Origin of the sequence: Thalassospira sp. CH_XMU1420-2 (assembly GCF_037029325.1) — a bacterium.
GTDB classification, from domain to species: domain Bacteria; phylum Pseudomonadota; class Alphaproteobacteria; order Rhodospirillales; family Thalassospiraceae; genus Thalassospira; species Thalassospira povalilytica.
Map to the genome: position 1 here is coordinate 1 of NZ_JAYMEG010000006.1, position 230,686 is coordinate 230,686.

205 protein-coding genes, 5 tRNA genes, 1 other RNA gene and 1 pseudogene (1 of these 212 cut by a window edge) are annotated in these 230,686 nt (G+C 54.7%); 94 read left to right on the forward strand and 118 right to left on the reverse strand.

From position 1 onward, the window contains the following. Positions 1-77: 77 nt before the first annotated feature. Positions 78-962: pseudogene (locus tag WA429_RS16940) on the reverse strand (AMP-binding protein); the annotation flags it as partial. 395 nt (positions 963-1,357) lie between these two features. Next, positions 1,358-1,546 (reverse strand): YdcH family protein, encoded by a 189-nt coding sequence (locus WA429_RS16945; protein WP_336107718.1) that lies wholly within the window; start codon positions 1,544-1,546, stop codon positions 1,358-1,360. A 91-nt stretch (positions 1,547-1,637) separates the two neighbouring features. Here WA429_RS16945 and WA429_RS16950 point away from each other — a divergent pair, with 91 nt between their 5' ends. Then, positions 1,638-2,255: a UbiX family flavin prenyltransferase gene (locus tag WA429_RS16950; protein WP_068519694.1), complete on the forward strand. Its 618-nt coding sequence runs from the start codon at positions 1,638-1,640 to the stop codon at positions 2,253-2,255. Between the two features lie 15 nt (positions 2,256-2,270). Here WA429_RS16950 and WA429_RS16955 read toward each other — a convergent pair whose 3' ends face one another. Together WA429_RS16955 and WA429_RS16960 are read right to left on the reverse strand one after the other, a co-directional pair. Then, the gene (locus WA429_RS16955; protein ID WP_287466309.1) at positions 2,271-2,741 is read right to left on the reverse strand and encodes a TIGR02444 family protein; all 471 of its coding nucleotides are present in this window, start codon (positions 2,739-2,741) and stop codon (positions 2,271-2,273) included. A gap of 39 nt (positions 2,742-2,780) precedes the next feature. Next, on the reverse strand, positions 2,781-3,887 hold the full coding sequence (locus WA429_RS16960) for an ATP-dependent 6-phosphofructokinase (RefSeq protein WP_068519693.1): 1,107 nt from the start codon (positions 3,885-3,887) through the stop codon (positions 2,781-2,783). Between the two features lie 154 nt (positions 3,888-4,041). On the opposite strand from WA429_RS16960, the gene WA429_RS16965 reads away from it, so the two are divergent. Then, a complete protein-coding gene (locus WA429_RS16965; RefSeq protein WP_068519692.1) occupies positions 4,042-4,248 on the forward strand; it encodes a YdcH family protein in 207 nt (68 codons plus the stop codon). A 195-nt stretch (positions 4,249-4,443) separates the two neighbouring features. Here the strand turns inward: WA429_RS16965 and WA429_RS16970 are convergent, their stop codons facing one another. After that, a complete protein-coding gene (locus tag WA429_RS16970) occupies positions 4,444-5,280 on the reverse strand; it encodes a GGDEF domain-containing protein (protein ID WP_258548249.1) in 837 nt (278 codons plus the stop codon). Positions 5,281-5,542: 262 nt separating this feature from the next. Here WA429_RS16970 and purE point away from each other — a divergent pair, with 262 nt between their 5' ends. From purE to WA429_RS16985, 3 genes are all read left to right on the forward strand, one after another. Beyond that, entirely contained in the window at positions 5,543-6,043 is a 501-nt protein-coding gene (purE, locus tag WA429_RS16975) for a 5-(carboxyamino)imidazole ribonucleotide mutase (RefSeq protein WP_287466308.1), read from the forward strand. A 114-nt stretch (positions 6,044-6,157) separates the two neighbouring features. After that, complete coding sequence (locus WA429_RS16980) at positions 6,158-7,246, forward strand: 5-(carboxyamino)imidazole ribonucleotide synthase (RefSeq protein ID WP_287466307.1); 1,089 nt, start codon at positions 6,158-6,160, stop codon at positions 7,244-7,246. Between the two features lie 69 nt (positions 7,247-7,315). Continuing rightward, positions 7,316-8,101 carry a thermonuclease family protein gene (locus tag WA429_RS16985; protein ID WP_287466306.1) on the forward strand — a complete coding sequence of 262 codons (786 nt, stop codon included), beginning with the start codon at positions 7,316-7,318 and terminating at the stop codon, positions 8,099-8,101. 112 nt (positions 8,102-8,213) lie between these two features. On the opposite strand, the gene WA429_RS16990 is transcribed toward WA429_RS16985, so the two are convergent. The 4 genes from WA429_RS16990 to WA429_RS17005 form a co-directional block, all read right to left on the reverse strand. Beyond that, positions 8,214-8,909, reverse strand: coding sequence for a COQ9 family protein (locus WA429_RS16990; RefSeq protein WP_068519687.1), 696 nt, complete (start codon positions 8,907-8,909; stop codon positions 8,214-8,216). Next, positions 8,910-9,515, reverse strand: coding sequence for a peptide deformylase (gene def, locus WA429_RS16995; RefSeq protein WP_068519686.1), 606 nt, complete (start codon positions 9,513-9,515; stop codon positions 8,910-8,912). 145 nt (positions 9,516-9,660) lie between these two features. After that, complete coding sequence (locus tag WA429_RS17000; protein ID WP_068519685.1) at positions 9,661-10,893, reverse strand: HlyD family secretion protein; 1,233 nt, start codon at positions 10,891-10,893, stop codon at positions 9,661-9,663. Next, the gene (locus WA429_RS17005; RefSeq protein WP_287466305.1) at positions 10,886-11,413 is read right to left on the reverse strand and encodes a hypothetical protein; all 528 of its coding nucleotides are present in this window, start codon (positions 11,411-11,413) and stop codon (positions 10,886-10,888) included. Before WA429_RS17005 ends, WA429_RS17000 begins: the two co-directional genes overlap by 8 nt. Positions 11,414-11,779: 366 nt before the next feature. Between WA429_RS17005 and rpsU the strand changes: the two genes are divergently transcribed. Continuing rightward, positions 11,780-11,983, forward strand: a complete 204-nt coding sequence (rpsU, locus tag WA429_RS17010) for a 30S ribosomal protein S21 (RefSeq protein ID WP_008891676.1) — start codon at positions 11,780-11,782, stop codon at positions 11,981-11,983. 143 nt (positions 11,984-12,126) lie between these two features. Here rpsU and WA429_RS17015 read toward each other — a convergent pair whose 3' ends face one another. The 7 genes from WA429_RS17015 to WA429_RS17045 form a co-directional block, all read right to left on the reverse strand. Beyond that, entirely contained in the window at positions 12,127-12,678 is a 552-nt protein-coding gene (locus WA429_RS17015; RefSeq protein ID WP_287466304.1) for a hypothetical protein, read from the reverse strand. A gap of 98 nt (positions 12,679-12,776) precedes the next feature. After that, positions 12,777-13,877: a hypothetical protein gene (locus WA429_RS17020; RefSeq protein ID WP_287466303.1), complete on the reverse strand. Its 1,101-nt coding sequence runs from the start codon at positions 13,875-13,877 to the stop codon at positions 12,777-12,779. Between the two features lie 106 nt (positions 13,878-13,983). Further along, positions 13,984-15,381 carry an NAD(P)(+) transhydrogenase (Re/Si-specific) subunit beta gene (locus WA429_RS17025; RefSeq protein WP_068519681.1) on the reverse strand — a complete coding sequence of 466 codons (1,398 nt, stop codon included), beginning with the start codon at positions 15,379-15,381 and terminating at the stop codon, positions 13,984-13,986. A 12-nt stretch (positions 15,382-15,393) separates the two neighbouring features. Further along, on the reverse strand, positions 15,394-15,825 hold the full coding sequence (locus WA429_RS17030; RefSeq protein WP_068519680.1) for an NAD(P) transhydrogenase subunit alpha: 432 nt from the start codon (positions 15,823-15,825) through the stop codon (positions 15,394-15,396). After that, positions 15,818-16,981, reverse strand: a complete 1,164-nt coding sequence (locus WA429_RS17035) for a Re/Si-specific NAD(P)(+) transhydrogenase subunit alpha (RefSeq protein WP_287466302.1) — start codon at positions 16,979-16,981, stop codon at positions 15,818-15,820. Before WA429_RS17035 ends, WA429_RS17030 begins: the two co-directional genes overlap by 8 nt. A 716-nt stretch (positions 16,982-17,697) precedes the next feature. Next, a complete protein-coding gene (locus tag WA429_RS17040) occupies positions 17,698-19,077 on the reverse strand; it encodes an ABC1 kinase family protein (RefSeq protein WP_250282596.1) in 1,380 nt (459 codons plus the stop codon). 1 nt (position 19,078) lies between these two features. After that, complete coding sequence (locus WA429_RS17045) at positions 19,079-20,854, reverse strand: M3 family oligoendopeptidase (protein ID WP_287466301.1); 1,776 nt, start codon at positions 20,852-20,854, stop codon at positions 19,079-19,081. 478 nt (positions 20,855-21,332) lie between these two features. Here WA429_RS17045 and WA429_RS17050 point away from each other — a divergent pair, with 478 nt between their 5' ends. Together WA429_RS17050 and WA429_RS17055 are read left to right on the forward strand one after the other, a co-directional pair. Next, positions 21,333-23,153 (forward strand): AMP-dependent synthetase/ligase, encoded by a 1,821-nt coding sequence (locus tag WA429_RS17050; protein ID WP_250282594.1) that lies wholly within the window; start codon positions 21,333-21,335, stop codon positions 23,151-23,153. A gap of 8 nt (positions 23,154-23,161) precedes the next feature. Next, positions 23,162-23,587, forward strand: coding sequence for an ATP-binding protein (locus WA429_RS17055; protein ID WP_287466300.1), 426 nt, complete (start codon positions 23,162-23,164; stop codon positions 23,585-23,587). A gap of 44 nt (positions 23,588-23,631) precedes the next feature. Here WA429_RS17055 and WA429_RS17060 read toward each other — a convergent pair whose 3' ends face one another. Both WA429_RS17060 and clpB read right to left on the reverse strand, forming a co-directional pair. Further along, positions 23,632-24,435: a DUF4197 domain-containing protein gene (locus WA429_RS17060; protein ID WP_287466299.1), complete on the reverse strand. Its 804-nt coding sequence runs from the start codon at positions 24,433-24,435 to the stop codon at positions 23,632-23,634. A 143-nt stretch (positions 24,436-24,578) separates the two neighbouring features. Further along, a complete protein-coding gene (gene clpB, locus WA429_RS17065) occupies positions 24,579-27,170 on the reverse strand; it encodes an ATP-dependent chaperone ClpB (RefSeq protein ID WP_287466298.1) in 2,592 nt (863 codons plus the stop codon). Positions 27,171-27,522: 352 nt separating this feature from the next. On the opposite strand from clpB, the gene WA429_RS17070 reads away from it, so the two are divergent. Beyond that, complete coding sequence (locus WA429_RS17070; protein ID WP_287466297.1) at positions 27,523-28,287, forward strand: MOSC domain-containing protein; 765 nt, start codon at positions 27,523-27,525, stop codon at positions 28,285-28,287. A gap of 94 nt (positions 28,288-28,381) precedes the next feature. Here WA429_RS17070 and WA429_RS17075 read toward each other — a convergent pair whose 3' ends face one another. The 11 genes from WA429_RS17075 to WA429_RS17125 all read right to left on the reverse strand — a co-directional run bounded on the left by WA429_RS17075 (position 28,382) and on the right by WA429_RS17125 (position 43,355). Further along, complete coding sequence (locus tag WA429_RS17075) at positions 28,382-29,971, reverse strand: type IV secretory system conjugative DNA transfer family protein (protein WP_287466296.1); 1,590 nt, start codon at positions 29,969-29,971, stop codon at positions 28,382-28,384. A 265-nt stretch (positions 29,972-30,236) separates the two neighbouring features. Next, positions 30,237-31,016, reverse strand: coding sequence for a DUF4167 domain-containing protein (locus tag WA429_RS17080; RefSeq protein WP_068519670.1), 780 nt, complete (start codon positions 31,014-31,016; stop codon positions 30,237-30,239). Positions 31,017-31,308: 292 nt separating this feature from the next. Next, positions 31,309-32,199: a peptide chain release factor N(5)-glutamine methyltransferase gene (gene prmC / locus WA429_RS17085; RefSeq protein WP_068519669.1), complete on the reverse strand. Its 891-nt coding sequence runs from the start codon at positions 32,197-32,199 to the stop codon at positions 31,309-31,311. 2 nt (positions 32,200-32,201) lie between these two features. Then, positions 32,202-33,284: a peptide chain release factor 1 gene (prfA, locus tag WA429_RS17090; protein ID WP_068519668.1), complete on the reverse strand. Its 1,083-nt coding sequence runs from the start codon at positions 33,282-33,284 to the stop codon at positions 32,202-32,204. Continuing rightward, on the reverse strand, positions 33,281-34,627 hold the full coding sequence (gene hemA, locus WA429_RS17095; RefSeq protein ID WP_068519667.1) for a glutamyl-tRNA reductase: 1,347 nt from the start codon (positions 34,625-34,627) through the stop codon (positions 33,281-33,283). The genes prfA and hemA overlap by 4 nt, the downstream gene beginning before the upstream one ends. Positions 34,628-34,634: 7 nt before the next feature. Continuing rightward, positions 34,635-35,876 (reverse strand): histidine--tRNA ligase, encoded by a 1,242-nt coding sequence (gene hisS / locus WA429_RS17100; protein WP_068519666.1) that lies wholly within the window; start codon positions 35,874-35,876, stop codon positions 34,635-34,637. 128 nt (positions 35,877-36,004) lie between these two features. Further along, positions 36,005-37,129 carry a flavodoxin-dependent (E)-4-hydroxy-3-methylbut-2-enyl-diphosphate synthase gene (gene ispG, locus WA429_RS17105; RefSeq protein WP_068519665.1) on the reverse strand — a complete coding sequence of 375 codons (1,125 nt, stop codon included), beginning with the start codon at positions 37,127-37,129 and terminating at the stop codon, positions 36,005-36,007. Between the two features lie 179 nt (positions 37,130-37,308). Next, positions 37,309-38,496, reverse strand: coding sequence for a helix-turn-helix domain-containing protein (locus WA429_RS17110; protein ID WP_287466295.1), 1,188 nt, complete (start codon positions 38,494-38,496; stop codon positions 37,309-37,311). A 169-nt stretch (positions 38,497-38,665) separates the two neighbouring features. Next, complete coding sequence (gene ptsP / locus WA429_RS17115; protein ID WP_068519663.1) at positions 38,666-40,948, reverse strand: phosphoenolpyruvate--protein phosphotransferase; 2,283 nt, start codon at positions 40,946-40,948, stop codon at positions 38,666-38,668. Positions 40,949-40,953: 5 nt separating this feature from the next. Beyond that, positions 40,954-41,982 (reverse strand): NAD(P)H-dependent flavin oxidoreductase, encoded by a 1,029-nt coding sequence (locus tag WA429_RS17120; protein ID WP_068519739.1) that lies wholly within the window; start codon positions 41,980-41,982, stop codon positions 40,954-40,956. 152 nt (positions 41,983-42,134) lie between these two features. Beyond that, positions 42,135-43,355 (reverse strand): aspartate kinase, encoded by a 1,221-nt coding sequence (locus WA429_RS17125; RefSeq protein ID WP_068519662.1) that lies wholly within the window; start codon positions 43,353-43,355, stop codon positions 42,135-42,137. Between the two features lie 428 nt (positions 43,356-43,783). On the opposite strand from WA429_RS17125, the gene ubiG reads away from it, so the two are divergent. Next, positions 43,784-44,548, forward strand: a complete 765-nt coding sequence (gene ubiG, locus WA429_RS17130; RefSeq protein ID WP_068519661.1) for a bifunctional 2-polyprenyl-6-hydroxyphenol methylase/3-demethylubiquinol 3-O-methyltransferase UbiG — start codon at positions 43,784-43,786, stop codon at positions 44,546-44,548. A gap of 38 nt (positions 44,549-44,586) precedes the next feature. Here ubiG and WA429_RS17135 read toward each other — a convergent pair whose 3' ends face one another. After that, positions 44,587-45,984, reverse strand: a complete 1,398-nt coding sequence (locus WA429_RS17135) for a sensor domain-containing diguanylate cyclase (RefSeq protein ID WP_287466294.1) — start codon at positions 45,982-45,984, stop codon at positions 44,587-44,589. Between the two features lie 286 nt (positions 45,985-46,270). Next, entirely contained in the window at positions 46,271-46,708 is a 438-nt protein-coding gene (locus WA429_RS17140; RefSeq protein ID WP_101245820.1) for a DUF1178 family protein, read from the reverse strand. Between the two features lie 113 nt (positions 46,709-46,821). Between WA429_RS17140 and WA429_RS17145 the strand changes: the two genes are divergently transcribed. The 5 genes from WA429_RS17145 (at position 46,822) to WA429_RS17165 (ending at position 51,823) form a co-directional block, all read left to right on the forward strand. Next, positions 46,822-47,361, forward strand: a complete 540-nt coding sequence (locus tag WA429_RS17145; protein WP_101245819.1) for a class I SAM-dependent methyltransferase — start codon at positions 46,822-46,824, stop codon at positions 47,359-47,361. Positions 47,362-47,736: 375 nt separating this feature from the next. After that, positions 47,737-49,230: an alkaline phosphatase gene (locus WA429_RS17150; RefSeq protein ID WP_068519657.1), complete on the forward strand. Its 1,494-nt coding sequence runs from the start codon at positions 47,737-47,739 to the stop codon at positions 49,228-49,230. Between the two features lie 73 nt (positions 49,231-49,303). Then, complete coding sequence (locus WA429_RS17155) at positions 49,304-49,744, forward strand: hypothetical protein (RefSeq protein WP_287466293.1); 441 nt, start codon at positions 49,304-49,306, stop codon at positions 49,742-49,744. Next, positions 49,698-50,453, forward strand: coding sequence for an ABC transporter ATP-binding protein (locus tag WA429_RS17160; protein WP_287466292.1), 756 nt, complete (start codon positions 49,698-49,700; stop codon positions 50,451-50,453). Before WA429_RS17155 ends, WA429_RS17160 begins: the two co-directional genes overlap by 47 nt. Next, positions 50,450-51,823: an FtsX-like permease family protein gene (locus WA429_RS17165; protein ID WP_287466291.1), complete on the forward strand. Its 1,374-nt coding sequence runs from the start codon at positions 50,450-50,452 to the stop codon at positions 51,821-51,823. The genes WA429_RS17160 and WA429_RS17165 overlap by 4 nt, the downstream gene beginning before the upstream one ends. A gap of 128 nt (positions 51,824-51,951) precedes the next feature. Here WA429_RS17165 and WA429_RS17170 read toward each other — a convergent pair whose 3' ends face one another. After that, positions 51,952-52,491, reverse strand: coding sequence for a YHS domain-containing (seleno)protein (locus WA429_RS17170; RefSeq protein WP_101245814.1), 540 nt, complete (start codon positions 52,489-52,491; stop codon positions 51,952-51,954). 230 nt (positions 52,492-52,721) lie between these two features. On the opposite strand from WA429_RS17170, the gene WA429_RS17175 reads away from it, so the two are divergent. Next, positions 52,722-53,123: a VOC family protein gene (locus WA429_RS17175; RefSeq protein WP_287466290.1), complete on the forward strand. Its 402-nt coding sequence runs from the start codon at positions 52,722-52,724 to the stop codon at positions 53,121-53,123. 60 nt (positions 53,124-53,183) lie between these two features. Here the strand turns inward: WA429_RS17175 and WA429_RS17180 are convergent, their stop codons facing one another. Beyond that, positions 53,184-54,008: a carbon-nitrogen hydrolase family protein gene (locus WA429_RS17180; protein WP_287466289.1), complete on the reverse strand. Its 825-nt coding sequence runs from the start codon at positions 54,006-54,008 to the stop codon at positions 53,184-53,186. 275 nt (positions 54,009-54,283) lie between these two features. Here WA429_RS17180 and WA429_RS17185 point away from each other — a divergent pair, with 275 nt between their 5' ends. From WA429_RS17185 to WA429_RS17195, 3 genes are all read left to right on the forward strand, one after another. Then, the gene (locus tag WA429_RS17185; RefSeq protein WP_068519651.1) at positions 54,284-54,955 is read left to right on the forward strand and encodes a GntR family transcriptional regulator; all 672 of its coding nucleotides are present in this window, start codon (positions 54,284-54,286) and stop codon (positions 54,953-54,955) included. 63 nt (positions 54,956-55,018) lie between these two features. After that, complete coding sequence (locus WA429_RS17190; protein ID WP_287466288.1) at positions 55,019-55,813, forward strand: phytanoyl-CoA dioxygenase family protein; 795 nt, start codon at positions 55,019-55,021, stop codon at positions 55,811-55,813. A gap of 24 nt (positions 55,814-55,837) precedes the next feature. Then, the gene (locus WA429_RS17195; RefSeq protein ID WP_287466287.1) at positions 55,838-57,175 is read left to right on the forward strand and encodes an NAD(P)H-dependent oxidoreductase; all 1,338 of its coding nucleotides are present in this window, start codon (positions 55,838-55,840) and stop codon (positions 57,173-57,175) included. A 102-nt stretch (positions 57,176-57,277) separates the two neighbouring features. Here the strand turns inward: WA429_RS17195 and grxC are convergent, their stop codons facing one another. The 3 genes from grxC to WA429_RS17210 form a co-directional block, all read right to left on the reverse strand. Then, positions 57,278-57,535 carry a glutaredoxin 3 gene (gene grxC, locus WA429_RS17200; protein ID WP_101245924.1) on the reverse strand — a complete coding sequence of 86 codons (258 nt, stop codon included), beginning with the start codon at positions 57,533-57,535 and terminating at the stop codon, positions 57,278-57,280. 124 nt (positions 57,536-57,659) lie between these two features. Then, positions 57,660-58,424, reverse strand: a complete 765-nt coding sequence (locus WA429_RS17205; protein WP_287466286.1) for a ComF family protein — start codon at positions 58,422-58,424, stop codon at positions 57,660-57,662. Positions 58,425-58,487: 63 nt separating this feature from the next. Continuing rightward, entirely contained in the window at positions 58,488-59,402 is a 915-nt protein-coding gene (locus WA429_RS17210) for a LysR family transcriptional regulator (protein ID WP_287466285.1), read from the reverse strand. 132 nt (positions 59,403-59,534) lie between these two features. On the opposite strand from WA429_RS17210, the gene WA429_RS17215 reads away from it, so the two are divergent. From WA429_RS17215 to WA429_RS17225, 3 genes are all read left to right on the forward strand, one after another. After that, positions 59,535-60,152, forward strand: coding sequence for a glutathione S-transferase family protein (locus tag WA429_RS17215; RefSeq protein ID WP_287466284.1), 618 nt, complete (start codon positions 59,535-59,537; stop codon positions 60,150-60,152). An 80-nt stretch (positions 60,153-60,232) separates the two neighbouring features. Further along, a complete protein-coding gene (locus tag WA429_RS17220; RefSeq protein WP_287466283.1) occupies positions 60,233-61,198 on the forward strand; it encodes a pyridoxamine 5'-phosphate oxidase family protein in 966 nt (321 codons plus the stop codon). A gap of 88 nt (positions 61,199-61,286) precedes the next feature. Continuing rightward, a complete protein-coding gene (locus WA429_RS17225) occupies positions 61,287-62,186 on the forward strand; it encodes a methyltransferase domain-containing protein (protein ID WP_287466282.1) in 900 nt (299 codons plus the stop codon). 15 nt (positions 62,187-62,201) lie between these two features. Here WA429_RS17225 and WA429_RS17230 read toward each other — a convergent pair whose 3' ends face one another. Continuing rightward, on the reverse strand, positions 62,202-62,420 hold the full coding sequence (locus WA429_RS17230) for a DUF6500 family protein (protein ID WP_287466281.1): 219 nt from the start codon (positions 62,418-62,420) through the stop codon (positions 62,202-62,204). 127 nt (positions 62,421-62,547) lie between these two features. Here WA429_RS17230 and sfsA point away from each other — a divergent pair, with 127 nt between their 5' ends. From sfsA to WA429_RS17250, 4 genes are all read left to right on the forward strand, one after another. Then, positions 62,548-63,261, forward strand: a complete 714-nt coding sequence (gene sfsA, locus WA429_RS17235; protein WP_287466280.1) for a DNA/RNA nuclease SfsA — start codon at positions 62,548-62,550, stop codon at positions 63,259-63,261. Between the two features lie 114 nt (positions 63,262-63,375). Then, positions 63,376-64,182, forward strand: a complete 807-nt coding sequence (gene map, locus WA429_RS17240; RefSeq protein ID WP_101245800.1) for a type I methionyl aminopeptidase — start codon at positions 63,376-63,378, stop codon at positions 64,180-64,182. A 27-nt stretch (positions 64,183-64,209) separates the two neighbouring features. Continuing rightward, complete coding sequence (gene radC, locus WA429_RS17245) at positions 64,210-65,070, forward strand: RadC family protein (protein WP_114113872.1); 861 nt, start codon at positions 64,210-64,212, stop codon at positions 65,068-65,070. A gap of 38 nt (positions 65,071-65,108) precedes the next feature. Further along, positions 65,109-65,501: a VOC family protein gene (locus tag WA429_RS17250; protein WP_287466279.1), complete on the forward strand. Its 393-nt coding sequence runs from the start codon at positions 65,109-65,111 to the stop codon at positions 65,499-65,501. 117 nt (positions 65,502-65,618) lie between these two features. On the opposite strand, the gene WA429_RS17255 is transcribed toward WA429_RS17250, so the two are convergent. Together WA429_RS17255 and WA429_RS17260 are read right to left on the reverse strand one after the other, a co-directional pair. Next, the gene (locus WA429_RS17255; protein ID WP_287466278.1) at positions 65,619-66,482 is read right to left on the reverse strand and encodes a MipA/OmpV family protein; all 864 of its coding nucleotides are present in this window, start codon (positions 66,480-66,482) and stop codon (positions 65,619-65,621) included. A gap of 127 nt (positions 66,483-66,609) precedes the next feature. Continuing rightward, a complete protein-coding gene (locus tag WA429_RS17260; RefSeq protein WP_287466277.1) occupies positions 66,610-67,743 on the reverse strand; it encodes an AraC family transcriptional regulator in 1,134 nt (377 codons plus the stop codon). Positions 67,744-68,444: 701 nt separating this feature from the next. Between WA429_RS17260 and WA429_RS17265 the strand changes: the two genes are divergently transcribed. The 5 genes from WA429_RS17265 to WA429_RS17285 all read left to right on the forward strand — a co-directional run bounded on the left by WA429_RS17265 (position 68,445) and on the right by WA429_RS17285 (position 74,004). Beyond that, positions 68,445-70,079, forward strand: a complete 1,635-nt coding sequence (locus WA429_RS17265) for a peptide ABC transporter substrate-binding protein (protein WP_250282529.1) — start codon at positions 68,445-68,447, stop codon at positions 70,077-70,079. A gap of 81 nt (positions 70,080-70,160) precedes the next feature. Then, entirely contained in the window at positions 70,161-71,084 is a 924-nt protein-coding gene (gene oppB, locus WA429_RS17270) for an oligopeptide ABC transporter permease OppB (protein ID WP_287466276.1), read from the forward strand. After that, complete coding sequence (locus tag WA429_RS17275; protein ID WP_287466275.1) at positions 71,084-71,992, forward strand: ABC transporter permease subunit; 909 nt, start codon at positions 71,084-71,086, stop codon at positions 71,990-71,992. Before oppB ends, WA429_RS17275 begins: the two co-directional genes overlap by 1 nt. A gap of 21 nt (positions 71,993-72,013) precedes the next feature. Continuing rightward, positions 72,014-72,988, forward strand: a complete 975-nt coding sequence (locus tag WA429_RS17280; RefSeq protein WP_287466274.1) for an ABC transporter ATP-binding protein — start codon at positions 72,014-72,016, stop codon at positions 72,986-72,988. Next, the gene (locus tag WA429_RS17285) at positions 72,985-74,004 is read left to right on the forward strand and encodes an ABC transporter ATP-binding protein (protein ID WP_287466273.1); all 1,020 of its coding nucleotides are present in this window, start codon (positions 72,985-72,987) and stop codon (positions 74,002-74,004) included. Before WA429_RS17280 ends, WA429_RS17285 begins: the two co-directional genes overlap by 4 nt. A gap of 79 nt (positions 74,005-74,083) precedes the next feature. Here WA429_RS17285 and WA429_RS17290 read toward each other — a convergent pair whose 3' ends face one another. Beyond that, positions 74,084-75,838 (reverse strand): GAF and HD-GYP domain-containing protein, encoded by a 1,755-nt coding sequence (locus tag WA429_RS17290; RefSeq protein ID WP_287466272.1) that lies wholly within the window; start codon positions 75,836-75,838, stop codon positions 74,084-74,086. 291 nt (positions 75,839-76,129) lie between these two features. Between WA429_RS17290 and purB the strand changes: the two genes are divergently transcribed. Then, positions 76,130-77,440 (forward strand): adenylosuccinate lyase, encoded by a 1,311-nt coding sequence (purB, locus tag WA429_RS17295; protein ID WP_068519628.1) that lies wholly within the window; start codon positions 76,130-76,132, stop codon positions 77,438-77,440. A gap of 61 nt (positions 77,441-77,501) precedes the next feature. Here purB and WA429_RS17300 read toward each other — a convergent pair whose 3' ends face one another. Continuing rightward, complete coding sequence (locus WA429_RS17300; RefSeq protein WP_287466271.1) at positions 77,502-78,149, reverse strand: GntR family transcriptional regulator; 648 nt, start codon at positions 78,147-78,149, stop codon at positions 77,502-77,504. 418 nt (positions 78,150-78,567) lie between these two features. On the opposite strand from WA429_RS17300, the gene WA429_RS17305 reads away from it, so the two are divergent. After that, positions 78,568-79,353, forward strand: coding sequence for a maleate cis-trans isomerase family protein (locus tag WA429_RS17305; RefSeq protein WP_278006877.1), 786 nt, complete (start codon positions 78,568-78,570; stop codon positions 79,351-79,353). A gap of 150 nt (positions 79,354-79,503) precedes the next feature. Continuing rightward, positions 79,504-80,124, forward strand: coding sequence for a YbhB/YbcL family Raf kinase inhibitor-like protein (locus tag WA429_RS17310; protein WP_114101471.1), 621 nt, complete (start codon positions 79,504-79,506; stop codon positions 80,122-80,124). Here the strand turns inward: WA429_RS17310 and WA429_RS17315 are convergent, their stop codons facing one another. Further along, positions 80,125-81,057, reverse strand: a complete 933-nt coding sequence (locus WA429_RS17315) for a LysR substrate-binding domain-containing protein (protein WP_250282518.1) — start codon at positions 81,055-81,057, stop codon at positions 80,125-80,127. A 69-nt stretch (positions 81,058-81,126) separates the two neighbouring features. Here WA429_RS17315 and WA429_RS17320 point away from each other — a divergent pair, with 69 nt between their 5' ends. Continuing rightward, positions 81,127-82,113: a DMT family transporter gene (locus WA429_RS17320; RefSeq protein WP_287466270.1), complete on the forward strand. Its 987-nt coding sequence runs from the start codon at positions 81,127-81,129 to the stop codon at positions 82,111-82,113. A gap of 98 nt (positions 82,114-82,211) precedes the next feature. Here WA429_RS17320 and WA429_RS17325 read toward each other — a convergent pair whose 3' ends face one another. The 3 genes from WA429_RS17325 to WA429_RS17335 form a co-directional block, all read right to left on the reverse strand. Next, complete coding sequence (locus WA429_RS17325; protein WP_336107685.1) at positions 82,212-82,919, reverse strand: CTP synthase C-terminal region-related (seleno)protein; 708 nt, start codon at positions 82,917-82,919, stop codon at positions 82,212-82,214. Positions 82,920-83,042: 123 nt separating this feature from the next. Further along, positions 83,043-83,720, reverse strand: a complete 678-nt coding sequence (locus WA429_RS17330) for a response regulator (protein WP_068519624.1) — start codon at positions 83,718-83,720, stop codon at positions 83,043-83,045. Between the two features lie 163 nt (positions 83,721-83,883). After that, positions 83,884-84,201: a DUF1476 domain-containing protein gene (locus WA429_RS17335; protein ID WP_068519623.1), complete on the reverse strand. Its 318-nt coding sequence runs from the start codon at positions 84,199-84,201 to the stop codon at positions 83,884-83,886. A 156-nt stretch (positions 84,202-84,357) separates the two neighbouring features. Here WA429_RS17335 and WA429_RS17340 point away from each other — a divergent pair, with 156 nt between their 5' ends. The 5 genes from WA429_RS17340 (at position 84,358) to purL (ending at position 89,464) form a co-directional block, all read left to right on the forward strand. Further along, positions 84,358-85,137 (forward strand): NRDE family protein, encoded by a 780-nt coding sequence (locus WA429_RS17340; RefSeq protein WP_068519622.1) that lies wholly within the window; start codon positions 84,358-84,360, stop codon positions 85,135-85,137. Between the two features lie 222 nt (positions 85,138-85,359). Next, positions 85,360-86,124: a phosphoribosylaminoimidazolesuccinocarboxamide synthase gene (purC, locus tag WA429_RS17345; protein WP_068519621.1), complete on the forward strand. Its 765-nt coding sequence runs from the start codon at positions 85,360-85,362 to the stop codon at positions 86,122-86,124. 122 nt (positions 86,125-86,246) lie between these two features. Then, entirely contained in the window at positions 86,247-86,486 is a 240-nt protein-coding gene (gene purS / locus WA429_RS17350) for a phosphoribosylformylglycinamidine synthase subunit PurS (RefSeq protein ID WP_008891731.1), read from the forward strand. 81 nt (positions 86,487-86,567) lie between these two features. Further along, positions 86,568-87,257, forward strand: a complete 690-nt coding sequence (purQ, locus tag WA429_RS17355; RefSeq protein WP_287466268.1) for a phosphoribosylformylglycinamidine synthase subunit PurQ — start codon at positions 86,568-86,570, stop codon at positions 87,255-87,257. After that, a complete protein-coding gene (purL, locus tag WA429_RS17360; RefSeq protein ID WP_417826754.1) occupies positions 87,251-89,464 on the forward strand; it encodes a phosphoribosylformylglycinamidine synthase subunit PurL in 2,214 nt (737 codons plus the stop codon). Before purQ ends, purL begins: the two co-directional genes overlap by 7 nt. A gap of 77 nt (positions 89,465-89,541) precedes the next feature. On the opposite strand, the gene WA429_RS17365 is transcribed toward purL, so the two are convergent. After that, the gene (locus WA429_RS17365; RefSeq protein WP_287466266.1) at positions 89,542-90,717 is read right to left on the reverse strand and encodes an Mrp/NBP35 family ATP-binding protein; all 1,176 of its coding nucleotides are present in this window, start codon (positions 90,715-90,717) and stop codon (positions 89,542-89,544) included. 402 nt (positions 90,718-91,119) lie between these two features. Between WA429_RS17365 and hflK the strand changes: the two genes are divergently transcribed. From hflK to WA429_RS17385, 4 genes are all read left to right on the forward strand, one after another. Next, complete coding sequence (gene hflK / locus WA429_RS17370; protein ID WP_068519617.1) at positions 91,120-92,247, forward strand: FtsH protease activity modulator HflK; 1,128 nt, start codon at positions 91,120-91,122, stop codon at positions 92,245-92,247. After that, positions 92,247-93,119: a protease modulator HflC gene (hflC, locus tag WA429_RS17375; RefSeq protein WP_068519616.1), complete on the forward strand. Its 873-nt coding sequence runs from the start codon at positions 92,247-92,249 to the stop codon at positions 93,117-93,119. The genes hflK and hflC overlap by 1 nt, the downstream gene beginning before the upstream one ends. A gap of 117 nt (positions 93,120-93,236) precedes the next feature. Further along, positions 93,237-93,428: a DUF2065 domain-containing protein gene (locus tag WA429_RS17380; protein WP_068519615.1), complete on the forward strand. Its 192-nt coding sequence runs from the start codon at positions 93,237-93,239 to the stop codon at positions 93,426-93,428. A gap of 199 nt (positions 93,429-93,627) precedes the next feature. After that, positions 93,628-95,121 carry a DegQ family serine endoprotease gene (locus tag WA429_RS17385; protein WP_068519614.1) on the forward strand — a complete coding sequence of 498 codons (1,494 nt, stop codon included), beginning with the start codon at positions 93,628-93,630 and terminating at the stop codon, positions 95,119-95,121. 77 nt (positions 95,122-95,198) lie between these two features. On the opposite strand, the gene serB is transcribed toward WA429_RS17385, so the two are convergent. Next, the gene (gene serB, locus WA429_RS17390) at positions 95,199-96,089 is read right to left on the reverse strand and encodes a phosphoserine phosphatase SerB (protein ID WP_287466265.1); all 891 of its coding nucleotides are present in this window, start codon (positions 96,087-96,089) and stop codon (positions 95,199-95,201) included. 210 nt (positions 96,090-96,299) lie between these two features. Between serB and miaA the strand changes: the two genes are divergently transcribed. The 4 genes from miaA (at position 96,300) to ilvC (ending at position 100,945) form a co-directional block, all read left to right on the forward strand. After that, positions 96,300-97,268 (forward strand): tRNA (adenosine(37)-N6)-dimethylallyltransferase MiaA, encoded by a 969-nt coding sequence (gene miaA, locus WA429_RS17395; RefSeq protein ID WP_287466264.1) that lies wholly within the window; start codon positions 96,300-96,302, stop codon positions 97,266-97,268. Between the two features lie 152 nt (positions 97,269-97,420). Beyond that, entirely contained in the window at positions 97,421-99,184 is a 1,764-nt protein-coding gene (locus tag WA429_RS17400; protein WP_068519611.1) for an acetolactate synthase 3 large subunit, read from the forward strand. 78 nt (positions 99,185-99,262) lie between these two features. Further along, complete coding sequence (ilvN, locus tag WA429_RS17405; RefSeq protein WP_068519610.1) at positions 99,263-99,808, forward strand: acetolactate synthase small subunit; 546 nt, start codon at positions 99,263-99,265, stop codon at positions 99,806-99,808. A 117-nt stretch (positions 99,809-99,925) separates the two neighbouring features. Then, positions 99,926-100,945: a ketol-acid reductoisomerase gene (gene ilvC / locus WA429_RS17410; RefSeq protein ID WP_068519609.1), complete on the forward strand. Its 1,020-nt coding sequence runs from the start codon at positions 99,926-99,928 to the stop codon at positions 100,943-100,945. A 97-nt stretch (positions 100,946-101,042) separates the two neighbouring features. Here ilvC and WA429_RS17415 read toward each other — a convergent pair whose 3' ends face one another. After that, positions 101,043-102,236 carry an MFS transporter gene (locus WA429_RS17415; protein WP_287466263.1) on the reverse strand — a complete coding sequence of 398 codons (1,194 nt, stop codon included), beginning with the start codon at positions 102,234-102,236 and terminating at the stop codon, positions 101,043-101,045. A gap of 228 nt (positions 102,237-102,464) precedes the next feature. On the opposite strand from WA429_RS17415, the gene WA429_RS17420 reads away from it, so the two are divergent. Continuing rightward, positions 102,465-103,373: a pseudouridine-5'-phosphate glycosidase gene (locus tag WA429_RS17420; protein ID WP_287466262.1), complete on the forward strand. Its 909-nt coding sequence runs from the start codon at positions 102,465-102,467 to the stop codon at positions 103,371-103,373. A 65-nt stretch (positions 103,374-103,438) separates the two neighbouring features. Here the strand turns inward: WA429_RS17420 and WA429_RS17425 are convergent, their stop codons facing one another. After that, positions 103,439-104,104, reverse strand: a complete 666-nt coding sequence (locus WA429_RS17425; RefSeq protein WP_287466261.1) for a pyridoxamine 5'-phosphate oxidase family protein — start codon at positions 104,102-104,104, stop codon at positions 103,439-103,441. Between the two features lie 119 nt (positions 104,105-104,223). On the opposite strand from WA429_RS17425, the gene pdxR reads away from it, so the two are divergent. Beyond that, positions 104,224-105,744 (forward strand): MocR-like pyridoxine biosynthesis transcription factor PdxR, encoded by a 1,521-nt coding sequence (gene pdxR / locus WA429_RS17430; RefSeq protein ID WP_287466260.1) that lies wholly within the window; start codon positions 104,224-104,226, stop codon positions 105,742-105,744. Between the two features lie 116 nt (positions 105,745-105,860). Then, positions 105,861-107,345, forward strand: a complete 1,485-nt coding sequence (locus WA429_RS17435; protein ID WP_287466259.1) for a cryptochrome/photolyase family protein — start codon at positions 105,861-105,863, stop codon at positions 107,343-107,345. 37 nt (positions 107,346-107,382) lie between these two features. On the opposite strand, the gene WA429_RS17440 is transcribed toward WA429_RS17435, so the two are convergent. Then, positions 107,383-108,930, reverse strand: coding sequence for a CYTH and CHAD domain-containing protein (locus WA429_RS17440; RefSeq protein ID WP_287466258.1), 1,548 nt, complete (start codon positions 108,928-108,930; stop codon positions 107,383-107,385). A 467-nt stretch (positions 108,931-109,397) separates the two neighbouring features. Between WA429_RS17440 and WA429_RS17445 the strand changes: the two genes are divergently transcribed. Further along, positions 109,398-110,414 (forward strand): hypothetical protein, encoded by a 1,017-nt coding sequence (locus tag WA429_RS17445; protein ID WP_228196423.1) that lies wholly within the window; start codon positions 109,398-109,400, stop codon positions 110,412-110,414. 57 nt (positions 110,415-110,471) lie between these two features. On the opposite strand, the gene WA429_RS17450 is transcribed toward WA429_RS17445, so the two are convergent. From WA429_RS17450 to infA, 5 genes are all read right to left on the reverse strand, one after another. Next, positions 110,472-110,547: transfer RNA gene (locus WA429_RS17450), tRNA-Phe, on the reverse strand. Between the two features lie 105 nt (positions 110,548-110,652). Further along, positions 110,653-110,853, reverse strand: a complete 201-nt coding sequence (locus tag WA429_RS17455; RefSeq protein WP_101245772.1) for a DNA gyrase inhibitor YacG — start codon at positions 110,851-110,853, stop codon at positions 110,653-110,655. A 1-nt stretch (position 110,854) separates the two neighbouring features. Then, the gene (locus WA429_RS17460) at positions 110,855-112,255 is read right to left on the reverse strand and encodes a ribonuclease E/G (RefSeq protein WP_287466257.1); all 1,401 of its coding nucleotides are present in this window, start codon (positions 112,253-112,255) and stop codon (positions 110,855-110,857) included. A 2-nt stretch (positions 112,256-112,257) separates the two neighbouring features. Next, positions 112,258-112,839, reverse strand: coding sequence for a Maf family protein (locus tag WA429_RS17465; RefSeq protein ID WP_250282486.1), 582 nt, complete (start codon positions 112,837-112,839; stop codon positions 112,258-112,260). Between the two features lie 146 nt (positions 112,840-112,985). Further along, positions 112,986-113,204, reverse strand: coding sequence for a translation initiation factor IF-1 (infA, locus tag WA429_RS17470; protein WP_007092059.1), 219 nt, complete (start codon positions 113,202-113,204; stop codon positions 112,986-112,988). Between the two features lie 274 nt (positions 113,205-113,478). On the opposite strand from infA, the gene WA429_RS17475 reads away from it, so the two are divergent. Next, complete coding sequence (locus WA429_RS17475; RefSeq protein WP_287466256.1) at positions 113,479-113,970, forward strand: GNAT family N-acetyltransferase; 492 nt, start codon at positions 113,479-113,481, stop codon at positions 113,968-113,970. Between the two features lie 5 nt (positions 113,971-113,975). Here WA429_RS17475 and WA429_RS17480 read toward each other — a convergent pair whose 3' ends face one another. From WA429_RS17480 to WA429_RS17510, 7 genes are all read right to left on the reverse strand, one after another. After that, positions 113,976-114,422: an arsenate reductase ArsC gene (locus WA429_RS17480; protein ID WP_068519598.1), complete on the reverse strand. Its 447-nt coding sequence runs from the start codon at positions 114,420-114,422 to the stop codon at positions 113,976-113,978. Between the two features lie 6 nt (positions 114,423-114,428). Further along, positions 114,429-114,905 carry a UPF0262 family protein gene (locus WA429_RS17485; protein WP_068519597.1) on the reverse strand — a complete coding sequence of 159 codons (477 nt, stop codon included), beginning with the start codon at positions 114,903-114,905 and terminating at the stop codon, positions 114,429-114,431. Positions 114,906-114,948: 43 nt separating this feature from the next. Next, complete coding sequence (gene hisD, locus WA429_RS17490; RefSeq protein WP_287466255.1) at positions 114,949-116,244, reverse strand: histidinol dehydrogenase; 1,296 nt, start codon at positions 116,242-116,244, stop codon at positions 114,949-114,951. Further along, positions 116,234-116,893 carry an ATP phosphoribosyltransferase gene (gene hisG / locus WA429_RS17495; RefSeq protein WP_068519595.1) on the reverse strand — a complete coding sequence of 220 codons (660 nt, stop codon included), beginning with the start codon at positions 116,891-116,893 and terminating at the stop codon, positions 116,234-116,236. The genes hisD and hisG overlap by 11 nt, the downstream gene beginning before the upstream one ends. 61 nt (positions 116,894-116,954) lie before the next feature. Continuing rightward, the gene (gene murA, locus WA429_RS17500; RefSeq protein WP_287466254.1) at positions 116,955-118,247 is read right to left on the reverse strand and encodes a UDP-N-acetylglucosamine 1-carboxyvinyltransferase; all 1,293 of its coding nucleotides are present in this window, start codon (positions 118,245-118,247) and stop codon (positions 116,955-116,957) included. Between the two features lie 82 nt (positions 118,248-118,329). After that, positions 118,330-118,884 (reverse strand): dCTP deaminase, encoded by a 555-nt coding sequence (gene dcd / locus WA429_RS17505; protein WP_062956196.1) that lies wholly within the window; start codon positions 118,882-118,884, stop codon positions 118,330-118,332. Between the two features lie 179 nt (positions 118,885-119,063). Further along, entirely contained in the window at positions 119,064-119,225 is a 162-nt protein-coding gene (locus WA429_RS17510) for a hypothetical protein (protein WP_287466253.1), read from the reverse strand. A gap of 200 nt (positions 119,226-119,425) precedes the next feature. On the opposite strand from WA429_RS17510, the gene WA429_RS17515 reads away from it, so the two are divergent. Continuing rightward, positions 119,426-119,500 (forward strand) — tRNA-Thr (locus tag WA429_RS17515). A gap of 29 nt (positions 119,501-119,529) precedes the next feature. Further along, positions 119,530-119,604 (forward strand) — tRNA-Thr (locus WA429_RS17520). Positions 119,605-119,734: 130 nt separating this feature from the next. Here WA429_RS17520 and WA429_RS17525 read toward each other — a convergent pair. Continuing rightward, the gene (locus WA429_RS17525; RefSeq protein ID WP_287466252.1) at positions 119,735-121,018 is read right to left on the reverse strand and encodes an oligosaccharide flippase family protein; all 1,284 of its coding nucleotides are present in this window, start codon (positions 121,016-121,018) and stop codon (positions 119,735-119,737) included. Positions 121,019-121,024: 6 nt separating this feature from the next. After that, positions 121,025-122,056 carry an NAD-dependent epimerase gene (locus WA429_RS17530; RefSeq protein ID WP_287466251.1) on the reverse strand — a complete coding sequence of 344 codons (1,032 nt, stop codon included), beginning with the start codon at positions 122,054-122,056 and terminating at the stop codon, positions 121,025-121,027. A 255-nt stretch (positions 122,057-122,311) separates the two neighbouring features. Between WA429_RS17530 and WA429_RS17535 the strand changes: the two genes are divergently transcribed. Further along, positions 122,312-123,010, forward strand: coding sequence for a putative metalloprotease CJM1_0395 family protein (locus WA429_RS17535; RefSeq protein ID WP_287466314.1), 699 nt, complete (start codon positions 122,312-122,314; stop codon positions 123,008-123,010). Positions 123,011-123,297: 287 nt separating this feature from the next. Continuing rightward, positions 123,298-123,951 (forward strand): response regulator transcription factor, encoded by a 654-nt coding sequence (locus tag WA429_RS17540; protein WP_287466250.1) that lies wholly within the window; start codon positions 123,298-123,300, stop codon positions 123,949-123,951. A 102-nt stretch (positions 123,952-124,053) separates the two neighbouring features. On the opposite strand, the gene WA429_RS17545 is transcribed toward WA429_RS17540, so the two are convergent. From WA429_RS17545 to WA429_RS17580, 8 genes are all read right to left on the reverse strand, one after another. Beyond that, positions 124,054-126,009 (reverse strand): response regulator, encoded by a 1,956-nt coding sequence (locus tag WA429_RS17545; RefSeq protein ID WP_287466249.1) that lies wholly within the window; start codon positions 126,007-126,009, stop codon positions 124,054-124,056. Between the two features lie 89 nt (positions 126,010-126,098). Beyond that, positions 126,099-127,097: an acrylyl-CoA reductase (NADPH) gene (gene acuI, locus WA429_RS17550; RefSeq protein ID WP_287466248.1), complete on the reverse strand. Its 999-nt coding sequence runs from the start codon at positions 127,095-127,097 to the stop codon at positions 126,099-126,101. Between the two features lie 105 nt (positions 127,098-127,202). Further along, positions 127,203-127,589, reverse strand: coding sequence for a YkvA family protein (locus WA429_RS17555; protein WP_287466247.1), 387 nt, complete (start codon positions 127,587-127,589; stop codon positions 127,203-127,205). Positions 127,590-127,627: 38 nt separating this feature from the next. Beyond that, positions 127,628-129,388, reverse strand: coding sequence for an asparagine synthase (glutamine-hydrolyzing) (gene asnB / locus WA429_RS17560; protein ID WP_287466246.1), 1,761 nt, complete (start codon positions 129,386-129,388; stop codon positions 127,628-127,630). Continuing rightward, positions 129,388-130,413: a glycosyltransferase gene (locus WA429_RS17565; protein ID WP_287466245.1), complete on the reverse strand. Its 1,026-nt coding sequence runs from the start codon at positions 130,411-130,413 to the stop codon at positions 129,388-129,390. Before WA429_RS17565 ends, asnB begins: the two co-directional genes overlap by 1 nt. A 24-nt stretch (positions 130,414-130,437) precedes the next feature. Continuing rightward, positions 130,438-131,202 (reverse strand): glycosyltransferase family 2 protein, encoded by a 765-nt coding sequence (locus tag WA429_RS17570; RefSeq protein WP_287466244.1) that lies wholly within the window; start codon positions 131,200-131,202, stop codon positions 130,438-130,440. Continuing rightward, a complete protein-coding gene (locus tag WA429_RS17575) occupies positions 131,195-132,166 on the reverse strand; it encodes a glycosyltransferase family 9 protein (protein ID WP_287466243.1) in 972 nt (323 codons plus the stop codon). The genes WA429_RS17570 and WA429_RS17575 overlap by 8 nt, the downstream gene beginning before the upstream one ends. Before the next feature lie 3 nt (positions 132,167-132,169). After that, positions 132,170-133,198: a glycosyltransferase gene (locus WA429_RS17580; protein ID WP_287466242.1), complete on the reverse strand. Its 1,029-nt coding sequence runs from the start codon at positions 133,196-133,198 to the stop codon at positions 132,170-132,172. A gap of 161 nt (positions 133,199-133,359) precedes the next feature. Between WA429_RS17580 and ygfZ the strand changes: the two genes are divergently transcribed. Further along, on the forward strand, positions 133,360-134,274 hold the full coding sequence (ygfZ, locus tag WA429_RS17585) for a CAF17-like 4Fe-4S cluster assembly/insertion protein YgfZ (RefSeq protein ID WP_287466241.1): 915 nt from the start codon (positions 133,360-133,362) through the stop codon (positions 134,272-134,274). A 126-nt stretch (positions 134,275-134,400) separates the two neighbouring features. Further along, complete coding sequence (locus WA429_RS17590) at positions 134,401-135,078, forward strand: hypothetical protein (protein ID WP_287466240.1); 678 nt, start codon at positions 134,401-134,403, stop codon at positions 135,076-135,078. A 47-nt stretch (positions 135,079-135,125) separates the two neighbouring features. On the opposite strand, the gene ppdK is transcribed toward WA429_RS17590, so the two are convergent. The 6 genes from ppdK to WA429_RS17620 form a co-directional block, all read right to left on the reverse strand. Beyond that, positions 135,126-137,792 (reverse strand): pyruvate, phosphate dikinase, encoded by a 2,667-nt coding sequence (gene ppdK / locus WA429_RS17595; protein WP_286885227.1) that lies wholly within the window; start codon positions 137,790-137,792, stop codon positions 135,126-135,128. Between the two features lie 75 nt (positions 137,793-137,867). Beyond that, positions 137,868-139,931: a glycine--tRNA ligase subunit beta gene (glyS, locus tag WA429_RS17600; protein ID WP_287466239.1), complete on the reverse strand. Its 2,064-nt coding sequence runs from the start codon at positions 139,929-139,931 to the stop codon at positions 137,868-137,870. 3 nt (positions 139,932-139,934) lie between these two features. Continuing rightward, positions 139,935-140,825 (reverse strand): glycine--tRNA ligase subunit alpha, encoded by an 891-nt coding sequence (locus tag WA429_RS17605; RefSeq protein WP_287466238.1) that lies wholly within the window; start codon positions 140,823-140,825, stop codon positions 139,935-139,937. 249 nt (positions 140,826-141,074) lie between these two features. Further along, the gene (locus WA429_RS17610; RefSeq protein ID WP_101245752.1) at positions 141,075-141,299 is read right to left on the reverse strand and encodes a hypothetical protein; all 225 of its coding nucleotides are present in this window, start codon (positions 141,297-141,299) and stop codon (positions 141,075-141,077) included. A 75-nt stretch (positions 141,300-141,374) separates the two neighbouring features. Further along, on the reverse strand, positions 141,375-142,160 hold the full coding sequence (locus tag WA429_RS17615; protein WP_068519576.1) for a tRNA1(Val) (adenine(37)-N6)-methyltransferase: 786 nt from the start codon (positions 142,158-142,160) through the stop codon (positions 141,375-141,377). Positions 142,161-142,184: 24 nt separating this feature from the next. Beyond that, a complete protein-coding gene (locus tag WA429_RS17620; RefSeq protein ID WP_068519575.1) occupies positions 142,185-142,445 on the reverse strand; it encodes a putative signal transducing protein in 261 nt (86 codons plus the stop codon). Positions 142,446-142,727: 282 nt separating this feature from the next. Here WA429_RS17620 and WA429_RS17625 point away from each other — a divergent pair, with 282 nt between their 5' ends. From WA429_RS17625 to WA429_RS17650, 6 genes are all read left to right on the forward strand, one after another. Then, complete coding sequence (locus WA429_RS17625) at positions 142,728-143,738, forward strand: polyprenyl synthetase family protein (RefSeq protein WP_114113829.1); 1,011 nt, start codon at positions 142,728-142,730, stop codon at positions 143,736-143,738. A 99-nt stretch (positions 143,739-143,837) separates the two neighbouring features. Next, positions 143,838-143,914: transfer RNA gene (locus WA429_RS17630), tRNA-Pro, on the forward strand. A gap of 222 nt (positions 143,915-144,136) precedes the next feature. Beyond that, a tRNA-Pro gene (locus tag WA429_RS17635) sits at positions 144,137-144,213 on the forward strand. A 598-nt stretch (positions 144,214-144,811) separates the two neighbouring features. Then, a complete protein-coding gene (locus WA429_RS17640; RefSeq protein ID WP_068519573.1) occupies positions 144,812-145,873 on the forward strand; it encodes a TRAP transporter substrate-binding protein in 1,062 nt (353 codons plus the stop codon). 112 nt (positions 145,874-145,985) lie between these two features. Then, positions 145,986-146,570, forward strand: coding sequence for a TRAP transporter small permease subunit (locus WA429_RS17645; RefSeq protein ID WP_068519572.1), 585 nt, complete (start codon positions 145,986-145,988; stop codon positions 146,568-146,570). Between the two features lie 22 nt (positions 146,571-146,592). Beyond that, entirely contained in the window at positions 146,593-147,984 is a 1,392-nt protein-coding gene (locus WA429_RS17650; RefSeq protein WP_068519571.1) for a TRAP transporter large permease, read from the forward strand. A gap of 151 nt (positions 147,985-148,135) precedes the next feature. On the opposite strand, the gene WA429_RS17655 is transcribed toward WA429_RS17650, so the two are convergent. After that, complete coding sequence (locus WA429_RS17655; protein WP_068519570.1) at positions 148,136-149,272, reverse strand: DUF2336 domain-containing protein; 1,137 nt, start codon at positions 149,270-149,272, stop codon at positions 148,136-148,138. A 433-nt stretch (positions 149,273-149,705) separates the two neighbouring features. Here WA429_RS17655 and WA429_RS17660 point away from each other — a divergent pair, with 433 nt between their 5' ends. Continuing rightward, a complete protein-coding gene (locus tag WA429_RS17660; protein WP_082817864.1) occupies positions 149,706-150,104 on the forward strand; it encodes a c-type cytochrome in 399 nt (132 codons plus the stop codon). Positions 150,105-150,205: 101 nt separating this feature from the next. Here the strand turns inward: WA429_RS17660 and WA429_RS17665 are convergent, their stop codons facing one another. The 9 genes from WA429_RS17665 to WA429_RS17705 all read right to left on the reverse strand — a co-directional run bounded on the left by WA429_RS17665 (position 150,206) and on the right by WA429_RS17705 (position 160,292). Further along, positions 150,206-150,946 carry a DUF6969 family protein gene (locus WA429_RS17665; protein WP_206927011.1) on the reverse strand — a complete coding sequence of 247 codons (741 nt, stop codon included), beginning with the start codon at positions 150,944-150,946 and terminating at the stop codon, positions 150,206-150,208. A 189-nt stretch (positions 150,947-151,135) separates the two neighbouring features. Continuing rightward, positions 151,136-152,008, reverse strand: coding sequence for a formylglycine-generating enzyme family protein (locus WA429_RS17670; protein ID WP_287466237.1), 873 nt, complete (start codon positions 152,006-152,008; stop codon positions 151,136-151,138). A gap of 139 nt (positions 152,009-152,147) precedes the next feature. After that, on the reverse strand, positions 152,148-152,705 hold the full coding sequence (locus tag WA429_RS17675; RefSeq protein ID WP_287466236.1) for a hypothetical protein: 558 nt from the start codon (positions 152,703-152,705) through the stop codon (positions 152,148-152,150). Positions 152,706-152,751: 46 nt separating this feature from the next. Next, entirely contained in the window at positions 152,752-153,180 is a 429-nt protein-coding gene (locus WA429_RS17680; RefSeq protein WP_068519566.1) for a universal stress protein, read from the reverse strand. A gap of 14 nt (positions 153,181-153,194) precedes the next feature. Continuing rightward, a complete protein-coding gene (locus WA429_RS17685) occupies positions 153,195-155,798 on the reverse strand; it encodes a TRAP transporter permease (RefSeq protein ID WP_287466235.1) in 2,604 nt (867 codons plus the stop codon). A gap of 196 nt (positions 155,799-155,994) precedes the next feature. After that, on the reverse strand, positions 155,995-156,972 hold the full coding sequence (locus tag WA429_RS17690) for a TAXI family TRAP transporter solute-binding subunit (protein ID WP_068519564.1): 978 nt from the start codon (positions 156,970-156,972) through the stop codon (positions 155,995-155,997). A 204-nt stretch (positions 156,973-157,176) separates the two neighbouring features. Further along, on the reverse strand, positions 157,177-158,007 hold the full coding sequence (locus tag WA429_RS17695) for a 3-keto-5-aminohexanoate cleavage protein (protein WP_287466234.1): 831 nt from the start codon (positions 158,005-158,007) through the stop codon (positions 157,177-157,179). Continuing rightward, positions 158,007-159,383 carry an aspartate aminotransferase family protein gene (locus tag WA429_RS17700; protein WP_287466233.1) on the reverse strand — a complete coding sequence of 459 codons (1,377 nt, stop codon included), beginning with the start codon at positions 159,381-159,383 and terminating at the stop codon, positions 158,007-158,009. Before WA429_RS17700 ends, WA429_RS17695 begins: the two co-directional genes overlap by 1 nt. Before the next feature lie 33 nt (positions 159,384-159,416). Further along, positions 159,417-160,292 carry a MurR/RpiR family transcriptional regulator gene (locus WA429_RS17705; protein ID WP_287466232.1) on the reverse strand — a complete coding sequence of 292 codons (876 nt, stop codon included), beginning with the start codon at positions 160,290-160,292 and terminating at the stop codon, positions 159,417-159,419. Between the two features lie 278 nt (positions 160,293-160,570). Here WA429_RS17705 and WA429_RS17710 point away from each other — a divergent pair, with 278 nt between their 5' ends. Continuing rightward, positions 160,571-161,665: a response regulator gene (locus WA429_RS17710; protein WP_287466231.1), complete on the forward strand. Its 1,095-nt coding sequence runs from the start codon at positions 160,571-160,573 to the stop codon at positions 161,663-161,665. Between the two features lie 28 nt (positions 161,666-161,693). Here the strand turns inward: WA429_RS17710 and WA429_RS17715 are convergent, their stop codons facing one another. Beyond that, positions 161,694-163,553: an asparagine synthetase B family protein gene (locus tag WA429_RS17715; protein WP_336107699.1), complete on the reverse strand. Its 1,860-nt coding sequence runs from the start codon at positions 163,551-163,553 to the stop codon at positions 161,694-161,696. Between the two features lie 5 nt (positions 163,554-163,558). Further along, the gene (locus WA429_RS17720) at positions 163,559-163,870 is read right to left on the reverse strand and encodes a ribbon-helix-helix domain-containing protein (protein ID WP_287466230.1); all 312 of its coding nucleotides are present in this window, start codon (positions 163,868-163,870) and stop codon (positions 163,559-163,561) included. Between the two features lie 75 nt (positions 163,871-163,945). On the opposite strand from WA429_RS17720, the gene WA429_RS17725 reads away from it, so the two are divergent. After that, positions 163,946-164,731: a phosphodiesterase gene (locus WA429_RS17725; protein WP_287466229.1), complete on the forward strand. Its 786-nt coding sequence runs from the start codon at positions 163,946-163,948 to the stop codon at positions 164,729-164,731. Here WA429_RS17725 and queG read toward each other — a convergent pair whose 3' ends face one another. From queG to WA429_RS17775, 10 genes are all read right to left on the reverse strand, one after another. Then, entirely contained in the window at positions 164,732-165,886 is a 1,155-nt protein-coding gene (gene queG / locus WA429_RS17730) for a tRNA epoxyqueuosine(34) reductase QueG (protein ID WP_287466228.1), read from the reverse strand. A 117-nt stretch (positions 165,887-166,003) separates the two neighbouring features. Then, complete coding sequence (locus tag WA429_RS17735; protein ID WP_287466227.1) at positions 166,004-168,436, reverse strand: TonB-dependent siderophore receptor; 2,433 nt, start codon at positions 168,434-168,436, stop codon at positions 166,004-166,006. Positions 168,437-168,681: 245 nt separating this feature from the next. Continuing rightward, positions 168,682-169,740 (reverse strand): FecR family protein, encoded by a 1,059-nt coding sequence (locus tag WA429_RS17740; RefSeq protein WP_287466226.1) that lies wholly within the window; start codon positions 169,738-169,740, stop codon positions 168,682-168,684. 94 nt (positions 169,741-169,834) lie between these two features. After that, positions 169,835-170,359, reverse strand: coding sequence for an RNA polymerase sigma factor (locus WA429_RS17745; RefSeq protein WP_068519556.1), 525 nt, complete (start codon positions 170,357-170,359; stop codon positions 169,835-169,837). A gap of 210 nt (positions 170,360-170,569) precedes the next feature. Further along, positions 170,570-171,037, reverse strand: a complete 468-nt coding sequence (queF, locus tag WA429_RS17750; RefSeq protein ID WP_068519555.1) for a preQ(1) synthase — start codon at positions 171,035-171,037, stop codon at positions 170,570-170,572. 10 nt (positions 171,038-171,047) lie between these two features. Next, on the reverse strand, positions 171,048-172,190 hold the full coding sequence (tgt, locus tag WA429_RS17755; RefSeq protein ID WP_287466225.1) for a tRNA guanosine(34) transglycosylase Tgt: 1,143 nt from the start codon (positions 172,188-172,190) through the stop codon (positions 171,048-171,050). A 6-nt stretch (positions 172,191-172,196) separates the two neighbouring features. Next, positions 172,197-173,249 (reverse strand): tRNA preQ1(34) S-adenosylmethionine ribosyltransferase-isomerase QueA, encoded by a 1,053-nt coding sequence (queA, locus tag WA429_RS17760; protein ID WP_287466224.1) that lies wholly within the window; start codon positions 173,247-173,249, stop codon positions 172,197-172,199. Between the two features lie 91 nt (positions 173,250-173,340). Then, complete coding sequence (locus WA429_RS17765) at positions 173,341-173,886, reverse strand: VUT family protein (protein WP_068519726.1); 546 nt, start codon at positions 173,884-173,886, stop codon at positions 173,341-173,343. Positions 173,887-174,119: 233 nt separating this feature from the next. Further along, a complete protein-coding gene (locus WA429_RS17770) occupies positions 174,120-175,646 on the reverse strand; it encodes an inorganic phosphate transporter (RefSeq protein WP_068519552.1) in 1,527 nt (508 codons plus the stop codon). A gap of 171 nt (positions 175,647-175,817) precedes the next feature. Then, a complete protein-coding gene (locus WA429_RS17775) occupies positions 175,818-179,420 on the reverse strand; it encodes an AsmA family protein (RefSeq protein WP_287466223.1) in 3,603 nt (1,200 codons plus the stop codon). A gap of 463 nt (positions 179,421-179,883) precedes the next feature. Between WA429_RS17775 and WA429_RS17780 the strand changes: the two genes are divergently transcribed. Together WA429_RS17780 and WA429_RS17785 are read left to right on the forward strand one after the other, a co-directional pair. Then, positions 179,884-180,720: a DUF2189 domain-containing protein gene (locus tag WA429_RS17780; RefSeq protein ID WP_068519550.1), complete on the forward strand. Its 837-nt coding sequence runs from the start codon at positions 179,884-179,886 to the stop codon at positions 180,718-180,720. 294 nt (positions 180,721-181,014) lie between these two features. Continuing rightward, positions 181,015-182,103: a lipid A deacylase LpxR family protein gene (locus WA429_RS17785; protein ID WP_068519549.1), complete on the forward strand. Its 1,089-nt coding sequence runs from the start codon at positions 181,015-181,017 to the stop codon at positions 182,101-182,103. A 58-nt stretch (positions 182,104-182,161) separates the two neighbouring features. Here the strand turns inward: WA429_RS17785 and WA429_RS17790 are convergent, their stop codons facing one another. Then, positions 182,162-183,565: an FAD-linked oxidase C-terminal domain-containing protein gene (locus tag WA429_RS17790; protein ID WP_068519548.1), complete on the reverse strand. Its 1,404-nt coding sequence runs from the start codon at positions 183,563-183,565 to the stop codon at positions 182,162-182,164. A 226-nt stretch (positions 183,566-183,791) separates the two neighbouring features. Continuing rightward, on the reverse strand, positions 183,792-184,499 hold the full coding sequence (locus WA429_RS17795; RefSeq protein WP_101245915.1) for a TIGR00266 family protein: 708 nt from the start codon (positions 184,497-184,499) through the stop codon (positions 183,792-183,794). A 170-nt stretch (positions 184,500-184,669) separates the two neighbouring features. Between WA429_RS17795 and WA429_RS17800 the strand changes: the two genes are divergently transcribed. The 4 genes from WA429_RS17800 to WA429_RS17815 all read left to right on the forward strand — a co-directional run bounded on the left by WA429_RS17800 (position 184,670) and on the right by WA429_RS17815 (position 188,298). After that, entirely contained in the window at positions 184,670-186,121 is a 1,452-nt protein-coding gene (locus WA429_RS17800) for a branched-chain amino acid ABC transporter permease (protein WP_287466222.1), read from the forward strand. A 71-nt stretch (positions 186,122-186,192) separates the two neighbouring features. Continuing rightward, a complete protein-coding gene (locus tag WA429_RS17805; protein ID WP_287466221.1) occupies positions 186,193-187,194 on the forward strand; it encodes a sensor domain-containing diguanylate cyclase in 1,002 nt (333 codons plus the stop codon). Between the two features lie 146 nt (positions 187,195-187,340). After that, on the forward strand, positions 187,341-187,817 hold the full coding sequence (locus WA429_RS17810) for a GNAT family N-acetyltransferase (protein WP_068519546.1): 477 nt from the start codon (positions 187,341-187,343) through the stop codon (positions 187,815-187,817). Between the two features lie 223 nt (positions 187,818-188,040). Next, positions 188,041-188,298 carry a YjhX family toxin gene (locus tag WA429_RS17815; protein WP_250282401.1) on the forward strand — a complete coding sequence of 86 codons (258 nt, stop codon included), beginning with the start codon at positions 188,041-188,043 and terminating at the stop codon, positions 188,296-188,298. Between the two features lie 33 nt (positions 188,299-188,331). Here the strand turns inward: WA429_RS17815 and WA429_RS17820 are convergent, their stop codons facing one another. The 9 genes from WA429_RS17820 to WA429_RS17860 all read right to left on the reverse strand — a co-directional run bounded on the left by WA429_RS17820 (position 188,332) and on the right by WA429_RS17860 (position 202,738). Continuing rightward, positions 188,332-188,685, reverse strand: coding sequence for a VOC family protein (locus tag WA429_RS17820; protein ID WP_287466220.1), 354 nt, complete (start codon positions 188,683-188,685; stop codon positions 188,332-188,334). A gap of 24 nt (positions 188,686-188,709) precedes the next feature. After that, positions 188,710-190,386 (reverse strand): FMN-binding glutamate synthase family protein, encoded by a 1,677-nt coding sequence (locus tag WA429_RS17825; protein ID WP_287466219.1) that lies wholly within the window; start codon positions 190,384-190,386, stop codon positions 188,710-188,712. A 306-nt stretch (positions 190,387-190,692) separates the two neighbouring features. Further along, positions 190,693-194,334, reverse strand: coding sequence for a hydantoinase B/oxoprolinase family protein (locus WA429_RS17830; RefSeq protein WP_114113721.1), 3,642 nt, complete (start codon positions 194,332-194,334; stop codon positions 190,693-190,695). Positions 194,335-194,402: 68 nt separating this feature from the next. Next, positions 194,403-195,704, reverse strand: a complete 1,302-nt coding sequence (locus WA429_RS17835; protein ID WP_287466218.1) for a TRAP transporter large permease — start codon at positions 195,702-195,704, stop codon at positions 194,403-194,405. A 9-nt stretch (positions 195,705-195,713) separates the two neighbouring features. Further along, a complete protein-coding gene (locus tag WA429_RS17840; protein WP_068519540.1) occupies positions 195,714-196,226 on the reverse strand; it encodes a TRAP transporter small permease in 513 nt (170 codons plus the stop codon). A 133-nt stretch (positions 196,227-196,359) separates the two neighbouring features. Next, on the reverse strand, positions 196,360-197,334 hold the full coding sequence (locus WA429_RS17845; RefSeq protein WP_068519539.1) for a TRAP transporter substrate-binding protein: 975 nt from the start codon (positions 197,332-197,334) through the stop codon (positions 196,360-196,362). Positions 197,335-197,793: 459 nt separating this feature from the next. Further along, positions 197,794-198,303 (reverse strand): winged helix DNA-binding protein, encoded by a 510-nt coding sequence (locus tag WA429_RS17850; RefSeq protein WP_068519538.1) that lies wholly within the window; start codon positions 198,301-198,303, stop codon positions 197,794-197,796. Positions 198,304-198,439: 136 nt separating this feature from the next. Further along, entirely contained in the window at positions 198,440-200,401 is a 1,962-nt protein-coding gene (locus tag WA429_RS17855) for a methyl-accepting chemotaxis protein (RefSeq protein WP_114113719.1), read from the reverse strand. A 339-nt stretch (positions 200,402-200,740) separates the two neighbouring features. Continuing rightward, positions 200,741-202,738, reverse strand: coding sequence for a methyl-accepting chemotaxis protein (locus tag WA429_RS17860; protein ID WP_287466217.1), 1,998 nt, complete (start codon positions 202,736-202,738; stop codon positions 200,741-200,743). Positions 202,739-203,024: 286 nt separating this feature from the next. Here WA429_RS17860 and WA429_RS17865 point away from each other — a divergent pair, with 286 nt between their 5' ends. The 5 genes from WA429_RS17865 to rnpB all read left to right on the forward strand — a co-directional run bounded on the left by WA429_RS17865 (position 203,025) and on the right by rnpB (position 208,039). Beyond that, positions 203,025-203,765, forward strand: a complete 741-nt coding sequence (locus tag WA429_RS17865) for a TerB family tellurite resistance protein (RefSeq protein ID WP_068519535.1) — start codon at positions 203,025-203,027, stop codon at positions 203,763-203,765. A 122-nt stretch (positions 203,766-203,887) separates the two neighbouring features. Then, a complete protein-coding gene (locus WA429_RS17870) occupies positions 203,888-205,720 on the forward strand; it encodes an ATP-binding cassette domain-containing protein (protein WP_287466216.1) in 1,833 nt (610 codons plus the stop codon). A gap of 220 nt (positions 205,721-205,940) precedes the next feature. Further along, complete coding sequence (locus tag WA429_RS17875) at positions 205,941-206,813, forward strand: DMT family transporter (RefSeq protein WP_068519534.1); 873 nt, start codon at positions 205,941-205,943, stop codon at positions 206,811-206,813. 5 nt (positions 206,814-206,818) lie between these two features. Next, complete coding sequence (locus WA429_RS17880; protein WP_287466215.1) at positions 206,819-207,571, forward strand: N-acetylmuramoyl-L-alanine amidase; 753 nt, start codon at positions 206,819-206,821, stop codon at positions 207,569-207,571. Between the two features lie 71 nt (positions 207,572-207,642). Then, positions 207,643-208,039, forward strand: an RNA gene (rnpB, locus tag WA429_RS17885) — RNase P RNA component class A. 78 nt (positions 208,040-208,117) lie between these two features. Here the strand turns inward: rnpB and WA429_RS17890 are convergent. The 4 genes from WA429_RS17890 to WA429_RS17905 all read right to left on the reverse strand — a co-directional run bounded on the left by WA429_RS17890 (position 208,118) and on the right by WA429_RS17905 (position 211,268). Beyond that, positions 208,118-208,750, reverse strand: a complete 633-nt coding sequence (locus WA429_RS17890; RefSeq protein ID WP_114113716.1) for a pyridoxamine 5'-phosphate oxidase family protein — start codon at positions 208,748-208,750, stop codon at positions 208,118-208,120. Between the two features lie 80 nt (positions 208,751-208,830). Next, complete coding sequence (locus WA429_RS17895) at positions 208,831-209,379, reverse strand: cysteine hydrolase family protein (protein WP_287466214.1); 549 nt, start codon at positions 209,377-209,379, stop codon at positions 208,831-208,833. A 100-nt stretch (positions 209,380-209,479) separates the two neighbouring features. Next, complete coding sequence (corA, locus tag WA429_RS17900; protein WP_287466213.1) at positions 209,480-210,574, reverse strand: magnesium/cobalt transporter CorA; 1,095 nt, start codon at positions 210,572-210,574, stop codon at positions 209,480-209,482. 94 nt (positions 210,575-210,668) lie between these two features. After that, the gene (locus tag WA429_RS17905) at positions 210,669-211,268 is read right to left on the reverse strand and encodes a hypothetical protein (RefSeq protein ID WP_242512716.1); all 600 of its coding nucleotides are present in this window, start codon (positions 211,266-211,268) and stop codon (positions 210,669-210,671) included. On the opposite strand from WA429_RS17905, the gene WA429_RS17910 reads away from it, so the two are divergent. The 15 genes from WA429_RS17910 (at position 211,243) to WA429_RS17980 (ending at position 227,760) form a co-directional block, all read left to right on the forward strand. After that, a complete protein-coding gene (locus WA429_RS17910) occupies positions 211,243-211,848 on the forward strand; it encodes a hypothetical protein (protein WP_258548233.1) in 606 nt (201 codons plus the stop codon). The two genes, WA429_RS17905 and WA429_RS17910, sit on opposite strands and share 26 nt — an antisense overlap. A gap of 165 nt (positions 211,849-212,013) precedes the next feature. Then, on the forward strand, positions 212,014-212,517 hold the full coding sequence (locus WA429_RS17915; RefSeq protein WP_287466212.1) for a division/cell wall cluster transcriptional repressor MraZ: 504 nt from the start codon (positions 212,014-212,016) through the stop codon (positions 212,515-212,517). Next, complete coding sequence (gene rsmH, locus WA429_RS17920; RefSeq protein ID WP_068519527.1) at positions 212,514-213,500, forward strand: 16S rRNA (cytosine(1402)-N(4))-methyltransferase RsmH; 987 nt, start codon at positions 212,514-212,516, stop codon at positions 213,498-213,500. Before WA429_RS17915 ends, rsmH begins: the two co-directional genes overlap by 4 nt. Continuing rightward, positions 213,497-213,925 (forward strand): cell division protein FtsL, encoded by a 429-nt coding sequence (gene ftsL, locus WA429_RS17925; RefSeq protein WP_101245720.1) that lies wholly within the window; start codon positions 213,497-213,499, stop codon positions 213,923-213,925. Before rsmH ends, ftsL begins: the two co-directional genes overlap by 4 nt. Beyond that, complete coding sequence (locus WA429_RS17930; protein WP_068519525.1) at positions 213,922-215,640, forward strand: peptidoglycan D,D-transpeptidase FtsI family protein; 1,719 nt, start codon at positions 213,922-213,924, stop codon at positions 215,638-215,640. Before ftsL ends, WA429_RS17930 begins: the two co-directional genes overlap by 4 nt. Then, positions 215,627-217,087, forward strand: a complete 1,461-nt coding sequence (locus WA429_RS17935) for a UDP-N-acetylmuramoyl-L-alanyl-D-glutamate--2,6-diaminopimelate ligase (protein WP_114113711.1) — start codon at positions 215,627-215,629, stop codon at positions 217,085-217,087. Before WA429_RS17930 ends, WA429_RS17935 begins: the two co-directional genes overlap by 14 nt. A 59-nt stretch (positions 217,088-217,146) precedes the next feature. Further along, positions 217,147-218,577, forward strand: coding sequence for a UDP-N-acetylmuramoyl-tripeptide--D-alanyl-D-alanine ligase (locus WA429_RS17940; RefSeq protein WP_287466211.1), 1,431 nt, complete (start codon positions 217,147-217,149; stop codon positions 218,575-218,577). Positions 218,578-218,601: 24 nt separating this feature from the next. Further along, positions 218,602-219,690 (forward strand): phospho-N-acetylmuramoyl-pentapeptide-transferase, encoded by a 1,089-nt coding sequence (gene mraY / locus WA429_RS17945; RefSeq protein ID WP_068519522.1) that lies wholly within the window; start codon positions 218,602-218,604, stop codon positions 219,688-219,690. A 12-nt stretch (positions 219,691-219,702) separates the two neighbouring features. After that, positions 219,703-221,109, forward strand: a complete 1,407-nt coding sequence (gene murD, locus WA429_RS17950; protein WP_287466210.1) for a UDP-N-acetylmuramoyl-L-alanine--D-glutamate ligase — start codon at positions 219,703-219,705, stop codon at positions 221,107-221,109. Beyond that, a complete protein-coding gene (gene ftsW, locus WA429_RS17955; protein WP_068519520.1) occupies positions 221,106-222,245 on the forward strand; it encodes a putative lipid II flippase FtsW in 1,140 nt (379 codons plus the stop codon). The genes murD and ftsW overlap by 4 nt, the downstream gene beginning before the upstream one ends. Positions 222,246-222,410: 165 nt before the next feature. Further along, positions 222,411-223,607 carry an undecaprenyldiphospho-muramoylpentapeptide beta-N-acetylglucosaminyltransferase gene (gene murG, locus WA429_RS17960; RefSeq protein WP_287466209.1) on the forward strand — a complete coding sequence of 399 codons (1,197 nt, stop codon included), beginning with the start codon at positions 222,411-222,413 and terminating at the stop codon, positions 223,605-223,607. Positions 223,608-223,618: 11 nt separating this feature from the next. Then, the gene (murC, locus tag WA429_RS17965; protein ID WP_068519518.1) at positions 223,619-225,028 is read left to right on the forward strand and encodes a UDP-N-acetylmuramate--L-alanine ligase; all 1,410 of its coding nucleotides are present in this window, start codon (positions 223,619-223,621) and stop codon (positions 225,026-225,028) included. A 7-nt stretch (positions 225,029-225,035) separates the two neighbouring features. Beyond that, positions 225,036-225,980 (forward strand): UDP-N-acetylmuramate dehydrogenase, encoded by a 945-nt coding sequence (gene murB / locus WA429_RS17970; protein ID WP_287466208.1) that lies wholly within the window; start codon positions 225,036-225,038, stop codon positions 225,978-225,980. Beyond that, positions 225,977-226,891: a D-alanine--D-alanine ligase gene (locus tag WA429_RS17975; RefSeq protein ID WP_068519516.1), complete on the forward strand. Its 915-nt coding sequence runs from the start codon at positions 225,977-225,979 to the stop codon at positions 226,889-226,891. Before murB ends, WA429_RS17975 begins: the two co-directional genes overlap by 4 nt. Next, the gene (locus tag WA429_RS17980; RefSeq protein WP_287466207.1) at positions 226,879-227,760 is read left to right on the forward strand and encodes a cell division protein FtsQ/DivIB; all 882 of its coding nucleotides are present in this window, start codon (positions 226,879-226,881) and stop codon (positions 227,758-227,760) included. Before WA429_RS17975 ends, WA429_RS17980 begins: the two co-directional genes overlap by 13 nt. Positions 227,761-227,782: 22 nt before the next feature. On the opposite strand, the gene WA429_RS17985 is transcribed toward WA429_RS17980, so the two are convergent. The 3 genes in view from WA429_RS17985 to WA429_RS17995 are tightly spaced (at most 30 nt apart) and all read right to left on the reverse strand, a layout consistent with a single transcriptional unit that may run on beyond the window. Continuing rightward, positions 227,783-228,838, reverse strand: coding sequence for a LacI family transcriptional regulator (locus WA429_RS17985; RefSeq protein ID WP_287466206.1), 1,056 nt, complete (start codon positions 228,836-228,838; stop codon positions 227,783-227,785). Between the two features lie 20 nt (positions 228,839-228,858). Next, positions 228,859-229,956, reverse strand: a complete 1,098-nt coding sequence (locus tag WA429_RS17990) for an ABC transporter ATP-binding protein (RefSeq protein ID WP_114113704.1) — start codon at positions 229,954-229,956, stop codon at positions 228,859-228,861. Between the two features lie 30 nt (positions 229,957-229,986). After that, positions 229,987-230,686: the 3' portion of a carbohydrate ABC transporter permease gene (locus WA429_RS17995; RefSeq protein ID WP_287466205.1), read on the reverse strand. It continues 179 nt past the right edge of the window; only the last 700 of its 879 coding nucleotides appear in the window; the start codon falls outside the window, past its right edge; its stop codon occupies positions 229,987-229,989.

Here is a 230,686-nt window from a genome sequence, read left to right on the forward strand (position 1 = left end):
CGATAAAATCACTTAATCTGAGCCGGAAAAGCGCGATAAGTGCAAGTTTGACGGATTATAAGTGCAATCCTCTATACATAGACAATATAGGAATGCCCGACCACCCAGCCGACATCGGACGCCGCCCAGTAAACATCACCGGCTTCGACGTCATAGATGTTTTTCATCGACCAGTGCAGGGCAACCATATGGCCACCATTGTCGCGGACAACGCCCTTGGGCTGACCGGTTGTTCCGGACGTATAAAGAATATAAAGCGGATCGGTCGCCGCCACCGGCACACAATCCGATGGCGCGGCCTTGGCACATTCCACGGTCCAGTCAAAATCCCGCCCGGGGATCAGCAAGGCGTCACATTGCGGGCGCTGATACAGAATGACCGATGACGGTTTATGGTCGGCAAGTTCGATCGCACGATCAAGAAGCGGTTTGTATTCAATGATGCGCGATCCTTCGACGCCGCAACTGGCCGTCAGGATCAGTTTCGGCTTGGCATCATTGATGCGCGTGGCAAGTTCGTTTGATGCAAACCCGCCAAACACCACCGAATGCACAGCCCCGATGCGCGCGCACGCCAACATTGCCATCGCGGCCTGCGGGATCATCGGCATGTAGATAATTACCCGGTCGCCCTTGGTCACACCGCGTGCATGCAGGGCCCCGGCAAGGCGGGCCACATCATCACGCAAATGGCGATAGGTGATTTTTTCGACCGTGTTGGTGACCGGGCTGTCATAGATCAGGGCCGCTTGGTCCCCGCGCCCGTTTTCGATATGCCGGTCAAGCGCGTTATAGCAGGTATTGACCTCGCCGCCGGTGAACCATCGGTAAAACGGCACATTGCTGTCATCAAGAACGCGGTCCCATTTGCGGTACCATGTGATGTTTTCGGCAGCTTCTGCCCAGAAACCTTCCTTGTCAGCAAGGGAGCGATCATAGGTTTCCTGATAACGACCAGTCATTGGCGAAAATTCCTCCCGCGATGATGGATCTTGTGCCCATACGGACCGCGTTTTTGTGGCGAGCGATTAAATCGGCATCATAATACCTATTTAATGCGCACTTACCCCTTAGACATTGGTAGAGCGTCGGTATTCCGCCATTTTCTGCGGATTAAAATCACTAAAATCCATTGCGCCGTGATCGGCTTGGGCCGCACGCGCGTATCGGTTCAGGTGTCATCAGTGATGCGGGAATGTCGCCAGGCGCCTTAAAGCGCAGACATAAAGTTGCCGCCTCACGCGTGGGCGACAATCGGAGGCGGCAAAAGCAAGAGTTAGGAAATCTGTGAGGTCGTCAAACCGTCTGCATGGTTGGTCGCATGTTTTTCATCACGCGTTTGGCCATGCTCAAACGGCTAATGGTTTATTCGGTTTATCTCGTCCTTGATTTCAAGCTTGCGACGTTTAATGTCTGCGACAAGGGAATCATCGGGCGCCGGTCGGCGCGTCTCGAGGTGGAGTTCCTGCTCAAGTGCAGCATGTTTGGCAGTAAGAGCTTCGATATGGCTTTGAACGCTCATTCGCCTACTCCTTATATCTGACATTGCCCACAAGAAGATGGTATTAATTTCGTAACATGATTTCCAGTGTTTCAATCACAATCGTGAACCAGAACACAGTCCAGCAAGGATCGGCATGACGCAAAAAGATCGACTTATCATCGGCATAACCGGCGCATCGGGTGTGATTTACGGCATACGTTTTTTAGAATTGCTCAAAAACACACCAATCGAGACTCATCTGGTTCTTTCGAAGGCAGCCGAACGCACCATCGCCTATGAGACCGATTTTAAAATCCGCGATATCAAGGAGATGGCAAACGTCATCCATGACAATGCCGACATTGGTGCATCCATTGCGTCGGGATCGTTCCGGGCACGCGGGATGGTGGTTGCCCCCTGCTCGATGAAGTCCCTAGCCGAGGTCGCAAGCGGAGTCGCCGACAATCTGATCGCGCGTGCAGCTGACGTGATGCTCAAGGAACGCCGCCGTCTTGTGCTGATGGTGCGCGAAACCCCGCTGCATGCCGGGCACATCCGCAACATGGCGCAGGCTACCGAAAACGGTGCGATCATTGCCCCGCCGGTTCCGGCCTTTTATGCCCGGCCGCAATCGCTTGATGAAATGGTCACGCAAAGTTGCGGGCGGGTACTTGATCTGTTTGATATCGATTTGCCCGACACCGCACGCTGGGGCGATGAGGATGCCGCCAATCACATCCCGGTCACCGGCAAGCCGAAAAACCGGGCCTGAACGTTCATCGCGGCCTCAGGCCGCGACCAACCCCATCAGCGAGATCAGGCGATTTAGCGCCTGATCACATTCGCCCTGTTCCAGATCGAACCGGGTGGGCGACAGATATGCCCGTGCCCCGGCAAACGGGTCATCCGACGGGATCGGCGTTACCGCGTCACACAGGATATGCTGTTCAATCCGTTCTGCCTGCAATTCGTCTGATTTGACCTTTTGGCGCAATTCCTGGGCAGTTGCGCGCGGGTCATCGCGCAAAAAGCGTCTGGTTTGGCGCAACGGAACGATCACGTTGTCGCGCCAGTCCCGCACGACTTCTTCCAGTGCGCTGACGCTGTGCGGTGCCAATCCTTTCTGACCAAGAAAGAACATGAACAGCAGCATGTTCACATCCAGACCACAGCGTTCCTGCAATTCCAGACACAGCTTTGCCACACCGTCGCGACCATACATCCCGACCGTAAAGGTCCAGACTTCATCCTGATCCATTGTTACCTGCTCGTATCGTTTTTTTGTTTTGTCTGATCGTCACACGGTTTTTGCCGTGCGCGCGACCTTTGGCGGATGCCCGAGATAAGCACCAAGCCCCTTTGCCGTCGAGACCATCGTGCCCGCCGTATCAACCAGACGTGGACCGACAATAACATCGGCCATCGCCACATCGACAACCTTGCGCTTTGACCAGGCGACAACCCGGTCAAACTTCTGGTCGGCAATCAGATCGACCGCATGAACCCCAAAGGCCGATGCAATCACCCGGTCACGCGGCGATGGTGTTCCACCGCGCTGAACATGCCCCAGAACAGTAACCCGCGTGTCCCAGCCCGTACGCGCACCAAGTTCATCGGCCAGCCAGTGCCCGATCCCGCCATAGCGGACCTTTTGGCCGTCATCACCCTGGGTCACGGCCGCCCCGTCATCGCGTTTGACCGCCTCGGCGACAATCACCAGCGCATGGTTGCGCCCGCGTTTGCGGATATTGAGACAATGTTCGGTCAACGCATCAAGATCGTAATCCATTTCCGGGATCAGAATGGCATCCGCCCCACCCGCAACCCCGGCAAACAACGCAATATGCCCGGCATCGCGCCCCATGACCTCAAGGATCATGATGCGATCGTGGGATGCGGCGGTCGGTTGCAGGCGGTCCAGTGCCTCGACCGCGACATTGACCGCGGTGGTAAAGCCGACCGAATATTCGGTCTGGGCCAGATCGTTATCGATGGTTTTGGGAATACCGACCAGATTGATGCCCCCCATCTGGGCCAGCCGATGCAGGATCGCCATGCTGCCATCCCCGCCAACCCCGATCAGCGCATCCAGTCCAAGCTTGTGATAGCCATCAATCACTTCCTGCGAGCGGTCGGCAAAACTGCCATCGGGCATCGGATAATGAAACGGATCACCTTTGTTGATCGTGCCAAGAATGGTCCCGCCAAGACGCAACATGCCGTCATTATTGACCTGATCATTAAGATCAATCGCCTGGGGCGGGTCCTGCATCAGGCCGTGTGTGCCCTGACGGATACCGACAACATCCCAGCCATAGCCAAGAACCGCGCGGCGCACGACCGCCAGAATAACAGCATTCAGTCCGGCACAATCGCCACCACTGGTCAAAATCCCGATCCGCATGTGTTTCCTTCCCAAGGTCGCCATAATTATTTTAAAGTCCGGATCCTGATTTCAGGGTCCCGCCCGCAAAGGGTGATACAAATCATATGGGTTGCCCACCTCAATTCTGGTATTATCAGAATCCCTTCGCGTTGATTATTAAGCTGGATCAAAAATGGACGAAATCAATCAGATCGAGATTGAAAAGAAACTTCTTTCATTGCGCGAGGAACACCGCGATCTTGATATCGCCATCGAACAGATGGTTCAGGCCCCGCACCATGACCAATTGCGTCTGGGCCGCATGAAAAAGCGCAAACTCGCGTTAAAAGATGAAATTCGCTATGTCGAGTCGCAACTCGTGCCCGATATTATTGCCTGACCGGGCCGGCAATTGCGCCCGCGTGGGGCGCCGATTTTGCCCATACGCGAAAGCGCCCCGACACCCTTTAAAAATTTGATCCGAACCGCACCCCGACCGTCAATTGACGATGCGGGGTTTGTGTTTTTGAAGATCACACAAAAAAACATGCAAGGCCAAGCCTTGCATCGGGCATTCAATGCATATGCGAAGCAATCAGATGCCGTAAGGGATACGGTCAAGCTGGGCAAGGCGCATTTCCTTTTGCGCGCGCAAGGCGGCATCCGCAGAATTCAGAACCGACTGGGCTGTATCGCCATTGGTCGCCTGATACAGGCCAAAGACCGGCACGACATAGATGAATTTGTCATTATGCGAATAGGGGTTCTGTTCAAGCCAGCGCGTTATCGCATCGGCACGCTGCAACACATCGTCACGATCGACATTATACATCAAGGCGACAAAGTCATTACATCCCAGATAGCCCAGATGATGCGGTGCCATCACGAAATCGGCCATGATTCTGCGGACATAGTTGAACAGGCCGTGTTTGCAGCCCTGTCCATAACGCTGAAGAATATCGTCAATGTTAAACAGCTCGCAGATCAGAACCGTCCTGTTGGTGCGGTCCGTTCCGATCAGGGAAACTTCGTTTTCAAGGATCTGCATAAAGGTCGGATAGCTGAGCGCCCCGGTAAACGGATCGCGGCCTTCGGTGCGGGCCAGACGTGCCTGCCGCTTTTTCAGTTCATTGACATTTTCCGTCAGACTGTTGATGCGCACCATCAACCGGCCGATGGCCTGTTCAACGGCCGGGGTTACCTGACTGTCGGGAATGCCAAGGACATTGGCCATATCAGGCGTGTGAAAGGGAACGTCATCCGCCGTGTCGGGATGCGTTTCCGTATCGATATCAACCTGATGTTCGCGGCTGGGCGCGCGTCGACTTCCGGCATCCCTGCCATAGGCAAGTACACCATACGGATTGGATGGGTATCTGCCATCCCCGCCCCCCATGGAGGGTGTCAACGAACCGGGCCTTGTGACTTTCATGTCTGACCTTCCCGTGCTACCTGCACAGTTATATGAGTGATTGGTAAATAATAAATCAAAAGTACAATCATTTCACATTAATTTTCAATCGACAGTAAGAATAGTATCGCTACCCTTCCGGGTAGCGCGGAATAATTGAAGATCGGACAGGAAAATATAAAGGATTCTGCGGGTCTGGCATGTTGCAAGCAGGCTTGCATGATGGCCCGTGCTGCATATAATGCGGCCCTTCACGAAACCGCCCGAATACGGAGCCGCCAACATGAGCGATCAAACACCGGTCATCGGCATTATCATGGGAAGCCAGTCCGACTGGGAAACCATGAAAAACGCAGCAGATGTCCTCGATGCGCTGAACGTCCCTTACGAAAAGAAAATCGTTTCAGCCCATCGCACCCCTGATCGCCTGTATGACTATGCCAAAACGGCAAAGTCACGCGGCCTTAAGATCATTATCGCCGGTGCTGGCGGGGCGGCCCATCTTCCGGGCATGGCAGCGGCCATGACGCCGCTTCCGGTGCTGGGTGTGCCGGTTCAAAGCCGCACCCTTAAGGGGCTTGATAGCCTGCTTTCCATCGTGCAGATGCCGGGCGGCGTTCCGGTTGGTACCCTTGCCATCGGATCGGCCGGTGCAAAGAATGCCGGTCTGATGGCCGCCGAAATCATGGCGCTGATGGATGACGGACTTGCCGCACGCCTTGATGACTGGCGCGCAGCCCAGACCGCATCGGTCGCCGACGAACCGGTTGATCCGGCACCATGACCCAAGACAGGCGCGCCCAAACGGGCGCGTTTTTGTTTTGCCCGTCACAGATTTGAAATTGGCCTGACGACAGGCAATGTTTTCCCACCGGGAAGATTTTTGATCGAGGATTAAATGACGCAGGATTTCGACACGCGCATCATCGTACCGGGAAGCACGATTGGCATCATGGGCAACGGCCAGCTTGGCCGTATGGCCGCCTTCTGCGCGGCTGAACTGGGCTATAAGGTCCATGTGTTTGGCCCGGGGGCCGACAGCCCGACCGAACAGGTTTGCGCCAAGGCAACCGTTGCCGATTACACCGATCTGGATGCGCTGCGTGCCTTTGCCGAGGATGTTGATGTCGTCACGTTTGAATTTGAAAACGTCCCGCATGACAGCGTAAAGCTGCTTGCTGACCTGGTGCCGGTACGCCCGGGCTGGAAATGCCTGCATATTTCGCAAAACCGCCTGCGTGAAAAGACCTTCTGCAACGAACATGGCATCGGCACCGCCCCGTTCGAAGCCGTCCGTTCGCTTGCCGATCTTGAAGCCGCGGTTGCCAAACTTGGCCGCCCGTCGGTTCTCAAGACCACCGAACTTGGCTATGACGGCAAGGGACAGGTGAAAATCAACGCAGATACCGATCTGGCCGAAGCCTGGGACGAGATGAAGGGGGCCGATGCCATCCTTGAAGGTTTCATTTCCTTTGAACGCGAAATCTCGGTTATTGTCGCACGCGGCGTTCAGGGTGATACCGCCTGCTTCTGCCCGGTCGAAAACGTGCATACCAACCACATTCTTGATGTGACCGTTGCCCCGGCTGAAATTGCCGACAGCCTGTCAAAAAAGGCCGAAGACATCGCAATCAAGCTGGTCAGTGCGATGGAGTTCGTCGGCCTTCTGGCGGTTGAAATGTTTGTCACCACCGATGGTGACATTCTGGTCAATGAAGTGGCCCCGCGCCCGCACAATTCCGGTCACTGGACCATTGATGCCTGCATCACCAGCCAGTTCGAACAGTTCATCCGCGCTGTTTGTGGCCTGCCGCTGGGCGATCCGGCCCACCATTCCAAGGCCCGCATGAAGAACCTTCTTGGCGATGACATCAATGACTGGCAGGCAATTTTGACCGAGCCGAATGCAAAACTGCATCTCTATGGCAAGGCCGAAGCAAAGCCGGGCCGCAAAATGGGTCACGTGACCTGGGTTCTTCCCAAATAAAGTGCCCCGACCGTAAGGTCACACAATATTCATAGCCCCGGACAGCGCATGCGTCCGGGGATTTTTGCTATGCATTTCATTACGTTACGCATCAATATCACCGGCTGGCATTTTATGCCCAGCAGATTGGCATCGGGTTTGCTGTTGATCAGGCAGGAAACTCTTTACGGACTGAACGTGATGAAGAAACTTCTGATCATTGTTGCAATGCTTGCCGGGCTTGGCGCCATCGAAACCCGCCTGAATGGCGCATATGCCGCACCGGGTGCTGCCGGATTTCCCGAAGTTGTCGAAGGCGACAAGCTTCGTTTTGGCAATCTGATTGTTGAACTGTTTGGCATTCGCGCCCCGAAACCGGGCATGATTTGCCGTGCGGGATCGGTTGAATTCCAGTGCGGTGCCGCCGCATCCCAGGCACTTGACCGCATCATCAACAACTATGCCATCAAATGTCAGCAGGTCTCGGATGTGCAGCTGTTCCCGATGCTGACCGAATGCACCATCGGGCGAAATGACCTTAACCGGTTGATCCTGCGTGCCGGGTGGGCGATGGTCGATATGGTCAGCTGCGACAGCCATCCGAGCTGTGCGACCTATTTGCGCGATCAGGAATTTGCCAAGGAAAACCGCAAGGGCATCTGGATGGGAACGCCGCCGTCCGAACTGGTTGCGCTGGCAGCCAAACCGACCCTAGAAGAAATCCAGTCCGCCGATGACAAGGCAAAGCGCAAAGCCAATGGCGACAGCCCGCGCCATCTTTTCGGATCAGCCTTCACCGTCGATCTGGCCGAGGACATGAAACGCGCAAACGCCCCGGACAGAACGCTTCTGAGTTTTCTTGAAAACACCTTTTAGGTCCGCCTTCCGGACCATCGCCCCCAAAGAGTTCCCGATCCAAAACAAAACGCCACCGCATTGCTGCCGGTGGCGTTTCTGATTTTGTCTTTATGCTTGGCAGTCGGTCGGCTCAGCCCCCGAACTGACGGCGCAGCCGCCCCGGGGTCGGCATGCAATTGGCGACCTTTGCACCAAGCTTGAACGGGGCTGTGGCAAATTTGCCGACCTTGCCCAGCTTGGCGGTGATTTTCGGGATTTGCAGAACATTGCCGATCCGGCGATCAAGGAACGCCCAGCTATCGGCATGGTCATCGGATGTATCATCCAGCCAGTAAGCCAGCGTCGATCCATACACCCCGGCCAGCAGCATGCGCTTGGTGTACCAGTTATGATCGGTCGATGTATCACCGGCGGCAACCCACATGGCATCAACCGTGCCATGGGTCAGTTTAAGCCCAAGGGCGGCATTTTGCGGAAGGGTCATGAAGGCCAGCGCACCGCGCACGGCGTCTTTCTGATTTTCCACCAGATCAAGCCGGGTTTTGACCGCCGTGGCAATCCGGTCGCGGATTTTCATGTTTTCCAGCCCCTTCTCATCAAGGGCGGCGATCATTTTGCGATCGGTCATTTCGACATAGGTCACAATGGCTTGACGGATACCATTGGGCAGCAACCGGTCCACTTCACCCGGCGCAAGATCAAGATCCTCTGCCCCGGCCAGCAGCGCCTGTCTGGTCCAGCCGTCAAAGGGGATATGTTCAAGGGCGGCCTCGACCAGTGCTTCGCGCTGGGCTTGCAGGCGGCTCATGCTTTCGGACACGGTCATTTATGCCTCCTCGTCAGGTGATCCGGCGTCTTGCGCATCGTCATCACTTCGCGATGCACAAGCCTGCCTGAATGTAGTCTCGGGCGGGTATTCGCGCAATTCTTCGTTAAACCCAAGAAGCGTCATGTCTTCCATACGTTCGGGATACATGACTCCGATCAAATGATCATATTCATGCTGAACGACCCGGGCATGGAACCCACCGGCAATGCGTTCGATTTCTTCGCCCTGTTCATTTAACCCGCGATAGCGGATTTTGTTCCAGCGCGGTACCACCCCCTGAAGCCCCGGGATCGACAGGCACCCTTCCCAGCCATCAACGATTTCATCGCCAACCGGTTCGATTTCCGGGTTGATCAGAACCGAAAGCGGAATGGCCGCATCGTCAGGATCGTCGCTTTGGCGCATCGCGGGCACGTAATAGACCATGATCGCCTTTGACTGAAACACCTGTGGTGCCGCAAGGCCAACGCCACCGGCATCCTTCATGGTGTCCTTCATATCAGCAATCAGGCGCTGAATTTCGGGATCAAGCGGGTCTTCGACCCGGTCGGCGACCTTGCGCAGAACCGGGTGGCCCATCCGGGCAATTTTCAGGATCGACATAGCACTATATCCATCCAAAACCGCCCGGCTGTAAAGCCCCGGCGTGCAAAACATCCCGACGATACCGGCCCTTGCAAGCAACACCTGCGATGCCAGCGGTACTCATCCTTGCAATCCTCCGGCGCATCCCGGGGATGCCCCATTCCTAGTGCCCGGTCAGAACCAGCGTCTGGATCGGCAATAGCAGGGCCTGAACCCGCAGGAGCAGCGCATGAACCACACCGACGGTCTGTACCATATGCAGGAACAGCCATTCTCCGGTTCCGATATCGGGATTTTCAAGCTGGTCATGGGTGTTGGTATAGGCATTGCCGGCACATTTGCTGCCAAGCGGCACATCGGCAATCGATTCCGGATAAAGCGGCACCATCTTGACCAGGAACGTACCGGGCTTGGCCCGTTCGGTGATATCAAGCAACTGGTCGCTTGGCCGGAACTGACCGGCGGCGATCACCGGCTGCACATCAATCACCACCATCGGAATGATTTCAAATGGCAGGGACGCACAGGTGACTTCGGTAATCACACCGGTTTTGACCACTTGTGTCGATATCTGGTTAAAGCCGGCAAGGAATATGGTTTCCCCGTCCCGTTCCGGGATCAGGATACCGGCCGGACGCAAGATCGGACTGACAAAATCCCCGACCTGAAGGGCGAATTGCTGGATATTGCCCTTTACCCCGGCGCGGACCACGGTTTTGGACAGATCAGCCTCGGCCGATCGCAAGGCTGCCTGCGCATTGGCAAGCTGGGCGGGCAGAAGACTGTCAAGCTTGGTCTTGATGACATTCAGGCTGGCCTCGGCGGCATTAAGGCCGCCCTGGCGTGTGGTCAGTGATACTTCCAGCCGTTCGACTTCGCGCCTTGAAACCGCATTGGTGCCGCGCGACAGCAGGTCCGATTTGACCTTCAATTCGTCGCGCACCTGATTATAGGCCCCGCGCGCCTGTTCGACATTGCCCTCGGCCACGGCAATATCGGCACGCGCCACATCCATCTGGGCACGGATTTCGGCAATACGCTGTTCGGCCATGGCAACGGCTTCGCGTTCAACCCGGTTATCAAGGCGGAATAACGGGTCCCCGGCATCCACATCGTCATCATTATCGACATAAACCTCGACCACGCGCCCGCCCTTTTCCGGCAGAATGGTGATGGTCCGGAAAAAGGACGACACATTGGTTGTCGACGGATGGAAATAGAAAATCAACGTCACCAGACTAAGCGTCAGGATCGCACAGGCCGTAATGCCATAGCGAAGCTCATACCAGACGGAAAACAGGGTTAATTCCTTGCCGATCCGTTTGCCCTGGACATACCGGCGCACCAGAAAATCGGGCAGGATGGTGAACATAGAACACAGAAGAAGCTCAAACATCTTTCGGATTCTCCTGACGCGCGCCCCCGGATGACGGATCAGGGCTGCCTGCCCCGTCCGCCGGTTTCACATCGGTTGTCCCATGTGCCGTTGCTGGTGACGGGTTTGGCGCCGGGGTTCCCGACGGGCTTGACGACGGGTTTTGGGTCGCACCACCGGGGCTTATGGTCGCCCCCTTGGCCTGCGCCATCGCCATAAGCGCATTGGCGATCACCTGAATCGGGGAAATGAAATCGGGGAACCTAATCACCGCCAGAACCAGTGCTGCCACCCAGAACACGTTGTTATGGGTAAATAACGCCAAAAGCGTCAAAACACCGATCAGCTGAATTTGGGTGTGATTGGCATGATGGGCCAACCGTTCGGGCAAGGCATGGATATTCAGATAAAACGCCCCGATCAAAAACACCGCCAGAATCACAAACCACACAACACCGACAAACAGGGCATCGGTATCGCCCGGCGCTGTAACAAAGAACGGCGCATGGGCAATTGCCGCTTCGCGCAGACTGTTTTCCATCTGTGGACCCTACCCGTTTTTGAACCAACCTTGTCTTGTGCGTTTTCATATCCGGGGCTGATCACCCTTGGTGGCCCGCGATATATTGAATTTTGTCAACGCATTATAGCAACTTTTGATTTTATTTTTACTATATAATTCACCCAAAGCATCCTATCACAAAACCGACATCGGAAATTCACCTCCCATGCCTTGGCGTTTTGCGGTGCAGGCATGTATAAACGTCAAAGGCGAACATCCCCTTCCCTCTTTTCTTTTTGGCCGGTTTGCACTATATACAGGCCACGGTCAGCTTGACCGTAAATCCAACCGGGGAGCATTCCGCACTCCGGGTGTTTTTGTTTTTTTGAAAGGAGCGTGGTTTCCGTGCAGGTAATCGTTCGCGACAACAATGTCGATCAGGCTCTGAAAGCGCTTAAGAAAAAGATGCAGCGCGAGGGCATTTTCCGTGAGATGAAACTCCGTCGCCACTTTGAAAAGCCGTCGGAGAAGAAAGCTCGCGAAGGGGCGGAAGCAATCCGTCGTGCCCGCAAGCTGGAGCGTAAGCGCATCGAGCGCGAAGGCTTCTAGTCTTTTTCACTTTCGGGGTATCTCGAACGTGACTGTACGATCGAATTTGGCTTGCCAAGTTCGGACCCGTGCGCCAAGCCCGCCTCGGAGCAATCCGGGCGGGTTTGGTTTTTCTGGACTATTGAAACGCGACTGATTTCACATCAGTTTCCCGACACCCAGGCCCGGATATCATCAAGCATCGTTGGCTCATAGCCAATCGGATCGGGCATCGGTTCGGACCGGATGATAATCCCCGACTGGGTGCGATAAACCCGATACACCGTATCTTCCTTGATATCGGTGTAGGTCGAACTGCCATATTCGGCATCGACCAGAAAATTCCATTCCGCCAGATAATTGATCAGATCAAGCGCATCACCCGTTCCAAGCTCATAGGCCCGAAACGGTGCGGTATTTTGCCGCACCACATCGCGATAGCGGCCCTCGAACCGCACAAGCTGATAACGCGCATCCATGCCAATGATATTGGCCCATGGCTTCAGCTTGATGAATTCCGCATCAATCCGCCACTGATCACCAAGGATTTCATAAGTCCCGCTGACACCGGGATCATCGGACACCAGATGCGCGGTAAACACATCCTCGGAAACCGGTTCGAAATAAAGGGCCGCAATCGGGTCTTCATCGGTCAGACGCACATAGGTCAGAATATTCAACCCCATCGACGCGACCAGCGCAATTGACAACGCCATGGTCAAATACAGTAAGTATCTTGCAGTTTTTAACATTCAACCTACTTGATATCTAAATTTTATATTTCAGATCGAATAAAGAAATAAAAAATCAAAAATCACAAAACTTTCACACCAACGATCTTGAGTTTCTTCCTGAGATCATTCATCACCAGTCCATTAATTTTCTTCGAATACTTAATTTGACTTTCTACATATTCCCTATTTTCGTCTGAGAAGTGATCATATCTTGGCGACATAGCAATTAGTTTTAGTTGAAGCTTTAGCACATTGTAACCAAGCCAAGCGCTCACAGTTTCCCGATCATATGGAGCTAGCAAACTTGTCCCAAGTTTTTTGGGATGCCCGCGAACATCCTCAAAGCAATTACCACTCCGGAGATATATGCGCCCTCTTCGCCCACAAGAAAGAATATTTTTCTCCAAAAAACCTGTCTGAAATAGGTTCAAATATTTTGGTTCATTTGCCAATTCAGACGAAATGACAGGCTGAAATAACGACAGGCAATCAAGTCCTATTAAGGGAGGCATAATTGGCAATGATACTTTTGATCTCGCTCTAGAAAAATCTCCTCCAACCAGCCCAGTAAACTCCTTTAGATATCGGTTTTTGAATATTGGAAATTGCAAGTTGTGAGAAAAAAGATTCTGCGATGAAATATTTATAAAACTCAAACTGTTAATGGATAGCGCAAAACAAGATGGGCTTAAGTGGAATGCAAGAGTAGATACTCCAGTATAACCCAATCCCTCTGAACCATCTCCACACCTTAATATGTGGATTGCCCTATCTCCCTGCCCTACTCGGTCGGATATATAAAAATTTGGATCTACGGAGTTCTGCTTACTGTTTCTGACAATATCAGCCAACCATAGCCCAACACGTACTTTATCCATCCAGTCCAGAAATAATGATATTTCTTCTTCTGTAACCGGCTCATCTTGAAAAAATTTTAGCAGAATCCTTTTTGCTTCATTTTCTAGAAATGAAAAATCGGAGTTGCAGCCTTCACATGCAGGAAAAGTGAACGCACTGAACGAATGCTGGATTGGAGAAAAGTCATTTTTGTCAATTAGGACTGTTGTATTTCGGTTCTTATCCCCCGTGAGCTCAATCAGCCATTTTGGGAGAATGTGTTCTTTATTCTTACTGACCGGGTTTTTCCCACAAAAAACACAGAATTTTCGCAGACTCACCATGCAAATCACCGACTCTTACGACCCACATAAGACACCTTGGCTACTAGCAAAGCTACAAAGGGCGACCAAACGGTCGCCCTTTGAGCATCAGTATGCTGGACCTCGATCAGTTATCAAGATGCATGACGATTTCTTCACACATCTTTTTGGCGTCACCAAACAGCATCATGGTGTTGTCCTTGAAGAACAGTTCGTTCTGGATGCCAGCGTAACCGGCTGACATGCCGCGTTTGACGAACAGGACCGTTTTGGCCTTTTCGACTTCAAGGATCGGCATGCCAAAGATCGGGCTGGCCGGATCGGTTTTGGCGGCCGGGTTGGTGATGTCGTTGGCCCCGATGACAAAGGCAACGTCGGCGGAACCGAAATCACGGTTGATTTCTTCCATTTCCAGAACGTCGTCATAGGGAACGCTGGCCTCGGCCAGAAGCACGTTCATGTGACCGGGCATACGTCCTGCGACCGGATGGATGGCGTAGCGGACATTGACACCCTCGGCCTTGAGGATATCGGCCATTTCACGCAATGCGTGCTGTGCCTGTGCCACGGCCATGCCATAGCCCGGAACGATGATCACGTTTGATGCATTCTTCATGATGAAGGCCGCATCATCGGCCGATCCGGATTTGACCGCACGATCGCCATCACCGCCACCAGCAGCGGCAGCTTCACCTTCGGCACCAAAGCCGCCAAAGATGACGTTGAAGATCGAACGGTTCATGCCCTTGCACATGATGTAGGACAGGATCGCCCCCGACGCACCGACCAGCGCACCGGTAATGATCAGCGCGTTGTTTTGCAGGGTAAAGCCGATGCCACATGCTGCCCAGCCGGAATAGGAGTTCAGCATGGAAACAACGACCGGCATGTCCGCCCCGCCAATCGGAATGATCAGCGTGATCCCCAGAACAAGCGCCAGCGCAACCAGGATCCAGAAGGCCGTATGGCTTTCGGTTGCAACAAGGATGATGGCAAAGACAACAATGCCGATCCCGATGCACAGGTTCAGCATATGCTGCCCCGGGAAGCGCACCGGCGTCCCCGAAACAATGCCCTGCAACTTGCCAAAGGCGACAAGCGATCCGGTAAAGGTAATCGCACCGATGGCAACGCCAAGCCCCATTTCAATCAGGCTGGCCGCACCGATATTGCCCGCCGTTCCGATACCATAGGCACCGGGCGAATACAGGGCCGCACCGGCAACAAACACCGCTGCCAGACCGACAAGCGAATGGAAGGCCGCGACAAGCTGTGGCAAGGCGGTCATCTGGATTTTAAGGGCGATCACCGTACCGATCGCACCGCCAATCAGGATGCCGACAATGATGGTGGTATAAGACAGCACCGCCGGGGAGGCCAGCGTGGTAAAGATGGCAATTGCCATACCCACCATGCCAAGGATGTTCCCGGTCCGGGCCGATTCAGGTGACGAAAGTCCGCGCAACGACAGGATGAAGCAGACCGAGGCCACCAGATACAGGAAAGCCGAAAGGTTTTCCGACATTGTGTGTTCCCCCTACTTCTTTTTCTTGAACATATGCAGCATGCGCTGGGCGACGATAAAGCCGCCAAAGATGTTGACCGATGCCAACACCACCGCGATGAAGCCCATCATCTTGGAGAAGTTCATCTCCACCGGGCCTGCTGCAAGAAGTGCACCGACAATAATCACCGACGAAATGGCGTTGGTAACCGCCATCAGGGGTGAATGAAGGGCCGGGGTGACTTTCCACACCACGTAATAGCCGACAAAACAGGCCAGTACGAACACGGTCAGACCAAGAACCGTCGGGCTGACGCCCGTTCCCTGGACTGCGACCGTGGCGGTGTTTGCTGCGTCGGTTGCGCCACTTGCCAGACTGTCGGCAAGCTTCGCGGCCTTTTCTGCCAGACCAAGGGCGGCATCACGCAGTTCATTTGCATTCTGGGCTACGGATTGATCAGCCATTTGCGACCTCCTCCCCGCCGAATTTCGGATGGACGACCTTTCCGTCGTGGGTGAGCCTGGTTTCGGAGATAATCTGGTCTTCGCCGTCAAACACCAGTGCGCCCTTGTCCTTGTCAACAGAAAGGGTAATGAAGTTCAAAAGGTTCTTGGCATACATCGCGGTTGCATCGGTCGCGACCGAGCTTGTGATATTTGCCGGACCGATCAGCTTGACGCCATTTTCGGTCAGAACCGTTTCGCCAAGCTTCACACCGGCAACGTTGCCACCGCGTTCCGCGGCCAGATCAATGATCACCGAACCCGGTTTCATGCCGGCAACCATGTCGGCTGTGACAATTTCCGGGGCCGGACGGCCGGGAATAAGCGCGGTCGTAATGACGATGTCGGTCTTGGCCAGAACTTCCTTGAGCTTCTCGGCCTGCTTTTTCTTGTAGTCGTCCGACATTTCCTTGGCATAGCCGCCAGAGGTTTCTGCATCCGATGCGTTGTCGTCTTCGACTTCGATAAAGGTACCGCCAAGCGACTGGACCTGTTCCTTGACCGCCGGGCGCACGTCAAATGCCGACACAACGGCACCAAGGCGCTTGGCCGTTGCAATGGCCTGAAGGCCGGCAACACCGGCCCCGACCACGACAACACGGGCGGGCGGCAAGGTGCCGGCAGCCGTCATCATCATCGGATAGATCCGGCCAAACTCATGGGCGGCATCAAGAACCGCGCGATATCCGGCAAGGTTGGATTGCGACGACAGAACGTCCATCGACTGGGCACGCGAAATACGCGGCATCAGTTCCATGGAATAGCCATCAACCCCGGCCTTGGCCATCGCATCGATCAGGTCTTTGCGGTCATAGGGCTCAAGCAGGGCAACAACAGCAGCCCCCTTTTTATAAGCCGTCAATTCGTTGGTTTTGCCATCAATGACAGGTGGGCGAACCTTGAAGATGACATCGGCATCCTTCACGGTCGTTTTCATTGTCTTGGCAATGGTTGCACCGGCATCGACAAAGCGATCATCCGGTATGGCGGCGTCAATTCCGGCACCAGCCTCAATTGCGACGTCGAACCCCAGAGCCTTCAGCTTCTTGACGGTCTCTGGTGTGACGGCAACGCGCTTCTCTCCGGGCCATATTTCCTTTGGAACGGCCAGTTTCATCGCGTTAGACCTCCTTCCCTAATGTAATGGTAAGCACGGTAATTCTTGTTGTTATTGCGAAGTAACCGGTTTCAGAATGTCATCACGCATTCTGTTTTGATCCGGCTACCGGCACCCTTGCCCGGAAAGAAAAAAGGCGGTTCTTCCAGCTAACGCAGAAGAAACCGCCCACTTTCCCACCACGCATTCCGAGGCATAAAGCCTTGGTGACATGTCAGGTCCCACCCGCCATTGGTGCTCAGGACAAACAATCAATGACGCCCCGCCATGTCTGCGTTGAAAGCAAGATGCGATTTCCCACCAACAACCACAATATCAAAAACCTATAAAAAATCAGTTTAACTGAATTTCGATTAACAACGATGAAATTCCATTGTGTGCGGATTTTCGCACATTTTATTTCCGTAACGGAACAGGTCTTGATCCGCACCATCACACAATAGACCGTTGATTTACAGCAGTTTCCCCTATTTTCACCCCACGCAGAAAGTGAACATTATCTTACAAACAAACGCGCAAGTCTGCATCAAATGCCTGACTGGCATTGATCTGGAAACGCTTGAATTATGAAAAAGTTCGTAAAAAAACTTATCGTTCGCGTGAGAAACGGCAGTGTTTTTTGTCTCGAATGCGATCAAACATCGATCTGTTTGGCGAAAATCAGCCCCGATTCCGCGACCTCGAACCACGAATCGTTATGACTTATAAGCCACTTATCAATCTTCCGGGCGTTCCAGCCCGATCAGATCAAGGGCCTTTTTCTGACGGGATTCGAGTTCAGAGACATCAAAATCGCCCACCAGATCATGGAACAGACGATACCAGTTCACATGCGCATCAAGGCGCAGGAACACAGCCCCCAGCCCGACAGCGGCACGATCGACCAGCACGAATTCACGTGGCGGCTTGACCCCGCCGACGCGGCGCAATTCCTGATGGACCTTGGCGGCGACTTCGGCGCCATAGGCAACCGAATTGGTTTCGCCCATTTTGCGTTCGCGGTCATCAAGGATCGGGCCATAAACAAAGCTGGCCCAGATGTTAAGCACATCAATCAGTTCGCGTGACGGCGCCTCAAAGCCCCAGCTTTCATAGGCGGAAACGGCCTTTTCCTCGTCCTCGTCACGAAGGGCTTCATAAAGCGTGATCACCGCCTTGACGAAATCGGGTTTGAAGATACGGATGCAGCCAAAATCCAGAAGATTGACCGACAGGTCATCACGCAATGTGTAATTGCCCAAATGCGGGTCACCATGAATGACGCCATAACGGTAAAATGGCACATACCAGGCCCGAAACATGTTAAGCGCCACCTGATTGCGCGCATCCTGGTCGGGATTGCTATCAAGGAACTTCTGGAACTTCTGCCCGTTTTGCCAGGTCATGGTCAAAAGCCGCCCGGTGGTCAGCCCGTCCACCGGTTCGGGAACATGCACGGTATTTTCACCGGCCAACATGTGACCATAAAGGCGCATATGTTTGGCTTCGCGGGCGTAATCAAGCTCTTCGCGCAGGCGTGCCGTCAGTTCGTTCTGGATATTTTCGGCATCGATCGCACTGTCATAGCGCTTATAGATCGCAAAGGCGGCGCGAAGCTGCTTAAGATCGGCCTCAACCGTTGCCGACATGTCGGGATATTGCAGCTTGCAGGCCACTTCGCGCCCGTCGGGCAGGGTTGCCTTATGCACTTGTCCAAGCGATGCTGCGGCCACCGCATCGTGGCTGAATTCAGTGAAATTTGATTGCCATCCCGCCCCCAATTCACTGCGCATCCGGCGTTTGACAAACAGCCAGCCCATGCTGGGCGCATCGGCCTGAAGCTGTGCCAGGGCCTGGGTATATTCCTTGGGCAGGGCATCGGGGATGGTTGAAAGGATCTGGGCCACTTTCATAAGCGGGCCTTTCAACCCGCCCAAGGCCGAGGTCAGTTCGGCAGCATATTTGGCATGATCAATTTCACCACCGAACACCTTTCCGGTGGCAAGGCGTGCGGCCAGTTTCCCGGCCGACGCCCCCACCCTTGCATAACGACGAACCCGCCCGCCAAACCTGTTTTCTTCGGAAGGTGGGGTAAAATCATCGTCGTCTGCATTCATGTCAGGAAAGCTCCTCCAGCTCGTCGATCATGCGTTTGATCATGTTCAGACCCCGTTGCCAGAAGGCCGGGTCGGATGCATCAAGACCGAACGGTGCCAGAAGTTCCTTGTGATGTTTGGTGCCACCGGCTTTCAGCATATCAAGATATTTCTGCTGGAAGCCGTCTTCGGCGTGTTCGTAAACATCATAAAGCGAGTTCACAAGGCAATCGCCAAAGGCATAGGCATACACATAGAACGGCGAATGGATGAAGTGCGGAATATAGGACCAGTAATATTTGTACTCGTCCTCATACCGGATGGCATCGCCCAGACTTTCGTGTTGTACGGCAAGCCAGATCTCGCAGATCTCATCAACGGTCAATTCACCTTCGCGGCGCTTGTCATGGACGCGTTTTTCGAACTCGAAGAACGCGATCTGACGCACGACGGTGTTGAGCATATCCTCAACCTTGCCGGCCAGCATGATGCGTTTCATCTTCGGATCGGTTTCCGAGCGCAGCATCGACTGGAAAGTCAGCATTTCGCCAAATACCGATGCTGTTTCCGCAAGGGTCAGCGGCGTATCAGACAGGAAATAGCCATGTTCACCGGCCAGAACCTGATGCACACCATGGCCCAGTTCATGGGCAAGGGTCATCACATCACGCGTTTTGCCGTGATAGTTCAGCAGCAAATAGGGATGGGCTGACGGTACGGTCGGATGGGCAAAGGCACCCGATGATTTACCGGCACGCGGCGGCACATCGATCCATGGATTATCAAAGAATTTCTGCCCAACCGCGGCCAGTTCCGGTGAAAATTCACCATAAGCCTTAAGCACGGTCGACCGTGCGGTTTCCCAATCGATCTGACGGTCATCGTCATCAGGAAGCGGCGCGTTACGGTCCCAGTAATCAAGCTGATCGACACCGAACCATTTTGCCTTCAGGCGATAATAACGGTGCGACAGATCGGCATGGCTGTTTTTAACGGCGGTATTAAGCGCATCAACCACTTCGTCTTCGACCTGGTTGGACAGGTTGCGCGATGATACCGGGGTGGCAAATTTGCGCAGGCGATCATCAATCTCCTTGTCCTTGGCAAGGGTGTTGGTGATATGCGCCAGAAGCTTGATATTCTTGCCCAGAACATCGCCAATTGCCTTGGCAGCCTTTTTGCGATCTTCCACCTTGGTCGAGGACAGCATGTTTGATGCGTCCGACATGGTCAGCTCATTGCCATCAATCGGGAAGCGCAGATCAGCCATGGTCTGATCAAACAGGCGCACCCAGGCGCTTGATCCGGCGACACGGCGTTCATGAAGAACCTGTTCGACTTCGTCAGACAGTTGGTGCGGGCGGAAGGCCCGGTTTTCATTCAGCCACGGGCGATACCGGCGCAGATCGGCACTTTCGGCATATTTCGCTTCAAGCGCATCATCTTCGATCCGGTTCAGCTCAAGCCCGAAGAACAGCGACAGGCTTGAAATCGCCGTCATTTCTTCCTGAACGGACTGATAGAACTGACCAATTGCGGGATCGGCACTGTCACCGGCATAAAGCAGCTGTGCAAAGGAGCCGATTTTACCGCAAATCTCGCTGATGGCTTCATATTCGGCAATCGCACCTGCCAGTTCGTCGCCCGACAGATCGTTCAATTTGCCCTGATAGCTTTTTTGGAACGCCTGACTGCGATTTTTTGCATCATCAAGATCGCGCCGGATAGCGGGGTCTTTTGGATCGTTATAGAGATCCGTCAGATCCCAGGTCGGCAAATTCTTGTTGATCGCGTTCATTTGTCCTCCAGACTAATCTCTTGCTTTCGCCCCGTTCTGCGCCGTCATGATCCGCATGCCGCGCAGTCACATCCCGATACCGATATATAGCTGCTTGATGCCATATCACCAGCCCTGAATGCGGATCGATTTCCGGGCGATCCAACCGATCATATCGTTACCGTCGATCCGAACAACAGCAAACCGTCATAAAGATGGCCCGACAATGTGTTCAGATCACGTCATCGTCGGCACGATTGCGTGAAAAATTTCCCGAAAATTCAATGTTCTTTGTGAAAAGCATTCCGGCAGACGCAAATTTCGTCATTTTCAGGCTGCCAAACGATGCAATCCCTGATAACAAAATTGTCTTGGAACGTTCATTTAAATTGGTCCAGCTTGCATCTTGCGCGATCTGAACGATTTGAAGAGAACAACCAGTTCAGGGCAACCCGAAGATTGCCGACCACGGGAAAAGATAACAAGGCAAGGAAATGTCATGACGAGCTTGCAGGATTATGCCGACTGGCAAAACTTGCCCTCGATGTTTTTCGCACAGGCCAAGAAATATGGTGACGCACCGTTTCTTTGGACCAAAAACAGCGAAACCAATGAATTTGTCCCCACCACCTGGCTTGAGGCGGCCGATCAGGTCCGCGCCCTTGCCCGTGCGCTTTATGATATCGGTGTGCGTCCGGGGGACCGGGTTTTGCTGGTGTCGGAAAACCGCACGGAATGGGGGATTGCCGATCTTGCCATCATGTGCGTGGGCGCAATGACTGTCCCGGCCTATACCACCAATACCGAACGCGATCATTTGCACGCGATCGAAGACAGTGGTGCGGCCGTTGCCATCATATCGACCAAGAAACTCGCCCAGCCCTTCCTGCATGCCGCCCTTGATAGCGGGCGCTGCCGTCATGCCATCATGATGGAAGAATGGGGACAGAGCTTTGTTGGCGATATCACCATTTCACGGTGGGATGACCTGATTGCCAAGGGCCGCGGTCTTGCGCATGATATCGACAGCTGGGTCAACGGGATCAAGCGCGATGATCTGGCCTGCCTGATCTATACGTCAGGGACCGGCGGTTCGCCCAAGGGTGTGATGCTTGCCCACGGGGCAATCCTGTCGAACTGCATGGGGGCGTTCGACATCATTGATACCCTTGGCATCGAAGATGAAATCTTCCTGTCATTCCTGCCGCTGTCGCATTCCTACGAACATACAGCCGGGCTTTATTTCCCGATGAGTATCGGCGCGCAGATCTATTACGCCGAAAGCCTTGATAAGCTTGCGGCCAATCTTGCCGAAGTCCGCCCGACCATCATGACCGCGGTGCCGCGTCTTTATGAGATGCTTTATCAGCGCATGAGCCGCATGGTCGAAAAAGAAGGCGGCATCAAACAGAAGCTGTTTGAACTGACACTCCGCCTTGGGCGCAAGAATTACGAAAAGCAGCGCCTGACATTTGTGGAAAAGCTTCAGAACCTTGCATGTGAATTGCTGTTGCGGCGCAAGTTGCGCCAACGTTTCGGTGGCCGCATCAAGGCCATGGTATCGGGCGGCGGGCCGCTGAACTATGAACTGGGTGTTCTGTTTGTATCGTGCGGTATCCGCATTTTGCAGGGATATGGCCAGACCGAATTCGCCCCGGTTGTTTCGTGTAACCGTGCCGAAAACAACAAACTGCGCACCGTTGGTCCGCCCATGGTCGGCGCAGAGGTACAGATTGCCCCGGATGGCGAAATCCTTCTGCGCGGCGAAAGCATGATGAAAGGCTACTGGAACCTGCCCGATGTGACGGCAGCAACCATTGTTGATGGCTGGCTTCATACCGGCGATATCGGCATGTTTGACGAAGAAGGCAGCCTGATCATCACCGATCGCAAAAAGGACATCATCGTCAATTCCGGCGGGGACAATATTTCACCCCAGCGGATCGAAGGTCTGATGACGCTTGAAACCGAAATCTCGCAGGCCATGGTATATGGCGATGCCTTGCCCTATCTGGTGGCGGTTGTCTGGCCGGAAGAAGACTTCATGCGCGAATTCGCCCGCGACAATTCGATTGAAAACAATATCGATGTGCTGGCGAAAAACGAAGATTTCCGCAAAGCCATCCGTGACGCCATTGATCGCGTCAACAAACGCCTGTCGACGATTGAAAAGGTCCGCAGCTTCATGTTTGCCGAAGCTCCGTTCAGCATCGATAACGAAATGCTGACGCCGTCGATGAAAATCCGTCGCCATAAAATCCGCGAGGCTTATGGCAAACAGCTTGATGGCCTTTATCAGCGCAAGCGCAAAGGCCAGTAACTGTCAAAATGCCTGGCGTCAAAGACGGAAAGCTTCAAACACTAACCCTGATCCGGGGTCTTCCCGGATCAGGGAAATCAACATTGGCCGTGCATCTGGCATCGGCAACCGGCGCGCTACATCTGGAAGCCGACATGTTCATGGTCGACCGTCAGGGCTTCTATGAATTTGACATCCGCCGGCTTCGTCACACCCACGCCAAATGCGAAGCCAAATGTCGCGAGGCCCTGACAGATGGCAGGAATGTCATCGTCTCCAACACCTTTACCCGGTTCTGGGAAATGAAGGCCTATATCGACATGGCCGAACAGCTTGATATCAAACTTCTGATCGTCGAATGCCACGGCAAATTCGGCAGCATCCATCAGGTTCCCGACGAAACCCTTGCCGACATGCGTGACCGCTGGGAAGACCTTCCCGAACAATACCGCTGATCAAAGCCGGTCGTTTCGCATCCACGGCCCCGGCTCCAAGGCCCCTATTGCGCGGCCGAGAAAACCTTTTTGAGGATATCTGTCGTCCAGCGGGTCGGATCGGAACGAATGTCTGCTTCCTGAAGCGCGATGTAATGGAACAGACCGTCCATTGCCTTTTCCGTCGCATGATCGGTCAGTGACGCCTTGAGATCGGGGACGAACGGCAATGTGTCATATTGCCCGACCATCTGATCATAAAGCGACAGGGCACCGGTATCTGCCAGCGCATCGGTAATAACCGGGCGCAAGCGCCCTTCGATGTCGGATCCGGCAACACGACGCAGATAACTGGTTGCAGCGTCATCCGGCCCTTCAAGGATGCCCTTGGCATCGGCAACCGTCATCTGTTTGACCGCATTGACCAGGATATCACCCGCATCGCTCATGGTTTGTTCGGCCGCCCGGTTCATGCGCAGCTCGATCTCGTCGGCATAGCTGCCAAGCCCGGCGGCACTCAAAAGTTTCTGGGCCGATTTGACACTTTCAGGAAGCGGGATATGGGCCACCGGGTCGGCATTGAAGCCATCGGTCGCGCCAAGCTGACTGGTAACAAGATCAACCCCCATATCAAGCGCCTGTTTAAGGCCCTGCTCCACCGTATCCGACGACAGGGCCGAAACCGCCGCACTCGTGGCATCTGACGAACTGCCTGATCCCGATGAATTCAACGCATCGCCAAGCGTTTGCTTTGCCTTGTCAAAAAAGGATTGCGCCACAGATGGCTGGGACATCCCGGTTGAAAGAACAAGCGCACCAAGTGCGATCGCGCCAAGGCGCTGCATGGATGAAGACGGTTTTGACTGCATGTGATGTCCCGGTCATTTACGTGGTTGTGTGTTGTCTGATCTGTCTATCTTATCGCAAACCGATAGTGCCGGGTAATCATGACCCGAAAAAGACAAAACCCCGGACATATGCCGGGGTTTTGCATTTGTAATGTCAGGCGGGGTTATTCAACCACCTCGACCTTTTTGCCATTCAGCAAAAGATCGCTTCCTTCGGTCGAGACCGGCACGGTATCGCCATCCTTGATCGCGCCTTCAAGGATCTGCATCGCCAGCGGGTTTTGCAGATAACGCTGAATGACGCGTTTAAGCGGGCGCGCACCGTAAATCGGGTCATACCCTTTTTCTGCCAGCCAATCCTTGGCAGCATCATCAAGCTTGAGATCGATCTTGCGATCAAACAGCAGCTTCTCAAGACGGCCAAGCTGGATTTCAACGATCTTGCCCATCTGTTCGCGGGCCAGACGATGGAACAGGATGGTTTCATCCAGACGGTTGAGGAATTCCGGACGGAACGATGCCCGGACAATTTCCATGACCTGATTGCGGACTTCGCCGCTGTCATGACCCGGTTGCTGGTTGGCAAGAATTTCACCGCCCAGGTTCGAGGTCAGAATGATCAGCGTATTGCGGAAATCGACAACCCGGCCCTGCCCGTCGGTCAGACGACCTTCGTCAAGAACCTGAAGCAGGACGTTGAACACATCGGGATGTGCCTTTTCGACTTCGTCAAACAGCACCACCTGATACGGACGCCGCCGTACCGCTTCGGTCAGGGAACCGCCTTCTTCGTAACCGACATAGCCCGGGGGCGCACCGATCAGACGCGCGACGGCATGTTTTTCCATGAATTCGGACATATCAATCCGCACCATGGCCTGTTCATCATCAAACAGAAACTGTGCCAGCGCCTTGGTCAGTTCGGTTTTACCAACCCCGGTGGGGCCAAGGAACAGGAACGAACCAATCGGTCGGTTTGGATCCTGAAGCCCGGCACGGGCACGGCGCACCGCGTTCGATATCGACCGCACGGCGTCATCCTGACCAACAACCCGCTTGCGCAACGTGTCTTCCATTTCCAGAAGTTTTTCACGTTCACCTTCAAGCATCTTGTCCACCGGAATACCGGTCCAGCGCGATACCACCGATGCGATATGCTTTTCGGTTACCGCTTCTTCCTTGATGCCGCGCGACGGGTCGTTTTCGGCTTTTTCAAGCAATGCCATCAGGGCCGGGATTTCTTCGTATTGAAGCTGTCCGGCACGGTCGAGTTTGCCATCACGCATTGCACGTTCAAGTTCACCGCGCGCCTGGTCAAGCTGTTCCTTGATATGGGTTGATGCCGCCAGTTCTTTTTTCTGGGCTTCCCATTTCGCGGTCAGTTCGGCCGACTTGCCTTCCAGTTCGGCCAGTTCCTTTTCCAGACGGCCAAGACGATCCTGTGACGCGCTGTCCTGTTCTTTTTTCAGGGCCTCGCGTTCGATCTTGAGCTGAATGATACGGCGATCAAGCTCGTCGATTTCCTCGGGCTTGGAATCAAGTTCCATCCGAAGACGTGATGATGCCTCATCCATCAGATCGATCGCCTTGTCGGGCAGGAAACGATCCGTGATATAGCGGTTCGAAAGCGTTGCGGCGGCCACCAGTGCGGTATCGGCAATCCGGACCCCGTGATGGAGTTCGTATTTGTCCTTGATGCCGCGCAGGATCGATACCGTGTCGGCAACCGATGGTTCGGATACAAAGACCGGCTGGAAACGCCGGGCCAGTGCAGCATCCTTTTCGATATGCTGACGATATTCGTCCAACGTGGTCGCACCAACGCAGTGCAGCTCACCGCGCGCCAGTGCCGGCTTCAGAAGGTTGGATGCATCCATCGAACCTTCTGCCTTGCCCGCCCCGACAAGGGTGTGCAGCTCGTCAATGAACAGAATGATCTGACCGGCTTCTGATTCAATTTCGCTCAAGACCGCTTTGAGGCGTTCCTCGAACTCGCCGCGGAACTTGGCACCGGCAATCAATGCCCCAAGATCAAGCGACAGAAGTTTCTTGTCCTTGAGCGTTTCGGGCACGTCACCCTTGACGATGCGCAATGCCAGACCTTCGGCAATCGCGGTTTTACCGACACCGGGTTCACCGATCATTACCGGGTTGTTTTTGGTCCGGCGCGACAGGACTTGAACGGCACGACGGATTTCCTCGTCACGGCCAATGACCGGATCAAGTTTGCCTTCGCGCGCCGCCTCGGTCAGGTCACGGGCATATTTCTTAAGGGCATCATACTGATTTTCCGCGCCCGCACTGTCTGCCGTGCGGCCCTTGCGGATGTCATTGATCGCCCCGTTAAGGCCCTGTGCGGTTACACCGGCATCCGCCAGAACCTTGCCCGCGGTCGATTTCGGATCAAGTGCGATGGTCAGCAACAGCCGTTCAGCCGTGACATAGCTGTCACCAGCCTTTTTGGCGACTTCCTGTGCCTGATCAATCAGACGGGCAAATTCCGACGAAAGGTAAATCTGACCATTGCCGCCGGAAACCTTTGGCAATTTTGCCAGTTCCTGCGCACAGCGTTCCTGGGCAAGTTTCGGCTTGCCGCCTGCTGCCTTGATCAGATTGGCTGCCAGACCTTCTTCGTCATCCAGCAGCACTTTCAGAAGATGGATCGGTACAAATTGCTGGTGGTTTTCACGCAGCGCAAGCGATTGCGCAGACTGCAGAAATCCTTTGGACCGGTCCGTAAACTTTTCGAATTCCATTCCTGCCACTCCTTGAGTCAACAGTATCCATACGATGTGGACCTTCTTTGAAGCATCCACGGCCTTGGCGTCATTGCCGAATTCTAAAATTATAGATTATTTCAACAGCGACAACATTGATATGTCTCAGTCTAGCCTGTTTGCAACCATATACCCCTACAAAAGTTGCAAGAATTATTTGTGCGCCGCAACACGGAATTCTGTCATTATTCCAGAGACGCCCGGACTGCCCTGAAACATGTATGAATGTTGGGGTTGCTCTTGGCAAAACAACGAATTAACGTCACCGTTTACGGCATGTATTCCGCCCCGAACCGATACCATGCCAAAGCGCCATACAGGAAGACACACCATGACGGTCGAGCTCAAAGCCATCAAACGATACCCGGTCAAGGGAATGCGCGGCATCGATATGCCAGACGCCAAAATCACGGCGCATAAAATGCTTGCCGATGATCGCCGGTTTGTCGTCGCCACCCAGTCATCGCTGGGACAAGACGGTGTGCGGGAGTGGGCGCGCAAAAGCAACTTCCTGCAACTGGTCAACACCCCCAAGCTGGCCGAACTTGGCACCGAATATGATCAGGACACCGCGACATTGACGGTTTTGCGAAATGGCCGGGCAATCTGCAAGGGCAAGCTTGACGATGCCATGGGCCGCACCGTGATTGAGGATTTTCTCAAGGCGTTTCTGAAAAACGATGTCGCTGGCACGCCGAAAATCTATTCCGCACCTGAAACCCAATTTGGCGATATGCGCGAACCCTATATTTCGGTTCTCAATCTGGCATCCATCCGCGATTTCGCCACCCGTATCGTCCAGGGCGAAGTCGATCCGATGCGGTTCCGTGGCAATTTGCTGATTGACGGACTTGATCCGTGGAAAGAACTGGAATGGGAAGAAGGCCAGATCATCAAGATCAATGGTGGATCATTCCGGGTCATTCACCCGATCACCCGGTGCAAGGCAACAAGTGTCAATCCAGACACCGCCGTTTCCGACATCAATGTGCCCCTGATGCTGCGCAAGGGTGTGAACCATCTTTATATGGGTGTCTATGTTGAGGCCCTTGACGATGTGACCATCACCCCGGGTGATGCGATCACGATCAACTGATCAAAACATTCCCGAAATTTCGATCCTGCCGGTGGTTCACCCAAAACCGGCAGGATGTCGTTCATAGATGATCGCCGCCCCCCGAATAGCGTTTCTAGCTTTCCGGATTGAATGTCGGGGCGTGAACAGCCATGCCGGCAAACATTTCATCATGATGCCAGTCAAGTCGCCAGGCCCGGATCGGTGGGCATCCCTTGCGAAACAGGATTTGTTCTTCCTTCGGGAACCGTGCGACTTCGGCTGATCTGAGGATCGGCTGGTTGTCTTGCGGGCGCAAATGCACCGGGCGTGTGGTATCGGCCCCGCCACCGGTATCGTCAAAGCGTGACATCGCCGTCAGCCCCGACACCCAGTCAAGGTTGAACGCCCCTTCCTGGCTAAGCACCGAAATGGCATCAACCCGCCCGACAACGTTTTCCCAGTTCAGGCACACATCCATCAGGCCGCTGACACCGCTAAATCCGGGCCAGACCACCATGCCATCACCATATCCGCCGCCAAGAAGCCGTTCAAACAACGGCATGCGCCCGACCCGTTCCACCCCGTCCAGCAGAATCAGGAATTCTGGGTCCCCCGACTTCCAGCCGCGCTGATTGATCAGGTTCATTATCCCGGCCAGCATCACACGGCTGAAGGAAGGCTGAACATCCGGGGTTTCCCCGGCCAGTTGCCCGATGACAAAAATCGAAACGCCGCCCGATACGATATCATCGATGGTGAAGCTGCTGCTGCTGACCAGGCGCGAGATTTGCGGATGATCGAATTCCGCCGTCGCATTGCGGCAGGCCTCGATGATCTTCATGCGCTGATCTTCGGTCATATCCAGGATATTCAGGGCGACTTCGGAAATCCGCCCATCGGCGGATTCAATTCCCATCAATTCTTCAAGGATCTTGTAGAACCGGTGAGAAGGCATGATCAGGTTGCGGCGGACTTCGCCCAAATTCCTGTTTTCCTTAAGACTTTTCTGAATGGTATGAACGATGAATCCCTGCAACAGTGTGCGCGCAGTTCGCACTTCCTGTTCGTCAAGTTCCTGGACAAACATCGGCGCCAACAGGGTATCGGCGATCAGCCCGGTATCGGTAATCAACCCTTCGCCCTGCTGACGGATAAAATCAAACGGATTGAATTGATGGGTTTCAGCCCCGCTTTGTCCGTGCGGATCCAGCACGATCAGCTTCTGGCCCATTTTTGCACGGCGATCATGAACCGCCCGATAGATGCTGCCGACCCGTTCATAGACAAACAGATTGCCGGTATGAAGCAACGCATTGGGTTCGGCTGAGGACCGGTAATATTCGTCAGGTGACGTGGCAAAGGTGATGACACGTTTCAAACCCGACGCCCCGACCAGGCGTTTTTCATCCCCCCAGCGCCCCAGAACAAGTGGCGGATTGTTTTCAAGAAGCTTGCGGGCCGTCAGGTCTTCGCGCTTGGCCCATTGTCCTTCGGCCTTGATTTTGGCCTGCTGGGCCGGTGACAGGGTTTTCTTGGACTTCGAAGAAGCCGGTCGCGACCGGTTGATGGCAATCACAATCAGCGGCAGGAACATCGGGATGATAAAACATACCCCGCCAAGCAGGGCCAGTTCATAGTCACCATTAAACAAACCAAGGGCGATGACCATCCCGCCAAGTGCCCATAACAGCACCATGATGACCCGAAACAGACCTGTTCCCATCAACCACTCCCCGACTATGCGCGCCTTTCGGTGGTCACCACCTGTGTTCTTTGACCGGCAGTAACCTTACGGAATTATTTGTGATTTTTATAAATTGATACCAATAATAATCTCAGGTTGCACGATATATTCCGATATATTGTTTTACAGTTACACCGCGTTAAACAGCCACCCGGGACCGGAAATTCCATCGGAAACGACAACACCCCTGCAAGTCATTGACTTACAGGGGTGTTTGTCATGTTGAGATGATGTGACCGTCAGATCAGGCCGAAACCGGTTCCGTACCTTCGTCGGAAGAAACGGCTTCTTCGTCATCACGGCCTGCCGCACGGCTGCGCCCGCGACGTGCTGTCGGATGGCGGCCACGGGTGCGGGCGGTGCCGCTTGCGGCACGGCGCGGTTTCTTTTCGGTTTCGTCACCCTGCTCTGCCGTTTCGGCATCAGCCGGGGTGTCGTCCCCAGCGGCATCTGCTGCTGCGGGCTTGTCGGACGCATCGGCATCGTCGGTTTTGCGCGGGCGACCGCGACCGGTTGCACGACCATCGGTCCGACGGGTGCGGGTTGCGCGTTTCGGCTTGTCGTCACCATCGTCGCTTGCGGCAGTTTCGGTGTTTTCACCAGCCGAACCGTCTGCATCCGCCGGGGTTGCAACACTGTCGTTGGACGCGTTTTCCGCGTTTTCGGTGTTGTCGCCCTGCTGGTCGTCGCCCTGGTTTGACTGGGCGTCGTTGCGGTCGTCACGGTTGCCACGGTTGTTGCGCTGACGATTGTTTTCGCCACGTTCTTCGCGACGCTGGTTTTCCCACTCCTGTGCCGCCTGAAGAATGCGGTGGTAGTGTTCAGCGTGCTGATAGAAGTTTTCCGCAAGAACCGGATCGTCAGTGCAATCCTTGGCAAGCGAAACGTATTTTTCGTAGACCTGCTGGGCGTTGCCGCGAACACGGCCGTCCGGCCCATTGCTGTCAAAATTCTGGAATTTTGGATTTACTGGACGTTTGTTAGACTGTTGCCGTCCGCGCGGACGTTTATTGTTATTTCTCATATCAACATGACTTTGGTGTTGAAGAACAATCCGGTGGCATCAAAGGCCCCGGAACCACTCCGTCTGAAAAACATATTTCCCGCTAAACAGCACCGGTCAAAACGGCACCTACACAAACCTGCCGGGATCCATCAATGGAACGGAGATTGTTAACTGTTTACTGGGGAACACGGCGCTCTCATAAGCGCGTCGGGCACCCGGCCCGTTAAAACCAACCTATATGGCTTGATCTGTTATTCCAACTGTTTTTTTCACTGCCAATCGCTTTTTTTACATCACAGGGACGCAAAACTCAGATTACGCAACGACCAACAGAACAGCGCGTTTTCTTTGCCGCGACACAGCGCACAATACCGCCAAGGTCTTCGCGATATTCCACCCCGACAAAACCGGCTTCGACCAGCAACTGGCCAACGTCTTTTTCCTGACCGCGGCCGATCTCGAAAATCACGAAGCCACCCGGCTTTGCCAGATCAAAGGCAACCTGCGACAGCACCCGATAGGCCGCCAGCCCGTCCCCTTCATCGGTCAGGGCAATGCGCGGATCAAATTTCTGAACTTCCGGTGACAGTGTTTCCATCTCGTCCCGGGTGATATAGGGCGGGTTGGACATCACAAGATCAAACCCGTCCGCACGTTCGCGATCATCAAGGGCACTATCCCAATCCGAGACCCGGAATTCCACCTGCCCGTCCAGATCAAGGGCGCGGGCATTTTCCCGTGCACAGGCAACCGCACCTTCGCTGATATCAAGACCGATACCGCTTGATCCGGGCAGATCACCAATGGTCGAAAGCAACAAACACCCGGTGCCGGTACCAAAATCGACAATGCGCGGCGCATCATTGTCTTCAAGGAAATCAATCGCCCATTCAACAAGGGTTTCGCTATCGGGGCGCGGTTCAAGCGTTTCGGGGGCCAGCTTGAAAGTATGACGCCAGAAATCGCGTTCACCCAAAATCCGCCCGACCGGTTCATGGCCGCTGCGCCGCGCAATCATGTCACGAAACAGTGCTTCCTTGTCAGCCGCGACTTCGTCTTCGGGCCATGCCGAAATCCGCCCTCCATCAACACCGGCCGCACGTGCAAGCAAGATGCGCACATCCATCCGGGCATTTTCAATGCCCGCCTCATTCAGGGCGGCGACCCCTTCTGCCATCAATGTGCCGAGTGTTGCGGACATGCTTACCCTTCGATCTCGGCCAGTTTCTGTGCCTGTTCTTCGGCAATCAGGGCATCGATCATTTCATCGACGGCCGGGCCACCGGCAATGAAATCATCCAGACGATACAGGGTCAGGTTGATGCGGTGATCCGATACACGCCCCTGCGGGAAGTTATAGGTGCGGATACGCTCGGAACGATCGCCTGAACCGACCTGCGATTTACGGTCAGCTGCACGCGCGCTGTCCTTGCTTTCACGTTCCTGATCATACAGGCGCGAAAGCAGCATCTTCATCGCCTTTTCCTTGTTCTTGTGCTGGGACTTTGCTTCCTGGCTGGCGGCGACAACACCGGTCGGGATATGGGTGATGCGCACCGCACTATCGGTTGTGTTGACGTGCTGACCACCGGCCCCTTGCGAACGGTATGTATCAATACGCAGATCCTTGGGATCAATGCGGATATCGACTTCTTCGGCCTCGGGCAGCACCGCAACGGTTGCCGCAGACGTATGAATGCGGCCGCCGCCTTCTGTCACCGGGACACGCTGCACACGGTGCACGCCACTTTCAAATTTCAGACGCGCAAACACGTCCGTGCCCGACACGTTGACGATGACTTCCTTGTAACCGCCAAGGTCGTTTTCGCTGGCATCCATCTGTTCGAACTTCCAGCCGCGGCCTTCGGCGTAACGCTGATACATGCGATACAGATCGGCGGCAAACAGGGCGGCTTCCTCGCCGCCGGTGCCGGCACGAATTTCAAGAATGGCGTTTTTGGTATCTGCGCTGTCCTTGGGGATCAGCATCAGCTTCATCTGGCGTTCGGCTTCGGGCAGTTTTTCAAGAATTTCGTATTTCTCGGTTTCTGCCATTTCACGCATGTCGCGATCGCCGGACGGGTCAGCCAGGATTTCTTCGGCTTCTTCAAGGTCGCTCAATAGGCGTTTATAGGCCTCGATCGCCTCGACCACCGGGGCCAGTTCGGCATGTTCGCGCGACATTTTGGCAAAGCCTTCGCCATCAAGCTCGCCGCTTGAAAGAAGCGCGTTGAGTTCGTCAAACCGGCGCACAACACCATCAAGTTTACCAAGGTCGAGACTCACTCTTCATTCTCCTGCTTCGGATCGGTCGGGCTTTTTGCCGTGTCGACCGGTTTGTCTTCAAGTTCAAACAGGCGCGCCAACAATTTCTGGGCCTTGACCCATTCCACGGTGCCAACACCGTCTGTTGTCGTCGCCAAATCTTTCAGGGCCTGGGTCGGTGCATGCAAAAGACGATTGACCAGAAGTCTGGTTGCCTTTTCCGCATCCCCGTGGCTTTCACGCAGTGCATCTTCGCGGACGGCCTCGAACCGTTTGCGCAAATCGGCAATGGCCGGAACAGCCGCCCGTTGCGCACGATCCCGGACGAAACCGTCAAGCTCGGTTTCAATCAGCGCCCAGGCTTCGTCTGCCTTTTCCTCGCGCCCGCCGCGTCCTTCGGCAGCGATCTTTTCCAGATCCTCGATCCGGTAAAAGAACACTTCGTCAATTTCATCGACCTGCGGATCGATATCGCCCGGAACGGCGGTATCAATCATCAGAACCGGTCGGAACCGGCGGCGTTTGACCGCGGCAAGCGCGCGGTCCTTGTCAATCATGTATCGCCGTGACCCACCGGCGGTCAGAACCAGATCCGCCTCGGCCAGAAGCCGGTCCAGATCGTCCATTTCCGACCAATGGCAATCAAGCCGCCTGGCCACCAGCCGCGCCCGGGCCGTCAGGCGATCGGTCACCAGAATGCGTCCGATGCCCCGTTCGGCAAGCGATGCGGCAATCAGTTCGCCCATATCCCCGGCCCCGGCAACAAGCAAGGTACAATCCTTAAGATCACCATGCAGGTCACGGGCAACCGACTGGGCCGCTGCGGCAATCGAAACCGCGCCCTGTCCGATACCGGTCTGGCTTCGGACCTTTTTGGCGATCGCATAGGCGGTCTGATAAACCTGTTCCAGTTCGCGCCCGACCAGATCATGCTTGCGCGCGATGCGATGCGCATCCTTGACCTGACCAAAGACTTCGGGTTCGCCAATCACCAGACTGTCAAGCGATGCAGCGACCGCAAACATGTGGCGAAGCGCATCCCGGCCTGCGCGGATATAAAGTTCGGTTGCCAGCTGATCACGATCAATATCAGCCCAAAGCGACATCAGATCGATCAGACGTTCGCGACCGCGCTCGGCCTCAGACGCCAGCAAATGGATTTCGGTGCGGTTACAGGTCGAAACCACCACGGCCTGCCCCAGACGGGCCTGCTCGATCGCGGCCAGAAACTGTGGCAGGCGGGCTTCTTCGATGAACAGACGGTCGCGGGTATCCTCGCTTGAGCGCCGATGATTGGTGCCGATCACCATCAGGCGATCAAGCGGCCAGTCTCCGGCATCCTCATGCGTTGGTCCGTCTGTCACGCTGTTCTCACTTTTTGCCGATCACATCAGCAAGCTGATCAAGTGCGACTTCCTGTTGCTCGCCACTGTCAAGATCGCGCAACTGGGCGACACCTTTGGCCAGTTCGTCATCACCAAGGATCACGGCCCGGCTGGCATTTGCCTTGTCCGCGCGCTTAAGACGCTTTTTCATATTGCCTGAATAGCCAAGCTCGACAGCTACACCGGCTTCGCGCAAAGTCTGGGCCAGACTTCTGCATTTGGCTTCGGCCGCATCCCCCATCGGGATCAGGGCCACCGGTCGCGCACCGGCCGGGGCTTCGCCCACCATAAGGGCAAGACGTTCCACACCAGCCGCCCAGCCAACACCGGCGGTCTGCGGACCACCCATCGTTGAAATCAGGCCGTCATAACGGCCACCGGCCATCACGGTGCCCTGTGCGCCAAGGGTGTTGGTGGTGAACTCGAAACAGGTATGGCAATAGTAATCCAGACCACGCACCAGACGCGGGTTCAGCTGATAGCTGATGCCGATATCCCCCAGACCTTCGGTCAGGCCCTTGAAGAATTCCTTGCTGTGATCATTCAGATATTCCGAAAACAGCGGCGCATTGGCCACCAGTTCGCGGTCGCCTTCATCCTTGGAGTCAAGAATACGCAGCGGGTTCTTTTCCAGACGCGCGCGGCTGTCTTCTGACAGCTTGTCAAAATGGCCCTTGAAGTAATCGACCAGCACATCGCGATAAGCCGCACGGCTTTCCGGATCGCCAAGGGTATTGAGTTCAAGCGTGATGTCATCCCAAAGGCCAAGGCGTTTAAGGATATGTGCGCCATACCCGATCATTTCGATGTCGCCTGCGACCTGTTCAACGCCAAGAAGTTCAGCACCGATCTGGTGGAACTGGCGCTGGCGGCCTTTTTGCGGACGTTCATACCGGAACATCGGGCCATAATAGCTGACCTTGACCGGGGACATCTGCTGCATGCCATTGGAAATATAGGCACGCGCAATACCCGCGGTTCCTTCGGGGCGCAGCGTGATCTGTTCGCCGCCGCGATCTTCGAACGTATACATTTCCTTGGTCACGACATCGGATGTATCGCCAAGGGTTCTGGCAAAGACTTCGGTAAATTCGAAGATCGGCGTGGTCATCCGGTGGTAGCCATACAACTCGCCGATTTCGCGTGCAGTATTCGCGATATAATCCTGCAGACGGTTCTGTTCCGGCAGAAGGTCGTGCGTGCCACGGACGGGTTGAAGCGATGCCACTTTGGGTCTCCGATCTAACTTGAATTCCAGATATTTGCGCGAAAATCCGAGCTGCACAAATTCATGTGAACATGAAAATAGCTTTCCGCCGGTGCGGCGGAAAGCCAAAATTGATCAATACAGCGTTGCTATTCCGCTGCGGTTTGTTTTGCTGCTTCTTCGGCTTCGATCTTGGCAGCCCGTTCTTCGACCAGTTCGACGATATGGTCGACCATCTTTTCGGTGCTGATATTGTGATCGGGACGGCCGGAAATATACATCTTGTGATTTCCGCCACCACCCCCGGTCAGACCGATATCGGTTTCGCGGGCTTCGCCCGGGCCATTGACGATACAGCCGATAATCGACAGGGAAATCGGGGTCGAGATATGGGCAAGACGCTTTTCAAGTTCTGCCACGGTTTCAACCACGTTAAAGCCCTGACGCGCACAGGACGGACAGGAAATGATCTGAACACCGCGGGTCCGAAGGCCAAGCGATTTCAGAATATCAAACCCGACATGGATTTCCTCGACCGGGTCAGCCGACAGCGACACACGAAGCGTATCACCAATGCCAGCCCACAGAAGGTTGCCCATACCGATCGACGATTTTACCGTGCCCCCGCGCAGACCACCGGCCTCGGTAATGCCAAGATGCAGCGGATAATCGCATGCTTCGGCCAAACCGTAATAGGCGGCAACCGCAAGGAACACGTCCGATGCCTTTACCGAAATCTTGAATTCGCGGAAATCCTGATCTTCAAGGATCTTGGCATGGTTAAGCGCACTTTCGACCATCGCCTCCGGGCAAGGTTCGCCGTACCGTTCCAGAAGCTCCTTTTCGAGCGACCCGGCATTTACGCCGATGCGCATCGAACAGCCATGATCCTTGGCCGCCTTGACGACTTCGCGTACGCGGTCGGTTGATCCGATATTGCCCGGATTGATGCGCAGACATGCAGCACCGGCTTCGGCGGCCTCGATCGCGCGTTTGTAATGGAAATGAATGTCGGCAACGATCGGGACATGCACCTGTTTGATGATGTCTTTCAGGGCTGCGGTTGATTCCTGATCGGGGCAGGAAACACGCACAATATCCGCACCCGCTTCTTCCAGACGATGGATCTGCGCAACTGTCGCGTTCACATCGGTGGTCAGGGTATTGGTCATCGACTGCACCGAGATCGGCGCGTCTCCACCAACTTCCACATTACCAACACGGATTTTGCGGCTTTGGCGGCGTTCAATATCGCGATATGGGCGGACGCTCATTTCGTGTTCCAGAATGTTCAAGATGTCTTGGGGGTGTATATAGCTTATCAGGCACAGATTAGAAACCGTTGCCTGACAGATTTTCAGCCAGATTTTGCATATCTGACACGAAAAAGGCGACCCGTCGGGTCGCCTTCGTCATCAGATCACAGTTCCGTGCCAGTTCGATGGCAGAAAAGTTACTGTGCAGTCGGCTGATCGGCCTGTGTCAGATCATCGACATCAAGCGAAAAGTCCGAAATCACCGCACCGTAATCGCCGACCGGCTTGGCGTCCGCACCGTCGATGCTATAGGTCAGCGCACCGGCATTGCCGACTTCAAGTTTAAGGCCATCACGATTCGGCACCTTATAGGTATCGCCTGCCGTCAGCATACGGGTCAGAAGCACATTGCCATCTGACTCGCGGATGCGGACCCAGCTGGTCTCAACCGCCGAAATCGTGACACGGCTGTCAACATTGACCGCCCCGAACACACGGGCACCGCCCGCTTCTTCGACTTCCGGTGCCGCAGGAACCGACGCAACTTCCGCTGCGGGTGCCGCCGGTGCCGATGTCGATGCCGAAGCAGAAGGTTGCTGTTCAGCCGGCGCAGGCGTCGCCGCAGGCGCCGTTTCAGGCGTGGCTGCGGCTTCTTCGGTCACAACCGGTGCCGGCGCATCAGATGCGCCGGTTGCCTCGGTTGCTTCTGCAACTTCGGCGGCCGGTGCCGATTGCGGTTCCGCGACCGGTTCTTCTGTCGCGGTTGCAGTTTCCTGTGACGGCACGACCGGGGTGACTGGCGCATCAGATGCGTCATTCGCCGCCGTTTCCGGGGTTACCGGTGCTGTTGCAGGAACATCGGCCTCGGCGGCTTGTGCCTCGGCTGCGTTTTCAAGATTACGCGGTTCAGCCGGCTCAACCGGCTTTGCCGAATAGCTTGCCAGGCGTTCGGGCAACGGATCAACCAGATCAGCAATGGTTTTGCCCTGGCTCGACAGATAGTACCATCCGCCATAAGCACCAAGACCCAGCATCACGGCAATCAGCAGCACCGCCCCACCGGGCACACGGCTTTCCTGAACCGGTTTCGGGAATGACAATTCGCTGCGAACCGCAGGCGCATTGCTTTCCTCGCGGAAACGACGGGTCATTTCTGCCCCGTCCAATCCAAGATGTTCGGCATATGCCTTTACAAAGCCAAGACCATAGGGACCATTCGGCAAGATCGAATAGTCGCTGTTTTCAATGGCTTCGATATAGATTTTGCGAATACGGAGCATACGGCAAACGTCTTCGACTGATTGCCCCAATCCGGTACGGGTCGCCTTAAGCAGGCTTCCGACATCGGCACTTCCACCGCCGAACTGATTATTCTCTGCGTCCATCACAACATCATTCGATGGCTGGTCCCCGGATAAAGGCCTGAAACGCAGGCGTTCACGGGACTCATCACCCAAATGATCTTCCTTTCGCTTTTTGATCGCCAACTCCGCACCCCCACGTTACGATCTAGCAATAAAAAATAGCAGATACCCCCACCAAAAGCGATGTTTTTTAAAGTTTTACACCATGATCTATTGCGAAAGCCTTAAGACGCGAACGCAGAGATCTGGTGGAACTGTCCATTATCGTCAGGACATATCTTTCAACTTCAGCCTTGCACATGCTTCTGACCATTTCCTTCACAGGACCGACAGATGCAGGCGCCATTGACAATCGTTTGATTCCCAAACCGATGAGAGCCATCGCTTCGAGCGGCCGCCCCGCCATTTCACCACAAATGGTCAGGCGGACATTCCGCTGGTCACACAATGTCACCAATTGCCGCATAAATGCAAATACACTCGGTGACAGGGTATCATACCGTCCTTCGATCCGCGGGTTACCGCGATCGGCAGCAAACATGAACTGCAAAAGATCGTTGGTCCCAACCGACAGGAAATCCACCCGGTCAAGCAATGTCGGGGCCTGCCAGATCAGGGCGGGCACTTCGAGCATTGCGCCAACTTCGACCTTGCGCGGCACAAATCCGCGTTCGGCTTCACGTTTAAGCTGCTGATCCAGAAGCTGCTTGGCCTGATCAAACTCGGCCACTTCTGCGATCATCGGGAACATGACATACAGATCCCGGTCATGACCGGCCCGGATCAGGGCGCGCAACTGATGCACAAGCACTGCTGGGCGATCCAGGGTGATGCGGATCGACCGCCACCCCATTGCCGGGTTTTCTTCTGTCATGTCCTCCCAATAGGGTAACAACTTGTCACCCCCGACATCAAGGGTCCGAAACACAACAGGACGCCCGTCCGCCTGTTCGAAAATCCGGTCGTAAAGACGCGTCTGGTCGGTGATATCGGGCATGGCCGATCGCACCATGAACGGAATTTCCGTCCGGTACAGGCCAATACCATCCGCACCGCTTTCCACCACATGGGGGACATCGATCAAAAGACCGGCATTCACATTAAGCGAAATATCCGCACCATCGGTGGTGCGTGCCGGCATGTCGCGCATCTGGGCATAAAGCGCCTTGCGTTCCGCCCGGGCCTTAAGGGCGCCGTCAATTACGGCGCGCACATCTTCGGTCGGGCGGACAAACAGCTGGGTATTGTCAGCATCAACAATCAGCGGATCACCGGCCTCGACCTTGTCGAGAACCCCTTTGACCCCGCCCAGAACCGGAATATCAAGCGCACGGGCAACGATCGCCACGTGCGAGGTATGCGACCCTTCCTCAAGCGCCAGACCGCGCAACCGGGTATGATCATAATCAAGTAGTTCGGCCGGACCGATATTGCGCGCAACCAGAATAATATCATCAGGCAGATCGCCAAATGCCGGGGACTGATATTGCCCGGAAAGATGCTGCAACAACCGGTTGGCCAGATCTTCGAGATCATGAAGGCGTTCGCGCAAATACGGGTCGGAGACCTGCGCCATGCGCGCACGCGTATCGTCATGGACCTTTTGCACCGCGGCTTCTGCGGTAAGGCCGGTATGGACCGCCTCGGTGATGCGGTTAAGCCATCCGGTATCCTGGGCAATCATCCGATAGGCTTCAAGAATATCGCCCGGATCGTCGGCCTCGTTCAGGCCATCAATACCCGATACTGCTTCGAGCATCTTGTCGAGATGGTTCTGAAGCCCGTGCATCGCTTCGCGCAGACGCGTCAATTCTTCTTCCGGGTCTTCGGACACCATGCGATCAATGACGATGCGCGGTTCATGAAGAACGGCAAGCCCCTTGCCGATCCCGGGTGCCAGACGCGCCCCGCCCAGACGCAGCGGCAATAATGCAATCCCATCAGCCGGAAGCAGTTCTTCACGGCTGACCAGTTCGCCACCGGCGACCATTTCGGCCAGCACCATGGCTACGTTTTCAAGTGCTTCCTGTTCGTCTTCGGAATAAAGGCGTTCGGTACGGTTCTGGACGGCCAGAACCCCGATGATGCGGCCACCGCGCAAAATCGGCACACCGATCATGGAATGATAGATTTCCTCGCCGGTTTCCGGGCGATAGGCAAAGTTCGGGTGCTTTTGCGCATCCTTGAGATTAAGCGGACGGGCATGGGCGGCAACAAAACCGACAATGCCCTCGCCAACGCGCAGGCGGGTCATGTGGACCGCCTCTTTGGACAGACCACATGTCGCGAACAGTTCAAGCACTTCGCCCGCGCGCATGACATATACCGAGCACACCTCTGCCACCATATCAGCAGCAATGATGGTTACGATCTGTCCCAGACGCTCTTCCGCAGTCCCCGGCCCAGCCATAACGTCACGGACGCGCTTTAAAAGGCGTCGCGGACCAGAGACTGCGGCGGAGGGAATGCTCATTTGGCTTAGTCGTCTCTCTTAATCAGGGAATGAACGGCCTGTTCGACCAACTCTTGCAGAATTTCGGTAACCGGTTGTTCTTTCTTTACCATACCAACCGACTGCCCTGCCATAACCGATCCACTTTCGACGTCACCATCGATCACGGCGCGGCGCAATGCCCCGGCCCAGAAATGTTCGATTTCAAGCTGGGCGGCACCCTGATCGAGTTCGCCTGAACGGAATTTCTCAATGACCTTGCGCTGGGTTTCGCGGAATTCCTCGGTTCCCTTGTTGGCAAGGGCACGGACCGGAATAACCGGGAAACGGTCATCAAGCTGCACGGTGGTGACAGCATCACGCGCGCTTGCGCGAATGAAGGCCTTCTTGAAATCGGGATGGGCAATGCATTCTTCGGCACACACCAGACGAGTCCCGATTTGCACACCCGCCGCCCCCTGTTCAAGCAGACCGGTAATTGCTTCGCCACGTCCAATACCACCGGCACAGAAAACCGGAATGTCGGAAATGTTTGGCAGAATTTCCTGAACCAGAACGGTCAGCGACACCGGGCCGATATGGCCACCGGCCTCACTGCCTTCGATCACCAGCGCATCGGCACCCGAACGGATCAGCTTCTTGGCCAGAACCAGCGCCGGGGCAAAACAGACAACCTTGGCGAATTCCTTGGCCTGCTTGATCGAGTTTGACGACGGCAACCCACCAGCCAGAACCACATGACCGACATTATGTTCACGGCAAACTTCGATCAGATCATCAAGCTGCGGATGCATGGTGATCAGATTGACGCCGAACGGCTTTTTGGTCATTTCCTTGGTCGCGGCAATTTCGGCCGACAGCAAATCCGGGGTCATGGAGCCACAGGCAATTACACCAAAACCGCCCGCATTTGAGACCGCCGAAACCAGATGACGTTCAGACACCCACGACATTGCGCCAGCCATGATGGCATAATCGGTTCCAAGGAATTCCTTGCCCGCTGCCCACAGTTTTTCAAGGCGCGCGTGTGCTGCGTCGAATTTCGGATCACTCATATTTTCTGTACCCCAAAGCAGAAATGCAGGAGACCGATTGATCCCCTGCCATTTCATCACAAATGGCCGAAACACATCGTTGCGACCAGTATGTAGTATTACACGTAATTTAACAGTGGCTTAATCGCGCAAAAGCGATCGGACTGTCGAAATTATTCGTCATCAAGACCATAAGCAGTGTGCAGGGCACGAACTGCAAGTTCGGTATATTCCTCGGCGATCAGAACGCTGACCTTGATTTCCGAGGTGGAGATGACCTGAATGTTGATGCCCTTTTCAGCAAGGGTTTCAAACATTTTGCGCGCGACACCGACATGCGAGCGCATGCCGACACCAATGATCGATACCTTGGTAACATCCGAAGTGCTCAGAAGTTCCTGATAGGCGATCTTGTCCTTGTTTTTTTCGATGACCTGAAGCGCACGCTGGAATTCACCCCGCGGAACGGTAAAGGTCATGTCCGTGCTTTTGCCGTCTTCAGAGACGTTCTGCACGATCATATCGACATTGATATTCGCATCAGCCAGCGGGCTGAAAATAGAAGCGGCAATACCCGGCTTATCAGCGACTTTAACCAAGGTGATCTTGGCTTCGTCACGACTATAGGCAATTCCGCTGACGACTTCCTGTTCCACGATTTCGTCCTCGTCTACAACAAGTGTTCCTTCTGCTTCGCTAAAGGTCGAGCGGACCTGTACCCGGACGCGATGGTTCATGGCCATCTCGACAGAACGGGTTTGCAGGACCTTCGCACCCAGCGAAGCCAGTTCCAGCATTTCTTCGTAGGTAATCTTTTCGATCTTCTTGGCCTTGGGCACGATGCGCGGATCGGTGGTGTAAACCCCTTCAACATCGGTATAGATGTCGCAACGATCCGCATTCAGTGCCGCCGCAAGCGCCACAGCAGACGTATCCGACCCGCCACGCCCGAGCGTGGTGATCCGGTTGTCCGGTGCGATCCCCTGGAACCCGGCCACACAAACGACTTCGCCGCCATTCATGCGCTTGTCGAGTTCGGTGGTGTCGATTTCCTTGATACGGGCCTTGGCATGTGCGCCGTCGGTCTTGATCGGAATCTGCCATCCAAGCCAGGAACGCGCAGGCACATCCATGCTTTGCAGCGCCATGGCCAGAAGCCCGACGGTAACCTGCTCACCCGACGATACGATGACATCATATTCGCGTGCATCATACATCGGCGAGACTTCCTGCGCCCAACCGACCAGTTCATTGGTCTTGCCAGACATGGCAGAGACGACCACAGCAACCTGATTGCCAGCGTCCACCTCGGCCTTGACCCGACGTGCTACGTTTTTGATTTTATCAACATCAGCGACCGAAGTGCCGCCAAATTTCATGACAATACGGGCCATGAAGTATCCCCGCTATGCTCTCCGTCCATCGGCGATCCGAACGAGACGGTATGTGATCCGGTTCCCTGGCAGGGATGCAATGCCATCGTATCGGCGCGTCCCCTGTTTCGGGCGGCGTTATCAATACTTCCATAATCATCGCGAAACAAGCATCAACGCAGCCGATAAATTGCGTCGGAGCAATTTTTATAAGCCAAATATGTCCCGAATGGCTCCGCGCATGCAAATTCAGTGAAATATCGTGCGAAATTTACCCAAAAACCCTGACGATCCATACCGGCAATGCAGATCACCTCAGACATGGTTTTGATGCCCGATCGGCGACGATGGCCGCGCGCATTTGTCAGCTGAGTATTGCCTTGCCGATCAGGCCCGCGTAAACAGGGCACAGAACACATATACTGATGTCACGCCTTTGGAGCCACGCCATGTCGGACGCATCCGCCAAAACCAGCCGCACCGCCAATGCCGAGGAAATCGCGCGTTTTTCCGCGATGGCAGAAAAATGGTGGGATCCGAATGGCGTGATGAAACCGCTGCACCGCTTCAACCCGGTGCGCTTGCAGCTTTTGCGGGACAATATCTGTGCCCATGTCGGACGTGACCCCGCACAGATCGAACCTCTTAAAGATATCGAAATCATCGATATCGGCTGTGGTGCGGGCCTGTTGTCAGAGCCGCTGGCACGGATGGGGGCCAAAATGACCTCGATCGATGCTGCGGAAAACAACATCGAAGTCGCCAAGGTTCATGCAGCACAGTCCGGTCTTGAAATCGACTATCGTTGCTGCACGCCGGAAATGCTGGCCGATGAAGGCAAACAGTTTGATATCGTGCTCAATATGGAAGTCATCGAACATGTCGATGATCCGCAATTCTTCATGCAGGCCTGTGCATCGGTTCTCAAACCGGGCGGACTGATGTTTGTTGCGACCCTTAACCGCACCATCAAGTCACTGGCACTGGCCAAGATCGGCGCTGAATATGTTCTGCGCTGGCTGCCGGCTGGCACTCATGACTGGCGCAAATTCGTCAAACCGTCGGAAATGTCGGGCTACCTGCGTGGTGCCGGCCTGGAACTGACCGATATCACCGGTGTTGCCTATAACCCGATCAAGGATACCTGGTATCCCGCCCCGCGCGATCTTGACGTCAATTACATGGTCATCGCCCGCAAGCCCGAGGCGGCCTGAACCCGGGGTCGCCTGAACCCGGGGCCGCGAAACGGCCCCTAACATTGCGAAATCACAAACCGGTTCTTGCCCGACCTTTTGGCTTCGTACAGATCCCGGTCGGCGACCTGCATGACCTTGTCCGTATCGATGCCGTTGCTCGGAACCACGAAACATGCGCCAAGACTGATAGTGATCGACACATGCTGACCGTCGGCAAGTTCAACCTGACATGACCGTGCATTTGACAGCACCCTGGCACACAGGATGTCCGCTGCTTTGCGCTCTTTGACGATTGAGGCAAAGGCAAATTCTTCGCCGCCGATCCTGCCAAACACATCTTCGATGCGGAACTGATCGTCAACCGCACGCGCCAATTGCACCAGCACCTCGTCCCCTACGCCGTGACCGTGCGTATCGTTGACATATTTGAAGTCATCAATATCAAAAATGCCGACCAGCAACGGGTAACTGTTGCGCACACAAAACCCGAACATCTTTTGCAACTGGTCGGTGAAGCTGCGCCTGTTGGGAACGCCGGTCAACGCATCATAATAGGCAAGCTGTTCAAGCTTGATATTGGCTTCGCGAAGCTGACGGGTCTTTTCCTGAACAAGCTTGTTAAGCGAGTCCTTGATTTGCCTGAGCTCCGCATTTCGCCGTTCAAGCTGCTGCGCGTTGAACACTGATTCCGTCACATCATGTTCAATCGCCGCAAAATGGGTAACCTGACCATTTCGCCCAAAAAGCGGCATGATGCTCATATCAAGCCAATATGGCTTTCCGGTTTTGGAATAGTTCAGCAATGTCTCGCGGATATTGGTTTTTTCGTGCAGGGCCCTGGAAATGCGTCGACAGGCTTCGATATCGGTCAGTTGGCCTTGCAATATGCGCGGTGTTTCACCGATGACTTCGTCGCGCGAATATCCTGTCAGCTTTTCGAACGCCTTGTTCACATAGACGATTTTCGGGCCAAACGGTGCCTCTATCGGATCGGCTTCGGTAACGATGACCACATCCCCGGCATGTTCCAGAATATGTTCATAGGAAAACAGGTTCTGCCGGTCGGTAATGTCATTGAAGGAAACAACAATGAAGCCTTTGCCATCGGGCAGATTGGGTTGGCGTTCGACATAGGCATTTACCAGAAACCACCTGACGTCACCGGTTTGCTCATTCACCTTGCCAAAGACTTCGTTGACCATCGTGGTGTTGGTTTTACGCACCCTGTTGACCGGGTATTCGTAAACCATCAACCGCCTGTGCTGTTCGTCAACAAAGTGCCATTGCGGATCGTATGATGTTTTTCCGATCAGATGATCGTAGCTCATTTCCAGCAAATCCATCGCCCGCGGGTTCGCATAGACGATCGATGTATCCCAGTCATGGATCACCACGCCGACGATGGAATTATCAAGAAGGGTCTTCAGATTCAGTTCGTTAAAATCAATCTTCATCTCCCCACACTCTTCTTCAGTCGGTTGAACCGGACACGGTTTATGGTCCGCGCGTGGGAGAGCCGTCTGATCAGATAACGATTTCTGTGATGGCCTTCAGGCCATTCTGGTTTTCAAGCCAATGCCGGGAATACCGAAATTGCGGTGCTTTCGCTTCCCCGAACCTCTCCCTCCGAATAGCTCCAGCCATTCAAATGGGGAGGAACAGAAATCTTTCAATGCAATTGCAGGCAACTTTCGATGATTGCAACTTGCATATCAAGACACCCGTCGGCCTGATGTGCTGTCAGTTCTTTTTCTTGGTGTCATCGCCCCAGGGCAAGGCGTGGACGTCGATGCCTTCTTCGACGAGTTCGACCGTTTCCTTCAGCGATGCCTCACCATAGATGCCGCGTTTTTCAGCTTCGCCGTAATGGATCTTGCGGGCTTCCTCGGCAAATTTGTCACCGACATGCTCGCAATTGGTTTCGACCTGTTTGCGGATTTCGGCAATCGCGGCCTTGGTTGCTTCGGCCACGGCTTTTTGCTGCTGTTTTTCCGCTGCCAGTTCCTTTTGCCGCGATGTGCGCAATCGCGGCGTCATCAGGGCCTTGCCCACATTGGACGTGCCACAGACCGGACAGGACAAATCGCCGCTTGCGGCCTGCATGTCATAGGTCGCGCCGTCCTTGAACCAGCCTTCAAATTCGTGATCATGTTCGCATTTAAGCTGAAAAAGAATCATGATGGTACTTGTGGAAACCGATATGTCGCAGAATTAAGGTATCTGTAATATGGCCTGACCGGGCGCATTCCGCCAGTCACATGCGAAACCTTCAATAAACAAGATTTACAAAAATGTCATCCCAATTGCCATCGGACTGGATCACACAGCATTGCCCTGTGGCAACGCCGGGACATAACCGCGCACTCGACCTTGCCTGCGGCGCCGGACGGCACAGTTTCTGGCTGGCCAAACGGGGATGGGACGTTACGGCAATTGATCGCGATCTTTCGCGTATTGAACAGTCAGGCAACCGGGTGATCAACTGGATCGAGGCTGATCTTGAAACCGGGAACTGGCCCCTTGAAAACCGTCAGTTTGATCTGATTGTCGTCGTCAATTACCTGCATCGTCCGCTGCTTGATCATCTGCGGGCCGCAACAAGCCCGGGCGGCACCCTGATCTATGAGACCTTCATGGTCGGCAATGAACGTTTTGGCCGGCCACGGTCACCGGAATTTCTGCTGCGCCCGGATGAATTGAACAAAACCTTTGCCGACTGGAATATCATCACCACCCAGCAAGGCCCCGTCCGCGACAGCGATACCGGATTACCGGTTTCTGTCAAACAGGCGATCGTTGCGCAAAAGCCGGCTAAGCCTGAAAACGAATGATCGGGCCCGAAGGATCGATCACGGTCGCAAGGTTCGGTCTGGTAAAATCGACATTCAAATGAACAATCGGCTCTTTCGAAACATCATACCAACAAGTCACACATTTGTGGATTTGCCCAAACTGCTGCTTTGTCAATATTATCGTTCAATAACAGCACCTTATGATGTCGACCACACGACCGCACCACACCGGTGAAAACATATCGTCAGACTTTTGAAATCGCGGGAATTGGCGAATTCCGGTTCATCCGAACATTGTAACAGATCAATCATATTTGCTTCACGAAAGCGCCTTTCACAGACACTAGACTCCCGCCGCATTCGCTGTTGGGCAGATAGCAGCGAGCATATTATTCGATAAGGGAGACTATCGAAATGAAACGCCTTCTTGTGGCTTCCGCGCTGGCTGGTGCCATGTGCGCAAACGTTGCCTATGCGGCTGATCAGCTTCCGCAGGCAAACGATTCCTATTTCCTTGCTGCACAGCAGACCCTTCAGCAGAAGCTGATGGAACAGGACAACACCAACCGTGCCAAAAACATCATCCTGTTCGTCGGGGATGGCATGAGCATTCCGACCGTTACCGCGGCCCGTATCTTTGAAGGCCAGAAGCGCGGCGTTGACGGCGAAAGCAACAGCCTGATTTTCGGTCAGTTCCCGAACGTGGCACTGTCGAAAACCTATACCCATGACGCCCAGATCGCTGACTCGGCACCGACCGCATCGGCAATGGTTACCGGTGTTAAGCTCAATAACGGCACCATCGGCGTTTCCAAGGAAGTCGCCCGTCGTGATTGCGAAGCACAGAAAGAACATCCGCTGACCAGCATCGCGGCACAGGCCGAAGAAAAAGGCATGTCGACCGGCTGGATTTCCACCGCCCGCCTGACCCACGCGACCCCGGCTGCGAACTATGTTCATACCGCTGACCGTAACTGGGAAAGCGACAGCGACCTGACCGAAGAAGCAAAGGCAGGCGGCTGCAAGGACATTGCCCTTCAGATGATCGAATGGAAAGAAGGCGGTGACGGGTTTGAAGTTGCCATGGGCGGCGGTCGTCGCATGTTCATGGACAAAACCATGGAAGACCCGGAAGATGCCGGCAAAATGGGCCAGCGTTCCGATGGTCGCGATCTTCCGAAAGAATGGGTAGAAGCCAACGGTGCCGGTGCGCAATACATCTGGAACCAGGAACAATTCAACAAACTTGACCCGGCCAAAACCAAAAAGGTCCTGGGCCTGTTTGACCGTTCGCACATGGAATATGAAGCCGACCGTGCAAAAGATGCGGCTGGCGAACCGTCGCTTGCTGAAATGACCGGCAAGGCGATTGATATTCTCGCGAAAAATGACAAGGGCTTCTTCCTGATGGTCGAAGCAGGTCGTATTGACCACGCCCACCATGCCGGCAATGCCGCACGCGCCCTTGAAGACACCGTCGCGCTGAACGATGCCGTCAAGGAAGCCATGGGCAAGGTCAACCTGAATGACACCCTGATCATTGTCACCGCCGACCACGCGCACACCATGACCATTTCCGGTTATGCAAGCCGCGGCAACCCGATCCTCGGCCTGTCCGAAGAAAAAGGCGATGATGGCAAGCCTTACACCACCCTTGGCTACATGAACGGCCCGGGTGCTCTGAAAGACAACCTTCGTGCCGATCTGACCAATGTTGACACCACCGACATTGACTACCTTCAGCAGGCACTGGTCCCGATGAGCAGCGAAACCCACGCGGGCGACGATGTTGCAATCTTTGCAGCCGGTCCGTGGTCGCACCTGTTCAAGGGTGTGGTTGAACAGAACTTCATCTACCACGTCATGGCGCATGCCTCGAAAATCCAGGAAAGCATGGCTTCGAAATAAGCCATCCGCTGACCACCATCTTTGCCGGTCGCAGTTCGCTGCGACCGGTGCTTCTGTTTGACGGAGACTTCCCATGCCCATCGGACGCCGCACATTCATTACCGGTGCCTCTGCCTCAATCGGTCTTGCCCTGACCCGTCCGGCATTCGCGCAAAGCCGCATCAAAATTCGCGACCTTTACAAAACACAGGCCGAATTTTCCGCCGAGGCAAAAGCCTTTGCCGCATCGCGCGAAATCATCACGGTCCCGGGTTTCATGGCCCCGCCGCTTAAGGCAGATGCATCCTTTTTTGTCCTGACCCAGCGCCCGATGGCGGTCTGCCCGTTCTGTGAAACATCGGCAGACTGGCCAAGTGACATCGTTTTTGTCCGTACCCGCGATACGGTTGATGCGGTGGCATTCAATCGCCCGATCATTACCACCGGTATTCTTGAACTCGGTGAAGCCAAAGATGAGGAAACCGGTTTTGTCAGCCTTGTCCGACTTGTCGATGCCCAGTTCGAACTTATCTGAGCCCGTCTTTGACGTGCTTTTGCGCATCGAAGAACTCAGTCTGCATTACGGGAAAAACCAGCCCCCTGTGTTGCAAATCGGAAATCTTGCGATTGATCGCGGGCAAACCGTCGGCATTTCCGGCCCGTCCGGATCAGGTAAATCAAGCCTGCTGTATCTGATCAGCGGCCTTTTGAAGCCAAGCCACGGCAAGATCATCTGGAACGGCACGGATATCACCACCCTGGGCGAAGGTGAAGCAGATCGCTGGCGGCGCAAATCCATCGGTTTCGTGTTTCAGGATTTCCACCTGATTGATGAAGTCAGCCCGCTTGACAACGTTCTGATCCCGGCAAGTTTTATCGGCTTTCGCATTGATGACGCCACCCGTAAACGCGCCCACGAACTTCTTGATCAGGTGGGCGTACCGCTGGCGCGCAAAAGCACATCTGATTTGTCACGCGGTGAACAGCAACGTGTCGCCATTGCCCGTGCCCTGCTGTTTGATCCGCCCGTCATTCTGGCCGATGAACCAACGGCAAGCCTTGATGACGCCGCATCAAAAACCGCAACCGACATCCTGTTTTCGCTGGCCGGGTCGAACCGCACCATCATCACCGTCAGTCATGATCAGGATGTGATTGATCGCTGCGGCCGTGTTCTGCGTTTTGACAAGGGCGCCCTGATTGATGATAGCGCTAACATCAAGGAAAAGGCTGAGCTTGCATGAACCCGTTTCCCATCGTGATGGCCAGTCTGAAACGGCACTGGATCATGAACATTCTGTTTGTTCTTCTGATCGCGGTTGCGGTTGCCATCGGTGTTGGCCTGACGGCACAGGAACGTGCGCTCCGTCAGGGCAGTGCACAGGCGGCCGACAAGTTTGATATCCTGATCGCAGCACCGGGAAGCCAGACCGAAATCGTCATGAATTCGATCTTCCTGCAACATAGCGCCATCAATCTTCTTGATGGTCCTTATTGGGGCAAGCTGTTTGACGATCCGCGTGTTGAAATTGCCGCCCCGCTTGCCTTTGGCGACAGCTGGAAGGGGCATTCGATTGTCGGATCAACGCCGCAATTCGTGACCTATCTGTCTGGCGGGCTTGCCAGCGGGCATGTGTTTGAAACCATCGAACAGGCCGTGGTCGGTGCTGCCGTGCCGCTTGCCATTGGCGATGAATTTGAACCCAGTCATGGCCATGGCCCCGAAGAAGTCCTTGATCATCATCACGGCGCGGAACTTCATGTGGTCGGCAAAATGCAGCCGACCGGCACGCCATGGGACAGCGCCATCATTGTTGCCGTCGAACAGGTCTGGGATCTTCATGCCCTACCGACCGGGCATCATGAACCTGCCGGTGATGAACATGATCATGACGGCAGCGAAGCGCATGAAGATCACGAAGATCATGAACACAATGAAGCCAATGCCCATCATGAGGGTGATCACGATCATGACCATGCAGCAGATCACGACGAAGACGCCCATGATCACGCACACGAACATGATGACCATCATCACGTAACCCGCATCGGCCCGCCCTTTGATCTTGATGAATTGCCCGGTGTCCCTGCCATTGTCGTCAGACCCAAAAGCGTTGCCGCGGCCTATACCATCCGGTCCGATTATCGCACCGACCATTCCACCGCCTTTTTCCCGGCCGAAGTCCTGGTCGAGATGTATCGTCTGCTTGGCAATGCCGGATCGGTGATGCGGGCCATGGCGCTGGGGTCACAAGCGCTTGTAGTTGCGGCAATTCTGGCTGCGATCCTTGCGCTGATGCAGCTTTATCGCAAACAGTTTGCCGTTCTGCGGGCCCTTGGTGCGCCGCGCAGTTATGTCTTTTCCGCGATCTGGAGTTACGTCTCCCTGCTGGTGGTTACCGGCGCGATTTGCGGTCTTGGGCTTGGCTGGATGGTGGCGCAATCGGTATCGCGGATCTTTACCGCCGAAACCGGCATGGCCATGCAGGCATCGCTCGGATCATCGGAACTGATGCTGGCGGGGGGCTTTGTCATTATTGGATTGATCCTGGCAACCCTGCCCGCCTTTTTGCTGTATCGCCGCCCGGTGGTCAGCGCATTGCGCGGTTCCTGAGCTAACCTGATCTGATCCGTCACCGATCAAAAAACACCCCGGCAGACCGTTCTGGCCGGGGTGTTTTGTTATGGGTGGAAATATAGCAGGGCAGTATGGGGCGCTATGGGCTGTTTGGGGCTTAACGCTTATTTGATCGGTGCTGCCATGTCATAGGTGCCGTCATTGTCGCTCATCTCCATCCAGCTGTCATCAGACGCCGATTTCGGTTCAAGATCGGACCATTCATCATTAGCATCCATGATGTAATCGGCGATATCGCTGTTCCAGGTTTCGGCGACTTCCGGGGTGATGTTAAGATACAAGCTGCCATCAACAATCCGCCACAGGTTCGGGTTGGCAGGCACCTTCGCCCCCTTGGCAACACCATATGCACAATGCCCGTCATATTTCGGGGCATATTTTGCCGGATCGGCCAGGAACATGTCGCGGTTTTCTGCCGTCGCAAAGGCCCAGGTCGCCCCGTTATAATCAGCGGTAATGTCCGCGCGGCCCGGCACGGCATGGGGCTGCATCATCCCATCGTCTTTTTGCGCCAGATTGAAATAGGCCACCGCGTCATAACCGCTGATCGCAAAGCCGGTTTCGTCAACATATTGCTCACCCGCCAGGGCCGCGCCCGACATGGCAAAAAGGACAATCGCCCCAGTCAGTGTTTTCTTCAACATTGGTGCTGTCTCTCCGCTTGGGTTTCCGTGATGACCAAGAGTGCCCTGCACAGCCTGAAAATCGAAATGACGTTGCGACACTGTTTCGTGAGGCCCTGTGAGCAATCTGTCATCCCGATCAGATAAAATTGCAAATTCAATGCAATTTGGCCCTTGACCTAAACCTTACTTCAGGAATTACCACCAAGGAACAAACCCACCCTTCTCCTTTACATTGAAAGGGAAACGCCATGAGTGAAGCATTTCTGGAACACGTTAATTTTACCGTTTCCGACCCCGCCCGAACGGCAAGTCTTCTGCATGACTGGTTCGGATGGAACGTCCGCTGGAAAGGCCCGTCGATCCATGACGGTGAGACCTATCATGTCGGCAACAGTTCAAGTTACGTCGCACTTTATGCACCCGGCAAAGCCGACAGTTCAAACGGCGCCCGTGATGCACGCGACAATACCTATCAGACGCGCGGTGGCCTGAACCATATTGCCGTGGTGGTCGATGACCTTGATGCGACCGAAGAAAAGATCAAGGCATCGGGTTTCACAACCCACAATCACGCCGATTACGAACCGGGACGGCGGTTCTATTTCCGCGATGCCGACAATATCGAGTTCGAAGTGGTCAGTTATTCCTGACCACTTCGACATCAGATCCTAGACCGCGAACCTCGAACCTCAAGCCTTACCGGCACATGGTCAGCACGGCTTATAGGTCTGACCATTTTGCAGGGACGGCACCATGCGCCGGATTTCATCAACGCGCGACAGATCGATCTCGGCTGTGACAAAGCCGGGATCGGTCCCGCCATCGGCCAGAACTTCGCCCCACGGATCAATGATCAGGGAATGACCGAATGTCTGGCGCCCGCCCGGATGATCACCACATTGGGCCGCGGCGATGACAAAGCAGCCATTTTCAATCGCCCGCGCCTTCAAAAGTGTATGCCAATGTGCCTGTCCGGTGGTTCGGGTAAAGGCCGCCGGGATGCTCAGGATCTTGGCACCGGCCTTGGCGTAATCGCGAAACAGATGCGGGAACCGCACGTCATAGCAAACCGACACACCGATCTTGCCAAACTCGGTCTCCGCAAGTTTGGCGGTGTCGCCGGGACGGAATGTTTTGCTTTCGCGGTAACTTTCCCCATTGGCAAGATCGACATCAAACATATGGATCTTGTCATAGGACGTGATGACATTGCCATCGGGTCCAATCACAAAGCAGCGGTTTGCCACCCGGTCTTCACCCGCGACCTTTACATGCAGCGATCCGACAATCAGGGTTGATTGAAGTTCCCGGGCCAGATCGGCAAAGAAGCCAAGACCGGGATGTTCTTCCTGGGGAAAGGCTGCGGCGCGGACATTTTCCCCGCCAAAGGACATCATGGATACGTTTTCAGGAAATGCGATCAACCGGGCCCCTGCCGCATGGGCATCGCGCGCATAGGTCGCCGCACGCACAAGGTTGTCGGACATGACGTCACGGGAATTGACCTGGACACAGGCAGCAATGAAACGGGTCATGATGCATTCTCCTTTTTATCATTATCCCTGCCATGATGACCCTGTCGGTCACGCGCGACAATACGCAATTCGATCAGTACGAACTTCGCACCTTATCACCATCGCACCGCCTTTCGGTCGTGATGCCCAGCCCCCCGTACGCAATGACAAAACGTCACGTCCGCGCGGGCACGTGATCAACCGCATGCCCCCAAAAGAGTCCTGATTGCAACTTACACCTTTCCTTGGTCGAAATTACTGTATACAGTATTCCGTACACCTAAGAAGGATCGAAGATGGAACCTCTTTCCGGTCGAAAAAGTCTGACTGACGAAGTGCATGACCGCCTGGTTGATGCCTTGTGTTCCGGTGCTCTCCCTCCCGGGACACCTTTGCGTCAGGAAGCGCTGGCTGAGGAACTCAATGTCTCGCGGCAACCCGTGTTGCAAGCTCTGGGGCTGCTGCGTCGTGACGGACTGGTCGAACCGATGGGGCGGCGCGGCTATCGCGTGGCACCTGTTGATGCCGATCTGGTCCGTCACGTTTATGACCTGCGAGAAGCGTTTGACGGGCTCGCCGCCCGTCTTGCCGCCCAATCCAACGCCCCGGACCGGGAATCGGCTTTGCGGGCTGCCATCACACAGGGAAACCACGCCCTGGGCAGCGGCGACACCGCAGAACTTGTTGCAGCCGACGTCGCATTTCATCAAACGATCTATCGTCTGTCGGGCAACCCCCTTTTGCCCGAAGCATCAGCGGCCGTCTGGTTGCAAATTCGGCGTGTGATGCATGCAGACCTGCAGACCGGATCGTCCCGCGATCCGATCTGGACGGAACATGAAGCCATCGCCGACGCGATCTGTGCCGGCGATGGCGACCGTGCCCAAATGCTGGCCATTGAACATACCCACAATGCCAAGCATCGCCTGATCTCGAATATGAAGGATACCGATCACCACACCAATTAACCGCCCGAAGCGGGCATCAGCCGCAACACAATAAACAAGAATGTGCGGCGCGGAGGAAACGTCATGAAACTCAGTGAGACCGAACTCGCGAAATTTCGCGAAGATGGCTTTGTTTTTTTGCCTGAACTTTTTTCACGCGAAGAAGCTGCCCTGCTGTTATCCGAAGCCAAACAGATTTACGCATCCGACCGCGAAGAGGTCTGGCGCGAGAAATCCGGCGTCGCCCGAACCGCCTTTGCCGCACATACCTATAACGAAGCCCACCGCCGTCTTGGCGCCCATCCTCGCCTGATCGAACCGGTTGTTCAGTATCTTGAAGAACAGGTCTACATGCATCAGTACAAGATCAACGCCAAGGCCGCCTTTGATGGCGCTGTCTGGCAGTGGCATCAGGATTACGGCACATGGCAACGCGATGATGAAATGCCCGAACCGCGCGCGTTCAACATTGCCCTGTTCCTCGAAGACGTGACCCCGGCCAACGGCCCGCTTCTTTTCATTCCCAAAAGCCACAAGGCAGGCGTGCTTCAGGCCGGTCACGATCTTGAAACCACGTCTTACCCGCTTTGGACGCTTGATCGTGAAACCGTGACCAAACTTGCCAATGATGGCGGCTGCGAAGCCCCGATTGGTCCGGCCGGATCGGTTGTGATGTTCCACGGCAATCTGGTCCATGCCAGCCCGCCCAATATCAGCCCGTTTGACCGCACGATTGTGTATCTCAGCCTGTGTGCGGTTTCGAACCATATTCGGGCATTCAATCGCAAACCGTGGATTGCGCACCGCGATTTCACGCCGATCGAACCGCTTGCGGATAACTGCCTTGAAGAACTGGTCGCCAAGCGCACCGCTGCATAACACCTGCCGGAGAAGTGAAGATAAATGAATCTCGATGCAAAACTGCGCAAGCGTGCCGATGAAGGCAATCCGGTCCGGGTTGGCATTATCGGTGCCGGTAAATTCGGATCGATGTTTTTAAGTCAGGCCGGACATCATCCGGGCTACCATGTGCTGGGCATCGCAGATCTTGGCATCGACCGGGCCAAGGCGGCATTGCGCCGCGTTGGCTGGTCCGATGACCGGTTTTCGGCAACCGACCCGGCAAGTGCGTATAAAAACGGAACGACCTGGATCACCGATGATGCCGACACCCTGATCGCCGCTGACGGGCTTGAAGTCATCATTGATGCAACCGGAAGCCCGTCAGCCGGTATTCGCTTTGCGCTAAAGGCCATCGAATATGGTCGCCATATCGTCATGGTAAATGTCGAGGCCGATGTGCTTGCAGGCCCCCTTCTTGCCAAGCGGGCCGAGGCCGCCGGTCTTGTCTATTCCATGGCCTATGGCGATCAGCCGGCTCTGATTTCGGAAATGGTTGATTGGGCACGCGCAATTGGCCTGCCGGTAACCTGCGCGGGCAAGGGCACCAAATATCTTCCGATCTATCACCATGTAACCCCTGATGATGTCTGGCATCACTATGGCCTGACGCCCGAACAGGCACAGGCGGGCGGCATGAACCCGCAAATTTTCAACAGCTTCCTTGATGGCACCAAATCCGCCATTGAAATGGCCGCTGTTTCCAATGCCTGTGATCTGGTGCCCCAGGATTGCGGATTGCAATTCCCGGCCTGCGGGGTTGATGACCTTCCCCGATTGCTGTGCCCGCGTGAAAGCGGCGGCATCCTTGATCGCAAAGGCACGGTCGAAGTTGTTTCAAGTCTTGAACGTGACACCCGCCCGGTCTTTCGCGATCTGCGCTGGGGCGTTTATGTGACATTTGAAGCCCCCAGTGACTATGTCGTCAGATGCTTTAACGAATATGGCCTTCTGACCGATCCAAGCGGGCAATATTCCACCATGTATAAACCCTATCACCTGATCGGGCTGGAACTGGGCATTTCGGTGGCATCGGCGGCCCTGCGCGGTGAGGCAACCGGCACATCACGCGCCTGGTCGGGCGATGCGGTCGCCACCGCCAAACGCGATCTTAAACCCGGTGAAATGCTGGATGGTGAAGGGGGCTATACGGTGTATGGCAAACTCTCCCCGGCCAGCACATCGCGTGCACGCAATGCGCTGCCGATCGGCCTTGCCCACCATCTTAAAATCAAACGCCCGGTCGGGATGGACCAAACCCTGACCTGGGATGATGTCGAATTTGACGCCAAAGACCCGGCAATCGCATTCCGCAAGGAAATGGAAAGGGTCTTTTCCTGATTTTCGCAAATCAGTCTCGCCCCGTCCCCCGTGCCACCAACAAAAAACCCCGGCCACAAAAAGGCCGGGGTTTTTAACATGTGCGGGTCAGGATGACCTGATTTATGCCGACAGTTTTGCGTCAAGCTTGTCAGCAGCTTCAAGCGCCATCAGTTCGTCGCAGCCGCCGATATGTTCGTCATTGATGAAGATCTGCGGCACGGTATGACGGCCATTGGCACGGTCCATCATTTCCTTTTTGCGCTTCGGCTCCATCATCACGTCGATCAGCTGATATTTCGCGCCTTTTTCTTCAAGAAGCTTACGGGCACGTTTGCAATAGGGGCACCATTCGGTGGCATACACTTCAACTTTTGCCATTGGGCATTCATCCTTTTTCAAGCAGCCGATCATGCCAAAAGCCCCGTAAACCGGGCTTTGAACATTTGATACGGCGCGGAAAACTGTTCTGATGACGGCTGTATAACAGATTTTTTGCAACGCGTCATCGTACGACGCGTGCAACCGTGATCACAGATACGTGCATGACGCCCGACTGCTTCAACGCCCGGGCACAGGCATTGGCGGTTGCCCCGGTTGTCAGCACATCATCAATCAAAACAACCCGCCCGCCATCAAGCCCGCAAAGCTGCGCCCGTTTGTCATCAATGGCAAAAGCACCGCCGACTTCACGTTTGCGCGATGACGGACCAAGCCCGCCAAGACTGCGCGTGTTTCGCTTGCGCCCCAGCACCAATCCATCCCAGGGAATACCGGTCATTTTTGATAATCTGGCGGCCAGCAATCCCGACTGGTTATAGCGACGATGCAATAACCGCCGCCGATGCAGCGGAACCGGCACAATCAAATCCGCCTGATCCCATATCCCCTTGCCACACTGATAAAGCCAGCGTGCCAGAAGCGGGGTCAGATCGGTACGATCGGCATGTTTGAACCGAAGCAGATAATCGCGGCTGTGATCATCATAAACAAGTGCAGCCCGCGCCAGATCAAAAGCCGGTTTCTTTTGCAGACAGTTTCCACACAGCACCTGCCCGTCAGGCTGTTCATTTCCGGTGGTGTTAGCGCTATCATCAAGTTCAAACGGATAGCCGCAACAGGCACATTGCGGGGCCGATATGAACCGCAATCCCGCCCAGCAATCGGCACAGACCGCATGAGTGGTTTCGGTAATCGCGCCACACCCGCCACAGCGCGGCGGCAGGATGGCATCAATCCCGATCCGGCCAACCGTGCGCAACAACGCCATTACCATTCCCGTGATCCCCGATTTCCCCGCAATCACCGGATCATATCACACGCACAGGTCGAATTAATCGGAATTCAAAACCGGGTTTGATCGCAGGGTTTCGACCGCAAGATCGATAAAACTTCGGACCTTTGCCGGGGCGTGGCGGCCTTCGGGATGGACCAGATGAACCGGCACCGGGTCGGGGGCATGATCATCAAGCACGGTTTGCAGACTGCCGTCGGAAATGAAGGGTGCGGCCTGATAGGACAACATGCGCATGATCCCCCACCCGTCAATTACGGCTTTTCGCGCCGCTTCGATCGAATTGGTCTGCCATCTGGCATCCGGGGATACCTGTATTTTACGCCCGGCCCCCGACAATGTGTTGAATTGCCAATCAAGCCTTGCCGATGAACCGGTGGTGGCAATGATCCGGTGCCCGGCCAGATCCGCGGGGATTTCAGGCACCCCGACACGGTCAAAATAGGCCGGCGCGCCACAAACCACCTGGCGCACCTGCCCGATGCGGATGGCTGAAAGCGATGAATCGGCAAGATGACCGATCCGCACCGCAAGGTCGATGCCTTCTTCGACGATATTGACGATGCGGTCAAACAGCATCAGGCGTGCACGCATGTCAGGATATTGATCAAGATAGCGCCCGACAATCGGGGCAACATGCATCTGTCCGAACTGCACAGGTGCGGTAATCGACAACATCCCGCTTGGGCGGGCATATGCCCCGCCAGCCGCGGCTTCGACTTCGTGCAAATCCGCCAGCAACCGTTTGCAATCAGCCAGATACCGTGTCCCGGCCTCGGTCATTGTGACTGTGCGTGTCGTGCGGATCAGAAGCCGCGCGCCGATGATATCTTCAAGCTGGGCAATGGTCCGGGTGACGGCGGCCGGGCTCATATTCAGGGCGCGGGCCGCAGCGGCAAAGCCTTGTTCCTCGGCCACACGCACATAGACCTTCATGGCGTTAAAGCGATCCAAGCACAGCCTCCTTCGCAACGACGATTATTTCATTTATCGGAATAATAAATTGCAGATGATATGAATTCCATAAATTTTCCGAAACAGACATCATGGCACGACATTTACAGCGCAATCACAGGGAAACCTGCCATGAAACTCTATTACCATCCGATTTCCGGGCATGCCCATCGTGCGGTCTTGATGCTTGGCCTTTTGGGGCTTGATCATGAATTGATCGAAGTCGATCTTGCCAGCGGCGCGCACAAGAAGCCCGACTTTCTCGCCCTTAATCCATTTGGGCAGGTTCCGGTCCTGCAGGATGGCGAGACGGTGATTTCCGATTCAAATGCCATTCTGGTCTATCTTGCCAAGAAGCAGCGGGCGACCAACTGGCTGCCCGAAGACCCAAAAGGTGCTGCCAGCATACAGCGATGGCTGTCGGTTGCGGCAGGTCAGATCGCCTTTGGCCCCTGTGCCGCCCGTCTTGTCACCCTGTTTGGCGCACCTTTTAACCCCGATGAAGTGATTGCGCGCGCCCATGCCATCCTTGGTTTAATGGAAGCCCATCTGAACACCCAGAACTGGCTGGCAGCCGATCATCCGACCATCGCCGATGTCGCGCTATACAGCTATGTCGCCCGCGCGCCCGAAGGCAATGTTGATCTTGCCGGCTATGGCAAGGTGCGCGACTGGCTGTCGCGGATCGAAGAATTGCCGGGTTTTGTGCCCTTCATGCATGCCCCGGCCGAAATGCTGGCGTCTTCCTGAACGCCCGGTCCTGACCCCATGCCTGCTACCACCTGCCTGTTGCCAGTTGCCTGCTGCCCCCTTGTTTGAAGGACGCACACATGTCTGATCGCATCGACACCCAAAACCCGCACTTCCCCCGACCGCCTGTGTCGGATAGTGCCCCCACCCCCTGGCATGCTGGAGAAATCCGTCTTCAGCAAATTCTGGGTGTCGATGCGCGTATGGAGGAAGTCGGGCGCAAGGTGCTGCGTGATCATTTGATCGAACAGCACCGCCTGTTTTACCCGCAACTGCCATTCGTCGTATTGGGCAGTGTCGATCCCGATGACAGACCGTGGGCCACCCTTCGCGCCAACAAGCCGGGCTTTTTGTTTGCGACCGATATCTATCATCTTGCCGTAACGCTGCCGCGCGACGGGAATGACCCGGCTGATGCCGGGATGGAAGACGGCGATGCCATCGGATTACTGGGGATCGAGCTTCATACCCGTCGACGCAATCGTCTGAATGGGACAATCAGTCGCACAAATGAGACATCGTTTGACATCACGGTCGGGCACAGTTTTGGCAATTGCCCGAAATATATCACCCCGCGCGATCTCGACATTGCCCGTCATTCTGCCCCCGCAGGCGCCTCAATCACCCGTGGCGAGCATGACCTTTCAAACGATGCCCGTGCATTGATTGCGCGCAGTGACACATTTTTCATCGCGTCCTATATCGATCATGATGATCAAAGGCGGGATGTCGATGTATCGCATCGCGGCGGCAATCCGGGCTTTGTCCATATCGAGGATGACGGAACCCTGATCATTCCCGATTATGCCGGAAACCGGTTCTTTAACACGCTGGGCAACCTTTTGATCAATCCGCGGGCCGGGCTGGTATTTGTGGATTTTACCAGTGGCGACATGTTGCAGATTACCGGCAATGCCGAAATCATCATGGGCGGTGCCATGCTGGCAAATTATGAGGGCGCGGAACGCCTAGTCGCATTTCGACCAAGCCAATGGATCCATCGTCCCGGCGCATTTCCGTTGCGCATGAACGGTGCGAATGGCTGAATGGTTTGATGGTTGATTGCGCGGTGGACCAAGACGCTCTATCTAGGTCGTAACATTTTTAACGACTTTTGCCGGAGCATCCCGCCTCATGGCCGATCCGATCACTGTCTTTGATCGAGACATATTAAAGCTGCGCCGCGACCGTGCGGCAACCAGGGCACAGGATTACAATTTCCTGTTTGCCGAAACCGCCGAACGGCTTGCCGACCGGCTCGACGATACCACACGCACATTCCCCTTGGCGGTTGATCTTGGCTGCCACAGTGGCGAATTGGGCCAGATCATTGGCACGCGCGGCGGTATTGACACACTGTATCAATCCGATATTTCAACCGGCTATGCCCGCAATGCGCAGGCCAACAATGGCAAACCGACCCTTGTCGCGGACGAAGAATTTCTGCCCTTTGCCGAAGGATCGCTTGACCTGATCCTGTCCAACCTGTCGCTGCACTGGGTCAATGACCTTCCGGGCATGTTGCTGCAGGCACGCCGGGCGCTGAAACCCGACGGGTTGCTTTTGGCCTGTATGCTGGGCGGCGATACATTGCGTGATTTGCGCGAAGCCCTGATGGCTGCCGAGGCCGAGGAAGAAGGCGGCGTATCCCCGCGTGTATCACCGTTCGTCGATGTGAAGGATGCCGGTGCGTTGCTTCAGCGCAGCGGCTTTGCCCTGCCGGTTGTTGATGCCGATGACATCACCATTGATTATCCCGATGCGCTTAAACTGATGCGTGATCTTTCGGGCATGGGTGAAAGCAACCTGATCGCCAAACGGTCAAAGAAATTCACCAAACGCAGCACCCTTGCCCGTGCGGCCGCGATCTATCACGAACGCCATGCCCGCGAAGATGGCCGCATTCATGCGAAGTTTCAGGTGATCTATCTGACCGCCTGGGCACCTGATGAAAGCCAGCCCAAGCCGCTGCGCCGTGGATCGGGTCAGGTCAGCCTGGTTGATTTCCTTGGCGATGATGCCAAGAAACAATAATCCCTGTTTGGCGGGCTATTTGCCCGCCAGCACCATCTCGCGGATTTTGGTGGCCTTTTCGAAATGATCAAGCTGGTGGGTTTTAATCCACCAGGTTGCGGCCTCCATCAAAAGAGCCGGATCATCATTGCGGTTGGCAAAGAACGCATAAAATGACAGGCCGACATTGGGTCCCTTTTGCGCGATTTTGCGATCGCATACGGCAATGATTTTGGCGCGCTGGCTTTGACGCATGATGGTTCCGATACGGGCTGGTATGTGCAAGGGGTTGATGTATGACCGATTTGCCGCAAAATTGGCATCCTGATCGCGGCCCCAAACTGACAGTTTCTGTCAGGACAGATTTCCCGAAAGGTTTTTCATGCAGCTTCCCCAGCCCCCGATCCATGGCAAACTGATCAAGCGATACAAACGTTTCCTTGCCGATATCGAACTGGATAATGGCGAGATGATTACGGCCCATTGCGCCAATCCGGGCGGGATGATCGGGCTTACGGAGCCGGGCATTGATGTCTGGTTGTCAAAATCGGACAATCCGAAACGCAAACTGAAATACAGCTGGGAACTTTGCCAGATCGGTGATGCCTGGATCGGGATCAATACCGCCCATCCCAATGCCATCGTCGAAGAAGCGATCCTGTCGGGCAAGGTCCCGGAACTGGCGGGCTATGAAACCCTGAAACGCGAAGTCAAATACGGCAAAAACTCGCGGATTGATATTCTGCTGTCGGACCCGGATCGCGGGCTTTGCTATGTCGAAGTCAAGAATGTGCATCTGAAACGCGATGAAGATGTGCCCGGTCTTGCCGAATTCCCCGATGCCGTCACCGCACGCGGGGCCAAGCATCTTGATGAAATGGCCGATATGGTGGCCGAAGGCCACCGGGCGGTGATGTTTTACCTGATCCAGCGTACCGATTGTGATCGCTTTACCCTGTCGACCGATATTGATCCCCATTACGGCGAACGGTTCAAGGCCGCGCGCAGCAACGGGGTCGAGGCGATTGCCTATGACTGTTCGATAGATACAGATGCCGTGACCGTGCGGTCGGCGTTACCGATTGTCGGCCTGTAAGCACCGATCCCAAATCCCTGCATATCAGCCAATCCTTGCCAATTTCGGCGTCTGGCTTTATGTCATTGGACTATAAAACACAGATATACTTAGCCGAACGTAAGGAGATTTCGGGTGGCGAACGGAACAGTCAAACTTCACGGACCCGAAGCATTTGAAGGCATGCGCGCCGCAGGTAAGCTGGCAGCGGAAGTGCTTGATATGATTACCCCGCATGTTGTGCCCGGTGTAACCACCGGTGAACTTGACCGCCTGTGCGACGAATATATCCGCGACCATAATGCGATTTCGGCCTGCCTTGGCTATCGCGGTTTTCCGAAATCGATCTGCACATCGATCAACCATGTTGTCTGTCACGGTATTCCCGGTGACAAGAAACTGGCCAATGGCGACATCATGAATATCGATGTCACGGTTATCCTTGATGGCTGGTACGGCGATACATCACGCATGTATATCGCAGGCACGCCCAAAGTCATGGCGCAGCGTCTTGTTGATGTGACCTATGAAGCGCTTTGGCGTGGCATCAATGCGGTAAAACCGGGCGCGACCCTTGGCGATATTGGTCATGCGATCCAGTCCTATGCCGAAAGCGAACGTTTTTCGGTCGTGCGTGATTTCTGTGGGCATGGCCTTGGCCAGGTATTCCATGATGCGCCCAATGTCCTGCATTACGGCAAGCCGGGCGAAGGTCTGGTTCTTGAACCGGGCATGATCTTTACGATTGAGCCGATGATCAACCAGGGAACCTATGCGTGCAAAATTTTGCCAGATGGCTGGACAGCCGTAACGCGAGACCGCAAACTGTCGGCACAGTTTGAACATTCGCTCGGCGTGACGGATGACGGGTTTGAAATCTTTACCCGATCCCCGGCCGGTCTGGACAAGCCGCCCTATGACCTGCCCGCTGCGGCAGAATAAACAAGGGCCAATACGGGGGAAGCAGAATTGAGCGAAACCGAAGATCGCAAACCTGCTTCTGCCCCGAATATCCCCACCCCATCTGAAATTGATGACGGCACGCGGGTCTTTTTTGATCAGGCCCGCGATCATCTGGCATCGGGTAACGCCACCCCGGTTGATGCAGACATCGCATCCAAAGCAGATGACAAAGCATCAAAATCGGCCAAGCCTGCAAAGCCCCATTATCACGGACACCGCCAGCGCCTGCGTGAACGTTTTATCAAGGGGGGTGCCGATGCATTGGCCGATTACGAGCTTCTGGAATTGATGCTGTGCATGGCGATGCCCCGCGGGGACGTCAAACCATTGGCCAAGGCACTGATTGCGCAATTCGGAAGCTTTGCCAATGTCCTTGCCGCCCGCCCCGAAGATTTGCAAACCGCCAAGGGACTGGGCGATGCCGGGATCGCGGCCATCAAAATTGCCGAAGCCGGGGCACGGCATCTTTCGCGTGAACGTGCCATGGAATTGCCGGTGATTGCGAGTTGGGAACAGCTGATCGAATATTGCCGGGTCCGGATCGGGCATCTCAAGACCGAGGAACTGCATTTGCTGTTTCTTGATCGCAAGAACCGCCTGATTGCCGATGAATGTCATCAGCGCGGCACGGTCGATCACACCCCGGTCTATCCGCGCGAGGTGATAAAACGCGCACTTGAACTGCATGCATCGGCGATCATTCTGGTCCATAACCACCCAAGCGGCGATGCCACCCCGTCAAAGGGGGATATCGACATGACCCGCAAGATCATCGATGCCGCCAAGGCGATGGAAATCATCGTGCATGACCATATCATCATCAGTCATGCCGGATATAATTCCTTCAAGACGCTTGGCCTGATATAGACCGCATCTGGTCACCCATCGCATAACGAGAATTCATCATGCCCCATATCGGTTTGTGCGCGCTTATTGTGCGCGACTATGACGACGCCATTGCCTTTTATACCGACAAGGTCGGGTTTGATCTGATTGAAGATACGGATATGGGGGACGGGAAACGCTGGGTCATCGTTGCCCCGACGGGTGCCACGGAAACCCGCATATTGCTGGCCCGGGCATCCGGCGCGGATCAGGAAAATACGATTGGCAACCAGACAGGTGGCCGGGTGGGCTTTTTCCTCAATACCGATGATTTTGCGCGCGACCACGCACGCATGACAAAGGCCGGTGTGCGGTTTCTTGAAGCCCCGCGACACGAGCCATATGGCACAGTCGCGGTGTTTGAAGATCTGTATGGCAACAAATGGGATTTGCTTGAACTGGCTTTGCAATAGTGCAAAAAATTGTGGGCCGGTCAAAAACAGCGGGGAAACCGGCCCACCCCGATCACCATCACTGGCACCGGAAAGTTTTGGGGTAAAGATGGATCAGATCATTTCGAATTGCCGACCCTAGAAGGTATAAACCAGCACCAGTCCGGCACTGATGACATAGTCATCTTCGATGATTGAGCTGTCGGTATATTCATCGGGCAGGAAGCGCACATCACTTGTCCCGATCACGGCAAAGCTTTCGGTCACCGGATAGATCACGCTGAAATCAAGATGGGGGACAAAGGCCGCATCCGGCGCATAGAAGCCCCGGTCACTGCGCGCTTCACTGCGTTTTACGCCAACATTATAATCAACCAGTTCTTCGCTTTGCCAGGTGACACCACCGCCGATATTGAAATTGAACTTGTCCCAATTGGTCGGGATGTAATAGCCGACATCAACTTCATGTCCGCCATAAGCATCATTCACATCGGTCAGGTAGCTTGCCTTCACTTCCCCCCGCCACAGACGCAATGATCCGCCAAGTCCGGCTTCGAATGCCATGTCACGGTCTTCAAGCCCCTTGAGATACGGGGAATCATCTGGATCGAACGGCTCCATCCGCAGATTGCCGAGCAAAGACACGCTGCCAAATTTGTTTTCCCAGACCTTTGCATTGATTCCATCAATGCCGACATGCAGGCGTTCGGCATCATAGGCCAGCATAGGCAATCCGGTCAGATCCGTGTTGTCTGCACCGCGATAGGGATTGGAACTTACCCGCCCAAGCACGCCGATCTGCCAGTCGCCGCCCAGCCATGGTTTCAGAGCATCTTCGGTCTGGGGATTTACCTGTTCGCGGATAATTTCCTTTTGCCCCGGCGTTGCCGATTGGGCGTAGGCATCGCTGCTCAGGGCCATGATGATTGCGGTTGTGGAGATCGCAAGACCGCCCAGCACCATCATGCATCCCAATCGCCGCGTCCAAAAATACGAGACCATATGTCTAAACATCCCCTTGTGTGGTTGATGTCGCGACTTTGCCCGAATGTGAAAAGCACGGCGTCCGGTTTTATAGCCTTGTACGTACAAACCATCCATCAGAGGTACGAATGCGCATTCATACGCCTTATGCTTTTGATTTCACGTCATTATTGCTGCGATAGACACTTGGTGTCTGACCGGTGATTTTCTTGAAAGCCTGATTGAAAGTCGATTTGGAATTGAAGCCAACCTCGGTCGCAATATCGAGGATCGTGCGGTCTGGTTCGTCGATCAGGAGGCGAGAAGCCGTGTTAATCCGGACCTCATTGACAAAATCGAAGAAGCTTTTGCCCAGATGCTGGTTCAGGACGAAGGAGAGCTGATTGGGAGTTGCCCCGACAGCTGCAGCCAGTTTGGGCATGGTGAGCAGTGGATCAAGCATAATATCAGAGTCAGAGACGATCCCTGTAAGGCGGGTATGAATGCGGGCGATACCTGAATCATCAACAATTGCACGCGATATCTGGGCCTGTCGGGCATTTCCTCCCTGGTCGCCTTCCTGGCGCGCAGACAGATTGTCGGAAATGCCGTCTTCGGTTTCCGCCTGCACAAAGATCGCCGGGTTATGCGCAATAACCTGACACATGCGGAAGAACACAAGCACAAACCCGACCTTCACGCCAAGAGACAACCATTCCGCTTGAAATACAAACAGATCCAATAGATTGGTCAATGTGAAGACGGAAAACAACACCGTCATCCCGACAAGAAGTTCGATAATCCAGCGGCGCATTCGTTCACTGTCAGCCTGGAGTTGCCAATCGGCTTGTCGCAGATAACGCCGCGCGCGCCGCCATATCCCGGCCATGTAAGCGATAAACGACACGCAAAACAGAACTACAATCGCCAGGAGAACAAGATTGGCGAGCCCTTGCGATGAAAACGCAAGATGTAACCCGATATCACGCACATGATCCTGATTGGCGACGATACGCGTACTTTTTAGGTAAACCATAAGTCCGATCGCCGCAGTTACCGGAATCAATACCAAATAATGCCGGTGTGGCTGAGAAACCGGGTTTCCGGAAACTTCCCGAAAATACAAATATATCGACGGGATAAAGGCAAAAAAGAATGGTGCAAAAACCGGTACAAGATACAGGTTAACAATCGGACTGATGAAGGGGTCGAACGTATCGTCGATAAAACTCATACCGACCGAAAACCCGAACACCATCAGCCAACGATTGGCGCGAAAAGAACGCTTTCCTTCGTCCATCAACAAGACAATCAGGAAAATCGCCTGCGATACGCCAAGAACCGAAACGATCAGAAAAAGAATGTCGAATGTTTCAATCATTCCCGCGCCTTCAGTGGCGGTTTCTATAGTGGGATATGCCTAGCCAAGCAGAACGCAGGGCCCATAATAAACGAACTCTACGGAAATACGCGACTATCAGCCAAGCTGCAACCGGGAATGGTGCGACCGGATGTTCTGTCAGCAGCATTGATGCCCGTCACCCCAGCTTCATTTGCGAAATCAAAGAAGCATTTTCGCAGACAGCATGAAAACAATGCCTTTCCGATCCCGAATTGATCGTCACTCGATTCATCCAGCGCACAAATTCACTCCCTCCGGCGATTCGACCATCCCCGATCATGCCCAAGCCCTTGAATGTGATGTATTTCACACCGCAATCCACAACCCTGGGCACAAAAACCGACCGGAAACACACCAATAAACAGGTTTCCGGCCGACCGAACCAATCTGGAAATTGGACCGCACAAAATTGGGCATAATTTGCTCATCACGCAAAAAATCACCTGCATTTTTGTAAAAATGCGCAAATTTCGACCAATTGCGTCAATAAAGTGAAATCTGACTTGCAGTTGACGCATGGCAGCCTCAGTATTTTTGCGTACGTACTTTCAGGGAGTACCGTACGCAACAAATCATAATTGTTGAGGGAGACATCACACATGTCAGAAAACACGAAGACTGCAAAAGGTCTCGTGAACGGATTGCTGAAATCCTCACGTGCCTTTGTCCTTGGGACAGCCTTGATTGCGGGCTCCATGACCATGCTGTCGAGTACCCATGCCCAGGCTGAAAAAATCCTGCGCATCGGCAATGACGGCGAGCCCCAGTCGATGGATCCGCATTTTATCTCCACCATTCAGACCAGCCGTATCTCCGATGATATGTCGCTTGGCCTTCTGACCTATGGCCCGGATGGACAGCCGGTCGCCGGTGCAGCAGAAAGCTGGACGGTTTCAGAAGACGGCATGACCTATACGTTCAAAATCCGCGACCATAACTGGTCGGATGGAACACCGGTCACCGCACAGGATTTCATTGCCGGCTGGGAACGCCTTCTTGATCCGGAACTGGGTGCGGAATATGCATCCCTTCTTTACATCATCGAAGGTGCCGAGGCGGTCAATACCGGCAAAGAGGGTGCCAAACTTGGCGTAAAGGCGATTGACGATCACACCCTTGAAGTCAAACTGACGGCACCAGCACCCTATTTCCTGGCACAGCTTACCCACCAGACCGCATTTGCCATCCCCCGTCATGTCGTTGAAAAATACGGCAAAGACTGGGTGAAGCCCGAACATATCGTGGTCAATGGCCCGTATAAACTGGTCGAGTGGCTTCCGAACGTTCACACCAAACTGGTCAAGAACGAAGAATTCTATGATGCCGCCAATGTTCCGATCGACGAGGTGATCTATTACACCTATGAAGATCGCACCGCGATGCAGAACCGTTTCCGCGCCGATGAACTTGACGTTGCGCGCGACATCGCATCCGAACAGATTTCGTGGCTGCGTGACAATCTGGCAGACAGCCTGCGCATCGCGCCTTATGCCGGTATCTATTATTATGCGATCCGCACCGATAAGGACAAATTCAAGGATGTCCGCGTGCGCAAGGCGCTTTCACTGGCGATCAACCGCGAAGCCATTACCGATGCGGTCCTGAAGACCGGTGAATTGCCGGCCTATTCCTTTGTTCCGCCGGGAACCGGCAACTACACGGAACCGGCCTATGTTTCGTGGAAAGACCTGCCCTATGCCGAAAAACTTGCCGAAGCCAAAAAGCTGATGGCAGAGGCCGGTTACGGTCCGGACAACCCGCTTAAATTCACCCTGCGTTACAACACATCGGAAAACCACAAGCGCATCGCGATTGCCGCACAGAACATGTGGAAACAGATCGGTGTCGAAGCCGAACTGTTCAATTCCGAAGGCAAAATCCATTATGCCGATTTGAAAGTTGGTGACTTTGAAGTCGCCCGCGCTGGCTGGATTGCCGATTACAACGATGCACAGAACTTCCTGTTCCTGGCAGAAGAACGCACCGGGCCGCTGAACTATTCCGCATTCGACAACCCGCGTTACAACGAATTGATGCTGGCGGCCGAAAAGGAAGGCGACCTTAAAAAGCGTTCGGACCTGATGCATCAGGCCGAAGCCATCATGATGGAAGCACAGCCTTACATCCCCATTTACTACTATGTCTCGAAACAGCTTGTCTCGCCAAAGATCAAGGGCTGGATCGATAACGCCCCGGATCGCCACCTGACCCGCTGGCTCGACATTGCCGAGTAAATCCTGACTTCGTGTCGCAGGCTGCGTGGTGTTCCTCCCGCCCGCAGCCTGTGACCACCCCGACGGGGATGAGAGAGAATTATGTTATCTTACGCCATTCGGCGCCTGTTGATCGCGATCCCGACATTGTTCATCGTGATCACGGTGGCCTTTTTCATGATGCGTATTGCACCGGGCGGCCCGTTCGATCAGGAACGCGCATTGCCACCCGAAATCGAAAAGAACATCAAGGCGGCCTATGATCTTGATAAGCCGCTGATCGAACAATACGCGATCTATATCGGAAAACTGTTTCAGGGCGACTTTGGCCCATCGATCAAAATCCGCGACTTCAGCGTTGCCGAACTGATCATGGCCGGTGCACCGGCATCCATGCAGCTTGGACTGAGTGCAATTGCCATCGCCCTTGTTTTCGGGGTCGGTTTTGGCACCTATGCCGCCCTTCGGCAAAACAGTGCGGTTGATTTTGCGGTGATGGGCGTTGCCATGATCGGCATTGCCATTCCGAACTTTGTGATGGCACCGCTTTTGTCACTGGTGTTCGGGCTGTATCTTTCGATCCTGCCGACGGCGGGATGGGGAGATGGTGAAATCCAGTACAAGATTTTGCCGATCATTGCCCTTGCCCTGCCCCAGATTGCCTATATCGCGCGTCTGACCCGCGGCTCCATGGTCGAGGTTCTGCATTCCAACTATATCCGCACCGCGCGCGCCAAGGGATTGCATGAAACCCTTGTCGTCAATCGTCATGCGATCAAAGGCGCACTTTTGCCGGTTGTGTCCTATCTGGGGCCGGCAACCGCGGCCGTGATGACCGGATCGGTGGTGATCGAGAGCATCTTTGGCGTGCCCGGTATCGGCACCTATTTCATCAAGGCGGCACTTAACCGTGACTACCCGCTCGTGATGGGTGTGGTCATTGTCTATGCGGTGATGATCATCATGCTGAATTTCCTGGTCGACATGGTTTACGGCCTTCTTGATCCAAAATTGAAGTCACGCTGATGATGAATAAATCTGAAAAGACAGCAATTCTTGAAGCAGCAGGCGCGCCAGCGGAAATCGAAGGCCGCAGCCTGTGGCGGGATGCGCGTATCCGCCTGTTTCGCAACAAGGCGGCTGTGGGGTCGATGATCATTCTGGGGATCATTACCCTGTTGGCGATTTTTGCCCCGCTTCTTAGTCCCTATGCCTATGACCAGATCGACTGGGGCTATATCCAGGAAGGCCCGAACTGGGAAAACGGCCATATCTTTGGCACCGACGGCAACGGGCGCGATCTGTTTATCCGTATTCTGTATGGTGCGCGGGTTTCACTGGCGGTCGGCCTGCTTGCGACATCGGTGTCGCTGGCGATCGGGGTGACATATGGCGCGGTTGCCGGGTATTTCGGCGGCAAGGTCGACAACATCATGATGCGCTTTGTCGATGTGCTTTATTCCCTGCCCTTCATGTTCTTTGTCATCATGTTGATGGTGGTGTTTGGCCGAAACATTTTCCTGATCTTTGTTGCCCTTGGTGCGGTTGAATGGCTGACCATGGCGCGTATTGTCCGCGGTCAGACCTTATCCCTGCGCCGTCGCGAATTTATCGAGGCTGCCCACGCCACGGGTGTTTCGAACTTCAAGATCATTTTCCGGCACATCATCCCCAACGTTCTGGGGCCGGTCATTGTCTATATGACCCTGACCATCCCGCAGGTCATCCTGACCGAAAGCTTCCTGTCCTTCCTTGGACTGGGCGTGCAGGAACCGCTGACCAGCTGGGGAGTTCTGATTTCCGAAGGGGCCAAAGTGATTGAAGCATCGACCTGGATGCTGATCTATCCGGCCCTGTTCCTGGCACTCACCCTTTTCTGTTTCAACTTCATCGGTGACGGTCTGCGCGATGCGCTTGATCCGAAAGACAGATAAGGGACGGCAAGGACACATATCATGACAACAAATCATATTCTGACAGTCGAAAACCTGACCGCCCGTTTCCAGACCCCGGACGGGGAAGTCGCAGCCGTCAATAACGTCAACTTCCATCTTGATCCGGGCGAAACACTTGGCGTGGTGGGGGAATCCGGGTCGGGAAAGACCCAGATTTTCATGTCGATCATGGGGCTTCTGGCCAAGAATGGCGCATCGAGCGGGTCGGTTCGCTATAAGGACAGTGAAATCCTGAACCTGCCTGCACGCGAACTTAACAAGATCCGCGGTGTTTCGATGTCGATGATCTTTCAGGATCCGATGACGTCACTGAACCCGTATCTGAAAATCTCCAAACAGATGACCGAAGTGCTGGTCGAACATCGCGGCATGTCCGAGGCCGAGGCCCTTAAACGTGCAATCGCGATGCTTGATCGTGTTGGCATCCCGGGTGCGGCCCAGCGTGTTCATATGTATCCGCATGAATTTTCCGGCGGCATGCGACAGCGCGTGATGATTGCCATGGCGCTTTTGTGCGATCCGGAAGTTCTGATTGCCGATGAACCGACCACCGCCCTTGATGTGACGGTACAGGCACAGATTCTGGATCTGTTGCGCGACCTGCAAAAGGACTTCAACACCGCCACGGTCATGATCACCCATGATCTTGGCGTGGTGGCCGGGCTGTGTGACCGGGTGATGGTGATGTATGGCGGGCGCGTGGTCGAAACCGGATCTGTCCGCGACATTTATTACGACAGTCATCATCCCTATACCGAAGGGCTTCTGAAATCGATGCCGCGCATCGATCACGCCAATGAGGAAAGTCTGTTTGCCATTCCGGGCCAGCCGCCCAACCTGCAAAACCTGCCGACAGGGTGCGCCTATCAGGAACGCTGTGGCTATGTCATGGATCGGTGCTGTGCCGAACGCCCGGTTCTTAAGGTGTTTGATCAGGGCCGTGCCAGCGCCTGCTTCCGGGAGGATGGACAATGACCGCAATCACCGCGCACAAACCCAAAAAAGCAACGAGTCCGATCCTGTCCGTTCGCGATCTCAAGGTGCATTTTTCCGTACCGGGCAAGGGACTTTTTGCCCCTGACCGCAAGCTTCGCGCAGTGGACGGGGTGAATTTCGACCTTTATCCCGGCGAGACACTTGGCGTTGTCGGAGAGTCCGGCTGTGGCAAATCGACCCTTGGCCGGGCGATCCTGCAACTGATTCCGCCATCAAGCGGACAGGTCGCCTGGCTTGGCAAAGATATTGTCGGCGCCCCGCACCGTGAAATGCAGCCGCTGCGCCGTGATCTTCAGATCATTTTCCAAGATCCGCTGGCCAGCCTTAATCCCCGCATGACGATTGGCGAAATCATTGCCGAGCCGCTGGTGACCCACAAACCCGAACTGGGCAAAGATGAAATCAAGGCCCGGGTCAAACGCATGATGGCGCGTGTGGGATTGCTCCCGCAGATGATCAACCGTTATCCGCATGAATTTTCGGGTGGTCAGTGCCAGCGTATCGGGATTGCGCGTGCGATGATCCTTGAACCGAAACTGATTGTCTGTGACGAACCGGTTTCGGCACTGGATGTGTCCATTCAGGCCCAGATCGTCAATCTGTTGCAGGAATTGCAGCGTGAGTTTGACCTGTCGCTGATTTTCATCAGCCATGACCTGTCGATCGTGCGCCATATCTGCCACCGCATGATGGTGCTGTATCTGGGCAATGTCATGGAACTGGCAGATCGTGACAGCATCTATGCGGCACCAAGACATCCCTATACCAAGGCGCTGATTTCAGCCGTGCCGATCCCCGATCCCGAGATCGAACGCAACAAGGAACGCATCGTTCTGACCGGTGATCTGCCAAGTCCGCTGTCACCACCATCGGGCTGTGTTTTCAGAACCCGGTGTCCGTTTGCACAGGACAAATGCGCAACCGCATCACCAACACTTGACCGGGTTTCCGAAACCCAGGAAGTCGCCTGTCATTTCCATGACAGCATCTCATAAGAAGCCCCCAATAATTGCACCCTGAACTTGCCGGACCGTCCCTGTGGCGGTCCGTTTTTTTCGGTGCAAGAACGGGCTGCTATTTGGAAAGGATGAATTGTTCGATATCGACTTCGTCGCACTGCTCGGACCGTAGATATTTACGGCCGTAATCCAGATATGTCCCGCTGACCAGAAACAGTTCAAACAGGTCATTGTCGATCTGACCCTTGTCACGCATGTCGGCAAGGATCGCGATACATTCAGACAGAAGTTTGGGCCGTTTATAGGGACGGTCGACCGCGGTCAGTGCCTCGAAGATATCGGCGATCACCATCACTTTTTCGAGTATCCCCATATCATCACCGGTAAGGCCGCGCGGGTATCCCGAACCGTCCATTTTTTCGTGATGGTTGCCCGCAATCGCCGGAATGCGTTGCAATTCGCGCGGATAGGGCAACTGGGCAAGCATATCCTGCGTGATCACCACATGATCATTGATCACCTGGCGTTCTTCGGATGTCAGCGTCCCGTGCGGGACCGAAAGATTGTAAAGTTCCCCGCGGTTGAAGCCCTGATAGATGTGATCTTCGCGATCCATCAAAAGATTTTCCGGGCCCGGTTCGCGCAAGGTTGCAAGTTCGGTATCACTTAGCCGTTCATTTTCCGCCCATGACAGACCCAATGTCCGGTCGAAATGGCGGGTCCATTTTTGTTCCGCGATGTCATGCAAGGCATAGATGGCATCGGTATCGATTTCCGCATCACCGATATTGGCATCGGCCACCAGCGCAAACTGTGCTTCCAGTTCGCCGACGCGCGCTTTGAAATCGGCCTCGCATACACCGGCATCCTCACCGGCAAGCTGGCGTTTGAGCATGTCGATTTCCGCATCACGTCTAAGGACTTCGAACCGGGTACGGATTTCATGAATGCGGTTATGGATGGTTTCAAGCTTGGTGGCCTTTTCAATCACGTGATCAGGCGTAACGATCTTGCCGCAATCATGAAGCCAGGCGGCAAGATCAAGCTCATACCATTCCATATCGGTCAGATAGAAATTGGAAAACGGCCCACGTTTGTCATCAACAGCGGCCTGTGCCAGCATGCGTGCAATCACCGGCACGCGCGAACAATGATCGGCCGTATGTGGCGATTTGGCATCGATCGCATGGCCCAGCACATGGACAAAGCTTTCCATCAGGTCACGCTGGGCAACCAGAAGACGGCTGTTTTCAATGGCGACTGCCGCCTGACTGGCAAGAGCATTGATGATCGGTTCGATCGCCGGATCAAAGGCAATGACATTGCCCTTGCCATCGCGCGCATTGATCAGCTGCAAAACGCCAATGACCGTGCCACGGGTGTTTTTCAACGGCACCGTCAGGAAGGATTTTGACCGATAACCGGTTTTGGCATCAAAGGCACGCGTTCCCGAAAAATCGAAACCCTTGGCGCAATAGGCATCTTCGATATTGATCGCCTTGCCGCTTAGCGCGACATAGGTTGCGATATTGCGGTAATTCGGGCGGCCTTCGTCATCATAAAGCGGCAATGGCGGAAACGGCTTTTCAGCCTCGCGGCCGCTCACGAAAAAGGTATCGAGCGTGTCATTGACCAGAATGCGGAAATGCAGTTCGCTTTCTTCGCGGTTTACAAGATACAGCGACCCGCCATCGGCATTGGTAAATTCGCGCGCCGCCATCAGGATTTTCTGATTGAGCTCTTCGCGCCCCTGTTCGGCGGAAAGTGCGATCCCCAGATCCACGAGCCTGGCAAGATGGTTCTCGTCGGTCATCTGGCTGCCGGTCGGTTCTTTCTGGTGACTCTTGGCCCCGTCGGCTTCACGCGCCATTAATTTCCCGCCTACTCAACAATCGGATTGTCAGGCTGAATGCACTGACAGCGTTTCGATCAACACTGCATATATTATCTAAGTTGCTATATTTCTAACAGAAGACAAGTTTTTGGGCGGTAAAAATGCGTTCACATCCCTGCCATACCGTCTGCAGGGTTGCCAATTGCCCCGGAATGGACTATCCGACCCGGTGAAAGCGTGCCGGCCTTATGATCGTGCAACTGATCACGCATTCCGATCATTCACATCATGCCCCGGCGCCCAACCATTATGCCCGGAGGCGACCGCATGATCCCCCGTTATTCCCGTCCGCAGATGACAGCCATCTGGGAACCGGCGAACAAATTCCGTATCTGGTTCGAAATCGAAGCTCACGCTGCTGACAAACTGGCTGAACTGGGTGTTATCCCGGCTGAATCCGCCAAGCTTGTCTGGGAAAAAGGCGACAAGCCCTATACCCAGGACCGCATTGATCGCATCGACACCGTCGAAGCAGAAGTCAAACATGACGTGATCGCGTTCCTGACCGAACTGGCCGAACAGGTCGGTGAAGAAGCCCGTTTTGTCCATCAGGGCATGACCAGCTCGGACGTTCTGGATACCTGCTTTAACGTGCAGCTTGCCCAGGCAACCGACATTCTTCTTGAAGATATGGACAAGCTTCTGGCCGCCCTTAAAAAGCGCGCCTATGAAACCAAAGATGTTCCCTGCATGGGCCGTTCGCACGGCATCCACGCAGAGCCGGTGACCTTTGGCCTTAAGCTTGCGACTTTCTATGCGGAATTCAAACGTAACCGTGATCGTCTGGTCGCGGCACGTGACGAAATTGCCACCTGTGCAATTTCCGGTGCGGTCGGCACATTTGCCAATATCGATCCGAGCGTCGAAGAACATGTCGCAGCCAAGCTTGGCCTGAAACCGGAACCGGTTTCGACCCAGGTGATCCCGCGTGACCGTCATGCCGCCTATTTCGCTGCCCTTGGTGTCATCGCATCCTCGATCGAGCATCTGGCAACCGAAATTCGCCACCTGCAGCGTACCGAAGTGCGCGAAGCCGAAGAATTCTTCTCCAAGGGGCAGAAAGGCTCCTCGGCGATGCCGCACAAGCGTAACCCGGTTCTGACCGAAAACCTGACCGGTCTTGCCCGTCTGGTCCGTTCGATGGCAATCCCGGCGATGGAAAACGTTGCCCTGTGGCACGAGCGCGACATTTCGCACAGCTCGGTCGAACGTAACATCGGCCCGGATGCGACCGTAACGCTTGATTTCGCACTGATGCGTTTGACCAACGTTGTTGAAAATCTGGTGATCTATCCGGAACGCATGGACGAGATCCTGAACCAGATGGGTGGTCTGGTCTTCTCGCAGCGCGTGCTGCTGACCCTGACCCAGCATGGTGTTTCGCGCGAAGATTCTTACCGCATTGTTCAGCGCAACGCGATGAAGGTCTGGAACCGCGAAGGCGATCTTCTGTCGCTTCTGAAAACCGACGAAGACGTCACCGCACGTATTCCGATGGACAAACTCGAAGCGCTGTTTGACCTTGGTTACCACACCAAGCATGTCGACACGATCTTTGCCCGCGTGTTTGCCGACTAACGGCAACCCGGATCAAAAATCAAAGCCCCGGTCATTGGCCGGGGCTTTTTTTGTTCCAGATTTATTCGTGTCCGTACGCCCTGAGCAGCAATGGCAAGCGCTGCCCCTGCAGCATCATATGATCACGCATAAGAAAATCGGCTTCTGCACCATTACCCGCCAACACCGCATCTTTAATGTTCACATGCTCCTCAAATGACTGCTCAAGCCGACCTCGAATTCCATAAGGCATCGATCTGTAAGGATTGATCGTCCTGGACAAGTCAGCAAGTTGATCAATTAACCGATCATTCTCTGACGCTTTATGTATAGCAGTATGGAATTGAAGGTTTGCAGCGGCATAAGCCTCTGTATCTTCCTTCTCAACAGCCTGATTGCAGGCCTCCAGACCTTCTAAAAGATTCTTCAGATGAGCATCTGTCAAACGTTCTGACGCCAGCCGACACGCCATTCCTTCAAGCTCGGCACATACTTCAAACAGATCAATCAATTCCTTTATCGACAAAACTCTGACGAAGGCCCCTTTGCGCGACCGCGTTTCCAAGAGCCCACTTTCAACAAGTGATCTCACCGCTTCGCGTACCGGTGTTCGTGAAACCCCGAATCTTTCGGCAAGCGCTGCCTCTTCGAGCTGGTCCCCGGGGCTAAGTACACCTGATTGAATTTCGTTTTTAAGTTCTTCGATAAGTTGGTCGGCTACACGCGCCATTTACAATCCCCTGTTTCTGCGAGGATTTTATCCAGAACAAGGCCATAAGTCGACACGCAATAGTTTTTTATTGCATTCTTATAAATTTTATATGTATACATATAAAACTCAAATGAACACACAAAGAGACATTCAGTGATCAAAACCATCCTATCGCCCACACCTACAGGTAGCACTTTTATTCCTAACCGAACCCAAGCAGAGAACTCAATCTACCGCACCAGTGGTCCACAAACGATCTCCGGCATCACGTCGCGCAGATGCTTCTTGATCAAAACAAACCTTCTTGGCTCTCAGTCGCCTGCATGCTTGTTACCATTCTGCTTCCGTGCATCTTCCCTAAGATTGCGACGTAGCGCCCGGACGCAACCATGGATTCTTCCTTGTAATTTTCACGAGAAATGAAACGGAGACCAATATGCCATTTTCGGAAAGAACCAGACGGATCGGAATGATAGTACCGAGTTCCAATGTCACTATGGAAACCGAGATTCCTGCACTTCTTAAAGCACGTGAACATATCCTGCCAGATCGCTTCACCTTTCACTCGTCACGCATGCGCATGAAAAGCGTGATCAAGGAAGAGCTGGAGGCAATGGATGCCGATAGTAAACGTTGCGCTCAAGAACTGTCTGACGCCGCAGTAGAAGTCCAAGCATATGCCTGCCTTGTTGCAATCATGTCGATGGGGCTGGGTTACCACAGAACATCATCAGAAACTCTATACCAAGCAACCGTGGATAACGGTTGTCCTACACCTATTCTCAATTCAGCAGGAGCACTGGTCGACGGCATTCAGGAACTTGGCGCGAAGAAAGTTGCTATAATTTGCCCATACATGCGTCCACTCACTGAAATGGTAGTCAATTACATTGAGAATGAAGGGATTGAAGTTCACGACTTTCTGGCACTGGAAATTCCTGACAATTTGGCGGTCGCAGCTCAGGATCCGTGCGCGCCTGCTGAACTGTGGCGTAAACTCGACCTTACAGGTGTTGATGCAATCGTTGCATCTGCTTGTGTGCAGATGCCCTCTTTGCCATCAATTGAAATGATTGAACGCGCATCTGGTCTTCCGACCTTGTCTGCGGCAGTGGCCACGACCCGGAAAATTTTGCAGATGCTTAATCTTTCCGAAATTGCACCTGGAGGAGGAGCCTTACTTTCCGGAGGTTTACCATCCAAACGCATTCAAGCCACCTGAACTCACGATCTGAATGCAACCAGCCCAATCCAGTTTCCGAGGCCAGTAATAACAATATTGCCCCGGAACAACTTGCCAGCCTCTTTGGGCAGCCCTCCGCGCTTATAACTACCACCGAGTTGACATACACACGGAAAAGGAAACCTAATAATGAAGCTTCATATTCAAGGATGGAACGAAGGCGCGCCAATACCCAATAAATTTGCCTTTGGTAAAATCCCCACTGAAGGACGGTTTGAATTGGCAGAGAACATCAATCCGGCCATTTTCTGGACAGACATCCCCAAAGGCACCAAATCGTTCGCTCTAATTTGCCATGATTCGGATGTTCCATCTTCTGGTGAGAACGTCAATATTGAGGGCAAAACAATATCCCCAGACTTACCAAGGGTCGACTTTTACCACTGGGTCGTTGCAAATATACCGCCGTCAACAACCAAAATTGACGAGGGTCAGGCTTCAAATAGGGTGACACCAACGGGAAAGAAGCCTGGAGCTCGCCCATATGGCGAAGCAGGGTTGAACAACTACACCAATTGGTTTGCTGACCATCCCACTATGGGTGGAAACTATGCAGATTATGACGGCCCATGCCCTCCCTGGAATGATGCACTTATTCATCGCTATCATTTTACCATTTATGCACTCGACGTTAATGAAGTTCCTCTGCCACAGCCCTTCGGTGGCCCTGAACTGTTAACCGCGATTGATGGTCATGTTTTGGCAAAGGCCTGCTATACGGGCACATATTCAATGAACCGCGACCTTTAATCACTTCCCCGATCGGCTCACACCGATTGGGGAGTAAACTTGTGTAAGTTCGCTTGCTTCATCAAGCAACCAGTCACGAAACAGCCGGACCTGCCTGCGCAATTCGCGCTTTTCCGGATGGACCAGATAATAGCCAAGGGGCACCGTTAGGACATGTTGCGGGAAAAGATGAACGAGCTTGCCTTCACTTACATCTTCCTCGGTCAGAAGCGGGTTGGCAATCACCACGCCCTGATTGTGAATGGCGGCCTCGATTACCATGGCGGTCTGATCAATATCGATATGCTTTAGTGCCCGGGTCTGATCGGGATCAATTCCGGCAAAGGTCGCAAGCCAGTCTGCCCACCAGTGATGTTTGGTATCATTGATCAGGGTCGCTCGCACAAGATCCCCCGGTGTTTCAAGGCCCAGTTCATCACGATATGACGGCGCGCAATAAACAGCAGCCTGCCCGCGATACAGCAACACTGCCTCAAGACTGTCGTCATTGCCATCAAAGTAGCGAACCGCAATATCAAGGCCATCCTGATCGAAGTTCGGCTTTTCTTCGGTCGATCCGACATGAAGGGCCGTGGTCGGATGCATGATCAGAAACCGGGCCATTCGCGATGAAAACCACTTGGCGGCAAAGCTTGGCGGCATGGCGAAATGAACGGAATGATCCTGCCGTCGGCGCAATTGCGCACTGGCATCGGAAATCTGCTGCAAGGCCGGACCGATACGGGCGGCATAGGCCAGCCCGTCTGCGGTCGGGTAGACCTGTCGCACCGAGCGGGTGAACAGTTCAACGCCAAGCCATTCTTCGAGTTTGCGGATCTGCTGTCCGACTGCACCCGGCGTGACATTAAGTTCATCCGCAGCCAGCGAAAAGCTTTGCAGACGTAATGCAGCCTCGAAAGCCGGAAGCGTCTTCAGGGGCGGATATGGTGACATAATGCAGTTTTTCTATATTATGATCCAGATAGCATGATTTGTAAGATACACGGTAAATAAGTAAATGTCGTGGAAACTTCGCAATTCGAGTTTTCCGACATGAAGAAGAATGCCTATATCGTTTTCGGATTTCTCGCCCTTGTCTGGGGGCTGACCTATCTGTTTAACAAAACCGCCAGCCACTATGTCAGCCCGATGCATATTGTGATGGTTCGGGTCACCATGGGCTTTGTGCCGTTATTTCTGATTGCGTTGTTGCGCCGAAAACTCGCATGGCGGCACCTGCGACATACCCATCATTTCGTTGTGATGTCGCTTCTGGCAGCGTCGGTTTATTATTACGCCTTTGCCAAGGGCATCGCGATCCTGCCATCAAGCATCGCCGGGATCCTGGCAGGAGCCATTCCGTTCTTCACCTTTATCGCCGCCCTGCTGTTCCTGAAGGGAGAGCCGATCAATCTGCGTTCTGTCGGGGGATTGGTGCTTGGCTTTGCAGGGATTGCCGCCATTGCCCGCCCGTGGGAAGGCAGTGCCGGGGCAATTGATCCGGCCGGGGTCGGCTATATCGCATTCGGGTCTGCCTGTGTCGGGCTGTCCTTTGTTTATGCGCGCAAATTCATAAGCCCGCTTGGCATTTCCCCGATTGCGCTTTGCACCTATCAGCTTGGCCTGTCGTCGGCCACCTTGCTTGTGGTGGGTGATCTTGACGGGATTGATGCGATCTTTGTCAGTCCGCTGGCAACGGCCGGGCTGTTTATCGGGCTTGGCCTGTTTGGCACCGGCATTGCCTATATGTGCTATTACTATGTTGTCGAAAAACTCGGCGTGATCAAAGCAGCCAGCTCGACCTATATCCCGCCTGTCATCGGTCTTGCGACCGGGACCCTGATCCTTGGTGAAACGGTTACCGCGACCGATCTGGTTGCCACTTCGGTAATTCTGGTCGGGGTCATCATCATGCAATCGGGCAGAACGCCCGCCCCCATCGCGTCCACCACCCCTGCGATATCCCCATCACCAGATGTCCGGGCCCACAACCGGCCCGAACCAGCCTGAGAGCTCCCTGTTCTCAGAAACTGCGCCCCCGTGTCCCCGGGGGCGCTTTTTTTTTTGCAACCATGTGATGGCTGCCCATGAAACTGGGCAGAAAACAGCTATGCCGCAAGCATCATTGCCGCATCGACAAAGGCTGAGATCAGCGGATGGGGCTCGTCGCGCAATCCGGATCGTTCGGGCTGGAACGCTGTTCCGATAAAGAATGGATGATCATCGATTTCGACAGCACGCGGATCCCCGTCCCGATCCCAGGCCGAAACGCGCATCGAGTGACCTTCAAGCAACCCGACATGGTCACGGTTAAAACCATAACTGCAACGATAGGTCTCCGTGATTTGGTCCTGGCCATAACGGGACTGGATCAGGCTGTCTTTGAGCAGATCAATTCCGCCGTCCTGATCAATCAATGCACAGACCAGCGGCGCAATAATCGGAAGTTCGGCGTCGGGATCGATTTCGGCATTTGCGGCATTCCCGAAACCAAGCTCATTACGGACATATTCAAGAACCGCATGTTGATAACCACCACATGTGCCAAGAAACGGCACCTTGTTCAGGCGGGCATACCCGATGGCGGCAAGTGCCCCATCAAAGCTTTGATACGGGCTTGCAGGCACACACCAGATGCCCTGATAACGGCCAAGCTGTGATGCGATATTTTCCGGATCAATCGATGCGGTCGCAATCCAGTCATGGTGAACCGATATGCCCGCGCGATTGCCCGCGATTTCAAGCGCCTTCGGGATCGCCTGATGGGCGGTGACATCGGGATTAAAATCGCCGATCAATGCAATTTTGACAGTCATGAATTTTTCCTCGTTTCAGGTGACATTACGAGGGAACGCAAACCGGTTTTCGCAACAAAAAACGGCCCGTGAAATCACGAGCCGGGATTTGCGCCACAAACTGAGCTGCCTTTGACGAAGATACTACAAACTTCCGGTGCGCGCCATATCTTCGAGCGCCATTTTCACCGCCTGTGCCCGGTTGGACACATTGAGTTTGCGATAGATGTTTTTGAGATGGTATTTGACCGTGATCTCGCGCAGGTCGAGATGACGGGCGATATCCTTGTTCGGGCGCCCTTCGGACAGCAGTGCCAGGACTTCGCGTTCGCGCGGTGTCAAACGGCCAAAGTCGCCATCACTTCCGAAACCGCCGGCCAGACGACCATCACCGTCGCCACCACCAATCGTGCCGTCGCTCAGATCATTCAGAATCGACGATGGCAGGTATTTTTCCCCGGCCAGAACGAGCTGAACGGCATTTGCAAGGGCCTGCCCGCGCAGGGTCTTGGGAATGAAACCATGCGCCCCGGCCTCTATGGCGTTGCGCACATCTTCACTGCGATAGGCACCCGACAGCAGAACCACAAAGGTCGATGGCGCGACTTTTTCAAGTGCACGTTTCAACCCTTCCAGACCGTTCATGCCGGGCATGCGCAGGTCAAGCAACACAAGATCGAATGAATTGTTTTCGTCAATCAAATCCAGCGCCGGTTCCAATGCACCGGCCTCAGCGACTTCGCAATCGTCGAAATACTGCTGAAACAGAAGTGATATCGCCTCACGAACCAGATCGTGATCGTCCGCCAAAAGGATACGCAAAGCCTTTGCCCTTCTTCTACCTGATTAGCACCCTTACGCCCCTGGTGCATAATATCACACCAAAAGGTTGCACCCACTCGTCTTTTATTACAAGACGCAGGATACGAGACCGCCTAGTGGTTTGCAAACTAGAAGTTTTTGGCAAAGGCTTGCATCCTGACCGTCAGGTCAGGACTTCTGCGCGCGCAACCGGACGTAGTTCTTCGAGTTTGGCATTGAGTTCAGAGGCCGTGATATCGACATTTTTGCGCCCGAAGTCCGCCAGAAGCATTGCAACAACGCCATTGTCACGCGGATTGGCAACCACTTCGCCCACGACCTTGACGGCATAATCCTGACTTTCCTGGGCGGACATGCCCATCTGTTCGCCGGCCCAGGCGATCAGCATTTTATAAAGATGTGTCTCGACACGAAAATCCTGTTCCAGATCAAAACTGTACTTTGCTTCGAAACCACGTTCACGATCATTAAAGCTGTTCATATCGAGCCCTCCTTGGATGTTGCACCGGCTTTCACACTGGGTGTGTTGCGCCCGTCCTCTGAATTAATATTTGAGAATAAGCGGGGTATTTTTCACCCCTTTGTTCGACACTTTTGAATTTGACAAATCATCTTTCATCGCGCTTTGATCTGGCTCATGTGCACAGTCATTATTTTACGCCGCCCCGACCATGACTGGCCGGTGATCATCGGCGCCAATCGCGACGAAATGAACAATCGCCCGTGGAAATCCCCGGCACGTCACTGGGATGATCGTCCCGATGTTGTGGCCGGACTGGATGAAACGGCCGGTGGCACCTGGCTTGGTGTCAACGAAGATGGCGTTGTCGCGGCCGTTCTGAACCGGTTTGGCACCCTTGGCCCGGCCGAGGACAAACGATCCCGCGGGGAATTGCCGCTTGAGGCCCTTGATCATGCCGATGCTATTGATGCGGCACAGGCGCTGGCGGCCCTTGATGGCGATGCCTATCGCCCGTTCAACATGGTTATTGCCGATAACCGGGATGCCTATTGGCTGGCCAATCGCGGGACAGGAAAAATCGAAATTACCGACATTCCCGAAGGATTGTCGATTTTGACGGCCCATGATCTGAACGATACGGCAAACAGTGCGCGTACACGCCGCAATCTGCCACGGTTTCGTGCCGCCCCGGCACCAAACCCGGAAGCAGATGACTGGTTTGCCTGGCAGGCCCTGCTGGCCGATACCGGTATCGAGGCCCCCGATCCCGATCATCATGACATCCGGTCCGATGCCATGCTGGTGCGCAGCAATATGGGATTTGAAACGGTTTGTTCGTCCCTGATCGGTTTGCCGGCGATTCCCACAAGCGAACATGAACTGCCACGTCGTCCGGTCTGGTTATTTGCCGACGGGCAGCCTGACACCACACCGTTCCATCCGGTAAACCTTTAGGCCCCGATCAGGCATAAAACGCAACTTTGCCAGATGTTTGCAGTGTAAAACAGACCGTCCCGGGATTGATGCCCGGACGGTTGCAAATTTTGATTATCAAGTTTGCGTAAATAGAGCTTAAGCGACAATTGAGTTTCTCGCCCAGCACTGCTATACGGGGGGCGCGAATTTCAGGGTGCCTGCGCAGTTGCCGTGCGGGCCTAGATGTGAAAGATCCCGCCAATGTCCAGAAAGCAGCCCATCTACGAGGGTAAAGCCAAGGTTCTTTACGAAGGTACTGAGCCCGGTACGATCATTCAGTATTTCAAGGATGACGCCACTGCGTTTAACGCTCAGAAGCGCGGCACGATTGCCGGCAAGGGCGTCCTGAACAACATGATCACCGAATTCGTCATGACCCGTCTGGCGGAAATCGGCATTCCGACCCATTTCATTCGCCGTCTGAACATGCGCGAACAGCTTTGCAAGAAATGCGAAATTGTTCCGATCGAAGTGGTGGTCCGCAACATCGTTGCCGGTTCCATGGCAAAGCGTCTTGGCCTTGAAGAAGGCGAACGTCTGCCCCGCCCGATCGTCGAGTTCTATTACAAGGACGACGCGCTTGGTGATCCGTTGGTTTCTGACGAGCATATCCTTGCTCTGGGCTGGGCAAGCCCCGAAGAGCTTGAGGAAATCGTTGGCATGACCCTGCGTGTGAATGACTACCTTTGTGGTTTGATGCGCGGCATCGGTCTGAAACTGGTCGATTTCAAACTTGAATTCGGTCGTGTTTGGGAAGGCGATTTTGCGCAGCTGGTGCTGGCTGATGAATTCAGCCCCGACAACTGCCGCCTGTGGGACGCCATCACCAACGAAAAGATGGACAAGGACCGCTTCCGTCGCGATCTCGGCGGCGTCGAAGAGGCCTATCAGGAAGTCGCGCGCCGTCTTGGTGTGCTCCCTGAGTCCGCCGAAATAGAGTCGCTGAACAAAGACGCGACCAAATAACACCCCAAGGCCGCGCTCGCGCGGCCTTTTCTTATGGCTGACCGGCGGCGAATGCCGGACAGCGTTCTGTTTGCAAACAAAGTCGCGCGAGCCCCGCGCCTGCGAACTTAAAGGAGCTTCTCGTGAAAGCACGTGTTCATGTCACCCTGAAGAACGGTGTTCTTGACCCGCAGGGCAAAGCCGTTCACCACGCCCTTCAGGGTCTGGGTTTTGATGGGGTCAATGACGTCCGCCAGGGCAAATTCATCGAACTCGAACTGGATGGCACCGATGCCGCCAAGGCCGAAGCCGAGGTCAAGGAAATGTGCGAGAAGCTTCTCGCCAATACCGTGATCGAAGACTACAGCATCGAGCTGGCCTAACCGCCTGGACGGGGCTTTGCCGATGCGGGGCCTTTGTCTTTCGCGATCACGTAACGGACATTAATCGAGAGACGGTATTTCATGAAATCCGCTGTCATCCTCTTCCCCGGTATCAACCGGGAGAATGACGCCATTGCAGCACTTGAGCAGGCCACCGGCACCAAACCGATCGTAGTCTGGCATGGCGAAACCGAACTGCCAAAGACCGACATCATCATGGTTCCGGGTGGTTTTTCCTATGGCGACTATCTGCGTTGCGGCGCCATGGCTGCCAAATCCCCGATCATGCGCGCTGTTGCTGATCGCGCCAAAGCCGGTGTGACCATTCTTGGTGTTTGTAACGGTTTCCAGATCCTGACAGAAGCAGGCCTGCTGCCCGGTGCGCTGATGCGCAATGCCAGCCTGAAATTCATCTGCAAGAACACGCATCTGAAAATCGAAAACGCCAATACCCGCTTTACCAACCAGTACAAGGCTGGCGAGGTTGTCGACTATCCGGTTGCCCATCATGACGGCAATTTCTTTGCCGACAGCGAAACGCTTGACCGCCTTGAAGGCGAAGGTCGCGTGATCCTGCGCTATTGCGATGCGGATGGTGTTGTCGATCCCAAAACCAACCTTAATGGTTCCCAGCGCAACATTGCCGGTATCATCAACGAGGTCGGCAACGTTCTTGGCATGATGCCGCATCCGGAAAATGCGATTGATCCGCTCCATGGTGGCACTGATGGCCGCAATCTGTTCAAAAGCTTGGTGGAGGCAGCATCGTGAGTGCACTTGATTTCAACACCCCGATCACGCCGGAACTGGTCAAGGAACACGGCCTGAACGAGGAAGAATACAAACTCGTTCTCGAAATCATGGGTCGCGAACCCAACATCAACGAACTTGGCATTTTCTCGGTCATGTGGTCGGAGCATTGCTCCTACAAGTCGTCGAAAAAATGGCTTAAAACCCTTCCGACCAAGGCTGACTGGGTCATTCAGGGTCCGGGTGAAAACGCCGGTGTGATTGACATCGGTGATGGTCAGGCTGCTGTCTTCAAGATGGAAAGCCACAACCACCCGTCCTTTATCGAACCCTATCAGGGTGCTGCAACCGGCGTTGGCGGCATCATGCGTGACGTCTTCACCATGGGCGCACGTCCGATTGCAAACCTTAATGCCCTTCGCTTTGGCGAGGCCGACCATCCGAAAACCCGCCATCTTCTGAGCGGCGTTGTCGAAGGGATCGGTGGGTATGGCAACTGCATGGGCGTTCCGACCATCGGTGGGGAAACCAACTTCCACGCGTCATACAATGGCAACATCCTGGTCAATGCCATGACCGTGGGTCTGGCCGATGCGGACAATATTTTCTATTCGGCGGCGGCCGGTATCGGCAACCCGGTTGTCTATGTCGGTTCGAAAACCGGTCGTGACGGCATCCATGGCGCGACCATGGCATCGGCCGAGTTCGATGATGACAGCGAAGAAAAGCGTCCTACCGTTCAGGTCGGCGATCCGTTCACCGAGAAGCTTCTGCTTGAAGCCTGCCTTGAACTGATGGCAACCGACATGATCGTCGCCATTCAGGATATGGGTGCGGCCGGTCTGACCTCGTCCTCGTTCGAAATGGCGTCCAAGGGTGGCGTCGGTGTCGAGCTGTGGCTTGATAAGGTTCCGATGCGCGAAGAAGGCATGACGCCTTATGAGCTGATGCTGTCAGAGTCGCAGGAACGCATGCTGATGGTTCTCAAACCCGGTTGCGAAGAAGCCGCCAAGGCGATCTTTGACAAATGGGAACTCGACTTTGCCGTCATCGGTGTTCTGACCGACACCAAACGCATGGTTCTGAAATGGCATGGTGACGTTGCCGGTGATCTTCCGATTGATCCGCTGGCCGAAGCATCGCCGGAATATGATCGTCCGTGGGAACCGACCCCGAAACAGGATCGCATTGATCCCGACAGCATTTCCGCAAAAGTCAGCCATATCGACGCGCTCAAGACCCTGATCGCATCGCCCGATCTGGCATCACGTCGCTGGATATGGGAACAGTATGACCATCTGGTCATGGGCAACACCATTGTTCGCCCGGGTGGCGATGCCGGTGTCGTTCGCGTTGATGGCACCAACAAGGGCATTGCAGCCACCACCGACTGCACCCCGCGCTATGTCATGGCCGATCCGGTCGAAGGCGGCAAACAGGCCGTTGCCGAAGCATATCGCAACCTGGTTGCAACCGGTGCCAAGCCGCTTGCCATCACGGACAATATGAACTTCGGCAACCCGGAACGCCCGCGCATCATGGGACAGTTCGTTGGCGCATGCCAGGGTATTGGCGAAGCCTGCATCGCGCTGGAATTCCCGGTCGTTTCAGGCAACGTGTCGCTTTACAACGAAACCAACGGCGTTGGCATCATGCCGACCCCGGCAATTGGTGGCGTTGGTGTGATTTCCGATCTGGGTCACCACGCAACGATCGGCATCAAGCGCGATGACAGTGCATTGATCATGATCGGTGCGGCCACCGGTGAACTTGGCCAGTCGCTGTATCTCAAAACCATCGAAGGTCGCGAAGAAGGTGCACCGCCGCCGGTTGATCTGAATGCGGAAAAGCGTGCCGGTACGCTGGTCCGCGAACTGATCGAACTTGGTCTTGTGCGGACTTGCCACGATATCGCCGATGGCGGTTTGCTGGTCACGGTTGCCGAGATGTGCCTTGCCGGCAATATCGGTGCTGAACTGCATCTTCCGGAAGTTGGCAGCGAAATCGCGTGGCTGTTTGGTGAAGACCAGGGCCGTTACGTGATCGCAACCCGCGACCCGGACAAAGTCCTGAATGCGGCAAGCAGCTCGAACGTTGCAGCAGTGATCATTGGTCAGGCAGGCGGCGATTCTGTCACCATTGATGGTGGCGACAAGGTAACGCTAGCCGAACTGCGCGAACTGAACGAGGGCTGGATGCCGTCCTTCATGGCAGAAGCCGTTCAGTAAGCAACCCCGATTTCAAAACAAAACCCCGTCAGAGCAATCTGGCGGGGTTTTGTGATTTCAGGCGTTCAAACAGCTGGTTACTTGAAGCTGATCTTGGGGAACAGGCCCTTTTTCTTGGGTGCCTCGGACGGGCCGACGCGTTCTTCGATCGCGGTTGCGATCTTTTGGGCGATTGCGCCATAGGCCTTGGCATGTTCGCCATCGGCCTCGGTCTGGACAATCGGTTTGCCTTCATCGGCCCCCAGACGGATTTTGAGATCCAGCGGGATTTCACCCAGGAACGGAACCCCCAGTTCATCGGCAGCCTTGCGTGCGCCGCCGTGATCAAAGACATGATCGACATGGCCGCATTCCGGGCATTTGTAATAGGACATATTTTCGATCAGGCCGAAGACCGGCACATTGACCTTGCGGAACATGTTCAGGCCCTTTTTGGCGTCCAGAAGGGCAATGTCTTGCGGGGTTGAAACAATGACAGCGCCGGTCACCGGAACACGCTGTGCCATGGAAAGCTGAATGTCACCGGTGCCCGGGGGCATGTCGACCACCAGCACATCAATATCGCCCCAGTCGGTATCACGCAGAAGCTGTTCAAGCGCGCCCATCGCCATCGGTCCGCGCCAGATTACCGGCTGTTCTTCATCAACCATGAACCCGATCGACATGATCCGGATGCCAAAGGCCGATGGCGGGATCATTTTGCCCTGATGTTCGGATGACGGGGTCGGCTTGGCAGCGCGAAGCCCCATCATACGCGGCAGGCTGGGTCCATAAATATCGGCATCAAGCAGGCCGACCTTGAGCCCCTTGGCCACCAGCGACAGCGCCAGATTGACCGACGTGGTCGATTTGCCAACCCCGCCCTTGCCCGATGCGACGGTGACGATGCTGCGCACGGTTGGCAGTTCAAGCGGCTTCTGACCGGCCCCTTGCGGGCGCTGTCCGGGTTGTGCCGGGCGCGCAGCCGCTGGTTGTTGTGGCGCGGACTGACTTGCAGCCGCCGGTCGTTCCGCCGTCAGGGCGACACGGGCAGTTGTGACCCCGTTCACAGCAGCCACGGCCTTTTCGGCGGCCTGACGCAAATCTTCGAGTGCCGGGCCGCGCTTTGGATCGACCGCGATCATTACATTGACGACTTCATTATTGATATCAATACCTTGCACCATATCCTTGGCTGTGATTGATTTGCCGTCGACCGGGTCGATGACGCTGTCGAGTGCGGCGACAATCTGTTCACGGTTGAGCGAAGTCATATTGCGGTCTCCAAATTTTGGCTTAAGTCCGTGATCACACAGAACTTGCAGGCGCGTAACATTGTTTTGCAAGGCAAGCTGTCATATAAGGCCTAAGGGCATGCTCCGTCCAACAAGATTTCGTGAGTTTGCTATGGTCTGCAATCGGTTGCACCACCAAATGGCATATGATCAACATGTTGCCGGACTGGTGGTAACGGACTGATCGCCCGAACTTTGCCGGGTTTTACCGGCCTTGATCGTGCGAAATGTCAATCGGGCCAAATCACGGCTGTCACGTGGTCTGGATCCACGCCAGAATGGCACACTGGATCTTGTTGGACGGAGCATGCGTTGGGGGTAACGTCCCCAAGCTCGGTAAACAAAGATAAACACCGAACGGCAAGAAGAGGAAAACACTCGATGCCTTGGAATTCACAAGGGGGCGGCGGCCCCTGGGGTGGCGGCGGAAATAACGGCGGCGGCCAGAATCCGTGGGGACAGCGTCCCCAGGGTGGTGGCGGTGGCGGAAATACGCCCCCTGATTTTGATGAAATGATTCGTAAAGGCCAGGAACGCCTGAAACGGCTGTTCCCCGGTGGTGGCGGTTACAAGGGCTTTGTCCTGATCGGTATCGCTGTGATCGGGTTGTGGCTTTTGACCGGCTTCTATCGTGTGCAGCCGGGCGAACAGGGTGTGACACTTCTGTTTGGCAAATGGGTCGGCACAACCGGCCCTGGTCTGAACTACTTCCTGCCCGCCCCGATCGGCGAAGTCATCAAGCCGAATGTCGAACGCACCAACCAGATCGAGGTTGGCTATCGCGGTGCAGGCACGGTGGCATCGAACGGTTCGCGTGACGTTCCGGAAGAAAGCCTGATGCTGACCGGTGATCAGAACATCATCGACATTGATTATGTTGTTCAGTGGCGCATCAGCGACGCGGGCGCATATCTGTTCAATGTTCGCGATCCGGAAAACACCATCAAGCTGGCATCCGAAAGTGCGATGCGTGAAGTGATCGGGAAAACCAATCTGGAAGAGGCTCTGACGGTTGGCCGTGTCCGGGTTGAGGAACAGACCCGTACCCTGCTTCAGAAAATCATGGACGGGTATGATTCCGGTATCTTCATTGCAGAAGTGAAGATGCAGAAAGTGGATCCGCCGCGTGATGTTATCGATGCGTTCAACGACGTGCAGCGTGCCCGTCAGGACCGTGACCGTTCCCAGAACGAGGCACTGGCCTATCGCAACGACATCATCCCGCGTGCAAAGGGTGAAGCTGAACGTCAGGTTCTTCAGGCGCGTGCCTATAAGGACCGCGTGACCAAGGAAGCAGAAGGTGAAGCGGAACGCTTTACCTCGGTCTATAATTCCTATCTGACCGCGCAGGACGTGACCACACGTCGCCTGTATCTTGAAACCATGCAGGACATCCTGAACAAATCCGAAAAGATCATTCTTGATCAGAAAGGCGATGGAAACGGCGTTGTCCCGTATCTGCCGCTGCCGGAAGTTCAGAAACGTGCGAATGCAGGAGGCAACAACTAATGGCAAGTCCTAAACTTATTGCCGCTGGCGTCGTCCTTGTAATTGCCGCTGTGGTTGGTTCGATGTGTGTCTTTACGGTTCGTCAGGACCAGCAGGCACTTGTTCTTCAGTTCGGTAATCCGGTTCATGCGGTTTCCGAGCCGGGCCTGCATTTCAAACTGCCGATCCAGAACGTCGAATATTACGAGCGTCGTATTCTTGAACTCGATCCGCCGGTACAGCAGGTTCTTCTGTCGGATCAGAAGCGTGTCAATGTTGACAGCTTTGCCCGCTGGAGAATTATCGATCCCCTGACCTTCCGTCAGCGTGCTACCAACTCTGCCAACTTTGTGCAGCTGTTTGGTCAGCGACTGAACTCGGTCATCCGTGGTGAACTTGCGCAGGCCCCGCTTGTTGCAATGCTGTCGGACAACCGTGCACAGATCATGGAAAAGATCCAGGCGACCCTGGTTGATCCGGCCAAGGAATTCGGTGTCGAACTGATTGATGTTCGTATCGGTCGTACCGACCTTCCGCAGGAAACGTCGCAGGCGGTATATAACCGTATGCGTTCTTCGCGTATCGCCGAAGCCGCACAGCTTCGCGCAGAGGGTGAAGAGCTCAAGGCGAAAATCCAGGCAGAAGCCGATCGTGAACGTATTGGCATCATCGCCGAAGCCAACCGTCAGGCAGAAGTCCTGCGGGGTGAAGGTGATGCACAGCGGAACGTTATTTTGGGTAAAGCTTACGGTCAGGATGCGAAATTCTTCGAATTCTACCGTTCGCTGGAAGCCTACAAAACGGCACTTTCGAATGGCTCGACCATGGTGCTTTCACCAGACAGCGAGTTTTTCCAATACTTTAATCAGTCGGCTCCAAGCACAAGCCGCTAGACAAAACACTAGGGCGACCTGATACTGGCATCAGGTCGCCCTTTTTGTTTTCATAATCAAGTCCTGCTGGCGCATTGCGTAAGGCAGGCTTTAAAAACCGCCGGAACGTCCACGCCCATGAAGGAACTTGCTACTGCCATACTTCTGGCCATCGCGCTGGAGGGCATGTTTTATTCGCTGTTTCCCGGCGGCGCGAAAAGGGTGCTGGAACTGGTTCAGGAAATCCCTGAGTCACAATTGCGCATCGGTGGACTGATTGCAGCGGTCGTTGCCATTGGCGCAATCTGGGCGGTACGTGTTTGGCTCTAGGCCCCGAAAACCGCCAGATATGACAGGAACGTCACGACTTTGTGCCGAGAATTCCTTGATTTTTCCAAGAGCCGCCCAAATTCTGCCAAAGTCGGGGTTAATTTGGTTACTTAAGCGACGGGTAAAATAAACGCCCCATCGCGCGCTGCAAAACAGAATTACAAATACCGTGAACGCGGCAACGAACAGGATCAGACACATGCTAAAAGCATTTTACAACCCGGTGCGGTCGAAGGTTAGCGCTGCACTGGTGATTGTTCTCCTTGGCGTGACCAGTGTTTCGCATATCGCGAATGCCCGCCCCGCTCCTGAGAGTTTCGCAGACTTGGCCGAAAAGCTTCTGCCGAGTGTCGTGAATATATCTACCAGCCAGATGGTCGCTGAACGCCAGGGACCGGATTTCCAGTTCCCTCCCGGTTCGCCATTCGAAGACCTTTTCCGTGACTTCATGGATCGCAATGGCCAGGGCGGCCAAGGTGGTCAGGCCCCGCAAAAGCGCCGCGCTACGGCACTTGGTTCGGGCTTTATCATCTCGGCTGACGGTTACATTGTGACCAACAATCACGTTATTGATGGTGCCGATGAAATCAGCGTCCGTCTTCATGATGGTGAAACCCTTGATGCCGAACTGATCGGTCGCGATCCGAAAACCGACGTCGCCCTTTTGAAAGTCGAACCGAAGGATGACCTGCCATTTGTAAAATGGGGGGACTCGGACGCGTCGCGTATCGGTGACTGGGCAATGGCGATCGGGAACCCGTTCGGTCTTGGCGGTACGGTAACGGCCGGCATCATTTCCGCCCGCAACCGCGACATCAACCAGGGTCCGTATGATGACTTCATCCAGACCGATGCATCGATCAACCGCGGGAACTCTGGCGGGCCGTTGTTCAACCTTGATGGCGACGTGATCGGTATTAACAGCGCGATCTATTCCCCGTCCGGTGGTTCGGTTGGCATCGGCTTTGCCATTCCGTCGGCCATTGCACAGGGTGTTGTTGATCAGCTTAAGGAATATGGCCGTACCCGTCGTGGCTGGCTTGGTGTTCACATCCAGACCGTGACCGACGATATCGCGGACTCGGTTGGCCTTGATAGCGCAACCGGCGCAATGGTTGCCGGCGTTTCTGACGACAGCCCGGCCAAGAAAGCCGGCATCAAACAGGGTGATGTCATCCTGAAATTTGATGGCAAGGATGTCGAGTCCATGCGCCGCCTGCCGCGTATCGTTGCCGAAACCAAAATCGGCAAGGATGTCGATGTTGTGATCTGGCGCGATGGCAAGAAACAGACCGTACAGGTCGAGCTTGGCGAACTTGAAGAAGAAGTGATTGCCGCAAGCGCAAGCCCGTCCGAAGGCGATGAAGCCCCGGCAATCGCCGAAGCCAGCATTGCCGAACTGGGCATCAAGGTCGCCAATGTCGATGACGCACTTCGTCAGCGTTACAACCTTGCCGAAGGTACCGAAGGCGTGATTGTCACCGATGTTTCGGGTGACAGCTATGCGGCTGAAAAAGGCGTTCGTCCCGGTGATATCATCATCGAGGCATCGCACAGCTCGGTCACAACCGTCGAAGACGTCACCAAGGCCGTCAAAGCCGCGGTCGATGATGACAAACGCACCATCCTGATGTTGATCGAAACATCGGCTGGCCCGCGTTACTTCGGCCTCACACTCTCGGTTGCTGAATAAGCATCCCGAACACGATCATACGAAAAAAGGGCGACCTGCTTGGCAGGCCGCCCTTTTTCTTTTCGGGGTTTCCGATATCAGGAAACGAAATCGGACTTGCTGTAACCTTGCAGATAAAGCAACGCTGTCAGATCACCGTGATTGATGCAAATACGTGCCTGTTCCTGCACCGACGGTTTGGCGTGGAAGGCAACGCCGGTCCCGGCAAGCGAGATCATCTGAAGATCATTGGCGCCATCGCCAACCGCAATTGCATCATCGACCGTAATGCCCTGCTGGGCTGAAAGGGTTTCAAGGGCATCGACCTTGGCCTGGCGATCGAGCACCGGCTTCTTGACCTTGCCGGTCAGTTTGCCATCACTTTCGATCAGGACATTGGCCTGATCATAGTCAAAACCAAGTTCGGCCCGAACCGCACCGGTAAAGAAATCAAATCCGCCCGATACCAGTGCCGCAAACGCCCCGTTGGCCTTCATGGTGGCAACAAGGGTTTTGGCCCCGCCGGTATATTCCACGGTTTTCCACGCTTCTTGCAGCATGTCTGTCGACATGCCTTCAAGCAGGCCGACACGTTCATCAAGGGCCGCTTCGAAATCAAGTTCCCCGTTCATCGCGCGCGCGGTGATCGCGGCGACACGTTCCTTTACACCGGCAAACTCGGCCAGTTCGTCAAGGGTTTCCCCGGTGACCATGGTGCTGTCCATATCGGCAATCAGCAGCTTCTTGCGCCGGGTGGAGATTTTCTGGGTGACGGCGTCCACGCCAAGCTCCGCCTCGGCGAGGCTGGTATCGGCCACATCAAGTGGAATGCCATCAAAAATCAGATCGCATGCCTCGCCATCCGCCAGCCAGGTAACATCCCCGACCAGCGCACCGGCACCGGTCAAGGCGATTGCGGCCTGATCAATCACGTTTTTGGTCAGCGCATTTGAATTGGGGGCGGCAATCAGGGTCAGTACCAATTTCATGGTCTGCGGGCTCCTTGGCGGAAAAGGCATAAAACAGATTTGTCGCCTTTATCCGAATTGCGCCCGACTGTGGCAAGAGAACTTTGATGATCGACGCCATGCTTACGTGTTTTTTGCAGCCGGTTATTGTCCCAAATCGCTATGCCTTTGGCATCGAAGTCAATAGACTGATCGGCCTTTGACACGTGTTTGAATTTGGAAGTGCCTTTTATGTCGGCTGTGAATGCCAATTTGTCTTTTGCCCCGGTCCTGATCGTTGCTGGCCCGACTGCCAGCGGCAAATCCGCACTTGCGCTTGATATGGCCGAAGCGTTTGACGGGGTGGTGATCAATGCCGACAGCATGCAGGTCTATTCCGAACTCCGTGTCCTGAGTGCCCGCCCCGATGAAAGTGAAACGTCGCGTGCGCCACACCGGCTTTATGGTGTGCTGTCGGGACGCGAAGCCTGTTCGGCCGGCAAGTGGCGCGACATGGCGATGGCCGAAATCAATGACTGCCACGCGCAGGGAAAATTGCCGATCGTAACGGGCGGAACGGGCATGTATCTGAATGCCCTGACCGAAGGAATCGCCCCCATTCCCGATGTTCCGAGCCGGATTCGCGACAGTGTGACCGCCGAACTCGAGGATATTGGCCATGCCGCCTTCTTTGAAAAGCTTAAAAAGAACGATCCGGAGACCGCGGCAACACTCGATGGCACCAATACGCAACGGATGATTCGCGCCGCCGAAGTTTTTGCCCATACCGGTCGCGGATTGGCTTCCTGGCACAAGGAACCGATGGTTCCCCCGCCCGCCAATATGAAGTTCAAAAAACTTTGTTACATGCCGCCGCGCGATATTCTTTATGACCGCTGCAATCGCCGTTTTGACCTTATGCTTGAACAGGGCGCGATCGATGAAGTCCGCGATTTGATTGCGCTTGGGCTTCCTGACACGGCGCCGGTCATGAAGGCCGTGGGCGTGCGCGAGCTTGGCGCATACCTTGCCGGCGAGATCGATTTGCCCACCGCCCAGGAAAAATCACAACGCGAAACCCGACGTTACGCAAAGCGCCAATTGACGTGGTTTCGCCACCAGATGAGCGACAAGGAAATCATCGACGCGCAATATTCGGAAAGTTTGGCAGCAAAAATGCGTCATGATATTAACCAATTTCTGTTGACCACGCCAAAGTGAGGCGATAGGTTGGCGCTTCCCCCGCCGAAATGGCGGAAAACCGCCGTTTCGGCGGATTTTTCAACTCCAATTTGAGGATAATTGGATCATGTTTCAATCACGCGGTTATCACGCGACACGTTGTTGTCGTTAAGTAAAGAGGCTCGAAAATCATGGCAGAACGTATTTTAAGCGGTTCGGAAGTAGTGTTGCAGGCCCTTGCTGATCAGGGTGTGGAAGTCGTGTTCGGCTATCCTGGCGGCGCTGTCCTACCGCTATATGACGAGATATTTAAACAAAACCGGATTCGTCACGTTCTAGTGCGCCATGAACAGGCTGCTGTCCACGCTGCTGAGGGTTACGCCCGTTCGACCGGCAAGGTCGGCGTTGTGCTGGTGACCTCGGGACCGGGTGCGACAAATGCTGTTACGGGCCTTACCGACGCGTTGATGGATTCTATTCCAGTTGTCTGCCTGACCGGCCAGGTCCCGACCCATCTGATCGGGAATGATGCCTTCCAGGAAGCCGACACCACCGGCATTACCCGCCCGTGCACCAAGCATAACTATCTGGTGAAAAATCCGGATCGTCTTGCACGCACCATGCACGAAGCCTTCCACGTTGCTTCAAGCGGCCGTCCGGGTCCGGTTGTGATCGACCTTCCCAAGGACATCCTTGTTGGCAAGGCTCCCTATATGGAGCCGGCACAGGTTCAGCATCGCACCTATAACCCGGTCGTCAAAGGCGAACGCAGCCAGATCGAAGAAGCGCTCGAGATGCTGGCATCGGCGAAAAAGCCGATCCTGTATTGCGGCGGCGGTGTCATCAATTCCGGCACCCAGGCTTGCAAGCTTCTGACCGAATTCACCCGCATGACCGGTGCGCCGATCACGCTGACCCTGATGGGGCTTGGCGCCTATCCGGCATCGGACAAGCAGTATCTTGGCATGGTCGGGATGCACGGCACCTATGAATCGAACATGTCGATGCATGATTGCGACGTTATGGTCGCGATTGGCGCGCGTTTCGATGACCGCGTGACCGGCAACCTTGATTTCTTTGCCCCGAATTCGCAGAAAATCCAGATCGATATCGATCAGAGCTCGATCAACAAAAACGTTCCGGTCGATATCGGGATTGTTGGTGATGTCGGTCATGTTCTTGAAGACATGATCAAGATCTGGAAAGCCAAACAGTACAAGATCGATGCGACCGCACTTGATAGCTGGTGGGATGAAATCGAAGGATGGCGTGGCAAACACTGCCTGTCCTATAAGCAGCCCAAAGACGTTATCAAGCCGCAGCACGTTATTCGTCGTGTTCATGCGCTTACCCGTGATCGCAAGACCTATATCACCACCGATGTTGGCCAGCACCAGATGTGGGCAGCCCAGCATTTCGGGTTCGAACATCCCTATGAATGGATGACGTCCGGTGGTCTTGGCACCATGGGCTATGGCATGCCGGCCGCCCTTGGCGTTCAGGTTGCCCATCCCGATGCGACGGTTGTGTGCTTTACCGGTGATGCGTCCATCATGATGAACATTCAGGAATGCGCGACGATGACGCAGTATCGTCTGCCGATCAAAACCGTGATCCTGAATAACCGTTACATGGGTATGGTTCGTCAGTGGCAGCAGCTTCTGCACGGTTCGCGCTATTCCGAAAGCTATAGCGAGACCCTGCCTGACTTCGTCAAACTGTCCGAGGCATTCGGCTTTACCGGTCTGACCTGTAACAATCCGGCCGATCTTGATGACGCGATCAAGAAGATGCTCGAGATTGATGGTCCGGTGATTCTGGATGTTGCCGTGGATGACAAGGAAAACTGCTATCCGATGATTCCATCGGGCAAGCCGCATAATGAAATGCTGCTTGGGCAGGAAACCGACGGCAACGAAGCCATTGATTCCGACGAAGGGATGGTTCTGGTCTGATCCGCACAAACCAATGTGCGAGACGAACTCATCAAACCATAATTAAAAGGCCGGCGCGGGCGGCACAAAGATGCCTCAATGTGCCTCCTGGCCGAGTACCTACGGAGCGAAACCGTGAAAGAAACCGAAATCTCGAAACACACCATATCCGTTCTGGTGGACAACGAATCTGGCGTTCTGGCCCGCGTGATCGGCCTGTTTTCCGGTCGTGGCTATAACATTGAAAGCCTGACCGTTGCCGAAGTCGACGCCGATGCCCACCAGTCGCGCATCACTGTGGTTACCTCGGGCACGCCCATGGTAATCGAACAGATCAAGGCACAGCTTTCGCGTCTTGTCCCGGTTCACAAGGTCAGCGATCTGACACTTGCCGGACCGAGTGTCGAACGTGAACTGGCACTGGTCAAAGTGATCGCCACGGGTGAACAGCGTGTTGAATCCCTGCGTATCGCCGACATCTTCAAGGCCCGCGCAGTCGATGCGACCAATAATTCCTTCGTTTATGAAATCATCGGCAGCCCCGAAAAGATTGATGCCTTCATCAAATTGATGGCGCCACTGGGGCTTTCGGAAATTTCGCGTACCGGTGTGGCTGCGATTTCGCGCGGCACACTAACGATGTGAGTTTGCCCTGCCTGGTGATCCGCATCGGGCAAGGCATCGGGATATGTTCCCGAAATCATTATTACCATCCACCACGCACAGACATAAGCGTGGTCCAACGTCCAGAGGTATCGAAAGATGCGTGTTTATTACGACCGCGATGCAGATGTTAATCTGATCAAGACCAAAAAAGTTGCCATCATCGGTTACGGTTCGCAGGGCCATGCCCATGCACTGAACCTGCATGACTCCGGCGTTAAAGAAGTTGTTGTTGGCCTTCGTGAAGGCTCGAGCTCGCGCAAGAAAGCCGAAGCTGCCGGTCTGAAAACCATGACCCCGGCCGAAGCAGCCGCATGGGCAGACGTCGTCATGATCCTGACCCCGGACGAACACCAGGCAGCGATCTATGCAAACGAACTGCGTGACAACCTGAAACAGGGTGCCGCACTTCTGTTCGCACACGGTCTGAACGTTCACTTCGGCCTGATCGAGCCGCGCGCTGACCTTGACGTCATGATGATCGCGCCGAAAGGCCCGGGTCACACCGTTCGTTCCGAATACAAGCGTGGCGGCGGTGTTCCGTGCCTGGTTGCTATCGAACAGAACGCTTCGGGCAACGCGCTTGAAGTTGCACTGTCCTATGCATCGGCAATCGGTGGCGGTCGTTCCGGCGTTATCGAAACCACCTTCCGCGAAGAATGCGAAACCGACCTGTTCGGCGAGCAGGCAGTTCTCTGTGGCGGCCTGACCCAGCTGATCAAATACGGTTTTGAGACCCTGACCGAAGCTGGTTATGCACCGGAAATGGCATATTTCGAGTGCCTGCACGAAGTTAAGCTGATCGTTGACCTGATGTATGAAGGCGGCATGGCCAACATGCGTTACTCGATCTCGAACACCGCAGAATACGGCGACTATGTCACCGGCCCGCGCGTGATCGACGCATCGGTCAAAGAACGCATGAAAGAAGTTCTTGCTGACATTCAGGAAGGCAAATTCGTTCGTGACTTCGTTCAGGAAATGCATTGCGGCCAGCCGATGTTCAAGGCAACCCGCCGTCTGAACGCCGAACATGAAATCGAAGAAGTTGGTACCAAACTGCGTGCGATGATGCCGTGGATTGCTGCAAACCAGCTCGTCGACAAAGAAAAGAACTAAGCATCGCTTAGATCGTTCTTGCGCGAACGGCCGTCCCGATGGGGCGGCCGTTTTGCTTTGTGTGCCGCAACGTTTCCTGTCCGGGCCCTGTCCGGGTTCAGGCACCGTGTTTCATCTGTCGCAGCGGCAGGCGCAATTCGGTCACAGCCCAGATCACCGCACACAGGACCGAAACAGTTGATCCAAGGGCCACCACAGCAGGCCATCCCCCCATGCCATAAGCAACAGCCGAGCTTGCCGATCCACAGGCACCGCCAAAGAAGTAGCTGGCCATATAGCCTGTTGTCAGGCGGCTGCGGGCCTCGGCACTCAGGCGATAAACCTCGCTCTGGTTCGAGATATGTGTGCCCTGAATACCAAGATCGAGCAACACCACCCCGATGGCAAAGGCCACCAGCGACCATTGCCCCCAATAGAGCAACACCCAGCTTGATATGGTGGTCAAAAGGAACCCGCCGGTGCTAAGCCGTGCCCAGCCCTTGTCAGCCAGACGACCAGCGATGCGCGCTGCCAGAATACCGATCGCCCCGATCAGGCCATAAAGCCCGATGACGGCTTCGGACATGTCATACTGGCGCACCAGCATGAAGGCCATCGACGTCCAGAAAATCGCGAAGACCGCATATTGCAACCCGCCAATCAGGCTGCGCCGCCGCAGAACCGGCTCATCCCTGAACAGATGCAGGATCGACAGATAAAGTGCGCGATAGCTGGTATGCGAGGTCGGCGGAATATTGGGAATGATGCGATAGCACGCAACTGCATAGAACGCCATCAGGACAGACGCGACAATAAAGACCGATCGCCATCCGGCGAGCTCCGCCATCACGCCGGAAAAAGTACGCGCCAGCAAGATCCCCAGCAAAAGCCCGCTCATTACAGCCCCCACCGCCGATCCACGCTTGTCATCGGCCGCAAGGTGGGCGGCGAGCGGCACCAGAATTTGTGCCGTCACACAGGTAATGCCGACCGAAATACTGAAAGCCACCAGCATCAGAAACGATGGCGCCAACCCCATGGCGAGCAATCCAAGCGCCGTAAGAGCCGACGTCACCGTCAAAAGTTTACGCCGTTCGTGATGATCACCAAGCGGGACAACCGCAATCAAGCCGGTCAGATAGCCAAGCTGCGCGACCGTCACCAGAAGTCCGGCGCTGGTTTCACTTAACCCGTATTCGCGGGCCAGCAATTCAAGAAGCGGCTGCACGTAATAAAGGCTGGCGACAGACAGGCCACTTCCGACCGCCATAAAGGTCAGAAGTCCGCGCGTCAGGGTGGGCTTGGCATGCATTTCAGATGGGCTTTCACAACGTGGTATTGTTTCAGGATATCCATCAAATCAGTTGCTTACAATCGGATCGCTGGCACAAGTCCGTTGCAACAGGGGCAACGATATACCTGCCCGCGCAAGGCAGCCATTCCCAATGCATGATCAGATGACGTGGTTTGGGCTGGATTTATCAGGCCCACCTGTTTAATTCTGGCCTTTAAAACTTTAACTTCAAGACGAGCAGATTGAATGTCTGACTATATCGATATCGCCCCCGAGGTCGCAGAAGCCCTGGTAAGCGGCAAGCCGGTTGTGGCCCTTGAATCCACCATTATTTCGCACGGGATGCCTTATCCGCAGAACCTTGAAACAGCGCAGGCTGTGGAACAGGATGTGCGTGACAACGGTGCGATCCCTGCCACCATCGCCGTGATTGGCGGTCGCTGCAAGATCGGCCTGTCGCCCGAAGAACTCGAATATTTTGCCAAGGGCACCGATATTCTGAAGCTGTCGCGTCGCGATATTCCATATTGCATTGCCAAGAAACGCGATGGTGCGACCACGGTTTCAGCAACCATGATCCTGGCAGAAAAAGCCGGCATTCGTGTCTTTGCAACTGGCGGCATCGGTGGTGTTCATCGTGATCTGGCTGGCAATTTCGATGTATCGGCCGATCTGACCGAACTTGGCAAAACCAGTGTTGCGGTTGTCTGTGCAGGGGCCAAGGCGATCCTTGATATCCCCAAAACGCTTGAGCATCTTGAAACGCTTGGCGTTCCGGTTATTGCCTATGGCACCGATGAATTCCCGGCATTCTATTCGGTCGAAAGCGGCCACAAGGCACCTCTTCGTCTTGATAGCCCGGAAGATTTGGCGGCATTCCTGAAATCGAAATGGGAATTCGGTCTTGAAGGCGGTGCTGTGATTGGCAATCCGCCAGAAGCCGACAAGGCACTGGCCCGTGAAGCCATCGAAGGCGCAATTGATGATGCACTGGCCGAAGCGCAGAAAAAAGGCATTCATGGACGTGATGTCACCCCGTTCCTGTTGGCACGTGTGACGCAACTGACCGAAGGCAAAAGCCTTGAAGCCAACATTGCCCTTGTGCGCAACAATGCACGCCTGGGCGCAAAGATCGCGGTTGCCATGGCAGGCTGATCAAACAGATCGCTATCCGAACAGACGAAGGGCTGGCAAATGATTGCCAGCCCTTTTTCATTTAATCACGAAGATGTCCGAAGATATCCCTGCCCCTCGAACCCGGGTTTGATGCGGGTATCGTCAATCGGGGTGCCCCAGTGGGTCGTACTGGGCAGGATACCGGCCCATACCGGCCAGTCATAATCTTCGTCATCATCGACCGGATCGCCGGCGCGAACCTTTGCCGAAACCTGTTCAAGATCAAATCCAAGGAACATCGTGGCTTTGAGTTCCTGTTTGTTTGGCTGGCGGATTTTATCCCAGCGCCCCGGTTCAAGCTTTTCGACAAACAGGCGGGAATGTTCCATCTTGTCGGCGTCATCGGCGACAACCGCGCCCTTGCCATAAATGATGACTGAGCGGTAATTGGCGGAATGATGAAAGGCAGAACGCGCCATCACCAGACCATCAAGATGGGTGATGCATAGGCAGGCTTCTGCGCCATCGGCAATCGCCGCCAGAATGCGGTTTTTTGACGCACCATGGATGTAAATCCGTTCACCCACACGCCAATGCGCGGTCGGGATCATGGCCGGACGACCGTTGACCACCGTGCCGACATGACAAATCAGCGCATCATCAATGATGCCATGCACAAGTTCACGGTCATAAGATGCGCGTTTGGGTCCGCGGACAACTTTGGTGTGGGGATGGACTTCATATTGTTCGGACAAGGTCGTATCAGCCATGGCGGTCTCGTTCTTTTATTCGGGTGGCAATCAATGGTGCCATCATCCTTAGAATTGGACTTTTAAAAAGGTCCATTATAGTAAAAATGATAGATCCAATTTAACCCACAGGACCGCCGATGCCACGCAGTGATTACAGCTGGATTTACCCAAGCCAGATCGACGGGGACAACGAGCCCGGCGCAACCACGGCCTATCGCAGGCTTTATCACGGCATCCGGTCGGCCATTCTGGACGGGCGGCTACATCCCGGTGAACGGCTTCCGGCAAGTCGTGACCTGGCAAAGTCACTGGGGATATCGCGCAATACGGTGGTGACCAGTTTCGATTTGCTGACATCGGAAGGATATCTTGAAACCCGCATTGGCGCTGGAAGCTTTGTTGCCCGCTCACTCCCCGATCGTGACATGCAAACCGTGTCACAAACCGGAAAGGCCCCGTCGCGGGGAGCGGACGCGCGCGCCTTGCATCTTAGTCAAAGCGCATCACGGATGCTGGCATATCAGCGACGGTTTCCGCGTTTTCGCGTTGCCCGCCCGTTCAACCCGGCAACGCCGGACCTGGACGGTTTCCCGTTTGATATGTGGGCACGCCTTTTGCGCCGCGCCTGGCGCGCGCCAAATATCGACCTGACCATTCCCGATGATCCGATGGGATTGCCGCAATTGCGGGCGGAAATTGCCAAATGGCTGCGCCAGTCGCGCGGGGTCAATTGCCACGCCGATCAGGTCATGGTGGTTTCCGGTGCCCAGCAGGCACTTGATCTGATTGCCCGTGCCCTTGTTGATCCGGGCGATATCATCGCAACCGAGGACCCCGGTTACGAGGGCATTCGCGGGGTATTGGCATCAAGTGGCGCCATTGTGCATCCGGTGGCGGTCGACGATGAAGGGTTATGTGTTGCACGGTTATCCCAAACGCCGTCCCCGTCCCGGGTGATTGTGACCACCCCGTCGCGCAATTATCCGTTGGGCACCACATTGTCCCTGTCGCGGCGATTGGCACTTTTGCAATGGGCACAGGCCCATGACGCCTGGATTGTTGAAGACGATTACGACAGTGATTATCGCTATGACGGGCCGCCACTTTCATCGCTTCAGGGGCTCGATACCGATCATCGGGTGATTTATGTCGGGACGTTTTCACGGGTCCTGTTTCCGGGTATTCGGCTTGGCTATCTTGTTCTGCCACCGGCATTGATCCCGGCTTTTCGTGGCATGCGCGGTTTTGCCGACGGTGTTCCGGCACCAACGGCACAGGCGGCCCTTGGTACATTCTTTGCCGAAGGACATTTTGGCAGTCATGTCCGCAAAATGCGGATGCGATACGGGGAAAGACGCGCCCATCTCAAGGATCTGATTGCAAACAGCGCGTCAGGAGTGCTTGCGGCAATGCCATCGGATGGCGGATTGCACCTGTGCGCCCGACTGACAGGTGGCCATGACGATATATTCATTCAGGAAAAAATGGTCGAGGCCGGTTTGGATTGCCGGGCTCTTTCATCCTATTACCATGACAAATCACCCGAAAATGCAGAAACCTTGCCCAAGGGGCTGGTTCTTGGATTTGCCGGCTGGGATAAAAACCAACTTTCTGACAGCTTCGGTGAACTGATCGAAATTCTGAAACGTAATGTTTAATGTACCCCGAGCCAGAGAGAGTGGCGTGACATCCCCTCAATACGCTGTCACAGTCACGACACTCTCTCCCCTCCGGCTTTGAAATCCCCGCAGGACAAGAAACTTCAGGAATATTAATGACCCAACGCCCGATCGCCATCATGTGGTTTCGCAACGATCTGCGTCTGGCGGACAATCCTGCCTTGCGTGCGGCTGTAAAATGGGCGTCCGAGCATAATGGTGTGGTGTTGCCGGTCTTTATTCTTGATCCGGTCATTGACGGTCAGCTTGGCGGGGCAACGCGCTGGTGGCTTCAAAAAAGCCTGTCTGCCCTTGCGCAAGGCATTGATGGCCTGGCGGCAAAGTCATCGACCCAAATCCCATCCTTGCGCCTGTTTCACGGTGATGCGCATGGGGTTCTTGAAACGATCATCGGGTCCTGCAACGTCAAGGCGGTGTTTTGGAACCGCATGTATGACAAACCATCAACAGACCGCGATACCAACATCAAATCCGCATTGTCTGATCGCGGCCTGACATGCGAAAGCTTCAAGGCCAATCTTCTGTTCGAACCGTGGGAAGTCAAAACCGGTAACGGGACGGATTTCAAGGTCTATAGCCCGTTCTGGCGGGCCTGCCAGAAATTTCCACCGCCCCGTACGCCAATTGCCGGACCGGACACGATTGCGCTGTGCGATGTCGAACTTGGTGACGAAGTAAGCCTTTCGGCCCTTGATCTTGGCCCCAAACCGTTTGACTGGGCCGGTGGCCTTGCCGAACGTTTCACCCCGGGTGAACAAGGGGCAAAAGACCAGCTGTTTGATTTTATCGATGATCGTCTGGTTGATTACGCCGATCTGCGCGACCGGCCCGACCGCCGGGTAACGTCCGAGCTTTCCCCGCATTTACGTTTTGGCGAAATCAGCCCCTACCAGGTGTGGCATAGCGCGAACCACTATGCCGATGCCCATCCGGGACAGGGGAAAACCGCGTCAAAATTCATGTCCGAACTGGGATGGCGCGAATTTGCCCATCACATTCTTTTTCATGCCAAAGACCTGCAATCTGTACCATTGCAGGGGCAGTTTGCGCATTTTCCATGGTCAGAAGATCAGGACGCCCTTGAACGCTGGCAAAAAGGCCAAACCGGTTTTCCCATTGTCGATGCCGGCATGCGCGAACTTTGGCACACCGGCTATATGCATAACCGGGTTCGGATGATTGTCGGTTCGGTTTTGGTCAAGCATCTGCTGATTCATTGGCGCGCGGGGCTGGCATGGTTTGACGATACGCTTGTTGATGCCTGCCCGGCCAATAATGCCTTTTCCTGGCAATGGATTGGTGGATGCGGGGCGGATGCGGCCCCGTATTTCCGCATTTTCAACCCGGTACTTCAGGGTGAAAAATTTGATCCGGCCGGTGACTATGTCCGTCAGTGGGTGCCGGAACTGCGCGACATGCCCGAACAATATATTCACAAACCGTGGGAAGCATCGCCCTTGATCCTCAAGGCCGCTGGCGTCCGTTTGGGCACCGACTACCCCGAACCGGTTATCGGCGTCAAAGAAGGCCGTGAACGCGCTCTTAGTGCCTATCAGGACATGAAGCAGGCGGCATCTTAGGCACCCGGCTTCACCCGCCCCGCAGCAACCGGGTTACCTACTTCCAGAACAGCTTTTGTTCTGTGAAGTTCTTGCAGGCTTCTTCAAGTCCCTGAAGTTCATGTTCGACGCGTGCGCCAAACCAGCCCGACACCAGTCCGACCGCAACATGCCCGTCAGCTGACAGTTCGGGCGTCAGGACCGAAAGCCTTGCCTCTGCAACGGCCGCGTCCTGAAGCTGTCCCAGAATTTGCTGCATCGATGTCAGTTTTGAGCGGAACTTTTTGACCTTTTTGGCCGGATAGACCGACCCGAAAAACTCGGTCCCATAGCGCATCTGTTTGACATCAAGGCGCAAGGCATGGAGTTGCGGCGTATTGAGTTCGGCGACATTTTCGCCCCGCTTGGTGACGCGCTTATAGGCCCGATCAAGAAGCGGTGTTGCCAGATCAGTGACCGGGGATGCCATTGCCTTCATCTGTTCGGCACTGGCCCCTGATGCCCAACGCGAATAACTTGCCCAGGCCCCCAGGATCAAAAGAAGCTGACCATATTCCGGCGCATCAAGCATCACCCGGGCCGCGTCCAATGCCTTGGCACGCTGTTTTTGGGCTGCGATGCGCAATTCGGCAACGCCTTGGTGATCGGGGAAACGTTCTTCGATCAGGGGCAGGGTCTCGCCCAGGAAAACATCCCAATCGCGCAAACCATCGAGCCCCTTGCTGCATGATTTAAGCAAACGGCGCAGCAAGACGGCCTCGCCAGCCGGAAGGTTTCTTTTGAAAAGGTTCAGTGCGACCCGCAATCGACGCATTCCGATGCGCATCTGATGGCAGCCTTCAACATCAAGATCCTGACGAACACAGACCTCGTTGCTGAGAATCATCCGAAGCCCCTGCCCCAGCATGGTGCGAAATGCCGTTTCAGCCGACATGTCATCGGTCAGTTCAACCGGGGCCGCGCGGTACGCGCCGGGGCCCCGATCAAGATAAAGGTCACGCCCGCGCGATGCCTTGGAGCGCATGCTTAACAACAACGGAACCGTGCGCTGCAGTTCAAGTGCGAGATCAAAAAGTGCCGCCGGATGGCCTTTTTTAAGTTCAAACTCGACCTCGGAAATCGGAACTTCCTTTTCACCTGATCGCACGACACCCTGATCGATCGCCAGTTCCATGACGGCATCGCGATAGGTCAAATCAACGGCACTTCGTTTCAGGTCGCTTTCGAAAATACGGTCGATCTTCTTTTTTCGGGCAAACTTGTTCAGAAGTTTTTTGACGTCCTTATCGGTAAACAGATCAAGATCAAGCACACCGTCTTCGAGTTCCACCGTCCATTCATGACGCGATGGCAGTGCTTCACGCAGGCCGTTGGATGTCTTGACCGTTTGCTCCCAGCCTTTGGTGCCTTTTTTGCGTACGCGGATCGCAAGCCCCTTGTTGGCAAGGGCAAGCTTGGGCGTGTCATGGTAAATAGAGACAAGATGCGTCGTCATCAGACGCCGACCTTCCTTGACCTCGCGCAGGACCGGCGCGTTCTTAAGGCGCGCAACGTGTTTCGGATCGATCCGAAGTTTCAGTTCGATCTCGATCTGCTTCTCAGTCATGTTTGTCCCCTGGGCATCCAGTTTTCGGTGACGCGGGAGCCACCGGTTGGTTACGCGAACTCCGATAACATTTTGCTGCCGTCTGATTTCAAAGCGTACCGGAATGTAAAATTTCCGCAACAAAAGGCGTAAAGCCGTTCTTAATCAAGCACTAAACGCAGATCTGGCGGCTCGCACAGTTTCGGCTTTTCATTTGAAATCCAGACTTGGGGATTCTGTTCATTTGAGCAGTTTTGTTCCCCTTCTTTGCTGGTTTGCATCAAGGACCATGCGACGTTCCCCCAAAAAATTTGACGTCACACCGGCCCGATTCCCGACATCCGGCATTTTTCGCATTCTCAAGCATGGAAAACCAGCAACCATCTGAAAGTACAGGACTAAAATCGCATTCCCACCCCTTTGATCAGGTCCCAGAGATATCAAACATCCCTATGCTGTTTGCGGGACATTAAAAATTGAGGGCAAAAATGCAGACCAAAAAACTTATCGGCTTTGCCGTGATTGGCACCACCCTGTTGTTGGCGGGGTGCCAGACAACCCGGAATTATTCTTTTTCGGAATGGCAGGAACAGCCGATCGGCAAATCGCGGTTCAACGTTCCGACCATTTCAAACATTCCTGTCACAAAGCTTGAACAGAACGACCGCAACAACGGTCAGGTCCAGAACGAAAAGTGGGAATTGGGCTGTGGCAACGGGATTGTGACCAGCTCTTATACGTTTGATGTCTGGTTTACCCAGCAAACCGAACAGAAACTCAAAGACGAAGAAGAATTTCGGGCCGAATTTGCCAAGAACAATATCGAAATCCTGAAAACCTATCCGGTTACGTCAAACGATAACGGTCGTGCCGTCGGCTATTACGCGGATGCCAATATCGGCAACATTTCCGAGTGCAAGGTTGCCAAATTCGGCTTTCGTGCGACCCGCGGGCAGAAGATCTATGACAATGATCATGGCGGGATCGATGCCGTGGTCAGCGTCTATTATTGCGGCCAGCCCGATCTGAACATGACCAAGCTTATTCAGGGCATCAGCCTGGTCAAGGATCGCGACGCCTATGGCGCGCAGGTTGCCGCACTTCCGAAACAGCAATGCCCTGCCCGCAAATCAGCCGCATCGCAATCCTCATCCTTTGAAGACAGCAACTGGGCGACCGTGAAAAAAGGCGATTACAAACGCACTTTCGCGATGACCTGGGGCGATGGCTTTTCCGACGGTTATCTTGATACCCAGATCAGCCTCAAGGACTATGGCGGATCAATGGAATTTGTCGGCCGCAACAGCGCCAACTGCAAAATGCAGCTGAGTGTCAGCAAATATGACAGCCCGGCCGAAGGCAGCTGGTTTACCAATTGCGACAAGGGCGATTTTGCGTCGGGCACCTTCACGCTGGATCGCAAGCGCAACCTGACGGGCGAAGGAACGGATCAGGACGACAAAGCCGTTGCTTTTACCTTGTGGCTTCCGAATACCGACAGCTGACAGGATGGAGAAACAAAAAACCCGGCCATAAGGCCGGGTTTTTTTGGCTACCGAAAGTGGTGCCCAGGGGCGGACTCGAACCACCGACACGCGGATTTTCAGTCCACTGCTCTACCAACTGAGCTACCTGGGCAAATCCGACTTTCGTCTCCGTCTCCGGAGTGTTCCCTGCGGAACGAGCGGGGTTATACAAACTCCTTTGGGGCTTGTCTAGCCTCAAATCGCATTTTTTTTGCGATTAAAATTCTTCTTCATCTTCAAGGTCTTCCAGATACTCCGGCGGCTCGGTCGCGGGAATTGCATAGCTTTCATTCAACCACTTCCCAAGGTCGCGATCCGCACAGCGTCTGGAACAGAACGGCTTGTATTTGTCGTCTGCCGGCTTGCCACAAACCACGCACTCGGAGCTGACTGTTTTCGTTGTATTTTCTTGGGTCATCCTAATTCTTTTCCAACCGGTAACTATCGTTTTCAAGGGCCGGATCGGCCAGGATTTGCGGGACCGTTCCAAACGCCCTGATCAGTATCTGGCGCGCATCGTCACTTTCAGCAAGTCTTTGCGCAATGTCACTGGCAACATACAAACGCACCGTTCCCGCCAGCCCCGTGCGACTTTCCCCGACCACATTTCGCAAGACATTGTTCAATGCCGAAACAGCATTAAGCTGTGCCTGATCCTGTTTGACCAGAATCCGTGCTGCCAACGATTCGCCGGCGCGCTGACGGCTCAATTCATAAAGACCCAACCGGGTAAATCCGCCAATTTGCACGGCACCATCAAGTTCCGGCCCAAACGCGGCCTTGATCGCGGCATCGAATTTGTCACGCCCGGCACGGCTTTTCATCCGCAACGGATCAATCACGACAAGACCGCCAATATTGCGCAGTCTGATCTGGTGGACAATTTCGTCAGCAGCCCGCAGATTGATGTCTATTGCACGGGATTCCGGATCACGTCCGCTATCTGCGCCGGCCCCATTGACATCAATCGCACATAACGCTGTTGCCTGATCAATTGCGATCCACCCGCCCCCGGCAAGGTCGACTTTTGAAATCAGGGCATTGGCAATATCGGCCTCGATATCCTGATCATCAAACAGCAAACGTGACCCGCCATGGCGCAACAGATGATCTTCGGCCTTTCCGCGTGCCTTTAATATGCCGCGCAATCGAACAAATTCGTCGACCCCGTCGACCAGGCATTCCTGCCCCGCCATCAGATGGCGTTCGATCATCTGATCAAGTTCCGACTGCGCCTTGCAAACCAGCAACGGTTTACGCGGGTTTGCAAGGGCGGCCTCGGCCTTTTGCCACTGGGCGCTTAGCAGCCGGTATTCACTGGCAATCGCGTCTTCGTCCCAATCTGTGGCACCGGAACGCAACATGATGCCATCGTCGTGTGACTGGATGTTTTTCAGGATCGCAAGCAGGTTGGCACGCTGTTGCGCATCTTTGAGTTTTCTGGGCAGCTCAATCAGTCGACCACCAGGACGCAAGATCATCCCGACACCTTCGATCGCGATGCGTCCGGTCAGTTTCACGCCCTTGTCTTCAAAACCAAGGCGGGCGATCTGAACCACAACCCATTGGCCTTCGTGCAACGACCCGTCATGGCGGTCAAACGGTAACAAACCGTCTTCCAAACCATCAAGCGCAACCATTGCGGCCGCCATTTCAGGAAGAATTTTGGAAACACGTCCAAGATGGATATCAAACCGGGCCGGGCCGCCGCGATCAATCCACAGACGGCAAAGGCGGTCATTCCTGATCAGCGCGACCCTGCGTTCAAGCGCAATCGCATCAATCAGCAGGCGGTCCCGGTTTTGTCCGCCAGCCGACATGATCAGACCTCTTTTGCTTGATAGCCAAGGCCGCGCAGCAGACCATCCACCTCGCACAGTGACAGTCCGACCACATTCGAATAGGACCCGGAAATCGCCTTTACAAAGGTTGCCGCATGTCCCTGGATGGCATAGGCGCCTGCCTTGCCTTTCCATTCATCATGCGACAAATAACGATCCAGATCTTCGTGCCCGAGATTTCTGAATTTGACTTGCGTTTCGATCACACGCGAGCGTTCCGTGCCATCCGGTGCAATCAGGCACATGCCACCATAAACACGATGACGACGCCCCGAAAGCAGTGTCAGGAACTTGCGGGCTTCGGCCTGATCCTCGGCCTTGCCCAAGGCCCGGTTGCCGCATGCGACCACCGTGTCCGCCGCAAGCACAAAAGCCCCGCCATTACCTTTTGCAACAGCACGGGCTTTTTCCTCGGCAAGGCGAAGCGCCAGCCGGCGCGGACTTTCATCGGCCGTGGGTGTTTCGTCGATATCTGCCGGGACCACCTGATCTGGCACAATTCCGATCTGCGCAAGCAGCTCAAGACGGCGCGGCGATGCAGATGCCAGTATCAGTTTCGACAAGACGTGGCTCCCGGATATCGGATCTTAAACCGTGGGATTGACGTGCTCAAAGATGCACATCCCCGTAAACAGCAACAAGTTGCCCTGGACGCAAAGGGTAAACTGCGCGCCAGACAAGGTCAATTTGCGCTGGAACTGGTTCCAGATTACTTGAAACGGAAGGTGATACGACCTTTGGTCAGGTCATAAGGGGTCATTTCGACGCTGACACGGTCCCCTGCGAGAACACGAATACGGTTCTTGCGCATTTTACCCGAGGTGTGGGCAAGGATTTCGTGGTCATTGTCCAGCTTCACGCGAAACATCGCATTGGGCAGAAGTTCAACGACGGTGCCCTGAAACTCGATAACGTCTTCTTTAGCCATGTGACTCCTAGCTTTCGTATTGCAATATCAAAATACCGGTGGGGCGCAAACTGCTCTGAACCGGGCAAAAGGTCAAGTTCTTTCGCATGTCATGGCGGGCGTCTCAGCACTGCATCTTTGGCATGGCAGCGATATTTGATCTGACCGGTGCGGGGTTGCGACCATTATCCGGATTGGCAACAAGCCCACATAAACGGTGATTGATCCTTTGCCCCGGCCCTGTGCCCGCGTATTGTTCCAACAATCAATCGCCCCGTTTCAAAGGAAAATACGGATGCCCCGCCACCCGGAAATTCGTTTGGCCCAAAAGCCCGACGCCCCCGCCATCCATGCCATGCTGCTTGAAATCGCCAAAACTACCGGCTGTGAGGACAAATTCAGAAGCACGCCCGATGATTTGATCCGTGACGGCTTTGGCGACAGCCCGGCATTCGAGGCATTGATCGCAACCGATCACCAGACACCGGTCGCGGTTTGTGTATTTTTTCCCAGCTATTCAACCTTTCGCGGCAAAGCCGGGCTTTATATCCAGGACCTTTATGTCGCGCCGTCTCATCGCGGGGGCGGTTTCGCCCGGCATCTTGTTGCCAATGTCGCCCGCCGGGCACGCGCGTCCGGCAAAAGTTATATCCGGCTGTCAGTTGATGCCGAAAATATGGTGGGCCAACGATTTTACGAAAAGCTCGGGATGCGTCACGCAAGTGATGAACGGATTTTCGTTCTTGATGGACCGGCATTCGACCATCTGGCAACAGAGGCCAGCTGATCTTTCTAGATTTTCGGTGCCGGGCCGACCGGGAAACGATCAAGGATGCGCTTTTTGATCTGATCGCGGACCTGACGATAGGCATCAAGTCTGGTTTCGCGCGATCCTTCGATCATGGTGGCGTCAAAGGTATTCCAGAATTCGACATCACAGGCCATCGTGCGGGTCATCTCCACCGCACGGTGCTGGGCCTCGGGCGACATGGTGATAATCAGGTCAAAGAACCCGTCTTCGAGCTGATCGAATGTCTTGGATTTATAGGATGAAATATCGAGCCCGATTTCATCCATCACGGCGATGGCAAAACCGTCAACATCGCCTGCACGCACGCCGCAACTTTCAACATAAACGCGTGTTCCGTGATAATGCCGCAACAGTGCGGCCGCCATCACGGAACGAACGGCATTGTAACTACAGGCAAAAAGAACCGATCCGGGAAGTTCTTCTGCCACGTCGCCTTAACCCCGGATGTGAAGAACACAAATCAGCGTAAACAGGCGACGGGCCGTATTTTCATCAATCGTCACCTTGTCGGTCAGAAGCTCGCGCAATTGCTCCGACCCTTCGTTATGCAGGCCGCGCCGCGCCATATCGATCGTCTCGATCTGGGCTGCACTCGCCTTCTTGATTGCGTCATAATAGCTTTCGCAAATCATGAAGTAATCTTTGACGATCCGGCGGAACGGCGACAAGGGCACTGGAATGGTGGTCAGGTTTTCACTGTCATCATCGCCACGCACATCCATATAGATGCGATTGTCTTCGATGCGCATATGAACGGAATACGGGCCTTCGAACCCGCCAGCAGGCTCGAAGTGATTTTCTTCCAGCAGGTCGTAAATTGCCACAGCCTGCTCGTGCTCGACCTCGGGACGGCGACGCACCTTGTATTTTTCATCAAGATAAATACCGGCGATACACTGATTTGAAGCCATGGCTTTCTCCCTGCGGTCCCCTTACGCGCTGCACTGCAACAGCTTACATCTGGTTTGACCGGATCGCTACTGAAAGTCCGTGTGCCTGCAAACCTTCACTTTCTGCCAGTGCAATTGCGGCCGGCCCGATTTTGGCAAGGCTTTCGGGTGTGCACTTGATCAGCGAAGAACGCTTGATGAAGTCCAGAACCCCTAGACCGGAAGAAAACCGTGCCGAACGGGCAGTTGGCAGAACGTGGTTCGGCCCGGCGACATAGTCACCAATGGCTTCCGGCGTGTAACGACCCAGGAAAATCGCGCCGGCATGATGAATGTCTTCTGCCAGGGCGTCCGGATCATCGACCGCCAGTTCAAGATGTTCCGGTGCGATCCGATCCACAAGGGCCGGAGCCTGCGACAGATTTTCGACCAAGACAATTGCACCAAAGTCGCGCCAGCTTGCACCCGCGATTTCTGCACGTGGCAACGTTTCAAGATGCGTATCAATGGCTTGTTGCACGCGATCGGCAAACCCGGCGTCGTCAGTAATCAGAATCGACTGCGCAACCGGATCATGTTCGGCCTGGGACAACAGATCGGCTGCGACCCAGCTTGGATCGTTGCTGCCATCCGCAACGACAAGGATTTCCGACGGACCGGCAATCATATCAATGCCGACCTGACCGAAAACGCGACGCTTGGCCGCGGCAACAAAGGCATTGCCCGGACCAACGATCTTGTCGACCGGCTTGATGGTTTCAGTGCCATAGGCAAGGGCCGCGACCGCCTGTGCGCCGCCGATACGGTAAATTTCGTCGACACCGGCAATGCGGGCTGCGGCCAGAACCAGCGGGTTCATTTTGTTGTCCGGGGTCGGCACAACCATGACAAGGCGTTCAACACCGGCCACCTTGGCCGGGATCGCATTCATCAGAACAGATGACGGATAGGACGCCAAACCGCCCGGTACATAAAGACCGGCTGCCGAAACAGGACGCCAGCGCCAGCCAAGCTCAACCCCGGCTTCGTCGGTGTAACGTTCATCTGCCGGCATTTGCTTGGCGTGATAGGCGCCAATGCGTTCGGCGGCCAGTTCCAGCGACTTAAGCAAGTCCGCATCAATATCGGCAATTGCGGCATCAACTTCGGCTGCACTAACCGCCATGCCCTTGGCATCGATATTCAGACGGTCAAAGCGATTGGTATATTCACAAACGGCTTCGTCACCGCGTGCACGCACGTCGGCGATGATATTGGCAACAGCGGCATCAACATCGGCATCCGATTCGCGCTTCATGCCCAGAAGCTTGACAAAGTCTTCTTCGAAATTGGCGTCCGTAATGGAAAGCTTAAGCGGCATTGACTACCTCGGAGAAACGGTCGATCCAGGGCTGAATATCAGTCGGGCGTGTCTTAAGAGCAGCCCGGTTCACAATCAGACGCGATGTCACATCGGCGATATGTTCAATCTCGCGCAGGCCATTGGCCTTAAGCGTATTACCGGTCGAAACAAGATCGACAATACGACGACACAAACCAAGCGTCGGGGCCAGTTCCATCGCACCATTAAGCTTGATGCATTCGGCCTGCACACCGCGGGCTGCAAAATGGGTCCGGGTTACGTGCGGATATTTGGTGGCGACACGAACATGCGACCAGCGTGACGGATCATCGCCATCAATCATGTCTTCGGGTTCGGCAACAGCCAGACGGCAATGCCCGATATTCAGATCCAGCGGCGCGTAAATATCGGGATAGTCAAATTCCATCAGGACATCATTGCCGCATACACCGATATGGGCAGCACCAAATGCAACAAAGGTTGCAACATCAAAACTGCGAACACGAATGATATCGATATGTGGATGATTGGTGGCAAACCGAAGTGCCCGGGATTTCGGATCATCAAATGCCGCTTCCGGTTCGATCCCGGCGGATCGGACCAGTGGCATCACCTCGTCAAGAATGCGCCCCTTAGGCAGGGCAAGCACCAACTTTTCGTCACTCATAAATCAGTCGCCTTACGCGTTTGTCTGTTGTCCCGATCGCTGTGCGATCACCACCGGCAAATCAGGCCGGAACGCGGACACGTTCGATTTGCGCCCCACAGGCCGCAAGTTTTTCTTCAAGCCGCTCATAGCCGCGATCAAGATGATAGACACGGTTAATAACCGTCTCGCCCTCGGCTGCCAAGCCCGCAAGCACCATGGATACCGATGCACGCAGATCGGTCGCCATTACTTCGGCACCTGAAAGCTTTGCACTGCCGCGTACGATTGCGGATCGCCCATGCACATTCACATCCGCCCCCATGCGTCCCAGTTCAGGCACATGCATGAAGCGGTTTTCAAAAATGGTCTCGGTAATCATCGAAGCGCCATTGGCAACCGACATCAGCGCCATGAACTGGGCCTGCATATCGGTCGGGAACCCCGGATAGGGTTCAGTCATGACATCAACACCGCGAAGGGTCGCACGGTTACCCCGTACTTTCATGCCGTCAGCAGTTTCTTCGATTTCGACGCCGGCCTTGCGCATCGCATCAACCAGGCTTTCGATCAGATCCATACGGGTTCCGGTCAACTCGATCTCACCGCCGGTGATGGCCGCGGCAATCGCATAGGTCCCGGTTTCAATACGATCCGGTACAACCGAATATTCCGCACCATGCAGGCGCGGTTTGCCGGTAACTTTCAGGGTGTCGGTGCCAATACCCTCAATCTCCGCCCCCATTGCAACAAGGCAATGGGCAAGATCCGCGACCTCTGGTTCGCGGGCAGCATTGGCAATCGTGACAACTCCATCGGCAAGCGATGCCGCCATCAGCGCATTTTCAGTCGCCCCGACGGAAACCTGCGGGAACAGGACATGCCCGCCTTTCAGGCCTTGGGGCGCGCGGGCTTCGATATAGCCCTCTGTAAGGTGGATTTCAGCCCCCATGGCTTCGAGTGCCTTGAGATGCAGGTCAACCGGCCGGTTCCCGATCGCACAGCCGCCCGGCAGCGACACACGGGCAATCCCGCAACGTGCAACAATCGGACCCAATACCAGAACCGATGCCCGCATCTTGCGAACAAGGTCATAGGGGGCTGTTGTGGACGTGATTTCCTTGGCGGTCATTTCCAGAACGCGGCCAGTGTGCCCGCCATTGGGCGCATGCCCGTTCAGATGCAACGCAACACCATGCTGGGCGAGAAGATTCGCCATCGAGGTGATGTCCGCCAGATGCGGCAGGTTGGAAAGGGTCAGCGTTTCATCTGTCAGCAGGGATGCCGCCATCAGGGGAAGTGCCGCGTTTTTGGCGCCGCCAATTGCAATTTTGCCCTGCAACCGGCGACCACCGGAAATCTTGATCTTGTCCATTCAATCCTCTTTGTGCTGCGCTTGCTCGCGCAGCGAACGCGCGTCTTGGCATCTTGATGCCAGATTGGTTGCCATGCCTTTATCACAGACGCGGCAATGTGACACCTTTTTGGCCCATATATTTCCCTGCGCGATCCGCATAGGAGGTATCGCATTCGCTTTCGGCTTTCAGGAAAATGAACTGACAGGCACCTTCATTGGCGTAAATACGTGCCGGAAGTGGTGTCGTGTTTGAAAATTCCAGCGTCACATGCCCTTCCCATTCCGGTTCAAGCGGGGTGACATTGACGATGATGCCGCAACGGGCATAGGTCGATTTGCCAAGACAGATCACAAGTGTGTCGCGCGGGATGCGGAAATATTCCACGGTGCGCGCCAGTGCGAAACTGTTGGGCGGGATCACGCAGACATCGGTCTGGCGATTGACGAACCCGTCATCGGAAAATTCCTTGGGGTCGACAATGGCCGAGTCGACATTGGTGAAAATCTTGAACTCGTCGGCAACACGGGCGTCATAGCCGTAAGAACTGACACCATAGGAGATCACGCCATCGCGCTTGAAGCCGTCAACGAACGGCTCGATCATGCCCTTTTCCTGCGCCATCTGGCGTATCCAGTGATCCGGTCTTACCGACATAGTGCCACCCCTTTGTTGCGAAACAGTCCCTGTGCTTTTCTGCACCTTCGGTTTTACCCGTGCCTGACCTTCAAGATCAACCAAACGATATGCCGTTACGCGCTTTATGGCTGCCTGGTTCGATCGCACTGCTTTGGGGCCGACCATAACGGTGGCAGCTTCGCAATCTGGTTGCTCAGCTACTCGTTCGAACTGCCTTTGGCATCAGAGTCGCCAGAGCTCTCCTTGCGCGATCGCTGCTGTTGTTTGCGCTTGGCCAGATTGGCGCGAAGAGCTTCGGCCTCACGCTTCAGGCGTTCTTCATTCACCGCCGGGCGGATATCGGATTTCTTTGCAGTCATGGTTCGATTTGGGTTCCGGTGTGCGTACGGGTTCAATCCTTGGACCTGTTATAAAACAGCAGGCGAAAAATTACAGCCGATCTTGACGAAAACAGGGCGAAAAGCAGCCTTGGACAATCATTCGGAAAACTTCGCATATTTCGGGCTTGACCAATTGCTGATCCGTGGCCTATAACCCGCCCGCACCGCATGGGGCATACGCTGCTGTAGCTCAGGGGTAGAGCACTCCCTTGGTAAGGGAGAGGCCGGGAGTTCAAATCTCCCCAGCAGCACCATCCCCCACCGGATTGCCTGATGATATCGGGCTGCTGTAGCTCAGGGGTAGAGCACTCCCTTGGTAAGGGAGAGGCCGGGAGTTCAAATCTCCCCAGCAGCACCATTTCCCCAAAATAGATCGCCAATGATGGCAAATGCCTGATGTGCTGCAGTTCGCAGAAATCGCATCATCACGTTTCATGCAGTGGACAACGCCAGCAGACTTTGCGCTATGGCGAAAGCATGCTGGCAGGTTACCGGACGACCAAATAACGCAATGACAGCACTGTCGGGTCCACCCCAAGCGTCTTGCGACACAGGATTGCAAGGATTAGTGGGTAACCGGCAACAGATACGGCGGCGATGACAACGCCGCCCAACATGCCAACCTGGATCATGGCGACAGCCAAACCAATTACGGTCAATCCTGCCCATACAGAAACAATTTTTGTCATTGCCCTGTGGATGCCCGTCATATTGAGCAGCGCAACACTTGGTCCACACGCGGCCTGAACCGCATAGGCAATCAGCATCATCCGTAAATAAGGGACAGCACCGGTATAATCGTCACCAAACAGCGACAGCAATTCCGGCGCGAAGATAAAGAAAGCACCGCAAACAGGCACAGCCACCAGCAAGGAAAAGCCCGTCGCGCGCGAAACCAGGGACTGTAATTCCCAGGTATCATCTTTGGCCATGGCCCTTGAAAGAAACGGTGCCACGACCGAATTCACGGCCGTCAAGGCAAAGGCAACAAGCATCGCCAAACGAATGACCGCGCCAATTTCGCCGGCATCAAATGCGGATAATAGGACACCTGCCAGCACGACAGGCGACTGGTTCAGCAGTGCGATGGAAAGTTGGGAAAACAGAACATTCAGACCGAGCTGAAGCCAAAGTCGAATGTCTGCCATCCTTGGATGAAAGGTGCTGCGCCATTTGATGTGCCCACCCCTGATTACAAGGCAAAGCGCCGATACCGTCGCAACACTTAGTGCAATGGCATAAGAACTGACGACACTAAGCAGGGTCAGTTCCCCATGCAGCCAAAAATAGAGCGAAAGAAGACAAACGGCAAAGATCAGGGGCCTTACGACGGCCTCCCCCACTACCGCGCGTGAAACATTGGCATCAGCACGAATTGCGCCCTGCAGTACCGAAAGAATGACAGCCAACGGCAAGCACACGCCAGCCGCAAACCCGATCTCAAGACTATAGTTTCTGAAATGGACCAGAATGGTCGCCAGGACAATACCGCCAAGGATCGACAACAGTGCTGCGAACACCAGAACAAAGCGCTGCATGCCACTGACAAGCTGCCGTTTTCCTTCTTCGCGATATTTGGGCAAGAACCGGACAATCGTGGTATCCATGCCGAACGTTACGACAGGAGCTGCCGAGATAATCAACCCAAGTATGACCGAGAAGAAGCCGAAAAGATCCTTGCCGCCATAGCGCGAGATAAACACGCTGGCCAGAAACATCATGCCCGCCGAAAACGCATTGGCGAACAGCACGAAGATCGCGGCAAATTTCAAGTTATCTTACCCGTAAAAAGACCGGTACCATTCAACAAAGTTGCCGATCCCGGTTTCAATCGATGTTGCCGGTTTGAAGCCGACGGCATCGGTCAGCGCTTCGACATCGGCATAAGTCGCCGGCACATCGCCATCCTGCATCGGCAGCATATTCTTTTCGGCCTTAACGCCCAATGCCTTTTCGATGGTCTCGATCATATACATCAGTTCGACCGGGCTGTTATTGCCGATATTGAACACGCGATACGGCGCGGAACTGGTCGCCGGATCGGGTTTGGCCGAATTCCAGTTCGGATTTGGTTGGGCAACCGTGGAAATACAACGGTAAACACCTTCGACAATGTCATCGATATAGGTGAAATCACGCCGCATTTTGCCTTCGTTAAAGACGTTGATCGGACGCCCTTCAAGAATCGCCTTGGTAAACAGGAACAGGGCCATATCCGGACGTCCCCACGGACCATACACCGTGAAGAAACGAAGACCCGTCGTCGGCAAGCGATAGAGATGGCTATAGGTATGTGCCATCAGCTCGTTTGCTTTTTTGGATGCTGCGTAAAGGCTGATTGGGTGATCGACATTGTGATGCACGGAGAAAGGCATTTCCGTGTTCATGCCATATACCGAGCTGCTTGAAGCATAGACCAGATGCTTCACATTGTTGTGGCGACACCCTTCAAGAATATTTGTGAAACCGACAAGGTTCGCATCGATATAGGCATGCGGATTTTCGATTGAATACCGCACCCCGGCCTGTGCTGCCAGGTTCACAACATATGTCGGTTTTTCCGTTGCAAACAGATCCGCGATACCCTCGCGGCTTTCAAGGTCCATGCGCACAAATTTGAAACCGGGCTTGCCTTCCAGACGGGCAAGTCGTGCTTCTTTCAGGTTAACATCATAATAGTCATTGACGTTATCCAGTCCGACGACGGTTGATCCCTGCTCCAGCAATTTCAGGCAAAGGTGAGAACCAATAAAACCTGCTGCGCCCGTAACGAGTACTTTTTCGTTGGCGGGTATAACAAAGTCGGACATATGCGTATGAATTCCTGATTGAATTGATTGCAGCGACGATTACCGTACCGCCGAAATTTGGCTTTCCTGATATCAGCAAGCCACACGCTGCGCAAGACATGAGCTCCCCCACACCGGAATTGGAATCCGGTGCAAGACTCCGTGCGCATTTTCTGATAACCTGCGATGTATAGTCTTTTGCGTTCAAACTTGGGAACCACTTCGACATCAATGATTGCAGCGGGCCAAACCATAGCAAATCCCAATAGCGGCGGAATGGGCGTGATCCTGAATGTTCGGGAAATCGCGCAAACGTCTGACGGGCGCGTTCTGGCCGAATATGAAGCAGTCGAAGTCCACAAAAATTCCAAATCAGGAACTGCTGCCTCGCCCTATTCCATCGGGGGAGAAGATAATAACAGCCTGCGGACGCGCATCGTCGATCCAAGAACATTGACCGAAGCACAGGCCGTCGCCGGTGGCGTAAGCCGGGCCGAGTATCGCGACGCTGTCAAAACCAATGAAGAAAATGGTGACGCTTCTTCTGCAACGTCAAACAGCACAGACCTTGATCCCGCAGAAAAAGCCGTTGTGTCACAATTGCAGGCACGGGATTCTGCCGTGCGTCAGGAAGAAGAAGCCCATGCGGCCGCAGCAGGCCCATATGGATCGGCCCCGCAATATACCTATCAGATAGGCCCGGATGGCAATGCCTATGCTATCGGGGGGCATGTTGATGTCAGCGTTTCGATGTCGGGCAGCAAGGCCGACCGTGATCGCGCACTGGCGACATTGCAGAACGCCGCCCTTGCGCCGAATGCGCCTTCTGGTGCTGACATGGCGGCCTTCCGACAGGCCAGCCTGCAGCGGGCCACCAGCAACGACGACAGCCCTGTATTCTCAGCGGAAGAATCCGCGACACAAAATGCACGCGCCGATAGCATCGACCAGCCAAGTCTTTCGATTTCCGTCTGATTTCCAACCTCCGGAAATGGCCTTGCGCCTCCCGCATACTATGCAATATGGGATAAAACATTGACTCCCGCACAAGCCGACCTATCTGATCGAATAGTTGAGGCTTTCAGAAACTATCCTGCCGTTTGACACGACCCCGGTTTTGTTGAATGCTGCGCACGCGTCCGGGGGGGACGCTTGAATTATAATCTAACTATTGCGCGTAACCGTGTCGTCAGTACGGGGAGCGTTTCCGGGGCCAATCATCAGATGTCAGAGCTTCGGACAAGAACGGGTACTGCATAAAAATGAACATCCTGCTAGCAGACGACCACGATCTCGTCAGAGACGGGATTACTTCCTTCCTTAAAATCGCAGCGCCGGAAGTTGAAGTCGCGCAGGCGAAGGATTTCGCAGAAGCACTTGCCGTCGTTGACGGGGAAACAGACGTTGATCTGACAATCCTTGATCTCAACATGCCGGGCATGAACGGTTTGTCGGGGTTGACGGTCATGCGCCAGAAGCATCCGGAGATTCCTGTCGTGATCTTGTCAGGCTCGGTAAAGCGCAGCGACGTTCTGAATGCTCTTGAGCATGGTGCATCAGGGTATCTCCCCAAAACATTGTCAGGCAAATCGCTGATCAATGCGTTGCGCCTGATCCTGTCAGGGGAGAAATATATTCCTTCTGCATTGCTTGAAGATGACGGCTCGCAAATCCGTCCTGGCGAAATTGATCTTGAAGGCCTTGCACCCGACAACCCCCTGCGTCAGCTGACCAATCGTGAACGTGAAGTTCTTGGCCTGTTGACCAAAGGGCTTTCCAACAAGGAAATCGCCAAGCAGCTTACGGTTCGTGAAATCACGGTCAAAGTCCATCTGACCGGCATTTTCAAGAAACTTGGCGCGGCCAATCGTACACAGGCTGTCAAAATTGCCATGCAGCTTGGTTGGGAAGCCTAAAAGCAACCAGCCTTCTGCCCGATATCAAATACAAAAAAGCCCGGCTACGACCGGGCTTTTTCTTTGACCGGATCCTGTACTGCTCCGGCATCTACTCTGGCATCATTGAATACAGACTTCCGACAATTCATCCAGAATACCCAGAAGCTCCTTGAGGTTGAGTGGCTTGGACATCACCATCACCGGGGCATCGGCACCATCATCGTCTACCGGGCGCTCTGCATCGCCGGGATGCCCGGTCATCACGATAACCGGCAATGCCGGGTCGCGGCTGCGCAGTTCCTTGACCAGGGCATTGCCGTCCATTTGCGGCATCCGGATGTCTGTAATCAGAATATTGGGCTGTACCACCGCTGCAAGTGCCAGCGCATCTTCACCATCACTGGCCGCAGAAACGTTATAGCCCTGTGCTTCGAGATATCCCGATATGATTTCCATGGCGTCAACTTCGTCATCCACCACCAGAATTCTGATGTTCTGACGCGTTTCCGCATTCAATCCCGTGTCCCCGCCCGGATGTTCTTCCGGCTCATATTCCGTCTGGTCTGCATCGCTTGCATCGAAGCTGACGATGGGAAGTGTCACTTCAAAACAAGCACCATCACCTTCGTTCCTGACATCGATCTTGCCGCCCATTGCTTCCACAATGCCAAAACTGACCGACAGCCCAAGGCCAGTGCCCTTTCCAACATCCTTTGTTGTAAAGAACGGATGGAACAACAGATCAATGGCGGCTTCGGGAACACCACCGCCATTGTCATTCACCGCCAGCTTAAGCACCTGATTGGTCTTGTCGACCATGGCGCTGACCCGGATAAGACCGCCGATATTTCCATCATCGCCATTTTCGTTAATCGCGTCGCGGGCATTGGTCAGCATGTTGACAAGAACCTGTTCAAGCTGAACCTGACGACCACTGACCAGACAGGCCTGGGCAGGTGGCACCACTTCGATTTCGATACCCGAAAGCCGACAATCATGTTCAATCATGTCCACCGAACTTGCCACAGCACGCATCGGATCGAACGGCACGAAGTCATCATCATCGGGCCGGCTGTAGATCTGCAGATGCTTGATGATTTCCGACATGCGTTCGGTCTGGCTGCTGATCAGCGCCAGTCTTTCATGCTGAAACGCTGGCTTGACCGCGTCAAGATCATATTGAAGCGCACAGGTATCGGCCGCCATGCGAATAACATTCAGCGGCTGGTTCATTTCATGGGCAACAGAAGCCGCCATTTCACCAAGGGTCGCAAGCTTGGACGTCTGGACCAGTTGGCGTTCGATTTTGCGCTTCTCGGTAACGTCTTCGGCCAGCATCAGCATGGCCGGCGCCCCTTCATGGGTAAATGCAATGGCGGAAACTTCGAGTTCCACATTGTCCCCAGCCGGGCGCTGACACATGATGGTGAAATCTGCGCGCCCGGTGTATCCATCCCTGTAACGGGCAATATATTCGCCCAACGTTTCCCTGCTTGCCGGATGAACCATTTCCATAAAAGAACGACCGATAAGGGCTGCACTGTCGTCTGCGCCGAGGATCGAAAGCCCCTGCTGGTTGATATAGGCGATTTCTTCCCCGCTCAGGATGGAAATCAATTCGGGGGCAAGTTCAACCAGTTTGCGGTAACGTTCTTCACTTTCCTTAAGGGCACGCTCGGCGCGTGATCGCTCAATCGCATAGCGGATGGACCGGCGAATGGTGCGACCGTCCGGGAATTCCTTGGTCAGATAATCTTCGGCACCATGCTGAAGCGCCTCGAAAGCCAGTTCTTCATCCTTGTGCCCGGTCAACACAACAACCGGTGCTGTGTTGGCACAGTCCCTGATACGGCTGATGGTCGTCACCCCCGAAGAATCCGGTAATGTCAGATCCAGCAAAACCACATCAAAAACCGCATCAGGGCCCTCTCCGTTCAGAACGGCCATGGCGGAAGTCAGATCGCTGCGATGTTCAATATCAAACGGCTCGCCGGTCTCCTCAAGGAGTGTGCGGACAAGAAACGCATCACCGGGGTTATCTTCCACAAGAAGAATGCGAAACCGTTGTTCAAGCATCAGATTGACTTCCAGCTAACAAATTGACAGGTCCCGTTTACCGAAAGTACCGATCGGGAACCTGCTGATTCTGCATGGTTTTGACCTTACTAGCAATCCTGCACGTCAATCAGAACTCGACCTTTGACCTGACCTTTCAGGATTTTCTCCCCCCAAGGCAGAATTTCGGACAAGGCAACCTTGGTCGTCGCTGTGGACAAATGATCGCTCGGCAATTGTCTGGCAAGGCGTTCCCAAGCCTTCACACGATAGTCATAGGGACACATCACCGAATCAATTCCGATCAGCCGAACCCCGCGCAGCAAGAACGGTATGACCGTAGCCGGAAGATCCGGACCACCGGCAAGACCGCATGCCGCCACCACACCGTGATACTTCATTTCTGACAATACATGTGCAAGTGTGCTGCTGCCGACGCTGTCAATCGCACCAACCCATTTCTCACTTAGAAGCGGCTTGCTGGTATCGGTCAATTCGTTGCGATCAACGATTGTCGTTGCGCCTAGGTCACGAAGATACTGATGTGTTTCGGCACGCCCGGTCGATGCGGCAACCCGGTATCCCAGCGCCGCCAATATCGAAACGGCAACTGACCCGACACCCCCGGCAGCACCGGTTACAAGAACCTCACCATCCTGATCCGGTGAAACACCCTGCTCCTCAAGGGCCATAACCGCCAGCATGGAAGTGAAGCCCGCCGTGCCGATGGCCATGGCCTGATCCGCGCCCAGCCCGTTTGGCAGCGGAACCAGCCAATCCGCCTTGACCCGGGCATATTGAGCATAGCCACCCCAGTGGGCCTCACCCACGCGCCAGCCGGTCAGGATGACCTCATCGCCGGGTTTATATCGCCGGTCTGTTGATGAAACGACCTCACCGGAAAAATCGACGCCAGGCACATGCGGATAGGATCGAACGAGGCGCCCCAATCCGTTCAGAATCATGCCATCCTTGTAATTAAGGGTCGACCACTTCACCCGAACCAGAACATCACCTTCTGGCAAATCTTCTGTCGTCAGATTTTTGAAACTGGCCGAAACGGACTTGTCCTGCTGATCAAGAACCAATGCACGGAATGTATCACTCATGACTTTCTTCCCTGTCTGACGGTTTTTATGACCAAAGGTTAGTCTTCGATCCCTACCCCGTCAAACATGCTGTCCGGATCATGACAACTGTGTCAGACGACAGTTTCACTCGGCCAACCCCGGCTGGGTTGGCGAGACCGGGTATTGGGCATCCCCCCAAATGGCAATGACAACTATCGCGACGACAAGAAGCAAAAGGTAAAGCCAGACCCGGCGCGTCGATTTTGCAGTACGCTGATCAAAAGAAGCAACATCGTCCTGGATAGCTGGTGGCAAACTTCGATAGGACAACCAGCCTAGCAACGGCACAATGACAAGATCATCAAGCCAGCCAATCCCGACAAGAACATCAGGCAAAAGATCGACCGGACTGATCAAATAGACCAGTCCGCCAAGCAGCAAAGCTTTCGACTTCCAGCTGACATCCCCCCGAAAAAGGGTCCGCAAAAGATTTGGGACAATCATCCAGACTGAAGATCTGATCTTGGGCATAGCCGCCTCCTGTCCTAAATCAGGGTTGGGTGCAGTCTTTAGGGTGCCAGTGTTTCAAACACATCTTTTTCCGGAGCATGGCCCAAAACATTGGCCTGATGCCACAGCGCATAGAAAAGAAGATGCCAGCAAGCCGCACCTTCGCGTTTTCCCGGTGTATTGAACAGTTTTTCGACCTTTGACGGGTCGGCGATTTCAAGTATGCCTGCCTGATTGGCAACCAAAGGTCCCAGACGCTTACCCTGTCCTGAAATCCATTCTGCAACCGGCACAGTAAAGCCACGTTTTTTCGCAAATGGATGGGCCATCGGCAAGCAGCGTTCCAGCCAGCTGCGCAGCAGGAACTTGCCAACTCCCTTGCGAACTTTAAGACGATCCGGCAACTGATAGGCAAATTCGGCAACCATCGGATCAAGGAATGGTGTTCGCCCTTCAAGCCCGTGTGCCATCAGCATGCGATCAAGCTTGATCAGCAAGTCATTTGGCAACCAGTCGGAACAATCAACAGCCTGCGCCACCGCAAGTCTCGAACGCTTTCCTCGGTTTTCGCGACTTTCCGATGCAGCAATCCCGTCGCGCCATCCTTCAAGCACATCGGGACGCAATACATCAATCTTGTCGAACGTCCCCTTGGACCGCATTACGCGCCCGCCCAGAAGAAGCGGTCGCATCACGGAACGGTACCGCCCATACCCGCCAAACAGCTCATCCCCGCCTTCGCCGCACAGCACGACCTTGAAATCGCGTGCGGCTTCGCTGGCCAGTTTGTAGGTTGGAAGAATTGCGTAATCTGCAACGGGATCATCCATCCGCGCAGCAACTTCCGGCAGAAGCGTCCAGAAATCACGTTCCGAGAACATGACCTCGATGTGATTGGCGTTGCAAGCCTTGGCAACATCGCGTGCAATTTCACGTTCATCATGCACGCTTGATGCTTCAAACGCTGCTGTATAGGCCGTTACCGGACGCTCATTCAACCGGTGCATCATGCCAAGCAACGATGCACTATCAACCCCGCCTGAAAGGAACATGGCGTAATCAACGTCTGATCGTTGATGCACCCTGACGGATTCTTCGAACACACGATCCCAGTCGGTCAACGCTGCTTCAAGATGTGTGCCGACCGATGCACTGTCCACAAGAACCTGACGACGGCGACGATCAATGATCCGACCATTGCTCAGGACAATGGTCTCGCCCGGCAGAAGCCGCTTGATCCCGTCAAAAATCATATCGCTGCCGGTTGTGAATTGAACCTGCAATAATTCGGAACGGGCATCTGCACGCACATCCCGACCAACCAGACCGGCTGCGATCAATGCCTGTGCTTCGGATGCGAAGGCGAAATATTCCGGCGTTTCGACATAGTAAAGCTGTTTGATACCAAACGGATCCCGGCACAGAACAACCTGGTTCTCTACAGCATCATGAATGGCAAAGGCATACATACCGCGCAGGGCATCAAAGCCTTCAATATTGTCACGGGCATAGACCCGAAGCGCTGTCTCGCTGTCAGACCCGGTCTTGAAGCTGGCTTCGCACAGGCTTTTGCGCAGCTCGACATAGTTATAGATCTCGCCATTGGCGACCAGTGCACTACCATTTTCATGATAAAGCGGTTGATCACCGGTATTCAGATCAATGATCGCAAGGCGGGTCTGGATAAAGCCAATCGGCCCTTTGACATATCGCCCGTCGCCGTCAGGCCCACGATGGCCCAGCGCATCACGCAAACGGTCAAGAATTTCAGGATCAAGGGTTTGCTTATCCTTGGCGATATAACCGGCAATTCCGCACATTAACGCGCAACCTCGTCAAAGAAAGCCTTGTATCTGGCAACCACTACGTCTTCGGTGAAATTGGCCTCGAACGCGGCGCGACCATTCGCAGACAATGTGTCTGAAAGCGCCTTGTCGTCAAGGACAGTCCGAAGATCACCTGCCAAAGCAGATGCATCTTCAAGCGGGGACAACAATCCGCTTTCCCCTTGGGTAATCAGTTGAACCGGCCCCTGACTTGCCTGTGCAACAACCGGTTTGCCATGTGCCCATGCCTCGATCACCATATTACCAAGCGGCTCGTGACGCGAAGATGCACAAAAGACATCACAAGTCGCAAACAGGTTGGCAACATCCCGCCGCCAGCCAAGCAAACGCACACGATCCGCAACGCCGCATTCACCCGACAATTTCAGTAAATCGTCCTTCAGATCACCGGCACCCGCGATCCAAAGATAGGCACCCGGCACATCGGCCAAGGCCCGGATCAGAGTATCAAATCCCTTGTTTTCATGCAGTCGACCGAGCCCGAGAATGAGCGGTGCATCGGACGGCGTATTGAACTCGGCACGATCAATGGCCGTGCCCGGAACAGCATCGACAAAGTTCGGCAGGTAATGTGTCCGTTCGACCGGCCAGCCTTCACGTACCAGATAATCGCAAATGTCTTTGGTATTGCCGATCAGATGATCGCAATCGCGAAAGTTCTTAAGCTTGTAATACCCGCCAAGCCGCGCGACCTTGGTGAAATCACCAGATGGTGTCATTCGGCTGGCCCGGTTCATCCATGTCAGGACGATGCGGGGTTTGTGTTTTTTGATTTGCTGGCGCAATCCCCAAGGGGTGCGCAAATCAAGGCGCCCGCCAAATGGCAACTCGTCAAACGAAACGCCATTGGCAGCAAGAACCGGATTACGTCCCTCGTTCGGACGGACAACGCAATGCTGATCAATACCGGCGCGCTGAAAACCGCAGGCAAGGCGCACAAAAAACTCCTCGGCCCCGCCAAACGGACTTCCGGCCATGGTCTGCAGCAACATTGTCATGCACCAGTCCCCAACTGAATTTGGTTATTCTTCATCATAGCGGGCTTTGAGATAGGAAATCATCGGGAACAAGGCGGCCAGAAGCGCGATCAAAAAGCCCATCCCGCCTTCCTTGTACCCCTTGCGCGATACGAAACAGCGCCAAAATCGCGAAAAAATCCGGCGGAAATTATGGCGGAATGTTCCGATATTCCCGCTTGCCCGCAAATCTGCGGCACGCGCATTGGTGTAGCTATCAAGCCGACGGATCATGTCCGAGATATTGCGATCCACAAAATGCACCAAGGCCCCGTTCAGTTTCGGCCCCTGCCGCCCGGACATTTCAATGGCCGGATGCACGCGCTGATCACCCCAAACCTTGTGACCCTTGCGAAACAGTCGCCACACCGCAGAAGTGCCAAATGACGCACCCCAGCCATATCGCACCAACCGTTTGCCAATATAGTTATCGACCGGGATCAGATAGCGGTCATAGGCGCCACTATTCACCGCCTCGCGGATTGCAATCGCCAGTTCCGCGTTAACATGTTCATCGGCGTCAAGTTCGAAAATCCAGTCGCCGGTTGCTTCTTCGATGGCCTTGTTGCGACGATGCCCTTCGATGTCCCAGCTGCCGACAACGGTTTTGGCACCAAATTCCTTGGCGATTTCTTCGGTTCGATCGGTGCATTTGTCACAAATCACAACGATTTCGTCGGCAAAGCTGACCTTTTCCAGACAGGTCGCCAGTCGCTTTTCCTCGTTATGGGCACACAGAACAACTGAAATACGCGGTGCTGCATCAGTCATTGTTTTTTCCTGCAAGACGATGTTCGGTAACCAGTTCGGTTGCCGCTTTGACAACCTTTTCGACCGGCAAGGTTTCCATCAGGTTTTCCTGTGAAAAACGGCTGGTCCGGTTTGCAATGATTTTGTCGTACGACCATTCGGTACGGACGGCCCTGCCCCATTTGGCAAATGGCCGATAATGTTCATCCCGCGACGGGCCAAACAAACCCAGTGTCGGGCATCCTGACGCCGCTGCCATATGCATCAGGCCAGAATCATTGCCAAGATACAAATCAGCACGTTCCAGACAGGCCATGACAGTCAAAAGGCTTTCGGTGCCAAAGATTACCGACCGTCTTTCTTCCGGGATCGACTTGATGACTTCTTCTGCCATATCCCGTTCGTTGGGCGCGCCGACAACCAGCACATGGGCATCTTCAAGCACTGCCCCCTTCCCGGTCAGGGTCGCAATCGTTTCGATGAAACGTTCCTTGTGCCAGGTCTTGCCAACCCAGTTTGATGTCGGCCCGACAATCAAAAGCGAACCTTTGACATTGCCAAGCAACGTGTCAGCACGATTCCGGCTTTCCTGATCGATCCAGATTTTAGGCAAAGGTGGTGGTGACACCTTCAACAACGCACCAAGCTGTTCAAGCCGGTGCAGGCTGTCATCGTTGCCTTTCAGCACAACGCGCCTGGTCCCGGGAAGGACATAGGCCGTGGCACTTCCGCGCAGGTCAACGATCACATCCCACCAGTTCAGAACAACCGACTTCCACAATTTCCACCAATGCCCGCCACGCTTTTGCTTGGGCATTTCAATAATGCCGTCAAGGTTCGGCACAGCCTTGAAAATCGGGGCCGCAACCGGGCCACAGGCAACCGTTATCCGAATACCCGGAAAGGTTTCGACATAATGTCGCAGAACTGCCGTCGACAGGACCGCATCACCAAGACGGTTTGACGTGATAAACAGAAGGCGCACGGTTTAAAGTTTCTCCAGCTCGCCTGCGACGTGAATCCATTCCCGACGATCATTGCGTGCGGCTTCGGACTGGTTGGCAAAAAATGCCCGGTCGGTCAAAAGCTGGGACGTGATGTTGCCATAGGCAGCTTCATCAGGAACGATATAGCCGGTTTTGCCGTCTTCAATCCGGTTCCGCGCAATCCCGCCATAGGACACCACCGGGGTCGCAGCCCCAAGGGCATCAACAATCCACTGACCGGCATAATCCGTACCGTATTTCCCGTGATGCAGGAATGCACGCGCATTGGCGATGGTCTCGGCCATGTCGGCTTCGGGTTTTGGATGATGAACCCTTACACCTTTGTCAATCGCACTGCGGACAAGATCAAGAACGTCGTCAGAAACGTCGTCATTTTCCCCTGCCATCGCGCTGAACAGGTCATAGGCGTAAATTTCAAGGATCGCGTTCGGTGCCTTGGGCGCGACATAGGCATCCCAAATCCGAACGATCTGGGCAATACCGGTTTTGGTATTGGCAACCGTCACCGCCAGTTCATCGCGCGATTCAAATGCCCAATGCATGTTCGACGCCATGGTGAAGGCAGCTGTTGCGCCCGGTTTCACCACGATCGGCTTTTTGGCAAGGTCCGCATCAAATGATTTGGCCTGGGCATCATCGGTAAAGATGACCTGTACTTTCTTTTCCTGAAGCACCAACCGCACTTCATCCGCATTCAGTCGCGCCGGATCACCGTCAAACCACAGAACAACCGTGGCATTTGTCGGTACCGAAAGATGGCTGAGCAAAGCAGGATCGCGCCAGACAATAACAGTATTGGCCGCATCGCCACCAAAAGGCGGCAATTCGGCATCAAGTTGTCGCCATGCTACACCGCTTGCATCCTTGTCGATGCCGCCATTGCGGCGCGCTTCGACCTTGTGTCCACGGGCAACAAGGGCCTCGGCCAGCGCAATGAAAGCACGTTGGCAGGTTCCCAGCGGGCGGGCTTCGCGATCCTTGGGATCAAAGCCGATTGAATGATCAAGCATCAAGATTTTCATAAGTTTGGTTCTATCTGCTCACAGGCGTTTTATGAAGGGTTTTCTTGCAGATCGTGCGGGCTTTATCCCCGCAGTCTACCCTTGCGAAATTTAGCTGATTGCCCCACATTTCGCCCAAACAAATCCGACAGATCGGAGCCAATACGATTATGAGTGAGTCTTTTTACGCCGTTCTGAGTGACCGCGCCGTCATCCGCGTGAGCGGACCGGACCGCGTCAGCTTTCTGCAAGGGCTGGTGTCAAACAATGTCGAAACCGTTTCTGCCACCAAATCGGGATATGGCGCGCTGCTGACACCGCAGGGGAAATTCCTGTTTGATTTCTTTGTCTATCAACAGGATGAGGAAAGCCTTCTTCTGGAATGCGAACGCGGTGAAAATGGCGAACGCGCCGCCGAACTGTTCAAGAAACTGCGCATGTACAAACTGCGCGCAAAGGTCGAACTGACCGATGTCACCGACAGTTACGACGTTATCGCCATTTTCGGCAAAGATGCCCTTGCGAACCTGTTTACCGACACGACACCGGGTACGACCGGACGCATTGCCAATGGCATCAAGGCTGTTGACCCGCGCCTGAGCGCAATGGGGGCCCGCATCTTGCTGCCCAAGAATGAGCTGGCTGAAATGGCAGCAATCGGCGCATCGGAAAGCGATGAAGAATCCTATCATCAGCTTCGCGTTTCACTTGGCCTGCCCAATGGCAGCGAAGAACTTGAGATCGAAAAATCCATCCTGCTTGAAAACGGCTTTGAGGAGCTGGGTGGGGTTGATTTCAAAAAAGGCTGCTATATGGGCCAGGAACTGACAGCGCGCACCAAATATCGCGGCCTTGTGCGCAAGCGCCTGCTGCCGATCTCGGTTGAGGGCCCGGCACCGGAAGCCGGAACCATCATCATGAACGGTGACAAGGAAGCTGGAACCATTCGGTCTGTGCACGGAAATGGCGGTCTTGCCCTGATCCGTCTGGAACGGGTTAGCGATGATGCCGACCTTGTTGCCGGCGATGCAAAAATCACGGTTCATGTTCCGGGCTGGGTCAAACTGCCCGAAACTGCGGCATAATCCACCCATCACGTGATCGCAAAATTTTGCAACCGGGCCCCGAATTCGGGGCCCGTTTTGTTTTCAAACCTGTTCGAAAGGGGTAATAACCCCTATGTTAAGGCCGGAACAAAACAGGTAACCGGAATGAAACTGCGTCACGCAGCCCCGTTTTTGATCGCATTGTTTTCTGCGCTTTGCGTCATGGCGACATCGCCAAACATTGCATTGGCACAGCAAACGCCGCCGGGCATCAGCGACAAGCCGGTTCCGGATATGTCAATCGACGAAACCACCGCGGAACTTGCCACCATCACTCAGATCTATAACCGTAAAGGCAATGAAATCAAACAGATGGCCCAAGGCGTTCTGTTGCGGTTCTATCCGCAAAAGATCGTGCCGTGTGGTGCAATCGTGACCACGGTTCGCGACTGCATTGATCATGAATGGCCGGATCTGAAAAATTATCCCGGTCACTTTCTCGGCCCGTATGAACAGCCGCCACTGAAGCCAACCCTGGCACAGGCGCGGATGACAGAGGAAAACTATTTCGATGCGGTTGAGCGCCTGAACATGTTGCTGCGTGCCGTGCGCTATGAAAGCACGCTTAAACCCGAAACCCGGTACCGCGCCCACATGAACGAGGTCATCGAACGCATGACCTATTTGCAGGAAGAAGAATTCCACCGCGCGGCCCTGTACGAAAAAATGTTCAAGATCGGCGGTATTGTGCTGCTGCTTCTCGGGCTGTCGGTTGGCGGGATGTTGATCATGAAACACATCGCCCACCGCAACGACCCGGATTCAGAAACGGGTCATAAATAACGGCGGCAAGTTTCCCCGCCGCCGTGTGAAGTCAGTCCCGATCGCGCCTATTTGCGACCAAGGGCCGCCTGTGCTGCTGCCAGGCGTGCAATCGGCACGCGGTATGGCGAACAGGATACGTAATCAAGCCCCTGTGCCTCGCAGAACGCGATGGATGACGGATCACCGCCATGCTCCCCGCAGATACCAAGCTTGATGTCACCCCGGGTCGCACGACCACGTTCTGCTGCAAGCCCGACCAGTTCGCCAACACCTTCCTGATCAAGGGATACGAACGGGTCGCCAGCAAAGATATCCTTGGCAATATAGGTATCAAGGAAACGCGATGCGTCATCACGTGACAGACCAAAGGTCGTCTGGGTCAAATCGTTGGTGCCAAAGCTGAAGAATTCGGCTTCTTCGGCGATTTCACCGGCACGCAGGGCTGCGCGCGGCAGTTCAATCATGGTGCCCACAAGGAAGTTCAGCTTTGCCGACTTTTCGGTTTCGACATCGGCCGCAACCCTGATGATGGCAGCTTTGAGGATTTCCAATTCCTTTTTGCCAACGATCAGCGGGATCATGATTTCCGGGATCACCGGATCACCGCCATCCTTGGAAACTTCGATCGCAGCTTCAAAGATAGCGCGCGCCTGCATTTCATAGATTTCCGGATAACTGATGCCAAGACGGCAACCACGATGCCCCAGCATCGGGTTGGCTTCGGCAAGATCAAGCAAGCGACGCTTGACGATGGCCTCGGACACACCGGCGGCATTTGCCACCTCGGCAATTTCGGCATCGCCATGTGGCAGGAATTCATGAAGTGGCGGATCGAGCAGACGGATCGTCACCGGAAGCCCCTTCATGATCCGGAACAGATCAATGAAGTCCTGCCGCTGATAGGGCAGAAGCTTGTCAAGCGCGGCACGGCGACCCTGTTCTGTTTCAGCTAGGATCATCTCACGCATGGAAATGATACGTGCCGGGTCAAAGAACATATGTTCGGTACGGCAAAGACCAATGCCCTCAGCCCCGAACCCGCGTGCGGTTTCCGCATCATCGGGGGTTTCGGCATTGGTACGGACTTTCAGGCGGCGCACGGCGTCTGCCCATTCCATCAACTGGGAGAAATCGCCCGAAAGGTCGGGTTTCAGAGTTGCGACCTCGCCCAGCATGACTTCACCGGTGCTGCCATCAAGGGTAATGACATCCCCTTCCTTAAGAGTCACACCACCGGAAATCATGGTTTTGTTGGCATAATCAATCTTGATCGCGCCAGCACCACAAACGCACGGCGTTCCCATTCCGCGGGCCACAACGGCGGCGTGACTGGTCATGCCACCGCGCGATGTCAGGATGCCTTCGGCGGCATGCATGCCCGCGATATCTTCGGGGCTGGTTTCAATACGCACCAGAATGACTTTGCGGCCTTTGTTCGAAACCCATTCTTCGGCTGCCTCGGCAGAAAACACGATCTGACCGGATGCGGCCCCCGGCGATGCCGGAAGTCCCATGCCGACAACCTTGCGTTCCGCATCCGGATCAAGGGTCGGATGAAGCAGCTGATCAAGCTGTGCCGGATCGACACGGCGCAATGCGTCTTCCTTGGAAATCACGCCATCGCGGCACATTTCAACCGCGATACGAAGGGCAGCCTTGGCGGTGCGCTTACCCGCACGGGTCTGAAGCATGTAAAGCTTGCCCGATTCAACAGTGAATTCCATGTCCTGCATATCGCGGTAATGGGATTCAAGCTTGTCACGGATATCACAAAGTTCAGCAAACACACCCGGCAGGGCTTCTTCCATCGATGTCAGATCAGAACCGGACTCTTCGCGTTCGATCTTGGTCAGCGGTGCCGGGGTACGGATGCCCGCAACCACATCTTCGCCCTGCGCATTGATCAGATATTCACCATAGAACCGGTTTTCGCCGGTCGACGGGTTGCGCGAGAAGCAAACACCGGTCGCGCAGTCATCGCCCATATTGCCAAAGACCATGGCCTGAACGTTGACCGCGGTCCCCCAGCTTGCCGGGATGTTGTGCAAACGGCGATAGGTGTTGGCGCGTGCATTCATCCAGCTGCCAAATACGGCACCAATCGCGCCCCAAAGCTGTTCGCGCGGGTCTTGCGGGAATGGCGCGTCGAGTTCGCTTTGGACTTTCTTTTTGAATTGTCCAACGACTTCGGCCCAGTCATCGGCACCCATTTCGGTATCAAGGGAATAGCCCTTGTCTTCCTTGTGAATTTCAAGGATTTCTTCGAAATGGTAGTGGTCAACGCCGAGAACGACGTCACCATACATTTGAATGAAACGGCGGTAGCTGTCATAAGCGAAACGACGGTCGCCGGAAACGGTTGCAAGGCCTTCAACGGTTTCGTCATTCAGACCAAGGTTAAGAACCGTGTCCATCATGCCCGGCATTGAGGCACGGGCACCGGAACGCACGGAAACAAGAAGCGGGTCCTTGGCATCGCCAAATTTGCGCCCGACCAGCTTTTCAACAGCGGCCAGCGCATTTTCCACTTCGGCATCAAGACCATCCGGGTAGGCACGGTCATTGTCATAAAACGCCGTGCAAACTTCGGTTGTAATGGTAAAGCCGGGCGGAACAGGAAGTCCGAGATTGCTCATCTCGGCAAGGTTCGCGCCCTTGCCGCCCAGAAGTTCACGCATATCCGAACGGCCTTCGGCGCTACCGCCACCGAAACCGTACACCCATTTGGTCATCTTGCCTTTTCCTCATCTGGTCAAGGCCCCTTTTGGGCCTCCCCGGATGGGGAAAGCCCCGCAACCTTGACCTATTTACGATTCGATCTTCGAGAAGTCGGCAATGTCATGCAACGCAGTGCGAATTTGCGCCAACAGCTTAAGACGGTTGGCGCGCTCGTCTGCATTGTCACTATTTACCGTGACCTTTTCGAAGAATGCATCGACCGGTTCACGCAACCGCGCAAATTCGGCCATAGCCGCGGCATAATCCTCGTCACGCAGAAGTGGCAGGGCCTTATGCCGGACATCAATGAGCGCCTCATACAGCTTGCGTTCTTCTTCCTCGCGCAGAAGAGATGCGGAAACGTCCGCATCATAGGACGTATTGTCCTTTTTCTCTTCGATGCGCAGGATGTTGGACGCGCGCTTGTAGCCGGCCATAAGGTTGACGCCGCTTTCACCAGAGACAAAATCGGAAAGCGCTTCAACACGGGCCAGCAGGCGGACAAGATCGTCCTCGCCATCCAGTGCAAACACGGCTGAGACCAGATCATGGCGCACACCCTGTTCACGCAGATGGACTTTCAGGCGGTCTGCAAAGAAGGCCAGAAGGTCTTCGACCGCCTCGTCACGACGAATGGCTGCCGGATACTGGGAGACGGCGAATGCAAATGCGCGACGCAGCGGCAAACGCAAGCCGTTTTCCAGAACCAGACGGATGACACCCAGTGCCGCACGACGAAGCGCAAACGGGTCTTTTGAACCGGTTGGCTTTTCATCGATGGTAAAGAACCCGGCAAGGGTATCGAGCTTCTCTGCCAGTGCCACCGCAACCGAAACCGGGGCGGTCGGACAGCTATCCGACGGGCCGGCAGGTGCATAATGTTCGGCAATGGCATTGGCGACTTCCGGGGCTTCGCCGTCATTTTCGGCGTAGTATTTACCCATCAGTCCCTGAAGTTCGGTGAATTCGAACACCATCTGCGACACCAGATCGGCCTTGCCGATTTCTGCCGCACGGTCTGCCAGTTTGACATCGCAATTCGGAATGTCGGCAGACAGTTCACGCGCAAGGCCCCGCAAACGCAATACGCGTTCGGCAAGTGATCCAAGTTTGGCGTGGAAGACGATGTTATCAAGTTTCGGCAGACGCGATTGCAGCGTCACTTTCCGATCCTGATCCCAGAAGAATTTGGCATCATGCAGACGCGCACGCAGAACACGCTCGTTACCGGCGATGATTTTGGCGTTGTTGTCGGCAGTCACCATGTTGGAAATCGTGATGAAGCGCGCAGCAAGTTTGCCGTCCTTGTCTTCAACAACGAAATATTTCTGATGTTCACGCATCGAGGTTTCCAGAACCTCGCGCGGGATGTCCATGAACTGGTCGTCGACCTTGCCCATGACCGGAACCGGCCATTCAACCAGACCACAAACCTCTTCAAGAAGACCATTATCTTCAAGAAGCTCATATCCTTCGGCAGCGGCCAGTTTTTTGGCACCTTCAAGGATAACCTGCTTGCGCTCTTCGCGGTCAATCATGACCTTGGCAGCGCGCAGTTTTTCCTTATATTCCGCAGCATTGGCAACGCTGAATTCCGCCGGCGCCAGGAAGCGATGACCACGTGTGCTGTCACCAGCGGTTACCGGACCATAGGTTACCGGGATCACCTTGCCGTCAAACAGGCACAGGATGCGGTCAAGCTGACGAACCCAGCGGACTTTCTGATCAGCCCAGCGCATGGATTTCGGCCATGGCAGTTTGTTCATCGCATCTTCGATGATGTCCTTGATCACCTCGGATGCCGGGCGGCCTTTCTGCTCGACAATTGCAAACAGGAAGACACCCTTGGGCGTTTCGCGCTTTTCGCACTGTTCAAGGGTCACACCATTGCCGGCAAGGAACCCGCTGATGGCCTTTTCCGGGGCATCGGCACGCGGACCGCGGCGTTCTTCGCGCAGGTCAGGCTGCTTTTCCGGCAAACCGTCAATGATCAGCGCCAGACGACGCGGGGTCACAAGTGCCTCGACATTATCAAATGCAAGGTCGGCGGCCTTCAGGCCATCCGTCACCAGTTTCGACAGGTCTTCGCTTGCACGGGCCTGCATACGGGCCGGGATTTCTTCGGAAAACAGTTCAAGCAGCAACTCGGCCATAACTTATGCCTCCTCTTTCAGATGGCCGCGCGACCGCAGCCACGCCTCGCAGCAGGATTTCGACATGTCACGAACACGACCGATATAGGCCGCACGTTCGGTAACCGAAATTACGCCGCGCGCATCAAGAAGGTTAAAGAGATGGCTTGCTTTCATCGCCTGTTCATAGGCCGGAAGCGCCAGACCGCGTTCGATATTCACCGCACACTCGGCCTGTGCATCCTTGAAGTGCTGGAACAACATATCGGTGTTCGCGACTTCAAAGTTATAGGTCGATTGTTCAACTTCGTTCTGAAGGAATACTTCGCCATAGGTCACGCCCTGACCGTTATAATCAAGGTCATAGACGTTTTCGACGCCCTGGATATACATCGCCAGACGTTCCAGACCATAGGTCAGCTCAACCGGAACCGGGTTACATTCATAACCGCCGACCTGCTGGAAATAGGTAAACTGGGTAACTTCCATGCCGTCAAGCCAAACTTCCCAGCCAAGGCCCCATGCACCAAGGGTCGGGCTTTCCCAGTCATCCTCGACAAAGCGGATGTCATGGGCCATCGGGTCAATGCCCAGATGTTTCAGCGAGCCAAGATACAGATCCTGCGAATTGCTGGGCGACGGTTTCAGCAGAACCTGGAACTGGTAGTAATGCTGCAAACGGTTGGGGTTCTCGCCATAACGACCATCGGTCGGGCGACGACATGGCTGCACATAAGCCACATTCCAGCTTTCCGGACCAAGCGCGCGCAGGGTTGTCGCGGTATGGAAGGTACCGGCACCGACTTCCAAGTCATATGGCTGAAGGATGACACATCCCTGATCAGCCCAATAGCTTTGCAGTCGAAGAATGATTTCCTGGAATGAAGGGGGACGTTGCGACCCGTCGAGCGCCATGGCGCGAACTCTCTATTACTGTTGCCTATAAATTAGAGCGGCAAGCTACCGCCCTGCCCCCTCGCGGTCAAGAACGCAAAAGCCCTGAGACACGCTGAATTTGCAACCCTTGCATCCGGGCTGGCCTTCTTATGCCGCATTGCAGCAACATAGATCAACGATCCGATCCGGATTTCCAAGCAAAATTCGCGCAATTTCACCCAAAGTCGTAGCCCGGAATGCTTTTATATACGGGCAAGAATATCAGCCTCAGGCATCGCAGCGATGGGCTGAACCCTCGGCATGGTAAACACCACAATCAGGGCATTTTTCCATTTCCTGCGCGGCGGGCGCGGACTGTTGGTTTTTCTGGGCGCGGGTTTGTTTGGGCTGATCCTTGGTCGGGACCTGTTTGGCACGGTTAAACAGTTTGAAACCTTGCCAGACGACAACAATGACCAAGGCAGTGAAGATTATTTTCGAAAAGCTCAGCATATCCGGTCCCAAAGCACCCAAATTTCCGTGACACAGGCCACAGCCATGTCGCACTTATAGGGAACTCTGTGCGATTTAGAAACCGGGCAATGGCAACGGATTGCGCAAAAGTATGTCAGTTTCGGGCAAATATGCCCCCGCCGCATCATGCAGAACAATCCCGCGCCGCATGCAAAGCGGGGATGCCACACCCTTTCTGGCCGATACAATGACCCGTAAAGGTGCATCTGAATCGGCCTTGGACCAGATCGGGTAAACTGTCATGTCACCGGCACGACCATGCAAAAGCCCGATGATACGGTCCAGATGATCCGCACGATGCACAAGGGTAATGCGGCCCTTTTGCCGAACCATCTTAAGGCAAAAACCGATCCAGTCTTTCAGATCGGCACTGCCTTCCTGATGGGCGGTCGCGCGGCTTTCATTGGCCGGTCGCGTGCCCCCGGCATAATAGGGCGGATTTGAAATCACCTGATCGAAGCTTTCCGCGACAAGCGGCAAGCTGGCATCATTGATATCACCGTGAACCGGGTTGACCCGGCCCGCCAGTTCATTTTCCACGACGTTGCGGCAAAACAGTGCGTACAAGTCATCCTGAAGTTCGACCCCGGTAACCTTTGCATCCTCAAGCCGCTTGGCAACACAAAGCCCGGCGGACCCCACAGCCGCCCCGACATCCAGAATTTTTTCATCCCGCCTGGAATTGATCGAAACAGAAGCGGCCAGCAACACCGCATCGACTGCCGCGCGATAGCCGTCCACCGGCTGTTTCAACGTCACCGCCCCACCCAGCAGATAATCATGACTGATGCGTGCTTCCGGAAAATCAGGGACGTCTATTGCTGCCACTGCGCTTGCCATCAGATCAAGGTCCTGCCTGCTGTGTTATTCCGATGCCAGGGCGTCGGAGGATGAATTGGTCGCAGCGTTATGCGCATCCAGATCGCGTCTGGCAATATCGAGAATGTATTTCGCCCGGCTTTCGGCTTCGCCATCCACCATCAACCGGCGGGGAAGTGCACCAATCGATCCTTCGATGATGCTGGCATGATAGTCAAAGATATGACTTGTGATTCCTTCGTCCGCCAAGACCGATTGCGCCCAGCTCAGTTCGATCGGATCATTGCTGCGAAAGAGTTCAATCATCTGGCATTTCCCCTGAAACTTTGGTGTTGCCTGCGTCCTGCACCTTTGGATCGGAACGACAGGAACAGACTATATGTAATATAATGTAGGGGCTTGCAGACAGAGATTTCAAAATTCTGTCGGCAAAACCGCAATTTATCGGGAGAAATCCAGATCACCCGATACGATTTGTCCACTTGACCATGGTGCCTTGGCCTATCTATGTTGAGGCCGCCTGGTGTTATTTGCGATCTTCGCCCAAAGCAGGCAGCGAAGATGCCATTGAGATAGTCGGAATACAGCGTGACCAATACCGCACCGCAGCCTAAGACTCAGCCGAGCCTTGATTCACTGATCAACCTTGTCGACGCCGATATGAAGCGTGTCAATCAGGTGATCATCGACAACATGCACAGCGAAGTCGCCCTGATTCCGCAATTGGCAACCCATCTGGTTGCAGCCGGCGGCAAGCGCATGCGTCCGATGCTGACACTGGCCGCAGCCCGGTTGTGCGGATATGGCGACGGCCCGCATGCGGTTGATCTTGCCGCCTGTGTCGAATTCATCCACACCGCAACGCTTTTGCATGATGATGTGGTCGATGAAAGCCAGCTGCGCCGGGGTCAGGCATCGGCAAATGCCCTGTTTGGCAACGAAGCAAGCGTTCTGGTCGGGGATTTCCTGTTTGCGCGCGCCTTTGTGGTCATGGTCAAAACCGGATCGCTGCGCGTTCTTGATATTCTGGCACAGGCATCGGCTGTCATTGCCGAGGGCGAAGTCCTTCAGTTGTCGACGGCAAACGACATGGGCACGACCGAGGAAGCCTATCTTGAAGTTATCACCGCCAAAACCGCGGCCCTGTTTGGCGCAGCATCACAAATTGGCGCGGTGATTGCCAACCGCTCCGCCGAAGACGAAGAAGCCCTGCGCCTTTATGGCATTTATCTTGGCACGGCATTCCAGCTGATTGACGATGTTCTGGATTATTCGGCCCATCAGGCAACACTTGGCAAAACCGTCGGCGATGATTTCCGCGATGGCAAGGTGACGCTGCCGGTCATTATTTCCTATGCCAAGGGCGATGATGAAGAAAAAGCATTCTGGCGCCGCTGCATGGAAGATCAGGATTTCAAAGACGGCGACCTTGACCGGGCGCAGACCCTTATTCGCAAATATGATGCCCTTGATGCGTCCATGGACCGGGCCCGCGAATACGGCCAGATGGCGATTGATACACTTGCCCGTTTTGAAGATGGCGCGATCAAGGATGCGATGATCGAAGCGGTAGAGTTCTGTATTTCCCGCCCTTATTAACGGCCATACCCCAAACGCATGCCGGGGTCGTTGAAGTTTGTCGTAAAAATATCTTGCGTCATGCTTCATAAACCAGTATCACCCGGCTTCGCAGAATGACGGAGCGTAGCTCAGCCTGGTAGAGCACTGTCTTCGGGAGGCAGGGGTCGGAGGTTCGAATCCTCTCGCTCCGACCATCATTCAAAGGCCCTGAAACGTTTCGGCGTTTCGGGGCCTTTTGCGTTTTACCCGCCGCGATCGGCAACTCCCCCCCCCGGTTCGCCCCAGCCCAGAGGTGATCTTTATCGCTTTCGGGCAACCGGGTGCTGAAACATCAGATTTCGACGAATTTTTTCACCCGAAACAGCCGGATTATGCTTGATCCGCGCCGAAAGACGGGCTAAACCTCCGCCCACTGACGGAGCGTAGCTCAGCCTGGTAGAGCACTGTCTTCGGGAGGCAGGGGTCGGAGGTTCGAATCCTCTCGCTCCGACCATCAGTCGGGCGGTCTTTCATTGAAAGATCGCCCGTTTTTATTTCCGGTGTTTTCATCCTCGAAACTTCATGATGATCGGTCCCTTCCCATCCGGTCTGGTCGATGATGTCAGCCATCCCCCTTTGACGGTTTGACAGATGCAATGGCCCGAACGGTTTCATGACGCGGGCACCCCATGCCCACTATCCATTCCGGTAGCTGTGCCCGCCCCGCGACAAGTTATTCCCTGCTCGGCCAAAATCGCCCCCCCGATTCCATCTGGCAAAAAGCCGACTCCGCCCTATTAAATTCGGCGGAATGGCAAAAACTATGTAGTTTATAAGGATTCTAACCGCACCATCACCAAAAGCCGGATGAAATCGGCATTTCAGTGCGCAATTCCTACTTTTGAATAGTAATGCAAGTTCTTTTTTGCCCGAACGGAAAGATATTTTCTTGCGCAACGGGCTAAACAAACTTGCCCATACTTGCGAAATACGCTTATGCTTCGCCCTGCAACATAAAGATCGGGGAGAAAACCGCCCAATAATAAAAGCAAAAGGCGGTAGTCGACCTCACGTGGTATTACCAATTTCGGACTTCTTAGGGAGGAAGACGAATGACTTTTTCTAAATTGCTCAAGTCGGCAACCTGTGCCGCTGTTCTTGCTGCAGCTGCATTTTCTGTGGCGCCGTCTGATGCAAATGCTCAGGAGCGTGTTCGCTGGAAAATGGGCTCGACCTATCCGGGCAGCCTGACCCAGCTTGGTACGCTCGGTAAGCGCGTCGACGACAAGATCGACGAAGTTTCCGGTGGCAACATCAAAATCAAATTCTATGAGCCGGGCGCACTTGTGCCGGCACTTGAAGTTTTCGATGCCGTTTCGACCGGCTCGATTGATGCCGCATTCTCCACACCGGGCTACTGGGCAGGTAAAGTTCCGGCACTGCAGCTGTTTGGATCGGTTCCGTTCGGTCCGCAGGCTGGTGAATATCTGGCCTGGGTCAAGTTTGGCGGCGGTCAGGAAATCTTTGACAAGCTGTATGCCGAACATGGCATCAAGTCGCTGTTCTGCGGCCTGATCGCACCGGAAGCATCCGGTTGGTTCTCCAAGGAAATCAACACGGTTGAAGACCTTAAAGGTCTGAAAATGCGCTTCTTCGGCCTTGGCGCAAAGGTCATGGAAAAGCTTGGCGTTTCCACCCAGCTTTTGTCAGCAGGTGACATTTACCCGGCCCTTGAACTTGGCACCATTGATGCCACCGAATTCTCGATGCCCGCAATTGACCTTAAGCTCGGCTTCCATCAGGTCGCGAAATATTACTATTTCCCGGGCTGGCATCAGCAGTCGACCTTCTTTGATCTGATGATGAACAAGGAAAAGTGGGACGCACTGGACAAAACCCAGCAGGCACAGATCGAAGCCGTTTGTAACGACAACTTGGCTTACGGTTTTGCCGAAGGTGAAGCCATTCAGTTCGCAGCTTTGAAAGAGCTGCAGGAAAAAGGCGTCAACATCAAGAAATGGTCCCCTGAAATGCTGGGCGCGATGCGCGGAGCATGGGAAGAAGTTGCGGCCGAACTTTCGGCTGATGATGCTGACTTCAAAATGGCCTATGAGAGCCTCCAGGAGTTCCGTGCGAACTACAAAATCTGGAAAGACATCGGTTATCTCGACTAATCCGACAGGTCTGACTGACAGCTAATGCAGTCAATAAGAACAAGTCTCGGCAAGGCCGGGTGCCAGGTGCCCCCGGCCTTGACCGCGAATAAAAAAGACCCGGGAGACTTCTATGGAAGCGCTACTAAAAATCAGTGACAGCATGGACAATGTTGTTACCCGCGCGGGAAAGCTCGCTTCCCTGCTTGCCATTCCACTGATGTTCGTCATCATCTATGACGTGATCCAGCGCAAATTCGGCGGTCAGGGCTCCATCAAGCTGCAAGAACTTGAATGGCACCTGCATACCGGCCTGTTCATGCTGTGCTTTGGATATGGTTATGTTCGTGATTCCCACGTTCGCATCGAACTTATTCGTGACAATCTGCGCCCGCGCACGCGCGCCATCATTGAAATGATCGGCGGCATTTTGTGTGTCTTGCCGTTTTGTGCACTGGTTATCTATTTCGGTTTTGATTTTGTTGCCCGGTCCTATGACAGCCACGAGGTTTCGGCTGCTGCGACCGGATTGACCCATCGCTGGATTATCAAGTCCACCATTCCGATCGGCTTTGGCCTTCTTGCCATGGCGGGCATTTCCATCTTCCTGAAATGCTTCGTTTTTGTCTTTGGTCCGACCGACCTGCACAAGCGTGCCGGCTATTATGTCGGTACTCATCACGCAGACCTTGGCGATATCGCCAAAGTCGAAGACTAAGCGGAACAGGGATACATCCAAAATGGGTAACTTCTATATCGAAGACTGGTTTCCGCTGTTCATGTTTGCCTCTTTGGGCATTCTTGTTTTCACGGGACTTCCGGTCGCATTTGTCATTTCGGGCATCGGGATTGCCTTTGGCTTCCTTGGCATGGCCTATGACATTTTCTCGTTTATTGAATTTTTCAATATCGTTTCACGCATCTGGGGCGGCATCTCCGAAAACATGGTGATGGTTGCGGTGCCGATGTTCATCTATATGGGCACGATGCTGGAAAAAAGTGGCGTTGCAGAAGACCTTCTGGAATGCCTCAACATGCTGCTGCGGAAAGTTCCGGGCGGGCTTGCACTGTCTGTCACCCTGATGGGCACCATCATGGCTGCCACCACCGGCATTATCGGTGCATCGGTTGTCATGATGACGCTTCTGGCCCTGCCGGTCATGATGCGACGCAATTATGACCCGTCGCTGGCCACCGGTACGATTGCCGCATCCGGCACACTGGGCATTCTGATCCCGCCATCAATCATGCTGGTTCTGATGTCCGATCTGTTGTCGGTATCGGTCGGCAACCTGTTCCTGGCCGCGATCATTCCGGGTCTGCTTCTGGCAAGTCTTTATACGCTGTATATCTTTGTTCGCTGCCAGATCAATCCGTCCCTTGCACCGCCCCTGCCCGAGGGCGAAGCGGTTCACGGCATGGATCTGGTCAAGATGATGCTGCGCAGCTTCCTGCCGCCGGTCTTCCTGATTGTTCTGGTTCTGGGATCGATCTTTGCCGGGTTTGCCACCCCGACCGAGGCCGCCGGTGTCGGCGCGGTTGGTGCGACTTTCCTCGCCCTGGTCAAGGGACGTCTGAAATGGCCGGTCCTTAAGGATGTCTGCGAACGCTCCGCCCTGACCGGTGCGATGCTGTTCTTCCTGTTTGCCGGTGCAACGGTCTTTTCCTATGTCTTCCGCTCGCTTGGCGGGGATGACCTGGTGATTGACCTTGTCGAAGGCGCTGGACTTGGACCGTGGGGCATTCTGCTTTTGCTGATGCTGATTGTCTTCATTCTTGGCTTCTTCTTTGACTGGGTCGAAATCACCCTGATCGTTCTGCCGATCTTTGCCCCGGTTATTGCCCAGCTTGATTTCGGTCATCATCTTGATATCGGTGGTGTTGATGCCACCCATGCGCAGGTGCTGACATGGTTCGCGGTTCTGGTCGCAGTCAACCTGCAAACAAGCTTCCTGACGCCACCCTTCGGGTTTGCCCTGTTCTATCTTAAAGGTGTGGCGCCGAAATCGATCTCGATCCAGCAGATCTACAAAGGCATCATTCCCTTTGTTCTGCTTCAGGTTCTTGGATTGCTTCTGGTTATGTATTTCCCGGAACTGGCATTGTGGATGCCAAACACGTTCCTTGAATAACCGGTAACATCCGATCACATCAAAAAGGCGCTGTGCATCACACAGCGCCTTTTTTTGCTGCCTGCCGCCGACCGGGACCGCGCAAAACAAAACCGCCCGGATCATGGATCGGGCGGTTTTGTCAGATTCCGGCAATTCAGCAGCAGAACAATCAGGTATGCATTGCCCGTTCACTTGGCAATTGCAACATCCGCCCCATCAGATAATCGACGTCATCTGAATCGAATTCGACACCAAGATCGCCATACTGGGTCAGAACCCGTTCGATCATCCGGCGCGAATAGCGTTCCTTGTCCTGTTCTCCGCCATCAAAGGTGGTTTCGCGCGCGACTTCAATCGCGGCCCGGACACCCGGGAAGAAATGTTCAGGCAGCTTGGCCTTGTTATAGATCGCCTCAAGACCGAAAGGCCCGCTATCATGAATAAGAATGCGCGTATTGATCAGCGACACCCCGGCACGCTTGGCCAGCGCCGCCTCGAAGAAGGACACATCACCCATGCAAAGAGCGCGCAGGATCAACCCGCTCGTCAGACGATTATTGGTATAAAGATGTTCGACAAGCAATTCGACGTCGCGATCTTCGACACCATCGCCCAGAAGCCCGATTGTCGCGCTTTCCTGTGACTGGGTCATGACCGCGTTAACGATCCCTTCGGGGATGTGCCCGCGCGAAATCAGTTGCGAACGCATCCGTTCGGACACCAGCGTCACCAGCCGTTCGGCAATGGTAATCGGCAAGTGATTGCGTTCGATCATCGGTTTCTGGATGCGTTCATTGTCGCCAAAATCATTGACGACTTTCTGCAGGGAAACTTCGCTGATTTCAGCACCCTGGTTTGACATCAGGTCGACCATCACGTCTTCATGACCGATATCGACAAGGGTCGCAGATACAATTTCCGAAACATAGGCACGTGACGCAATGGCGCGCTGCTTTTCGACACTGTCGGCATTGTCACCAATGATATCGACCAGGTCTTCGTCGTTCAGAACTTCGGAAAATTCAAGAACCGGAAGCGCAACCTCATCCACATCACGGGCAAGCGTTGCGGCCACATCATGGGGAACAAGCGGTGTCTGGGCCAAGTTCTTCGCAAGCGCCTTGCGCACGCGGATCTCGGCATCGCGGATCATCAGTCGAAAGATATCTTCAGCCAGAACACGTTCACTCTCCGAGAGTGTATCCGTGGAAAATTCACGGCTAATCTTATCGGCTGTCTCAGCGCGGTTATCCCCCGAAGGGTCCTGAACCAGCTTGTTCAGATCGTCTTTTGTGATACGTGGCAATAGATATCTCCTGGCACGCTTCTCAACTGGCTGCCAATTCGCACAAGCAGATTATACTTTTGGCACTAAATCGACAAACATATTTTCCCCGTGCGGACGACAAGTTGCTGATTTTCAAACATCCTGCAGTTTTCATTGTTCAACTGAAACCTTCACAACCGCGTTCTGCCGTACAATTTGGCCTATGAAAAACAAACCATATGCGCCAACCCGACGTATCAGGAAATACCGTAAATTCATCCTGATTAATTGATGAAACTCAAATCCCTGACTTATCAGATATGGTAAGTCTCAGTGAGATTTTCCAATACCGGATGACATGGCAATTTTTTCCTGTGACGTTCTGCCGTGTTGACCTTGCGTTTACCCTGCGAAATGGTAGTCCGAAAACAGATTGTACCGATCGTCAAAAGAACCAAGAGAGAGATCCACAATGACCTATTTGCGCAAACTGTCTTTTGTCGCCAGTTCTCTGGTCATCCTCGCAACCGCGCCAGCAATGGCCGGGGATGCCGCAAATGGCGAGAAACTGTTCAAACGCTGCGCTGCCTGCCACAGCATTGAAGCCGGTGTGAACAAGGTTGGGCCAAGTCTTGCCGGGGCAGTCGGACGCGAATGCGGCACTGTTGAGGGCTACAAATACGGGCGCGGTTATCTGGCCGCCTGCGAGAAGGGCTTTGTCGCCGACGAAGCATTCCTGACCGACTACCTCAAAGACCCGTCTGCGAAACTCAGCGAGATCGCCGGTTCCAAGGAACGTTCGAAAATGGCGTTCAAACTCAAAAAAGATGAAGACGTCGCCGATATCATCGAATTCCTGAAAACCAAGTAATTCCGGTTCAGGACCATCCCGCGACTTCATATGAAAATGGCCGGCGCAAATACATGCAGCCGGCCATTTTGTTTTCTCGATCCGAAATTGGAACGCAGCAATTATGCGGCCTTGCGCCGTCTTCCCAACTCATCACCGATCGCACGGATCTGATCAACAACAGTGACATTTTCGGTTGATGTGACTTCAAGTTCGCGGTCTTCGTAAACATCGCGATCAGGGTGGGCTTCCTGCCAGCTGGCAACTGCAATGTCGCGTTTGCGGATCAATTCTTCGATTTGCGGGCGGAACAGCACCATCATCCCCGATACCCACCGGTTCACCGGCCAGGACGGCTGGGCATGATCGATCAGAAACCCGTCAAGCATATTGATCACGTCATCAGCATCATACCAGACTTCGCCGGTGACCCAGCGATTGGTGGTAAACAGCCGCTGACAAAAGCCGAATTCATCCATCGAAAAAGCGATCAAATGAGACAACGCGTCATTCGGGCCTTCGGGATATTCAAACCCGTCAATCTGTTTTGGCTTGCAATGGTCGGGCATGCCGCGCGGACGCATGAATGTATGGAAATGACCATGTTCATCCCATTCACGACGTTCTTCCTTGGGATGGGCATGATAATAGAATTGCGCATGTGACTGGCGATCATAGACATCGCCTTCGGGATAATGGGACCATTCATAAAAGGCCCCCGCCCCTTTGATCAGTTCACCAACAATGTTGTCGCCGGTTGCCGTCAAGACACGATGGCATTCCATAACATCGCGACCGGCAGCCAACATCCGTTCCAGTTGGCCCGTCGGCAGTGAAGTCCAGTCAATTTCAATATCGGTCATACAAACACCAGCATCTTTGCGATCCGCTCAGAATTTCCGCAAAGGCAGAATTATCGGCATTCATGCCCGCGGGCGAATGAACACCGATCAAGAGTTAGTGATTTCACGCTGGTTTGCAACAATGTTCCATCAAAACGGCCTGATTTAACAATGGAAACATCGCACACGGGATACGGACCGGACAGTCCATCAGTCCAGATACATCACCCGGAACCCGATCAGGATATGTTTGAGATGTTCCGGACGCCCATGCCGCGCCGCCGGTCGACAGACACCGCATCCCCGATCATCCCATGACCCGCCCTTGACCAGCCGATAGCCAGCCTGGGCCGATGTTGATGTCCATTCAAACACCTGACCGGCACCGTCATACAACCCGTACGGACCGGGCTCGAACTGTCCGACTGGCATTGTATCAAACGGTCCGCGGTCACCGCTATTGAGCCGATCGGGATCAAAAATATTGCCCCACGGATAAAATGCGCCTTCCGGTCCCCGTACCGCCTTTTCCCAATGAAGTTCACTGGGCAAGGCCCACTTTTTGCCGGTCTTTTCGCCAAGCCACTGCACATAAGCTTCTGCATCCTGCCAGGACACAAGAACAACCGGATGGTTGCCGCGCCCTCTGGGTGGTTTGCCCTTTGACCACAGGAACGGCTGTATGGTGTCAAAATTATAGATCAGCCCCTGCCGGTTCCATTCATCGCGCGTCATTTCCGGTGCCGGGTGCCCGGTATCTTCGATGAAAGCGGCGTACTGATCGTTTGTCACCGGCGTTTTGGCAATATGATAACTCAGAAGATGCACATGCCATTTGTCAGCTTCGATATCGTACCAGCGATTGCGTCGGCTCAGATCGTGACCATAGACCTGTTCGTCAATCTGATAGGCATACTGGCGTTCAACCGAATCCGATCCTTGCCAGAACCAGCCTGACGGGATTTCGACAACAGACGGTATATCACCGTCATTTGCCTGTGCCGGTGTGGCGGCAATCATCCCCAACAGAAATGCCGCTGCGCACATTTTATGAATAGATGCGATACTGTCCCCAACTCTCATATGCGAATTCCGTCCTGATCGAACTTGGTTCTCACGGTTTCTTTAGCCCGCCCGACGACTTTGATCTGTCGTCTTTATTATCATCAAGATGAGTAAAAGTGACCGTTCTTTCAATCAGTTTGAGGATTTAAATCCGGTTTTACCCGACCAAATCATTGTGAAGTCGCGATAACCGGGGCAATTGCCGGGCGCTGACCATACACAAAGCTCTCACACAACAGTGAAACCATGTGACGCCGCCCGCCTGCCATTTTGGCCCATAGTGCCTGCACCGATCGGCAGCATCGCCGTCGGGCTTTGATCGAACAGGACCTTTCAGAGAGGCAAGAATGACCAAGAAATCACAAAGCTTCGCCAAAAAAGCATTGCTTCCGGCACTGGCCATGGGCACCGGCATTGCAATGGCAACCCCGATGGCAATGGCAGCGCCGCTTCCGTCGCCGACCGCCGAAGTGGCAAGTTGCACGGCCAATCCCTGTGCGGCGAACCCGTGCGCTGCAAATCCGTGTGCGGCCAATCCGTGTGCGGCGAAAAAAATCGTCAATCCTTGCAGCCCGTGCGCAGCCAATCCCTGTGCAGCAAATCCGTGCGCTGCGAAAAATCCGTGCGCTGCAAATCCCTGTGCCGCCAACCCATGCGCAGCCAAATAAGACCTTTCGCGTCCCGGCGATGTTCCAAAGACAAAGGGGCGATGCATTGCATCGCCCCTTTGCACATACCGGCTTTGATCGGAAAAGCCGAAATCAGTCGCGTACCACCATCACCGAACAATCGGCATGGCGGACAACGCGGGCCGCGTTCGGCCCAAGCAGATAGTCTTTCAGTTCCGGACGATGGGCACCGATCACGATCAGGTCGCAATTGGTTTTCTTGGCCATCTTTAGGATCACCTCGTACACGGTGCCCTGCCCCACGATATGCTGAACCTTGATATCGGAGGGGATATGTTCGGACACAAATTCATGCAGCCGCTGGTTATAGGCTTCAAGAACCTTGCCTTCATATCCCTTGGGGAAGAACTGCCCGACCATTGACATGCCCACAGACGGCACCACGGTCAGAACATGCAAACGCGCGCCAAAGCTTTGCGCCTGCTTGATCGCGACCGGCACGGCCTTCTTCCAGGAAGACTCATGATCAAGGTCTACTGTAACCAGAATATCCTTATACATGTTCATTCTCCCTATCAGGCTGTGCCAAGCGCTTCTTCACTGCGCTTGCGACGGCGTTGCAGAACAATGATCCCACCCAGCAACAAGAATGCCGGGATAAAGAACACTTCCTTGGGCATGCGATCAGCTTCGACCTTTACTGCGGTGATTTCGAAATCGAAATCCAGGCCGGCTTTTTCGGCCGGTCCGGCAAAGACCAGATCGTCAATGAAGATGCGACCATCTTCGTTGCGAACGGCAATACCCGCATTGTAAAGGCGGTCCTCACCCGAACCTGCCGGACCAAGCGGCAGCATCACGGATTTGGAAACTTCTTCGCCTTCGATATTGATGCCTTCAACATCCAGAAGAATGCTGGAATTTTCCGGCATGCCTTCGGCATCTTCGATGATCGATGCTGCCGGAAGGTTGTCATAAGGCGGCTCGATCAGATCAAGCCAGAAACCCGGACGGAACAGGGTGAAGGCAATCAGCAGCAATGCCGCACTTTCCCAGAGCTTGGACCGGGCAAAGAAGTAGCCCTGCGTTGCTGCGGCAAAGACCAGCATGGCTATTGTCGAAACAATGATCACCATCACCACATCCACCGGATGATCCAGACCGATCATCAGAAGCTGGGTGTTGAACAGGAACAGGAACGGCAGAACCGCGGTACGCATCGAATAGAAGAATGCCACCACACCTGTTTTCATCGGGTCAGATCCCGATACCGCGGCCGCGGCAAAGGACGCCAGACCAACCGGCGGGGTCACATCGGCCATGATCCCGAAATAGAACACAAACAGGTGTACTGCGATCAACGGCACGATCAGGCCGTTTTCCGCGCCAAGTTCGACAATCACCGGCGCCATCAGGCTGGAAACCACGATATAGTTTGCCGTGGTCGGAAGCCCCATGCCCAGGATCAGGCTGATCACCGCCGTAAAGATCAGGATCAGCATCAGATTGCCGCCCGAAATCAGTTCGACGAATTCAACCATCACCTGTCCGATACCGGTCAGCGATACGGTACCGACGATGATACCGGCCGCCGCCGTCGCGACACCGATGCCGATCATGTTACGGGCACCGGTCGCAAAACCGTCGATGACATCGGCAAAGCCCTGTTTGAACTCGGCTGCATAATCCGCGGTTTTGCGGAAATATGCCTTGGCCGCATGCTGGGTCAGCATGATGAAGATCATCAGAACCGTCGCCCAGAAGGCCGAAAGTCCCGGTGATTTCAGCTCGATCATCAGGAACCAGACCAGAACAACCACCGGCAGCAGATAATGCAGACCGGCCTTTGCCGTTTCGCCAAGTTGCGGCAATTCGACAACCGGCTGGTTCGGATCATCCATTTCCAGATCGGGATATTTCGCCGCGTAATACAGACCCGCCAGATAAATCACCGCACATTCAATGGCGACGACCCAGCCAACGGCGGCCCCAAACAGCTGTTTCTGGAAGACGATGGCATAATAAACCAGCCCCGCCAGAACAATCAGCGACAGCACAAACATCAGCGACCGGATCAGGGTCTGCGACAGCGTCGAGGTCACGCGTTTAGGCAGACCTTTCATGTTCGCCTTAAGTGCTTCAAGGTGAACGATATAGATCAGCGCGATATAGGAAATCGTTGCCGGCAGGAAGGCATGCTTGATGACTTCCGGATATGGAATGCCGACATATTCGACCATCAGGAAGGCAGCAGCCCCCATGACCGGCGGCATGATCTGACCATTGACCGAGGATGCGACTTCGACCGCACCAGCCTTCTCGCCCGAGAAGCCGACACGTTTCATCAGCGGAATGGTGAATGTTCCGGTGGTCACAACGTTGGCAATCGACGACCCGGAAATAAGACCGGTCATTGCCGATGACAGAACAGCGGCCTTTGCAGGACCACCGCGCATGTGACCAAGGGCGGCAAACGCCACCTTGATGAAATAGTTGCCTGCACCGGCTTTATCGAGAAGCGATCCAAACAGCACGAACAGGAAGACGAAGCTTGTCGAAACGCCAAGCGCGATCCCGAATACGCCTTCGGTCGTGATCCACTGGTGCGACATCGCCTTGGAGAAGCTGGCCCCGGCCCATTGCAGAACTTCCGGCACCCAGGCAGCATTCCCGAAGAAGACATACACCAAGAACAGGACCGCAACACACATCAAGGGCGGGCCAAGTGCACGGCGGGTTGCTTCAAGCAACAGCACCAGACCGGCACCGGCCACAACCAGGTCCTGGGTAATCGGAAGTCCCGGACGCCCGGCAAGGTCGCGGTAAAAGATGTAAATATAGGCAGCACAAAACGCCGCAGCAGCCGCCAGAACCCAGTCAAGGATCGGAATATAGCTGCGCGGCGATGTCTTGAAGGCCGGATAGGCCAGAAATGCAAGAAAGACGGCAAAAGCCAAATGGATCGACCGTGCCTCGGTCGAGTTGAACACGCCAAAGCTGACAAGATAGGGCAATGGTGATGCCAGCCACAGCTGGAACAACGACCACGCCACAGCAACATACAGCAAGACCTTTGCTGTCATGCCGCTCGGCTGGCGCGCACCTGTATCATTTTCTGCAATAAGATCCTGCAGGTCCTGATCAGACGCACCCTGGTTCGCGTTTTTCACGTCGGTCATTACAAACTCCCGGTCTGAACAAAGATTTTTGTTCTGGTCTCCAGAATCAAAAAATCTCCGTCGACACACACCCGGTCGCCCACGGAGTACCCTGGTATCGATCAACGATACCGTTTAATTCAATTTTTTGGTCGTACCCAGCGGGCGAAAGAAAGAAAAACGGAGGGCAGAAACCTGCCCTCCGTTCCTGCCTGAATTACATCAGGCCTGCTTCTTTGTAGTATTTGACAGCGCCGTCATGCAGCGGTGCCGACAGGCCATCTTTGACCATTTCTTCTTTGACGAGGTTCGCAAAAGCCGGATGCAGCTTTTTGAAATCGTCGAAGTTGTCAAAGACTGCTTTAACAACGTGGTACACAACGTCCGCATCGGTTGCGGTCGAGGATACGAAGGTTGCGCCAACACCAAAGGTTTTGACGTCATCCGGGTTACCGCGATACATGCCGCCCGGGATGGTGGCAACACGGTAATACGGGTTTTCGGCAACCAGTTTGTCGATGGCATCGCCAGCAACTTCAACCAGAACCGAATCACAGGCAGTGGTTGCTTCCTGGATCGAACCGGACGGGTGACCAACGGTGTAGATCATCGCGTCGATCTTGTTATCGCAAAGCGCCTGGGACTGCTCAGCCGGCTTCAGCTCGGATGCCAGTGCGAAATCGTCAAGGGTCCAGCCTTTGGCTGCCATAACGATGTCCATGGTGTCGCGCTGACCCGAACCCGGGTTACCGATGTTCACGCGCTTGCCTTTGAGGTCGTCAAAGGTTTTGATGCCGGCATCTGCACGGGCAACAACGGTGAACGGCTCCGGATGGACGGAGAAGACCGCACGAAGATCTTCGAACGGACCGACTTCGGAGAATGCTTTCTCACCATGCAGGGCATAGTACTGAATGTCGGACTGGGCAACACCAAGGTCCAGTTCGCCCGAACGGATGGTGTTGATGTTGTAGGACGAACCACCGGTGGATTCGACCGAGCAACGAATGCCGTGCTCTTTACGATCCTTGTTCACCAGACGGCAGATCGCGCCACCGGTCGGGTAGTAAACGCCGGTTACGCCACCGGTACCGATGGTGATGAAACGGTTTTCCTGTGCTGATGCCTGACCAGCAAAAAGCGATGCGCCAGCAATCGCTGCCACGGCAGTCGCTACTGCAATTAGTTTTTTCATTAGGATTAGCTCCCTTGTACACCCTGTTATAAGGCATCCAACCATTCTGGACGGAACAGTCGAATTATAGGGAAACACCAGTTAAATCAGGTGTTTCGACTTCCAGATTATAGGGTTGGGCGCTTTGAATTTAAAGCCCATAACCCCAAAACCTCCTGATAAAATTCAAACTTTCAGCATTTCAAGTGCTTGCGATGAGGCCTCCTACCATAATGGTTGCATGATCTGATTTGCTTGTTCGCCTGTCGCGATCTTGCGGCCCATCAAACGCGCACCGTCTCGTGCCTGCGCGATAAGGTCAGCATTACCCTGCGCCAATGATCCGTCAACCTTAAGATGATTATTCTCAAATCCGATACGCCCGTGACCACCCAGTCCGGCCCCGGTCAGGATGCATGCATTTTCAAACGCACCAAACGCACACAGCATCCATTCCGACACATACGGGCTGGACCCGATGAATGGCAGCAACTCGACAGGATTGGACATCTGACCAACCGTGTAACGTCCCAGCACGAAAAGAACCGGAAACTTTTCGCCGGGCAGAATACCTGCTTCGACCAGCTGGTTGAAACGCGCGACATCTTCGGGGGCATAAAGGATGAATTGCGGCAAGATACCCGCTTCACGCATGAATTCGCAAAATGCCCGGACCTGATCAAGGTCGGCATTTGGCGGGGCGATTTCACGAATGGCAATCGACACCGCATCAGGCACAAGCGCACGCACCATGGCCATCTGCGCATCGGCATCATAGATGCCAACCGCCTCGGTCGTGACCTGCAACAGCATGTTCGGGCCGACGGCATTGCGCACCTCTGTCAGCATCTCGCGATAGCGCCCGGCATCCAGACTGTGTTTCTGATCATCATCACGCACATGCAGATGCATCATTGCCGCCCCGGCCTTCTGGCAGGCAACCGCCTCGCGGGCGACCTCGGCCGGTGTGATCGGAATGTTGGGAAGATCGGTTTTGGTCTTGCGCGCACCGTTGGGGGCCGCCGCAATCAGAAACGGGGTTTCACCATATGCCATCATGCCAGCCCCTCGGCGGCAAAGACGTCATCCAGTGCAGTTGCAAACAGATCAATAATCTTTGCAACATCATCTTCGGTGACGATGAACGGGGGCGCAAACAGCACATGATCCCCGCGCACGCCATCAATTGTGCCCCCCATCGGATAGGCCATAAGACCACGGGCGAACGCCGCCTTTTTGATTTTCGCATTGATCTTGAGCGCCGGGTCAAACGGGTCCTTGGTTTCACGGTTTGCGACCAGTTCGACCCCTCGGAAAAGTCCGCGTCCGCGAATATCGCCAACAAACGGATGCTGCCCAAGCTTTGCCTGAAGCCCGTTCACAAGGTTTTCCCCCTGTTTGACCACATTGCCAAGCAAGTCACGATCGCGGATTGCCCGCTGGGTTGCCAGTGCCGCCGCACAGGCCGTGGCATGCCCCTGATAGGTATGGCCATGCTGGAAAAAGCCCGAACCGGTTGCAATGGCGTCATTGATCTTTTTGGAAACCAGAACCGCACCAATCGGCTGATATCCAGCGCCAAGTCCCTTGGCAATTGTTTGCAGATCGCCAGAAATGCCTTCCTGTTCGATCGCATGAAGGGTTCCGGTACGCCCCATGCCGCACATCACCTCATCAAGGATCAGCAACACACCGTACTGATCGCAAATCTCGCGAATGCGTTTGAAATAGCCCGGCACCGGCGCCAGGGCACCGGCCGTCGCACCGACAACCGGCTCGGCCACGAAGGCCGCAACACTATCGGCGCCAAGTTCAAGGATTGCGGTTTCAAGTTCATTGGCCACACGAAGACCATAGGCCTCCGGCGTTTCATCCAGGCGCTGGTCCCGATACTGATACACTGGTGCAATGTGACTTGCGGTGATCAAAAGTGGCTCGAACTGTTTGCGTCGCCACATATTGCCGCCCACCGACAAGGCACCAAGCGTATTGCCATGATAGGACTGGCGACGTGCAATCACGTATTTGCGGTCAGGCTGCCCGATTTCCAGGAAATACTGACGCGCCATCTTAAGGGCGGCTTCGGTTGCCTCCGACCCGCCAGACACAAAGTAGACCTTGTCCATACCGGCCGGTGCGTTGGCCACCAGTTCATCAGCCAGTTCTTCCATCGCATCCGATGAAAAGAACCCGGAATGGGCATAGGCAATCTGATCGATCTGGGCATGCATTGCCGCACGAACATCCGGGTCGGAATGACCAAGGCATGACACAGCCGCACCGCCACAGGCATCAAGATAGCTTTTGCCATTCTGATCAAAGATATAAATGCCTTCACCGCGAACAGCACGCGGCGGTGTCGCCGTACTGGAACGATGCAGAACACGGGTGGTGGCATTGGGAACGGGATTGGTATTTGACACAGTCGTCATCTTCGGAAATCCGTATGGGGCTGCAGTTTTGCCCTAGTCTTCAAAATAGGTATCGAAAGCAGCAAGTTGTTCTTCTGCTGCGGAAATCCGCTGCAGGGCCTTTTGACCGCCACGCGCGACAAGCAGGGCAACAAGCGCCTGCATGACCGACAACGCAGCGGTAAAACTTTGGAAAAATGATTGCGACGTATCGCGCACAACCAGTTTGGTCATGGCATCAAGTGCAATCGGGGAAACGTCTGAATCACTGATTGCGATTACCGGGCAATGCTGGCTGCGCGCGAAATCAACGGCGCGGACCGTATCGCGGATATAGGGTTTGGCCGCCACCGCAATCATCAGATCGCGACGCCCGATACCGCGCAATTCATCCCCGAATGCGCCGGCATGACCATCAACCAGCACACCGTTATCGCGAAACAGCCGATAGGCATAGGCAAACTGATATGCCGCCGGATACGCAGCCCCGCGCCCGACAATGTAGACATGGCGCGCATTTTCGATTGCGGCACATGCCCTGATCATACCAGCCATCAGATCGGGATTGAACGCAGCGCCGATATTGTCGATTTCGGTACGCGCGATGCTTTCAAGCAAATGTTCGTCACGATTGGCATCATGTTCGGTACTTTGCGTTTCACGGGCCCGCTGGGCATAGCTTGCGGGCTGATCAAGCAACCGGTTCTGATAGTGATCGCGAAATTCCTGCCATGTACCAACCCCGATCGCCCCCATCAGACGGCTGATCGTGCTGGGCGGAACATCCGCAGCCGCGGCAAGTGCGCGCATCGACCGCAAGGCGACCTCGTTGGGATGATCCAGAATATAGCGCGCCGCTTTCTGCATCTGCGGACTTAGCTTGCCATAGTCGGAAATCAGTTTTTCGCGCAGATCGGAATACAAACCCATCTATCAGGCACCTTTGTGCAACAGGACACCTGAAATTACGCCACATGACTTCGCACTTCGCAACATATGTTTCACTCGCCGCAATCATTGAAACACATGTTTCAAACAAGTGTTTCACGCGTTTTGAGTGACTTAGATCCGTGACTGTTAAAAATCATGGACTTATTAGAAAAAACTGTAACAATATTAGGAGTCATACAAGAAACGTGAACGTTTCACCCAAAAAGAATCTTTGTGCCTTTTGGTAAGGGACTGGGCACCGAATCGGTAGGTGGCCAATGGAACATCGGATTATTGATGCACTTGCGCAGACGCAAGCAGGCATTGCTCTTTTTGACGCGGACGAACGGATTGTCTACGCCAATCCGGCGTGGGAGCAATTGATCACCGGTGTTGCCGAAGAAGATCTGATTTTCAACGAAACCGAACTTGCCGATGGCGGCATGATTTCCGTTTGCTTCGTCAAACCACAGCTTCTGCCGCTTGATAAAATCAATCTCGAAAATTCGGCCAATGATTCCAAAATCGGGACCGTCATCATCGCCGATGACAGCGAAAGCAACCGCATGGTCGCCCGTCGAATTCTTCAGGCCGAAGGATACAGCATCGTTGAGGCAAGCAGCGGACAAACGGTTCTGAACATGCTGCGCCGCGGGGTCAATGCCGACCTGATCCTGATGGATGTTGAAATGCCCGATATGGACGGCTTGCACACCACCCGCCGTATCCGCCACATGGCAGGACCGGTTTCACAGACCCCGATCATTGCGCTGTCGGCACATCAGTCGCGTGACTGGAATGTCATTGCCCGCCAATCCGGGGTCGATGAATTTATCAACAAACCGATCCAGCGCGAAAAGCTGATCGAAACCATGCATGACCTGATTTCGCGTGCACCGGGAACGGTCAGCAACGCCCAGTCTAAAAACTCGCCCCCGCCGCATCTAAGGAGCAAAAGCGCCCGCATTGGTCGCCCGCCACGTCCGGAGTCCCCGACAAGCCCGGTACTTGATATCCGTGTTCTTGAACAACTTTACAATGATGCCGGGGATGAAGGCGCAAAATGCGGCATCGACATATTCATCAATGAAACGGAATCACGGCTGGTCAAAATCGACAAGGCCCTGTCAGAAGATGATCTGAAAACCGTGCGCAACGAAGTCCATGCCCTTAAAAGCACATCGGGGACCTTTGGATTACGTCAGTTGTCGGAATTGTGCGAAACGACCCAGTCGGTGTTTGAAGACAGCAACCTTGACGAAGAACGCGTGCTTTCATTGTCGCGCCAGGTCGTTCAGCTGGCGCCAACCGCGCTGACCGCCCTTAACCTGTATCGCCGGTCGCGCAATATTGCCGGTGACAGCACGGCATAGGGCAAAACCACGCTGTTCCTGCCACTGACTATTTCCCGTTGCGAACCATTGGCCACACTGCCCAAACCAGAAGCGCCCAAACACTAAGCGCCATGTCCATATCCCGTCCCGATATGGCACGCTTCCAGCATTTGCGTTGTTCGGCCGATGTCACACCCGCATGCGCAAACAGGTTTTGCAAAATCCGGGTCTCGTTCCCCCAGATATATGGCCCCAGCATCGCCAGCCAGTTTGCAACAGGCGGATTAAATCCGATCTTGCGATTACGCAGATGCCAGTCCGGAAGAAATGGCGCAACGACTTCACGCCAGACCACTTTAGCGCCCCCGCGCAGGTGGGATATCGCCGGCACCTGGGATGCTTTGCGTACAATATCATGGCCCAACAATGGTGGCCGATATTCTAGCCCGAACGCCATCCCGCAAATATCAGCCATGACAAGCTGATTACCGGGCAAGGTCACATCACGATCAAACGTCATCATCTGATCGGCTAGCGGCCTTTTAACGTCAAAACCGCCATCCTCGGGATGCCACCCCGCCGTCAATTGCCCAATCGCACAACGGTTATTCCAAACCGCAAATGCAGTCTTTGCATCCCCTTGGCCGCCAATCAGGAACCGCGACAATGCGCGACTGCCAATCCCCTGTCCGGCATGTGCCGATAATCGCCGCAGGCTTGCTGGCAGATAGTGCCAGGCACTGTCAAACAACCGTGCGGCGCGATATCGCGGGTAACCGCCAAACAGCTCATCACCGCCATCGCCACTTAGACAGACCCGCACATCCCGCGCCACCCGTTCTGACAGCTTCCAGTTCAAAATGATCGCAGGATTGGCGAAGGGTACGCCGACGGCTCCGAGTGCCGCTGTCAGAATATCAAAAATCTCGTCCGCCTTTTGCGGGGCCGACACAATGTCTAACTCAAGCCCGAGATGCGCACACAATTTACGTGCCGCATCGGTTTCATCACGTGCCGGGTCATCAAACCCCATCGTGAATGCAGGTGGCGGATCACGATCATGCGCGCGCGCAATGTCGCATGCGATTGCCGCTACACCGGCACTATCAAGCCCGCCTGAAACCAGACAGCCAAGGGTGCAATCAACATCCATCGCATCGGCAACCGATTGACGAACATGTTGGCGCAAATCCGCGATTACATCGGGCATTGCCTGCCGCGCGCGCTCGGCTGTTGCCGGATGGGCGATGATACTGCGCGATGTTTTGCCATCCTGCCAACACAGGACCGTTCCCGGCTTCAGACGTTCTGTCTGGCGAATACCGCTTGCCGGGGCTGGCACGAACAGATGGGCAAAGTAATCTGATGCTATGCTGTCATCGAATTGGCCTGCCCGTATTTCATCAAGTGCCGCCAGTTCCGACGCAAAGGCAATGTCACCATTGGTGCGATGCGCAACATAAAGCGACTTGATCCCCAACGGATCGCAGGCCAGCCAAAGCCGCCTTTGCGTCCGGTCCCAAAGTGCCAGCGCGAACTGCCCGGAAAGACCGGTCAGAGTATCGGCAACGTCGCAGTCATCCGCAACGGCACGCGCCAGCACTTGCAAGACAAGTTCGGCGTCACTGGAACTGCGCGGCAAACCACCATCATTTGTCCGGCGGGCAATCTTGCGGCGGTGAGCGGCAATATAGCCATTAAATACCAGAACGAATTTCCCGTCTGATGTCACCAATGGCTGATCCGCAGATGGATCGGGATCCGTGGTCATGAGCCGCGCACAGGCAAGTGCGACCGTTCCACTCATGGCATCATTCTGCTCTGTCCATATTGCTTGATGGTCAGGGCCACGATGGGACAGTTTTTGCAACATGCGCGCCATTGCCGGCTGATCAGTTGGTGCTGTTAGCCCGGCAATACCACACATCGACCTTATGCCTGTTTGTCCGGACTGGGTGCATCATCGGGTGCGCCTGTTGCACCGGGGCCAGTTTGAGCTTGGCCGGTCGTCTGATTTAACGTTTGGCTGGCAAGTCGGTTTTGAAGGTCACGCAACACATAAAGGCGAAGCGCACTTGAAAGATTGCCGTCGCGATCGGAATCAATTTCGACAACAAGCTCCGCCAGGGTCACGTTACGGCGTTCGGCAATACCGACCAGTTCCTGCCAGAACGCATCTTCAAGCGAAAAGCTGGTTCTGTGCCCGGCAATTGTCACTGATCTTTTACGAACGCTGTCATCCATCGGCGTTTATATCTTTTCATGTCTGGGAAAAACGAACATGATTTCAAATGCTTTTGATCATGATAGGGCATCGTCATGAAATTCATACATCTTTCCGATCTTCATATTCTGTCGCGCAACGACATGTCGCGTAAGCCCGATGCTGCGGCAACGCTGCGCAAGGTTATTGGCGAAGTCAATGCACTGCACCCTGATGCGGAAATTTGTGTAATTACCGGGGATATCACCCATCGCGGTACACCCGAACAGTATGAACATGCTGTTGATATCCTGTCGGATCTTGCCATTCCCTATCTGGTCATTCCGGGCAATCATGACATTCGCGAAGCATTCCGCGATGCATTCCCGACCACCGATATTGATGCCAACGGCTTTGTCAATTTCGGTCAAACAATTGGCGGGGTTCGCTTTGTGATGATGGACAGCATCGTTCCCGATCATCATCACGGCACGTTATGTGATCGTCGTCTTGCATGGCTGCGTGACGAACTTGCCGCCCATCGCGATACCCCGACTTTCCTGTTCATGCATCATCCGCCCTTTGAAATGGGTTTGCCTTTCATGGATACGATCCGGCTTGATGTTGAACATGAACTTGGCGAAATCGTTCAGGCAAACCGACAGATCAAACATCTGTTCTTTGGCCACCTTCACCGGCCGGCAACCGGAACCTGGCTTGGTGTGCCATTTGTTCTGGCCAACAGCACCCAATGCGGGGAGCCGCTTGATTTCCGCCATGAAAAGGAAGAAGAACTCGAAGATCGCAACCCGCTAGGCCCGGGCTATGGCATCGGCTTTACCGATCCCAAGGGCGGACTTCGCTATCACTTTGATTTTGTGAAATTCGATATGAATTTGTAATCAGGCCGCGACCGGCACCAAATCCCATTCGTCGCGCACAATCGGGCTTTGTTCAGTGTCATAATGTTCAGCCTTCAGGGCATCAAATGCCGCTTTGCTCATCAAACGCGAAAGCGCCCAAACGGCACTGGCACGGATCAGCGCACTTTCATCGGCAAGCAAGGCTGTAATTTTCGGGATCAGCCGTTCTGAGCAGCTGTTGCCTGCGGCGATCAGAACATTGCGCAAAAACTTTGCCCGTCCAATGCGCTTGATCGGCGACCCGGTAAAGAATGCCCGAAATGATGCATCATCAAGATCAAGAAAATCCGCCAGTCGCGGTGCGGTCAGTTCGGCACGCGGGATGAAGGCAAGTTCTTCGGTGCGGCTGGCAAATTTGTTCCAGGGACAGGCCGCCAGACAATCATCACAGCCATAGATACGATTGCCCATTGCCGTTCGGAATTGACCCGGGATCGGCCCGTCATGTTCAATCGTCAAATAGGAAATGCATTTGCGCGCATCAAGCTTGTAAGGCGCCGGAAAGGCATTAGTCGGACAGGCTGAAAGACATTTCGAACATGACCCGCAATGATCGATTTCCGGTTCTGCCTGTGCAAATTCGATGGTGGTAAAGACCTCGCCCAGAAACAACCAGCTGCCAAATTCCCGCGAGACCAGATTGGTATGCTTGCCCTGCCAGCCAATCCCTGATGACTGGCCAAGCGGCTTTTCAAGGACAGGGGCGGTATCAACAAACACTTTGACCTGTTCTGTTCCACCGGATTGTTCAACCAGCCAGCGGGCCAGCTGTTTCAGGCGTTTTTTGATCAGGTCGTGGTAATCCTTGTTGCGGGCATAAACCGAAATCATAGCCCGGTCCGGGTGATCAAGCAGCGCCATCGGATTTTCGGCCGGGCCATAATTGCTACCCAGAACAATCACCGATTTGACATCCGGCCACAGCATTTCCGGATCGCGCCGGCGCGGCAGACGTTCGGGATCATTCATCCAGGCCATCGACCCGTATTCACCCGCGGCAACAAATTCATCCAGACGCTGCTGATTGCGCGGGTCAATTTCCGGACGCGCCACCCCACAGACATCAAAGCCGATTTCACGGGCTTTGGCCTGAAGCATGTCAAAGGTGATGGTCTTGCGCGTCTTCGTGGTCATGGCATCAGTCGGGCTTGTCTTGTTTGGGCCTCTCTCTGCTGCCTTATATAATCATCTGCCTGAAACGCAAAAGGCCGCAGCACGATGCTGCGGCCCTTGATTGGAAAGTAGTGCTGATCAGAACCGATAGCGTACGGTCGCAAGGATCGAACGTTCTTCGCCATAGTAACAGTTGTCCGATGACGACGTGATCAAACAGGACGCGACATATTCTTCGTCAAGCAGGTTGTTCACATTGACCCGAAGATCGGTGTTTTCAAGACCGACATTGGCCATGTCATAGTTCAGCGACAGGTCAAAGATGGTGTAATCCGGAACCGTTATGGTGTTGGTTTCATTGGCTGCCATTTCACCGACAAACCGCGCACCGGCACCAATGGACAGGCCATTCAACGCCCCGGAATAGAACGAATAGTTGCCCCAAAGTGATGCCATATGTTCAGGCACCTGCATCGGCTGTTTGCCGTCCTTGGTATCGCCCGGCGCGTCATAGGCCGCGTCGGTATAGGTATAAGACGCCATCACACTCAGGTTTTCGTTCAGGTTCGCACGCGCTTCAAGCTCAAGCCCCTGACTGACGATCTTGCCGACCGGATCATAGGCATAGGTCGATGAATCGTAAATCGCGACATTATCCTGCTCAAGATAGAAGGCCGCCGCACTCAAAAGAAGGTTGCCGTTCTCAGGTTGGTATTTCACACCCGCCTCATACTGCGTGCCTTCTGACGGTTCGATCGGGTTGCCCGCGACATCGGAATAAAGGCTTGGATTAAAAGATTCGGAATAGCTGACATACGGTGCGACACCATTATCAAACAGATAAAGCACCCCTGCCCGCTTGGTGAGTTTCTGACGGTCTTCACCGGTATTTTTCTGTGTCAGACGGTCATGCTTGGTGGTCTCGACCCAATCCTGACGCAAGCCAAGGGAAAAGCGCCATTTTTCGTATTCCAACTGGTCTTCAAGATAAAGACCGGCTTGTTCAAGCGTCTGCACTTTGCTGTTTGTCGGCGCGCCGATGGTCACACCCGTGTTGCCATATACCGGGTTAAAGGCATTGATGCTGGATGCACTTGGGAACTGCCAGGCATTTTCAACGCGGCGATGCTGATAATCAAAGCCACCCAGAACGGTATGGTCGATATCCGCTGTCGCAAATTCGGCCTGAAGCTGGTTGTCGACGGCATAGGCGCGCATGTCTTCGTCACCACCGCCATAGCGCCGGTTCAGGTTATCAGACGATCCATCCCAGCCAGTCTGATAGATCTGATCGATATGGACCGATGCATCAAGAAAGCGGAAGTTCTGGCGCGCTGTCAGATTGTCATCAAAATCATGTTCGAACTGATATCCGACCATATTCTGGGTTCTTTCGAATGCTTCGAGCGACGGGTCACCATCAAAAAATCCGGTCGAGATGTATTTGCCATTGCGCGGGAACAAGGTGCCCTCTGAGGGCAACCCGTTATGGGTTCCGCCTTCGGGATCCTTTTGCAGATATGCCATCAGGGTAACACGGGTATCATCCGTGAAGTTCGCCGTCAGCGAAGGTGCAATCGCGTAACGTTCTTCTTCGGTACCGGTATATTGGGTGTCGGCCGCGTCCGCCTTGCCCGTCACGCGAAAGGCAAGCTTTCCGGCGTCATCAAGCGGACCGGTAAGATCAAAACCGATACCGCGTTGATTGCGGTTACCATAGGAAACCTCAATCTCGCCCTGCTGTTCGAACTGCGGCTTTTTGCTTGAAAGCGCAACGATCCCCCCCGGTGAACTGCGTCCGTACAGGACAGATGCCGGGCCTCTGACAACGTCTGCGCGTTCAACAAAATACGGGTCGATCTGCATCGAGCTATATGTCGAGTCATCGCCCATGGTTTTCAGGCCATCGAGATAAATATTATCAATCGACCGGTCGACCAGGCCGCGCAGGATCACATAATCATAGCGGTTTGATGCCCCGACCTGTCCGGTAAAGGCACCGGGGGTATAGCGCATGGCCTGCATGATGGTTTGCGAACCCTGATCTTCCATCTGATCCTGCGTCACAACCGTGATGCTTTGTGATGTTTCAAGGATCGGTGTCCCGGTCTTGGTCGCGGCCAGTGATTTCGTGGCGATATATCCCTCAACAGGGCCATCCGCCTTTTCGCCGACACTGTTTGCCTCAATCCGGATGGCGTCGGTGACGTTCTCGCCAGTTTCGGAAAGCGGCTCAATTGTAATCGTGCCACCATCGGTGTAGCGCCAAAAATGACCCGTTCCGCTCAGAAGACGATCAAGAGCCGCATCAACAGTCATCTCACCCCTAAGTTCCGGGGCTTGCAGCCCGTTCAGTCCCTGGGACGGGAAAAGCAGCTTCAGGTTGGCCTGATCGGCAAAACTGGTCAACGCACGGTCAAGTTCCTGTGCCGGGATATCAAGGCGTACGACAGTCGACTGCGCGACTTCAGCATCAATCGATACCGGTGCTTGCTGTTCGGTTGCCTGTGCGACGATCGGGCACGTTGCCGTGATCCCCGAGATCACCGTGGTTGCAGCCAGACGGCGCATCCATCCATTACGTAAAGCCCCACTCCGCTGCACAGATTTTTGACTGACTGCGGCCTGCGCCATCATATTCGTTGAATTCATCATAAGTCTTCCGGTCATTCCCCTGTTTGCGAATGATTATAAGAACCGAAATCATTCGCTTTTGACCTTAAGACGATCTGACCCAACGCGATTTGCACCGGATTTTTCAATTTTTTTCGATTTTATTGGAAAACGCCCGAAAACCGGCCAGCCGGGAACAGGATTTAGTAGATCACCGTCAAAAGCGGCAACCTGACAACCCGGGCATTCATTGCCTGTTCCAGCGTATCAAGCAATGCATCAAGATCGGCAATGTCAAATACACCGGTAACTTTCAAGTTATGGACCGCATCACGGGCAATGACGATGCGTTCGGCCTTATAGCGCTGAACTTCATCAATCACATCGCCCAAGGGACGGTTGTTAAAGATCAGCTTGCCGCGTTGCCAGCTTCCATACGCTGCCAGGTCAACGGTTCCATCTGCCTGCGGGCCGCGACCATTCTGATAAACGGCGCGATCTCCGGCCAAAAGGCGTATGCTGCTTCCGACACCGGTACTGACTTCAACGATACCTTCGCGCACCGTTACGTTCACATGATCATCTTTGATGCGAACGCCATAGACGGTACCAACGGCCATGGCTTCGCCACCCTGGGCGGAAACGATAAAGGGATGTTGTGCATCCTTGGCCACATCAAAGATCACCTCGCCCGCGGCCAGATCAACCCGTCGCACCCCGTCAGAGAAATCAATGGAAAAGGCCGACGCCGTATTCATGTGGGCCACCGTACCGTCCGGCAGATTGACGGTTTTAGCCCCCCCGATATCAGTGCTGTATTGTGCATTCCAGCGTGCCCAGATGTCGCTTTGCATACCAGCCCCGGTCACAATCATCAGAACAAATGCACAAAGCGATGCAGCCGTCAGGGCAAACCGGCGTGTGCCAAACCTTGCAACAGAACGGGCTGCCGGACGCCGGTTTGTTCGTGCTGGGTTATTTGGCTTTACTGCATTGGGTGACAATGGCGCGACGTGCCCCGTCCAGTCCTGCGCGGTTTGCGTTTGATCGACCGCCCCAAACAACGCCTCTGCATCGCGGACTGCGCGCATATGCGCATCACTTTGGGCGGACCATTTGGCAAATGCCTGACGATCATGATCCGTCGCATCATCGGATTGCAGACGCACAAGCCAGTCAATGGCCTGATCGCTTAATGCGACCATGTCATTGTCATAGCCTTGCAGAACTGGCTGCTGATGTGCGGATGCACCCGAATTCAAAGTAACCGTCCCCGATCCTGTGCCGTCTTTGATAAACGGCTATTCCTGTTATTAAGACGAGTGAGCAGAACAAATGATGCCATTTTTTTTGACATTATTTTTCGCCCCCTGCCAAAAGCGCATCACGGCAATGCTTTAAGGCGCGACCAATATATTTCGCGACCATGCTGTTGGAAACACCAAGTTTCTCGGCAATCTCGGTATGGGACAATCCTTCTACCCGAAACATCAGCAATGCTGCACGGGCATTTTCCGGCAACTGGTTCAATGCCTGATCAAGCAGTTTGACCTGTTCACGCGACAGATAAATTCTTTCCGGGCCGGGTTCGGGATCACTGATCTCCGACGCACCATCTGCGCCATCATGATGGGCGGATTGGCGGCGGTCACTTCTGATCTGATCAATCGCAAGGTTCCCGGCCACGCGATAGATATAGGCCCGGGGATTGTCGATTTCGTCGTCAGTATCTGGCGTTCTGGCAAGGCGCACAAAGGTGTCCTGGGCAACATCGGCGGCACGTTCGGAATCACCATTCAGCTTTCGGGTCAGAAACCGCAAAAGCTGTTCATAGTTTTCCTGAAAACTCGCAATAAGGACTGATGCGCTTTGGCGCGCCATCGCCGTTTTCCAACCAAGCCAGTAACACAAACCCGGCAGGTTCCCCTGCCCGGCTTCTGACTTAGCAGGATCAATTGAAAATGACAATGCGAATAATTATCAACAACTGATCATACCCTTACCAAAATCGCACGAAAAAGGCCGCCTTGCGAAACAAGGCAGCCCTTTGAATTCTTGCCCCGGCCCGGAAAACCAGACCGATGCGCCAGACTATCCGCGCCCGCGATACGGGGCAACGCCCTGTTCCGGGATCCACACACCTTCGGGTGCGGCACCGGTTTGATAAAACACATCAATCGGAATACCACCGCGCGGATACCAGTATCCGCCAATGCGCAGCCATTTCGGATCAAGCGTTTCAACAATGCGTTTGCCGACCTTGATCGTGCAATCTTCATGGAATGAACCATGATTACGGAACGACGTCAGAAACAGCTTCAGTGACTTGCTTTCGACCAGCCAGTCACCCGGCACATAGTCGATCACCAGATGGGCGAAATCGGGCTGCCCGGTGATCGGGCAAAGGGATGTGAATTCCGGTGCAACAAAGCGCACACAGTAATCCGTTCCCGCCTGCGGGTTCTGAACACGTTCAAGAACGGCTTCGTCCGGGGATGCCGGTTGTACCGTGTCACCGCCCAGCATGGTCAGATTGTCGTAAATGGTCTGATCGGCCATGACAGCCTCCTTAATCTTCGATGATCGGCACGGGATCGATATCCCCGCCTTCCTGTCCGGCATGGAAATCGCGCGCAAAGGCCTCCATCCGGCCTTCGGCAATGGCTTCGCGCATGCCGTGCATCAAATCCTGATAATAGGCAAGGTTATGCCAGGTCAGCAGAACCGCGCCCAGAATTTCACCCGCCTTGATCAGATGATGCAGATAGGCCCGCGAATATTTGGTGCAAGCCGGGCAATTGCACTGATCATCAAGCGGACGATCATCATCGCGATGACGGCCATTCTTAAGGTTCAAGGTCCCGCGATGAGTAAAGGCCTGCGCATTGCGGCCCGAACGGGTCGGAAGAACACAATCAAACTGATCAATCCCGCGCATCACCGCACCAACAAGGTCAGACGGCTTGCCAACTCCCATCAGGTAACGCGGCTTGTTGGCCGGCAGCATATCGACGCAGAAATCAAGCGTATCAAACATGATCTGCTGGCCTTCGCCAACGGCAAGACCGCCAACCGAATGGCCCGGAAGATCAAGCTCGGCCAGCTTTTCTGAACTTTCACGACGCAGGTTTTCAAAAACGCTGCCCTGCTGAATACCATAAAGCGCATAGCCTTCGCGTTCGACAAAGGCGTCCTTGGAACGCGTGGCCCAGCGCATCGACATCTGCATGCTTTCGCGGGCCTGCTGTTCGGTTGCCGGGAACGGCGTGCATTCATCAAAGGCCATGGTGATGGTCGAACCCAGCAAATGCTGGATTTCCATCGAGCGTTCCGGCGTCAGGTTAAACTTGCGCCCGTCAATGTGGCTTTTGAAGGTGACGCCTTCTTCGGTGATCTTGCGCAATTTTGCCAGCGACATGACCTGATACCCGCCACTGTCAGTCAGGATCGGCTTGTCCCAGTTCATGAATTTGTGCAAACCACCAAGACGCGCAATGCGTTCCGCACCGGGACGCAGCATCAGGTGATAGGTATTACCCAAAAGGATTTGCGCACCGGTATCGGCGACGTTTTCCGGCAACATGCCCTTAACCGTGGCGGCAGTCCCCACCGGCATGAAAGTCGGCGTATCGATCACGCCGTGCGCGGTGTGGATGCGCCCCAAGCGGGCCTTGCCATCCTGGGCAAGCAATTCATAGCGAAATTCGGTCATGACAATTTATGTCCGTGCATCAATTTTACTGGCGCATTCAAGCAGACTGCAATCGCCATAAGAATAAAAACGGTATTCGTTTTCGATCGCGTGGTTATAGGCGCCCTTCATGCGCTCAAACCCGGCAAAGGCCGAAACCAGCATGAACAGGGTCGAACGCGGCAGATGGAAGTTGGTCAAAAGCATGTCGACCGCTCGGAACTTATACCCCGGCGTGATAAAGATGTCGGTTTCCGCCTCGAACGGTTCAACCACACCATCTTCGCGCGCTGCACTTTCAAGCAGGCGCAGCGACGTCGTACCCACCGCAACAACGCGTCCGCCATTGGCGCGCGTTTCGTTGATCAGATCAGCGATTTCCTTGCTGATCGATCCCCATTCCGCATGCATTTTATGGTCATCGGTATCATCAACCTTGACCGGAAGGAACGTGCCCGCCCCGACATGCAGGGTAATGGTGCGGCGATTGATCCCGCGTGCATCCAGATTGGCCAAAAGTTCCGGGGTAAAATGCAAGCCCGCTGTCGGGGCGGCCACAGCACCATCTTTTTGCGCAAAGATGGTCTGATAATCGGATTTGTCCTGATCATTGCCGCCGGCTTCGCGACGGATATAGGGCGGCAACGGCATGACACCGTATTTTTCAAGTGCCGCGATCAGATCAGCACCCGAACGGTTGAATTTCAGCGTAACCTCGCCGCCATCCTTTTTATCAAGCACTTCGGCTTCGAATTCGTCATTGACCTTGAAGGTTTCCCCGATCCGAAGCTTTTTGGCCGGCTTTGCAAACGCCACCCATTCGGCCAGTCCTTCCTGCTTGTGCAGGGTGACTTCGACCTTGGCGTCACCGCGCTTGCCAAACAGGCGCGCCGGGATCACGCGGGTATCATTTGAAATAAGCAAATCACCCGGGCGCAAAATATCGGGCAGTTCGCGCACGATACGGTCGGTCATTCCGCCAGCAGACAGATCAAGCATGCGTGCAGCATCACGCGGATTTGCCGGATGTTCGGCAATGCGTTCGCGCGGCAATTCGAAATCGAACAGATCGACTTTCATGGATCGGGATTATTCCGGTTGATTGGACAAACAATTGAAGGGGCGTTTTATGCGCCCCTTCGTTCAAAACCACAAGGCTTGGCGCGTCATATCAGCCCTGTGCCGGTTCCGCATTCAGGCGCGGCGTTACCACCGCCATCAACAGACGGAACGGCGCAAGACAGGTCAGCGCCATGATCACCTTGGCGGTGAAATCACCCAGTGCCCAGGTATCCCAAGGAAGACCGGTCCCGGCAAAGGCGATCGAAAAGAACAATGCCGTATCAACTGCCGAACCGATGCCAGATGAAACAAGAGGTGCTTTCCACCAGGTTGCCTGACGCAGTTTGTCAAAGATGGTGACATCAAGCATCTGGGCAATCAGGAAAGCAGTACCGGACGCGATGGCGATCCGTGTGTCCGCAAGGATCAGCGACAACACAACAGCCAGGGCAAAGCCCGCCAGCACAACAATACGTGCGGCCCCTGCACCGCGTGCACGGTTGGTCAGATCGGTTACCAGAAACGCCACCGGATAGGTAAAGGCGCCATAGGTCAGCCAATCTGCCAACACACCCGGAAGCGGGTATTCGACCAGAATGTTCGACGCAACAACAGTCGCCGCCATTGCCAGAATGCCGAAAATGATCGCTTTCATCTTTTCGTCCTTCAAAAAGGTGAACCCACGCATAACAAATCTCGCGGCCCACCTTACTGGGCGACGATCAAGACCGGGTTCGGATAACTTTGGTTGGGGCGCTGTTTACGCCCCGCCCCCCGTATGGTCAAGGAAAAACGGCGGCCAGGTTACCCTGACCGCCGCTGCAGATCGCTGCAAGTCGCCCCGGGGAAAGTGGGACGCCGTGCCGCGAAACTTTATTCTTATTGCAATTACAGCATGATACCGCGAATGGTGAAGAACAGCAGCGCCCCAAGGAAGGCACCGGCCGGAACCGTCACCACCCAGGCTGTTGCAATCGTCACCGCATAGCGACGGCGCACCAGAAGACGCTTGCGCAGTTTCTTCTCGGCCCGTTCGGCTTCGTTCGGATCAATCTGACGCAATGCTTCGAGATGTTCGTCGGACTGTTCGCCTTCCGGCGCGTCCACCAGCATCGGCGGTGCCACCTGACGACGACGATGCGACAGGCTTTCACGCAGGAAACCGACACCAAACACCGCGCCGACCGCAATATGGGTCGAGCTGACAGGAAGACCGAGTGCCGAGGCCACAATCACGGTCAATGCCGCGGAAAGCGCAACCGTATAGGCACGGATCGGATCAAGTTTGGTGATTTTGGAGCCAACGGTTTTGATCAGTTTCGGACCAAACAGGATCAGACCAGCCGAAATACCAAGTGCACCAATCACCATAACCCAGATCGGGATCGGGGCCTTGGTCACGATTTCACCGCTATCCACACCTGATACGATGGCTGCAAGCGGGCCAATCGCGTTGGCAACGTCGTTAGAACCGTGGGCAAAGGACAAAAGAGCTGCCGACACAACAAGCGGAATACGGAACAGCGATGCAATTTCCTTGCGCCGTCCGGTCATCGATGCCGATGCACGGATCACGGCCTTGCGAACCGGAATGACCGTAATGAAGAATGCGGCGATACCAATGGCAATCACAACCGGGGTATCGGCCTTCCAGACTTTCTTCACACCCTTCATCATCAGATACATCGAGAATGCCGAAACCATCACGCCCACAAGGATCGGAACCCATTTGCGTGCGGCCGCAACGCGGTCCTCGGTATAGATGATGCGGAATTTGATAAAGGCCAAGAAGCCCGCGGCAATCAGACCACCCAGAACCGGGGAAATCACCCAGCTGGCAGCAATGGTGCCCATGGTCGGCCAGTTGACAGCACCAAGCCCGACGGCAGCCATGCCAGCCCCCATCACACCGCCAACGATCGAATGCGTGGTTGATACCGGCGCCCCGAGCCAGGTCGCCAGGTTCAGCCAAAGGGCAGCAGCCAAAAGCGCCGCCATCATCGCCCAGACAAAGGTCTGTGCATCAGGCATCTGGTTTGGATCGATAATGCCGTTCTTGATGGTCCCGACAACGTCGCCACCGGCAATGATCGCACCTGCGGCTTCGAAAACGGCGGCAATCAACAGCGCGCCAACCATGGTCAGTGCTTTCGAGCCGACCGCAGGACCGACATTGTTGGCAACATCATTGGCACCGATATTGAGCGCCATGTAACCGCCGATCACTGCAGCGGCGATCAGGAAGCCACTTTGCGGCAGTCCGCCCATGTGAAAGGCGACAAACGCACTACAGGCAAGCAGGAAAACAATGGCAAGACCAAGTTTTGCACTGATAGACGCAGTTGCGCCCATCCCGGCATCCATGCGCTTTTGCCACTTGAGGTCCTTATCCAGAGCAGTTTTTTTAACCGACATAATCAACCGTTACCACAAAAGGGAATCGACGCGCGGATCATGTCGAAGCCGAGCCCGTTTGTTAAGGTTTTTTTGCCGTTATATTACAACATACGAACAACCGTCTGAGGACAAACGAAAAACGGCCCCGCAATGCAGGGCCGTTTTCTGTGTAATCACAATGCCGGACGCCTAGCGACCAAACTGATTCAAAAGCCCTTTCAAAAGGCCCTTTGCAGCATCTTCGGGTGAATTGCCACCCGATCCGGTATCACTGTTGCCAGAGCTGCTTCCGCCAAGTGCCTTATCAAGGATGTTATCAAGAACCTTGACCGCAACCTTGTCCATGCGTCCGGTAATGACCGGATCATCGATCTTGCCTTTGGCATAAACGCTAAACGGCGGCAGTTCTTCGATCTTCTTGGAAAAATCGAAATCTGCGGTCGTATCCATCACCCATTTCGGAAGATCAAGCGTCGCATCGGCATCCGCCGTCCCGACACGCGAAAGCGCTTCGACACGGGTGGTCTTGGCAATGCCCTTGGTGATGGTGATGTCACCTTCAAGCGATTGCAGCAGATCGTTGTTACCAACCCCTTCGACGACCATTGCCTGTGGCCCCTGACGCAGCAGGGCTTCGATATTCAGTTTCGGATCACTCGACCGTTTTGACGCATTGCTGAACCGGACTTCGGTCAAAACCAGATTGGCCGTGCCGTTCAGGGCCGAAACCAGACGGCGTGACGTATTGCCCGATGCCGTAACATCGAATTTAAGGTTCGCACCGCCAATAATCGTATCATTGGCCACCTTGATCGGCGTCAGCCTTTCGATCCGCGCACCATCAAGATCCCCCTTAAGGGCAAGCTGCGGCACATCCGTATTACGTGCATCAAACGTCCCGTTGATGGCAAGATCACCATCCCCCAACAATCCCTTGAAGTTCGAGATCGTCAGAAGTCCCTGAACCAGGGTTGCCTTCAGATCCGGATTCACAAGGCTGTGAGTATCGAAATCAAGCTGATCAAGCGCAATGGCGATGTCGGCATCAATCGATCGCAATGCCGATACGTCAATGACAGTATCATCCCAAGGCGTACCATCACGGGCATCAACCCGTGTTGCGGTCATGCTTGCCGGAAGATTGAACGCGGCCTTGCGCGGACCACTGCCAATACCGGGCATAAGACCCGCGCGCTTTTGTGCTGGCAGGAACGGATCGACGACCAGTTTGCCACCAGAAAGTGCGACAGTCAGTTTTGGCTGTGCCTGGCTGCCATCAAAGGTCACCTTACCCGCGGTTTCGAACGCACCAAGCACAAGCTTCAGATCATCAAGCGTAACATTTTGCGCATTGCCCTTGACCGTGCTGGAAACGGCCAGTCGGCCAAGATTGCCTGATGGCGTATAGGTCGGCGCAACAAGATCAAGCGCGCGGTTCAGACTGGATGCCTGCACCGCCAGTTTGCCATCCAGTCCCGGATTGGCACCCAGCATCTGTGACACCACACCATCAAGTGCCACCTGCATAAGCGGGTTGGACACATCAAGTTTAAGGGTCGGACCGGTAATCGGACCATTCAGGCCAAGATTTGCCTGAATGCTTTTATAGCTGCTTGCCGGCGCCGGAAGCGTAATGCCCGTAAGCTTGACAAGCGGTTCCAGTGTCTTTGCGGTTACCCGGACAGACAGATTTTCAAAAGCCGGGATGTCGGCACTGCCATTAAAGGTACCCTTTGCCGATGCACTCAGCCCTGCGGCATCTGAAACGGCAAAATTGCCAAGGGTGATATCGCGCCCCTTGATGCTGCCATCAATCATGATGCCGCGCACCGCAACACCCGACGAAATGATTTCATCGGCAGCCAGCCGGTAATTTGCCGCCAGCCCATCAAGTGGCGCCAATGCGTCCTTGATGACCTTGACCATGTCTTCCTTGGCCGCGGTCGCGTTTGAAACACCATTCGCAGTCCCGCCGGTGGCGGACGTTCCGGTTGCGGTGCCATTACCCGCGCTGCCCGACGTCGTTGCGGATGCATCGCCGCCGGTCTGGGCGGTTGCGACATACTGATCAAGATTGATCCGGTCGAGCTTCAAGCCGATGCCAAGTGCCGGCAGCCCCGACCCGCCAAGATTGGCAACAACCGCACCACGAATGGCGGTGTCATCAATCCGAAGATCAAGATCGGAAATGTTCAACTGATCGGGCGTTCCCTTGATCCCGCCAGTCAGTGAGAACCGGCGCAGCCTGTCTGCACGAACACCGTCAACATCAACACCCAGCCAACGGATCACCGCCCGGATATTTTCCGATGCCATTTCATAGCTCAGCGCCGCAGACAGCTTGGGCTTTTCACCGGAAATGCTGCCGAACACGGCAAAGTCGGTCCCGCCCGGAAGGCCGGCTGAAACCTCGTTCAGGGTGATCTTGCTGTTGGCAATCGCGGCATTGACCCGCGCATTGTGAACCGGGGTCTGATTGTAAATAAGGGTTTCGACTTCAAAATCGATCGCGGCGGTCAGGTCAGCCGGAATGATCGGCGCATTTGCACTGTCACCCTTTTTAACCGAGCTTTGCGACGGGATGGATTGTGCGCTGCCATCGGTTGCACCGTCATTGCCCGTAATTGCCGATCCGGCCGCATCTGTCGATGATGAACCCGATGCAGCCCCGGCCCCGTCGCCCATATCTGCCAGAACCAGAATGCTATCAAGGTCAAGCTGGTTGAACCGCAATGCGACATCGGCACGCATGCTGGGTTCCTGATCAATGGCAATGGCGCCCGAACCACGGGTCTCGCCAAAGCGGATCGACAGATCATTTAACGTGACCGACTTTGCATTCGCGGTGATGTGACCACCAAGATCAAGCGGCTTTGCCGCAATATCGGGGATTTCTGCACCATCACCGGCGATACGCAGGGCCGCTTCGCGAAGGTCCTTGAAATCACCGTCAATCTGACCATCAAAGCCGGGATTGTCGGTTGAAAGATCGACACGTCCGGCAACGGTGACACCACCGTCAACCTTGTCGATGCCGACTTTCAGGCTGATCGGGAATGGCGCAACCTGACTGATCTGACCGACATTAAAGCCAAATGTCAGCGGGATACCGCGATAGAAAACGTACCCTTCCCCTTCGAGCGGGCCATTCAGACTGTCGGCCGACACACCAACCGTCAGACCCTCGATACGTTCGACCGAACCCGGGGTGCGGTAAATGATGGTGGCATTTTCGATTTCAAGACGATCGATCTTGATCGTGCTTGCAAAATCACTGCCGGATGCGGTTTCGTCAGTCGCGGTTGTGGCACTGCCGCCATTTTCCTCGTTGGCTGCCGGGGTCTGGGGTTCAGTTTGCGGAACTGTTATCGTGCCTGCATCCGGTCCGGAACGCGGCGCGGCTGCCGGATCAAAGACCAGATTGTTCGTACCGTTATCAAATGTCTCGATTGCGATGACCGGATCAATCAGGCTGACTTCAGTAACCTGGATATTGCCGGTCAGAAGCGGCATCAGGGCAACCGAAACCCGTGCCTCTTCAATCGAAACCATGTCGGCATCCTGTGCGCCGGGCAAATTGCCCAAGGTCACCTGACTTGCCGAAAGCGACGGCGACGGGATCAGCGACATCGACAGGTCGCCCGTCAGAACAAGCTCCCTGCCCGTCGCATCCCGGACGGCCTGGGTGATCTGTGCCTTGTAGCCATTCCAGTCAATCAGGGACGGAATGATCAGCAATGCGGCTACAAGCACCACTACTAACGCACCGATTACGGCAAGGATCTTTTTCAACAGTCAGGCTCCGCTCGCTCGCAAGGTCACACTGCCTTTTGGCCGTGACCCTCAATGGTTTGATTTTCAGTCCAAAATCATAGGGCTCGTGACATCTGTCGCAACAGAAAATGGCGAGAGAATGTTGCATTCATTACACGACATGGTGCGCGATCTTGCGGGATGCATTTTTCCACCGCCTTATCGCCCCGGCCCATAACATGTGAGCAGCCCCCGGACACGGGTCAAGCATCGCGCAGAAATCGCACAATTTTTAACAAATAAAAACAAGCATCGAACAGGCCGTAACCAAACCATAAATTCCAGTTTCGAAACACATTTCGAGCCAAATACATAGTTTAAAATCAATTGGATACTGGAAATCGCCGATTAAAATGATACATTTTAGAAAACAATAAATTCAATCCTGACTTTCATTCAAATCGAAAGATCATCGCGCTTTTCCGCGACAGGGAGGATGAAAATGACCGATACAACAATTCAAACGCCAGAAAACACGGTCGACAACGGACTGCACGGTATTACGATCCGGACCATCACAACCGATCAGTCGGGCAAATGGCTTCAGGCCGGCTGGCGGGACTTCAAACAGACACCGGCGATTGGCCTGACCTATGGTGCGCTTTGCGTCCTGGCTGGGTGGCTCGTGATCCTGAGCATCTTTCGAACCGGACAGCCTTATCTGACACTGCCGCTGGCTGCGGGCTTCATGCTTTTGGCACCGCTTGTCGCCGTGGGCCTTTACGAAACCAGCCGCCGCCTTGAGATGGGCGAAAATGTTACCATCTGGCACAGCCTGAACGGTTTTCGCCGCAACCCCGGACAGATCGGGGCGATCGGTGTTGTTCTGATGCTGTTCTTCCTGGCATGGACGCGGATTGCGATGTTGCTGTTCGCGCTGTTTTACAACGGAACCATGCCGTCACTTGATGCCCTGATCTGGGAAACATTCTTTTCGCGCGATGCGATTACATTCCTGATTACCGGTTCCATCCTTGGCGGTGCGCTGGCGATCATTGTTTTTGCCATTTCGGTGGTCTCGATCCCGCTTCTGGTTGATCGCGATGTTGATGTGATTACCGCTGTCATCATCAGTGTGAATGCATTTCGCAAAAACTGGAAAGTTCTGATCGGCTGGGCTGCGGTGATTGCCATTCTTGCCGCCTGTGGCATGGTCGTCTTCATGTTCGGACTGGCGATCATGATGCCGTTGCTTGGCTATTCAAGCTGGCATGCCTATCGCGGGATCATTGACACCAGTCACGCCGATGTCGCGCGCCTGCGTCGACAGGTGCCGTAACCAGCCCAACAGGCCAGACCATCCTCCAAACGCCGCCACACTGGCGGCGTTTTTGTGCCCAAAGCCGAAATTGTGATAAACAGATCACATCATTGCGGGAACAATCATGGCATCGTATTGTTTCACGGTTACAATAGATTGGCCCGGCTTTCTGTAATCGGGCCCCGCATCCGGACAGCACTTACAAACCCGCCACAAATTGTCCAAATTCTGTGGTCATAGGGTCAGGACCAATTAATATCCGAACTTTCACATGTTTCCCTGCAACCATCTGCGTTCATGAGATAATTCATTATGTATCAGGCCCCGGCAGTTCGTCATCTTGTCGTACTTTCAGCGTCACTGATTGCCTTAGTCGCCGGGATGGGAACCCTGCATGCCCAGACCAATACGGCAGACGGGCCGCAATCAACGCGTACGCCGGATGAAAAATGGGGTGTGTCGCTTTCGGTTGAAAACGACCTTTTCACACCGACCAACAGTGATCAGCATTACACCAACGGTGTGCGACTGGCCTTTGTTTCGCCAGAAGACAGTGCGCCCGCGGCCTTTTTGAACGTTGCCAAACAGGTGCCGTTTTTCGCATCCGAAGGCCGCATTCGCACCAGCTATTCGCTGGGCCAGACGATGTATACCCCCGATGACATAACCATCGCCGAACACCAGCCCGATGATCGCCCCTGGGCCGGGATGCTGTATGGGACGGCGGGGCTTCTGTCTGATACCGGACTGAAATCCGATGACGGCGAAAGCAACTATTCGCGCATCGACACACTTGAACTGACACTGGGCGTTGTCGGCCCGGCGTCTCTTGCCGACAAAACGCAGGATTTCGTGCATAAACTGATCGACAGCCCACGCCCGGAAGGCTGGGACAACCAGATCAAGAATGAACCGATCATTGGCCTGACCTATGAACGGAAATATCGCAGCTGGTTTGAAGCCGATGTCTCCGGCATCGAGTTTGATGCCACACCGCACGGGGCTGTGACCCTTGGCAACGCGTTCACCAATGCCGAAATCGGGACGATGTTCCGCATGGGCTTTGACCTGCCTGCCGATTACGGCCCGCCGCGCATTCGCCCAAGCCTTCCCGGTTCGGACTTCTTTGTCCCGGATACAGAAGGCTTCCCGGTCAGCGGATATCTTTTTGCGGGCTTTGCCGGCCGCTATGTGGTGCGCGACATCACCCTTGATGGCAATACCTTTGCCGACAGTGCCTCGGTCGACAAGGAACCGCTGGTCGGGGACCTTCAGATCGGTTTTGCGATGATCATCGGCCAGGCGCGCCTGACCTACACCCATGTCTATCGCACCCCGGAATTCACCGCCCAAAGCGGTGCTGATCAGTTCGGATCGATTTCACTGTCATTCCGCTTCTGACCAAAAACGGGGCCCAAGGGCCCCGTTTTGCAACACTTTTCCAAATTGTATGATGATATCAAAGCCCGGGGATCAGCTTGCCCGGATTCATCAGACCTTTGGGATCAATGGCCGCTTTGATGGCGCGCATCATGGCGATCGTATCTTCGCCATGTTCGGCAACCATGAAGTCGAGCTTACCATAACCGATGCCATGTTCCCCCGTGCAGGTCCCGCCAAGCTTCAGGGCACGTTCCACCATGCGCTTGTGCAGGCGGTTGGCTTCTTCCATCTGTGCCGGATCTTCCGGATCGAGCAGGATCAACGTGTGGAAGTTGCCATCGCCGACATGACCGATGATGGTGCAGGTAAGCGGGCTGGCATCGCAATCGGCACGGGTTTCGGTGATGGCTTCGGCCAGTTTTGAAATCGGCACACACACATCGGTCGGCATGCCGGCCTTGCCCGGTTCCAGCTGAAGCGACGCGTAATAAGCCTTGTGGCGTGCGGCCCACAGCTTGTTTCGATCTTCCTGGCGGGTTGCCCACTGGAATTCCTCGGCACCGTATTCTTCGGCAACGGACTGAACAAACTCGGCCTGTTCCTTCACACCGGCTTCGGTGCCATGGAATTCAAAGAACAGGGTCGGGGCTTCTTTGTGATCAAGCTTGGAATAGTTGTTAACCGCGCGGACCTGCAATTCATCAAGGAACTCGATCCGGGCAACCGGAATACCAGCCTGAATGGTCAGGATCACGGTATCAACCGCGGCCTCGACCGTCGGGAAGGCGCAGACAGCAGCCGACATGGCTTCCGGGATGCCATAAAGCTTCAATCCGATTTCCGTGATCACACCAAGCGTGCCCTCGGACCCGACAAACAGACGGGTCAGGTCATAACCGGCCGATGATTTGCGGGCGCGATTGGCAGTCTTGATGATCTTGCCTTCCGGGGTCACGACCGTCAGGCTCAGCACATTGTCGCGCATGGTACCATAACGCACCGCATTGGTGCCCGATGCGCGGGTTGCAGTCATGCCGCCGATCGATGCATTCGCACCCGGATCAATCGGGAAAAACAGACCGGTATCGCGCAAGTGATCATTAAGCTGTTCGCGGGTTACACCGGCCTGAACGCGGCAATCAAGATCCTCGTTATTGACCTCAAGGATCGCGTCCATCCGCGATACATCAATGCAAATCCCGCCACGCAATGCCGCAACATGCCCTTCAAGCGATGAACCCGTACCAAACGGAACAATCGGGACATTGTGGGCAACACACAGCTTGACGACTTCGGCAACTTCTTCGGTCGAGGTTGCAAAAACCACCGCATCGGGCGGCGATGCTTCGTGCCAGCTTTCATCCTTACCATGCTGTTCAAGCACAGCCTGCGCAGTTGACAGCCGATCGCCCAGCATCTCGCGCAGGGCGCTGATCAGGCTTTCCGGGGTTTCGATGCGTTCATATTGGCGATCTGACATGATTTTGCTCTTTGGTCTTTTCAATCCTGGTGGCGGTCGCAAACCGGACCAGAATGATGTGGGGTCTGATCCGGATTACGCGATAAGGGCTGACACCTTACGCCGAGATGATCGAAATTGGTAATACCTTTTGACCGGTTTGGCAAAAATTCAAACCCGATAAATCTGTCGCGCCCGTCAAAACATGCGGGCACGACATATCCGTCATGATGCCGACAAGCCCGTCTTAGCCCTTGTTGCGATCCTGCGGCAGGGCCGCGGCAATGCGATCGGCAAGGCGCGAGAATGGCAGACTTTGCAGCCAGACCGTACCCGGACCTTCAAGGGTCGTGACAAACAGCCCCTCGCCGCCAAACAGCGCATTGGTAAAACCGCCAACAAACTTGATCGAATAATCAATGGATGGCGTCATTGCGACCAACGCGCCGGTATCCACGCGCAAGGTCTGACCTGCTTGCAAATCCTTGCGGATGATCGTGCCCCCGGCATGCATGAAGGCCATGCCATCACCGCTGAGGCGCTGAAGGATGAAACCTTCACCACCAAACAGGCCCGCACCGATCTTTTTGGAAAAGGCGATATCAATATCGATCCCGGCCGCAGCACACAGGAACGCATCCTTCTGACAGATGATTTCACCACCAAGTTCCGCCAGATCAAGTGCCACCACCTTGCCCGGATAGGGGGCTGCAAAGGCAACATGCCCCTTGCCCGATCCTTCATGGACAAAGCTTGTGATAAAGAAACCTTCACCGGTCAGCATGCGCTTGAACCCGGAAAACAGGCCCCCGCCCGTCCCGGTCTGCATGGCAATGCCATCGCCCATATACATCATGGCACCGGCTTCGGCCCGGACACCCTCGCCCGGATCCAGTTCGATTTCGACCAACTGCATTTCTTCGCCATGGATCGTATAGTCGATCACGTCTGCCATGCGGGCGTCTCCTTGTATGAAATCATCAATCTGTTTGGCGCAAGTCTGGAACCTGTTGATCCTGATCGCAAGAAAAAGGGGCAACAATCCGGCAAGAGATGGCATCGTTTTCTTGTAAAAACCTGAAAATCAAGCAGGATATGTCATCACGAACTCTGCCGGGGAATTGCGTGTATCATCGGTTCCGGGCTTTCAGATGCTGGCGTTTCATCCTGCTGATGCCATTTCTGGCGATCGGCCTTGGCGCTTGTCAGCCCGACGATCCCTGGCAATTCAACATCTGCCGCATTGCCCTGCCCGGCATTGAAGACGAAGCACCCAAAATCCGGCTTCTGACCCGATTTGACGAAATCACCGATCAGACGCGCATCACCCTGCACTATCAGATCATACCGGACAATGCCCAAACGGCTCCAGCCCAGGGCCCATCACCATCGGCCATATCGTCCCTGCCGGTCCATCAGATGAGCTGTCTGTTTTCACATGCGGACAAACCCAACAGTCCCGGCACTCTGATCGGGATCGAAACCAGCCGGTTCGGACCGGTTTCCCCGACCCATCTTTCGATCCTGAACCGGTTCTGGCTTGATCGTGTCGGCAGGCAGGCGCTTGATCGGTATGAAAACCCTGATCAGCACGGTCTGACGCCCGATGTCCCCGAAGTTTCCCGCGATCTGGCCTATGGGCTGCAACTTGGTATCAATGGCCTGTCGCGCGGGGCGATTTACGGATTGCTCGCGCTGTCTTTCACGCTGATTTACGGGTTGATCGGACGGATCAATCTGGCCTTTGGCGAAATCGTCATGACGGCAGCCCTGTCAACGGTGATTGGCGGTTTGCTGTTATCATCGCTTGCCGGCTGGAACCTTTTTCTGATCGTGATCGGGGCAAGCGCGATGGCGGTCTTTGTCGGTTCCGGACTAAGCCATCTTACTTGGCGCAATGTCTTCGGGCCGCTCGGACGCAAGGCCGCGGGTGGCCGGGCCGTGATCGTGGCATCGCTTGGATGTGTTTTGTTCATTCAGGAGTTTGTCCGGCTTGTCATATCGGCCCGCAATTTCAATCTGCCGCCGCTGTGGCAATATTCGTTTCCGGTCCTGCGCAGCGATCAGTTCGTTGTGCGCATGCTTGGATTTGACGTTCTGTCGATCGGCATGGCCGTTGCGGTTGGTGGCGTCCTGATCTGGATGATGGCAAATACCCGGTTCGGGCGCCGATGGCGCGCAATCAGCCAGGATCGCATTGCTGCTGGTCTGTGCGGCATATCGTTGCAACGCATCGAACAGCAATCATTTGTTCTGGCTGGATTTTTATGCGGCATTACCGGTGCTGTAATGGCGTTGCGTTATGGCGTGATTAACTTTCATTCCGGTACACTTTTCGGGTTCAAGGCACTGGTCGCGGCCATTCTTGGTGGCATCGGGCAGATGCGCGGGGCCTGGTTGGGCGGATTTGTCATCGGCCTGACAGAGGCATACTGGTCCGGATATTTCGGCGGCGCCTATCGCGATGTCGCGGTATTCGGGTTGCTTGCCGCCATTCTGGTCCTGCGGCCCGGCGGGCTTTTGGGCGTAAATGATGGAAAAGACAGCTTGTTCTCGCCGCGCGCGGGACAAATATAAAAATCAAAGGCCCGGGACAGAACCGCTTATCGGTTTCAATGGTCAGGCAGAAAGACACGAAGGCGGTTAGAATGGCGACCCACCACAAACTTGAATGGATCTCACAGGATGAGGCCATACAGGCCTCGCTTGCGAAATGGCAACGCGTTGTCGATGTGATGACACGGCTTCTTGGTGCGACATCCGGTTATGTTGTCGAATATAACAAGGACCAAGGATACCGGGCGGCTGTAACCAGCCAGAATGCGGAAAACCCGCATCGCGACATTTCCGGCAAGGCCGAACCACTTGATTCCAACATTTACTGTCGACGCGTCATTCAGGAAAAAACGCCCTTTTATGAACCAGATGCCCGCGGAAAATCCGAATGGGCCGACAATCCCGAACTGACTGATGACGGTTATGTCTCCTATTTCGGCACGCCGCTTCTGTGGCCGAATGGTGAGGTTTTTGGCACCCTGTGCGTGTTTGATCGCCAACCAACCAGCTATGAGGATTCCCTTCAGACACTGCTTGATGTTTTTCGCGATCTGATCGAGGCCGACTTGCGCCTGTATGAACAGTTCGAAGTCATGCGCGAAATGTCGATGACAGATCCGCTGACCGGGCTGAATAACCGCGCCGGATTTGAAATGCTTGCCCATCAGAAAATCCGCATCGCCAAACGCTATCACCATCATATCGGGGTCATTTTCTTTGATCTCGACAATATGAAGCGCTGGAATGACGATTATGGCCATGCCGCCGGGGATGCCGCCCTTCGTGCGGTTGGCAAGGCGATCACCGACAGCATCCGCGAGGTTGATATTTGCGGGCGCGTCGGCGGTGACGAATTTGCCGTGCTTGGCTATGTCCGGAACCGGGGGGATCTTACGACCATCATCACCCGTGTGCGCAACGCGCTTGCGAATATCAAACTCAACATCCCCAACGCCAAAGCACCGATCCGCGAGACACCCGAAATCAGTTCGGGCGCGTCTGTTTTCTTTGAACCAATTAACCAAAATTTCGAAGAAATGATGGCAGTTGCCGATCTTGAAATGTATCGCGACAAGAAAAACCGCCAGAAATAGGGACTTTGGCGTTTTCACCGGTTTCAGGTCGGTTAAAAAATCATTGCAACAAGCGTGATCCATTAACCACATGGTATGGATTTTGGCTCAGACTGCGTGACGGGTTGCAAACCCGAAAAATAGAATAACGCACACGAGCTTACAAAATGCAGATCCGCAAAGGCACTGCCGACGATCTTCCTTTCATTCGCGACCTGACCAAGCGCGCGACGGACTCAACCTATTTCATCGAAGGCATGGGCGATGCCGCAACCAATCTGGTTGCCCGCTATGTCGAACAGTCGACCAGTGTTTTTGAAAATGCCCTTGGCAGTGATAACCACACTGTCTATGTCGCGACCAAAGACGACATTCTTCTGGGCTATGTCATCGCCATCCATAACAGCCCGGAAATCGACTGGATCATGGTTGATCCGGCATCACATGGCAGCGGTGCGGGCAAGGCACTGATGATGGCGGCCCTTGATGCCCTGTCGGAAAAGGGTGCACGCAGCAATGTCCGCCTTAAGGTCGTTGCCCATAATGAACGCGCCAAGGCGTTTTACCGCAAGTTCGGCTTCCTCGTGACCGGCCCGGTACCGGACCGCGAAGTCCCGACCGTGGAAATGCAGCGCGCCGCTTGACGAAACGCCGCCAGATTGGCAATTTGGCGGCGAACCTTATTCGGAGCTTTTATGTCAGAGTCCCGGCACAGCCGCTGATCGCGGTTTGACAGCCTGACCTTTCCAGACCGCTGATCAGCAGATCGGATCGCCTGCCCGCCAATAAAACGGGTGCGCGTGGCCGGTATTGTTGTGCCCGCCCCGATCGGAAACCGTTTTCCCAACTGGTTTTCGGACTCTGACAGTGAATATTTCAAAGAATGAACAGCGCGTGCTGCATGCACTTGCGCAAGGTGGCCTGATCAAGGTGATCAAGGACGACCACAACCGCATCCTCGAAGCAGACTGCATTACCCGTGACGGCTGGTTTCTGACCGCCTGCACGATCGAGGTGTTCAAGAAACTGCGCAAACGCCGCTTTATCCGGTCCCGCGCCGGTGCGCCTTATCGCATCACCCGTGAAGGATTGGTTGCGGTTCGTGCCGAACTGTTTCAACGCTAACAACAAAGCCCGGCCGATTTGGCCGGGCTTTTCCTATTTATGCATGACGATATTGATCAGTTTGCCAAACGGGTCGCGGACGTAAAACCGCCTGACACCCCATGGCTCATCCGCCGGGCCATATTCGATGGCAATCCCGGCATCGGCCATTCTGCCAAGGATTTCGTCAAGGTTATCGACCTCGATCGACATGTCGGGCACCGGGGTTCCCGATCCGCCTTCGGTGGCGAAATTGACCTGCGCCGTCATGGTTTGCCCCGCCACGGCAAAGGTCCTGATCCAGCCATGATCCATCATGGTATCAAGGCCAAGGATGTCCTCGTAAAACGCGACAGCCTTGGCGATGTCATCCACCGCAAAATTTGCAACGATACGTTTAACGGCCATGGTGCAAGCGGCTCCTGATATCGTCTATTGCGCGGCCTTTTCGCCGGCAATGGCCTTGGCGCGCTTATAGGGACCAAACGGGATTTCCTTGGGCGCGAAGGTATCGGCCGATGCGCGGCCCCAGCGCGAATGCCATTCATGAAGTTCCTCGATCTCCTTATCTGCCAGAAGGAAACCTTCGGGCAGGTACGGATAGGCTTCGTTGCCATCAATGAATTCATTGTCCTTCTGGCGGACCATGAAGTGATAGGGCATGAAATTGCGCGGATCGGTCAGGCCAGCTGCACCGGTGATTTCGGCCAGCGCATGCATGGTATTTTTATGGAACCGTGCCACGCGTTCACTTTTATCACCCGGTTCCAAAGCGCGTTGACGGATTTTATCCTGTGTCGCGATGCCGACCGGGCAGCAGTTGGTGTGACAGCTTTGGGCCTGAATACAGCCAAGGGCAAACATGAAACCGCGCGCGGCATTGCACCAGTCCGCCCCAAGTGCCAGGGTTCGTGCAATATCAAAGGCCGAGATGATCTTGCCCGCGGCCCCGATCTTGATCTGATCACGCAGCCCCGCCCCGCGCAGTGCATTGTGAACGAAAGTAAGGCCTTCCTGCATCGGCATGCCGACACGGTTGGCAAATTCGACCGGGGCGGCACCGGTGCCACCTTCCTTGCCATCGACCACGATGAAGTCGGGCGTGATCCCGGTTTCAAGCATTGCCTTGATGATCGACATGAATTCGCGACGATGGCCAATACACAACTTGAACCCGACCGGCTTGCCGCCGGAAAGATCACGCAAGCGACCAATGAATTCCATCAGGCCGATCGGTGTTGAAAAGGCACTGTGGGCCGAAGGCGATACACAATCCTGTCCCATCGGAATGCCACGGGCATCGGCAATTTCCCTGGTGATTTTGGCGGCGGGCAACATGCCGCCATGACCGGGTTTTGCGCCTTGGCTGAGTTTCAACTCGATCATTTTGACTTGCGGGTCGGCGGCGGTTTCGGCGAATTTTTCCTCGGAAAATGTGCCGTCTTCATTGCGTGCCCCGAAATAGCCCGACGCCACCTGATAAATCAGATCGCCACCACCTTCGCGGTGATAGCGCGAAATGCTGCCTTCGCCGGTATCATGGGCAAAGCCGCCCTTTTTCGCCCCCTTGTTCAGCGCCAGGATCGCATTGCCCGAAAGCGCGCCAAAGCTCATGGCCGAGATATTATACAAGCTGCAATCATAGGGTTGCTTGCAATGTGGCCCGCCAACCCGAACCCGGAAATTGGTATCGGTGATGTGTTTTGGCGCCACCGAATGCGTGATCCAGGAATAACCCGATTTATAGACATCCTCGATCGTACCAAACGGGCGTTTGTCTTCGACACCCTTGGCGCGCTGATAGACAAGGCCGCGGGCCTGACGGCTGAACGGGATTTCGTCCTGATCGCTTTCCAGAAGATACTGGCGGATTTCAGGACGGAAGCTTTCAAGGATGAAGCGGATATGCGCACTGATCGGATAGTTGCGCAGGATGGAATGCTTGGTCTGATGAAGATCATGAATGCCGACCAGAAGCAACAGACCGAACACCACCGCCGGCACCCAGAACCAGCTATCGATCACGCCGGCACAAATCACGGAAATGACGGTCAGAAGCGCAACGCTTGTAATGACGAAATAGCGCTGGTTCAAAATAAAGAATTTCACGGTGCTCTCATCCTGTCTGTTCAGGTCGACCTGATGGATCGCGATTGCAGCCTGTGCGGGCAAGCTATGGCAACCCGATCCTTGAGTGAAGCCTATGGCAATGTCGTTGATTTTTAATGAAGTGTCCCCTCATGCATGTAGGGACGATATTGCCAACATCAAGAAAAAGCCGCCCGTGAGGAAACTCAGGGGCGGCAGGAAGTTCAACAGGGAGGCCGGGGTTAAAACCCCGGACCAGAAACACCGAAGGTTTGGGGGAAAACCGGTGTTTCTGGTCAAACCGGAAGATGGGGTTGGCAAGAACCCTTAGGCCTTGCCGTAACCACCACCGCCCGGGGTTTCGATGATGAAGACATCACCCGGATGCATTTCTGCCCCGTCGGTGCCTTTCAGCTCGATCACGGTACCGTCGACACGTTCGATGGCGTTGCGACCAAGTTTGCCCGGTTCGCCACCGGCAACGGCCTGGTTGGGCACGCGACGGTGGTTGGACAGGATCGATGCGGTCATGTCTTCGAGGAAGCGGACACGACGGGTCGTGCCATCGCCGCCCTTGAACTTGCCGTTACCACCCGACCCTTTGCGGATTTCAAAGCTTTCGAGCATGACCGGGAAGCGCCATTCAAGGACTTCCGGATCGGTCAGGCGCGAATTGGTCATATGGGTGTGAACACCGCTGGTGCCGTCAAAATCAGGACCGGCACCCGAACCGCCACAGATGGTTTCATAATACTGATGCGTATCATTGCCCCAGGTGAAGTTGTTCATGGTCCCTTGTGCACCCGACATGACGCCAAGGGCGGCATAAAGGGTATCGGTGACATGCTGGGACGTTTCAACGTTACCGGCAACAACGGCGGCCGGATAACGCGGATTGAGCATCGATCCTTCGGGCACGATCAGATTGACCGGCTTCAGGCACCCGGCATTGAGCGGAATGTCATCATCAACAAGGGTTCTGAAGACATAAAGAACCGCTGCACGGGTCACAGCCGACGGGGCGTTGAAGTTGTTATCAAGCTGATCGGACGTGCCGGTGAAATCAACCGTCGCCGAACGGGTTTCCTTATGGATGGTGACCTTGGCCTTAACGACCGCACCATTGTCCATTTCATAGGAGAACTCGCCATCCTTGAGAACATCAATCACGCGACGAACGCTTTCTTCGGCATTGTCCTGAACATGGCCCATATAGGCATGAACAACATCAAGGCCAAAGTGATCGACCATCTTGCGCAGTTCTTGCACGCCTTTTTCGTTAGCCGCGATCTGTGCGCGCAGATCGGCGATGTTCTGATACGGGTTACGGGCCGGGTATTTTGCCCCTTCGAGAAGGGCGGTCAGGCCGGCTTCGTCAAATTTGCCCTGATCAACCAGTTTGAAGTTGTCGATCAGAACGCCTTCTTCTTCGAGAATGCGTGAATTCGGCGCCATCGACCCCGGCGTAATCCCGCCAACATCGGCATGGTGACCACGCGATGCGACATAGAACAGGATGTCTTTGCCATCATCGCCAAAGACCGGTGTGATCAGGGTGATGTCCGGCAAATGCGTCCCGCCGTTATACGGGTCGTTCAGCATATAGACATCGCCCGGCTTCATGGTGCCGACATTGTTACGCATAACAGCCTGAACCGACTCACCCATCGATCCAAGATGGACCGGCATATGCGGTGCGTTGGCGATCAGTTGGCCTTCCTGATCAAACAGGGCGCACGAGAAGTCCAGACGTTCCTTGATATTCACCGAGTACGAGGTGTTGGCAAGGGTAACGCCCATCTGTTCGGCAATATTCATGAACAGGTTATTGAAGACTTCCAGCATCACCGGATCGGCCTGGGTGCCGATGGCTTCAGACCGTTTCATGGCAACCACACGGGTCAGAACCAGATGGTCACGGCCATTGACCTTGGCTTCCCAGCCCGGATCAATCACGGTGGTACCAACCGGCTCCACAATCACAGCCGGGCCGCGCACGGTCGCACCCGGTTTCAGGTCTTCACGTTTGTAGAACGGGGTATCTTCTGTTTTGCCATCAAACACCACCGGACGGGTCGCAAGGGCTGTGATCGCCACATTGTCGTTGGTTGCTTCGGCTTCGGCATCCGGAAGGCTTTGGGTTTCACCGATGGCCTCAACCGCGACAGCTTCGACGACCAGCGGCTTCTCGTCCATGACAAAGCCATAGCGCTGCTTGTGCTGTTCTTCGAACTGGGCCTTGATGCTATCGACATCACCGAAATCAACGATCAGCGGGGTGTCGGTGCCGTCATAGCGCAGATGCAGCTTTTTAAGCATGGTGATCTTGGCATCGCCAATACCCTGTTCATGCAGTTCGGCACGGGCATCAACGGCCAACGCATCAAGCTGTTCATCCAGACCGGAAAGCGCATCAGAGGCAAGCTTCGCCTCGACCGCCTGTTCGCGCATCGCACGAATATCGGCAAGACCCATACCATAAGCCGACAGGACACCGGCGAACGGATGGACAAATACCTTGGTCATGCCAAGGGTATCGGCCACCTGGCAGGCATGCTGCCCACCGGCACCGCCAAAGCATTGCAGGATATAATCCGTTACGTCATAGCCGCGCTGAACCGAAATCTGTTTGATCGCGTTTGCCATGTTTTCAACGGCAATACGCAGGAAGCCTTCGGCGACTTCTTCGGGTGTTCTGACCTGACCGGTGCTTTCCTTGATCTTGGCGGCCATGGCTTCGAAACCGCTGCGTACCGCATCGGCATCAAGCGGCTCGTTGCCTTCGGGGCCAAAGACATTGGGGAAGAAGTCCGGCTGAACCTTGCCCAGCATGACATTGATATCGGTCACCGCAAGCGGACCGCCACGGCGATAGGCCGCCGGGCCCGGATTTGCACCGGCACTGTCAGGGCCAACACGGAAACGTGCGCCATCGAAATGCAGGATCGAACCGCCACCGGCCGCAACCGTGTGGATTTTCATCATCGGCGCACGCATGCGCACACCGGCGACCTGGGTTTCGAAATCGCGTTCATATTCGCCGTCATAATGCGAAACGTCGGTCGACGTGCCGCCCATATCGAAACCGATGACCTGTTTGAAGCCATCCATTTCAGCAGTACGGACCATGCCGACAACACCGCCCGCCGGACCGGACAGGATTGCGTCCTTGCCCTGGAATTTGGCGGCATCGGTCAGGCCACCGTTGGACTGCATGAACATCAGTTTCACGCCGCCCAGTTCGGATGCCACCTGATCGACATAACGACGCAGGATCGGCGACAGATAGGCATCAACAACCGTGGTGTCACCACGCGATACCAGCTTCATCAGCGGGCTGACTTCGTGACTGACCGAAACCTGGGTAAAGCCGACTTCACGGGCGATTTCAGCCGCCGCATTTTCATGGGCGGTGTAACGATACCCATGCATGAAGACGATTGCACAGGCACGAATGCCGGAATCAAACGCCGCCTGAAGGTCCTTGCGCAGATTGTCGCGATCAAGCGGGGTCAGTTCCGTCCCCTGCGCGTCGAAACGACCATCGGCCTCGATCACGCTTTCATAAAGGGTTTCGGGCAATTTGATATTGCGATCAAACAGACGCGGGCGGTTCTGATAGGCAAGACGCAGCGCATCGCGGAAGCCCTTGGTGGTGACCAGAACCGTGCGGTCGCCTTTACGTTCAAGAAGGGCGTTGGTCGCAACCGTAGTGCCCATTTTGACGGCTTCGATTTTCTCGGCCGGGATTTTCTCGCCAGCGGGGACTTCAAGCAGTTCACGAATGCCCTGAATGGCGGCATCGCGATAACGTTCCGGGTTTTCCGAAAGCAGCTTGTGAGTGACAAGCGATCCGTCCGGCTTACGCGCCACGATGTCGGTAAAGGTACCGCCGCGATCGATCCAGAACTGCCATTTCGGCTGTCCCGATGTCTGCGAAGCGGGGGAATTTTGGTCGTGAGAAGCCATGATGCTTACTCCTTGGGCATCTGTAGTCATAAAATTCTGTGCGAACGATCAGATCTTCAAAAGGCCGGTCAGCCATTCATTTGCTGGGGCAGCCATGTTGCGATTTCCGGGAATACGGTAATCAGCAAAACAGCAAGCAACAGCAGGAAGAAGAACGGCAAAGCAGCCAGTGCAATGGCAAACAGGTTCTTGCCTGTCAGGCCTTGCAAAACGAACAGGTTGAAACCCACGGGCGGGGTGATCTGCGACATTTCGACCACCAGCACCACATAGATACCAAACCACAACAAATCGATCCCGGCAGCCTGAACCATCGGCAGGATGACCGAGGTGGTCAGAACCACCACCGAAATCCCGTCAAGGAAGCAACCAAGAACAATGAAGAACACGGTGAGTGCCGCCAAAAGCGCATAGGGCGACAGATCCATCTGCGCAATCCAGGCCGCAAGTTCACGCGGGATCCCGGTAAAGCCCATGGCAACGGTCAGAACAGCCGCACCTGCCAGGATAAAGCAGATCATGCAGGATGTGCGGGTCGCCCCCATGATCCCGTCAATCAGGCTTTCCTTGGTCAAGGAACCGCTTAGTCGCGACAGGATCAGCGCACCGACAACACCGAATGCCGCGGCTTCGGTCGGGGTGGCAACACCGCCATAGATCGACCCGATCACAGCCGAGATCAGGGCAATCACCGGGATCAGGCGACCTGAAGCGCGGACTTTTTCGCCAAACGGAATGCTTGGTTCTGCCGGGGGCATTTTGTCCTTGTTCATCGTGGCCCAGATGCCAACGAAGCTCATGAACAAAATGATCAGCATGACACCGGGCAAAACACCGGCAATGAACAGACGCGCAATCGACAGTTCGGCAGACACGCCATAGACAATCAGAATGATCGATGGCGGGATCAAAAGCCCAAGCGTCCCCGACCCGGCCAGCGTGCCAAGGATCAGCTTGTCGGCATAGCCCTGCTTGCGCAATTCGGGGATCGACATGCGCCCGATGGTCGCAGCGGTCGCCGCAGACGATCCCGACACCGCAGCAAAGATGCCACAGCCCAGAACATTCACATGCAACAAACGACCCGGGAGTTTATTGAGCCAAGGTGCAAGACCGGTAAACATGTCTTCTGACAGGCGCGACCGGAACAGGATTTCCCCCATCCAGATAAACAGCGGCAGCGGGGCCAGCGACCATGTCGCCAGGCTTGACCAGGCAGTCGTTGCGATGATCGGGCCGGTCTGGGCACTGGTAAAGAAATCAAGTGCGAAAACGCCGATGGCAAACAGTGACAGGGCAACCCACAATCCTGCCCCAAGGAACAGGAACAACAACCCCATCAGGATCAGGCCAATTTCAAGTACTTCCACGACCGTCCCCTATTCGTTCAATTCGTTTGCTTCGCCAGCAGCGAAGGCAGCCTGACGACCGGCAACGGTATCAACCAGTGCTTCGATCATGCCGATGGTAAAGACGATCAGGCCAAAGGCCATTGCGGCCTGTGGGATCCAAAGCGGAAAGGCAAGAACACCGGGCGACGTATCGCCATAGGAAAAGCTTTCTTCGGCAAGAACCGCCATCCACCAGGCGAAATATCCGCCAAGGAAAGTTGCCGCCAGAAGCGTGATGCTTTCGATCACGCGGCGCAGCCCGCCCTGAAGATGGGACAATATGATCATGACCCGGATATGGGTCCCGGCGCGCAGTGCCGGACCAAGTGCCAGGAACGTTCCCGCCGCCAAACAGAAACCGGCCAGCTCGTTCGCGTCATGCACCGCAATTCCAACCAGACGGCCAAGCGATTGCGCCAGAATAAGAAGTGCGATCGCGACCATAAAAACTGCGGCCAGCCCGGCACTGAACTTGAATAAGTAATTTAGTGATCTGCGCACAGCAGTCCCCTTTCCGCCCGCGATGTCGCGATGCTGATTGATTGTTCCCTAAGAACAGTAACATCAAATTGTGGGGTTTGTCCGGGACCGGACAGAGGACGACGTCTGCCCGATCCCGAAAGACGAAAGAACCTTAGTTCTTGAAGGCGTCGATGATGGCAGCACCTTCATCGCCGGTTTTTTCAAGCCACTCGGAAACCATGGTTTCACCGGCTTTGGCCAGACCGGCCTTCAGTTCATCGCTCGGCGCAGCAACGTTCATGCCGTTGTCAGCCAGAACTTTTTTCTTCTCGTCAGCTTCGGCCATGCTCATTTCCCAACCGCGGGTCTCGGCTTTGGCAGCAGCGTCAAGAACGGCTTTCTGGGTTTCAGCCGGCAGACGGTCGAACGACTTTGCATTCACGACGACCATGTTTTTCGGAAGCCATGCCTGAACGTCATAGAAGTTCGAAACGAAGTCCCATGCCTTGGAGTTGGCACCGGTCGACGGCGAGGTGATCATTGCTTCAACAATACCGGTTGCAAATGCAGTCGGGATTTCCGGAACTTCAACCTGGGTGGCAACCATGCCGGTCAGATCGGCAAGCTGCGAAGTGGTCGAGTTGTAAGCGCGGAATTTAACACCTTCGAGGTCTTCGACCTTGTTCACCGGGTTTGCGGTATAAAGACCCTGTGCCGGCCACGGAACAGCATAGAGAACTTTAAGGCCGTCTTTTTCCAGTGCGGCTTCGATACCGGCGCGCGAGACTTCCCAAAGCTTTTTCGCATCGTCATAGGACGTTGCAAGGAACGGGATCGCATCAACGGTGTAGATCGGGTTTTCGTTGGCCAGCAGCGAAATCAGGGTTTCGCCGATCGGAACCAGACCGCGCTGAACCGAACGCTTGATGTCTGCATGTTTGAAAAGCGAACCACCGGAATGAACGGTGATGGTCAGTTCACCACCCGACGCGTCATTCACGTCCTTGGCAAATTCGATAATATTCTGGGTGTGGAAGGTCGCATCCGGGTACGGCGTTGCCATATCCCATTTTTCTGCAGCAGCCGCCAAACCGGCCGACATGGTGATGGCAGCAACAGCAACCGTCGAAAGTGCTTTTTTCAGCATTGATAAGTCTCCCTGTGTGTTGAGGCGTGGAGTCAGGATAGCAGAGACTCCAAATTAATCACCCGACATCTTGATCACATTTTACTGACAAATTGTCAATGTAATTTCATAACTACCATGCAAAATCTGCAAAGCCCGGCCTTTGCCCGACCCCACATCTGCGGTCAAACCATTGGAAAACATGCACCTCCGCCGAACAACACCATATTTTAGGCCACGTGAAAAACGGATCCGGACAGATCAAACAAAGACAGGCGGCGTCCCCGTGGGGACCACCGCCTGCTGGATTCCATTGATCAAAAGCATGTTGATCAGACACACACTGATCAGAAACACATTAGTCAGAAACACATTAGTCAGAAACACATTAGTCAGAAACACATTAGTCAGAAACACATTGGCCGGAAGCACTGGAGCAACATGCATTCGCGCATGCACGCCCCGATCTGCGTTTCCGGATTACATCGCACTTGCCGCGCGCGATGCCTGATCATAGACACCGGAAATAGCGCGGAGCGTCTTGGCAACATCGCCGACTTCCTGACTATTCACACCAAGGCGCTGGAACGTTTCGACAAGACAGGCTTCGCGGACTTCGCGGTATTTTTCACACATGGCGCGCCCGTCGGCAGTCGTACCGTAATGGACTTCCTTGCCGCGCTTCACACCTTCGACAAGGCCAAGCTTGCGAAGCTTTTTAAGCGAGTAATTCACAAGATGGCTGTCTTCGACATTCAGCACAAAGCACACTTCCGAAAGGCTTTTTTCGCGTTCGCGCGAATTGACATTGTGCAGAACAAGAATGTCGAGAACCGATACATCCGGCATCCCGGCCGCGCGCATGCATCGAACCATCCAGCGGTTGAATGCGTTGCCTGAAAGGATCAGCGCGAATTCAAGCTCCGAGAGTTCTGCGGCGCGTTCCGATACAAGATGCGACGATGAAACAATACGTGGTTTATCAGCCATCCGACATTTCCTGCTTTCGTATCTATACTGTTATTGCGGTCTATTTCTGTAAAACGCCACAAGTTTGTCGGGATTTTATCGCAATAAAAGCAGCCGGGTAAAGACCCGGCTGCTGTTTGTTATCGACATTTCGTCATTAAAGTGAGCGCATCCGTTCCAGGAAACCGTCAATCTGGGCCCGAAGGTCCCCGCTTTGACGGCCAAGATTGTCCGCTGAATGATGGACTTCGGTTGCGGCACTGTTGGTTTCACCAACAGCAGCAGACACACCTTGCATCGCCGATGAAATTTCCTCGGTCCCGGCGGCTGCCTGTTCGACATTTTGCGAAATCTCGCTGGTGGCGACGGTTTGCTGTTCCACCGCAGCGGCGACGGCGGCAGCCCGTTCACTGATTTCGGCAATCATGGTCACGATTTCATCAATCGCACTGACAGCAATGCCGGTTGCCTGCTGGATATCATTGATCTGGATGGTGATATCCTCGGTCGCCTTGGCGGTCTGGTTGGCGAGGTTTTTGACCTCGCTTGCGACCACGGCAAAGCCTTTGCCGGCGTCACCGGCACGGGCAGCCTCAATCGTGGCGTTAAGGGCCAACAGATTGGTCTGACCGGCAATATCACTGATCAACCCGATGACTTCGCCAATCTTGATAGCGGAATCATTCAGCCCCTGGATATTGTCATTGGTTGACCGAGCCCGTTCGGTCGCCGATTGGGCCATGGACGATGTTTCGGTCACCTGACCGGAAATCTCGTTAATGGATGCGGCAAGTTCGGTCGCAGCCGTTGCCACAAGCTGCACATTTGATGACGCCTCTTCTGCGCCGGATGAAACGGCCATCGACTGGTCGGCGGCTGTGTCTGCACTGCTGCGCAGAACGTTTGACACCTGATGAAGCTGTTTGACAGCAACAGCAACGTCGGCCATCACGGCGACAACTGCCTGATCGAATTCCTGAATATACTGTTCCTGGGTTTCCATGCGTTTGCGGCGGCGCTCGTCATCGGCTTTTTGGGCCGCTTCAAGTTTGACACGCTCAATCCCGTTTTCACGGAAAATCAGAACCGCACGACCCATTTCACCAATTTCATCGGCACGATTGACCTCGTTGATATCAACGTCAAAGTCATTTTCAGCCAGACGGGTCATCTTGTTGGTCAATCCGCCGATCGCACGGACAATCGCGCGCGACAACAAAACAGAAAGCCCCAGAAGCGCAATCACCCCGATCACATACATCGCAACCGTGATGGTCAGGCTGGTTTTGGCGATCTGTTCAGCTTTTTGTTTTTCCAGTGCGGCGGTTTCCGCAATGGATGCGCTAAGCGCTTCAAGCACCGGTTCGGCCTGTGCGTAATAATCCGACAACAATCCCAGTTCGGCATTTCGTTGCAGGATCTTTCCTGCCAGCGCCTTGAAGTCCGCAACATAGGAATTCATCAACTTTGTGATATTGGCCTTTTCCGCAGCCGGAATGTCGGATGCCGCCAGTGCCGGTCCGAATTCGGCCAAACGCTGATCAATACGATCGACATATTTTTCATCGATACGGGCCAGGAAGTCTTTTTCATGGCGACGCATCATCAACATGATGACGGTCAGATTGTCTGCCTTGTATTTCGCAAGCGCTTCTTCGACATTGTGGACCGAACCACGCAAACGGCCCAAAAGGCCGCCTTCTTCGTCCAGACCGATTTCACGTTGCAGAGCAACGATGGTCGCGAATTCCGCAGCATAGTTTGCAAAGGCTTCCTTGATCTGCGCGATTTCAGCAGCAGATTCCGCCAGTTCCGGATCTGCTTCAAGCGTTGCCAGCCCCGAACTTACACGTTCGACGACTTCGGCATGCTGGGTGACGTATTTTTCATCGAGCCTTAGAAGAAAGTCCTTTTCACGCCGACGGGCATGCAAGAAATCGCGCGATATTTCATCGGCAATCAAACGATCGTCAAATGCTTCCTGTGCTGCCATTTGCGCTGACTGGCGCTGTTGGTCGGCAACGAACTGTACCGCTGCAACAACCACAAAGATCACAAGCGCCACCGCCCCGATCAGCGAAATCTGATAAAGAAGCTTCATGCGTGAAAGGAAATTCATCTAAACCCCCAAGCCTTACCGGACCTGTCCAAAAGTGTGAGACGCGACATGACAGGCACAAGCCAACCTACAACGGCACTGCACAAACATCCGGTCGCCCCAAACCTTTTAGGTTGGGATGCGGTGGCTGGTTTATCAGAAGGCAATTGTTACAGTTTTGTGACAAGTACCCGTTTTCGACACCGATGTCAGCGCGTTGACGCGAAACGAAATTCGCATCCGTGCTCGCATGCGCGATACCGAAATACATTTGCACCGCCCACAAACAAAACAAGGGGGAAGACGAATCTTCCCCCTCCTTTCGGATAGAATTGTGACGTCAGCCAGCCCGATAACCGATCAGCTGACAGCCCGCATCCGCGCAAGAAACTGATCAATCCGTTCACTCAAACTGTCACTTTGACGACCAAGGTTGTCGGCCGAACCGCGCACGTCAGTTGCGGCTTCTGTGGTGCCGGCAACCGCCGATGACACGCCTTGCATTGCCGATGAAATTTCACTGGTCGCCGATGCAGCCTGTTCGACATTCTGCGAAATCTCGCTGGTGGCAACGGTTTGCTGTTCAACAGCAGCAGCAACAGCCGATGCACGTTCGCTGATATCGGTGATCATGCGCACGATTTCGTCAATTGCCTCAACGGCCGAAAGCGTTGCCTGCTGGATTTCATTGATCTGCAATGTGATGTCTTCGGTGGCCTTTGCCGTCTGATTGGCAAGGTTTTTGACCTCGCTCGCGACCACGGCAAATCCCTTGCCCGCTTCGCCCGCCCGGGCGGCTTCGATCGTTGCGTTCAGCGCAAGCAAATTGGTCTGTCCCGCAATATCGTTGATCAGACCGATCACCTCGCCAATGCGCACGGCGGCGGCATTAAGACCTTGGATATCCTCGTTGGTTGTCTGCGCGCGCTGGCTGGCCGATATGGCCATTTGCGATGTATCACTGACCTGCCCGGCAATTTCATGGATCGATGCCGAAAGTTCGGTTGCCGCGGTCGCAACCAGCTGGACATTTGACGATGCTTCTTCCGTTCCGGCCGAAACGGTTGTTGATTGCTCATTGGCCGTGGCCGCACTGCTGCGCAGGGTTTCCGATACCGCATGGAGCTGCTGCACGGCGGTTCCCACCTCGCTCATCATGGCGACAACATCATTGTCAAATTCGCGAATGTGCTTTTCCTGGCTTTCGATGCGTTTGCGCTGCTTTTCATCCAGTTCGCGTTGCTGGGCTTCGAGTTTCTGGCGTTCCAGTCCGTTTTCACGAAACACCACAACCGACCGTCCCATTTCGCCGATCTCGTCTTTGCGATCTGCTTCTTCAAGTTTGACGTCAAAGTCATTCTTGGCCAGACGGGCCATCTTGCCTGTCAGGCCGGTAATCGCGCGCACGATCGCACGCGCCAGAATGATCGATAACAAAATCAGCACCAGCGCACCGGCGATAAAGATTGCGAAGGTAACCTGAACCCCGGTATGGGCAATTTCTTCGGCCTGCATCTGCATTCGTTCGGCGACCTCGCCGATGGAATTGCTGAGTTCCACCAGAACCGGCTCGACCGCACTGTAATAGACACTAAGTTGCGCAAGCGATTCCTCGCGGGCAAGAACGGCATCGGCCAGCGCCTTGAAGTCCGCGATATAGGATGTCATCAGCTTGGCCAGTTCGGCCTTCTTTTCGTCCTGAATGCTGCCTGCCTTTTGCAGGGCCGCGTCAAATTCCTTGGCTGTGGCATCCACATTGCTGACATAGACAGGATCAAGGGTGGCCAGGAAATCCTTTTCATCGCGACGCATCTTAAGAACCGCAATTGAAATATCCTTGGTGTTGGAAAGTCCCAGCATTGCTTCAAGCTGGGCAATCTTGCCAAGCGCGGTTTCCACTTCGGAGGCAGCTTCGCGCATTTCACCAAGCAGGCCGGAACTGGCATCCAGCCCGACCTTGCGTTGCAGTTCGACCACATTGGCAAATTCGCTGACATAGTCTTCAAAGGCGGCTCTTGCCTGATCTACCTGACCGATCAGTTCGCCGATTTCCTTGCGCCCGGCAAGTTCTTCAAGCCCGCTACGCACCGAAGCCGCCGCCTCGCTATGAGAGGTAATATATTCTTCGCTTTTACGAAGAACAAAATCCTTTTCATGGCGTCGGGCATTAAGGAATTCCCGCGAAATTCCGTCCACCACAAGCTGATCGGCGGTCGCGGCCTTGGCAATTTCCTGTGCGGACTGCCGTTGCTGATCTGCGACAAACTGGGTCGTTCCGACAACAGCAAAAATGACCAGTGCGACAATACTTATCAGTGAAATCTGATAGACAAGCTTCATACGCGACAAGAAAGACATGTTTCACCCCCCTAAAATCCAGTCCATGTGCGTTATTGTTCTTGTTACACGGCTGTCATAGAAACACCCCACCCAAAGTAGATCAATAAACACTTAAGTATAGACCGATGGGTGAAACCGGGTGTGTTCAGTCGGAAATAAAGCCAATTCGCCATTTATTTCCGCGCTCTGCGAACTATGTTGGTTGTTCTGGAAAGATGGTAATCTTGCCGGACGAATACCACCGTGCCGCAATCGACACAGAAATCAGGACGCAATTCACCCATGAGCAAAGCATGAGTACAGAATGAGTATCTGGGGCAAAATTATTGGCGGAGCCGCAGGTTTTGCCTTGGGCGGACCACTTGGCGCAATTCTTGGCGCAACAGCCGGCCATGTCGTTGACAAGATCAAAAGTGCGGCAAATGGCGGACCGCAGCTTGGCGGGCATGACCCGAGACAGGTTGCCTTTGCCACGGGTGTAATCGTGCTGGCCGCCAAGATGGCCAAGGTTGACGGCCATGTCAGCCGTGATGAAATCAACGCATTCAAACGCGTCTTTCATATCCCGCCGGGCGAGGAAAAGAATGTCGGGCGTATCTTTGATATGGCGCGCGCATCCTCGGACGGGTTTGAAATCTATGCGCGGCAAATCGCCACCATGTTCCGCGGCGAACACGCCCTTCTGGAAGGCATTCTCGAAGCGCTTTACCAGATCGCGATGGCCGATGGCGAATTGCATCCGGCAGAACAGGCATATTTGAAAAAAGTCGCCCATATCTTCGGGTTTGCCGATGTTGACTTTGACCGCGTCCATCACGCCTATACCGCATCGAACGGTGCCGATCCTTATGAACAGCTTGGCGTGACCCGCGATGCCAGTGACGATGAACTGAAAGCAGCACATCGCAAATTGTCGCGCGAAAACCATCCCGACACCTTGATGGCCAAGGGCATGCCGCCTGAATTTATCGAACAGGCGAATGACAAGATGGCCCGCATCAATGCCGCGTGGGATCAAATCCGCAAGGAACGTGGTATCCGCTAATTGCAAAACAGCGGAACGTAACGGCTGACAGATGATTTCCCTTGCAACGGCACCCAAATTGCTGTTTGCAGGGGACCTGTCACAGTGACCTGTTTTCTGAACTCAAGCTTATCGGTTTTTCCATGGCGCCACCGCTGATCAATATTAATGACATTCGCCTGACCTTTGGCGGCAATGATCTGTTTTCCGATGTGTCATTTGCCATTGGCGAACGTGACCGGCTATGTCTGGTCGGGCGTAACGGCGGCGGGAAATCCACCCTTCTGAAAATCATCGCCGGCGAAATCGAATCCGATGGCGGCGAACGTTTTGTCCAGCCGGGCTGCAAGGTTGCCTATCTTAATCAGGAACCGAAATTTGACGGCTATGACACGGTCGAAGATTTCGTTCTTTCGGCACTGGACGAACATGAACAGGAATATGCCTATCGTTCCGACATGTTGCTGGCGTCGGTAGATATTGATCCCAAGGCCGATCCCAAAAGCCTGTCGGGTGGCGAAGGCCGCCGTGCGGCAATTGCGCGTGCCCTGATTGCCGATCCGCAGGTTCTGTTGCTTGATGAGCCGACCAACCATCTCGACCTTCCGACCATTGAATGGCTTGAAGGCGAGATCAAGAATTTCCGCGGCGCCGTCGTGGTGATTTCGCATGACCGTGCATTCCTGAATGCGGTGTCGAACGGTGTCCTTTGGCTTGATCGCGGTGTCATGCATCAGGGGGCGATCAACTTTGCCAAGTTCGAAGAATGGTCCGAGGAAATCTATCGCAAGGAAGCCGAAGAACGCGCAAAGCTTGATAAGCTGATCGCACAGGAAACCGTCTGGTCCGTGCAGGGCATTTCGGCCCGCCGCAAACGCAACCAGGGCCGTCTGCGCCGTCTTTACGACATGCGCGAACAGCGTTCCAAACAGGTTGACCGCATCGGCAATGTATCGCTTGCCGCCGAGGCCGGCGAAACGTCGGGCAAGGTCGTGATCGAAGCCACCGACATCGCCAAGTCATTTGGCGACCGCCAGATCATTGCCGATTTCTCGACCCGTATCCTGCGCGGCGACAAGGTTGGCATCATCGGCCCGAACGGGGCGGGTAAAACCACCCTGCTTAAAATGCTGACCGGGCAGCTTGAACCTGACAGTGGCACGATCAAGATCGGTACCAACCTTAATCCCAGCTATTTCGATCAGAAGCGTATCGCGCTTGATGACGACAAGACGCTTTGGGATACGCTGTGTGATGTTGGCGGTGACCAGGTGATGGTGCGCGGCAATCCGCGCCATGTGGTCAGCTATCTGCGCGATTTCCTGTTTGATGAAAAACAGGCCAGAAGCCCCGTTGGCGCCCTTTCGGGTGGGGAACGCAACCGTCTGCTTTTGGCGAAATTGCTGGCAAAGCCGACCAACCTTCTGATCATGGACGAGCCGACCAACGATCTGGATATGGATACGCTCGATCTGCTTCAGGAAATGCTGGATGACTATGAAGGCACGCTTCTTCTGGTCAGCCACGATCGTGACTTCCTTGACCGTGTTGTGACGTCTTCCATCGTTATGGAAGGCGACGGAACGGCTGTTGAATATGCAGGCGGCTATTCCGATTACATCACCCAGCGCAAACTTTCGCGCGCAGAACCGGCCAAAGAAGACAAATCCGCCGCCAAGCAGGCCAAGAAATCAACAGGCACATCATCATCAACACCGGCAAAACCGAAATCATCTTCGAAGCTGAGCTACAAGGATCAGCGCGAATATGACAACCTGCCCGGGGCGATGGCAAAGCTGGAAGCGGAAATCAAAACGCTTGAGGACGCGCTTTCGGACAGCACCCTGTTCACCAAGGACCCGACCGGATTTCAGAAAAAGGTCGACCGCCTTGATGCCGCAAGAAGCGAGCTTGAAGCATCCGAAGAACGCTGGCTGGAACTTGAAATGCTGCGCGAGGAACTCGGTCTGGGATAAGAGCCCAACCGACACCCGAAAATTCCATCTGGCATCTTTTGCGCCCTGCTGCTTTACGTGATGTAAACACCGGGTCACACTTGTCTTGCGCGTGTTTCTGGCACGATCAGATATTCTCGATTGAAAAGAACTCATTTGTCGTTTGGCTGCAAACAGATGACAAAGGAATGTATCGTTATTGGGCACATGCGCGTGCCGCCCCTTATTGAAAGCCTGCTCCATGCCGCTTAAAGCAATGCTTATGGCCCTGTCCGTTGCCGTCATCTGGGGCATCAACATGCTGACCGTCAAAGGTGCCGTTGCGGAAATTCCGCCCTTTATGCTTACGGCCATACGCTTTGCCGCGGTCGCGATCCTGCTGATCCCGTTCACCCGGGTGCCACGCGGGCGCATGGGCCGTCTGGCGATCATTTCCGTTACATTCGGCAGTCTTCATTTCGGGGTACTGTTCTTTGCTCTGTCGATGATTGATGCCGGGCCGGTGGCGATTATTGTCCTGCTTGGCGTGCCGTTTTCATCAATGCTTGCCACCTATTTCTTTAATGACCGGCTTGGCTGGAAAAGGCTTTCGGGCATGTCATTGGCCTTTGTTGGCGTGACGATCATGTTCTGGGATCCGACCATGACCGATCTTCAGCTTCCGCTGCTGCTTGTGGTGTTTGCCGCCTTCATGTGGGCTGTTGCCAATGTCATGATCAAGAAGCTTGGTGATATTGATACCTTCCAGCTCAATGGCTGGATGGCGCTGTTTGCTACCCCGCAATTGCTGATCCTGTCGCTGGCGTTCGAACCGGGATCGGTGCAGGCGGTCTTTGACGCCAGTTGGGTGGCCTGGGCCAATCTGAGCTTCACGGTTGTGATGTCATCGATCGTTGCATATGGCTTCTGGTATCACTTGCTTAAAACACAGGATGTGAACGCGGTTGTGCCATGGTCGCTGCTTGCCCCGGTGATCAGCGTTCTGGGATCGTTTGTCGTATTTGACGAAGCCTTTTCAATGCTTAAGATCATTGGCGGGATTGTCGTGCTGTGCGGGGTGACCGTCATCATGCTGCGCAAACCCGTTCAGCGCAAAACACAGGGCATGGATTGATCCAGATGGCATCCGGGCAGTCACGAGACCACAAAACGGGGGAAATCATATCCCGTCCGTCGCCCAATTTCGGACCGCGACCGGAAGGCTGCCCGGTCGATATACTGGTTCTGCACTATACCGGGATGCAGACCGGCAACGATGCGCTTGAACGCCTGTGTGATCCGCAAAGTTCGGTTTCCAGTCATTACCTGATCGAGGAAGACGGACGCATCTTCGCCCTTGTTGACGAAGACAAACGCGCCTGGCATGCCGGGCGCGGATGCTGGCAGGAATGCGACGATGTGAATTCCCATTCGATTGGCATCGAAATCGTCAATCCGGGGCATGAATTTGGCTATCGTCCTTTTCCCGACATTCAGATCAGATCGGTGATCAGTCTGTGTCAGGAAATTCTGGCACGCCACAATATCCCCGCTGGTCGCATCATAGCCCATTCCGACATGGCCCCGGATCGCAAGGAAGATCCGGGCGAACTGTTTCCTTGGAAACTGCTTGCCGAAAACGGCATCGGTATATGGCCCGAACCAGACCATAAAACAGCACATCCGGTTGATCAGGAAGCTTTTGACAAGCTTCTTGACCGGATCGGTTATGGCTGGCCCGCAAGCGGTCAGGACCAGACGAAAAAGAACGATGATCGCATCAAACGCGCCATCGCATTTCAGCGCCACTGGCGTCCGGAAAACATTTCGGGTGTGCTTGACGGGCAATGCATGTCAATTGCCACTGCCCTTGCCGATATGATTGGCAAATAGGCTGCTTTATACGTTCCCCACCCCATCGCTTTTGCTTGACGTTCAGATCGATGTGACCTACATCCGCACCACCAGATGGCCGGATGGCTGCCCTTGTTGTTTACAACGGGGGAGGAAAGTCCGGGCTCCACGGAGACACGGTGCCAGATAACGTCTGGCGGGGGCGACCCTAGGGAAAGTGCCACAGAAAGCAAACCACCGACACAGCGCAAGCCTGTCGGAAAGGGTGAAAGGGTGCGGTAAGAGCGCACCGGTCCTTCAGCAATGCGGGACGCATGGTAAACCCCACCGGGAGCAAAACCTAATAGGAATGGTCGGCCGGGTGCTTCGGCATTGTCGGCAGGTGGGTTTTCGCACCACCATTCGGGTTGGTTGCAGGAGGCGTTCGGCGACGGACGTCCCAGATGAATAGCCATCCAGTGCGGTTCGCCGCATGGACAGAACCCGGCTTACAGGCCATCTGGTATTATTTCCCAAAACAAAAGGCGATGACTGAATTTGTCACCGCCTTGTGCGATCAGATGCGTCGTCCGAACACGCCGGGTTTCAGCCGCGCTCTGCGATGGATTGCGCGAAATGCTGATCTGCCTCTTCTTGGGTACCGACCGGGAAATCGGCCGCGGTCTGATCCTTGATCATTTTGCCCAATGTCGGAAGCGTCTTGCGATCGATCTGTGTGCCAGCGTCCCAAAGCTTGGAACGCATCAGCGATTTTGCACAATGCAGGAAGGCTTCCTCCACCGTGATTTTGATCGCGGTGATCGGCGGTTTGGGCGTATCGGCAAACAGATCAAGCAACGCCGGGTCAATGCTGATTTCAGCCCTGCCATTCACACGCAGCGTTTCATTCACGCCCGGAACAAAAAACAGCATCCCGACTTTGGGGTTATCGACGATATTGGCCAATGTATCGATACGATTGTTGCCCGGACGGTCCGGCATGACGATGGTGTTGTCATCGACAACCTTGATGAAACCCGGGCCGTCGCCACGCGGGCTGACATCGGCGTCGCCATTGGCATCAGCAGAAGAAATGACCGCAAAGGGTGCCAGTGCAATGAAATGCTTGCAATGCGGATCAAGCCGCGACAGGCATTTGTCAACGGCAAGCCCCATGGGTTCACCGTAAATCGCACGAAGCTTGTCATGCGTATCGATTTTGGTTTCTGCAGACGTCATCAAAAGGCACCTTATGCGGGAATCAGGGGCCGAAGGTGCGTTACTTGCGAACGCAAGTCAATTACCGATCAGCACCCCGGTCACGAAGCTATGATCTGGTCAACATTTTTGACGGCTGCGAACTCGCCATTCAGGCTTGCCAGTGCCACGTCATGCACCAGCTCCGCCGGAAATTCCCGCCCGTCCGGCAGGCTTCGATCAAAGGTCGCACAGGCATCTGCGGCAATGACAACATCAAAGCCAAGATTCCCGGCCATCCGTGTACTGGTATTCACACAATGATCGGTCGTGATCCCGCATAGCACCAGTTTTGAAATCCCCTGTGCGCGCAGGTCCGCCTCAAGACTTGTTCCGATAAAGGCCGAATTGACGTTTTTGCCATAGACCGCCTCGCCCTCCATCGGTGCGAGTGCCGCCTTGAAGGCATTCCCGCGATGATCGGGATGCAACCGCGATTGCGGTTCGGTCGAGTTGTGCTTGACGTGAATAACCGGCCAGGCGTTTGCGCGCCAACGGGTCAATAACCGCACTGCATTGGTTTCGGCATCGGGGTTATTGCGATTTCCCCAATAGGAAAGATCATCAAATCCTTGCTGCCAATCAATCAGGATCAGGGCGGTTCGGGTCATGGGTGGGGCTCCGATAACAATACGGGAAGATCAGGGCGCAGACTTTAGCAGCAATTTGTCTGGCGCAAATGACAAACACCCCACCAATATTGCCAAATGATCAGAGCCAGCCTTTGCGCTTGAAATACCAAAGCGGCAAAACCGCCGACAGGATCATCAAGCCGATGGCGACCGGATAGCCGAATTCCCATCCCAGTTCCGGCATGAATTCGAAGTTCATGCCATAAATGCTGGCGATCAGGGTTGGCGGCAGAAAGGCCGCGGCTGCGACCGAGAAAATCTTGATGATATTGTTCTGTTCAAGACTGATCATGCCAAGGGTCGCATCCAGCAGGAACGTAACCTTGTTGGCGATAAAGTTGGCATGTTCGGTGATCGACACGATATCGCGCGAAATCACTTTGAGCCGCGCCTTGGCATCCTTTTTCAGGCGCGTCTGGGTCGACAGGAACAAGCCAAGACGATGCAGGTTCAACAAGCTGTCCTTGGCCTTGCCAGACAGGTTGCCGGTACGCCCGATCTGACGAAGGGTTTCACGGTGATCCTGATCCGAGGCAATGTCTTCGGGACTTGCAAACACCTGATTGGACAGGTTTTCAAGATCGGTTGCTGTCTGTTCCATCAAATCGGCCAGACGGTCGACAATCTGTTCAAGCAAACCAAACAGCACCGCCTCGGCACTGTTGGCAAGTGACGGGCTGCGTTTGACCCGGCGGATAAATGTCTTGAAAGGAACCGGATCGGCATAGCGCAGGGTAATCAGCGTTTTCTTGACCAGGATAAAGGTTACGGCCGTTGTTTGCGGTGCATCCGTGGTCGCACGGGTCAGAACCGAAACCGTCATGAAAAGTGCGCCCTCTTCGTCATACAGACGCGATGACAGCTCGATCTCCTGCATTTCTTCGCGGGTCGGCACCTCGATCCCGAAGCGTTCCTCGATATCGTGGATTTCGCCAGGCGTTGGTGACAACAGGTCAATCCAGACAGGCGTCCGATCAGCCTTGCCACCATCCTGTTTGGTCGCGGTCGATGTTGTCTTGCCAAGCGCATTGGCCGTGATTTTTGCTGGTGCTTGCGCGGTGGTTGCCGCCGGTTCACCGTTTTCGACACCAACATTTTCGGCAACTGCGGCATCCGCGCTGTTGCCGTCATCCGCCGTTGCCCGGAGAGGGGCGAAAAATTCGTTGGTATCCATTAGCTTCTCCATCCTGACCGGCTTGCCGCGTGATACGGATGCCAGATTATTGCTTTGCTGTCATATGGTGTTTCCATTGCAATTCTGTCACCAGTCAGAATGGCAGAACCGTCTGGAATGAAAACGGATCAATATCGGGATTGGTTCCGCGTTTTTCGTCATAGGCAACACGCACCTGATCAAGGAACTCATCCTTGCTGATCATCTGGTCGTTGTTTGCATCATATGTCGGAAACAACAATTCCAGACGCCGGCTTTCGGTGCGCAGCCGCTGGCGATTGGCATCGGCCGTTCCGGGCAATTGTTCAACTGCGGCAAATTCGCGTGCCACCAGAACACTGTCGCCATTGATGTCACGCCGCCTGAACATCCAGCTTGAATAGGATGCGGCTTCGTCAGCACTGATACGGCCATCCTGATCAATATCGACCGGATGATATTGTTCGCGGTAAAGCTTGACCTGTTCGGGAATGCCTGCCGGTACGCCACCCGTTGCACCATTTTTCTGGGCAAGGGCCTTGGCAATTGCGTCATTGAGCCCCGGGATATTGGCAGTCCCGGTTCCGGCATCACCCGACAAACCCGCAGCACCATCAAGCGCCCCCAGCCCCGAAAGCCCGCCCAGACCAAATTGCGACATCAGTTCCGGGTTATTTTGAAGCTGCTTCATGATCAGCGGCAAAAGTTCGCGCATTTGCGGTGACGTCACCTCAGGCGAGGAACTGCTGCCGCCGGCCTTGTCCATGGTCAATCCTTGCGCATGGGCATCCCCGACGACACCGGGCCATGCGAAAAAGGTCCCTGATATTCCGGCACAAACCATGCAACCCATTAACACAATGGCAGCTTTTATCCGCAACAATCGCATCCTTCATTTCACTGACGCAGCCCCGCGCCAGTATTTGACCAAATATCTGATCGGTCTTGCTACTGCATATCCGGAAATCATCCGGGCATCACAAGACGTAAAACGCCCCGGGTTTCCGGAAATACCGTCCCGACATTTTGCAGGAGTTCGCCCGCGCATCAAACCCGATTGGGAGCCAAATCGCAAATTGTCTTCGAACGCCCCATCATATTCCAATTTTCGATCTGACCATCAAAACCCATGGATCGGGTCTTTTTATGGTCGCCCCATGGGTTCCCATGGAACCGAATTGGGATTTTATGGGCAGAAGATGGATAAGACCGTGATTCAATGTGTTTTTGAGGGAATTCAGGCTTTTCGCATGTACCGCAGAATCCGCAGAAACACACCAAATCGTCACATTTGACCCCATCAAATCCCATTGACCCCCATCATTTCCCATGATACCCCATAAGCAGGCATAAATTCTGTGCCATGCGGGGCATATCCATTTCAAACATCGACCGGCCGTTGAGGCGGACCTGTTCACGTCGAACTTTGAAATCGGACTTTTGATCAGGGGAATGGCGAAGTGCTGTTCACAGGGACGCACATTCACAAGCTGGACCGGAAGGGACGCGTATCCGTCCCCAAACGGTTCCGTGCGGCCCTTGAGATGGAAGAATTCGCCGGTATCTACCTGTATCAATCCCACAAGGAATGCGCGCTCGAAGGCTGCAGCCACAGCCACATGGAGCGCATCGCCGCGTCGCTTGATGAACTTGATATGTTCTCTGACGAGGCAGACGATCTGGCAGACACCATCCTTGGCTCCTCGCATATGCTTCCTTATGACGGCGAAGGTCGTATCATTCTGCCCGCTGAATTGATCGAATTTGCCCGTATCGAAGATCAGGTCGCCTTTGTCGGCCGTGGTCGCACCTTCCGCCTGTGGAACCCGGAAATCTTCAAGCCCCTGCAAGAAGCCAGCCGGACCCGCACGCTTAATCGTGGTGCGACGCTCAAGCTCAAACCGATGAACGAACTCCCCAAAGGTGCACGTCCCGGCACCCCGAACGAGGAGGACGCATCATGAGCGACAAGGACATCCGTTTCGCCACCGAAGATCGCCCGCACAAGCCGGTCCTGCTTCGCGAGGTGCTTGACGCTCTTGCACCGTGTGACGGCGAAATCATGGTCGATGGCACCTTTGGCGCAGGCGGTTACTCCCGCGCCATTCTTGATTCCGCGAAATGCGAGCTGTATGGCATTGATCGCGATCCGAGTGCGGTTGCAACCGGTCGGAAACTTGAAGCCGAATATGACGGCCGTTTCCACATGGTCGAAGGATGCTTTGGCGATATGGGTCGGCTGATCCCGGCCGCTGGCCCCGAACAGGTCGATGGTATCGTTCTCGATATCGGCGTGTCGTCAATGCAGCTTGATCAGGCCGATCGCGGCTTTTCATTCCGCGAAGACGGTCCGCTTGATATGCGCATGTCGATGTCTGGCCCCACTGCGGCCGATTTCGTCAATACCGCCGAGGAAGAAGACATTGCCAATGTCATCTATCGTTATGGCGAGGAACGGGCATCGCGCAAGGTTGCCCGCAAGATCATCGAGATGCGCGCAGATGAGCCGTTTACAACCACATCACAGCTTGCCCGTGCTGTGCGCTCGGTCGTGCGCAAATCCAAGGACGGCATTGACCCGGCCACCCGCACGTTCCAGGCATTGCGCATCTATGTGAATGACGAGCTTGGCGAACTTGAACGTGCGATGGATGCGGCCGAAACACTGTTAAAGCCGGGCGGACGTTTGGTGGTTGTGACGTTCCATTCGCTCGAAGACCGCCTGGTCAAAACATTCATGAAGGCGCGTTCGGGCGATCCCAAGAAAATGTCGCGCCGCCTGCCTGGTGAGCCGGAAGTCGCCACACCGACCTTTACGACCATCACACGCAAGGCGGTGACCGGCCAGAAAGACGAAATTCGTGCCAACCCGCGCGCCCGGTCGGCAAAGCTGCGTGCTGTTGCCCGCAATGATCAGCCAGCCAACAAGCACGGAGGTCCAAAATGACCCGTGCGGTAACAATTATTGGCCTGTTCCTGACCATTTTGATTGGCGCTGGCACCTATTGGGTCAGCCACGAAGTCGAACGCCTTGAAAAGCATTATGCGGAAATCCAGTCCGACATTCTGGCCGAACAGGAAAGCATCCATGTGCTTGAAGCGGAATGGAGCTACCTGAACAATCCGGAACGGATTGAAAAGCTTTCGCGCGAATATCTTAGCTTGGCCCAGATCGAAGTGCTGCAAATGGCCAGCATCGATGATCTGCCAGAAGATTCCGACATGCATCAATACCGCATCGACAAGTTCGGCGAAGCGGTTGCCTTCATGCCTGTACCCCGTCCGCGTCCGGGCGATCGCGCCTATGCCGAGGCTGCCGAAACCATGATTGTGGACGCGCCATCAGTCGCCGAGACCGGGGGTGCGCAATGAGCTTTACCCGTTTCTCATACTGGCTGCGTGGTGACCGTCCGGAACTGGGGCCCGATCAGCGTGAACGTCTTGCACTTGAAACGGCCCGCAACCGTATTTTCATCACCGGCGCGATGTTCATCATCGGTTTTTGCTGGATCACCTATGGCCTGGTAGACGCATCGGTCTTGCGCCAGGGCAACGAACCGGCTGTGGCATCGGGTACCGATGCGCGCGAACTTAAAACCGAACGCGCCGACATCATTGATCGCAACGGCCTGTTGCTTGCCACCGATCTTCCGACCAACTCGCTTTATGCCGATGCCCGCGTGGTCAAGGACCCGGTTGAGTCTGCCGATCTTTTGCTGACGGTTTTGCCCGATCTTGATCGTGATACCCTGATCCGGCATCTGAGCTCGCGCAAGGCATTCGTATGGCTGCGCCGCAACCTGACGCCTGAGCAGCAATATGAAGTCAACTCGCTTGGCATTCCCGGCCTGAATTTCCAGCGCGAGGAACGCCGGGTGTATCCGCATGGGCGGCTGTTCTCGCACGTGCTTGGCTTTACCGACATCGACAATAACGGCATTGCTGGCGCCGAACGCGAATTCGATAACGAGTTGCGCATCAATAACGGCCCGCTTCAGCTGTCGCTTGATACCCGTGTGCAATTCGCGCTCGAAGAAGAAGTCGAAAACGCGATGGAGACCTATAGCGCGGTGGGCGCTGCAGGTCTTGTCATGGATGTCTATACCGGTGAAGTCATCGCGATGACGTCACTTCCGAATTTTGATCCCCATCGCCCGGGTCAGGCCCCGGCAGATGCACGGTTCAACCGGTCGACCCTTGGCGTTTATGAAATGGGGTCGGTGTTCAAACTGTTTAACACCGCCATCGCCCTTGAAACCGGCACATCCACACTCAATTCGGTTTACGATGCGACCGAACCGCTGCGGATTGCGCGTTTCTCGATCCGCGATTACCACGCTGAAAACCGCTGGCTGACGGTACCGGAAATTCTGGTCCACAGTTCCAACATCGGATCAGCGCGCATGGCGATGGCCTTCGGCGGTGAGAACCAGAAAAAATACCTGAAAAAGCTTGGCATGCTCGACAAACCGGAAATCGAGCTTCCGGAAGTTGGCGGGCCGCTTGTGCCCAATCCGTGGCGCGAAGTGAACACCATGACGATTTCGTTCGGTCATGGTCTGGCTGTCACCCCGCTTCAGGTCGTCAATGGCATTTCAACCATCGTCAATGGTGGTATCCGCCGCCCGTCCACGATCCTCAAACAGGATGGTGCACCGGCCGGCGAACGTGTGTTTTCCCAGAAAACTTCGGAACAGCTGCGTCGCCTGATGCGACTGGTTGTCACCGAAGGTTCGGGCAAAAAGGCCGAAGTGGCCGGCTACTTCCTTGGCGGGAAGACCGGCACCTCGGAAAAACTAGTGAACGGGCGCTATGTCAAGAACGCCCGCATGTCGACCTTTGTCGCCGCCTTCCCGATGCAGGACCCGAAATATGTGGTTCTGGTGACGCTGGACGAGCCCAAAGGCACCAAAGAAACTTATGGATTTGCCACAGCAGGTTGGGTGTCCGCCCCTGCGGTTGGCAAGGTTGTGACACGTATTGCTCCCCTTTTGGGCATTGAACCGGCGAATGCGAAGGCGCCGGAGATCGAGCAAGCGCTGCAGATCGAACTTCGCAAGGGGGAACGCAAACTTGCGTCTTTCTGAGCTCATGGCAGGTGATCAGGCGGCATTGAAACATGCCCAAGGACAGGACCCGAATATCACGGGCCTGACAGCAGACTCACGCACCGTGAAGGATGGCTATATGTTTGCCGCCCTGTCCGGTGCCCGCGACGACGGTTCCAAATATATTGCTGATGCGATCAAACTTGGGGCTGCCGCAATCCTGGCAAAGGACGGCACGCCAAGACCGACGGCCGCGACAGTTCCCCTTATTCCGGTTGAAAATCCGCGCAAACGCTATGCCCAGCTTGCCGCGCGCTTTTATGGCAAGCAGCCGGCCAATATTGCGGCGATCACCGGAACCAATGGCAAAACATCCACGGCGATCTTTACCGAACAGCTGTGGACGATCCTTGGCAATATGTCGGGATCCATCGGCACCCTTGGCATTCGTGCCGCCGGTGCCAAGATCCCCGGATCACTGACCACGCCTGACCCGGTTGCCCTGCACCAAAGTCTTGATGAAATGTGCGGCATCGGCGTCACCCATGTCGCGATGGAAGCAAGTTCGCACGGGCTTGACCAGTATCGTCTTGACGGGGTCAAGGTCACGGTGGCGGCCTTTACCAACCTGTCGCGTGATCATCTTGATTATCACGGCACGTTCGAAAAATACTTTGCCGCCAAGGCACGCCTGTTTTCCGACCTTCTGGTGGCGGACGGCACTGCTGTTCTGAATGCCGATGTCGAACAGTTCGCGCTGTTGAAAAAGATGTGTGAAAAGCGCGGCGTGAATATTCTGTCTTACGGGCAAAATGCCGATGACATCAAACTGGTCAAGGCAACCCCGGACAGCACCGGTACCAAAATCACGCTTCTGGCCAACAAGGGTGAATACAGCATTCATCTTCCCCTGATGGGCAGCTTCCAGGTGATGAACGCCCTTGCAGCCCTTTCGATTGTTGTGGCATCGGGTGCCGATCTTGATCAGGCTGTGCTGGCCCTTGAAAAACTTGAAGGTGTCCGTGGTCGTCTGGAACTGGTGGGCAAGACAAGTTTTGGCGCACCGGTATTTGTTGACTACGCCCATACGCCTGATGCGCTTGAAACCGTGATCAAGGCTGTGCGCCCGCATTGCAAAGGCCGCATCGTTTGTGTATTTGGTGCCGGCGGAGACCGCGACACCGGCAAACGCCCGTTGATGGGTGCCGTTGCCCATGACTTTGCCGATATCGCCATCATCACCGATGACAACCCGCGCAGCGAAGATCCCGCCCTGATCCGTGCGGCGATCAAGGCCAAATGCGAAGGTGCGGTGGAAATTGCCGACCGGGCAGAGGCCATCAAACGCGGCATTGGCATCCTGCAACGCAACGATGTCCTTATTATCGCCGGAAAAGGCCATGAAAGAGGCCAAATTGTCGGTGATACGGTTCTTCCGTTTGACGATGCATCTGTTGCCCGCAGCATCCTTGCAGGCGGCAATTGACCTGAATTCCCGTTACGGCGCCCAGGCCGTAACGGCCTGAGTGAAATGAAAGTGACGTTATGACAAAGGCTGTTTTATGGACGGCAAAGGATGCCGAAACCGCAACCGGTGGCAAAACGACCGGGAACTGGTCGGTTACCGGGATCTCGATAGACAGCCGAAAAGTCAGTAAAGGCGATCTTTTCATCGCACTTAAAGGCCCGAATTTCGACGGGCACAAATTTGCACAGGCTGCCCTTGATGCCGGTGCCAGTGCCGTCATGGTTTCTGATACCAACGGCATCACCGATACCGACAAGGTTCTTCTGGTTGATGACACGATGGATGCGCTTGTGCGCCTTGGCCTTGCAGGTCGTGCGCGCAGTTCGGCAAAAATCGTTGCGATTACCGGCAGTGTCGGCAAGACCGGCACCAAGGAAGCCCTTAAATATGTTTTGTCCCAGCAGGGTAAAACACATGCCAGCCCGGCAAGTTTCAACAACCACTGGGGCGTGCCGATCAGTCTGGCGACCCTTCCTGTCGATGCGCAATATGGTGTTTTTGAAATCGGCATGAACCATCCGGGTGAAATCAGCCCACTGGTCAAGATGGTCAAACCATCGGTCGCCCTGATTACCACCGTGGTTGGCGCGCATACCGAATTCTTCAAGGATGAAGCCGAAATCGCCATGGCCAAGGCCGAAATTTTCGACGGTCTTGACTCGGATGGCGCGGTAATTCTGAACCGTGACAACATGCATTACTTTGCCCTGGCACGGCGCGCCAAGGAACTGGGTCTTGGCAATATCAAGTGCTTTGGCACCGATGCGATGGCCAATTACCGCCTGTTTGAAGCCAACATTGTCACCGATGGCAGTGCTGTGCGCGCCCGTATCGGTGGCCGGGATCTTGAATATTTCATCGGGTGCCCCGGCGAACACTGGGTTTTGAATTCGCTGGCGGTTCTTGGATGTGTTGATGCAATCGGGGCCGATCCGCTGCGCGCCGCGCAGGATCTGGCCGATGTGACCCCGCCGGCTGGTCGCGGTGAAATCTCGACCGTCAAGGTCCCGTCAGGCGAAGGTACCTTTACCCTGATTGATGATGCATACAATGCCAATCCGACATCAATGATGGCCGGGATCAAGGTTCTGTCGCAAACCAAACCGGGCGATGATGGTCGCAAGATTGCCATTCTGGGTGATATGCGCGAACTCGGCGACGATGCTGTTCGCCTGCATGCCGATTTGCATCAGCCGCTAACCGCGCTTGAAATTGATCGGGTTTATTGCGTCGGTCCGCTGATGGGTGAACTCGACAAGACCCTGCCTGAAGACAAAAATGCCGGTCACTTTGATACCGCCGAAGACGCGATTGAACCGATAAAGGCCGATTTGCGGTCCGGAGACGTGGTTTTGGTCAAAGGATCACTTGGCATTTACGTTTCGAAAATTGTATCGGCCCTAAAATCCTGTGGCGTGGTGGATAGCCCCGCAGAAACACAGAATTAAGTCGCAGAAGGAACGACAAGAGCAATGCTCTATAATCTGCTTTATCAACTGTCTGATCAGATGCCGGTATTGAACCTGTTTCGGTACATTACCTTCCGGACGGGCGGTGCGATCATTACGTCGCTTATCCTTGCCTTTGTAATTGGCCCCCATCTGATCAACTGGTTGCGTTCCAAACAAAGCGAAGGCCAGCCGATCCGTGAAGACGGCCCTGAAAGCCATCTTCTGACCAAAAAGGGCACGCCGACCATGGGCGGGCTTTTGCTGTTGCTGTCGACATCGATTGCGACCCTGCTGTGGGCGGATTTGAAAAACCCCTATGTCTGGGCGGTTCTTCTTGTCACCATCGGGTATGGTTTCCTTGGTTTCCTTGACGACTATCTTAAAGTTTCAAAGAAAAACACCAAAGGCCTTCCGGGCAAGCTCAAACTGCTGGGGCAGTTTTCGATCGCGGCCCTTGCTGCCTGGTGGATTTCCTACAATACCGCTGATCCGCTTTCGACCGCCCTTGCCTTCCCGTTCTTTAAGAACTTCCTGCTTGATCTTGGCTGGTTCTTTATTCCGTTTGCCATGTTTGTCATGGTTGGTGCGTCGAACTCGGTCAACCTGACGGACGGTCTTGACGGTCTTGCCATCGTTCCGGTGATGATTGCCGCTGCAAGTTTTGCGCTGATCACCTATCTCATCGGCAACGTGCAGTTTGCCGAATATCTTCAGGTTCATTATGTCGCCGGATCGGGCGAGCTTACCATCTTCCTTGGCGCCCTGGTTGGGGCTGGCCTTGGTTTCCTTTGGTACAACGCCCCGCCGGCGATGGTGTTTATGGGGGATACCGGATCGCTTGCCCTTGGCGGTGCCCTGGGTGCTGTTTCGGTCGTGACCAAACATGAACTTGTTCTGGCAATTATTGGCGGTCTGTTTGTTCTTGAGACCCTGTCTGTGATCATTCAGGTGGGATCGTTCAAACTGACCGGGAAACGCGTTTTCCGCATGGCCCCGCTTCATCACCATTTCGAGAAAAAAGGCTGGCAGGAACCGACCATCGTGATCCGTTTCTGGATCATCGCGGTCATTCTGGCGCTGGTTGGTCTTGCTACTTTGAAACTCCGGTAAGGACGTCCTATCGTGATTGATCTTTCGCATCTGCGCGGCAAAACCATTGCGGTCCTGGGGCTCGGGAAATCCGGCCTTGCCAGCGTAAAGGCATTGATCAATTCCGGTGCCGTCGTCTGGGCATGGGATGACAATCCCGCAGGCCGTGAACAGATCGAACCACTGGGCCTTGCCCCGATCAATCTGGCGGAATGTGACTGGACCGAACCCGATATGCTGGTGATCAGCCCGGGCATCCCATCCACCTTCCCGACCCCGCATCCGGCTGCCGAAAAGGCACGTCGGGCGGGCAAGCCGATCATTTGCGATGTCGAACTTCTGTGCACCGCACAGCCAGACGTTCCGACACTGGCGATCACCGGCACAAATGGCAAATCGACAACCACCGCCCTGACTGCCCATATCATTACGCAGGCCGGGATCAACACCCAGGCGGGTGGTAATCTTGGCAATGCGGCCCTTGGCCTTGAACCGTCAACAGCCGATGATTGCCTTGTTCTTGAACTGTCATCCTATCAGCTTGACCTTCTTGAACATGCGGCCTTTGATGCCTGTGCGCTTTTGAACATCACCCCGGATCACCTTGACCGTCATGGCGGGATGGATGGCTATATCGGGGCAAAACGGCAGATCTTTGCACGTAACAAGGGTCCGAAATGGGCGATCATTTCGGTTGATGATGAACCTTGTGCCAAGATGGCGGTTGAACTGGCCCGCGAAGGCGGCCGTCACATTATCGAAGTATCGGTCAAGAACCCGGTCGATCACGGCATTTATGTCGATGAAAAGGGCTGGCTGATTGATGACCTTACGGGAGCCAAAACACCGATCCTTGATCTTGCCACCGTAACCCACATGCCGGGCAAACATAACTGGCAAAACATTGCCTTTGCCTATGGCCTGTGCCGGGCGCGCGGTGTTGATGCCACCCGCATCATTGACGGGATCATGACATTTCCGGGCCTTGCCCATCGGCAGGAACAGCTGGGTACGATTGATAATGTCGTTTTTGTCAATGACAGCAAGGCCACCAATGCCGAAGCATCGGCAAAGGCGCTTTCGGCCTATCAGAACATCTACTGGATTGTTGGCGGCAAACCCAAGGAAGGCGGTATCGCCGGACTTGAGGAATTCTATCCCCACATCAAGAAGGCCTATCTGATCGGCGAGGCCGAAGATGCCTTTGCCCGGACCCTTGGTGCCGATCTGCCATGGGAGAAGTGCAAAACTCTTGATGTCGCGACCAAAGCTGCCTTTGAAGATGCCAAATCGGACGGCGAGGATGCACCGGTTGTCATGCTGACCCCGGCCTGTGCATCGTTTGATCAGTTCAAAAGTTTTGAAGCACGCGGCGATGCGTTCCGCGATTTGTATTCCCGCCTGGCAAGTGCCGGCACAAACGGGAAGGCAGGCGCATGAAATCGTTGTTTGGCAATAACACCAATATCGCCTTTTCACGTGCCGATACGTCTGTTCTGGGCATCTGGTGGTGGACGGTTGATCGCTGGCTGCTGGCGGCAATCATTCTTCTGATGGGCATCGGTGCGCTTCTGGTCATGTCGGCAAGTCCGCCGGTAGCCGATCGCATCAATGTTGACAGCTTCCACTTTGTCACCCGTCAGTTCGTATTTCTGGGCATGGCGGCCGGATGCATGTTCGGCATATCGCTTTTGCCCGTGAAATGGGTGCGACGCCTGGCATCAATCATGTTTTTGGGCGTGATTTTCCTTTTGATCATTACCCCCTTCATCGGATCGGACATCAAGGGTGCGGTGCGCTGGATCAACGTTGCAGGCATCAACCTGCAACCATCGGAATTCCTGAAACCGGCCTTTGCGGTGGTTGTCGCATGGATGTTTGCCGAAGGTCGGCTGAACCCGAACTTCCCGGGTTATATCGTCAGTTGTCTGATGCTGGCGGTTTGCATCTTTCTATTGATGATCCAGCCGGACTTTGGCCAGACCGTCGTTGTCACGTCCATCTGGTCGGTACAGATCTTCCTGGCCGGACTTCCGATCATTCTGGTGTTCTGTCTTGGATTGGGTGCGGTTGGCCTTGCGGTCAGTGCCTATTTGATCCTGCCCCACGTTCAGTCCCGTGTGGACCGCTTCCTTGATCCGGCATCTGGTGACAACTATCAGATCGAACGATCGATGGAAGCCTTCATGAGTGGCGGCATCATGGGCCGCGGTCCCGGCGAAGGCTGGGTCAAGAACTCGATCCCTGATGCCCATTCCGACTTTATCTTTGCCGTGGCCGGTGAAGAATTCGGATTGCTGTTCTGTGTGCTGGTGGTCGGTGTCTTTACCTTTATCATCATGCGCGGCCTTTCGCGGTTGATGGGGGAACGCAACCTGTTTGTGGTTCTGGCCGTGACCGGCATTCTGGTTCAGTTCGGCTTGCAGGCCGTAATCAACATGGCCTCCACCCTGCAACTGGTCCCGCCAAAGGGCATGACCCTGCCGTTCGTTTCCTATGGCGGGTCGGCCACCATCGGCATTGCGATCGGCATGGGATTTGTTCTTGCGCTTACGCGTAAACGTCCGGGCGAATAACACCTGTTTTCCGGATGTTTTGCCTGACCTGAATTTTCTGCATCAAAACGACAAAATCCGACCTTATTCCGTACCCGGTTTGAAGGGATATTAACCTTTGTCGGGTTCTGATGGGGTAACTGTGCGGGATCATCCCGATGCGACGTCGTTTCACATGTGGACAAGATGACTGACTTCACCAAACTTGATATTTCGGCCACGGACACCCCGCTTGCGGGTCAGGTGATTGCCGTCACGTCTGGCGGAACCGGCGGACATATGTTCCCAGCTGTTGCCTTGTCCAGATCACTGGTTCGACGCGGTGCCAAGGTTCTGTTTTTCACAGATGCCCGTGCCGCCCGCTATACCGAGGGTGTTGAAGGTGTCGAAACCGTCATCCTGCCAGCCGGTGGCATTGCCGGCAAAGGCATCAAGGGTCGTCTGACCGGCGCATTTCGCCTTGGCCTTGGCACGTTAAAGGCACGATCCCTGATCAAAAAGGCAAAACCGGCCGCCGTGATCGGCTTTGGCGGATATGCATCGATCCCGGCCACCATGTCGGCAAAATGGCTTGGCATCCCCTATGCCATTCATGAACAGAACGCGGTTCTGGGCCGGGCAAACCGACTGGTTGCCAGCCATGCAGAACGCATTGCCACATCCTTTGCCAAAGTGACGATGATTGCGCCCGGCGATGAAGGCAAGGTCATCTGGACCGGCAATCCGGTGCGCGCCGAAGTCGCAGCCCTTGCCGCGAGTGAGTATGAGGCGCCTACGGCCGATGGCCCGATCCGCCTTTTGATCACCGGTGGTTCGCAAGGGGCACGCATCTTGTCCGAGGTGCTGCCAAATGCGTTGGTCAGCCTGCCAGAAGACATTCGCAAACGTCTTCACGTCACCCAGCAGGCCCGCGAAGAAGATATCGATGCCGTGCGCGCGACCTATGAGGGATCATTGATTGATGTGACCCTTGCGTCCTTCATCAACGATATTCCCGAAAAATTGCGGGACTGCCATTTGGTGATTGCACGATCCGGGGCATCAACAGTGGCCGAACTGACCGCGGCGGGACGTCCGGGTTTTCTGGTTCCCCTGCCCCATGCCATTGATGATCATCAACGTTTTAATGCCCAGCAGGTTGAGGATGCCGGTGGCGCATGGTTGCTGCCTCAGGATCGCTTTACCAGCGAACTGGTATCCGAACGGCTGGCGAAACTTTTAACCAATCCGGCGGCCTTGACGCGCGCAGCAAAGGCCGCCAAAAGCAGCGGTCGCGCCAATGCCGCCGAACGGCTGGCCGATATGGTGCTTGATATGCTGGGGCTGAACCCGGCCGGAAGCCCGAATAACGAAAACATGAATAAAGACCCCCAGAAGGTATGAGGAGACATGCAATGAATACCCTGCCGCTCAACATCGGCACCATCCACTTTGTCGGTATTGGTGGCATCGGCATGTCCGGCATTGCCGAAATTCTCCACAACCTGGGCTATTCGGTTCAGGGATCGGATATTTCGGACAATGCCAATGTGCAGCGCCTACGCGATCTGGGCATCACGGTTTTTGTCGGTCATCAGGCGTCCAACGTCGAAGATGCCAAGGTGGTTGTCATTTCCACCGCCGTCAAACCGAACAACCCCGAAGTCGTCGCCGCGCGCGCAGAAATGATCCCGGTTGTCCGCCGTTCGGAAATGCTGGCCGAACTGATGCGCCTTAAGGCAGCAATCGCGATTGGCGGCACGCATGGCAAAACCACCACCACCTCGCTGGTGGCGACCATGCTTGATGCTGCCGGGCTTGATCCGACCGTGATCAATGGCGGGATTATCAATTCATATGGCACCAATGCCCGCCTTGGCGAAGGCGACTGGATGGTGGTTGAAGCCGATGAGTCTGATGGTACCTTTGTCAAAGTACCGTCCACCATTTCGGTTGTGACCAATATCGATCCGGAACATCTCGATCACTGGAAAGATTTCGATCAACTGCGCGAAGCCTTCAAAAACTTCGTTCAGAACATTCCGTTCTATGGATTTGCCGTTCTGTGCATTGACCATCCCGAAGTTCAGGCCCTTATTGGCAAGGTTACCGATCGCCGTATCTTTACCTTCGGCTTCTCGCCACAAGCAGATGTGCGCGCGGTCAATGTGCGCACCAATATCGGCGAAAGCATCTTTGACGTCGTTATCCGCGAACGTGTCGATAGCGAAGAACGCGTGATCAAGGATGTCCGTCTGCCGATGGTTGGCGATCACAACGTATCGAACTCGCTTGCGGCGATCACGGTTGCGCTTGAACTTGGCATTCCGGACGACAAAATCGTTTCCGCCTTTGACGGTTTTACCGGGGTCAAGCGCCGCTTTACCAAAACCGGTGAAGTCGATGGTGTCACCATCATTGACGATTACGGCCACCACCCGGTCGAAATCAAAGCGGTCCTTAAAGCCGCCCGCCAAGCGACGCAGAACAATGTCATTGCCGTGGTTCAGCCGCACCGCTATTCGCGCCTGCATGACCTGTTTGAAGATTTCTGCACCTGCTTTAACGATGCCGACAGCGTGATTGTCGCCGATGTTTACGAAGCCGGCGAAAGCCCGATCGAAGGCGCATCACGTGACGCCCTTGTCGAAGGGTTGCGCAACCGTGGCCACCGCCATGTCAGTGCCCTTGAAGGCCCGGACAAACTCGCAGAAGTCATCAGGAATGAAGCCAAGCCGGGCGATCTTGTCGTCTGTCTTGGTGCCGGTTCCATCAGTGCATGGGCCAACGCCCTGCCCGCACAACTCGAAGCCCTGAAGAACTGAGACATCCATGAGCACGCCGGGACACCACACACCGCTGATCGATCGCCTGCCCAAAGTTCGCGGCAAGCTGCGTGAAGGCGCGCAACTGGCAAAAGTCACCTGGTTTCAGGTTGGCGGCCCGGCCGATGTGATGTTCCGTCCGGCCGATGAAGCCGATCTTGCCGATTTCCTGAAAGGCAAACCCGATGACATGCCGGTCACTGTGATCGGGGTGGGATCGAACCTTTTGGTGCGCGATGGCGGTATTCGCGGTGTTGTGATTCGCCTGGGTCGCCCGTTTACCGATGCCGTGGTCAAGGATGGCGATCTGCATGTCGGTGCCGGTGCACTTGATCTGAATGTCGCGCAAGTGGCACAGCAGGCCGGGATCGCCGGACTTGAATTCCTGTCTGGTATTCCGGGAACCATCGGTGGGGCACTTCGGATGAATGCCGGGGCCTATGGCAGCGAGATCAAGGATGTTCTGATTTCCGCCACCGCCATTGACGGCAAGGGCATCAAACACACGGTGACGCCCGTTGAAATGGGGATGTCATACCGCCATTGCGATTTGCCCGAAGACTGGATTTTCACATCGGCCATCCTGCGCGGCACAGCGGGCGATCCCGATGAAATCGCCAAACGTATGGACGAAATCCAGCAGGCCCGCGCCGGATCCCAGCCGATCAAGTCACGGACGGGCGGATCGACCTTTGCCAATCCGGTGCCCGACCGCGCATGGGAAGTCATTGATGCGGCGGGATGTCGCGGACTGACCATCGGCGGGGCGCAAATGTCCGAACAACATTGCAATTTCATGATCAATACGGGCAATGCCACCGCCCTTGATCTTGAACAGTTGGGCGATGAAGTCCGCAAACGGGTTAAGGAACATAGCGGCGTTGAGCTGCGCTGGGAAATCCGGCGCATTGGCGAACGCCTTGGCCACTCGATCATAGGAAAAGACGCATGAGCAAACATGTCGCTGTCATTCTGGGCGGTTGGTCAGCAGAGCGCGAAGTATCCCTGTCCTCCGGGCGCGAATGCGCCAAGGCCCTGCGTGAAAAGGGATATCAGGTCACCGAAATCGATGCGACCCGTGACCTTGCCAACCAGATCGCCGCAATCGATCCCAAACCCGACGTCATTTTCAACGCCCTGCATGGCCGCTGGGGCGAAGATGGCGCGGTTCAGGGTTTGCTTGAAATTCTGAACATCCCCTACACCCATTCCGGTGTGCGGGCATCGGCCATTGCCATGGACAAAATGTCGGCCAAGGCAATGTTTGCCGAATATGAAATCCCCTGTGCGCGACATGTTTGGGTAAGCCGGGGCGATATCGCCAATGGCAAGGCACTGCCGCCGCCCTATGTTCTTAAACCCAATAACGAAGGGTCTTCTGTCGGTGTCGAAATCATCCTGACCCCCGAAGAAGAACAGAACATGCTGGCGCGCGACTGGGTTCATGGCGATGGCGTCATGCAGGAAGAATTCATTGCCGGGCGCGAAATGACGGTTGCGGTAAAGGATGGCAAGGCGATGGAAGTCATCGAAATCCTGACCGGCAACCATGCCTTTTATGATTTTGAGTCCAAATACGCCCAGGGCGGGTCCGAACACATCATTCCCGCCGACATTCACGGCGATCTTCGCGACCGTCTGCAACGCCATGCCGAGCAGGCTTACCGTGCGCTGGGCTGTCGTGGTGTGGCGCGCGCAGATTTCCGCTATGATCCGGAACAGGACCGCCTGGCCATCCTCGAAATCAATACCCAGCCCGGCATGACACCGACATCACTTGTTCCCGATGCAGCCCGCCATGACGGCATGAGCTTTGCCGATATCGTCGCATGGATGGTGGAGGATGCTTCATGCGAACGCTAGGCCCCGTTGGCACGCTTGAAGAACAGGCACGCGAACGTCGCGAAAAGCTTGATAAAAAGCATGGCATTGCCTCCAACCTGAAAAAGGTGGCGCGTGTCATGTGGTGGGCGGGCTTTGTCGGGGTCATTACAATCATTCCCGCAGCCCTTTGGTATACCGGCAAGCCTGACAAATGGATTGCCATTGCCGAAGATGAAAGTGTCCGCCTGTCCGCTGAACTGGGCATGACGGTCAAGAATATCGAAGTTTCGGGCCGCGAAAAAACCGACACCAACGCGCTTCTGGCGGCAATCGGTCAAAAGCCGGGCACACCGATCATTACATTTGACGTTGATGCCGCGCGCGAACGGATCGAGCAGCTTTCATGGGTGCGCACCGCAACGGTTGAACGCCAGTTGCCCGATACCCTGATCGTGTCGATTGTTGAACGTAAGCCGCTTGCACTGTGGCAAACCGAAGATCGCGGTCACGTCCTGATTGATGGGGACGGTGAACAGCTTCAGAACTATGAACTTGGTGATTATCTTGATCTGCCGGTTCTGGTCGGGGACGATGCCCCGCAACATGCCGCCGAAATGCTTCAAACCATTCAAAGCATCCCGGATCTTTATGCCAAGGTCACCGGCGCACAGCGTATCGGTCATCGTCGCTGGAATATTCAGTTGTCGAACGGCATGTTCATCCGTTTGCCCGAACATGACATGGACAAGGCCTGGCAACGGCTTGAGATGCTTGATCGCGAACATGACCTTCTTGAACGCGACATCCTGATTGTCGATTTGCGTTTGCCTGATCGTACCTTTGTACGCCTGACACCGGGGGCGGCGGAAAAGCGCCGTAATCCCCCAAAGAAGGAGGGAGCGGTCTAGAACGGCCGCCTGAAATCACCAATCAGGACTGATTGACGCGCCAAACCGGTTTCGGTTCGCTAAGCGTTTGCAGCGTATCGGGTTGCACCCCTTTGATCACATCAAGAAGATGCGAAGCCAGTTGCTGACCGGCAACAATCAGGTCTTCGCGCAAACTGTCGATCCGCGGGCGTGTCAGATCAAGCAAATCCGACGTTTCCTTGGCGATGACGTCGGCATGCTTGCCAACCTCAAGCCCGGACTGCGTCATGCCGTCAATCAGCGCCATGGCACATAATTCACTGCCACAAATGATCCCGTCCGGGACATATTCCTGATGACGAAGCGCCATGCCCGCCTGGCGCAGGACTTCGATGCTGCTGTCAAGATCGACACCGGGCAGGACCCTGAACGGGATGTTGACCGGTTCGGCGATTTCGGCAAGTCCTGCCAATGTTTCCTGATAATATGAAAATTCCGACGGCGGTGCCAAAAGCGCCAGACGGTTGCGCCCGCGTTTGATCATGCGTTCTGCCGCCATCCGGCAAAAGGCACGGTTATCAAAATCGTGATAGGCATGATCCTGTATCGTCTGGCACCGTCCATGGGTGACAAAGGGCAATCCACTTTGTCTAAGGGCATGAACCCGTTCGTCATCAGGCCGGATATGGGTCAGGATCACCCCATCGGCGGCCCGGGTTTCAAGGATATAGCGCACCGGGTCCATCGGATCATCCAGACGCGATTGCGGGGTTACCACCAGATGGTATGGCGTGCCGCGAATGGCTTCTGAAATGCCGACAATCATGCGCCGGGCGAATTCCGGCACCTTGTCGGTCTGATCAAGGATCAGGCTGATGACATTTGTCTTGCCGGTGCGCAGCCTTACACCGGCGCGATCAGGGTGATAGCCGACCGCATCGGCGACCTTACGGACACGTTCCTTGGTTTTTGCACCAATATCGGGCGCATCCTTTAACGCACGCGATACCGTCGTGACCCCAAGCCCGGTCATCTCGGCAATGGTTTTAAGTGTGGGGCGTGACCGGGGGGATGTTACCCCCTTTCCGGTCAGATATGGATCAGACAGTTTTCCCAACCTCCGGGCTGAACGCGTAATTAACGCAACCGTTCACCGCTTTGTGGATCAAAAAACACAATCTTTTCAAGATTGAAAAGCAAATCGGCTGCTTGATTGGCTGATCCGGACCAGTCCTGATGCAGGCGGGTAACGACCTCTTTCCCGCCCAGTGTCGTGATGGCATAGATATCCGCACCCGCAGGTTCGACAACGTCGATACGACAGGTTGCCTGAATGGATTTTTCGCCACCGCGCCCGGCCGCATCGGTTATGGCTTCGGGCCGGATGCCGACAATCACATCCTGTCCGTTGCGCGCACTGACCGTAACCGGCAGAGCGTCAAACGACAGAACAAGCGGATCATCCCCCGCACGGCTCATCTCGATTGCATGGCCCCGCACGGTCGCCGGGATCAGGTTCATGGCCGGACTGCCCATAAAGTCGGCAACAAACATGTTGCTGGGATCATTATAGATTTCGGCTGGTGTGCCATATTGCTGGACAATCCCGTCTTTGAGGACCGCAATGCGCGTGCCCAGGGTCATGGCTTCGATCTGATCGTGGGTGACATAGACGATCGTGCTGCCAAATGTCTGATGCATCCGTTTGATTTCGGTACGCATATCCACACGCAGCTTGGCATCAAGGTTTGAAAGCGGTTCATCAAACAGGAACAGTTTCGGGTTTCGCACAAGGGCCCGCCCCATGGCTACGCGCTGTCGCTGACCACCGGAAAGCTGACCGGGTTTGCGGTCCAGAAGATGTTCGATCTGAAGCGTTTTGGCGACTTCGGCGACCTTGGCGTCGCGTTCATCCTTGGGCATGCCGCGCATTTCAAGGCCAAAGGCGATGTTTTGCCCGACATTCATATTCGGATAAAGCGCATAACTTTGAAACACCATGGCAATATTGCGATCTGCCGGTGCAAGATCGTCAATCACGTTGCCTTCGATCCGAATTTCCCCGGTGGTCAGTTTTTCCAACCCGGCGATGGTATTGAGCAAGGTCGACTTGCCGCAGCCCGACGGCCCGACCAACACCAGAAATCCGCCTTCTTCGACATCCAATGAAATATCGCGCAGGACATTTATCGGTCCGAAACTTTTGCATACCTTGTCGATCTGAAGAAATGACATGGTTCTTCCCCTGAATTTTCTGTTTTTGGCCTAACCCTTAACCGCGCCTGCCATCAGCCCGCGTACGAAATAGCGGCCCGATACGACATAGACGATCAGGGTCGGCAAGGCGGCAAGCACCGCACCGGCAAAGTGAACGTTGTATTCCTTGACCCCTGTCGAGGATGACACAAGGTTGTTCAGCGCAACCGTCATCGGCATCGAATCAAAGTCGGCAAAGGAGGCCCCGAACAGGAAGTCATTCCAGATATTGGTGAACTGCCAGATCACGGTAACCACAATGATCGGTCCCGAGCTTGGCAGAAGAATGCGGGTAAAGGTCCGCCAGAACCCGGCACCATCCATTTTGGCAGCCTTGATCAGTTCGTCCGGGAAAGCCGCATAATAGTTGCGGAAAAACAGCGTGGTAAATCCAAGCCCGTAAACCACATGCACCAGAACCAAACCACTTGTTGTCCCGGCCAGTCCGATGGTGCCCAACACACGCGCCATCGGGATCAGAACGATCTGGAACGGAATAAAGCAGGCAAACAGCATCAACCCGAAAACAATCTTGTCACCGGGAAACCGCCATTTGGTCAGGACATACCCGTTCAACGCCCCAAGGAAGGTCGAAATCGTTACCGCCGGCACGACCATCAAAATGCTGTTGATGAAATATGGGCTAAGCCCGGTTGGCTCGACCCCGATCTGTGCACTTGACCAGGCTGTCAGCCACGGTTCGAACGTG

Excerpts from the sequence above, each read along its gene's own strand:
- WA429_RS17975 (WP_068519516.1), top strand. The coding sequence starts at position 225,977 with ATGAGCAAACATGTCGCTGTCATTCTGGGCGGTTGGTCAGCAGAGCGC.
- WA429_RS17025 (WP_068519681.1), bottom strand. The coding sequence starts at position 15,381 with ATGTCGGAAAACCTTTCGGCTTTCCTGTATCTGGTGGCCTCGGTCTGC.
- WA429_RS17385 (WP_068519614.1), top strand. The coding sequence starts at position 93,628 with ATGCTAAAAGCATTTTACAACCCGGTGCGGTCGAAGGTTAGCGCTGCA.
- WA429_RS17940 (WP_287466211.1), top strand. The coding sequence starts at position 217,147 with ATGACAAAGGCTGTTTTATGGACGGCAAAGGATGCCGAAACCGCAACC.
- WA429_RS17870 (WP_287466216.1), top strand. The coding sequence starts at position 203,888 with ATGGCGCCACCGCTGATCAATATTAATGACATTCGCCTGACCTTTGGC.
- WA429_RS16990 (WP_068519687.1), bottom strand. The coding sequence starts at position 8,909 with ATGACCGTGTCCGAAAGCATGAGCCGCCTGCAAGCCCAGCGCGAAGCA.
- hflK (WP_068519617.1), top strand. The coding sequence starts at position 91,120 with ATGCCTTGGAATTCACAAGGGGGCGGCGGCCCCTGGGGTGGCGGCGGA.
- WA429_RS17265 (WP_250282529.1), top strand. The coding sequence starts at position 68,445 with ATGTCAGAAAACACGAAGACTGCAAAAGGTCTCGTGAACGGATTGCTG.
- WA429_RS17980 (WP_287466207.1), top strand. The coding sequence starts at position 226,879 with ATGCGAACGCTAGGCCCCGTTGGCACGCTTGAAGAACAGGCACGCGAA.
- pdxR (WP_287466260.1), top strand. The coding sequence starts at position 104,224 with ATGCCACGCAGTGATTACAGCTGGATTTACCCAAGCCAGATCGACGGG.
- WA429_RS17165 (WP_287466291.1), top strand. The coding sequence starts at position 50,450 with ATGAACCCGTTTCCCATCGTGATGGCCAGTCTGAAACGGCACTGGATC.
- WA429_RS17545 (WP_287466249.1), bottom strand. The coding sequence starts at position 126,009 with ATGCTTGAACAACGGTTTCGCATTCTTCTTGTGGAAGATAACCCCGGT.
- WA429_RS17190 (WP_287466288.1), top strand. The coding sequence starts at position 55,019 with ATGAAACTCAGTGAGACCGAACTCGCGAAATTTCGCGAAGATGGCTTT.
- WA429_RS16965 (WP_068519692.1), top strand. The coding sequence starts at position 4,042 with ATGGACGAAATCAATCAGATCGAGATTGAAAAGAAACTTCTTTCATTG.
- purE (WP_287466308.1), top strand. The coding sequence starts at position 5,543 with ATGAGCGATCAAACACCGGTCATCGGCATTATCATGGGAAGCCAGTCC.
- WA429_RS17685 (WP_287466235.1), bottom strand. The coding sequence starts at position 155,798 with ATGACCGACGTGAAAAACGCGAACCAGGGTGCGTCTGATCAGGACCTG.
- WA429_RS17000 (WP_068519685.1), bottom strand. The coding sequence starts at position 10,893 with ATGTTTGAGCTTCTTCTGTGTTCTATGTTCACCATCCTGCCCGATTTT.
- WA429_RS17570 (WP_287466244.1), bottom strand. The coding sequence starts at position 131,202 with ATGACTGATGCAGCACCGCGTATTTCAGTTGTTCTGTGTGCCCATAAC.
- WA429_RS17850 (WP_068519538.1), bottom strand. The coding sequence starts at position 198,303 with ATGGCTGATAAACCACGTATTGTTTCATCGTCGCATCTTGTATCGGAA.
- ilvN (WP_068519610.1), top strand. The coding sequence starts at position 99,263 with ATGTGCCTCCTGGCCGAGTACCTACGGAGCGAAACCGTGAAAGAAACC.
- WA429_RS17255 (WP_287466278.1), bottom strand. The coding sequence starts at position 66,482 with ATGGTCTCGTATTTTTGGACGCGGCGATTGGGATGCATGATGGTGCTG.
- WA429_RS17125 (WP_068519662.1), bottom strand. The coding sequence starts at position 43,355 with ATGGCCCGTATTGTCATGAAATTTGGCGGCACTTCGGTCGCTGATGTT.
- WA429_RS17710 (WP_287466231.1), top strand. The coding sequence starts at position 160,571 with ATGGAACATCGGATTATTGATGCACTTGCGCAGACGCAAGCAGGCATT.
- WA429_RS17250 (WP_287466279.1), top strand. The coding sequence starts at position 65,109 with ATGCCCCATATCGGTTTGTGCGCGCTTATTGTGCGCGACTATGACGAC.
- WA429_RS16970 (WP_258548249.1), bottom strand. The coding sequence starts at position 5,280 with ATGAAAGTCACAAGGCCCGGTTCGTTGACACCCTCCATGGGGGGCGGG.
- WA429_RS17780 (WP_068519550.1), top strand. The coding sequence starts at position 179,884 with ATGACCGATACAACAATTCAAACGCCAGAAAACACGGTCGACAACGGA.
- WA429_RS17080 (WP_068519670.1), bottom strand. The coding sequence starts at position 31,016 with ATGAGAAATAACAATAAACGTCCGCGCGGACGGCAACAGTCTAACAAA.
- WA429_RS17285 (WP_287466273.1), top strand. The coding sequence starts at position 72,985 with ATGACCGCAATCACCGCGCACAAACCCAAAAAAGCAACGAGTCCGATC.
- WA429_RS17185 (WP_068519651.1), top strand. The coding sequence starts at position 54,284 with ATGGAACCTCTTTCCGGTCGAAAAAGTCTGACTGACGAAGTGCATGAC.
- WA429_RS17050 (WP_250282594.1), top strand. The coding sequence starts at position 21,333 with ATGACGAGCTTGCAGGATTATGCCGACTGGCAAAACTTGCCCTCGATG.
- WA429_RS17380 (WP_068519615.1), top strand. The coding sequence starts at position 93,237 with ATGAAGGAACTTGCTACTGCCATACTTCTGGCCATCGCGCTGGAGGGC.
- WA429_RS17665 (WP_206927011.1), bottom strand. The coding sequence starts at position 150,946 with ATGACCGATATTGAAATTGACTGGACTTCACTGCCGACGGGCCAACTG.
- corA (WP_287466213.1), bottom strand. The coding sequence starts at position 210,574 with ATGGATACCAACGAATTTTTCGCCCCTCTCCGGGCAACGGCGGATGAC.
- WA429_RS17325 (WP_336107685.1), bottom strand. The coding sequence starts at position 82,919 with ATGACTGTCAAAATTGCATTGATCGGCGATTTTAATCCCGATGTCACC.
- hflC (WP_068519616.1), top strand. The coding sequence starts at position 92,247 with ATGGCAAGTCCTAAACTTATTGCCGCTGGCGTCGTCCTTGTAATTGCC.
- WA429_RS17880 (WP_287466215.1), top strand. The coding sequence starts at position 206,819 with ATGGCATCCGGGCAGTCACGAGACCACAAAACGGGGGAAATCATATCC.
- WA429_RS17720 (WP_287466230.1), bottom strand. The coding sequence starts at position 163,870 with ATGGATGACAGCGTTCGTAAAAGATCAGTGACAATTGCCGGGCACAGA.
- queG (WP_287466228.1), bottom strand. The coding sequence starts at position 165,886 with ATGACCACGAAGACGCGCAAGACCATCACCTTTGACATGCTTCAGGCC.
- WA429_RS17690 (WP_068519564.1), bottom strand. The coding sequence starts at position 156,972 with ATGAAAAAACTAATTGCAGTAGCGACTGCCGTGGCAGCGATTGCTGGC.
- WA429_RS17260 (WP_287466277.1), bottom strand. The coding sequence starts at position 67,743 with ATGGACGAAGGAAAGCGTTCTTTTCGCGCCAATCGTTGGCTGATGGTG.
- WA429_RS17865 (WP_068519535.1), top strand. The coding sequence starts at position 203,025 with ATGAGTATCTGGGGCAAAATTATTGGCGGAGCCGCAGGTTTTGCCTTG.
- queA (WP_287466224.1), bottom strand. The coding sequence starts at position 173,249 with ATGAAAGTCGATCTGTTCGATTTCGAATTGCCGCGCGAACGCATTGCC.
- WA429_RS17180 (WP_287466289.1), bottom strand. The coding sequence starts at position 54,008 with ATGACCCGTTTCATTGCTGCCTGTGTCCAGGTCAATTCCCGTGACGTC.
- WA429_RS17860 (WP_287466217.1), bottom strand. The coding sequence starts at position 202,738 with ATGTCTTTCTTGTCGCGTATGAAGCTTGTCTATCAGATTTCACTGATA.
- WA429_RS17150 (WP_068519657.1), top strand. The coding sequence starts at position 47,737 with ATGAAACGCCTTCTTGTGGCTTCCGCGCTGGCTGGTGCCATGTGCGCA.
- WA429_RS17155 (WP_287466293.1), top strand. The coding sequence starts at position 49,304 with ATGCCCATCGGACGCCGCACATTCATTACCGGTGCCTCTGCCTCAATC.
- WA429_RS17045 (WP_287466301.1), bottom strand. The coding sequence starts at position 20,854 with ATGAACGCGATCAACAAGAATTTGCCGACCTGGGATCTGACGGATCTC.
- WA429_RS17745 (WP_068519556.1), bottom strand. The coding sequence starts at position 170,359 with ATGGCGCGCCAAAGCGCATCAGTCCTTATTGCGAGTTTTCAGGAAAAC.
- WA429_RS17930 (WP_068519525.1), top strand. The coding sequence starts at position 213,922 with ATGAGCTTTACCCGTTTCTCATACTGGCTGCGTGGTGACCGTCCGGAA.
- WA429_RS16960 (WP_068519693.1), bottom strand. The coding sequence starts at position 3,887 with ATGCGGATCGGGATTTTGACCAGTGGTGGCGATTGTGCCGGACTGAAT.
- WA429_RS17810 (WP_068519546.1), top strand. The coding sequence starts at position 187,341 with ATGCAGATCCGCAAAGGCACTGCCGACGATCTTCCTTTCATTCGCGAC.
- WA429_RS17700 (WP_287466233.1), bottom strand. The coding sequence starts at position 159,383 with ATGACGACTGTGTCAAATACCAATCCCGTTCCCAATGCCACCACCCGT.
- WA429_RS17275 (WP_287466275.1), top strand. The coding sequence starts at position 71,084 with ATGATGAATAAATCTGAAAAGACAGCAATTCTTGAAGCAGCAGGCGCG.
- ubiG (WP_068519661.1), top strand. The coding sequence starts at position 43,784 with ATGTCGGACGCATCCGCCAAAACCAGCCGCACCGCCAATGCCGAGGAA.
- WA429_RS17435 (WP_287466259.1), top strand. The coding sequence starts at position 105,861 with ATGACCCAACGCCCGATCGCCATCATGTGGTTTCGCAACGATCTGCGT.
- WA429_RS17540 (WP_287466250.1), top strand. The coding sequence starts at position 123,298 with ATGAACATCCTGCTAGCAGACGACCACGATCTCGTCAGAGACGGGATT.
- WA429_RS17785 (WP_068519549.1), top strand. The coding sequence starts at position 181,015 with ATGTATCAGGCCCCGGCAGTTCGTCATCTTGTCGTACTTTCAGCGTCA.
- WA429_RS17695 (WP_287466234.1), bottom strand. The coding sequence starts at position 158,007 with ATGGCATATGGTGAAACCCCGTTTCTGATTGCGGCGGCCCCCAACGGT.
- WA429_RS17440 (WP_287466258.1), bottom strand. The coding sequence starts at position 108,930 with ATGACTGAGAAGCAGATCGAGATCGAACTGAAACTTCGGATCGATCCG.
- asnB (WP_287466246.1), bottom strand. The coding sequence starts at position 129,388 with ATGTGCGGAATTGCCGGTTATATCGCCAAGGATAAGCAAACCCTTGAT.
- grxC (WP_101245924.1), bottom strand. The coding sequence starts at position 57,535 with ATGGCAAAAGTTGAAGTGTATGCCACCGAATGGTGCCCCTATTGCAAA.
- WA429_RS17205 (WP_287466286.1), bottom strand. The coding sequence starts at position 58,424 with ATGGCGTTGTTGCGCACGGTTGGCCGGATCGGGATTGATGCCATCCTG.
- WA429_RS17670 (WP_287466237.1), bottom strand. The coding sequence starts at position 152,008 with ATGAGAGTTGGGGACAGTATCGCATCTATTCATAAAATGTGCGCAGCG.
- WA429_RS17420 (WP_287466262.1), top strand. The coding sequence starts at position 102,465 with ATGTCTGACTATATCGATATCGCCCCCGAGGTCGCAGAAGCCCTGGTA.
- WA429_RS17485 (WP_068519597.1), bottom strand. The coding sequence starts at position 114,905 with ATGGCTTCAAATCAGTGTATCGCCGGTATTTATCTTGATGAAAAATAC.
- WA429_RS17335 (WP_068519623.1), bottom strand. The coding sequence starts at position 84,201 with ATGAACAGCTTTAATGATCGTGAACGTGGTTTCGAAGCAAAGTACAGT.
- WA429_RS17675 (WP_287466236.1), bottom strand. The coding sequence starts at position 152,705 with ATGCATCGCCCCTTTGTCTTTGGAACATCGCCGGGACGCGAAAGGTCT.
- WA429_RS17135 (WP_287466294.1), bottom strand. The coding sequence starts at position 45,984 with ATGAAGATTGATTTTAACGAACTGAATCTGAAGACCCTTCTTGATAAT.
- WA429_RS17055 (WP_287466300.1), top strand. The coding sequence starts at position 23,162 with ATGCCTGGCGTCAAAGACGGAAAGCTTCAAACACTAACCCTGATCCGG.
- WA429_RS17735 (WP_287466227.1), bottom strand. The coding sequence starts at position 168,436 with ATGCGCCGTCTGGCTGCAACCACGGTGATCTCGGGGATCACGGCAACG.
- WA429_RS17175 (WP_287466290.1), top strand. The coding sequence starts at position 52,722 with ATGAGTGAAGCATTTCTGGAACACGTTAATTTTACCGTTTCCGACCCC.
- WA429_RS16985 (WP_287466306.1), top strand. The coding sequence starts at position 7,316 with ATGCATTTCATTACGTTACGCATCAATATCACCGGCTGGCATTTTATG.
- ftsL (WP_101245720.1), top strand. The coding sequence starts at position 213,497 with ATGACCCGTGCGGTAACAATTATTGGCCTGTTCCTGACCATTTTGATT.
- WA429_RS17590 (WP_287466240.1), top strand. The coding sequence starts at position 134,401 with ATGAAACTGCGTCACGCAGCCCCGTTTTTGATCGCATTGTTTTCTGCG.
- prmC (WP_068519669.1), bottom strand. The coding sequence starts at position 32,199 with ATGTCCGCAACACTCGGCACATTGATGGCAGAAGGGGTCGCCGCCCTG.
- WA429_RS16955 (WP_287466309.1), bottom strand. The coding sequence starts at position 2,741 with ATGGATCAGGATGAAGTCTGGACCTTTACGGTCGGGATGTATGGTCGC.
- ftsW (WP_068519520.1), top strand. The coding sequence starts at position 221,106 with ATGAAATCGTTGTTTGGCAATAACACCAATATCGCCTTTTCACGTGCC.
- WA429_RS17680 (WP_068519566.1), bottom strand. The coding sequence starts at position 153,180 with ATGTATAAGGATATTCTGGTTACAGTAGACCTTGATCATGAGTCTTCC.
- WA429_RS17415 (WP_287466263.1), bottom strand. The coding sequence starts at position 102,236 with ATGCATGCCAAGCCCACCCTGACGCGCGGACTTCTGACCTTTATGGCG.
- WA429_RS17015 (WP_287466304.1), bottom strand. The coding sequence starts at position 12,678 with ATGGCGTTGTCAATTGCGCTGGTCGCGTCGATGGGGTTGAATATTCTG.
- WA429_RS17605 (WP_287466238.1), bottom strand. The coding sequence starts at position 140,825 with ATGGCGCTCGACGGGTCGCAACGTCCCCCTTCATTCCAGGAAATCATT.
- WA429_RS17795 (WP_101245915.1), bottom strand. The coding sequence starts at position 184,499 with ATGGCAGACGTGATCGACTATACGATCCATGGCGAAGAAATGCAGTTG.
- murA (WP_287466254.1), bottom strand. The coding sequence starts at position 118,247 with ATGGACAAGATCAAGATTTCCGGTGGTCGCCGGTTGCAGGGCAAAATT.
- WA429_RS17075 (WP_287466296.1), bottom strand. The coding sequence starts at position 29,971 with ATGGGAACAGGTCTGTTTCGGGTCATCATGGTGCTGTTATGGGCACTT.
- hisD (WP_287466255.1), bottom strand. The coding sequence starts at position 116,244 with ATGCCGCTTAAGCTTTCCATTACGGACGCCAATTTCGAAGAAGACTTT.
- ispG (WP_068519665.1), bottom strand. The coding sequence starts at position 37,129 with ATGAGCGTCCGCCCATATCGCGATATTGAACGCCGCCAAAGCCGCAAA.
- WA429_RS17315 (WP_250282518.1), bottom strand. The coding sequence starts at position 81,057 with ATGTCACCATATCCGCCCCTGAAGACGCTTCCGGCTTTCGAGGCTGCA.
- ppdK (WP_286885227.1), bottom strand. The coding sequence starts at position 137,792 with ATGACCAAATGGGTGTACGGTTTCGGTGGCGGTAGCGCCGAAGGCCGT.
- serB (WP_287466265.1), bottom strand. The coding sequence starts at position 96,089 with ATGAAATTGGTACTGACCCTGATTGCCGCCCCCAATTCAAATGCGCTG.
- WA429_RS17365 (WP_287466266.1), bottom strand. The coding sequence starts at position 90,717 with ATGACTTCGCTCAACCGTGAACAGATTGTCGCCGCACTCGACAGCGTC.
- WA429_RS17170 (WP_101245814.1), bottom strand. The coding sequence starts at position 52,491 with ATGTTGAAGAAAACACTGACTGGGGCGATTGTCCTTTTTGCCATGTCG.
- WA429_RS17565 (WP_287466245.1), bottom strand. The coding sequence starts at position 130,413 with ATGACAATGTTGCTGCAGACCATGGCCGGAAGTCCGTTTGGCGGGGCC.
- WA429_RS17280 (WP_287466274.1), top strand. The coding sequence starts at position 72,014 with ATGACAACAAATCATATTCTGACAGTCGAAAACCTGACCGCCCGTTTC.
- murB (WP_287466208.1), top strand. The coding sequence starts at position 225,036 with ATGAGCACGCCGGGACACCACACACCGCTGATCGATCGCCTGCCCAAA.
- WA429_RS17400 (WP_068519611.1), top strand. The coding sequence starts at position 97,421 with ATGGCAGAACGTATTTTAAGCGGTTCGGAAGTAGTGTTGCAGGCCCTT.
- hisG (WP_068519595.1), bottom strand. The coding sequence starts at position 116,893 with ATGAGTGACGAAAAGTTGGTGCTTGCCCTGCCTAAGGGGCGCATTCTT.
- WA429_RS17455 (WP_101245772.1), bottom strand. The coding sequence starts at position 110,853 with ATGACCCAAGAAAATACAACGAAAACAGTCAGCTCCGAGTGCGTGGTT.
- WA429_RS17140 (WP_101245820.1), bottom strand. The coding sequence starts at position 46,708 with ATGATTCTTTTTCAGCTTAAATGCGAACATGATCACGAATTTGAAGGC.
- WA429_RS17230 (WP_287466281.1), bottom strand. The coding sequence starts at position 62,420 with ATGCGTCAAAGCCAGCGCGCCAAAATCATTGCCGTATGCGATCGCAAA.
- oppB (WP_287466276.1), top strand. The coding sequence starts at position 70,161 with ATGTTATCTTACGCCATTCGGCGCCTGTTGATCGCGATCCCGACATTG.
- WA429_RS17610 (WP_101245752.1), bottom strand. The coding sequence starts at position 141,299 with ATGCTGAGCTTTTCGAAAATAATCTTCACTGCCTTGGTCATTGTTGTC.
- queF (WP_068519555.1), bottom strand. The coding sequence starts at position 171,037 with ATGGCCGATCAGACCATTTACGACAATCTGACCATGCTGGGCGGTGAC.
- purB (WP_068519628.1), top strand. The coding sequence starts at position 76,130 with ATGATCCCCCGTTATTCCCGTCCGCAGATGACAGCCATCTGGGAACCG.
- WA429_RS17195 (WP_287466287.1), top strand. The coding sequence starts at position 55,838 with ATGAATCTCGATGCAAAACTGCGCAAGCGTGCCGATGAAGGCAATCCG.
- WA429_RS17620 (WP_068519575.1), bottom strand. The coding sequence starts at position 142,445 with ATGATTGAACTCTTTCGCAGCAATGATCCGATCGAACTGAGCTGGGCG.
- WA429_RS17765 (WP_068519726.1), bottom strand. The coding sequence starts at position 173,886 with ATGAAAGCGATCATTTTCGGCATTCTGGCAATGGCGGCGACTGTTGTT.
- purC (WP_068519621.1), top strand. The coding sequence starts at position 85,360 with ATGTCCAGAAAGCAGCCCATCTACGAGGGTAAAGCCAAGGTTCTTTAC.
- WA429_RS17895 (WP_287466214.1), bottom strand. The coding sequence starts at position 209,379 with ATGACCCGAACCGCCCTGATCCTGATTGATTGGCAGCAAGGATTTGAT.
- WA429_RS17340 (WP_068519622.1), top strand. The coding sequence starts at position 84,358 with ATGTGCACAGTCATTATTTTACGCCGCCCCGACCATGACTGGCCGGTG.
- WA429_RS17310 (WP_114101471.1), top strand. The coding sequence starts at position 79,504 with ATGAAGCTTCATATTCAAGGATGGAACGAAGGCGCGCCAATACCCAAT.
- WA429_RS17715 (WP_336107699.1), bottom strand. The coding sequence starts at position 163,553 with ATGTGTGGTATTGCCGGGCTAACAGCACCAACTGATCAGCCGGCAATG.
- WA429_RS17425 (WP_287466261.1), bottom strand. The coding sequence starts at position 104,104 with ATGGCTGATACGACCTTGTCCGAACAATATGAAGTCCATCCCCACACC.
- WA429_RS17530 (WP_287466251.1), bottom strand. The coding sequence starts at position 122,056 with ATGTCCGACTTTGTTATACCCGCCAACGAAAAAGTACTCGTTACGGGC.
- WA429_RS16950 (WP_068519694.1), top strand. The coding sequence starts at position 1,638 with ATGACGCAAAAAGATCGACTTATCATCGGCATAACCGGCGCATCGGGT.
- WA429_RS17535 (WP_287466314.1), top strand. The coding sequence starts at position 122,312 with ATGGGCGTGATCCTGAATGTTCGGGAAATCGCGCAAACGTCTGACGGG.
- murC (WP_068519518.1), top strand. The coding sequence starts at position 223,619 with ATGAATACCCTGCCGCTCAACATCGGCACCATCCACTTTGTCGGTATT.
- WA429_RS17220 (WP_287466283.1), top strand. The coding sequence starts at position 60,233 with ATGTCTGATCGCATCGACACCCAAAACCCGCACTTCCCCCGACCGCCT.
- WA429_RS16980 (WP_287466307.1), top strand. The coding sequence starts at position 6,158 with ATGACGCAGGATTTCGACACGCGCATCATCGTACCGGGAAGCACGATT.
- acuI (WP_287466248.1), bottom strand. The coding sequence starts at position 127,097 with ATGAGTGATACATTCCGTGCATTGGTTCTTGATCAGCAGGACAAGTCC.
- WA429_RS17300 (WP_287466271.1), bottom strand. The coding sequence starts at position 78,149 with ATGGCGCGTGTAGCCGACCAACTTATCGAAGAACTTAAAAACGAAATT.
- WA429_RS17070 (WP_287466297.1), top strand. The coding sequence starts at position 27,523 with ATGACGGTCGAGCTCAAAGCCATCAAACGATACCCGGTCAAGGGAATG.
- WA429_RS17215 (WP_287466284.1), top strand. The coding sequence starts at position 59,535 with ATGAAACTCTATTACCATCCGATTTCCGGGCATGCCCATCGTGCGGTC.
- WA429_RS17555 (WP_287466247.1), bottom strand. The coding sequence starts at position 127,589 with ATGCCCAAGATCAGATCTTCAGTCTGGATGATTGTCCCAAATCTTTTG.
- WA429_RS17905 (WP_242512716.1), bottom strand. The coding sequence starts at position 211,268 with ATGCGCGAACTTTTGCCGCTGATCATGAAGCAGCTTCAAAATAACCCG.
- murG (WP_287466209.1), top strand. The coding sequence starts at position 222,411 with ATGACTGACTTCACCAAACTTGATATTTCGGCCACGGACACCCCGCTT.
- WA429_RS17705 (WP_287466232.1), bottom strand. The coding sequence starts at position 160,292 with ATGGGTTTGTATTCCGATCTGCGCGAAAAACTGATTTCCGACTATGGC.
- WA429_RS17820 (WP_287466220.1), bottom strand. The coding sequence starts at position 188,685 with ATGGCCGTTAAACGTATCGTTGCAAATTTTGCGGTGGATGACATCGCC.
- WA429_RS17060 (WP_287466299.1), bottom strand. The coding sequence starts at position 24,435 with ATGCAGTCAAAACCGTCTTCATCCATGCAGCGCCTTGGCGCGATCGCA.
- WA429_RS17645 (WP_068519572.1), top strand. The coding sequence starts at position 145,986 with ATGGAAGCGCTACTAAAAATCAGTGACAGCATGGACAATGTTGTTACC.
- def (WP_068519686.1), bottom strand. The coding sequence starts at position 9,515 with ATGTCGATCCTGAAAATTGCCCGGATGGGCCACCCGGTTCTGCGCAAG.
- WA429_RS17290 (WP_287466272.1), bottom strand. The coding sequence starts at position 75,838 with ATGGCGCGTGAAGCCGACGGGGCCAAGAGTCACCAGAAAGAACCGACC.
- miaA (WP_287466264.1), top strand. The coding sequence starts at position 96,300 with ATGTCGGCTGTGAATGCCAATTTGTCTTTTGCCCCGGTCCTGATCGTT.
- ilvC (WP_068519609.1), top strand. The coding sequence starts at position 99,926 with ATGCGTGTTTATTACGACCGCGATGCAGATGTTAATCTGATCAAGACC.
- sfsA (WP_287466280.1), top strand. The coding sequence starts at position 62,548 with ATGCAGCTTCCCCAGCCCCCGATCCATGGCAAACTGATCAAGCGATAC.
- tgt (WP_287466225.1), bottom strand. The coding sequence starts at position 172,190 with ATGACCGAATTTCGCTATGAATTGCTTGCCCAGGATGGCAAGGCCCGC.
- WA429_RS17020 (WP_287466303.1), bottom strand. The coding sequence starts at position 13,877 with ATGGTGAGTCTGCGAAAATTCTGTGTTTTTTGTGGGAAAAACCCGGTC.
- WA429_RS17910 (WP_258548233.1), top strand. The coding sequence starts at position 211,243 with ATGATCAGCGGCAAAAGTTCGCGCATTTGCGGTGACGTCACCTCAGGC.
- WA429_RS17640 (WP_068519573.1), top strand. The coding sequence starts at position 144,812 with ATGACTTTTTCTAAATTGCTCAAGTCGGCAACCTGTGCCGCTGTTCTT.
- WA429_RS17790 (WP_068519548.1), bottom strand. The coding sequence starts at position 183,565 with ATGTCAGATCGCCAATATGAACGCATCGAAACCCCGGAAAGCCTGATC.
- WA429_RS17305 (WP_278006877.1), top strand. The coding sequence starts at position 78,568 with ATGCCATTTTCGGAAAGAACCAGACGGATCGGAATGATAGTACCGAGT.
- WA429_RS17110 (WP_287466295.1), bottom strand. The coding sequence starts at position 38,496 with ATGGACGCAGAGAATAATCAGTTCGGCGGTGGAAGTGCCGATGTCGGA.
- mraY (WP_068519522.1), top strand. The coding sequence starts at position 218,602 with ATGCTCTATAATCTGCTTTATCAACTGTCTGATCAGATGCCGGTATTG.
- WA429_RS17030 (WP_068519680.1), bottom strand. The coding sequence starts at position 15,825 with ATGGCTGATCAATCCGTAGCCCAGAATGCAAATGAACTGCGTGATGCC.
- WA429_RS17005 (WP_287466305.1), bottom strand. The coding sequence starts at position 11,413 with ATGGAAAACAGTCTGCGCGAAGCGGCAATTGCCCATGCGCCGTTCTTT.
- dcd (WP_062956196.1), bottom strand. The coding sequence starts at position 118,884 with ATGTCGGTAAGACCGGATCACTGGATACGCCAGATGGCGCAGGAAAAG.
- WA429_RS17770 (WP_068519552.1), bottom strand. The coding sequence starts at position 175,646 with ATGTCGGTTAAAAAAACTGCTCTGGATAAGGACCTCAAGTGGCAAAAG.
- WA429_RS17875 (WP_068519534.1), top strand. The coding sequence starts at position 205,941 with ATGCCGCTTAAAGCAATGCTTATGGCCCTGTCCGTTGCCGTCATCTGG.
- clpB (WP_287466298.1), bottom strand. The coding sequence starts at position 27,170 with ATGGAATTCGAAAAGTTTACGGACCGGTCCAAAGGATTTCTGCAGTCT.
- WA429_RS17510 (WP_287466253.1), bottom strand. The coding sequence starts at position 119,225 with ATGACTGCAAAGAAATCCGATATCCGCCCGGCGGTGAATGAAGAACGC.
- WA429_RS16945 (WP_336107718.1), bottom strand. The coding sequence starts at position 1,546 with ATGTCAGATATAAGGAGTAGGCGAATGAGCGTTCAAAGCCATATCGAA.
- WA429_RS17445 (WP_228196423.1), top strand. The coding sequence starts at position 109,398 with ATGCAGACCAAAAAACTTATCGGCTTTGCCGTGATTGGCACCACCCTG.
- purQ (WP_287466268.1), top strand. The coding sequence starts at position 86,568 with ATGAAATCCGCTGTCATCCTCTTCCCCGGTATCAACCGGGAGAATGAC.
- WA429_RS17855 (WP_114113719.1), bottom strand. The coding sequence starts at position 200,401 with ATGAATTTCCTTTCACGCATGAAGCTTCTTTATCAGATTTCGCTGATC.
- WA429_RS17580 (WP_287466242.1), bottom strand. The coding sequence starts at position 133,198 with ATGCTTGATCATTCAATCGGCTTTGATCCCAAGGATCGCGAAGCCCGC.
- WA429_RS17805 (WP_287466221.1), top strand. The coding sequence starts at position 186,193 with ATGGCGACCCACCACAAACTTGAATGGATCTCACAGGATGAGGCCATA.
- WA429_RS17475 (WP_287466256.1), top strand. The coding sequence starts at position 113,479 with ATGCCCCGCCACCCGGAAATTCGTTTGGCCCAAAAGCCCGACGCCCCC.
- WA429_RS17460 (WP_287466257.1), bottom strand. The coding sequence starts at position 112,255 with ATGTCGGCTGGCGGACAAAACCGGGACCGCCTGCTGATTGATGCGATT.
- WA429_RS17225 (WP_287466282.1), top strand. The coding sequence starts at position 61,287 with ATGGCCGATCCGATCACTGTCTTTGATCGAGACATATTAAAGCTGCGC.
- WA429_RS17845 (WP_068519539.1), bottom strand. The coding sequence starts at position 197,334 with ATGCTGAAAAAAGCACTTTCGACGGTTGCTGTTGCTGCCATCACCATG.
- WA429_RS17120 (WP_068519739.1), bottom strand. The coding sequence starts at position 41,982 with ATGAGTGATCCGAAATTCGACGCAGCACACGCGCGCCTTGAAAAACTG.
- WA429_RS17040 (WP_250282596.1), bottom strand. The coding sequence starts at position 19,077 with ATGAATGCAGACGACGATGATTTTACCCCACCTTCCGAAGAAAACAGG.
- glyS (WP_287466239.1), bottom strand. The coding sequence starts at position 139,931 with ATGGCCGAGTTGCTGCTTGAACTGTTTTCCGAAGAAATCCCGGCCCGT.
- WA429_RS17035 (WP_287466302.1), bottom strand. The coding sequence starts at position 16,981 with ATGAAACTGGCCGTTCCAAAGGAAATATGGCCCGGAGAGAAGCGCGTT.
- WA429_RS17650 (WP_068519571.1), top strand. The coding sequence starts at position 146,593 with ATGGGTAACTTCTATATCGAAGACTGGTTTCCGCTGTTCATGTTTGCC.
- ygfZ (WP_287466241.1), top strand. The coding sequence starts at position 133,360 with ATGAGTGAGTCTTTTTACGCCGTTCTGAGTGACCGCGCCGTCATCCGC.
- WA429_RS17830 (WP_114113721.1), bottom strand. The coding sequence starts at position 194,334 with ATGGCTTCTCACGACCAAAATTCCCCCGCTTCGCAGACATCGGGACAG.
- infA (WP_007092059.1), bottom strand. The coding sequence starts at position 113,204 with ATGGCTAAAGAAGACGTTATCGAGTTTCAGGGCACCGTCGTTGAACTT.
- rsmH (WP_068519527.1), top strand. The coding sequence starts at position 212,514 with ATGAGCGACAAGGACATCCGTTTCGCCACCGAAGATCGCCCGCACAAG.
- WA429_RS17145 (WP_101245819.1), top strand. The coding sequence starts at position 46,822 with ATGTCATCCCAATTGCCATCGGACTGGATCACACAGCATTGCCCTGTG.
- WA429_RS17890 (WP_114113716.1), bottom strand. The coding sequence starts at position 208,750 with ATGACGTCTGCAGAAACCAAAATCGATACGCATGACAAGCTTCGTGCG.
- WA429_RS17615 (WP_068519576.1), bottom strand. The coding sequence starts at position 142,160 with ATGGCAAGCGCAGTGGCAGCAATAGACGTCCCTGATTTTCCGGAAGCA.
- WA429_RS17725 (WP_287466229.1), top strand. The coding sequence starts at position 163,946 with ATGAAATTCATACATCTTTCCGATCTTCATATTCTGTCGCGCAACGAC.
- WA429_RS17660 (WP_082817864.1), top strand. The coding sequence starts at position 149,706 with ATGACCTATTTGCGCAAACTGTCTTTTGTCGCCAGTTCTCTGGTCATC.
- ptsP (WP_068519663.1), bottom strand. The coding sequence starts at position 40,948 with ATGAGCATTCCCTCCGCCGCAGTCTCTGGTCCGCGACGCCTTTTAAAG.
- WA429_RS17990 (WP_114113704.1), bottom strand. The coding sequence starts at position 229,956 with ATGTCATTTCTTCAGATCGACAAGGTATGCAAAAGTTTCGGACCGATA.